Origin of the sequence: Hymenobacter glacieicola, from assembly GCF_014640315.1 — a bacterium.
GTDB classification, from domain to species: domain Bacteria; phylum Bacteroidota; class Bacteroidia; order Cytophagales; family Hymenobacteraceae; genus Hymenobacter; species Hymenobacter glacieicola.
This window is the reverse complement of the sequence record NZ_BMGS01000002.1, coordinates 216,984-444,517: the sequence shown is the minus strand read 5'-3', so window position 1 is coordinate 444,517 and position 227,534 is coordinate 216,984. Positions and strand designations below refer to the sequence as shown.

216 protein-coding genes, 3 tRNA genes and 1 pseudogene (2 of these 220 cut by a window edge) are annotated in these 227,534 nt (G+C 58.6%); 82 read left to right on the top strand and 138 right to left on the bottom strand.

Annotation, left to right across the window (positions count from 1 at the left end; genetic code table 11):
- Positions 1–43, bottom strand: partial view of a fasciclin domain-containing protein gene (locus IEW18_RS05035; RefSeq protein ID WP_188556724.1) — the start only. The gene continues 932 nt to the left of window position 1, outside the view; 43 of the gene's 975 nt are visible here — the first part of the coding sequence; the start codon lies at positions 41–43; its stop codon lies beyond the left edge, outside the window.
- Between the two features lie 200 nt (positions 44–243).
- Here IEW18_RS05035 and IEW18_RS05030 point away from each other — a divergent pair, with 200 nt between their 5' ends.
- The 4 genes from IEW18_RS05030 to IEW18_RS05015 all read left to right on the top strand — a co-directional run bounded on the left by IEW18_RS05030 (position 244) and on the right by IEW18_RS05015 (position 3,999).
- Complete coding sequence (locus IEW18_RS05030) at positions 244–1,164, top strand: hypothetical protein (protein ID WP_188556723.1); 921 nt, start codon at positions 244–246, stop codon at positions 1,162–1,164.
- Positions 1,165–1,472: 308 nt separating this feature from the next.
- Positions 1,473–2,882, top strand: a complete 1,410-nt coding sequence (gene aspA, locus IEW18_RS05025) for an aspartate ammonia-lyase (protein WP_188556722.1) — start codon at positions 1,473–1,475, stop codon at positions 2,880–2,882.
- 92 nt (positions 2,883–2,974) lie between these two features.
- Positions 2,975–3,409, top strand: a complete 435-nt coding sequence (locus tag IEW18_RS05020; protein WP_188556721.1) for a hypothetical protein — start codon at positions 2,975–2,977, stop codon at positions 3,407–3,409.
- Positions 3,410–3,552: 143 nt separating this feature from the next.
- Positions 3,553–3,999, top strand: a complete 447-nt coding sequence (locus IEW18_RS05015; RefSeq protein WP_188556720.1) for a hypothetical protein — start codon at positions 3,553–3,555, stop codon at positions 3,997–3,999.
- Positions 4,000–4,453: 454 nt separating this feature from the next.
- On the opposite strand, the gene IEW18_RS05010 is transcribed toward IEW18_RS05015, so the two are convergent.
- Positions 4,454–5,317, bottom strand: coding sequence for a sensor histidine kinase (locus IEW18_RS05010; RefSeq protein ID WP_188556719.1), 864 nt, complete (start codon positions 5,315–5,317; stop codon positions 4,454–4,456).
- Positions 5,318–5,335: 18 nt separating this feature from the next.
- Positions 5,336–8,068, bottom strand: coding sequence for a PAS domain-containing protein (locus tag IEW18_RS05005; RefSeq protein ID WP_188556718.1), 2,733 nt, complete (start codon positions 8,066–8,068; stop codon positions 5,336–5,338).
- Positions 8,069–8,352: 284 nt separating this feature from the next.
- Here IEW18_RS05005 and IEW18_RS05000 point away from each other — a divergent pair, with 284 nt between their 5' ends.
- Together IEW18_RS05000 and IEW18_RS04995 are read left to right on the top strand one after the other, a co-directional pair.
- On the top strand, positions 8,353–9,252 hold the full coding sequence (locus tag IEW18_RS05000; RefSeq protein WP_188556717.1) for an SDR family NAD(P)-dependent oxidoreductase: 900 nt from the start codon (positions 8,353–8,355) through the stop codon (positions 9,250–9,252).
- Between the two features lie 41 nt (positions 9,253–9,293).
- The gene (locus IEW18_RS04995; RefSeq protein ID WP_188556716.1) at positions 9,294–10,220 is read left to right on the top strand and encodes a helix-turn-helix domain-containing protein; all 927 of its coding nucleotides are present in this window, start codon (positions 9,294–9,296) and stop codon (positions 10,218–10,220) included.
- A gap of 447 nt (positions 10,221–10,667) precedes the next feature.
- Here the strand turns inward: IEW18_RS04995 and IEW18_RS04990 are convergent, their stop codons facing one another.
- On the bottom strand, positions 10,668–11,297 hold the full coding sequence (locus tag IEW18_RS04990; protein ID WP_188556715.1) for a uroporphyrinogen decarboxylase/cobalamine-independent methonine synthase family protein: 630 nt from the start codon (positions 11,295–11,297) through the stop codon (positions 10,668–10,670).
- 45 nt (positions 11,298–11,342) lie between these two features.
- Here IEW18_RS04990 and IEW18_RS04985 point away from each other — a divergent pair, with 45 nt between their 5' ends.
- The 6 genes from IEW18_RS04985 (at position 11,343) to IEW18_RS04960 (ending at position 17,223) form a co-directional block, all read left to right on the top strand.
- The gene (locus IEW18_RS04985) at positions 11,343–12,071 is read left to right on the top strand and encodes a metallophosphoesterase (protein ID WP_188556714.1); all 729 of its coding nucleotides are present in this window, start codon (positions 11,343–11,345) and stop codon (positions 12,069–12,071) included.
- 165 nt (positions 12,072–12,236) lie between these two features.
- Positions 12,237–12,755, top strand: coding sequence for a thermonuclease family protein (locus tag IEW18_RS04980; RefSeq protein ID WP_308428039.1), 519 nt, complete (start codon positions 12,237–12,239; stop codon positions 12,753–12,755).
- 55 nt (positions 12,756–12,810) lie between these two features.
- A complete protein-coding gene (locus IEW18_RS04975; protein ID WP_188556713.1) occupies positions 12,811–13,554 on the top strand; it encodes a hypothetical protein in 744 nt (247 codons plus the stop codon).
- A gap of 74 nt (positions 13,555–13,628) precedes the next feature.
- Entirely contained in the window at positions 13,629–14,267 is a 639-nt protein-coding gene (locus tag IEW18_RS04970) for a hypothetical protein (protein WP_188556712.1), read from the top strand.
- 408 nt (positions 14,268–14,675) lie between these two features.
- Positions 14,676–16,757 (top strand): GNAT family N-acetyltransferase, encoded by a 2,082-nt coding sequence (locus IEW18_RS04965; RefSeq protein WP_188556711.1) that lies wholly within the window; start codon positions 14,676–14,678, stop codon positions 16,755–16,757.
- A gap of 10 nt (positions 16,758–16,767) precedes the next feature.
- Positions 16,768–17,223: an ASCH domain-containing protein gene (locus IEW18_RS04960; RefSeq protein ID WP_188556710.1), complete on the top strand. Its 456-nt coding sequence runs from the start codon at positions 16,768–16,770 to the stop codon at positions 17,221–17,223.
- A 173-nt stretch (positions 17,224–17,396) separates the two neighbouring features.
- Here IEW18_RS04960 and IEW18_RS04955 read toward each other — a convergent pair whose 3' ends face one another.
- The 8 genes from IEW18_RS04955 to IEW18_RS04920 all read right to left on the bottom strand — a co-directional run bounded on the left by IEW18_RS04955 (position 17,397) and on the right by IEW18_RS04920 (position 20,680).
- A complete protein-coding gene (locus IEW18_RS04955) occupies positions 17,397–18,068 on the bottom strand; it encodes a PD-(D/E)XK nuclease-like domain-containing protein (RefSeq protein ID WP_229728600.1) in 672 nt (223 codons plus the stop codon).
- An 18-nt stretch (positions 18,069–18,086) separates the two neighbouring features.
- On the bottom strand, positions 18,087–18,356 hold the full coding sequence (locus IEW18_RS04950; RefSeq protein ID WP_229728599.1) for a hypothetical protein: 270 nt from the start codon (positions 18,354–18,356) through the stop codon (positions 18,087–18,089).
- Between the two features lie 59 nt (positions 18,357–18,415).
- A complete protein-coding gene (locus IEW18_RS04945; RefSeq protein WP_188556709.1) occupies positions 18,416–19,117 on the bottom strand; it encodes a hypothetical protein in 702 nt (233 codons plus the stop codon).
- Positions 19,118–19,184: 67 nt separating this feature from the next.
- Positions 19,185–19,379 (bottom strand): hypothetical protein, encoded by a 195-nt coding sequence (locus IEW18_RS04940; RefSeq protein ID WP_188556708.1) that lies wholly within the window; start codon positions 19,377–19,379, stop codon positions 19,185–19,187.
- Positions 19,380–19,383: 4 nt separating this feature from the next.
- Positions 19,384–19,698: a DUF3846 domain-containing protein gene (locus IEW18_RS04935; protein ID WP_188556707.1), complete on the bottom strand. Its 315-nt coding sequence runs from the start codon at positions 19,696–19,698 to the stop codon at positions 19,384–19,386.
- A 4-nt stretch (positions 19,699–19,702) separates the two neighbouring features.
- A complete protein-coding gene (locus tag IEW18_RS04930; RefSeq protein WP_188556706.1) occupies positions 19,703–20,026 on the bottom strand; it encodes a hypothetical protein in 324 nt (107 codons plus the stop codon).
- On the bottom strand, positions 20,020–20,331 hold the full coding sequence (locus tag IEW18_RS04925; RefSeq protein WP_188556705.1) for a hypothetical protein: 312 nt from the start codon (positions 20,329–20,331) through the stop codon (positions 20,020–20,022). Before IEW18_RS04925 ends, IEW18_RS04930 begins: the two co-directional genes overlap by 7 nt.
- A complete protein-coding gene (locus IEW18_RS04920; protein ID WP_188556704.1) occupies positions 20,324–20,680 on the bottom strand; it encodes a hypothetical protein in 357 nt (118 codons plus the stop codon). Before IEW18_RS04920 ends, IEW18_RS04925 begins: the two co-directional genes overlap by 8 nt.
- A 188-nt stretch (positions 20,681–20,868) precedes the next feature.
- Here IEW18_RS04920 and IEW18_RS04915 point away from each other — a divergent pair, with 188 nt between their 5' ends.
- From IEW18_RS04915 to IEW18_RS04900, 4 genes are all read left to right on the top strand, one after another.
- Positions 20,869–21,273 carry an SLOG family protein gene (locus IEW18_RS04915; RefSeq protein ID WP_188556703.1) on the top strand — a complete coding sequence of 135 codons (405 nt, stop codon included), beginning with the start codon at positions 20,869–20,871 and terminating at the stop codon, positions 21,271–21,273.
- Positions 21,274–21,785: 512 nt separating this feature from the next.
- Entirely contained in the window at positions 21,786–22,298 is a 513-nt protein-coding gene (locus tag IEW18_RS04910; protein ID WP_188556702.1) for a M15 family metallopeptidase, read from the top strand.
- Complete coding sequence (locus tag IEW18_RS04905; protein WP_188556701.1) at positions 22,291–22,728, top strand: hypothetical protein; 438 nt, start codon at positions 22,291–22,293, stop codon at positions 22,726–22,728. Before IEW18_RS04910 ends, IEW18_RS04905 begins: the two co-directional genes overlap by 8 nt.
- 86 nt (positions 22,729–22,814) lie before the next feature.
- Entirely contained in the window at positions 22,815–23,093 is a 279-nt protein-coding gene (locus tag IEW18_RS04900; protein WP_188556700.1) for a hypothetical protein, read from the top strand.
- Between the two features lie 85 nt (positions 23,094–23,178).
- Here IEW18_RS04900 and IEW18_RS04895 read toward each other — a convergent pair.
- Positions 23,179–23,930: pseudogene (locus tag IEW18_RS04895) on the bottom strand (IS5 family transposase).
- Positions 23,931–24,088: 158 nt separating this feature from the next.
- On the opposite strand from IEW18_RS04895, the gene IEW18_RS04890 reads away from it, so the two are divergent.
- Positions 24,089–25,033 carry a hypothetical protein gene (locus IEW18_RS04890; RefSeq protein WP_188556699.1) on the top strand — a complete coding sequence of 315 codons (945 nt, stop codon included), beginning with the start codon at positions 24,089–24,091 and terminating at the stop codon, positions 25,031–25,033.
- Between the two features lie 58 nt (positions 25,034–25,091).
- A complete protein-coding gene (locus tag IEW18_RS04885) occupies positions 25,092–25,718 on the top strand; it encodes a hypothetical protein (protein ID WP_188556698.1) in 627 nt (208 codons plus the stop codon).
- A 65-nt stretch (positions 25,719–25,783) separates the two neighbouring features.
- On the opposite strand, the gene IEW18_RS04880 is transcribed toward IEW18_RS04885, so the two are convergent.
- Genes IEW18_RS04880 through IEW18_RS04870 form a run of 3 tightly spaced genes read right to left on the bottom strand, consistent with a single transcriptional unit; the run spans position 25,784 to position 28,733 of the window.
- On the bottom strand, positions 25,784–26,950 hold the full coding sequence (locus IEW18_RS04880; protein ID WP_188556697.1) for a DUF8808 domain-containing protein: 1,167 nt from the start codon (positions 26,948–26,950) through the stop codon (positions 25,784–25,786).
- 9 nt (positions 26,951–26,959) lie between these two features.
- Positions 26,960–27,865, bottom strand: a complete 906-nt coding sequence (locus IEW18_RS04875) for a phospholipase D-like domain-containing protein (RefSeq protein ID WP_188556696.1) — start codon at positions 27,863–27,865, stop codon at positions 26,960–26,962.
- A 16-nt stretch (positions 27,866–27,881) separates the two neighbouring features.
- The gene (locus IEW18_RS04870; RefSeq protein ID WP_188556695.1) at positions 27,882–28,733 is read right to left on the bottom strand and encodes a DNA/RNA non-specific endonuclease; all 852 of its coding nucleotides are present in this window, start codon (positions 28,731–28,733) and stop codon (positions 27,882–27,884) included.
- A 178-nt stretch (positions 28,734–28,911) separates the two neighbouring features.
- Here IEW18_RS04870 and IEW18_RS04865 point away from each other — a divergent pair, with 178 nt between their 5' ends.
- The 13 genes from IEW18_RS04865 (at position 28,912) to IEW18_RS04805 (ending at position 50,075) form a co-directional block, all read left to right on the top strand.
- Complete coding sequence (locus IEW18_RS04865; protein ID WP_188556694.1) at positions 28,912–29,382, top strand: LexA family protein; 471 nt, start codon at positions 28,912–28,914, stop codon at positions 29,380–29,382.
- Complete coding sequence (locus IEW18_RS04860; protein WP_188556693.1) at positions 29,366–30,685, top strand: Y-family DNA polymerase; 1,320 nt, start codon at positions 29,366–29,368, stop codon at positions 30,683–30,685. Before IEW18_RS04865 ends, IEW18_RS04860 begins: the two co-directional genes overlap by 17 nt.
- A 144-nt stretch (positions 30,686–30,829) precedes the next feature.
- Positions 30,830–32,593, top strand: coding sequence for a DUF262 domain-containing protein (locus tag IEW18_RS04855; protein WP_188556692.1), 1,764 nt, complete (start codon positions 30,830–30,832; stop codon positions 32,591–32,593).
- Positions 32,580–34,907 (top strand): DUF262 domain-containing protein, encoded by a 2,328-nt coding sequence (locus tag IEW18_RS04850; RefSeq protein ID WP_188556691.1) that lies wholly within the window; start codon positions 32,580–32,582, stop codon positions 34,905–34,907. The genes IEW18_RS04855 and IEW18_RS04850 overlap by 14 nt, the downstream gene beginning before the upstream one ends.
- Positions 34,908–35,457: 550 nt before the next feature.
- Positions 35,458–38,310 carry an SNF2-related protein gene (locus IEW18_RS04845; protein ID WP_188556690.1) on the top strand — a complete coding sequence of 951 codons (2,853 nt, stop codon included), beginning with the start codon at positions 35,458–35,460 and terminating at the stop codon, positions 38,308–38,310.
- Positions 38,307–40,076, top strand: a complete 1,770-nt coding sequence (locus IEW18_RS04840) for an AIPR family protein (protein WP_188556689.1) — start codon at positions 38,307–38,309, stop codon at positions 40,074–40,076. The genes IEW18_RS04845 and IEW18_RS04840 overlap by 4 nt, the downstream gene beginning before the upstream one ends.
- Before the next feature lie 45 nt (positions 40,077–40,121).
- A complete protein-coding gene (locus IEW18_RS04835; protein WP_188556688.1) occupies positions 40,122–41,885 on the top strand; it encodes an AIPR family protein in 1,764 nt (587 codons plus the stop codon).
- Positions 41,882–43,504: a site-specific DNA-methyltransferase gene (locus IEW18_RS04830; RefSeq protein ID WP_188556687.1), complete on the top strand. Its 1,623-nt coding sequence runs from the start codon at positions 41,882–41,884 to the stop codon at positions 43,502–43,504. The genes IEW18_RS04835 and IEW18_RS04830 overlap by 4 nt, the downstream gene beginning before the upstream one ends.
- A gap of 26 nt (positions 43,505–43,530) precedes the next feature.
- Positions 43,531–46,251, top strand: coding sequence for a DEAD/DEAH box helicase (locus tag IEW18_RS04825; RefSeq protein WP_188556686.1), 2,721 nt, complete (start codon positions 43,531–43,533; stop codon positions 46,249–46,251).
- Between the two features lie 27 nt (positions 46,252–46,278).
- Positions 46,279–46,920, top strand: coding sequence for a hypothetical protein (locus IEW18_RS04820; RefSeq protein ID WP_188556685.1), 642 nt, complete (start codon positions 46,279–46,281; stop codon positions 46,918–46,920).
- A gap of 19 nt (positions 46,921–46,939) precedes the next feature.
- A complete protein-coding gene (locus tag IEW18_RS04815; protein ID WP_188556684.1) occupies positions 46,940–47,539 on the top strand; it encodes a hypothetical protein in 600 nt (199 codons plus the stop codon).
- A 49-nt stretch (positions 47,540–47,588) separates the two neighbouring features.
- Positions 47,589–48,077, top strand: coding sequence for a GNAT family N-acetyltransferase (locus IEW18_RS04810; RefSeq protein WP_188556683.1), 489 nt, complete (start codon positions 47,589–47,591; stop codon positions 48,075–48,077).
- A gap of 45 nt (positions 48,078–48,122) precedes the next feature.
- Positions 48,123–50,075, top strand: a complete 1,953-nt coding sequence (locus IEW18_RS04805; RefSeq protein WP_188556682.1) for a DUF262 domain-containing protein — start codon at positions 48,123–48,125, stop codon at positions 50,073–50,075.
- A gap of 126 nt (positions 50,076–50,201) precedes the next feature.
- Here IEW18_RS04805 and IEW18_RS04800 read toward each other — a convergent pair whose 3' ends face one another.
- From IEW18_RS04800 to IEW18_RS04745, 12 genes are all read right to left on the bottom strand, one after another.
- Positions 50,202–50,609 (bottom strand): hypothetical protein, encoded by a 408-nt coding sequence (locus tag IEW18_RS04800; protein ID WP_188556681.1) that lies wholly within the window; start codon positions 50,607–50,609, stop codon positions 50,202–50,204.
- 9 nt (positions 50,610–50,618) lie between these two features.
- Positions 50,619–51,038, bottom strand: a complete 420-nt coding sequence (locus IEW18_RS04795; RefSeq protein WP_188556680.1) for a hypothetical protein — start codon at positions 51,036–51,038, stop codon at positions 50,619–50,621.
- 74 nt (positions 51,039–51,112) lie between these two features.
- Entirely contained in the window at positions 51,113–51,949 is an 837-nt protein-coding gene (locus tag IEW18_RS04790; protein WP_188556679.1) for a hypothetical protein, read from the bottom strand.
- Positions 51,950–51,958: 9 nt separating this feature from the next.
- Positions 51,959–55,927, bottom strand: coding sequence for a DEAD/DEAH box helicase (locus tag IEW18_RS04785; RefSeq protein WP_188556678.1), 3,969 nt, complete (start codon positions 55,925–55,927; stop codon positions 51,959–51,961).
- 670 nt (positions 55,928–56,597) lie between these two features.
- Positions 56,598–57,086, bottom strand: coding sequence for a DNA cytosine methyltransferase (locus IEW18_RS04780; RefSeq protein WP_188556677.1), 489 nt, complete (start codon positions 57,084–57,086; stop codon positions 56,598–56,600).
- 263 nt (positions 57,087–57,349) lie between these two features.
- Positions 57,350–57,607, bottom strand: a complete 258-nt coding sequence (locus IEW18_RS04775) for a hypothetical protein (protein WP_188556676.1) — start codon at positions 57,605–57,607, stop codon at positions 57,350–57,352.
- 50 nt (positions 57,608–57,657) lie between these two features.
- Positions 57,658–57,999, bottom strand: coding sequence for a hypothetical protein (locus IEW18_RS04770; protein ID WP_188556675.1), 342 nt, complete (start codon positions 57,997–57,999; stop codon positions 57,658–57,660).
- A 121-nt stretch (positions 58,000–58,120) separates the two neighbouring features.
- Complete coding sequence (locus IEW18_RS04765; protein ID WP_188556674.1) at positions 58,121–58,900, bottom strand: hypothetical protein; 780 nt, start codon at positions 58,898–58,900, stop codon at positions 58,121–58,123.
- Positions 58,860–59,924, bottom strand: coding sequence for a hypothetical protein (locus IEW18_RS04760; protein ID WP_188556673.1), 1,065 nt, complete (start codon positions 59,922–59,924; stop codon positions 58,860–58,862). Before IEW18_RS04760 ends, IEW18_RS04765 begins: the two co-directional genes overlap by 41 nt.
- Entirely contained in the window at positions 59,921–60,520 is a 600-nt protein-coding gene (locus tag IEW18_RS04755) for a hypothetical protein (RefSeq protein ID WP_188556672.1), read from the bottom strand. The genes IEW18_RS04760 and IEW18_RS04755 overlap by 4 nt, the downstream gene beginning before the upstream one ends.
- Positions 60,521–60,919: 399 nt before the next feature.
- Positions 60,920–61,228, bottom strand: a complete 309-nt coding sequence (locus tag IEW18_RS04750; RefSeq protein ID WP_188556671.1) for a helix-turn-helix domain-containing protein — start codon at positions 61,226–61,228, stop codon at positions 60,920–60,922.
- Entirely contained in the window at positions 61,228–61,488 is a 261-nt protein-coding gene (locus IEW18_RS04745; protein WP_188556670.1) for an ATP-grasp domain-containing protein, read from the bottom strand. Before IEW18_RS04745 ends, IEW18_RS04750 begins: the two co-directional genes overlap by 1 nt.
- Positions 61,489–61,782: 294 nt before the next feature.
- Here IEW18_RS04745 and IEW18_RS04740 point away from each other — a divergent pair, with 294 nt between their 5' ends.
- Positions 61,783–62,517 carry a S24 family peptidase gene (locus tag IEW18_RS04740; RefSeq protein WP_229728598.1) on the top strand — a complete coding sequence of 245 codons (735 nt, stop codon included), beginning with the start codon at positions 61,783–61,785 and terminating at the stop codon, positions 62,515–62,517.
- A gap of 108 nt (positions 62,518–62,625) precedes the next feature.
- On the opposite strand, the gene IEW18_RS04735 is transcribed toward IEW18_RS04740, so the two are convergent.
- The 7 genes from IEW18_RS04735 to IEW18_RS04705 all read right to left on the bottom strand — a co-directional run bounded on the left by IEW18_RS04735 (position 62,626) and on the right by IEW18_RS04705 (position 70,681).
- Positions 62,626–65,607 carry a DUF6493 family protein gene (locus tag IEW18_RS04735; protein ID WP_188556668.1) on the bottom strand — a complete coding sequence of 994 codons (2,982 nt, stop codon included), beginning with the start codon at positions 65,605–65,607 and terminating at the stop codon, positions 62,626–62,628.
- Positions 65,608–65,662: 55 nt separating this feature from the next.
- Positions 65,663–67,003, bottom strand: coding sequence for an SWIM zinc finger family protein (locus IEW18_RS04730; RefSeq protein WP_188556667.1), 1,341 nt, complete (start codon positions 67,001–67,003; stop codon positions 65,663–65,665).
- Between the two features lie 230 nt (positions 67,004–67,233).
- Positions 67,234–68,535: a site-specific integrase gene (locus tag IEW18_RS04725; protein WP_188556666.1), complete on the bottom strand. Its 1,302-nt coding sequence runs from the start codon at positions 68,533–68,535 to the stop codon at positions 67,234–67,236.
- A 137-nt stretch (positions 68,536–68,672) separates the two neighbouring features.
- Positions 68,673–68,754 (bottom strand) — tRNA-Leu (locus tag IEW18_RS04720).
- A gap of 25 nt (positions 68,755–68,779) precedes the next feature.
- Positions 68,780–69,316, bottom strand: coding sequence for a Fe-S protein assembly co-chaperone HscB (gene hscB / locus IEW18_RS04715; RefSeq protein WP_188556665.1), 537 nt, complete (start codon positions 69,314–69,316; stop codon positions 68,780–68,782).
- 130 nt (positions 69,317–69,446) lie between these two features.
- Positions 69,447–69,761, bottom strand: a complete 315-nt coding sequence (locus IEW18_RS04710; protein ID WP_188556664.1) for a putative quinol monooxygenase — start codon at positions 69,759–69,761, stop codon at positions 69,447–69,449.
- A gap of 140 nt (positions 69,762–69,901) precedes the next feature.
- Positions 69,902–70,681 (bottom strand): SAM hydrolase/SAM-dependent halogenase family protein, encoded by a 780-nt coding sequence (locus tag IEW18_RS04705; RefSeq protein WP_188556663.1) that lies wholly within the window; start codon positions 70,679–70,681, stop codon positions 69,902–69,904.
- A gap of 186 nt (positions 70,682–70,867) precedes the next feature.
- On the opposite strand from IEW18_RS04705, the gene IEW18_RS04700 reads away from it, so the two are divergent.
- The 13 genes from IEW18_RS04700 (at position 70,868) to IEW18_RS04640 (ending at position 85,295) form a co-directional block, all read left to right on the top strand.
- A complete protein-coding gene (locus IEW18_RS04700) occupies positions 70,868–71,974 on the top strand; it encodes a PhoH family protein (RefSeq protein WP_188556662.1) in 1,107 nt (368 codons plus the stop codon).
- 175 nt (positions 71,975–72,149) lie between these two features.
- Positions 72,150–72,587, top strand: coding sequence for a GNAT family N-acetyltransferase (locus IEW18_RS04695; protein WP_308428038.1), 438 nt, complete (start codon positions 72,150–72,152; stop codon positions 72,585–72,587).
- Positions 72,588–72,738: 151 nt separating this feature from the next.
- Positions 72,739–74,976 (top strand): ComEC/Rec2 family competence protein, encoded by a 2,238-nt coding sequence (locus IEW18_RS04690; RefSeq protein ID WP_188556661.1) that lies wholly within the window; start codon positions 72,739–72,741, stop codon positions 74,974–74,976.
- 174 nt (positions 74,977–75,150) lie between these two features.
- The gene (locus IEW18_RS04685) at positions 75,151–75,963 is read left to right on the top strand and encodes an enoyl-CoA hydratase/isomerase family protein (protein WP_188556660.1); all 813 of its coding nucleotides are present in this window, start codon (positions 75,151–75,153) and stop codon (positions 75,961–75,963) included.
- Between the two features lie 187 nt (positions 75,964–76,150).
- Complete coding sequence (locus IEW18_RS04680; RefSeq protein ID WP_188556659.1) at positions 76,151–76,651, top strand: sterol desaturase family protein; 501 nt, start codon at positions 76,151–76,153, stop codon at positions 76,649–76,651.
- 28 nt (positions 76,652–76,679) lie between these two features.
- Positions 76,680–77,606: a MerR family transcriptional regulator gene (locus IEW18_RS04675; RefSeq protein ID WP_188556658.1), complete on the top strand. Its 927-nt coding sequence runs from the start codon at positions 76,680–76,682 to the stop codon at positions 77,604–77,606.
- 287 nt (positions 77,607–77,893) lie between these two features.
- Positions 77,894–78,409, top strand: coding sequence for a sigma-70 family RNA polymerase sigma factor (locus tag IEW18_RS04670; RefSeq protein ID WP_088843003.1), 516 nt, complete (start codon positions 77,894–77,896; stop codon positions 78,407–78,409).
- A 204-nt stretch (positions 78,410–78,613) separates the two neighbouring features.
- A complete protein-coding gene (gene crtID, locus IEW18_RS04665) occupies positions 78,614–80,098 on the top strand; it encodes a bifunctional phytoene desaturase/3,4-desaturase (RefSeq protein WP_188556657.1) in 1,485 nt (494 codons plus the stop codon).
- Between the two features lie 109 nt (positions 80,099–80,207).
- Positions 80,208–81,050: a phytoene/squalene synthase family protein gene (locus IEW18_RS04660; RefSeq protein WP_188556656.1), complete on the top strand. Its 843-nt coding sequence runs from the start codon at positions 80,208–80,210 to the stop codon at positions 81,048–81,050.
- Positions 81,051–81,133: 83 nt separating this feature from the next.
- Positions 81,134–81,661 carry a hypothetical protein gene (locus tag IEW18_RS04655; RefSeq protein ID WP_188556655.1) on the top strand — a complete coding sequence of 176 codons (528 nt, stop codon included), beginning with the start codon at positions 81,134–81,136 and terminating at the stop codon, positions 81,659–81,661.
- 333 nt (positions 81,662–81,994) lie between these two features.
- Positions 81,995–83,194, top strand: coding sequence for a carboxypeptidase-like regulatory domain-containing protein (locus IEW18_RS04650; protein WP_188556654.1), 1,200 nt, complete (start codon positions 81,995–81,997; stop codon positions 83,192–83,194).
- 423 nt (positions 83,195–83,617) lie between these two features.
- A complete protein-coding gene (locus IEW18_RS04645; protein ID WP_188556653.1) occupies positions 83,618–84,466 on the top strand; it encodes a 4-hydroxy-3-methylbut-2-enyl diphosphate reductase in 849 nt (282 codons plus the stop codon).
- Between the two features lie 73 nt (positions 84,467–84,539).
- Complete coding sequence (locus IEW18_RS04640) at positions 84,540–85,295, top strand: fatty acid desaturase (protein WP_188556652.1); 756 nt, start codon at positions 84,540–84,542, stop codon at positions 85,293–85,295.
- 18 nt (positions 85,296–85,313) lie between these two features.
- Here the strand turns inward: IEW18_RS04640 and IEW18_RS04635 are convergent, their stop codons facing one another.
- Positions 85,314–86,051: a LytR/AlgR family response regulator transcription factor gene (locus tag IEW18_RS04635; RefSeq protein ID WP_188556651.1), complete on the bottom strand. Its 738-nt coding sequence runs from the start codon at positions 86,049–86,051 to the stop codon at positions 85,314–85,316.
- Between the two features lie 263 nt (positions 86,052–86,314).
- On the opposite strand from IEW18_RS04635, the gene IEW18_RS04630 reads away from it, so the two are divergent.
- Positions 86,315–86,887 carry a hypothetical protein gene (locus IEW18_RS04630; RefSeq protein WP_188556650.1) on the top strand — a complete coding sequence of 191 codons (573 nt, stop codon included), beginning with the start codon at positions 86,315–86,317 and terminating at the stop codon, positions 86,885–86,887.
- A gap of 92 nt (positions 86,888–86,979) precedes the next feature.
- Here the strand turns inward: IEW18_RS04630 and IEW18_RS04625 are convergent, their stop codons facing one another.
- The 3 genes from IEW18_RS04625 to IEW18_RS04615 form a co-directional block, all read right to left on the bottom strand.
- On the bottom strand, positions 86,980–87,351 hold the full coding sequence (locus tag IEW18_RS04625; RefSeq protein WP_188556649.1) for a heavy-metal-associated domain-containing protein: 372 nt from the start codon (positions 87,349–87,351) through the stop codon (positions 86,980–86,982).
- Positions 87,352–87,456: 105 nt separating this feature from the next.
- A complete protein-coding gene (locus IEW18_RS04620) occupies positions 87,457–89,754 on the bottom strand; it encodes a TonB-dependent receptor (RefSeq protein ID WP_188556648.1) in 2,298 nt (765 codons plus the stop codon).
- Positions 89,755–89,835: 81 nt separating this feature from the next.
- A complete protein-coding gene (locus IEW18_RS04615; RefSeq protein WP_188556647.1) occupies positions 89,836–90,279 on the bottom strand; it encodes an HYC_CC_PP family protein in 444 nt (147 codons plus the stop codon).
- 307 nt (positions 90,280–90,586) lie between these two features.
- Here IEW18_RS04615 and mraZ point away from each other — a divergent pair, with 307 nt between their 5' ends.
- The 13 genes from mraZ to ftsZ all read left to right on the top strand — a co-directional run bounded on the left by mraZ (position 90,587) and on the right by ftsZ (position 107,189).
- Positions 90,587–91,063 carry a division/cell wall cluster transcriptional repressor MraZ gene (gene mraZ, locus IEW18_RS04610; protein ID WP_188556646.1) on the top strand — a complete coding sequence of 159 codons (477 nt, stop codon included), beginning with the start codon at positions 90,587–90,589 and terminating at the stop codon, positions 91,061–91,063.
- Positions 91,060–92,004 (top strand): 16S rRNA (cytosine(1402)-N(4))-methyltransferase RsmH, encoded by a 945-nt coding sequence (gene rsmH / locus IEW18_RS04605; protein ID WP_188556645.1) that lies wholly within the window; start codon positions 91,060–91,062, stop codon positions 92,002–92,004. The genes mraZ and rsmH overlap by 4 nt, the downstream gene beginning before the upstream one ends.
- Before the next feature lie 30 nt (positions 92,005–92,034).
- Positions 92,035–92,781 carry an FtsL-like putative cell division protein gene (locus tag IEW18_RS21635; RefSeq protein WP_229728597.1) on the top strand — a complete coding sequence of 249 codons (747 nt, stop codon included), beginning with the start codon at positions 92,035–92,037 and terminating at the stop codon, positions 92,779–92,781.
- Positions 92,765–95,143 (top strand): PASTA domain-containing penicillin-binding protein, encoded by a 2,379-nt coding sequence (locus tag IEW18_RS04590; protein ID WP_229728596.1) that lies wholly within the window; start codon positions 92,765–92,767, stop codon positions 95,141–95,143. Before IEW18_RS21635 ends, IEW18_RS04590 begins: the two co-directional genes overlap by 17 nt.
- A 64-nt stretch (positions 95,144–95,207) precedes the next feature.
- Entirely contained in the window at positions 95,208–96,683 is a 1,476-nt protein-coding gene (locus tag IEW18_RS04585) for a UDP-N-acetylmuramoyl-L-alanyl-D-glutamate--2,6-diaminopimelate ligase (protein ID WP_373285700.1), read from the top strand.
- Positions 96,684–96,792: 109 nt separating this feature from the next.
- Positions 96,793–98,013 (top strand): phospho-N-acetylmuramoyl-pentapeptide-transferase, encoded by a 1,221-nt coding sequence (gene mraY / locus IEW18_RS04580; RefSeq protein WP_188556644.1) that lies wholly within the window; start codon positions 96,793–96,795, stop codon positions 98,011–98,013.
- Positions 98,014–98,079: 66 nt separating this feature from the next.
- Positions 98,080–99,465 carry a UDP-N-acetylmuramoyl-L-alanine--D-glutamate ligase gene (gene murD, locus IEW18_RS04575; RefSeq protein ID WP_188556643.1) on the top strand — a complete coding sequence of 462 codons (1,386 nt, stop codon included), beginning with the start codon at positions 98,080–98,082 and terminating at the stop codon, positions 99,463–99,465.
- A gap of 72 nt (positions 99,466–99,537) precedes the next feature.
- The gene (locus tag IEW18_RS04570; RefSeq protein WP_188556642.1) at positions 99,538–100,716 is read left to right on the top strand and encodes an FtsW/RodA/SpoVE family cell cycle protein; all 1,179 of its coding nucleotides are present in this window, start codon (positions 99,538–99,540) and stop codon (positions 100,714–100,716) included.
- 33 nt (positions 100,717–100,749) lie between these two features.
- Positions 100,750–101,865, top strand: coding sequence for an undecaprenyldiphospho-muramoylpentapeptide beta-N-acetylglucosaminyltransferase (murG, locus tag IEW18_RS04565; protein WP_188556641.1), 1,116 nt, complete (start codon positions 100,750–100,752; stop codon positions 101,863–101,865).
- Positions 101,866–101,877: 12 nt separating this feature from the next.
- The gene (gene murC, locus IEW18_RS04560; RefSeq protein WP_262891881.1) at positions 101,878–103,320 is read left to right on the top strand and encodes a UDP-N-acetylmuramate--L-alanine ligase; all 1,443 of its coding nucleotides are present in this window, start codon (positions 101,878–101,880) and stop codon (positions 103,318–103,320) included.
- The gene (locus IEW18_RS04555) at positions 103,304–104,068 is read left to right on the top strand and encodes a cell division protein FtsQ/DivIB (RefSeq protein WP_229728595.1); all 765 of its coding nucleotides are present in this window, start codon (positions 103,304–103,306) and stop codon (positions 104,066–104,068) included. The genes murC and IEW18_RS04555 overlap by 17 nt, the downstream gene beginning before the upstream one ends.
- Positions 104,069–104,152: 84 nt before the next feature.
- The gene (ftsA, locus tag IEW18_RS04550; RefSeq protein ID WP_188556640.1) at positions 104,153–105,550 is read left to right on the top strand and encodes a cell division protein FtsA; all 1,398 of its coding nucleotides are present in this window, start codon (positions 104,153–104,155) and stop codon (positions 105,548–105,550) included.
- A gap of 115 nt (positions 105,551–105,665) precedes the next feature.
- Positions 105,666–107,189 (top strand): cell division protein FtsZ, encoded by a 1,524-nt coding sequence (gene ftsZ / locus IEW18_RS04545; RefSeq protein WP_188556639.1) that lies wholly within the window; start codon positions 105,666–105,668, stop codon positions 107,187–107,189.
- A gap of 270 nt (positions 107,190–107,459) precedes the next feature.
- Here ftsZ and IEW18_RS04540 read toward each other — a convergent pair whose 3' ends face one another.
- From IEW18_RS04540 to IEW18_RS04515, 6 genes are all read right to left on the bottom strand, one after another.
- Positions 107,460–108,584 (bottom strand): acyltransferase family protein, encoded by a 1,125-nt coding sequence (locus IEW18_RS04540; protein WP_188556638.1) that lies wholly within the window; start codon positions 108,582–108,584, stop codon positions 107,460–107,462.
- A gap of 58 nt (positions 108,585–108,642) precedes the next feature.
- The gene (locus tag IEW18_RS04535; protein WP_188556637.1) at positions 108,643–109,770 is read right to left on the bottom strand and encodes a cytochrome-c peroxidase; all 1,128 of its coding nucleotides are present in this window, start codon (positions 109,768–109,770) and stop codon (positions 108,643–108,645) included.
- A gap of 122 nt (positions 109,771–109,892) precedes the next feature.
- Entirely contained in the window at positions 109,893–110,420 is a 528-nt protein-coding gene (locus IEW18_RS04530; RefSeq protein ID WP_188556636.1) for an NADPH-dependent FMN reductase, read from the bottom strand.
- 110 nt (positions 110,421–110,530) lie between these two features.
- Positions 110,531–111,286, bottom strand: a complete 756-nt coding sequence (locus IEW18_RS04525; RefSeq protein ID WP_188556635.1) for a succinate dehydrogenase/fumarate reductase iron-sulfur subunit — start codon at positions 111,284–111,286, stop codon at positions 110,531–110,533.
- Positions 111,287–111,409: 123 nt separating this feature from the next.
- A complete protein-coding gene (locus tag IEW18_RS04520; RefSeq protein ID WP_188556634.1) occupies positions 111,410–113,344 on the bottom strand; it encodes a fumarate reductase/succinate dehydrogenase flavoprotein subunit in 1,935 nt (644 codons plus the stop codon).
- A 19-nt stretch (positions 113,345–113,363) separates the two neighbouring features.
- The gene (locus IEW18_RS04515) at positions 113,364–114,038 is read right to left on the bottom strand and encodes a succinate dehydrogenase cytochrome b subunit (RefSeq protein ID WP_188556633.1); all 675 of its coding nucleotides are present in this window, start codon (positions 114,036–114,038) and stop codon (positions 113,364–113,366) included.
- Positions 114,039–114,275: 237 nt separating this feature from the next.
- Between IEW18_RS04515 and IEW18_RS04510 the strand changes: the two genes are divergently transcribed.
- Complete coding sequence (locus IEW18_RS04510; protein WP_188556632.1) at positions 114,276–117,161, top strand: T9SS type B sorting domain-containing protein; 2,886 nt, start codon at positions 114,276–114,278, stop codon at positions 117,159–117,161.
- Between the two features lie 228 nt (positions 117,162–117,389).
- The gene (fabD, locus tag IEW18_RS04505; RefSeq protein ID WP_188556631.1) at positions 117,390–118,277 is read left to right on the top strand and encodes an ACP S-malonyltransferase; all 888 of its coding nucleotides are present in this window, start codon (positions 117,390–117,392) and stop codon (positions 118,275–118,277) included.
- 161 nt (positions 118,278–118,438) lie between these two features.
- On the opposite strand, the gene IEW18_RS04500 is transcribed toward fabD, so the two are convergent.
- The 3 genes from IEW18_RS04500 to IEW18_RS04490 all read right to left on the bottom strand — a co-directional run bounded on the left by IEW18_RS04500 (position 118,439) and on the right by IEW18_RS04490 (position 122,264).
- The gene (locus IEW18_RS04500; protein ID WP_188556630.1) at positions 118,439–120,508 is read right to left on the bottom strand and encodes a family 16 glycosylhydrolase; all 2,070 of its coding nucleotides are present in this window, start codon (positions 120,506–120,508) and stop codon (positions 118,439–118,441) included.
- Positions 120,509–120,892: 384 nt separating this feature from the next.
- Positions 120,893–121,387: a 2-amino-4-hydroxy-6-hydroxymethyldihydropteridine diphosphokinase gene (folK, locus tag IEW18_RS04495; RefSeq protein WP_188556629.1), complete on the bottom strand. Its 495-nt coding sequence runs from the start codon at positions 121,385–121,387 to the stop codon at positions 120,893–120,895.
- 4 nt (positions 121,388–121,391) lie between these two features.
- Positions 121,392–122,264: an alpha/beta hydrolase family protein gene (locus tag IEW18_RS04490; RefSeq protein WP_188556628.1), complete on the bottom strand. Its 873-nt coding sequence runs from the start codon at positions 122,262–122,264 to the stop codon at positions 121,392–121,394.
- Positions 122,265–122,540: 276 nt separating this feature from the next.
- Between IEW18_RS04490 and IEW18_RS04485 the strand changes: the two genes are divergently transcribed.
- Positions 122,541–123,521, top strand: a complete 981-nt coding sequence (locus IEW18_RS04485) for a polyprenyl synthetase family protein (protein ID WP_188556627.1) — start codon at positions 122,541–122,543, stop codon at positions 123,519–123,521.
- Positions 123,522–123,619: 98 nt separating this feature from the next.
- Here the strand turns inward: IEW18_RS04485 and IEW18_RS04480 are convergent, their stop codons facing one another.
- Positions 123,620–123,928: a hypothetical protein gene (locus tag IEW18_RS04480; protein WP_188556626.1), complete on the bottom strand. Its 309-nt coding sequence runs from the start codon at positions 123,926–123,928 to the stop codon at positions 123,620–123,622.
- 176 nt (positions 123,929–124,104) lie between these two features.
- On the opposite strand from IEW18_RS04480, the gene IEW18_RS04475 reads away from it, so the two are divergent.
- Positions 124,105–125,505 (top strand): cytochrome P450, encoded by a 1,401-nt coding sequence (locus tag IEW18_RS04475; protein ID WP_188556625.1) that lies wholly within the window; start codon positions 124,105–124,107, stop codon positions 125,503–125,505.
- Positions 125,506–125,692: 187 nt separating this feature from the next.
- Here IEW18_RS04475 and IEW18_RS04470 read toward each other — a convergent pair whose 3' ends face one another.
- Both IEW18_RS04470 and IEW18_RS04465 read right to left on the bottom strand, forming a co-directional pair.
- The gene (locus IEW18_RS04470; RefSeq protein WP_188556624.1) at positions 125,693–126,820 is read right to left on the bottom strand and encodes an MBL fold metallo-hydrolase; all 1,128 of its coding nucleotides are present in this window, start codon (positions 126,818–126,820) and stop codon (positions 125,693–125,695) included.
- 195 nt (positions 126,821–127,015) lie between these two features.
- Complete coding sequence (locus IEW18_RS04465) at positions 127,016–127,489, bottom strand: DUF4890 domain-containing protein (RefSeq protein WP_188556623.1); 474 nt, start codon at positions 127,487–127,489, stop codon at positions 127,016–127,018.
- Between the two features lie 209 nt (positions 127,490–127,698).
- On the opposite strand from IEW18_RS04465, the gene IEW18_RS04460 reads away from it, so the two are divergent.
- Positions 127,699–128,259: a GNAT family N-acetyltransferase gene (locus IEW18_RS04460; RefSeq protein ID WP_188556622.1), complete on the top strand. Its 561-nt coding sequence runs from the start codon at positions 127,699–127,701 to the stop codon at positions 128,257–128,259.
- A 178-nt stretch (positions 128,260–128,437) separates the two neighbouring features.
- Here the strand turns inward: IEW18_RS04460 and IEW18_RS04455 are convergent, their stop codons facing one another.
- Positions 128,438–129,727, bottom strand: coding sequence for a TlpA disulfide reductase family protein (locus tag IEW18_RS04455; protein WP_188556621.1), 1,290 nt, complete (start codon positions 129,725–129,727; stop codon positions 128,438–128,440).
- Between the two features lie 265 nt (positions 129,728–129,992).
- On the opposite strand from IEW18_RS04455, the gene IEW18_RS04450 reads away from it, so the two are divergent.
- Positions 129,993–132,287, top strand: a complete 2,295-nt coding sequence (locus tag IEW18_RS04450) for an aconitate hydratase (RefSeq protein WP_188556620.1) — start codon at positions 129,993–129,995, stop codon at positions 132,285–132,287.
- A gap of 134 nt (positions 132,288–132,421) precedes the next feature.
- The gene (locus IEW18_RS04445) at positions 132,422–132,889 is read left to right on the top strand and encodes a hypothetical protein (protein ID WP_188556619.1); all 468 of its coding nucleotides are present in this window, start codon (positions 132,422–132,424) and stop codon (positions 132,887–132,889) included.
- Between the two features lie 91 nt (positions 132,890–132,980).
- Here the strand turns inward: IEW18_RS04445 and IEW18_RS04440 are convergent, their stop codons facing one another.
- Positions 132,981–133,385: a hypothetical protein gene (locus tag IEW18_RS04440; protein ID WP_229728594.1), complete on the bottom strand. Its 405-nt coding sequence runs from the start codon at positions 133,383–133,385 to the stop codon at positions 132,981–132,983.
- 152 nt (positions 133,386–133,537) lie between these two features.
- On the opposite strand from IEW18_RS04440, the gene IEW18_RS04435 reads away from it, so the two are divergent.
- Positions 133,538–134,224 carry a TIGR02117 family protein gene (locus IEW18_RS04435; RefSeq protein ID WP_188556618.1) on the top strand — a complete coding sequence of 229 codons (687 nt, stop codon included), beginning with the start codon at positions 133,538–133,540 and terminating at the stop codon, positions 134,222–134,224.
- 161 nt (positions 134,225–134,385) lie between these two features.
- Here IEW18_RS04435 and IEW18_RS04430 read toward each other — a convergent pair whose 3' ends face one another.
- Entirely contained in the window at positions 134,386–134,634 is a 249-nt protein-coding gene (locus IEW18_RS04430) for a hypothetical protein (protein ID WP_188556617.1), read from the bottom strand.
- Between the two features lie 630 nt (positions 134,635–135,264).
- On the opposite strand from IEW18_RS04430, the gene IEW18_RS04425 reads away from it, so the two are divergent.
- Complete coding sequence (locus IEW18_RS04425) at positions 135,265–135,456, top strand: hypothetical protein (RefSeq protein ID WP_229728593.1); 192 nt, start codon at positions 135,265–135,267, stop codon at positions 135,454–135,456.
- A gap of 89 nt (positions 135,457–135,545) precedes the next feature.
- Here the strand turns inward: IEW18_RS04425 and IEW18_RS04420 are convergent, their stop codons facing one another.
- The 9 genes from IEW18_RS04420 to IEW18_RS04380 form a co-directional block, all read right to left on the bottom strand.
- Entirely contained in the window at positions 135,546–138,395 is a 2,850-nt protein-coding gene (locus tag IEW18_RS04420) for a S8 family peptidase (RefSeq protein ID WP_188556615.1), read from the bottom strand.
- 598 nt (positions 138,396–138,993) lie between these two features.
- Positions 138,994–139,251, bottom strand: a complete 258-nt coding sequence (locus IEW18_RS04415) for a hypothetical protein (RefSeq protein ID WP_188556614.1) — start codon at positions 139,249–139,251, stop codon at positions 138,994–138,996.
- Positions 139,252–139,378: 127 nt separating this feature from the next.
- Complete coding sequence (locus tag IEW18_RS04410) at positions 139,379–140,134, bottom strand: LytR/AlgR family response regulator transcription factor (RefSeq protein ID WP_188556613.1); 756 nt, start codon at positions 140,132–140,134, stop codon at positions 139,379–139,381.
- 48 nt (positions 140,135–140,182) lie between these two features.
- Positions 140,183–141,289: a sensor histidine kinase gene (locus tag IEW18_RS04405; RefSeq protein ID WP_188556612.1), complete on the bottom strand. Its 1,107-nt coding sequence runs from the start codon at positions 141,287–141,289 to the stop codon at positions 140,183–140,185.
- A gap of 13 nt (positions 141,290–141,302) precedes the next feature.
- Complete coding sequence (locus IEW18_RS04400; RefSeq protein ID WP_188556611.1) at positions 141,303–141,905, bottom strand: DUF7010 family protein; 603 nt, start codon at positions 141,903–141,905, stop codon at positions 141,303–141,305.
- 102 nt (positions 141,906–142,007) lie between these two features.
- Complete coding sequence (locus tag IEW18_RS04395) at positions 142,008–142,955, bottom strand: alpha/beta fold hydrolase (protein ID WP_188556610.1); 948 nt, start codon at positions 142,953–142,955, stop codon at positions 142,008–142,010.
- 251 nt (positions 142,956–143,206) lie between these two features.
- Positions 143,207–143,527 carry a hypothetical protein gene (locus IEW18_RS04390; RefSeq protein WP_188556609.1) on the bottom strand — a complete coding sequence of 107 codons (321 nt, stop codon included), beginning with the start codon at positions 143,525–143,527 and terminating at the stop codon, positions 143,207–143,209.
- A 187-nt stretch (positions 143,528–143,714) separates the two neighbouring features.
- A complete protein-coding gene (locus IEW18_RS04385; RefSeq protein ID WP_188556608.1) occupies positions 143,715–144,263 on the bottom strand; it encodes a hypothetical protein in 549 nt (182 codons plus the stop codon).
- Between the two features lie 213 nt (positions 144,264–144,476).
- Positions 144,477–145,706 (bottom strand): PQQ-dependent sugar dehydrogenase, encoded by a 1,230-nt coding sequence (locus IEW18_RS04380; protein ID WP_188556607.1) that lies wholly within the window; start codon positions 145,704–145,706, stop codon positions 144,477–144,479.
- A gap of 423 nt (positions 145,707–146,129) precedes the next feature.
- Here IEW18_RS04380 and IEW18_RS04375 point away from each other — a divergent pair, with 423 nt between their 5' ends.
- Together IEW18_RS04375 and IEW18_RS04370 are read left to right on the top strand one after the other, a co-directional pair.
- Positions 146,130–148,259, top strand: a complete 2,130-nt coding sequence (locus IEW18_RS04375) for a TonB-dependent receptor family protein (RefSeq protein WP_188556606.1) — start codon at positions 146,130–146,132, stop codon at positions 148,257–148,259.
- A 152-nt stretch (positions 148,260–148,411) separates the two neighbouring features.
- Entirely contained in the window at positions 148,412–148,918 is a 507-nt protein-coding gene (locus IEW18_RS04370) for a GNAT family N-acetyltransferase (protein ID WP_188556605.1), read from the top strand.
- A gap of 181 nt (positions 148,919–149,099) precedes the next feature.
- Here IEW18_RS04370 and IEW18_RS04365 read toward each other — a convergent pair whose 3' ends face one another.
- The 6 genes from IEW18_RS04365 to IEW18_RS04340 form a co-directional block, all read right to left on the bottom strand.
- A complete protein-coding gene (locus tag IEW18_RS04365; RefSeq protein WP_188556604.1) occupies positions 149,100–149,921 on the bottom strand; it encodes a universal stress protein in 822 nt (273 codons plus the stop codon).
- A 284-nt stretch (positions 149,922–150,205) separates the two neighbouring features.
- Positions 150,206–150,631: an arsenate reductase ArsC gene (locus tag IEW18_RS04360; RefSeq protein ID WP_188556603.1), complete on the bottom strand. Its 426-nt coding sequence runs from the start codon at positions 150,629–150,631 to the stop codon at positions 150,206–150,208.
- 72 nt (positions 150,632–150,703) lie between these two features.
- Positions 150,704–151,264, bottom strand: coding sequence for an ArsI/CadI family heavy metal resistance metalloenzyme (locus IEW18_RS04355; protein WP_188556602.1), 561 nt, complete (start codon positions 151,262–151,264; stop codon positions 150,704–150,706).
- A 70-nt stretch (positions 151,265–151,334) separates the two neighbouring features.
- A complete protein-coding gene (locus IEW18_RS04350) occupies positions 151,335–151,682 on the bottom strand; it encodes an ArsR/SmtB family transcription factor (protein ID WP_188556601.1) in 348 nt (115 codons plus the stop codon).
- Positions 151,683–151,847: 165 nt separating this feature from the next.
- The gene (locus IEW18_RS04345) at positions 151,848–152,123 is read right to left on the bottom strand and encodes a hypothetical protein (protein WP_188556600.1); all 276 of its coding nucleotides are present in this window, start codon (positions 152,121–152,123) and stop codon (positions 151,848–151,850) included.
- Between the two features lie 81 nt (positions 152,124–152,204).
- Complete coding sequence (locus IEW18_RS04340) at positions 152,205–152,720, bottom strand: hypothetical protein (protein ID WP_188556599.1); 516 nt, start codon at positions 152,718–152,720, stop codon at positions 152,205–152,207.
- Between the two features lie 141 nt (positions 152,721–152,861).
- Here IEW18_RS04340 and IEW18_RS04335 point away from each other — a divergent pair, with 141 nt between their 5' ends.
- Complete coding sequence (locus IEW18_RS04335; protein WP_188556598.1) at positions 152,862–153,149, top strand: GNAT family N-acetyltransferase; 288 nt, start codon at positions 152,862–152,864, stop codon at positions 153,147–153,149.
- A gap of 265 nt (positions 153,150–153,414) precedes the next feature.
- Positions 153,415–154,302: a universal stress protein gene (locus IEW18_RS04330; RefSeq protein ID WP_188556597.1), complete on the top strand. Its 888-nt coding sequence runs from the start codon at positions 153,415–153,417 to the stop codon at positions 154,300–154,302.
- A gap of 488 nt (positions 154,303–154,790) precedes the next feature.
- Here IEW18_RS04330 and IEW18_RS04325 read toward each other — a convergent pair whose 3' ends face one another.
- The 8 genes from IEW18_RS04325 to IEW18_RS04290 form a co-directional block, all read right to left on the bottom strand.
- The gene (locus IEW18_RS04325) at positions 154,791–157,118 is read right to left on the bottom strand and encodes an endonuclease (RefSeq protein ID WP_188556596.1); all 2,328 of its coding nucleotides are present in this window, start codon (positions 157,116–157,118) and stop codon (positions 154,791–154,793) included.
- Between the two features lie 204 nt (positions 157,119–157,322).
- The gene (locus IEW18_RS04320) at positions 157,323–157,832 is read right to left on the bottom strand and encodes a fasciclin domain-containing protein (RefSeq protein ID WP_229728612.1); all 510 of its coding nucleotides are present in this window, start codon (positions 157,830–157,832) and stop codon (positions 157,323–157,325) included.
- Between the two features lie 441 nt (positions 157,833–158,273).
- Positions 158,274–161,330, bottom strand: coding sequence for a cyclic nucleotide-binding domain-containing protein (locus IEW18_RS04315; RefSeq protein WP_188556594.1), 3,057 nt, complete (start codon positions 161,328–161,330; stop codon positions 158,274–158,276).
- 61 nt (positions 161,331–161,391) lie between these two features.
- The gene (locus IEW18_RS04310; protein WP_229728592.1) at positions 161,392–162,378 is read right to left on the bottom strand and encodes a YitT family protein; all 987 of its coding nucleotides are present in this window, start codon (positions 162,376–162,378) and stop codon (positions 161,392–161,394) included.
- A 564-nt stretch (positions 162,379–162,942) separates the two neighbouring features.
- Positions 162,943–163,956, bottom strand: coding sequence for a sensor histidine kinase (locus tag IEW18_RS04305; protein ID WP_188556593.1), 1,014 nt, complete (start codon positions 163,954–163,956; stop codon positions 162,943–162,945).
- 63 nt (positions 163,957–164,019) lie between these two features.
- Positions 164,020–164,811 (bottom strand): hypothetical protein, encoded by a 792-nt coding sequence (locus tag IEW18_RS04300; protein WP_188556592.1) that lies wholly within the window; start codon positions 164,809–164,811, stop codon positions 164,020–164,022.
- A 22-nt stretch (positions 164,812–164,833) separates the two neighbouring features.
- On the bottom strand, positions 164,834–165,376 hold the full coding sequence (locus tag IEW18_RS04295; protein ID WP_188556591.1) for a hypothetical protein: 543 nt from the start codon (positions 165,374–165,376) through the stop codon (positions 164,834–164,836).
- 327 nt (positions 165,377–165,703) lie between these two features.
- A tRNA-Arg gene (locus IEW18_RS04290) sits at positions 165,704–165,778 on the bottom strand.
- Between the two features lie 148 nt (positions 165,779–165,926).
- On the opposite strand from IEW18_RS04290, the gene IEW18_RS04285 reads away from it, so the two are divergent.
- Positions 165,927–166,433, top strand: a complete 507-nt coding sequence (locus tag IEW18_RS04285) for an organic hydroperoxide resistance protein (protein WP_188556590.1) — start codon at positions 165,927–165,929, stop codon at positions 166,431–166,433.
- 119 nt (positions 166,434–166,552) lie between these two features.
- On the opposite strand, the gene IEW18_RS04280 is transcribed toward IEW18_RS04285, so the two are convergent.
- From IEW18_RS04280 to IEW18_RS04270, 3 genes are all read right to left on the bottom strand, one after another.
- Positions 166,553–167,431 (bottom strand): transglutaminase-like domain-containing protein, encoded by an 879-nt coding sequence (locus tag IEW18_RS04280; RefSeq protein ID WP_188556589.1) that lies wholly within the window; start codon positions 167,429–167,431, stop codon positions 166,553–166,555.
- A 122-nt stretch (positions 167,432–167,553) separates the two neighbouring features.
- Positions 167,554–168,759 carry an ADP-forming succinate--CoA ligase subunit beta gene (sucC, locus tag IEW18_RS04275; RefSeq protein WP_188556588.1) on the bottom strand — a complete coding sequence of 402 codons (1,206 nt, stop codon included), beginning with the start codon at positions 168,757–168,759 and terminating at the stop codon, positions 167,554–167,556.
- A 242-nt stretch (positions 168,760–169,001) separates the two neighbouring features.
- Positions 169,002–170,123 carry a glycoside hydrolase family 113 gene (locus IEW18_RS04270; protein WP_229728591.1) on the bottom strand — a complete coding sequence of 374 codons (1,122 nt, stop codon included), beginning with the start codon at positions 170,121–170,123 and terminating at the stop codon, positions 169,002–169,004.
- A 173-nt stretch (positions 170,124–170,296) separates the two neighbouring features.
- Between IEW18_RS04270 and IEW18_RS04265 the strand changes: the two genes are divergently transcribed.
- The 3 genes from IEW18_RS04265 (at position 170,297) to IEW18_RS04255 (ending at position 174,295) form a co-directional block, all read left to right on the top strand.
- On the top strand, positions 170,297–170,953 hold the full coding sequence (locus IEW18_RS04265; RefSeq protein ID WP_110979954.1) for an ABC transporter ATP-binding protein: 657 nt from the start codon (positions 170,297–170,299) through the stop codon (positions 170,951–170,953).
- Positions 170,954–171,360: 407 nt separating this feature from the next.
- Entirely contained in the window at positions 171,361–172,167 is an 807-nt protein-coding gene (locus IEW18_RS04260; protein ID WP_188556587.1) for a hypothetical protein, read from the top strand.
- 199 nt (positions 172,168–172,366) lie between these two features.
- Positions 172,367–174,295, top strand: a complete 1,929-nt coding sequence (locus IEW18_RS04255; protein WP_188556586.1) for a RecQ family ATP-dependent DNA helicase — start codon at positions 172,367–172,369, stop codon at positions 174,293–174,295.
- 574 nt (positions 174,296–174,869) lie between these two features.
- Here IEW18_RS04255 and IEW18_RS04250 read toward each other — a convergent pair.
- From IEW18_RS04250 to IEW18_RS04205, 10 genes are all read right to left on the bottom strand, one after another.
- The gene (locus tag IEW18_RS04250; protein ID WP_188556585.1) at positions 174,870–175,784 is read right to left on the bottom strand and encodes a helix-turn-helix domain-containing protein; all 915 of its coding nucleotides are present in this window, start codon (positions 175,782–175,784) and stop codon (positions 174,870–174,872) included.
- A 100-nt stretch (positions 175,785–175,884) separates the two neighbouring features.
- Positions 175,885–176,880, bottom strand: coding sequence for an aldo/keto reductase (locus IEW18_RS04245; RefSeq protein ID WP_188556584.1), 996 nt, complete (start codon positions 176,878–176,880; stop codon positions 175,885–175,887).
- A 187-nt stretch (positions 176,881–177,067) separates the two neighbouring features.
- A complete protein-coding gene (locus IEW18_RS04240) occupies positions 177,068–177,748 on the bottom strand; it encodes a type 1 glutamine amidotransferase domain-containing protein (protein WP_188556583.1) in 681 nt (226 codons plus the stop codon).
- A gap of 58 nt (positions 177,749–177,806) precedes the next feature.
- Positions 177,807–178,802, bottom strand: coding sequence for an NADP-dependent oxidoreductase (locus tag IEW18_RS04235; RefSeq protein ID WP_188556582.1), 996 nt, complete (start codon positions 178,800–178,802; stop codon positions 177,807–177,809).
- Positions 178,803–178,947: 145 nt separating this feature from the next.
- The gene (locus IEW18_RS04230; protein WP_194461732.1) at positions 178,948–179,385 is read right to left on the bottom strand and encodes an organic hydroperoxide resistance protein; all 438 of its coding nucleotides are present in this window, start codon (positions 179,383–179,385) and stop codon (positions 178,948–178,950) included.
- Between the two features lie 36 nt (positions 179,386–179,421).
- The gene (locus IEW18_RS04225) at positions 179,422–179,874 is read right to left on the bottom strand and encodes a MarR family winged helix-turn-helix transcriptional regulator (protein WP_188556581.1); all 453 of its coding nucleotides are present in this window, start codon (positions 179,872–179,874) and stop codon (positions 179,422–179,424) included.
- 316 nt (positions 179,875–180,190) lie between these two features.
- Positions 180,191–180,490, bottom strand: coding sequence for a rhodanese-like domain-containing protein (locus IEW18_RS04220; RefSeq protein WP_188556580.1), 300 nt, complete (start codon positions 180,488–180,490; stop codon positions 180,191–180,193).
- Positions 180,491–180,600: 110 nt separating this feature from the next.
- A complete protein-coding gene (locus IEW18_RS04215; RefSeq protein ID WP_188556579.1) occupies positions 180,601–182,484 on the bottom strand; it encodes a T9SS type A sorting domain-containing protein in 1,884 nt (627 codons plus the stop codon).
- 110 nt (positions 182,485–182,594) lie between these two features.
- Positions 182,595–183,380, bottom strand: coding sequence for a PASTA domain-containing protein (locus tag IEW18_RS04210; RefSeq protein ID WP_188556578.1), 786 nt, complete (start codon positions 183,378–183,380; stop codon positions 182,595–182,597).
- Positions 183,381–183,647: 267 nt separating this feature from the next.
- Positions 183,648–186,419, bottom strand: a complete 2,772-nt coding sequence (locus tag IEW18_RS04205) for a D-alanine--D-alanine ligase family protein (RefSeq protein WP_188556577.1) — start codon at positions 186,417–186,419, stop codon at positions 183,648–183,650.
- A 290-nt stretch (positions 186,420–186,709) separates the two neighbouring features.
- On the opposite strand from IEW18_RS04205, the gene IEW18_RS04200 reads away from it, so the two are divergent.
- On the top strand, positions 186,710–187,894 hold the full coding sequence (locus tag IEW18_RS04200) for a phosphoglycerate kinase (RefSeq protein WP_188556576.1): 1,185 nt from the start codon (positions 186,710–186,712) through the stop codon (positions 187,892–187,894).
- Positions 187,895–188,006: 112 nt separating this feature from the next.
- Here IEW18_RS04200 and IEW18_RS04195 read toward each other — a convergent pair whose 3' ends face one another.
- The 3 genes from IEW18_RS04195 to IEW18_RS04185 form a co-directional block, all read right to left on the bottom strand.
- Positions 188,007–188,600 carry a hypothetical protein gene (locus tag IEW18_RS04195; RefSeq protein WP_188556575.1) on the bottom strand — a complete coding sequence of 198 codons (594 nt, stop codon included), beginning with the start codon at positions 188,598–188,600 and terminating at the stop codon, positions 188,007–188,009.
- 100 nt (positions 188,601–188,700) lie between these two features.
- Positions 188,701–189,954: a site-2 protease family protein gene (locus IEW18_RS04190; protein ID WP_229728590.1), complete on the bottom strand. Its 1,254-nt coding sequence runs from the start codon at positions 189,952–189,954 to the stop codon at positions 188,701–188,703.
- Positions 189,914–190,573, bottom strand: a complete 660-nt coding sequence (locus IEW18_RS04185) for an HAD family hydrolase (RefSeq protein WP_188556574.1) — start codon at positions 190,571–190,573, stop codon at positions 189,914–189,916. The genes IEW18_RS04190 and IEW18_RS04185 overlap by 41 nt, the downstream gene beginning before the upstream one ends.
- Before the next feature lie 155 nt (positions 190,574–190,728).
- Between IEW18_RS04185 and IEW18_RS04180 the strand changes: the two genes are divergently transcribed.
- The 3 genes from IEW18_RS04180 (at position 190,729) to IEW18_RS04170 (ending at position 192,024) form a co-directional block, all read left to right on the top strand.
- A tRNA-Ile gene (locus IEW18_RS04180) sits at positions 190,729–190,805 on the top strand.
- A gap of 284 nt (positions 190,806–191,089) precedes the next feature.
- Positions 191,090–191,419, top strand: coding sequence for a hypothetical protein (locus tag IEW18_RS04175; RefSeq protein WP_188556573.1), 330 nt, complete (start codon positions 191,090–191,092; stop codon positions 191,417–191,419).
- Positions 191,420–191,430: 11 nt separating this feature from the next.
- Positions 191,431–192,024: a hypothetical protein gene (locus IEW18_RS04170; protein ID WP_229728589.1), complete on the top strand. Its 594-nt coding sequence runs from the start codon at positions 191,431–191,433 to the stop codon at positions 192,022–192,024.
- A gap of 41 nt (positions 192,025–192,065) precedes the next feature.
- On the opposite strand, the gene IEW18_RS04165 is transcribed toward IEW18_RS04170, so the two are convergent.
- From IEW18_RS04165 to IEW18_RS21840, 18 genes are all read right to left on the bottom strand, one after another.
- Positions 192,066–192,497: a hypothetical protein gene (locus IEW18_RS04165; protein WP_188556571.1), complete on the bottom strand. Its 432-nt coding sequence runs from the start codon at positions 192,495–192,497 to the stop codon at positions 192,066–192,068.
- 2 nt (positions 192,498–192,499) lie between these two features.
- Complete coding sequence (locus tag IEW18_RS04160; RefSeq protein WP_188556570.1) at positions 192,500–192,685, bottom strand: hypothetical protein; 186 nt, start codon at positions 192,683–192,685, stop codon at positions 192,500–192,502.
- The gene (locus IEW18_RS04155) at positions 192,685–193,263 is read right to left on the bottom strand and encodes a hypothetical protein (RefSeq protein WP_188556569.1); all 579 of its coding nucleotides are present in this window, start codon (positions 193,261–193,263) and stop codon (positions 192,685–192,687) included. The genes IEW18_RS04160 and IEW18_RS04155 overlap by 1 nt, the downstream gene beginning before the upstream one ends.
- Positions 193,260–193,694, bottom strand: a complete 435-nt coding sequence (locus tag IEW18_RS21995; RefSeq protein ID WP_373285699.1) for an XF1762 family protein — start codon at positions 193,692–193,694, stop codon at positions 193,260–193,262. Before IEW18_RS21995 ends, IEW18_RS04155 begins: the two co-directional genes overlap by 4 nt.
- Positions 193,694–194,140 (bottom strand): hypothetical protein, encoded by a 447-nt coding sequence (locus tag IEW18_RS04150; protein ID WP_188556568.1) that lies wholly within the window; start codon positions 194,138–194,140, stop codon positions 193,694–193,696. The genes IEW18_RS21995 and IEW18_RS04150 overlap by 1 nt, the downstream gene beginning before the upstream one ends.
- Positions 194,141–194,152: 12 nt before the next feature.
- The gene (locus tag IEW18_RS04145; protein ID WP_188556567.1) at positions 194,153–194,689 is read right to left on the bottom strand and encodes a hypothetical protein; all 537 of its coding nucleotides are present in this window, start codon (positions 194,687–194,689) and stop codon (positions 194,153–194,155) included.
- A 129-nt stretch (positions 194,690–194,818) separates the two neighbouring features.
- On the bottom strand, positions 194,819–195,403 hold the full coding sequence (locus tag IEW18_RS04140) for a hypothetical protein (protein WP_188556566.1): 585 nt from the start codon (positions 195,401–195,403) through the stop codon (positions 194,819–194,821).
- 3 nt (positions 195,404–195,406) lie between these two features.
- On the bottom strand, positions 195,407–195,796 hold the full coding sequence (locus tag IEW18_RS04135; protein WP_188556565.1) for a hypothetical protein: 390 nt from the start codon (positions 195,794–195,796) through the stop codon (positions 195,407–195,409).
- Between the two features lie 29 nt (positions 195,797–195,825).
- Complete coding sequence (locus IEW18_RS04130; RefSeq protein WP_188556564.1) at positions 195,826–196,776, bottom strand: hypothetical protein; 951 nt, start codon at positions 196,774–196,776, stop codon at positions 195,826–195,828.
- A 3-nt stretch (positions 196,777–196,779) separates the two neighbouring features.
- On the bottom strand, positions 196,780–197,481 hold the full coding sequence (locus tag IEW18_RS04125) for a hypothetical protein (RefSeq protein ID WP_188556563.1): 702 nt from the start codon (positions 197,479–197,481) through the stop codon (positions 196,780–196,782).
- Positions 197,482–198,597: a hypothetical protein gene (locus tag IEW18_RS04120; protein WP_188556562.1), complete on the bottom strand. Its 1,116-nt coding sequence runs from the start codon at positions 198,595–198,597 to the stop codon at positions 197,482–197,484.
- Complete coding sequence (locus IEW18_RS04115; protein WP_188556561.1) at positions 198,597–199,598, bottom strand: hypothetical protein; 1,002 nt, start codon at positions 199,596–199,598, stop codon at positions 198,597–198,599. Before IEW18_RS04115 ends, IEW18_RS04120 begins: the two co-directional genes overlap by 1 nt.
- Before the next feature lie 2 nt (positions 199,599–199,600).
- Positions 199,601–200,083: a DUF6712 family protein gene (locus IEW18_RS04110; RefSeq protein WP_188556560.1), complete on the bottom strand. Its 483-nt coding sequence runs from the start codon at positions 200,081–200,083 to the stop codon at positions 199,601–199,603.
- Positions 200,080–201,516 carry a hypothetical protein gene (locus IEW18_RS04105; protein ID WP_188556559.1) on the bottom strand — a complete coding sequence of 479 codons (1,437 nt, stop codon included), beginning with the start codon at positions 201,514–201,516 and terminating at the stop codon, positions 200,080–200,082. The genes IEW18_RS04110 and IEW18_RS04105 overlap by 4 nt, the downstream gene beginning before the upstream one ends.
- Before the next feature lie 85 nt (positions 201,517–201,601).
- Positions 201,602–202,144: a hypothetical protein gene (locus IEW18_RS04100; RefSeq protein WP_188556558.1), complete on the bottom strand. Its 543-nt coding sequence runs from the start codon at positions 202,142–202,144 to the stop codon at positions 201,602–201,604.
- A gap of 3 nt (positions 202,145–202,147) precedes the next feature.
- Positions 202,148–202,744 (bottom strand): hypothetical protein, encoded by a 597-nt coding sequence (locus IEW18_RS04095; RefSeq protein WP_188556557.1) that lies wholly within the window; start codon positions 202,742–202,744, stop codon positions 202,148–202,150.
- 76 nt (positions 202,745–202,820) lie between these two features.
- The gene (locus IEW18_RS04090; protein WP_188556556.1) at positions 202,821–203,843 is read right to left on the bottom strand and encodes a hypothetical protein; all 1,023 of its coding nucleotides are present in this window, start codon (positions 203,841–203,843) and stop codon (positions 202,821–202,823) included.
- Positions 203,844–203,918: 75 nt separating this feature from the next.
- Positions 203,919–205,217 (bottom strand): ATP-dependent Clp protease proteolytic subunit, encoded by a 1,299-nt coding sequence (locus IEW18_RS21840; protein ID WP_188556555.1) that lies wholly within the window; start codon positions 205,215–205,217, stop codon positions 203,919–203,921.
- Between the two features lie 296 nt (positions 205,218–205,513).
- On the opposite strand from IEW18_RS21840, the gene IEW18_RS04080 reads away from it, so the two are divergent.
- Positions 205,514–208,729, top strand: coding sequence for a coiled-coil domain-containing protein (locus tag IEW18_RS04080; RefSeq protein ID WP_188556554.1), 3,216 nt, complete (start codon positions 205,514–205,516; stop codon positions 208,727–208,729).
- Here the strand turns inward: IEW18_RS04080 and IEW18_RS04075 are convergent.
- The 14 genes from IEW18_RS04075 to IEW18_RS04010 all read right to left on the bottom strand — a co-directional run bounded on the left by IEW18_RS04075 (position 208,719) and on the right by IEW18_RS04010 (position 218,816).
- Positions 208,719–209,132 carry a lipoprotein gene (locus IEW18_RS04075; protein ID WP_188556553.1) on the bottom strand — a complete coding sequence of 138 codons (414 nt, stop codon included), beginning with the start codon at positions 209,130–209,132 and terminating at the stop codon, positions 208,719–208,721. The genes IEW18_RS04080 and IEW18_RS04075 overlap by 11 nt on opposite strands.
- A gap of 51 nt (positions 209,133–209,183) precedes the next feature.
- On the bottom strand, positions 209,184–209,555 hold the full coding sequence (locus tag IEW18_RS04070) for a hypothetical protein (protein WP_188556552.1): 372 nt from the start codon (positions 209,553–209,555) through the stop codon (positions 209,184–209,186).
- A gap of 35 nt (positions 209,556–209,590) precedes the next feature.
- Positions 209,591–211,744, bottom strand: coding sequence for a hypothetical protein (locus IEW18_RS04065; protein ID WP_188556551.1), 2,154 nt, complete (start codon positions 211,742–211,744; stop codon positions 209,591–209,593).
- Positions 211,741–213,318 (bottom strand): hypothetical protein, encoded by a 1,578-nt coding sequence (locus IEW18_RS04060; protein WP_188556550.1) that lies wholly within the window; start codon positions 213,316–213,318, stop codon positions 211,741–211,743. The genes IEW18_RS04065 and IEW18_RS04060 overlap by 4 nt, the downstream gene beginning before the upstream one ends.
- A 1-nt stretch (position 213,319) precedes the next feature.
- Complete coding sequence (locus tag IEW18_RS04055; RefSeq protein ID WP_188556549.1) at positions 213,320–213,823, bottom strand: hypothetical protein; 504 nt, start codon at positions 213,821–213,823, stop codon at positions 213,320–213,322.
- Complete coding sequence (locus tag IEW18_RS04050) at positions 213,817–214,242, bottom strand: hypothetical protein (protein WP_188556548.1); 426 nt, start codon at positions 214,240–214,242, stop codon at positions 213,817–213,819. The genes IEW18_RS04055 and IEW18_RS04050 overlap by 7 nt, the downstream gene beginning before the upstream one ends.
- 2 nt (positions 214,243–214,244) lie before the next feature.
- A complete protein-coding gene (locus IEW18_RS04045) occupies positions 214,245–214,673 on the bottom strand; it encodes a hypothetical protein (RefSeq protein WP_188556547.1) in 429 nt (142 codons plus the stop codon).
- A gap of 311 nt (positions 214,674–214,984) precedes the next feature.
- Positions 214,985–215,605: a hypothetical protein gene (locus IEW18_RS04040; RefSeq protein WP_188556546.1), complete on the bottom strand. Its 621-nt coding sequence runs from the start codon at positions 215,603–215,605 to the stop codon at positions 214,985–214,987.
- Position 215,606: 1 nt separating this feature from the next.
- Positions 215,607–215,864 carry a hypothetical protein gene (locus IEW18_RS04035; protein WP_188556545.1) on the bottom strand — a complete coding sequence of 86 codons (258 nt, stop codon included), beginning with the start codon at positions 215,862–215,864 and terminating at the stop codon, positions 215,607–215,609.
- 5 nt (positions 215,865–215,869) lie between these two features.
- Positions 215,870–216,052, bottom strand: coding sequence for a hypothetical protein (locus IEW18_RS04030; protein WP_188556544.1), 183 nt, complete (start codon positions 216,050–216,052; stop codon positions 215,870–215,872).
- A 30-nt stretch (positions 216,053–216,082) separates the two neighbouring features.
- The gene (locus IEW18_RS04025) at positions 216,083–217,366 is read right to left on the bottom strand and encodes a PBSX family phage terminase large subunit (protein WP_188556543.1); all 1,284 of its coding nucleotides are present in this window, start codon (positions 217,364–217,366) and stop codon (positions 216,083–216,085) included.
- Positions 217,356–217,706 carry a hypothetical protein gene (locus IEW18_RS04020; RefSeq protein ID WP_188556542.1) on the bottom strand — a complete coding sequence of 117 codons (351 nt, stop codon included), beginning with the start codon at positions 217,704–217,706 and terminating at the stop codon, positions 217,356–217,358. The genes IEW18_RS04025 and IEW18_RS04020 overlap by 11 nt, the downstream gene beginning before the upstream one ends.
- Positions 217,707–217,800: 94 nt before the next feature.
- Entirely contained in the window at positions 217,801–218,403 is a 603-nt protein-coding gene (locus IEW18_RS04015) for a ParB N-terminal domain-containing protein (protein ID WP_188556541.1), read from the bottom strand.
- Between the two features lie 68 nt (positions 218,404–218,471).
- On the bottom strand, positions 218,472–218,816 hold the full coding sequence (locus IEW18_RS04010) for a hypothetical protein (protein WP_188556540.1): 345 nt from the start codon (positions 218,814–218,816) through the stop codon (positions 218,472–218,474).
- Between the two features lie 93 nt (positions 218,817–218,909).
- Between IEW18_RS04010 and IEW18_RS04005 the strand changes: the two genes are divergently transcribed.
- Positions 218,910–219,284 carry a hypothetical protein gene (locus tag IEW18_RS04005; RefSeq protein ID WP_188556539.1) on the top strand — a complete coding sequence of 125 codons (375 nt, stop codon included), beginning with the start codon at positions 218,910–218,912 and terminating at the stop codon, positions 219,282–219,284.
- Here the strand turns inward: IEW18_RS04005 and IEW18_RS04000 are convergent.
- The 13 genes from IEW18_RS04000 to IEW18_RS03940 form a co-directional block, all read right to left on the bottom strand.
- The gene (locus IEW18_RS04000; RefSeq protein ID WP_188556538.1) at positions 219,259–219,723 is read right to left on the bottom strand and encodes a VRR-NUC domain-containing protein; all 465 of its coding nucleotides are present in this window, start codon (positions 219,721–219,723) and stop codon (positions 219,259–219,261) included. The genes IEW18_RS04005 and IEW18_RS04000 overlap by 26 nt on opposite strands.
- Complete coding sequence (locus IEW18_RS03995; RefSeq protein WP_188556537.1) at positions 219,716–220,000, bottom strand: hypothetical protein; 285 nt, start codon at positions 219,998–220,000, stop codon at positions 219,716–219,718. Before IEW18_RS03995 ends, IEW18_RS04000 begins: the two co-directional genes overlap by 8 nt.
- 29 nt (positions 220,001–220,029) lie before the next feature.
- The gene (locus IEW18_RS03990) at positions 220,030–220,623 is read right to left on the bottom strand and encodes a hypothetical protein (RefSeq protein WP_188556536.1); all 594 of its coding nucleotides are present in this window, start codon (positions 220,621–220,623) and stop codon (positions 220,030–220,032) included.
- Positions 220,623–220,805 carry a hypothetical protein gene (locus tag IEW18_RS03985; protein WP_188556535.1) on the bottom strand — a complete coding sequence of 61 codons (183 nt, stop codon included), beginning with the start codon at positions 220,803–220,805 and terminating at the stop codon, positions 220,623–220,625. The genes IEW18_RS03990 and IEW18_RS03985 overlap by 1 nt, the downstream gene beginning before the upstream one ends.
- The gene (locus IEW18_RS21990) at positions 220,802–221,845 is read right to left on the bottom strand and encodes a DNA cytosine methyltransferase (protein WP_373285704.1); all 1,044 of its coding nucleotides are present in this window, start codon (positions 221,843–221,845) and stop codon (positions 220,802–220,804) included. Before IEW18_RS21990 ends, IEW18_RS03985 begins: the two co-directional genes overlap by 4 nt.
- 53 nt (positions 221,846–221,898) lie before the next feature.
- Positions 221,899–222,735 carry a hypothetical protein gene (locus IEW18_RS03975; protein WP_229728586.1) on the bottom strand — a complete coding sequence of 279 codons (837 nt, stop codon included), beginning with the start codon at positions 222,733–222,735 and terminating at the stop codon, positions 221,899–221,901.
- On the bottom strand, positions 222,638–223,711 hold the full coding sequence (locus tag IEW18_RS03970) for a helix-turn-helix domain-containing protein (protein WP_188556533.1): 1,074 nt from the start codon (positions 223,709–223,711) through the stop codon (positions 222,638–222,640). The genes IEW18_RS03975 and IEW18_RS03970 overlap by 98 nt, the downstream gene beginning before the upstream one ends.
- Positions 223,708–223,911 (bottom strand): hypothetical protein, encoded by a 204-nt coding sequence (locus tag IEW18_RS03965; RefSeq protein ID WP_188556532.1) that lies wholly within the window; start codon positions 223,909–223,911, stop codon positions 223,708–223,710. The genes IEW18_RS03970 and IEW18_RS03965 overlap by 4 nt, the downstream gene beginning before the upstream one ends.
- The gene (locus tag IEW18_RS03960) at positions 223,892–225,088 is read right to left on the bottom strand and encodes a phosphoadenosine phosphosulfate reductase domain-containing protein (protein WP_229728584.1); all 1,197 of its coding nucleotides are present in this window, start codon (positions 225,086–225,088) and stop codon (positions 223,892–223,894) included. The genes IEW18_RS03965 and IEW18_RS03960 overlap by 20 nt, the downstream gene beginning before the upstream one ends.
- A 31-nt stretch (positions 225,089–225,119) precedes the next feature.
- The gene (locus IEW18_RS03955) at positions 225,120–226,319 is read right to left on the bottom strand and encodes a beta clamp domain-containing protein (RefSeq protein ID WP_188556530.1); all 1,200 of its coding nucleotides are present in this window, start codon (positions 226,317–226,319) and stop codon (positions 225,120–225,122) included.
- Positions 226,320–226,413: 94 nt separating this feature from the next.
- Positions 226,414–227,118, bottom strand: a complete 705-nt coding sequence (locus IEW18_RS03950) for a hypothetical protein (RefSeq protein ID WP_188556529.1) — start codon at positions 227,116–227,118, stop codon at positions 226,414–226,416.
- A gap of 90 nt (positions 227,119–227,208) precedes the next feature.
- Complete coding sequence (locus IEW18_RS03945) at positions 227,209–227,427, bottom strand: hypothetical protein (protein ID WP_188556528.1); 219 nt, start codon at positions 227,425–227,427, stop codon at positions 227,209–227,211.
- 32 nt (positions 227,428–227,459) lie between these two features.
- A protein-coding gene (locus IEW18_RS03940; protein ID WP_188556527.1) for a hypothetical protein crosses the window boundary here: on the bottom strand, positions 227,460–227,534 show its 3' end. Its footprint extends 228 nt past the window's final position; only the last 75 of its 303 coding nucleotides appear in the window; its start codon lies beyond the right edge, outside the window; it ends in the stop codon at positions 227,460–227,462.

The following is a 227,534-nucleotide window of genomic DNA, read 5'->3' as shown; positions in this document are numbered from 1 at the left end:
CAGTCGATAGTATCAGAAAACAGGTGTAAAAAGGCTTTTTCATAGCTTTGACAAGCTTTCAAGTGCGGTTGTTCGCGTCCTGCGTCAGAAAAGGAGGGGTACAAACGAAAACAAAAGTTCATCGGATTTCACGAATTAGCAAACCGATCAAAGATTTGCTTTCGTACGTGCCCACAAAACGCGAGAAAACTTTTTTCTAATTTTGAGAAAATAACTCAAATTGTGTTTTTCTCATTTTAATTCATGTTACTTTTTTCTGATTGCCCCTTCAAGTTTTCGATGAACTACCTCTACTCCTCGCTGATTGCTGCCCTTTTGCTGCTAGCCTGCGAACCGGCTCGGGCGCAAAGCCTCACCAACGGCTTCATGTCGGGCAAAAGTCACGGCTCTGTTTCCCTGTCAACCACCCAAGAGTGGTACCAGAGCGTGTATCTGGTGCCGGAGAAAGTGGATGTTGTGCCAATTTTTCGGCGCATAGAAGTGCGCTCCGTTAACTTATATGCCAACTATGGCATCACCGATAGACTTGAGGCCATTGTGAGCCTGCCCTACGTGCGCTCCGAGGGCCATGCCGCCGCGCCTGTGGTGCAGGGGCTGCGCTACACCAACGTGCGCGAAGGCCTGCAAGACCTGACGGGAATTCTTAAATACAAACCCCTTACAACCGAACTGGGCAGCAGCATTCTGAGCCTGATGGGCTCGGTTGGACTGAGTACGCCCGCCAGTAAGTATAGCTCCCGGCAGGGCCTGGAGTACATCATTGCCATTGGCAACCGCGCCACCAAGCTCACGGCCTCGGGTATTGCGCACCTGCAAACCTCCTCGGGCGTTTTCCTTACCGGACAGGCCGGCTACAGCCTGCGCACGGGTCGGGTTCCGAATGCCTTTGTGGCCGAAACCAAGGTAGGCTACGCCGGCCCGAAGATTTACGTGGATGGATGGGCTGCTTTTCAAAAATCAGCCAGCACTGGCACCGACATTCTGCAGCCGGGCTTCGACAATTTCTTTCCGGCCACCCGGGTTGATTTTATTCGGCTGGGCGTGAGTGGGTTTCGTCCGCTGGCCCAGGGCGTTGGGCTGGTTGTGGGCGCCAGCACCTACGTCTCGGGCCGCAACGTGGGCAAGTCGACGGGGGTAACGGGGGGGCTTGCCTATAATTTCTAAGCCTCACTCTCGCCACAGAGCGTAGGGTAGCAAGTTGCGCCCCGCTTCAATTCCTGGAGCGGGGCGCAGTGTTTTTCGGGGCCTGAGCAAGGATAGAGGAAACGAGAAAGGAGAGAAAGCTCAACCTCAGGCCAGTTGAAAGAGTAGAAAGCTACCGGCCGAGCTAGCCTGGCTGGTAGCTTTCTACTCTTTCGGCCCAGCCCGCTACCTTCGCCACTTTTCCCTGCGGTTGAGTTAGCTGAAGGCCGTAACCCAAGCCCCTGTTTTCCGCCTTTAGGTTCCTATTCTGTTTCCCTTTTCTTCCTGTTATGCAGATTCCCACCCGGCTTGAGCACGATTTCCTTGGCGAGCGAGCCATTCCCAACGAAGTATACTATGGCATCCAGACGTTGCGGGCCCTGGAAAACTTCCACATCACCGGAATTCCACTGAAGTCGGAGCCCTTGTTTGTGCAGGCCCTGGCCTACGTAAAAAAGGCCGCTGCCATGGCCAACCGTGACCTGGGTGTGCTGGATTCGGCCATTGCGGAGTGCATTATCAAAGCTTGTGACCGGGTAGCCAGCGGGGAGTTCAACGACCAGTTCCTGACCGATATGATTCAGGGAGGTGCCGGTACTTCCGTGAACATGAACGCCAACGAGGTACTAGCCAACGTGGCCCTGGAGCTGATGGGCAAGCAGAAGGGCCAGTACGAGTTCTGCCATCCTAACAACCACGTCAATTGCTCCCAATCAACCAACGATGCCTACCCCACGGCCTTTCGGATAGCCCTCAGTAACAAGCTCATCGGCTACAGCCAGGCCCTGGGCGAGCTGGCCGATGCCTTTGCGGCCAAGGGCCAGGAGTTTCGGAACGTGCTGAAAATGGGGCGGACCCAGCTTCAGGATGCGGTGCCCATGAGTATGGGCGACGAGTTCAAGGCCTTTGCCACCAACCTGCGCGAGGAGCTGCTGCGCATCGAGGACAGCCGTCGGCTTATCAGCGAAATCAACATGGGTGCTACCGCCATTGGCACCGGGGTAAATGCCCCTCCCGGCTACGCCGATTTAGTAACCAAGCACCTGCGCGAAGTCACCTGCCTCGACCTGAGCCTGGCCGGTGACCTGATTGAGGCTACCTATGATACAGGGGCTTACGTGCAGCTTTCCGGCGTGCTGAAGCGCACAGCCGTGAAGCTCTCCAAAATCTGTAACGACCTGCGCCTGCTGTCCTCGGGGCCGCGCACGGGCTTGTTTGAGATTAACTTGCCGCCCCTGCAGCCCGGCTCCAGCATCATGCCCGGCAAGGTAAACCCGGTGGTGCCCGAGGTAGTCAACCAGACGGCTTTCTACGTTATCGGGGCCGATTTAACCGTGACCATGGCCGCTGAGGCCGGCCAGCTGCAACTCAACGTAATGGAGCCAGTTATTTCCTTCGCCCTGTTTACCTCGATTTCCTACATGACCAACGCCTGCCATACCCTGCGCGAAAAGTGCGTGGTGGGCATCACAGCCAACGCCCAGCACGCCGAGAATATGGTGCGCAACAGCATTGGCATCGTCACGCAGCTCAACCCGGTGCTGGGCTACGAAACATCGGCCGAAATTGCGAAGGAAGCCCTGAAGACCGGTAAAACGGTGCATGATATTGCCGTTACGGACCGGCAGCTATTGACCCAGGCTAAATGGGACGAAATCTTCACGTTCGAAAATCTGATTCGCCCAGGCTTCATTCAGTAGTTTAGGTATGGTGCGCTGAAATGCAGCTTTGGGTAGAATACTGTGTCTTGTCTGACCTTTTCCCAAATCTCTCGCGGAGTATTCCACTACTTATGAAGCATCCTACTCGTTTCCGGCAATGGCTTCCTAATCCTACTAAAGGCCGCATGCTCACTGGCCTGAAAGTAGGAGATACCATAGCCCTCGGTGACGGCCAGGAGCGGCCCGTAACCCTACCGGATTTAAAGGAAACTAGGTTTAAGCGCGAAAACCGTATTATGCTGGCCAGTGGCATGCTAGACATGGAGGGCCAGGAGATTCACGAAACGGACATTGTGCAGGTGTTTACCCACCAAGGGCCCGCGGGCCCTTCCTACTTTGCCTACGTCTTTTTTAACCCGACCCGCGGCTTTGTCTTCCGAAATGCCCAGGATGTGCCGATAAGTGCCGTTGCCTTCAAACGGGTCTGGACCAATTTTTACGCTGAGCCGCACTGGATGCAGCAGTTTGAGCACCACGCCAGCTTTATTGAAGAGCACTGGGCCTAGGCGCAGCGAAGTTTCAGAACAGCTCGGCCGGTATCGGTCCCAGGCAGTAATTGGGGCTTGATACCGGCCGGCGCTTTTTACTCCCGCAGAATATGCTTATTTTGGCTGTGTTCCATCGTGCGCTATCCTCTAGCTCCCTCGTTTTGAACCAGCAACCACACCCGGCACCTTCCGGACAGTACCCTGCTACTCCCGCTGAGGCCCTACTTCCGCTGGCCTCCCCGCCCGCCGCTGCTACCCCCGTTGCCAAGCGCGACAAGTTGCTGGTTTCTGCCGCTACCCGGTTGGTTCCCTTGGTAGAGCTGCTCGACCGAATCAAGCCGCACGTAGGCCACAATACCGTTTTCAGCACGCGCCGCCACAAGATTGACGCCCAAATAGCTCTGGCCTACGAGCACCTACGCGCCGACCAGCCTAAGCGCCAAGCCCTTACGGAAGCCTTTAAAACCCTGAGCGAGTTTGTGCTGGAAGAAACCCGTGAGGTCAGCAAGGACGAAGTAAAGGAATCGGCTAAGCGCTTCGTGCTGGCTACCCTCAAAAATGCCCCCAACCTAATCAGCGCCGCCAAACAGTCCGGCCTGCTTTCCTGATGCGCCAGGGGGTAGGAGAGCCCGCGCTCCACCCAAAGGCTTCAGCATAAACCCGGTGGTAGGCGTTACCGCGGGGTCGCCGTTCTGCAGCAGAGCAGGTCCGGCGTCGGGACGTCGGGACGGATGAGCGGGCCGCCGGTGGAAAGAAGCCAGTGTTGTTGGCAGTGCGCGGGCAGGTGTAGCCGGGCAGGCTGGAGTTTTCTCAGTAGAAAGGCGTTCTGCACGTCCGCAAACCAACCGCTGCTGGTGCGGCGCTGGTTAAACCTCGTATCCGGGCGCAACCCGAAGTGCTGAAGATGGGCCGCTGCTGGAGGCGCGCCAGGTCGCGGGTGGGGTAGGGGCGGGGTGGGCATGACTACGGCCCGGGCGCGCTGCTGGGCCGGTGGCAGCGCGCCCGGGTAGGCTTCCAGGAGCTGGCCGCTGTGCACGCTGGGTAAACGTTGCGAGGACCAGCTTAGCGGGGAAAGTAGATGGCAAACGTGGAGCCCTGCCCGAGCTGGCTCTGCACCTCGATGCGGCCGCCGGCATTCTCGACCATTCTCTTGACCATGTGCAGGCCGATGCCCGTGCCCTCGACGTGGGTGTGCAGGCGCTGGAACATGCCAAACAGCTGCTTTTGCCCTCGTGCCAGGTCCAGGCCCAGGCCGTTGTCCTCGACTTCCAGCACCAAGTAGCCGTCGGTGCCGGGCCGGCAGCGCACCTGCACGTGGGGGGCGCGGTCGGGGTGGCGGTACTTGAGGGCGTTGCTGAGCAGGTTGTAGACCACTGAGCGCAGGTTCTTTTCCGAGAAGTTGATGAATGGGCACGCGGTTACGTCGACGTCGAGGCGGGCCCGGGTTTCGGCCAGCAGGGGCAGCAGGTCGAGCCGAACTCCCTCGATGAGGGCGGCCAGCGGTACTTGGTTAGCGGGCTGGGCGTACTCTTTTTGCAGGCGCGAGACGTCAGTAAGGTGGCCGATGGTGCGTTTGAAGCGCTCCACGGCGCCTTGCATCAGCGCCAGCATCTGGGGCACCTGGCCGGGGCGGTCTTCGGCGGGCAACTCGTGCTCCAGGGCCAGCAGCAGCCCTTCGATGTTGGCAATGGGCGCCTTCAAGTCGTGGGAGGCCGTGTAGATGAAGTTGTCGAGGTCGGCGTTGGTGCGTTGGAGCTGCTGCTGCAGCTCCACCTGCTCGTGGATTTCGGTGGTGACGCCGTGGTGGCCGGCCACGGCGCCATCGGGGCCCAGGAAGGGCTGGCTGCGGCTCAGCATCCAGCGCAGCTGCCCGTCGTGGCGGCGGAAGCGACTGGGGGGGCTTTCCCAGCTGTGGCCGGCGGCCACGGCAGCGGCAAAGCTGGCTTACAGGGCCGGCAGGTCTTGAGGGTGCACCAGGGACCAGGTGTCGTCGAGTGAGGCCAACCGGGCGCGGTCGAGGCCGCCCCAGTCCAGCAGGGCATCGTTAACGTAGGTTATGTGGCCGGCCGCATCAGTGCGGTAGAGAAAAGCCGGGGCGTGGGCCGTGAGCAGGCGCAGCTCGGCGGCGGCCTCGTCGGCGCGGCGGCGGGCCAGCACCAGGTCCGTCACGTCGGCGGCCGTGTTTAGAATGCCGTACACCTGGCCTTGAGTGTCGCGCAGGGGGATAAAGCTGTAGTTGTAGTAAAACGTTTGGGGGGTGCCGTTCATTACTACTTTTAGCTGCTGGCGGCGCAGGTGCAGAGCCTCGCCCGTGCTAAACACCTGATGCAACTGCTCGAACACGGCCTGGTTTTCCAGCTCGGGCAACACGTCGGCGTAGCGCCGGCCGATAATATCGGGGCCTTTGCCAATAGCCGCCTGCATTGCCTGGTTGGCCAACTGAATGCGGAACTCCGGGCCCTCGTACACGCCAATCAGAAACGGGGCGCCGGCCACCACGGCCTGCACCTGCTGGGCGCTTTCCTCGGCCTGGCGGCGGGCTAGCACCTGCTCGGTTACCTCAAAGACGAACGCCAGCACCCCATCGACGCGCTGGTGCTCGTCGCGGCGGGCCTGGTAGACGAAGGAGAAGTAGCGGTCCTCCAGGCCCCGGCCATCGGGCCCGGCTAGCGGAATGAGCAAGGCGGGCTCCTGGTGGGTTTCGCCCGTGTCGTAGACGGCGCGTAGGATGGCGGCCACGGGGGTACCGACCACCTCGGGCAGGGCTTCCAGGATGGGGCGGCCTACCAGGGCCCGGCCGGGCAGGAGCTGCTGGTAGCTGGGGTTGACGAACTCGTACTCCAGGTCGGGGCCGGCCAGCACGCAGATGCCGGCCGGGGCCTGCTCAAACAGGGTGTAGAGCTTGCGCCGCTGGACTTCGCGTGCCTGGCGGGCCAGCACCTGCTCGGTCACGTCGTAAGCGAAGGTGGAGACGCCCACGATTTCCCCGTTTTCGCGCAGGGCCTGGTAGGTGAAGTTAAAGTAGATGGTACGCCCGGGCTGGCCCGCCGTGTGGTGGAGCACCACCGGCAGCTCCGTGCCGTGGAAGGTTTCGCCCGTGCGGTACACCTGGTCGAGCAAGTCCGTAAAGCCCTGTTCGGCGGCTTCGGGCAGGGCCTCGGGCACGCTGCGGCCCCGAAACTCGCGGCCCGAAAACAGGGCCTGGTAGGCGGGGTTCACGTATTCGTAGCGGTGCTCGGGCCCGCGCTGAATGCAAATGGCACCCGGCGTCTGCTCGAATACCTGGTACAAGGTTTCGCGCTCCTGGGCCTGGCGCCGGGCGACGGCCAGCAGCTCGGCTTGCAGGGCTTCGGCCTGCTGGCGGGCCCGTACCTGCGCGGTAACTTCCACGCCCACCAGGATAAGGCCCGTCGTGTGGCCCTGCCCGTCGCGCAGGGGGTGCCAGGTGCAGTTGAAGTAGCCCTGAACCAGCTGGCCTGCCGGCCCCCGAGCCAGGGCCACGGGCATTTCCACGGCCGTGAACGGCTCGCCCGTGTGCAGCACCCGGGTGAAAATCTGCTCCAGGCCTTGCTCACGGGCATCGGGCAGGGCGTCGAAGTGGGGCCGGCCGATAACCTGCGCCAGCGGGCGCCCCCACAGGGCTTCCATCACGGGGTTGGCCAGCTCCACAGTAAAGTCGGGCCCCCGCACAATGGCAATGGCTACCGGCGCCTGCTCAAACACCCGCTGCAGCTCGGTCTGCTGCGCTTCGGCTTCGGCGCGGGCGGCCTGGGCTTCCTGGGTGCGCGCCTGCACGCGGGCTTCCAACTCCTGGTTGAGCTGCTCCAGCTGCCGGCGGGCCAGTACCTGCTCGGTCACGTTGTAGGAGAAGTCCAGCACGCCGGTTACCTGGCCCTGGGAGTCGCGCAGGGGTAGGAAAAAGGCATTGAAGTACAGCTGCTGCGGCTGGCCGGCACGCGTGAAATTTACCAGGAAAGGCAATTCGGTGCCTATAAACGGCTCCCCGGTCTGGTACACCTGGTCGAGCACGGGGAGGATGCCCTGGCTAACCAGCTCGGGCCAGGCGTCGCGGATGGGCTGCCCGAGCAAGTCGCGCCCCGCGGCCAGTCGCTGGTAGTAGGGGTTGACGAGGGTAAAGGCCTGGTCGGGGCCTTCGTGCACGGCTACGTGGGCCGGCAGCTGCATGAGCAGGTCGTAGAAGCGCTGGCGCTGACGCTCCACTTCGGCGCGGGCGGCTTGTTCGGCGGCCTGGCTTTGGCGCAGGGCCATTTCGGCGGCCGTTTGGTCCTGGTCGGCGGTGTCGGTGAAGCTCACGATGAGCCGCTCACCGCTACGGCGGGCCGCCAGGCGGAAGCAATGGTCATAGCCGTTGGCGCGGTAGTAGAGCTCGTAGCGCCCGGCCTCGCCCGTTTCATACACGCGCCGGTAGAAGTCGAACACGCCGTTGGTGAAGATGTCGGGGAAAACCGTCCGGGCCGTGCCTTCGGGCCGCTCGGGCTTGCCCGTGATGCGCTGGGCGGCGGGGTTGAGGTAGTCGAGGGTGAAATCGTCCAGCTCGCCCGAGGGGCCGTACAGCGGGCTAAGCAGGTTGACGCCGGTCAGGGAAACGGCCAGCAGGTCGCGCAGCAGCGTGTCGGGTTCGGCTATAGGAATAGACGCGAAAGAATCGGAAAGCATAGCAAATGAGGGGATTACAGGCTGGCGGGCCGCCGCTGTAGAGCGAGGATGAGCTTTTACTGACGAGAAAGGAAGCGGGTTGCGCCTCAACCCACGGATGGCGGGCTAAAGTTTCCGGTGCGCGGGTAGGCGGGCCGCGGCCGCGGCGGGAACCAGGCGTCCGCCGGCCGTAGGTCGGGGCCGGGCGGGTGCCTCATTTCCGCTACAACGTTCCGCAATTAGGTTACGGGGGAAGCGGCTACGGGGCCGGACCTTTGTGCAGTTCACTAACCTAACCTTTCAGCATGAGCTCTCCACTGCACCCCGCCGCCGGCCCGGTACCCACTCCGGGCGCGGCCCCCAAAATCTGGTTTATCACGGGCGCTTCCCGCGGCTTTGGCCGCGTTTGGGCGGAAGCGGCCCTGCAACGGGGCGACCAGGTGGCCGCCACGGCGCGGCAGCTGGCCAGCCTGGCTGATTTGCCAGCCAAGTACGGCGCCAACGTGCTGACGCTGGAACTGGATGTGACCAACCCCGAGCAGGTACAGACGGCGGTTGCCCAGGCCCACGCGCACTTCGGCCGGCTCGACATCGTGCTCAATAATGCCGGCTACTCGCTGGTGGGTACTCTGGAGGAAACGAGCCTGGCCGACATCCGGGCCCTGTACGAAACGAATGTGTTCGGGGCCGTGGCCGTCCTCCAGGCCGCGCTACCCCTGCTGCGGGCCCAGGGGCACGGCCATATTCTGGGCACCTCCAGCGGCCTGGGCCACGTCACGGCCCCGGTGATTGGCACGTACTGCTCCTCGAAGTGGGCCTTCGAAGCCCTGCACGAAAGCCTAGCCGCCGAGGTAGCCCCATTTGGCATTCGGGTCACCATTATCGAGCCCGGGGCCTACGCCACCGAGTTCGGCAGCCCGGAGTCCTTGCGCTTTGCGCCCGGTATGGAAGTGTACGCGGACTTTAAACACCACTTTATGGCCGGCCTCCAGCAGCTGGAACGGGGCAACCCGGCCGCCACGCCCGCGGCCCTCTTCGCCGTGGTGGATGCCGCGCAGCCGCCCCTGCGCCTGTTTCTGGGCCGCCATAACCTGCCCGGCGTGCGCGCGGCCTATGCCGAGCGGCTGGCAACCTGGGAAGCCTGGGAAGACGTGGCCAACGCGGCCCAGGGCGGAGCCCCCGCAACCATCCCGGGCGCCCGGTAGTTGTACCCACGGTCAGTTGCCCCGGGCCCTACCCGAACGACATGAAAAAGCCAGAAAACGCCCCCGTACGGTTTGCCTCCTTATCGGAGGCGCACCGGGCCCTGGGCTTGCCCAGCCCCCAGCACCCCCTGATTAGCCTCGTGCGCGGCGCCAACACGCCCCCCGGGGAGGGTGCGAACCGCCCCCACGTGCTGAGCTTTTATAAAATATCCTACCGGCCCGGGCTGAGCAGCCCCCTCCGCTACGGGCAGGGGTATTACGACTTCGAGGAAGGCGGCTTGCTGTTTGCCGCTCCCAACCAGCTGCTTGGTGGCATGGAGGAAGGCACGGTTGGGGCATGTTCCCAGTACACCCTGCTGGTTCATCCGGATTTTTTGGCCGGTTACCCCCTGGCTAAAAAGATCCACCACTACGGCTTCTTCACCTACTCCGTCCACGAGGCGCTACACGTCTCGCCGTCGGAAAAAGACGTGCTCCTGGCTTTGTTGGAAACCATTGGGGCAGAGCTGGCCAGCCGCCTGGATGAGTTTAGTCAGGACGTAGTGGTGGCCCAGCTGGAATTGCTGCTGACCTACGCGAATCGCTTTTACAAGCGCCAGTTTCTCACGCGCCAGGTGGTGCACAGTGGCTTGCTGCAGCAGCTGGAAGAAATCCTGGCCGAGTGCTTTGGCAGCGAGAACCTCCTCAACCGGGGTATTCCCACGGTTCAGTACCTGGCGCAGCGGCTGCACGTCTCCCCGAGCTATCTAAGCGACATGCTCCGGACCCTGACCGGCCAAAGTGCCCAGCAGCACATCCACGATAAACTCATCGAGCAAGCCAAGGAACAGCTGGCCACCACGAGCTTGTCGGTCAGCGAAGTGGCCTACGCGCTGGGCTTCGAGCACCCGCAATCCTTCAGCCGGTTTTTCAAATCCAAGATGGCCCTCTCGCCCCTGGCCTTCCGCCAGTCTTTCCAGCGCAACTAACGCATCTGCCGCCTGACACGGTAACTCAGCCCAGGCACAGTAGATGCCTAACGAGGCAGCCCCGCCCGTGAGGCGGGGCTGCCTCGTTAGGCGGCTTGCGCCCTGTTTCAGGGTAGCCGTTCTCGGGGCAACAGGCATGAACGCCCGCACCAGGCCGTCCTGGCGAGCGGAGCGGCGCAACTTCATGTTGGCTGAATAGTGTAGCAGTGAAATCTTGCTAAGCAGTTGCTAAACGCTACCTTGCCAAAAGCCGAAAACGGCCTCCCTGCATTGAGCAGAGAGGCCGTTTTCGAGCTGATTTGGCAGTTTTAGTGCCCAAAAGTACCCAGAGCCGGGGTCCTATTGAGGCCTGAAAATGACGCTACAAGTGGTTGAAAAACTGTTTGTTACGTGTGGGGTAAAGGTAAGTGAAAAATGCTTTGGTAGCAGCATTGGTAGCGGCTCCGGTTACCTGGATTTTTTAAGGAATCGTGGGGGCAGTTTGGCGGATGGATTGCCGTACAAGGTGCTCACGATGAACTCACGGGCAATGACATAATTCTGGCCGATGAGCAGGAGCTCGAAAGGAGATGCTGGCGGAGGTGGTGAGGCCAATTCTGGAGGTGGCAGGTAATAGATATCAACGTCGTAGCGGGAGCAGATAGCCGCTACCGCTTGGGCTATCGGGATGGGGACTTGGTTGAGAATAATTCCGCCCGTGCGGGTGAGGTCGGGTCTGATATTGTAGTGGCTCAGGTGCTGCCAGCACCGAGTCCAGCTATTGGCATAGAAGTCGTACCACTTGTCCTGATGCGTATAGAGTTCCTGACGGATGGCATGCAGCAAAGCCGGTGCCTGGGGAAGCGAATCGGGAGTTGCCCGCGCCATTAAGGTGGTGAGAGGTATGTGCAGGGCGCTCAGCATTGGGTGGTCGTGGTGGAAGGAGAGGGGGCCGTGGGTGCCGCGCTGCAGGCGCCAGGTGAGCTTGCCAACGAAGTCGATACGGTGGACTTCGGTATCAGTGACCAGTTCCAGAAAAGAGGTCTGGGTGTAGCGGATTAGGCCGTAAGGATAGAGCTGAGCAAATTGCGTCATCATGGCCGGAAGCTACTGGGTTTTCGGCAGTCCGGAAATAAGCCACCAATGCGCATCCTCGTTATTCCTGATATCCATGGCCGCACGGGTTGGGTGCCCGTCGTGAATAACTTTCTGGCGGGTGCCCAGGCAGCGGACCGGGTGGTTTTTCTGGGGGACTATAACGACAGCTTCACGGTGCCGGACGCGGTGATGCTGGACAACTTCATTGACGTGCTGCTGCTCAAGCAGCAGGAGCCGGAGCGAGTGGTACTGCTACTGGGCAACCACTGTGTGCCCTACCTCTTGTTGCCCCGGTTTCAGTGCTCCGGGTTTCGGCCTACGCTGGCGCCAGCGCTGCACATCCTGTTTAAGCATCATAGGCACTTGTTCCAGGTGGCTTACCAGGCAGGTCCGTACTTATTCACGCACGCAGGAGTGTCGGAAATGTGGCTAAAGGAAAACGGGCTGGCTATCCGGGTGCTGTGCGAAATGCCGGCTACGGTAGATAATTTGCCGGCGGTGTTGAATAAGCTGCTGACAACAGAAGAAGGGCAGCGGCGGCTATGGCAGGTATCGGGTTACAACGGCGGGCGTGACCGGGTGGATGGGCCGCTGTGGGTGCGGCCGGCGCACCTGCGGCGCGGGCTGTTGCCAGGAATTATTCAGGTGGTAGGACACACGCCGCTGCCGGGCATTTCGTGGGATGTGAAGGAAGCTACGCAAACCGGGGTGGTGTTTACGGACTGCCACGACAGGCAGCCTACTGAGTACCTGACATTGGAGCTGCCTGGTTAGCATCTTCCTATTCAGGGAGCAGACTGGGTAAAGGCTTTCATACTTAAGCTATACTCCAGCCATACTGTAGCCATACTGTAGGGTGCAGATATGAGTAAGATGATATTTGTTTATCAAAGTAGAATTAATTAGCACTTTAATAAATAATAGTCTGATATTTGGGTAATGAATGCCCGGACTATTCTGCTGCTTGCTGCCTTGCACTTCCCTGCTCCTACAGCAGAGACGGTGCGGCTCGTGCGCATGATTGACGCGGATACTTTCCTGGTGCGGGCAACAAGCGGAGAATGCCGCATACGACTAACGGGAGTAGATGCGCCGGAACACGACCAGCCATTTAGGCTTCAGGCTACCGATTCTGTGCGCAGGCTGCTGCCCGTAGGGTCCCTCCTGGAGTTTAAGCCGAGCGGACAAAAAGACTTGTACGGTCGGCGGCTTGGAGAAATACGCTTGCAGATTGGTCGGCGAAGTGCAGGGCTGGACAGCCTCTTAGCCGTGAGGGGCTGGGCCTGGGCGTATGCGCCGGCCCGGGAGCGAGTGAAGCGCGAGCCGGAACAACTGCGGGCGCAGGCCTACAGGCGAGGCCTGTGGAAATGCGGTACCGCTGAGCCGGTGCCGCCCCACGTCTGGCGGGACTTTAACAAGAAAATCAGGCGGCTTTACTGGGGTGGCTGCACCTGGTAGGAGTCGGTAATGAAAGCAGCCAGTCAATTATTTCTCACTTCAACCTCTTCCTACTATGGCACGTCAAAGCGGCGTACTTCAAGTACAGGGCACCGTGGGCGGTATCGTCTTTGCCAAAGACGGCTCGGTGCGCCAAAAACAAAGCTCCAACAAGAGCCAATTCAACTCCTCCGCCTCCATGCAGCGGGTGCGGGAAAACGCCAATGAGTTCGGCACGGCGGCCAAGGCCGGCAAGCTCCTGCGGGACGCCTTGCGTAAGGTGGTTTCGCTGGCCTCCGACCGGTTAATGGTGTCGCGTCTGGCCCAGAAGATGAAGCTGATTCTGAATCTGGACGAGGACAACGACCGGGGCGGGCGCCAGATTCTGCCGGAGAACCTGCCGGCGCTGGTAGGCTTCGACTTCAACGCCGGCTCGGCCTTCGCCAGTACCTACTATGGCGGTGTGGTATCGGCCCTGGATCGGGCTACGGGCAACCACACGATCAGCTTGGGGGAGATGAACCCTTCGCGCGACGTGGCGGCCCCGCAAGGTGCTACCCACTACCGCGTAACCGGAGCCGTGGCGGCTGTTAACTTCGAGACGGGCACGTTTGTGGCCACCGATGCGGCCACGGGTGAATCGCCCCTCACCAACGCCGTGCGCCCCGCCGAAGTGCTGCAGCTGGCCCGCCCGTTGGGTGCCCCTGATGACGCGCTGGTGGTAGCCGTAGGCATCGACTTCTACCAGTCGGTAAACGGGAAGCTGTACCCGTTGAACAGCAACGCCTATAACGCCCTGAGCGTGGTGGCGGTGGGCTAAGCCCACAAGATGGATACGGCCGGCTGAAGCAATTCAGTCGGCCGTTGTTTTTTCCTTTCTCTCAATCTCAAGCCATGGCTTCCAGAACTCTTTACCAAAAACAGGCCGATACGCGCACCAAAAAAGCCTTGAAGCTGCGCGCCAGCTACGATACGAAAGTCAGAAAATACGCGCTGGCTCTGTTAGCTGCCCTGGATGGGGCTGAACAGGCGCGGGTCCGCATCAACCGGATTAATGCGCTGTACGGGGTGGACATTTCCCCTGAAACGCTGATGGTGCATGCTATGCGCCAGGCCACGATTGCGCCGAGCCTGCGAGGCCCCCTGGACGACTACAGCCCGGGGGAGGAAATTCAACTCTTTGCACCTGCCCTTAACGGCAACGGTGGGCTTGCCCTGGAGGTGGAGGCCGTGTTTGGAGAACTGGCGGGTGGCCTGGCCACGCCGGTTAACGTTCCGCTTGCCGTTGCAGACCTGAGTGGCTTCATCACCCCGCAAGGCCTCGACCTGTATGTAAGAGCCAACAGCTCATCAGGCCCCATACGGGTGACGGAAAATTTCATGAATACCTCCATTCAGTTAGTAAGCGGTGAAGGTGGCTACCTCCACCTAGGTCAGGTAGCCGAGGGAGAAACCATTGTCATCACCTTTACTGACCAGTCCCAGGCATCTGTGGTACGAGAGTACGTTGCTCCAAATATTAACCTGGGGTAAGTAGTTGACCGTCTGTTTCCATGAAAGAGGCTTCGCAAATATGCGGAGCCTCTTTTTGTTGTAGGCTGGAAGCTGTTGATTAGGTATAGGCCCGCACGAGCGGTAGTACTTCTTGCGGATATGGGCAATGGCAGTATCGGCTGCTGTGATGCTATGGGCGGCGGGCCTTTGAGGACCTGGAATGTTAATTCTGCGTTCTATCAGTCACCGGGATAGGCAGGTATGGGCTGCGGATATACATTGTCAATAAATGAAATGCCGTCTAGATTTGTTCGCCGTCGGCCACAGATATGCAGACCTTGGAGGTGGCGCAATGGTGGATGCATGCTGGTTGTAGGCTAAAATGAATTAGGATAAGGCTCTATCGGCTTTATTTGTGTGACAGAAATTAACTGCTAAACGCACCCTATGAAAACCGAGGTCCGATTACTTCGTGCTAATGATATCGAACTACTAAATCAAGTAATTAAGCTGGCTGATGACAATCGAAGTACATTAGGCTTTATGCCTGCCCAGGCGTTCGGGCCATTCGTTAAAGCTGGAAACATTATTATAGCCTTGCAGGATGATACTCTCTGGGGCTATTTGCTGTTTCGCAGGGTAAAAACCAAGTATAGCGCAGCTATAACCCATTTATGTGTCAGTGAAGCAGCCAGGGGGCATCGGGTACCCGAACAGCTATTTGACTTCTTGAAGGAGCAGGTGAAAGGTGTATCCGCCGTCACATTGAAGTGTAGAAGGGATTATACATTTGCCAAAAGGGTTTGGATGAGGCTGGGCTTTGTACCAAGGGATGAGAGTACGGGAAGAAGCTTGGATGGAAAGCCGCTCACCCGGTGGTATTATCTGTTCAATAATCAGTTAGAGCTTTTTGGAGAGAAGGAAGATGACGATAAGCTGAAGGTCGTCATAGATGCTAACGTGTTCTATGACCTATGCAACGTCAAGGAGGCTGTTGCACCGAAAGAATCACACTCCTTACTGGCTGATTGGTTGCAAGATGATATCTCCTTATGTATTACAAATGAGATATACTTTGAAATTGATAGGAATGAAAACCGCGAAATCAGGGAATTCAATAGAAAGCAAGCTCGTAGTAAATTCGAGGAGCGGAAATATGATGCTTCTACTAGAGATATTATTCTAACTGATATTAAATATATTATTAAACGTACAGATACGGAGCGAAATAAGTCAGATTTAATACATCTGGCTAATACAATAGCAGCAAAAGCTAGATATTTTATTACGCAAGATGTTGCTGTTATAGAGCAGGGAGAGATACTTTTCGATAAGTACGGCTTGCTAGTCAGGCGGCCCGTAGATTTAATTGTAGATATTGATGAGCTAAAAAACAATAACAAGTATGTAGAAGCCCGATTTGTAGAACATAAGACTTCGTTTGCTCCAATAAAATCGAAAGATATAACTCTTATTGCACAGGACTTTATTTATAATGAAGGTCGTGAAAAGCTTAATGAGCTGCGAGCTAAGATTCGAGCATTCGTTTCAAGCCCTGAACGATACACCGCTCAGGTTTGGAAGGCAAATAGAAGTGAGGTAGTGCAACACGCAATGGTTGTGTGGAGCATTGAAGGGCAAGGGCTAGAAGTTTCACTACTGAGGTGTAAAAGCAATCACAGCCGACTAGTAGAAAGGAAATTAAAAGATCTTATTCTAGATGCTGCAAATAAGAGTCTAACTTATGTAAAGGTGTCTGACCAGTACATTTCTGATACTGTACGAAAGGCTCTGACCGAATACGGTTTCTTCCGGGATTCAAGCGACAATAAGTGGTATCGGTTTCTAGCTTCAGGTATCAGGAATATTACTTATTTGAAAGAACGGATTGGCCCTAACTTGCAATGTGCAGGTGGGCTCTTGGAGCCATTGAATCAGGTGTTTCTCAAGAATGAGTTAGATACGATAAGCTTGTTCAACGTGGAAAAGTGCTTGTGGCCTGTCAAATTAGATGCTGCCAAAGTCCCCTGCTACATAGTGCCAATTCAGCACCGCTGGGCCAGAAACCTTTTTGACGAGAGGATGAGCGAGGCAGATATTTTTGGCTTCGACTCAACGCTGCTCTTCAGCCGACGCAACGTATACTATCGAGCGGCTTCTCCGCGCTTGCCCAAGGAAGGCAGAATCTTATGGTATGTATCTAAGAGTAAGGGCGGGAAAAACTTTGGTGAGATACGTGCATCCTCCTACGTGGAAGCGGTAACGATTAGTAGCGCGAAAAGCCTTTTTCGAAAATATGAGGGATTAGGCATATACAAATGGAACGATATAATAACTTTAGCAAATGGGGATGCTAATGCACAAATTATGTGCTTCGAATTTGCAGATACTGAGCTTTTAACAAAGCCGATGAGTTTTAGTGAACTACAGAAAACATTAGTATCTGAAGGTAGAAAACCTAATCAGATTTTAGCTCCTACTGAGATAAGTCACGAGTTGTACATGAGAATCTATTCTCAAACCTACTAACTTTGTTAGTATGCAAGTAATCCTGATGTCTATAAAGCCAAAGTATGCGGAGAAAATCATACTAGGCAGTAAGACCGTTGAGCTTCGTCGGATTGCTCCGAATTTGGATAAATCCGGTGTCATCCTGATTTACGAAAGCTCTCCTGTGAAAGCGGTAACAGGTTGCGCTTTTATTAGCCGTATAACAAAGTCAAGCCCGTCAATGCTATGGGAGGAGTTTGCGGTAGAAGCTCAAATATCAAAAGACGATTTTGATGAATATTACCAAGGGACAGACCAAGCATTTGCGATTCATATCAGTCGGGCTGCAAGGTTAACTGAACCTATAAGTTTGGCTAATTTAAGGAATGAACATATCCTGCTCAATCCACCACAATCCTACTGCTACCGTCAACTGGAGGATTTTGGCGAGGAAATCGGCCAAGAAATAGATTCGATGAAGCGGCAAGCTGTTACCGCCTTTTGAGTAACATCTGTGCTAGTGTTTTTACAACAAGCCCCGACCTGCATCAGCGGTCGGGGCTTGTTGTAGTGCCTGAACGGTTAATTTCAAAACTAGTTAGATATAAAGGATACGTAATTACCATAATCTACGCCCCACTGTACGTGGAAATCCATGGTTATAATGTGAGGTTCTGCCTACCCAGTATGGCAGACGGGCTCCTGCTCGGCGTAGGCCGCCTGCAACAAGCGGCGGTACTTCTTGCGGCCCTGCTCCATGGTAGCGGCGTCCGCGGAGAGTTCGACCAGCCAGATATTGTGGGGAGCTTTCTTTTGAACGCCAATAATGAGGAAGCGGTCGGCCTGCAGCACGTCGAGGTAGAAGGCGGCCTGGCGGTCGTAGTCGTACTGCTCAATGGTGGCCAGAAAGTGGGACAGGTCGCGGCAGCTGGTGGTTTTGAAGTCGATGAGGGTGAGGCGGCGGCCGGCGGGGCTGCGCACGAGCAAGTCGGGGCGCACCTTCACCTGTACACCGGTAGCGGTATGGATGGCGGTATGGGTTAGCTCGGGGGTGCCTCGGTAAAGCAGGTCGCGGCAGTAGCGGTTGCGGCGCACCTGGCGAGCTAATTGTTCCAGCTGCTCCCAGGGGCATTTGTCAGGGGTGCGGGCGTAGGTGGCGGGCTCCAGGGTGGCCGCGTGGAAGGCGGTGCCATAGGCCAGGGCAGCCGGGTTGGGGGTGCGCAGCTGACCGAGAGCCTGGGCTTTGAGGTTGGACAGGTCGGTGTTGCTGACGTAGGGCAGCTCGCGGTGCTGGGCCTGGGTCAGTTCGGGTAAGGAAGTGAGGTTATGGAACATGGCTGTTGGAGTCATGAGGTGAATAGCTACTAGCTAGCAGACGAGAGCCAGGCGCTGGTTGTCGGCGGTGCGGTGAAGCCAAATGTGAGCTCCGCCGCAGCCGACCAGGTAGGCTGGCTCCGGGAACAGCTCGCGCACGGTCGGGGCCAGGTCGCGCAGATCGGGGAGTGGGTTAGTGGCGTCGATGAGTTGGGTGAGCTGCTGCAGGCGGGCTGCTTCGGCTTCGTCGTGGGCAGGCTGCTCGATGGTGAGCTGGGGCAGTTGGGCCGGGTCGGGAAGGTGGGCGTAAACGATGGAGCGCATAATACGGGTAGTATGTGGTCAGGTGGCCCCCTCCCCGGAGTGGGTCGGGGGCCGGTAGCTCAGGCGGCTTGCTGGGTTTCAACTTCCTCGGAGGCCGGGGCCTCGGCGGGCAGCTCCGGGGCCGGCACGGTGTAGCCGTGGCTGATGCGCAGGTCGGCCGCACCGGTATAGGTTTCCTGCCGCCAGATGGGGAAGTCCTGGGCGAAGTCGCGGCGGGCGGCTACCTCCTGCGAGTCGGCGGGCTCATAGCTAAACTCCGCTATGTAGTAAGTAGCCTTCTTGCCGTCCTTGGTGGTTTCCTTGCGGGTGGCCTGCACCTTTACGACCACGTCGGCCAGGGTAAGGTCGTCGTAGAACAGCGGCTCGATGAGGCGGTAGAGGTTTTCCACCGAGTAGCCGTGGAAGAGCACAGCGCAGATGGCGCCCTTGTCGTCGGCGTAGAACAGCTCGGCCCAGAGCTTGCGACCCATGTTGAGAATGTCGTCCTCAAACACGCGCCAGGCCAGCGGAATGAAGCGGAGCGAGTTGCCCAGCGGTACCGTGCCGCCGATGTTGAACTGGCCAGCTTTGGCGTCGAAGCGCACCTGGCGGGGGTGACCGGGCAGGTAGCGGAAGCGGCTGATTTCGGTGACCTCGCCAGTAGCCTCATCTACAGCAGCGGTGAGGTAAGCCCGGCTGGGCGAGGTAGTGGGAGCCAGCTCAGCAGTTGGAGCAATGGCCAGGACGGTTGTAGTGGGAGCGGTGGCGGTTTGTTTAGCCATAGGAAAAAAGAGAAGGAGAAATGAATGGGAGCCAATTGTCGGCCCGGCCCCCTGTAGCCGTATGCGGTTAGCCCTTGCGTGGGCTTGGGTTTTCGTGGCAGGTCTGGAAGTGACGGGCGTCGCGGATGGCCTCACGCATGGCGGCGGAGCGCGTAGACCTTTCACCGTTAGCGGTGGTGGGGTAGAAGGGCTGGCGCATCTGCCAGATGAAGCCGAAACGCGGACAGGGCCGCACCCAGGCGCGAAAAATGGGCGCTTTCATAGGCCTAGCGGAATTGCTTATCGTGGCAGAGAATGACGCGGCCCACGATGCTGTCCTGGCCACGGGCGGCAGGCTGGTGCTGGTACCAGAGGTAGGTAGCCAGCAGATTCAGGTAGCAGGGGTTGCGAAACTTGCCCTCGTCGTCGATGATGAGAATCAGGTCTTTGGTAAGGCGCACCACGTCCACCGTGCGGCAGTTGAGCAGTTCGTATAACTCGGCCAGCTTAAAGCTGCGGCCGTTGCGGGGGCTAATGGGTTGGGGCTCGGCGCAGTGTGGGTCGAGTAGTTGGGGCTGGTAGGCAATAGCAGTTTTAGACATCGTTTTAGGCATCGTAGTAGAGAGGTAGCGGTTCTTTGAGCTCCCAGGGGTGAGGGTGGTAATCGTCAGAAGGCTGGGGGAGAAGGCCATAGCGGTCGGCCGGCCGTAGGCGGGGCGCAGGGGTTTCGTTCAATTGGTCGGCAGCGGCCTGGGCGTGCTGGTGGGTGGCGTAGGCACCGGGGGCCGCCTCCTGCTGGTAGTGGCCGGGGCCACCGGGACGGGTGCCAGGCTGAGCCACGTCGCGCACCACGGCCCAGCCGTGAAGCCCGGCGTACAGGCAGGCCGCGTACCAGCGGCCTGCCTGCGGGGTAGCGCCAGATGCTACCATTCCCCTTCGCGTAAGAGCAGTTGCTCGAGCTGCTCGGCCAGGGCTGCGCGCTGGGTGTGGCCGATGGCACTGAGCAGGCAAGCCCCCGAAGGCAGGGCCCATACCCCGCGCACCTGCACCTGGGGCACCCGCGCCGGAAAGCTGCCGGTAGAAACCCAACTGGCGTAGTAGGTGACGGCGGCCGGCACCTGGCGGCACCCACCGAAAAGGGAAACCGACAGCTCCCGCTCGGGCAGGGTGGCGCGGCGGTTGCAGTACCCTGCCCGCGAGGGGCAGGGCTGCGGACGAGTGGCGGCGCTAGGCATGGTGCAGGCGGGCGCAGCGGTGGCGACGAGCCCGGCAGGCAAAGCCCGGGCGCAGCAGTTGCACCCCGCACAACGCGGCAGCAGTGCGGGCAATGGTACCCTGGGCGTGGTGGCGGCATACCGGCACCCCGGCGGCATAAGCGGCCGCCACGGCCGCGGCTACAGCCTGGAACGGACACTCCTGCTGAGCATAGTGGCAGCCGCCCTGGCTGGGGTGGTAGGCTACCTGGTACTGGGTAGCCTGGTAGCCGCCAGGGGCAACATAATGGCTGATGGTAGCATGGTGGGCAGCGGCAGGGCCTGACCAGGCAGCAGCTACTAGCTGCGAGAACTGCAAAGTGGTGAGCATGGCTGTAGATGTTAGCCGTGGGGCGCCCCTGCCGTAGGCCTCCGGGTAGGGCGGGTGTCCGGGCCTTTCCCGAACTTGATACTCAAATATACAAAATGTTTCTTTTAGTAGTGTACTAAAGTAGTAATTTATTTCCCTTGTTTTAACACTTAAATGCATAGAATTGTGTATCTTTATTTATGGAAAATATGCAAAAATGTTTGTTTGATAGTGCTGCGCACAGCGTGTGGACAGTGGCGGTGGTGGGCAGCCGGAGCCTGCAGGCTTGCCCGGCCCTGCTGGCCCGACTGGAGGCGCTACAGGCAGCCCAGCAGCTGGGCCAGGTGGTGAGTGGAGGCGCGGCGGGCGTAGATGCGCTGGCAGCTACCTGGTGCCGCGCCCATGGGGTGCCACTGGTGGAGCTGCGGCCAGATTATGCGGCCCACGGTACCGGCGCGCCGCATGTGCGCAATGCGGAAATAGTGCACCGGGCCGGGCTGGTGCTGGTGTGCTGGGACGGAGTGAGCCGGGGCACGCTAAGTGCTGCCCGCGCCGCTGCCCGCCTGGGCCGCCGGTGCGAGTGGCTGGCCGCCCCGCCCCCGCGCGGCACCTAAGCCGGCCTGTGGGTGGCAGGCAGGTGGCAGACCACCAAGCTTAAATGCCTCGGCTGGGGGCTTGGGGGTGGCCTGAGCGCCCCAATAGACCGGCCCGAAGGGCACCTTATGAGGGAGTAGCGGCCTTTTTTCGGCCGCGGAACCCGAGGCCATGCAGAGCGGAGTGGAGCATAATGCGGGGGCTTGGGGGCCTCCCCAACAGACACGCGCCGCAGGCACCGCATTGGGTAGGGGAGAGGCAGGCCGACCAGCGGACTGGGGCGGTTGAAGCAGCTACATCCTGAGATGTCGGGAGAAGGCGCGAATGATGGTGAGGGGGCGACGGAGGAGTCCGTACGTCAGCACCACAGCCTTCAGCACATCAAGCGGAGGCAAAGCCCTGAGCGGCCTGGCTCGAAGGGCTCAGAGAAAAATAATCCTATAAATACTTAGTGGTTAATTTTGAAGAGGTTGGAATAGCTGTAAACTTTTATCTACTTTAATACACAATATCAAACTGATAATTCTATTTCATGAAACAGGCAACGATTTCACTGACACAGCGGGAGGTTCCGCGCCTGAACCTAGTGCAGCAGCAGCGACAGGTAGAGCGGCTCGCCCAGGCGGTGCCGGCCTTGGCGGCCGCCTACGGAGAAGCGTTAACGCTTTGGCTCGGGGACCCGGTACTGCGGCTTGCGGGCCGGCCCATTATAACGGAGTGCTACCGCAGCTCAGAACGACAGAACGGGCTCTATGCCCAGGGGCGTAGCAAACCGGGGCCGATTGTGACCTATAAGCGCGGGGGAGAATCCAAGCATAACCTACGGCCGACGCCGGCCCTTGACGTGGCGTTTCTGCTGGCGGATGGATCGGTGTCGTGGTCGGGGCTGCTGCTCTCGAAGTTTGCCCGGTTGATGAAGGCGGCTGATGCGCGGGTATTGTGGGGAGGGGACTGGAATGGGAACGGGAGGAGCGACGATGAGCGGTGGCTGGACCGGCCCCACTTTGAGTTGCTCTCCGTGCCGAGAGGCGGGCGTCATGGATAGTTTGCTTAGCAATTGGGGCGTGCTCTCCTCGGTGGTGGCCGGTGCCGTAGCGGTGCTGCTCTACTTCGTAAAGAACTGGCGGGCCGTGGAAGAACTGAAGATATCCTGCCAGAAGCAGGAGCAAAAGTCAGAGGCCCTAGCCCTGAAGGTGGACGAATACCATGTGGCGGCCGTAGCGCGGGAGGCCAAACTGCGGGAGGAAATCAAGCTGCAGGCCGAGCAGGTACGCATTGAGGGCTTGCAGCAGCGGGCGGAGCTGCGCAAGGAAATGACGGAACTGGTGCTTAAGCTCACGGAGCGGCTGGCCAACATCGACAAGACCATGGCCCTGGTGGAGGAACGCACCAAGGTGCTGACTGAGGCCAGCAAGGAACAGGATTCTCGAAACAAGTGGGCCGACCGGATTCTGGCGCGGCTGGAGCAGAAATAAGTTGTTGGCAGGCGGCTTTCCGTTGTCAGTGGCTGCCTCTTCGACCTGATATAACAGCTGACAATCAACACCTAATAAGTAATCAAATGGACAAGAAGCTAACAGTACTGGACCGGGTGACCCTGCCTACCCCTCGGTTCTTTCGGAAGGTGCGCACGATTGGGGCGGCTTTGGCGGCGGTGGGCGGCATACTGGCTACGGCGCCGGTGGCATTGCCGGCAGTAGTCGTAACGCTGGGTGGGTACTTGGTGCTGGCTGGTTCTATTGCAGCGGCGGTATCGTCGGTGGCAGTGGAGCCAGGTAGCCAGGAAGCGGCAGCGCAGGAGCGCCAAGCGCAGGGTGGGTCATCGGCGGAGACGTTGTAGGTACTGCAGAAAGCAGTTAATCACACGACAAATACCACTAATGAGAAGGCGAGAAGCTTAATTACCAGCTAGGGCGTGTTGACAATCAGAGCAGCCAGACGAAGGTAGCGGCGCACTGGGCGAAGGCCAGAAAAGAAGAAGCAGATTTATCGTAGCGGGTGGCCAGGCGGCGATACTGCTTGAGGCGGTTGAAGAAGCGTTCCACCTTGTTGCGGTCAGCGTAGAGGTTATGGTCCAGCGCCCGTTGGCTGCGTCGGCTGCGTTTGCTGGGCACGACGACCGCGGCGCCGGCCTGCGTGATTTCCGCCACCACGGCGTCGGTGTCGTAGGCTTTGTCGGCCAGCACGGCGCCGACGGCCAGGCCCGCCAACAAGCTGGCGGCCACGGTGCAATCGGCCTGCTGGCCCGGCGTTAGGGCCAGCCGCAACGGGTTGCCCAGCGCGTCTACGACGGCGTGGAGCTTGCTGGTGAAGCCGCCGCGCGAGCGGCCAAGGCCTTCGGCGTGGGGGCTGCTTTTTTTTGCCCGGCCGCGTGCTGGTGGGCCCGCACGCTGGTCGAGTCGAGCATGGCCCAGTCCAGGTCCGGCTCCTGCACGGCCTCAAACACGCATTGCCAGATGCCTTTCTAGGCCCAGCGGCGGAAGCGGCGGTACACCGAATTCCACGGCCCAAACCGCTCGGGCAAGTCCCGCCACGGTGCCCCGCTGCGCGCAATCCACAGCACGGCGTTCACAAACAAGCGGTTATCGGCCGCCGAACGACCGGCGTCCCCGGCTTTGCCCGGCAGCAGCGGCGCTAAACGCGCCCAATCGGCATCTTTAAGTTCGTAACGTCGCACAGCCCAAAGGTCGGCGATTGTCCACACACCCTAGGATACATTGTGTAAACTGAAAGCCCGGCCGATAGGCTGGGCTTCATTTTTAACTATTAGTTTATATTATATGAATATATAGATATAACTTAAGGCCATACCTCACTGTCAAACACTTCCCTACTATGAAAAGAGCCTTACTAAGTTTGGTATTAGCAGGAACGCTGTTCACCTACACTGCGTGCAAAGGGCAGGATATTGGCTCCGATAGTAAAGGGGGCAGCGTGTTTACCGTGTATGCTTTAAAGTCAGTAAGAGCCGAATTAAATACGAAGGAGCCACTTGCTCTTAGCCGTGTTGCTATTGTTGACTCTGTTCAAAAGGTTAATACATCAACTGGCATACGTACTGTGCGAAAGGTGCATGGAATTACAACGAGGCTGGCGCTATCTAATTCCGGAAAAAACGTTGTACTCTCTAACCTGCTTTCCACTAAACTAGGAGTCGAAGCGCGGTTAGGTTATCAGATAGTAGTAGATTCTGTTACCAATTTAGACGCGTTTCCAGGTACTTTCTCGATAGGCGGGGGACTAATATCAGGCTTCGATAACTTTTTGCTTTATGATAAAGCAAGTAACACTGTATCGCACGAACGGCCTTTTAACATCGGTGCTGAAGTAAATTACAACTTCTACTTCGCGGCACCATCAGGCGTGAAAAAGCCTACCCGATGGGTAATTGCCCTGAATACTTCCATTGTCAGGACTTGGAACAGTGACGATTTGATCAGCTATCAGAATCTGGATAAAGCCACCATAGCGCAAAACGCTGTGGCCTTTGAAAAGTTTGAAGGCCGATATGGTACACTGGACAAAAGCGTATGGAAGGGTAGGGCTTCGATTGCAGTGCCTGTATTTTTCTGGCACATCAACCTGATACCGTTTTATGCCGTGTCAACGAATTTTAATAACAAAACTAAATCAACACCGGGGGTAAATCTTAACTATGTTACTCAGCCTATCCAATGGTATAAATATAAATTTCCTTCAAGCGTAGGCTTGGGATTAGATTGGTTTGACAAAAAGGCCAGTAAGCCCAATCTGTTTATCCGTGGAGCCTTTAGTATATAAATACGAAGAAAAGCCCCAGGTATCAACAGCTAATTTCCGCTTAGGTCGGCCATAAACGATGAAGCGCGGGAAGCAGAAGTCAACGGAGCTACCGCCTCTGAAGGCGGCAGATATTCTGTATAGTCTAACCAGAAGCGCTGCGGCACTACGGCGGCTGCAGGCGCTGAAAGAAAAGCCCTACAGCCTTCTGGCCGGGACCCTGCTGCTATGGGTAGGCCGTGAGGAGAAGCTAACAGCTAAGGCCCTGCAACAGCAGCTAGGTGTAAGTGCGGCTGTGTTGCGACGATGGATAGAAGTATGCTACGCTGATCTGCTGGCACTATTGGAAACTGACGCCAGTGTGCTGTCATCTGGAACAATAGAACATTGGCTATATCTGCACGGACGCCGCAGGACAGTAGAAGTGCGATGCCGGCTGCCTGTAATTCCGCGTTTGCATGAACAGGTAGAGTTGCAATTGGTAGCAGCAGAAGCGGGCAATTCGGAGTTTTATGTGGAAGCTGTCACGTATGAACTGATGGGTGATGAGATAATTGTGCATCTAGCTCTGAAGGCGGGGTACTATAATGCCTACATTGAAGGACTGTTGCAACGCGCTCTGTTCGAAAACGAAATCAGTATACATGAGCTGTTGGAGCTACCGCGCTACCGATTGGAGGAAAGGCTCCGGGAGCTATATCATTGAAGATTGCATAGCCGCTACCAGCCCTAGTATAGCTGGTCAGAATGCGGATGAGCTTATTGTATGGACTAGAAACGCTGGACGTAGCGGGCGGCGGCTACCTCGTCGATGAAATGAATAGCGTGGTGGGCTAGTTGGACGGGGAAGGTGGCGCCTGGTGTCAGGCCGGTGAAGCGGAGGGCAGCATCTTCGTGCATGGCCCGGTGGAGCGTAGCAGATTGTTGGTAGGTGGCGTAGGTCTGGGCTAACAACGGCTCGGCGGCGGCTAGGCGCTGGGCGTCGGGCACCCGGTCGCGCTTGGTGTGCTGGTTGAACTGGCGGTCGACGGGCAGCAGGTTCCAGAGCTCATTGACGGGGTACACAGTCAAGGGCAGCAGGTGGTCGAGGTCGTAGTGCTGAGGCTGGGTTAGGGGCTTCTGCGTCCAGGGGCAAATGAAGCGCACATTTTCGTGAAGCAGAATATCTACTTGGTTGCGTTCCCAAGTGAGAGGGCGACGATTGTCGGGGCGGGCGGTGAGCAGGGTGTAGACTTGGCCGCGGGTAACGAGGGAGCCGGCGTCCTGGGTGACGCTTTCAGTGAACAGGCTCCACTCGTGTAGGCAGAGGGCTTCGACGTAGAGGGAAAGGCGGTGAAAGGCTTCCCACAATTCAGCAGACACGACGAGGCAGGTATCCTGAGGGCGGGTACCGGGCAGAGGGCGCACCTGCGGGGGTAGTTGGTCAAGGCGGGTGGGCTTATTGAATACCGACCACTCGCCGGGGCCAGCGTAGCGGATGGGCATGAGCAGAGCCTTGGCGGCAGCAGCTACGGCTTGGGCGTAGGCTTGCTGCAGCGTGGGGGCGTAGGTGGCCCGGCGGCGCGGGGTGCGCATCTCGGTGAGCAAGAAGAAGCCGTCGGCCTCCTGGGCCGGGAGCTGTACGGTGGTCTGCCATTCTTGCCGAAGCTGGGTAAGGGCCGGGCGAAAGGAAACGTCGTTGCGGAGCTGGCCGCCGACGATGGCACGGGCGCCCTGGTAGATGGGCTGGTTGGCGTCGGCGAAGGGCCAGTAGTAGGCGGTCCATAGCTCGGCCAGGCGCGCGAGTGGCACGGCTACAGGCTGATGGGAGCGGGCCAGGTCGGGGTACAGTAGAGCGAGGTCGTTGATGGCCCGGAGCAGGGCGATTTTGTAGCTGTTGGTTTTCTTATCGTGCTTGAGGATAGTGGCAATGGCTTGTTCGCCGGATAGAGGGGGCATGGATTCCGGTTAGTTGCGGTAATCAGCTTTGAAGGATTGAGTGGCGAGTAGAAATTCAGCTATCTCGGATAAGAGCTGCTTCTTCTCGCTGAAGGTTAGCTGGTTGAATGATTTAGCGGATAGGTTGGCTTTACGGGCTGCCCGTACCTGATCATAAACGCCTCGTCCACCCCGTTGGATAAAATGACGGTATTCGTTGGATTTGTAGTGCTTGGCGGATGTAGTGAAGAATCGGTCAGCTTCACTACTGGATACAATGCCATACATGGCTAACTGAGGCGAATTGTAGTTGCCTTCAATGGCTACGGTAAAGGTGTTGCCTACCGCACGTATGGTCATACTAGAGTGGTTGCCGTCTATCTGGCTTCTCCGATCTACCTTCTCCACGATATAATCGAACAGAATCTGGCCAAACTCCACTTGCTGAAAGTGTTTCTCTTCCTTGTTTAACTGGGGTGGATTAGCGAGGGCGGCTGGTTGCGGTTGGGGCGGTACTGCGCCTACCTCGTGCGGCGTAATGAATTGTGCAACAAACTGGCGTAGCTGTGCGAGTTCTTCAGGCGTTTCTAGCTGCCCCCCTATCTCAATGGAGTTACCTATCGAACTGCTCAGCAAATTCAGAGAAGCAATGATGCCCGTTGTTTCGTTGAAATAGAGCTTTGCGTGCAGGTTGGGAACCAACCGGGGTATGATGCCAATGCTCTCGACCTGCTCTTTGCTTTTTAGATTCGAGGACTCATGCCGGATGTAGAATGCAATATTGACACCTCGGTTGCGCGCTGCTACTAATGCACTAGAAACTTGCTTGGAGTACGAAAGGTCAACGTAAGGAGAGACAAGGACTAACTCTTTTTGAGCTTCTAAAATAACGTCTAGTAGTTGGCCGCTAATCTTGTGGGAAGGCAGAATTTTCATTTAAGAATCTAATGAACTAGTTGGTTGGTCCGTTGTCTACTTGGGCTTCGATGTTTTGCTGGGTGCTGGTAGCAACAGCAGAAAGCAGGTCGAGGCCGGTGGCGGCTTCGATGGCGTCGACGCTGATGCGGTGCTGGCCCCAGTTAGTGCTGAGAGAGCTGTTGGGCATATCGATGGCAATGATGCGGGTGCTGGCGGTGACGCGCGTGGCATCGTCGGTGCCGGTGGGCAGGATTACAATGACCTTCCAGAGGCGAGCCGGAACGGTGACGCGGCCGTTGTCGAGGGTTTGTGTGATGCCACCGTTGGAGCCAGTACCACCGCGGCCGTAGGAGCCGCAGATAATGTAGACCTCGTTGCCGCTGCCGAGGAAAGTACGGGTGTAGTCTTCCAGGTTAGCCCAGGTCTGCTGGTTGTTGCGCGGGGCCTGGGGTACCATGTTGGTCATGAGGAAGGTAGCCGAGTTATCGGCGACGGTGTTGGTGCGGTCGGCGCTGGGGCACATATGGCCCCGGTCGAAACCTGAGTTGCTGAAGCTGGAAGACTGCACCTGATACCAGCCCGCAGGTAGGGTATTATCAGCGCGGAAATCGTCCTGGCGAGCAGCGGAGCCGCGCCAACGGGTGTCGAGGTGCCAGCTTACCCAGTTGGGAATGCCCCGGTCGCGGTGGTAGGATAGGGCATACTGGCGCTTACTGAGCAAGTAATTGGTGGGCTGATTGGCGTCGGGAGTAGCGCCGCTGGGGTTGCCGAGAGTCAGGTGTTCGGGAAGCGGCTGCGTAGGAGCCGGGTCACTGGTAGTGGAACAGGCGGTAGCCAATGCCCCTACGAGGCCCCAAGACAGCAAGGAAAAAGCATGAAAGCGCATCGAGCACACCAAGAGAAAAATACTACTCAAATGTAGCTATTCAAGCTGTTAAAATGGATTGTAGTACACTTTTGTACGGGTCGAATTCACACCTTAATAAACTAAATTTATTAGTTTATGTAACTAAATTGATTAGCATACACTATACTTGCCGACACACTTGTAGCAAGCATTCTGTATGTCTGACCTGACATTAGTATTTGGGAACCTGCCGCCGGAGCCGCTGTGGGTGCCTGTCATTGACTTCCAGCTTCCCTGCGGCTTTCCTTCACCGGCCGACGATTATCAGGTGGAGTTGATGGATTTAAACCGGATATTCTTCCGGAACCCGGACTCCAGCTTTCTGGCCCGTGCGACGGGGGAGAGTATGACGGGGGCCTTCATTCATGATGGCGACCTGCTGGGCATAGACCGGAGCGTGACGCCGCGGGATGGGGACGTGGTAGTGGCCTGGGTGGATGGGGCCTACACGGTGAAAACCTTGTCGAAGCGGCCGAATGGGGTGCGGCTGCTGCCGGCAAATCCGGCGTATGAGCCGGTGGATATTAAGTGTCCGGATGAGGTGCGTATTTGGGGCGTGGTGGTGGTGGTGCTGCACACGCTGGTACACGAAAGCCGTTTGGGTTTGAGCTATGTTCGCCCTAGTTGATTGCAATAATTTCTACGCTTCCTGTGAGCGGGTATTTCGGCCCGAGCTGGAGGGTAGACCGGTGGTAGTGCTATCGAACAATGATGGATGCATCATTGCCCGCTCGAACGAGGCGAAGGCGCTGGGGCTGAAGATGGGCGACCCGTACTTTCAGGTGAGGGAGTTGCTGCGGCAGCACGACGTGGCCGTCTGCTCGTCGAATTACGAGTTGTATGGGGACATGAGCAGACGGGTAATGTGGTACTTGGGGCAAGTGGCGCCGGAGCTGGAAGTGTACAGCATAGACGAGGCGTTTCTGAATCTGTCGGGCATGACGCGCTACCTGGGTGACTTAACCGAGTACGGGGCGCGGGTGCGGGCCGACGTGCTGCAGCGCACGGGTATTCCGGTGTGCGTGGGCATGGCGCCGACCAAGACACTGGCGAAGTTGGCGAATCGGGTGGCCAAAGCGGCCAGCAAGGCAGCCACGCCGGCGCTGTCTGGTAGCGGGGTGTTGTGCCTAGATACGGACGATAAGCGGCAGGACGCGCTAGCCAGGGTAGGGGTGGAGGACGTGTGGGGCGTGGGGCACCAGTACGCGACCAAGCTCTACGCGGCGGGCTACCGTACGGCGGCTGACCTGGCGGCTTGCCCGTTGCCCTGGGCTCGAAAAAACCTGGGAGGCGTGGTAGGAATGCGCTTGGTGCGGGAGCTGCAGGGCTACCCCTGTCTGAGCATGGAGCCGAGCGAGGGTGGGGGAGCGGTGCGCAAGTCTATTGCCTGCACCCGGTCGTTTGGGAAGCCAGTAACGGCTTTCGAAGACGTGATGGGGGCAGTGGCCACGTTCGTGTCGAGGGCGGCGGAGAAGCTGCGGCGGCAGGGCTCGGCGGCGCGGGTGCTGACGGTGTTTGTGAGTACTAACCGGTTTGGGAATGAGCCGCCACCGTTTACTCGTTCGGCGCTGGTGACGCTCTCGGTGGCCACGGATGATACGCTGGAGCTAGCGGCGCAGGCGCGGCTAATGCTAGGCAAGGTGTGGCGGCCGGGCACACTCTACAAGAAGGCTGGGGTGATGCTGGATGGATTGGAACGGGTAGGGGAGCAGCAGCTCGGGCTGTTTGAGCAGCCAGCGGCCGTGAGTGGCAAGCGGATGGAGCTGATGGGGACGCTGGATGCGCTGAACCGGCAGTATGGCAAGGGAGCAGTGATGGTGGGGTCGGCCAGTGTGCGGAAAGGTGTAGGAGCCGCTTGGGAGATGAATCGGGAGCAGAAGAGTCCGGCCTACACGACTAGTTGGGGGGAGTTATGGCGGGTGTGGGTGTGAGCAAAATGTCTGCGTAAACCCTCATTCTTGTCCCCGAGGCATTTATTTACTCCTTATTTCCATGCGAGCTATCATTGCCGAGCTTTGCTAGTTACTTAGCTATTATTGTGCTTTAATATTTCGTACTCTGCATTCTAGTACCTCTTGATAAGTTCAGATAATTCTATAGCTGCCCCTTCTATTGAAGCGCTGAGGGGTGAAAACTTTATGATTGCGGCCTATCAGCGAGGCTATCGGTGGACCCGGCAGCAGGTGCACGAATTGCTAAATGATCTAGCCGAGTTTAAGCAGCGGGCAGATTCGGGCCTCCGCTACTGCTTGCAACCGATTATCGTCCGTGGGACCCAAGAGAGCCGTGAGGTAATTGACGGGCAGCAGCGGCTAACGACCATTCACATTCTAATAAGTTATCTGCAGCGCGATACGTTGGATCCGGAGTTGTTCTCTCTGTGCTACGAGACTAGAACCAAAAGCGCAGAATTTCTAGCCACGTTGGCTAATCAGACGTGGCAAAGCAGTCGGGATAATATCGATTTTCATTTCATGTACTCCGCCTATAAGGCCATTGAGAGCTGGTTTGCGGAAAAGGCATTGGGACAAGATATCGAGGAGGATGAATTAAAGAGCCTGCTGCTCACGCGCTGTTTCGTTATCTGGTACCAACTGGACGACAGTCAGACAGCGCATGACGTGTTTGTGCGCATTAACTCTGGCAAGATTCCGCTGACCAATGCGGAGCTTGTTAAAGCACTGTTTCTAAAAAGCCGAGACGGCGAGGATACCGAGCAGAGCCAAGAGTTTGCCTTGAGGCAGCTAGAAATTGCCAGCGAATGGGACCAAATGGAATCAGCGTTGCATCAGGAGGACTTCTGGTATTTTTTGAACCAAACGGCCCCGATCCAGGCGACTCGGATAGATTTTATCTTGCAAAATCTGACAGGAAAAGAAGCGACTGCACAGGATGCCTTTGCTATTTATCACCACTTCAGCGAGCTGTCGGAGATGACCACCGTAGATGGAGTACTGAGCCAGTGGCAGCAGATCAGATACCGCTTTGAGGTACTCGCGTATTGGTTTGACGACAGACAGCTTTACCATTTAGTAGGATACCTGTTGGCTATTGGGACTTCCCTGAATGAAGTACTAAAGCTAGTCCACAATTGTACCCAATCGGAGTTTCGCACCCGCTTGAAAGCATGGATTCGGACAAAATTGCCAGCAATAGATGATATTCCGGCTCTAAACTTTCATTCAGACAAGTGGAAAATTCACCGAGTGTTACTGTTGTTTAATGTGCTGCATTATGGCAAGCATAGCAGTCAGCGGTTTCCATTTCATCGATTCAAACAAAATAGTAGCAACGTTACAATCTGGAGTTTGGAGCACATCCATGCCCAGAATTCGGAGTTGCCTCGGGGAATCATAGACCTAAAAAAGTGGCTGGAGGAGCTACGCAGCTACGTGGTGGGGGCTAGTATGACTGATGTGTCGGAAAGTAAAACTATAGGTCGCTCGATGGCCGAAACAACCCATGAGCTACTCGCTGCCATGGATGCCGCCGGGCAACAGGAAGAGTTGTCGCAAGAACAGTTTCTTGCACTACAGAGGCAGGTATTTGCCCTGTTTGGTCCGCCCGATTCACACAGTATTGCTAACCTAGCCCTGCTTTCCACGCAGGACAATGCTTCACTTAACAATGGATTGTTTGCCGCGAAACGGCAGATGATTTTGCAGCGGGAGCAACAGGGGGCTTTTGTGCCACTGGCTACACGCAACGTATTTCTAAAGTATTATTCATGCCCCCCACGTCACCTAAGCTCCTGGACCATAGCAGACCGGGACGATTACGTGAAAGCCATACAGGACAAGCTTCGCGACTTCTTTATTTCTAGCGATGCCGATTTCTAATATAGACAATGCGCAGATTAGCTTCTGGGAGCTGATTAAAGACATGCGAATCCGGATTCCGCTGCTACAGCGCGACTATGCTCAGGGACGGGAAGACCGCCAAGCAGCCCTGGTACGGAAGCTATTTCTTGATGCCTTATATGAGGCCCTAACGCAAGCACATAAGGCACCGTTGCGGCTTGATTTCGTGTACGGGCAGGTGGAGAATACTACGCTGCTACCCCTAGATGGGCAGCAGCGCCTGACTACCTTGTTTCTGCTGCACTGGTATGCGGCGGCCAAAGCCCGGGTACTATCTATTGCCAGTGAGCGGCTGCGCAAATTTAGCTACCAGACCCGCCGCAGCTCCCGGGATTTTTGTCTGGGTCTGGTCGGGTATCAGCCGATTCTTACTGATATCGCCAACGGGAAGGCACTCCAAACGAATATAGAGGACGCGGCTTGGTTTCAGCCAACCTGGCGGCGGGACCCGACAGTAAAGGCCATGCTTGTGATGCTGGCCGCTATTCATGATAAATTTCAGGACATCCCCGACCTGTTTGCATGCCTGACAACTGAGCCGGCGCCGGTAGGCTTTCATTTCCTGAATCTGACGGATGTGGGGCTTACCGATGACCTATACCTGAAGATGAACGCCCGAGGAAAGCCGCTCACATCATTTGAGAAGTGGAAGGCCGCGTTTGATCAACTGCTGGCAAGACACGAAAACGTGCATCAGGATTTTGCGCGGAAAATGGACAACGAATGGCTGGATTTCTTCTGGCGGCAATACCAGGATGCTCCGGAGAGATTGGATCAGGCGTTTGAGGACTTTATAGATTTCTGTACCCGAATGCTGGGAGCCCGGCAGCAGGCTGGAAAGAAAAAGACCGGTGAAGCTGTAGTAGACTCTTTTGATCTGTACCGGCAGGTGTACGCAGACGAGGCAAATGTGCGGTTGCTAGAGCAGATGCTGGACCAGCTAACTAGCATACCTGAAATGAAAGCCGCAGACTATTTTGGGCAGCTCTTTACCACGCAACGGGAGCAGGCCAAGGTGCAGTTGTTTGGTAATGGGAAAGTGCATCTGATGGCGGAGTTGAAAAATGCGGATTACAAAGTGCAACTGTTACTGTACGCTCTGCTGCAGTACGGCGTGCGGGTACGTCCACTTACAGCTATAGATGATGCCCTGCGGGATTATGTACGCGTAATACGCAACTATCTGGAAGGGCGGCGCCGGCGCCGATGGTGGGAAACCAGTTTCGTATCTGATTTAGATGCTGATAATTTATCAGCTACCCTAGCTGACCTGGATGCCTTAGTTCCGGTGGCGACAAAGAATATTTATGACCATTTAGCTACAGCTACCCAGCCGCAAATCGATAGCGCCTGGTACCGTTTGGAGCAGGAGAAGGCACAGTTGCTTAGAGGTAGGCCAGAGCTGAAAGAGTGGGTGCATCAGCTGGAAGATCTAACCGTATTCCGGGGGCAGCTAACAGGATTTAAGCTAGCCGCTAATCCTACGGATACACATGGCTTAGTAGCCTTGGCTGATAAACTACCGGAGCTGGCCCAGGCAGCAGTAGCAATATGGTCGGATGCAAGTAATAGTAATCTAACAGTAAGAGCGCTAATTGCTGAAGATGATTACTCATTTGGCATCGGGAACGACAGATGGTTCTTCGGTTCAGCTTCCGACTTATATCCAATGCTAACCGATGACAGTCAGAAAAAAGGCTTTTTGCCCCAGTTCTTGCAGCGATTTGCGGATACGCCAGGCTCTGACGCGTCCGCTAGGCTGCAACTGATGATTGATCGATGGCTGGAATCGGCTACGCCGCAAACGGAAGGCTGGCGGTATTACTTCGTGCGTTATCCGGCGATGACGAGCGGGTATAGTTCGATGCTATACCATTGGCCAGAGGACCGGGACTATGAACTGCGGTGTCTGTCGAAATCTTCATTAAAGGGCTTCCATATCAATCCGTATGTGCGCACGGTTATCAGGCTTCTGAACGACTCGGCACGCTGTAGTGAAGAAGGCTCGCGGGACCATGATCGGGAGTGGAGCCCCCTATGGCTGTACGCGGTACCTACAATGGATGGCGAAGCGGTGGACTTACCCTTCTACTGTGAGCAGCAGGGCTGGCGGCTAGATCTTGACAGAAAAGAATCACTGCGATTAGCTCCAGAGTTGATAGCTAGATTTAGCTTAACCAAGATTGAAGATTTACAACAGTACTGGTTATCAGACTTAGCTGGATCTGACCGTATTAAAACTGCAATTCAGTTCATTGATCAACTATATCGGCAACCATTGCTGATGGGCTAAGCTATCACCCGTTTAGGAATATATTAAAATCTAGTTTGCTATAAAATTGCCATTGAATAGTAGGGAGTTGACTGGCTTAACCAAGCATCAAAAGAGGAAGTAGATAAAAAATATTAGTAGTTTAAGTATCTACCGCCAAAAAATACCTTCACGATTCAATTCCTGACCCCAGCTCTCTTCTTACTAGCATATCGTGCTGATGAGCTTGCAGGATACTGCTCTTGAATGAACCGAAATTTCTATATAGAATCTAATTATGCCAACCCTTGGTAACGTGACAAGTAGGTCGACATAGTTCTCATAAGCGGAAATTTGAATAGTAGGATACGGTCGTAATTAGCTACTACATACATTTCATCTTAGATTTGACGATACAGTAGTACATACGTTTGTCAAGCAGTATTCATATCTAGTCTATCCTCTACTTAGGCTCATTCTACCGCGTTCATCAAGCACTGTGAGTTTAATCTACGTTGCCTGTTTGGACTTGTATCTTGCCTAGAGGCCATAGAGTTCGATTGGCTGGTGGCGAGCAACTATCCAGCATCAAATGGTCATTACTGACTACCACACGAAATATTTCGCTCACGAGTTAACTCGGCGGTTTCCGTCGGATGACAAGGGTAAGCTCTCTTCAGCTCTGGTAGATGCGCGGGTAGATTTGAATCCTCATCAAGTCGATGCCGCCTTATTTGCTTTTCGGTCGCCATTGGCTAAAGGAGCGTTGCTGGCCGATGAGGTAGGCCTAGGTAAAACGATTGAAGCGGGGTTAGTGCTCTCTCAGAAGTGGGCGGAGCGCAAACGGCGCATTCTCATCATTGTGCCGGCTAACCTGCGCAAGCAGTGGTACCAGGAGCTCACGGAGAAGTTCTTTCTTCCTTGTCGTATCCTCGAGTCGAAATCGTATAAGGAAGCGCAAAAGCAGGACAACCGTTACCCGTTTAATTGTGAAGAGGTAGTTATTTGTTCCTATGCTTTCGCTGCAAATAAGGACTCGGATGTGCAGGATGTGCCCTGGGACTTAGTTGTTATTGATGAAGCGCACCGGCTGCGCAATGTGTATAAGCCACAGAATATCACAGCCAACAAGCTCAAGTTCGTATTGGCAGGCCGCGAAAAGCTGTTACTTACGGCAACTCCCCTACAGAACTCGTTGCTGGAACTGTATGGCCTCATTAGCTTCATTGACGAGCACACGTTTGGAAATCTTAAAAGCTTTCGTGAGCAGTTCGCTAATCTAAATCAGGATCAGGTATTTCAGACCTTGAAGGCCCGATTACAGCCCCTTTGCCACCGGACGCTACGGCGGCAGGTGGAGCAGTATGTGCCCTACACTAAGCGGTTCTCTATTCTGGAGCGATTTACGCCGGATGATAATGAGCACCGGCTTTACGAGATGGTGTCAGAGTACCTGCAACGAGACAACCTGCAGGCGCTACCGCCTGGGCAGCGGACGCTTACCACTTTGGTACTGCGGAAGCTCCTAGCCTCCTCTACTTTCGCTATTGCGGGGGCCCTCCAGTCGATGGCGAAGCGGCTACAGGCACGGTTGGAGCGGCATGACCTGACGGAGGCAATGGCCGATGCCATTGAGGAAGACTATGAAGCCTTTGAGTCGACGGCGGATGAATGGCAGGAACACGAGCCACCAGTAATCCTGTCGGACCAAGATAAGGCGGCACTGCAGCAGGAAATACAGGATCTGCAAGGTTTTGCTACCCTAGCGGCCTCCATTAATGAGAATGCTAAAGGCCGCTCACTGCTGACTGCGCTACGCACCGCATTCGCGAAGGCGAAGGCTATTGGAGCCGAGCAGAAGGCCATCATCTTCACTGAGTCGCGCAAAACACAGCACTACTTGTTGACCTTATTGGGGCAAAGCGAGTTTGCGGAAGGCATTGTGTTGTTTAACGGCAGCAATAATGACTTAGGCTCCCGGCAGATCTACAAAGAGTGGTTAGCAGAGCACCGAGGCTCCGATAGGGTAACTGGCTCGCCTACGGCTGACATGCGCTCAGCCTTGGTAGATTATTTCCGGGAGAAGGGGCACATCATGATTGCTACTGAAGCGGGAGCGGAAGGAATTAACCTGCAGTTCTGCTCGCTGATCGTGAATTATGACTTACCGTGGAATCCACAGCGGATCGAGCAACGCATAGGTAGGTGCCACCGCTACGGGCAGAAGCATGATGTAGTAGTAGTCAATTTCCTAAACACTAAGAACAAGGCCGATGAGCGGGTATATGAACTGCTGGATCAGAAGTTTACCTTGTTTGATGGAGTATTTGGGGCCAGTGACGAAGTGTTGGGAGCTATTGAGTCGGGAGTAGACTTCGAGAAGCGGATATCTGCTATCTATCATAAATGCCGGAAGCCAGAAGATATTGAGGAGGCGTTTAATAAGCTGCAGGAAGAGCTTAAGTATGAGATAAACGAAACCATGACGCTCACGCAGCGGAAGCTACTAGAGCACTTCGATGACGAAGTGCGCGACAAGCTGCGTGGGCTGAAGGATACAGCACAAGACTCTCAAAACCGATTTGAGCGGCTGCTGATGCTGCTTACGAAGCATGAGCTAGGTGCGCTGGCGTACTTTACTACTGAACAGGCTTTCGACCTATTGGCACCGCTGCCAGCGGTACCGAGGGCGCCGTTGGGGCGTTATGAATTGCCGCGTAGTACAAATGAAGCACACTTCTACCGGTTAGGTCACCCATTAGCGCAGCAGCTAGTAGCGCAGGCAAAGAATAGGGAGCTACCTCCGGCGGAAGTAGTGTTTGACTATAGCCAGCATGAAGGCCGGGTGACAGTGCTAGAGAATCTGCAAGGCCAATCTGGATGGGCTATGCTTTCTTGCTTTAGTGTGGAATCTCCGGTGCAAGGCGAAGACTATTTGCTGTTTTCGGCAGCAACGGATGAAGGGCAGACCTTGGACCAAGATACTGTGTCACGGCTGCTACGCCTAACTGGGGAGGTACGCGGGCCGATTTCAGGAATGTCGGTGCCTCGTGAGCTAGTGGATGACACATTCCAGCAACAGAGGCAAATTCAGCGCACCATTGAAGCCCGTAATGCTAACTTCTTCGAGGCGGAAGTGCAAAAGCTGGATGGTTGGGCGGATGATATGAAGGTTACGCTAGAGCGGGATATACGGGAAATGGACCGGCAGATCAAAGAAGCCCGGCGAGCGGCTACGGCGGCCCTTACCCTTCAGGCCAAATTAGAGGGACAGAAACAGCTCAAGTCTCTAGAGGCTCAGCGCAATCAGAAGCGGCGGGCACTTTTTGACGCGCAGGATGAAGTGGACCAGCGACGGGAAGAGTTGATTAAAGAAGTGGAGGGAAAGCTAAAGCAACGGATTAGCATGAAACAATTATTTGTGATTCGCTGGACACTATCATGAGCCCTGCAGGTACTATTGGAATACCAAATGAATTAGGACATGTACAGCGCCGCCTACGAACCGATTTTACCGGTTTGCTGCCTGAAGCTACCATAGGAACGGAGGCAGAACGTGAGGCAAACTTTTTAAGCCGGGCGTTGGCGGCATTTACTATTCACCGTTTGTCGGGGTGCACGTTGGTGGAAGCTGCCGCCGCCGTGGTGGATGGCTATGCAGACGGGGGGATTGATGCTATACACTATACCCCTACCTCTCATGAAATCTGGATTGTGCAGTCGAAGTACCACCAAAACGGGCGAGGCGAGCCAGCATTGGGGGATGTTACAAAGTTCCGGGCGGGCATTGACGATCTGCTGCATGGCAGATTTGAGGCCTTTGATGGAAATGCTTCGTGGCGGGCAAAGCTGCCGCAATTACGTAACCTACTAGGGTTCGACAGGCCGCGGGTACGAGCAGTACTGGCATACAGCGGTATTCATACTCTGTCGGATGACCGGCACCGGCTACTCGATGCTATGTGCCAGGCCTATTTGCCAGATGATGATTTTCTGCAGTGGAAGAGCTGTAATCTGACAACACTCTATGACTGGATTACTGGTGCTGAGGAAGCACCGGGCGTACCTGAGGTTCAACTGACCCTGCTTTACCCGGGCTGGGTACGGACTCCTTACGAGACTATTTATGGCCTGCTACCACTGTCGGAGCTAGCAGCTCTGGCACAACAGCATGGGACACGGTTGATAGCAGCTAACCTACGCGGATATCAGGGTGATACCGTTGTCAATCAACAAATCACGGCAACCGTTACTCAGGAGCCGGAGAACTTCTTCTATTTCAATAATGGCTTGACTGCCTATTGCGAACGGCTGAATGTGCATGCACAGGATAGCGCCAATACAGAGCGGAAGCGAGTTCGTGCTGTAGGCTTCTCAGTGGTGAACGGAGCACAAACGTTAGGAGCAGTAGCCGCCGCTCTGGCAGGGGGAGCTGCCGCTGAGGGGCACGTCTTTCTCAAAATCATGTCGCTGGAGCGAGTGACGGATGATATAGACTTTGCGGAGCGCATCACGCGCAATACCAACTTGCAGAACCAAGTGACGTTGCGTGACTTTGCGGCGCTGGATGAGCAGCAGGCCCGCTTGGCGCGGCAACTAATGCTAGATGGTATTACTTACCATTACAAGGAAAGCCACGACACACCGGCAAGTGATGGAGCCAACTTTACACTGCGAGAAGCTACGGCAGTTTGCGCCATCTTATTTGATGGGGAAGACTGCGAGTTCTGCGCGCGGCTGACAGCAGATCCAGAGTCATTGTGGTCGAAAGACACGGTTTATCCGGATGATGCGCTTTATCCCTCGCGCTATGCACGCATTTTCCGGGCGGAGCTAACGGGACGGGAGTTATGGCGGGCAGTGCAAGTGCAACAAGTGGTATGGGCGACATTACCGACAGAAGAAGCCAGCATGGTACGCCAAGAATACTTTACCTATGGCCGCTGGCTGATTTTACTGTTGGTATTCCTGCGCCTGCACCCTGAACGAGGAGATACACTTACGCTGACAGAAACGGATCAACGTGACATAGCCGCAATGGCTGAGCGTTGCAGCGAAGTACTATGGCAGGCATGTCTCAGCCAAGGAATTGTCGGAGAAGAAGCAAACGGCAGCTTTTCTGCTCCTACAGCCCTGCTGGAAGTCTTTGGTCGAGCAGATGATTGCAGCCGGCTACGCAAGGCATCACTTCGTCAGCTTTACACATCATAAGTACCAGACATACACAATTACACATAATTAATAGTACACCTACCCATGCCTACTCCCGACGAAATTAAAGTGCAAATAGAAGCTGTACTTCGGCAACGTTTTTTTTCAATGGTGCCCAAAATTGAAAAGCCCGGCAGAGAAAATTGGACCGAAAGCCAACACGATACTGATAGGTTATCTCGCTCTTTAGCGGCTTACACATTAGTTATGGAATGTGGTATAGACGACGTGACGGCAACAGCTGCGCTTACAGACGGCAGTGATGATAAGGGGATGGATGCTGTGTTTTTTGATCAGCTAACTAAACGCCTCATTGTCGTGCAGTCGAAATTTAAACAAAACTCGCCAAATGAGGCTGAAGCTCAAAAAACTATTAATGGCCTTAGAGCTTTACATGCTAAACGCTTCGCAGAATTAAACAAGGCGTTTCAGGATAGGCAGCAAGAGATTGAGCAAGCGCTGAGAACACCAGGGCTTAAAGTGGAAATGATATATGTATTTCTTGGTGATAATTTTAACGCTCATGCTTCTAGCGACTCAAATGCGTACGGAGTTGAAAAGAATGTAGCGGCTATTTTTTTCTCTTGGAAATATATAACAGGAGCAAATATTTTTTTACACACTAGAAATGAACAAAATCCAGTAAAAATAGTAGATGTTGTTACAATAGAAAATTCGATTTCCATTAACAGCCCAAGAAGAGCTTTCTACGGATTAATGAGTGCTATTGAGATAACACGCATAGTTGATGCCCATGGACATGCGTTGTTCAATCGAAATATTCGTCACTACTTAGGGGCAGTAGGTGTAAATCCTTCTATTTTACAAACTATAAAAAATGATCCAAGTGAGCTGTTCTACTTAAACAATGGAATTACTATAGTAGCTGAAATTATTACTCCATCACAAAGTGATAGTTTTGAATTAGTCAATTTTTCAATCGTAAATGGAGCGCAAACAGCAGGTTCAATTGCCGCAGCTGCTGCTGAAACAACTATATCGCCTGATGCCAAGGTGTTAGCTACTGTTATAGAAGTGGGACCAGATACCTTACAGGTAGGAAACCGGATAACTAAAGCTCGCAATAGTCAGAATAGAGTCAATAGTATTGATTTTGCAGCCCTCACGCCTGTTCAGGAGCGCCTAAGACAGGAGTTGGCAGCCATAGGAATAACTTACTATTATCGACCTTCTGAGGAAGCCCAAGTTGAGCATGATGACACATTCAAGTTAGAGAGTGCAGCACTAGCATTAGCATGCTTAGGATTCCCTTTGCAACCTAGTGTGCAGCCAGGGCGCAGACAAGCTAATTACAATGGTCTTGAGTTAGTTGTGACTGCTAAAAAGGAAGTTGGAAGACTGTGGGAAGCTGGATCTGTTACTACCCAACGTATTTTTGGTGAAACTTTGACTGGCATACGCACATGTAGGTTAGTTCGTATCTATAGGTTTATAGATAGCATATTAGCGGGCTCTGAAAGCAGCGAAACTGAGTACAATCGACGGATGCTATTCCGGCATGGTCGATACTTTATAATGGCATTTGTAGCCAAGGCCCTTCCACAAGTGATTAACCGAGTTGATCCTAATCTGTCGGAAGAGGATAAGACTGTGCTGTCGCAGCAAGTGGATAGGCTGGCTGAGAGAGTTTATACAGTCTCACTACCAGAGCTGGAGCACCATGGTTATCTTGCAACTTTCCGAAATATGCACCTAGCCCAGCCTCTAGCTGATGCAGTGCTTCAAAACCTGGAACAAGAAGTAGCTCAGGCACTTCAAGCGACACCCCCAATTGCCCCAACTACATGAGCAAGAAGCAACGACTAGAACTGACCTGGGTAGGCAAGGAAAACCGGCCCAAACTGGAGCCGCGCATCCTGCTTGAAGACTCTACGCTGTCCTATCACGCCGCACACCGGGTAACTGATCAAGACCAGTTTGACAATATACTTATCCAGGGTGATAATCTCTTAGCTCTCAAAGCTCTTGAAGCAGAGTATACTGGAAAGATAAAGTGCGTTTTTATTGATCCGCCATATAACACAGGTAGTGCATTTACACATTATGATGATGGTATTGAACACTCATTATGGCTTTCATTGCTACGCGATAGGTTAGAAATATTGAGTAGATTAATGGATGAAGAAGGCTCAATATGGATTACCGTAGATGATAACGAAGCTCATTATCTCAAAGTGTTGTGTGATGAAATATTTGGCCGCAGAAACTTTGCTGGTAATGTTATTTGGGAGAAAATATTCTCACCTAAAGGAACTGCTCGAGGACTGTCTGCTAACCATGACCATGTACTTTGCTATGCCAAGGATTTTGATAAATGGAAGAGAAATTTACTTCCAAGAACAGAGAAAATGGATAGTAGATATAAAAATCCTGATAATGATCCACGTGGGCCTTGGAGCCCTGATAATTTAACTGCAAGGAATTTTTATGGTGCTGGTCAATATTCCATAATTACACCTAAGGGAAGACTTATATCTGGCCCCCCTAAGGGAACATTTTGGCGTGTATCAGAAGATAAATTTAAATCCCTTGATAAGGATAACAGGATCTGGTGGGGTGAAAACCGTGACAACCAACCACGACTCAAGCGATTTTTGAGCGATGTAATGTCAGGTACAGTTCCACAAACAATATGGCTTCAAACTGAGGTTGGCAATACGCAAGAAGCTAAAAAAGAGGCTAATGCTTTTGTTCTAGATGGCCAGGAAATATTCGATACTCCTAAACCGGAGCGTTTGATAAAACGTGTTTTAGAAATTGCAACAAACACAGGCGACTTAGTTCTTGACAGCTTTGCCGGCTCTGGCACTACTGGTGCGGTAGCTCAGAAAATGGGCCGCCGATGGATTATGGTAGAGTTGGGAGAACATGCTAAGACCCACATTGTACCACGTTTACAGAAGGTAGCAGATGGTGAAGACCAGGGTGGTATTACCAAAGCAGTAGAATGGAAAGGTGGTGGCGGATTTCGCTTCTACACTCTCGCTCCGTCGCTCTTAGAAAAGGACCGTTGGGACAATTGGGTCATTAACAAAGCCTATAACCCTGAAATGCTAGCGGAAGCGTTGTGCAAGTTGGAAGGCTTTACTTATGCACCCAACCCGGAAGTGTATTGGCAACAAGGCTTCTCCAACGAAACGGATTTTCTATATGTGACAACTTCGACGCTTACGCACGCACAGCTGGAGCAACTTTCGGAGGAAGTGGGTCCAGATAGGACGCTGCTTGTGTTATGTCCGGCTTTCAAAGGAACGGCTCCTTTCGACAATCTGACGGTGCGCAAGATTCCAAAGCATGTACTGAGCCGCTGCGAGTGGGGGCATGACGATTATAGTCTGCGGGTGGAGAATCTGCCTCAGGCGCCTGTACCTGCTAATACGCAGCCCAGCCAGCTGACCCTTTTCTAATATTCCCGCCCTATCCAACGTCAGAGATGCATCGTCAAGTAAATGCTATTGCCGGCCGGCTCAGTTTGCGCGCTCCTCAGCGCCATTCTCTGGAGCTGCTCGACCGGCTTATGGAAGTATTTCCACCATTGCGGGATGCCAAGGAGGCGGACCCGGCTCAGTTGCTGGAAGTCCTACGTAGCGAGTTTCCAACGCTGAAAGACTTCGAGCGGGAGTTCCCGTCGGTGGGGTTTTCGCTAGCCACTGGGGTAGGCAAAACGCGCCTGATGGGCGCCTTCATTGCCTACCTGCACTTGGCACACGGCATCAACAACTTCTTTGTGCTGGCGCCTAACCTTACTATTTACGAGAAGCTAATCCAAGATTTTACCCCGAACACGCCAAAGTATGTGTTCAAGGGCATTGCAGAGTTTGCTATTAATCCGCCGGCCGTTATCACGGGTGAGAACTATGCCGACCGAGTCGGTGACTTGTTCTACGAGACGCTGGCTTGCAAAATCAACGTCTTCAACATCTCCAAGATCAACTCGGAGGTACGAGGTGGTAAAGCGCCCCGCATTAAGCAGTTGGGGGAGTACTTGGGGGAAAGCTATTTCGCCTACCTATCTAAACTGCCCGATTTGGTGCTGCTGATGGACGAAAGCCATCGGTACCGAGCCAGTGCGGGGGTTAGGGCGCTTAACGAGCTGCGGCCTATTCTTGGGTTAGAGCTTACGGCCACGCCGTATGTGGAAACCACTAAGGGTCCAGTTCCTTTCAAGAACATCATCTTTGACTACCGGCTGGCCAAAGCCATGGAAGATGGGTTTGTGAAAGAACCGGCCGTAGTAACCCGTAAGGATTTCAATCCCAAAGGCCTGTTGCCAGAGGCTCTGGAAGATCTAAAGCTCCGGGATGGTATTCGGCTGCATGAGCAGGTGAAGGTGGAACTGGAAACATATGCCCGGCAAACTGGGCAGCACTTGGTAAAGCCCTTCGTGTTGGTTATTGCCCGTGATACTACGCACGCCGCGCAACTGCTGACCCATATCAAGTCGGATGAGTTCTTTAAGGGAGCCTACCGCGACAAGGTGATACAGGTAGACTCCAGTACCAAGGAGGAGGAGGTAATAGAGCGGCTGCTGAAAGTAGAGCAGGCCGACGAGCCGACGGAAATTGTGATTCACGTGAACATGCTGAAAGAAGGCTGGGACGTGACTAATCTATACACGATTGTGCCATTGCGGGCGGCCAATGCTCGGGTATTGATTGAGCAGAGTATAGGGCGGGGCCTGCGCCTTCCCTATGGCAAGCGTACGGGCGTGGAGGCAGTGGACACGCTAAATATCGTGGCACACGACCGGTTTCAGGAGATTGTGGACGAGGCGCGGCGGCCGGGCTCGGTGCTGCAGTTGAAGGAAATTCAGCTGGATGATTCGTCGTTCTCGCAGTCGATTAAGACGACCGTTTCGCAATCTATGCTGGCTAATCAGCTGGGCCTAAATCCGGTGGCTGGCCCTGGCCAAGCTTCCGTAGCCGGGCAGACGACTACTCCACCCGTATTTGCAAAACCTGAGGAGCAGCAATTGGCTCAGCTGGCCTACGCTGAGATTAAGCGCCTAGCCAATAGGCCCAATACAGCTCCTCTCCAGAGTAACTTGACCAGCTCCGAAGTGCAGGCAGCCATCGTAAAGGCAGTGGAGGCTCGGCAACCACCCCTGCAGCTAAATTTGGAGCTCGATAATACGGCCTCTAAACCTGACGTGGCGGCTATTGTAGCTAAAACTTTCGCGCTCATCAAGCAGCAGACCATTGACATTCCGCGGGTGTTAATTGTGCCGAAGGGAGAAGTAAGCTCGGGCTATCATTCGTTTACGCTGGACCTGAGTGGGATGAAATATCAGGCTATTCCGGATGAGCTGTGGATTCAGCGGCTGCGGACGGGTGATAAGACCGTGGTGTCTCTGGGCCGGGATGGTGTAGAAGAGCAACGGCTGGAGGACTACGTAGTAGCGGGCTTAGTCGATTTCGACGATGTGAACTACTATGAACATGCTGACCTACTATATGACTTGGCCAGCCAGGTGGTGCAACATTTTACGTCTTACCTAACGCTCGATGATACGCGGCGAGTATTGCGCAGCTACCAGAAGGAAATAGCAGGCGCGGTGCACGTGCAGATGTTGGCGCACGCCTGGGACGAGTCGACAGATGGCTATGATGTCAAGGTCAGCCAAGGCTTTACGGAGCTCAAGCAAAGCGCTTATACAACCTCTGCCAACGAGCCAGTGCTCGACTACCGCGTGGCACCAACCAACAAGAGCAATATGCCTCGCTACCTATTCGGAGGATTTGAGAGGTGCCTATACGCCGTACAGAAGTTTGACTCTGACACGGAACGCGCACTGGCTGTGATTTTGGAGCGGGATGCTGAAAAGTGGTTCCGGCCAGCGAAGGGACAGTTTCAGATTCACTATCAGGAAAACCATGAGCTAGCGGAGTATCAGCCTGATTTCGTGGCGGAAACTGCGGAGGCTATATACATGCTGGAGCCGAAGAGTACAAGGGAGATGAACGATGCTATTGTGCTGGCCAAACAGAAAGCTGCGGAAACCTGGTGCGCTCATGCTACTGAGTACACGAGCCTAACAGGTGGGAAGCCATGGCAATACGTGCTAATTCCCCACACAGCTGTAGCTGAGAACAAGACCCTGAAGGGACTGGTGCGGGAGTATGGCTCGGCTGTGTTAATTACTACTAAGTCATAATCCTCCTTCTGCTTACAGATCAACTATATGCCTGTACTGCATACCCGCTCGGCTCATTACCATAACGGCCATTTCTATGACCCTGAAACTCATGAGCGGCTGATATTAAGTGATGGAGTTGAGTTGCTATTGACAGCAATGCCATCCGCGTTTTTGCCCTTTCAACCTGCCGGTGATGATTACAACCCGCAGCGGGTGCGGACTGAGGAGGATATTCGCCAGCAGCTTATGCAAGACCCGAAAGTTTCTGAATTCTATCGGTTGATGGAGGCCGGCAGCGAGTTGCGCTTTGCCTTGCATCCGCCTAAGCCTCCGGTACCAGGGGCCAAAGTAGCTGAATACATGTTTCGAGTACGGCTGGATGAGCCTCTGTTCGTGTACATAAGTGCCAACGCAGGTAAAGAAGCTGACACAGCCAAGCTCGTGGATAGCGCCTGCCGGGTAATACATGCAGAGCGCACCAATCAGTTCTTTGACAGTGCTCCTGACCGTCTGCGCTACTTTGAACAAGTATTTGCCCTTTCGCTCAATAGCCTCATCAAAAACACTTACGTGCACTACTTCCAAAATGTGGGGGCACCGGGACGGAGCGCATTTGAGGTTATGCTTGTGGGCGATACCACGGAAACTCTAAAACAGCTGCGCAAGCGGGTGTTGTCACAGCGCTAGCAATCGAACCAATAATCTGATGCCTGCACCGCTCTTTTTCCAACCGGTCGATTTGCTGGCCTTTCAGCGTCGACTGCAAACTAACCCGCACTATAACGCCACCAACCCTGCCGACAAGCGTTATGCTGAGCAACTCAAGGCAGGGGTTTTTGAGAAGACAGCGTATTGGGGACAGCAGGTAGAGCGCCGGTTATCACCAGGGCGCTATGAATACGTTATGCGTCAGACCTGGACGCAAGGCACGCATTTTCGCAAGTATTCGTGGGCACGTTTTTTCCTGTTGGGGACGCCTGATAAGGCGTTTTACTTCACGCTAGGCATTGACTCAGGCGAAACCGACGATGCACGACGTTTGGCTGCTGAAGAATTGGCACCGCCCGGACCGGCCTTGATAGTAAAGCTGGATGGTCACTTTGCTAGTGACGGCACTCTTACAACTGCACAGTATGCAGCGGGTGAGGCCTTGCGCCAAACACTACCACTAGCAGCGCGCTGGTGGCGTATCGGTCCGGAGCAATTGCATGACTATGATTGGTCGCGGCTGCTAACAGAAACGATGAGATTTGTGCAGCAGTATGAAGGTGACTTGCTTCGCATCATGGAGGCTACGCGTCAATAGCTACTAATCAATTTAGACTAGCCACACAGCTGCTTATAGGACAACTTGTATGAGTGACGAATTGATTCTGGCCATTATTGATCGGGCAAATGGAAGTGCCAACAGTGCTATCCAACTGCTTTCGCAGGAAGTCATTGCTCCTGATATAACGTTTGCAGAGGTCGAAGTTCGGCAGCTGCTTTCCTCCTATTCTGGAAAGGAAGAGCATACTTCTTTAGATAATTTTTACCTCATTCGGCATGCTGGCGAATATGCGGCAGCAATCCAAGATGCAGAGGCTGGAGACCTACATTGGGTGGTAGCACCTGCCTTTCGAGGGAAAGGAATATTACCACCTGCTCTGCAAAAGGCAGTGTTGCCCCATCTTTTTCAAAGCCGTGAGTGGCAGCAAGTCACTATCAGCCGAGGGGTAGCAGGAGACTTTTTTGAGGCTTCCAAGCAGGTGGCTCGGAAGGCGGGTTTTATGGAAATCTATTCTACAAAAGACGAATTCATCTTCCAGATTTTGAAGCCAGGAATACAACCACGGAATGGTTAATAACACTCCTTTTGCCATCCGTTTTTAAAATTCAAAGTTCATTCTATGAATCCGCAAAAAGTTACCGCTCAACAACTATTCACAATGCAATGTCGCTATCTGGTGCCTTTGTACCAGCGACAGTATGTTTGGAACGAAAATGACCAGCTCAAGCCCTTATGGGAAGATGTATTGTCTAAAACACTGGAGTTAATGCGGCCGAATATTGGCCGGCAGCCCCGCAAGCACTTCATGGGGGCTGTGGTGCTCCGAGGCTTGGTCGCGAGTGGGTTAGAATATCAGACGTATGAGGTAATAGATGGGCAGCAGCGGCTAACGACGTTGCAACTATTGCTATTGGCACTACGGGACTATGCTACAAGCAAGTCGTTGCAGACTGTGACTACCATACTGAATGGTATGACGGAAAATCCGCCTCTTGGTGGCCGGGAGTACGAGCGGTGGAAAGTGGTGCCCACCACACGTGACAGGGCTGACTACGAGGCAGTATGGGAATCTAAGTCGCCGGCTATGCTGCTGGAGCTACGGCCCAGGATTATGCTAGTTAAGAGCAAGCGAGCTGCCCCGCGCCCACATCTCATTGGGGCCTACGAATATTTCTCACGGGCTATCAAAGGCTTTGCAGAAACCAATGAACAGCTCGAAGATGATACATTGCCAACTCCAGATATGGTGGAAGTTACTCGGCGGGTAGAATTGTTAGTGCGGGCCATAACTATGCAACTGGAACTGGTGCGTATTGATTTGGACCAAGATGATGATCCGCAGGTCATTTTTGAAACACTGAATGCCCGAGGGGCTCGATTGTTACCGGGAGACTTAGTGCGTAACTTCCTGTTTTTGGAAGCAACGCGCCAGTTCCAGGTTCAGGCCGAGGTAGAGAAGCTTTACAACACGTACTGGTTGCAGTATGATGACACTGAGTCGGCGGGTTTTTGGAAAGCGGAAGTCCGACAGGGGCGTTATAGTACTCAGCGGTTTGAACTGTTTCTATTCCATTTTCTAACTAGCCAGCTTCGTCGATCCGATGAGGATATTCAACTGGGGTATTTATATCAAGCTTTTGGCGACTGGTGGAAGCGGGAAACGACAGGAAACGTAGAGGAAGTCTTACAGACATTACTCAAATACAGCGTCTTCTATCGTCGCCTAGTAGAACCTACAACCAAAACAGATCGAGTGGCCTTGTTTGGTCGGCGGTTGCGCACAATGGACCTTAGTACGATCTATCCTCTACTGCTCTTTCTGTTTGTGGAACGAGAAGAGCAAACGAAAGCAGAGGCTGATGGTATTGTCAGTGACCTTGAGTCGTACTTAGTGCGCCGGGTAGTGTGCGGTTTACCAGCTCAAGCCCTTAACCGTGTCTTCTTGAAGATGGCAACCGAATTGCGTCAACTGGCACTAGTAGGACGTGATGAAGTCAGAAATTATCTTTTGAACCTGAGCGGTCCGACAGCGGAATGGCCCACCGATTCATTGTTCCGGCACCGATGGCTCACAACTGCAGCTTACAGCTCACTGAGCAAGCCGCGTATTCGGATGATCCTGGAAGCAGTGGAATGGCAGCAGTACACGAAGTTTCAGGAAAGTGCTCGGCCTGTCCTGGACAGTGCGACTATTGAGCATATTTTGCCCCAGAGCCCTACAGATAATGAGTGGCCATTGGAAGTAGCGCAAGGCGCAGATGATGAGAGCCAGCAGTCGGCACAGCAGTTGCGCCACGACCTGATGCACACATTTGGTAACCTGACCCTTGTTACGTCACCATTGAACTCTTCTATGAGTAATAGTGCCTTTCACATAAAAGAGCAAGAACTATCGAGTCAGAGCACGCTAATGCTCAACCGCTATTTCAAGCTATATAATATAAAGGAATGGAATACTAAGGCAATTGTTGCACGAGGAGAGCGGCTCTTTGAAATTGCTACAGATATATGGCCGCGTCCTGCAGTGTTGGTAGTAAGTGATGAGGAAATTGCCGACTTAATAGGATCATAGATGTCAAGTGTAATAAGTCTCTGTAACTGATTGATCAAAAACAGATCTTTTCATTTACAGCAAAAAGCGTGAAGCCCAACTACATGTAGTTGGGCTTCTTTGTACATGCAGCTAAAATAATTTCAACTATTGGTAGAATTCAACCAGCAGATTAGGGTCGTGGATAGTAAAAGTAACTTTTGCTAAACGGCCCTTTTGGTAAAAGAGTGAGGAAAGATCAGGATTGAATGTCTCTGTTCTACCAGAGACATTCATGATATCCTTGCTCCATAGAACTCGGTTATTAATTGTTGAAATTTCACCGAAAGAGAAATCCATTTTGATGACTTCATTAACGTTGCTGTCATGGATACTTACATGCAACTGATTGTCAATGATATTTGCCTGGATTGTGTTATTTGAAGGCCCGCTTTTAATACATGCACCTTCATGCCACACTTCGAACCTGGTGTAAGGAAAGTTGAACGGTTTTCTTGCTATTGGGCCAAGTGACTCGTCAATATTTGTCGGAAAATTATCCCAGTTTTCAGTCATGTTTCTGTCTTATTTAAGATACTCTATATCAACTCCCCGATCGTGCATATGAAGGATGCATTTGTCTACTACACCATTAGTTAGGTGGATAGTCAAGCCATAGTTGGAGAAAGAAACACCAGTAGCGTCTGACCCGTAACCTCTGAGAACCACTTTATTGCTTTCCTGTTGGACTGCTTTCATCTGCTTAGGCGCCATCATGATGTTGTTCTGCCACAGTGGATGGTTTCCATCAGAGTTAAATGCGGTAACCGTGTAGCCTACGCCATCAATGATGTTAGGCTCTACTTTAATTATCCGACCGGCTCCGCCATGAGGTCCTGAGATATGTCGCCCACCTTCGTAGCGTAGATGGTCTGACGATTTGAATACAAAGTTTAATACCGTTTCCTTTTTAGGAGCGGAGGAAAAAATGTCAAAAATTCCCATTCAAATAATTACTTAATATGATGCCTACTCTTGTGCGCTTTTCGGCTTCCGTGTTTTGTATTTTTGTGAGATTTTTATTTAAAAAGCATTAATACAATTGCAACAGCGACACAGGTAATAGTTGCAATCTGGATAGCTAAAGTAGTCTGCCTTGATGAACGAATTTCACCAGTCAATTTTTCACTACGCTGCTCGAATATATCAGTAAGTGATTGTATTGTATTCTGAGTGTGGTTTTGACTTTCGCTTATGCGCTTTAAAATATTTACTTGTTGGTCTTCAATCAATTCCAGCCGATCAGCAAACTTAGCGGCGTTCATGGAGTCGCGGAAAGCCGTGAGGCTAGCAGATATGACCTGGAGTCGGTCGGTGATGGACGTAAGACCGTCTAGCTGCTTGCCAACTGAAGATGTAAAGTCTTGCTTGGCTTGGTGCAGTTCCTGAATCTGAGCGGTGAATTGGGTGTCGAGGGCGGCGGCTGACTCGGTGAGCGTCTGGCGCACGAAGTCAGTTTGGGTGGTCACGCCTTGCTCGTGCTGGGCAGTGATGCCAGCTAGGATGCGGGGTTGCTCGGCTAGGGCCTGCTGCAGGGCTTGGACCGTCGCTTCGGCTCCTTGGCGTAAGCCTATTAGCTCTTTTTTGATTAGACCTTGTGTTTCATCGGCCTGACGCTGTGCGGATTTGCGGAGGGTGATGATCTGCTCGTTGGTATTGCGCAGTTGCTCGGTTTGGAGCTTTTCGAGCATCTTCCGGTGGTTCGCCTCGATGGTCTCAGCGGCATCAACAATAGCTACGGCGGCTTCTTGTACCTGCGTAGTTATTTCCTGGGCTTTACCGATTTCGGTGGTATAAGAATGGAGGCGGGCAAGCTCTTGCTTGAGGACTTCAAAAGAGGGCTGAACGGCAGACATAATGGGGTATTAAGCAAGGATGGCCGGAACGGGGCGGTTGTCGAAACGGAGGTTGAATTCCTGGAGCCAACGAGTGTTTAATTCCAGCTCAAGTTGGTCGGTGATGTGGGTGTTGATGAAAGCCGCTAAGTAGTGGTCGTAGCGGCCTGCTTCGGTGGCGAACTGACGGGCGAATTCCAGTAGGGCCTCAGTGCTCAGTTGATCTTGCTCCTGAAAGGCGCCAAATCCAGCCAGCAGCTGGGTACGGCCCTCCTCGAAGATGCGCTCAGCCTGGCGCTCTTCGGGCTTGCTCAGTTCTAGCAGCAGAGAGGTGAAACCACTGAGAAGTAGTATAGCGCCGTTAACCCTATAAAAGCCCTCTTCAATTAAACGGCGGCAGGCACCGCGCAGGTGCTTGGCGTTGTCCTTCTCCTTGCCCAGGTTGTCAGGTGGGTTGCGGAGGTAGTCCATGTACTTCCACAGCAAGTTTTTGTCGAAGTGCTTGCCTTTTTGGGTGTCCGTGGGCAGGTACTCGTTGCGGGCGTACTTGGAGTTGAAGTAGAGGTCGAAATACTCACTCAGGTTTTCACCGTTTAGGCCCATTTCGCAGGCATTGGCCATAGCGCTAATGGATTCCTGACGTTTGGCGGCGGTTTCGGTGTAGGTGAATTCTAGTAGGTTCGTGAGGCAGGCCTCCAGGATGGATTTGGTCTGGGCCTCTTGCTCTACAGCAGCGAGGCGGGCGGCGGCGCTGGGGGGCGTGGTATAGCGCAGCAGATAGCGTCGATATGCCTCCAGCACCTGTTCAGGAGTTTGACGGGGTGCGAAATAGAGCGTAGTAGAACGGGCTCCGTAGTCGATGGTGTAGTCGCGCACGACGCCGAGCAGACAGAGGCGGTGCACGGCTTTGAAGGTATCTTCTTCCTGGCGGAGCTGCGGCACCAACTCGTGAATTAGTTGCCGCAGGTCGGCGGGTACCTGCAGCGAGACACTGTGAGCCTTCTTGTATTCTTTGCCCAAGTTGGCCAGAAACTTTTCTGGGGTGTGTGCGAACGCAGCAGCTTTGCGCAGGATGGCAACGGGCAGCTTAAGGTTGAAGGTGGCAGCGGCTTCGCTGATTTCACGCAGGGTACCGTTAGTGAAGCCCAGAGTAAGCGCCTCGGGAGCCTCGCTGAAGCTTACCTCTTCTAAGCGGGGCAGGATGCCGGGCGTACTGGCCATTGCGCTACCGCCACTTAGAGCGTGCACTAGGTTTGCTTGAGAAGTGCGCGCTTTGTCGGGTAGCTCCGTGAGCAAGTAGTTTATCGTCCAGTCAATTACCGTTTGCGCATCCTCGGTTGAAATATGGCCTTTGTTGAGGAGCTTACCGCGGGGGGCTGAGGCTTTGGCAAGGTCAACCAAGCCATACGCGGAGCCGTGGCTTTCATTGAGGTAGAGGTAGCGGGCCAGGGAGTCTCCTTTGGGAACGTAGAGGTTGGCCGTGATAGTGAGGTCAGGAAATTGAGCGGCCAGCTCCGCATTAATTTCTTCGCACTGCTCGGACGTGGGGAACGTGATGCGAGTCAGTAGCTCCCGCATTACGCTGTCCTCTTTGTGTTTGCCTTTGAAGGCATTGGCCAGGAAGTTTTGCTGGATTTCGAGGTCGTTGGGATAGTAGAGGACGTAATTGACGGCCGTAGCCCGGTCGCGGCCCGCGCGCCCCGCTTCCTGCACAAAGCTCTCGATGGAGCCTGGGTAGCAGACGTGAACGGTGTAGCGGACGTTGGGCTTGTCGATGCCCATCCCGAAGGCTTTGGTGGCCACCAGCAAGTTTAGCTCGTTGGCTTTGAACCGGGTTTGCATGGCGTCCATGGCGGCGGTTTCGCGCTGCTGGGTTTGCTCGGAGGCGTCTCCGTCGTCGGAGTTACCGCCCATGAAGTAGCCCGTTTTGAGGTGCGGCAGGCCTTGGCCAGGCTCATTGAGGGAGTACACTACGTTGCGTACTCCGGAGGATATTTTGTGGCTTTTGTGTGGGCAGAATATTAGACCGGCGTGTGGGTATTGGCCCTGTTCATCGGGCGCAAAGAATGTATCCTCGCGCAAGTTCGGCACTTCCCGAACTGTTACGGGTTGGTCATCCTCCAGGGAAATGGCTGACTCACCGTTGACGCTAATCAGGTCCTGGGCTATGCGCAGCAACAAGTCAGTCAAAACCTTCTTTTTAGCGACGCCGGCAGCGTCGAAGCGGAAGGGGTCATTTACCTTGATGGGGAGGATGCGCACATGCAGCTCTTGCCGAGCCGACACCTCGGTGCGCACAATAGCTTCATCTTCGTGCTCCAGGTTAAGCTCACGCTGCACGTCAGCCAGCACGTCGAAGGAGGCGGTGGCGGTAAGTCCGTAGAGAGGAATGGGCTTGCCGTCGTAGGTGCGGCAGTGGATACGGGCATTGGCGCCAAGGCGTAGGTAGGGGGTGCGAAAGTCGTGGCCCCACTCCGATACACAGTGGGCTTCGTCGATAACGCAGTAGTTGAAGCCGACTTTGGGCTCGGCGCGGTACATATCCTGGAGCTTCTGCCGAAACTCGGGAATGACCATGCGTTCGGGGGAGATAAAGAAAAATAGCAGCTCTCCGCGCTTGAGTCGAGCTAAGCGCAGCTCTCGTTGGATTCGGGAGCGGATGGAGCCATTGACAAAGGAGGCTGCGTCGATACCGTTGTCCTGAAGGCCATCGAACTGGTCGAGCATGAGCGACTTGATGGGGTCAACCACTAAGGCTACGCCTGGCTGCAGCAAAGCGGCTAGCTGATACGTCAGGGATTTGCCCCCGCCAGTAGGCAAAAGACCTAGGACGCTTTTTGCTTGCAGGCCACGGCTGATAATGGGGAGTTGGCCGTTGCGGAGCCCCATTTTGCGGAAGATATTCTGGACGAAATATTCTAGAGCTGCCTCGCGGGGTTTCTGATCCTCGGGGATGCTGTAGGCTGATTCACTGCTGCCGTCACGCTCAACGATGGGTGGATACGGGATGAGCGGGGCCGTGCGGAAACGGCGGGCCTGCTGGGGCGCGTGGGCAGTGCGGAGGGTAAGGCAGGGCGTTTGACGCAAGGCAGGTGCGTGGGAAAAGCCGGGACGCTGCAGGATGGAAACATCAAGCAGCAAATCGTACTTATCCTCTGGGGCTACTCCAGGCAGTAGCCGATGGATTGTGAAGCCTGGATCGTCAGTAATTGACGGCTGCTCAAAATCAGCTGATGTCTGTACATATAACTCAATGCCCGGCATACTGCGCCCGAGGCCTTGAAGGGTATAGAGTTGTTTTAGTTGCTCGAAAAGGCAGGTAACGCCCCACATGGCACAAGGCAGGTCGCGCTCAATAATGGCAATGCGCCAAACTGGTTTGTGAGCTGGCAGGATGCCGTTGAGCATACATTCCAACAGGGTGCGATGAACGCGGGCCACTGCTAAGGGCCCAAGGGTCAGGCCCAAGGCAGAACGGCCAGCGGGCGTGTCGAGGAGGGGCCGCTCGTAGTTGGTTCGGACAAGCTGAAAGTAGCCGTGCTGACTAATAGCTTCCTGAAGTGGCGTGAGAGGCCGCTCTGGATTGTCAAACTCAATGGTTTGTAAGCGTAAAGGCCACCAGCCAGCATCCCGAGCGGCTTTGTCGCGGGCGACATCCTTGCGGTGTTGGGCTTCATCTTCCCAGTGCTGGCTACCATCGACTTCTAGGATGAAGCCGGCAGTTGGTGGGCTGCTAGTCAGTCCGTTCCGGTACCATGGATAGGGTAAGGGAATCGTAAAATCTAATGACTGGTCGGTAAAGTCCTCGGGGTTGGTTTGGAGGAGCTTGTGTAACTGCTCCGCATCGTCGGGGGCCCATTCGAGCAAGTTGCGCAAAGACACTTGAGGTTGCGCCAGCTGCATGAGGTAGGCCCCATCCAGCGCGGGCAGGATGCTGGTTAAGAAACGGCGCTCAAAGTCGCTGCCGTGCGATTCCCAGCTTTGCAGTTGGTGAAACATCTTGGCGTCGGTACCTAACCGGGGATCAATGGGATGTAGGGCTCTCCAAAGCCACTGGGCCCACAAGTCGGGTTTAGCGGGTGGGGTGAGCAAAAATGCCCAAGTGCCTTTGGTAGCGGCATTTTCGTCTTGAGCAGCACCTTGTGGCCAGTAGGTTTTGAGTGTCGCTTCGGCCAGGAAAACGGGCGCACGGGTGGGTAGGCCACGGCTGACAAGATTGGAAGCTACTGCCCAAATGGCTTCGTCGTCATGCTCAATGCCAGGACCATCGAACGGAACGGAGGACTCGACTTCAAACCAAGATAGGTGGTGAAGTAGAGCACGGACTTGAGAGGCTGGTAGAGGGTGTTGAAGCTTGGAATCGGATAAGAATCGGATTACTTCCTCAATGGCATATCCTGCCTGAAGCTGAGGCATAATGAATTCGTAAGAAATAGATGAAAACTGCTAAAGAAAGCAGATGCTAAAGATAAGTGGGATAATGGCCCTACAAAACTGGTTAGCGACTGAACAACACTAATTCCTAGACTAGGATAAGACAGTAGAAGGAAAGTACCAATCCTCTAGTTAGGCTTCAGACGAATTGCGCTGGCTTATGACTTGAGATGATGAGATGTGTAAGCAAGACTGCGCAAAATATTAAATGCAACTACTGGGTAGATGCTGTTGCCTAAGGCGTGAAGGGCGGCGTTTCGGGCGGCAGGATCCAACCGCTCGGGAAGCCCATTAGCTGTTCGTAGAACCTCACTGAGAGAGGCGTACCGGGGGCGCAGTTGTGGTTGAGCAGGAATGAGGGAAAGGAGCAAAACTGGCCCCGCGTCCGGTTCTTCTGGGAGGGGGGTAACGTACTGTTGCGGCTGTCGTTGGCTACGGGCGTGGGCAACCAGCCAAAGCCGTTCGCGGCGGTGGTCGGCATCTGCGGCAGCAGCTGGAAGTAGCAGCGGCGGGAAGACGGAATAGCCCGCAGCCTCCAGGTCAGCGCCGATTTCTTCGAGTACCAGCCGTGTCTACGAGCAAGCAGGCCCCGAACGTTTTCTGCCACGACCCACGCGGGGCGGCACTCGACCACGCAGCGAAGCATCTGGCGCCAGAGCGTGAGGTCCATCGTGCCTTTTCCAGCAAGGGAGAAGGATTGACAGGGGAAGCCGCCGGTAAGCACGTCAACTGTGCCAACGTAGGGCGTAGCGGTGGGCCAGGACGTTGAGGCAAAACAGGTTCTGTTCGACTTAGAAAACGGTGGGCCAGCCTATCCACTCAGCAGCAAGGTCAAAGGCGCCGGGCAGGTGCGGACGTGGGAGCGTGGGGAGTTGCTACCCTTAGAGGGTGTGTGGTATAGAGACGAACTATTAGAGATTTATCCGCTAATATTATTTGGTTTGGGGAACGTCGATCAGTTAGGATAATCATTCATAAGTAGCATTTTTAATCATAGTCTTCATCTCTCATCTTATTTAGATTTTCTATCTGTTTCGTGAGCAATACTAAAATTGGCTTGATTTCGGTTTCAACATGCTCAAGTAATTTTTTAGAGTACTCTCTTAGTATTGTGGCCTTTACCTCATGTCCGTCTCGAAATGCAACACCGGACATTAATTTAAGCGACTCTGAAGTTTGCTCAAATCCTTGGACCACCCCCTGTCTTTTTGCCAACGCTTCTTGCAGTAAGACGACTTTGGTCAAGCGTTTTGACAAGTTGTTAACTGATACATATTCCATTATTGATTAAATCATTAATAGTAGAATGGTTGTAGATGAGGATTACACTGGTTGTAGTGGTCATCCGACTGATCTTCTATTATAACTAAAGAGTTATGAACTGCTGCAAAATTCATGCGGTGCTCTCTGTCGTCGTATTCACTTTTAGGTCTAGATAAAATATTGGCAACGTCACGCAAAGCAAATGCTTTATCATCGTCTCCTATAGCATAAGCATCACCTGACGCTTGGCGAAGCAATTTTACAGCTTCTACTCTTCCTTCATCAATACCATAAATTTCTTGTAGTTGTCTCCTGAGGTAGAGTATCTCATGTTCACGGTTAGACAATAAACCCAAAGAAGTTCTTAGTTCCATGCTTAATCTGTAAAACGTATGCAATGAATACTACCAAATTATAACCTGCTTAGCAAAGATGCCTATATATAAGCAAAGTAGGTAGTAGAAGGGACGTTTTAATGCTACCAATAGCAACAGGCTAGCCAGTTTGGGGTGGTGAGTTGGGGCGATATTTCTCGGCCAGGCGACGGTCTTCGGCGCGGTGGCGGGCGTTGATGAGCTTTTGAGCTTTGGGGCAGGGCTGCCAGTCGGGGCGCGGGTCGCGCCGGGCGGCGGTGTGGGTTTCGTCGCGCAGCTGCTGGGCTTGCTCGGGTGGAAGGAGGCCGCGCTTTTCCTTTTGCTTGATGAGGGTGAGGCGCTGGCGCAGGTGGTCGAGGTTGGGGTGGTCGGGCGGGAGCTGGCGGCCGATGCCGGCGGCGAGTTGGGGGGCGGCTTGCTGCAGCTGCTTTAGGGCGCTGTTTTCAGCGGCGGTGCTGCGGGCTTTCTGGTCGAGGTGCTGCTGTTCCAGGTGCTGGGCCTTCTTTTCGAAGTAGGTTTTGAGTAGGGCGTAGATGGTGGCGGGGTCGAGGGCCTGGTAGAAGATGGTGCCGTTGGTGCGGGCCTGTTTGAGGGCCAGGACGATGTCGCGCAGGGAGTCGTGGGAGTAGGTGAGCAGCAGGGTGTCGGCCAGGTCGAGGATGTCGGCGGCGGTGGGCTTGTCGGGCACGCGCACGGAATCCACGAAGGCACGCAGTATAACGGCCAGCAGCTTGCGGATTTCGTCGGGGCCGTGCTGGCGGCTGAGCTGGAAGAGCTTGGGGGCAGCGGCGGCCTGCTCCATGGTGAGGCCGACGCTGAGCTGGGCCACCAGGATGGCCGTAGCCTCGGTGGTGGGCTGGCTAACCAGGGCGCCGAGGGTAGAACTGCTCGTATAGCGCATCAATTGTGCTGCCGGGCTGGGGCCCGCCGGGGCCGGCAGGTGCCCCGTGGAGCGGGACTGGGGGAGCGAGTTTGAGGCGGTTGTCATGGGCGTCGTTGAGCATGAAGCGTTGGGCGGTGGCCAGCCAGTCGCGGCGGCGGGGCGGCTCCCCGGTTTTTCGGTCGCGCCAGAGGCGCACTTTCTCGTGGTAGAGGCGCAGGTCGGCCAGAGCGTAATCGGTGCCCTGGAAGGCTTGGATGAACTTCTCCACGTCGGCGTACTCGGACTCGGCGAAAGGGATTTCCGGGCGCGGCAACCTACCAGGGCGGGCCGCGGAAGCCTGGCGAATGGTGGCCGCGTGGGCACCCCGGCGAGGTGGTGGAAGGGAGCCGACGGCGGCTGGTGGCGGGTCGTCTTCCCGGATGACTTCCACCACTGAAAGCCCGTCATCGGTCGCAATAGGCCCCTCTATTTTTTTTTCGGGGTGCGGCGCCTCACTACGACCGAAGGGAGTAGGTTTACCAGTAGAGAGTTTACTACCTCCTGTTTTACCATATAAGGAGTGTTGGGGCACTTTTGCCCCTGATGCGGGCGGCATGAGGGGCAGTTTTGCCCGTGGTGGTTCGGGCACTTTCACCCTCGATGAATTAGCAGCATTAGGGGCACTTATGGCTCCGGTGGCGGGCTGCTCGGGCGATTGTGGCCCCGACGCGGGAGCAGCATAAGGGGCAGTTTCGCCCTGGATGCTAGGAGCGTCGGAGAGGTCGGTGAGCTGGCAGGTGCTGGGCTGGTAGCGGGTGTGGCTGGGGTGGTAGTGGAGCAGTTGCCAGGTGTGCAGGTCGCGTAAGACAGCCCGGTAGGTTTTCTCGTTGCCGATGTGGGCGGCGCGCATCAGGTCGGCGTGGTTCAGGGGTAGGCGCTCAGGGAAGCGGGCGGCATTCCAGGTAAAGAACAAGGCCCAATACAGGCTGACGTGGTGCGGAGTGGCCGCAGGCTGCGCGGCTAGCTGCTGGTGGGCTGCGCGGGAGTGCTGAATGTAGTTCATGCATGAGCGGGCACAGGAATCAGGGGAATAAGGGCGGTGCCGGTTTCCTCGGTGGGCTCAAAGAAGTCGAGCTGGCGGTAGTCGGTGCATTTGCCGCGCAGGGCGGCCTCCACTTCGGTAGTGGCGGCTTCGAGAGCGGTTTCCAGCAGGCCGGCGTAGGCGTAGGTAGGCTCTTCCTCGTCGAAGGAGACGTAGGGGCTGGCCAGGTTGAGTGCCTTGCCGCCGGCCAGCTGGCGCTGGCCGATGAGGGTGACGCCCCGGCCGCCGTTGCCGAGGCTGAACCCGGTAAGGGTGAAGGCCTCGAAGTGAGCCGGCAGGGCGCCAGGTGCATCCTCGGGCCAGTAGGTAGGCGTTTCCGTTAGCTGCTCGGTAAGCAGGCAGAGGTGGGGAACCAGTTGAGCCAGGCGGTGCAGCAGGTCGGGGTGAACCTGTTCCTGGGCCGTGAGGGTGAAGGCGCGGGGTGGGGCGTCGTCGGCGCGCTGCTCGGTGAAGTCGCAGGTGAACTGCTGGTGTTTGACGCGGGCCTTCTGGATGCGGATAATGGAGCGCGGGGCCGGGGCGTCGGGGCCCACGATGGGCAGAAGTGGGATGGTCATATGGGGGTAGAATCGGGTGAAACGGGGGTAGAAGAGGGTAGGGGGCCGGGTTGGAAGGTGGCCGGATGGTAGCGGCGCGGGTAGGCATCAAGCGCGGAGCGCCGGAAACCCAGTCCTTTTCGTTGATGCGCACGCCCTGAATGCGGCCAGCTCGGCGGGCCCGGAGCAGAGCACAAATGCTCAAGCCGATGTAAGTGGCCGCCTGGGCAGTGGTCAGCACCACGTCGGGCGGGGCCGGGGGCGAGAGGAGTTGGGCCAGGGCTGCGCCCAATCGGGCTACCTCGGTCTGGAGTGAGTGCCACTCGGTTTCGGAAACAAGCACGACTAGCTGCATGGAACTGGATAGTAAGGGTTAGACCATATCCAGGGAAACCGGCAGCTGCCGGTAGTAGCGCGGCGTCAGGCGGCCTGAGACGAGGGCGAGGCGGTGAGGTAGCGCACATAGCGGGTTTGGTAACGCTTGAGCTCGGAGCGGTAGAATCCCCACTCTTTCTCGTTGATGCGCACGCCTTTGAGGCGGCCCTGGCGCCGGGCCTTGCGGATGTTTTCGGGCTTCATTCCAAGCAAGGCGGCGGCCTCGCGGACGCAGAGCACCGCGTCGGGCTCGGTGGGGGAGCTGGCGCGTCCCTGCTCGGCAGATTCAAGCTTTTCGAGGCGGCCCAGAATCTGGCGCCACTCGGGTTCAGGGATGAGAACGACAGTTTGCATCAGGCTTCAGAGATTAAGCGGGTGGCTCGTTCCCGAACCTGCCGGCGGCGTTCAATTTCGGCTTCCGCCGTTTCGAGAAAGGCTTCAATCAGCTCGCGGCGGTTGCTGCGGCCGTCGAGGGCCTGATACATGGCCGAGCGGCTAACCTTCAGGCCCCGCCCGGCCAGCAGGGTAATAGTGTCGCGGACAACAGTGTTGCCAGTACCCAGCCGCTGCAGTATTTGCTGAAATTCGGTGGGCTCGTTCGTATTCTGTCCCATGAAGTTGTGTATTCTAGTGTACAAGTAAAGATTGTTTGCTACCTTGGCACACAAACATAAGACTCTTTGAGTGCTAATAATACACTAAAGTGCCAAAAAATTATGGAACACACCGCAGCCGCTCCCGCTTCCGCACCTTCCAGCGTATCTGATCGGATACAGCAAATCCTGGATCATTATGGCTTAAACGTTAATAAAGCCACGCAAAAGCTAGGCTACAGCACGACGAGTAAGCTGTATAAGATTCTCAAAGGTGCGGAACCCAGTTATCCTACTTTGGTAGACTTTTTGGGTATGTGGCCGGAAGTGTCAGCGGAGTGGTTGCTGATGGGGCGGGGCTCGATGTTTCAGGGCGGCGTGACGGATACGGGCAAAGCCGCGCCAAAAAGTGCGGCACCAGAAGCCTCAGCCAATCATAAGAGTTTGTCGAGCCTGCGGGTGGTAGCCGTCACGGTGGACAAGCTGGGCAACGACAATACCATCCTGATTCCGGCCCGGGCTCAGGCGGGATACACCCGTTCCTACAACGAAGCGGCTTACCTGGAGCAGATGCGGCCCTACCAGATACCGGGCTTCGAGCATGGCTCGTACCGGGCCTTCGAGGTGAATGGGGACAGCATGGAGCCGACCATCAACCACCGCGACATTGTGGTATGCAGCTACGTGGACCGGTGGGACTTGCTGAAGCCGGGTGAGATTTACGTGGTGGTGACCCAGGAGAATATTTTGCTGAAGCGGATACCGCGGCGGGTTACCGACCGCAAGGGCATGGTGGATCTGCTATCGGACAATTCCACGGTGAAGCCCTACGACCTGCCGGCGGCTGATATCGTGCAGATCTGGATGGTGCTGGGCTACATATCCACCTACATTCCGAGTCAGCCGGATATTACCGTGGAGCGGCTGTGGGACGTAATTGAGCTGTTGGGCCACGACCGGGGCGAGGTGCGGCGCTACCTGCAGGAAAACAAAGACGGCGTTGGCGCCAATCAGCACGGCGGGAATGAGGCCCGGCCGTTAAACATTTAAGGTGGAGTATTTCAGGTTAAGAAACGTTGAAGCAGCACTGCCAGAGGCCCCGTCTACTACCCTGTAGACGGGGCCTCTGGCAGTGCCAGGCGTTCGGGTAACGACGTTTTACACCAGCATGCCAACCGCCTTACTGAGTGCGGTGAGGCCTTTCCAGCTTCGCAAAGTGGCCATTGTTGCTTCCGCTGGCCTACGCCCACTGCGGCCGGCAAGGTCGGCGTATAGCTCTACCAGCTTTTTGGTGTTGCGCAGCGGAACAGCGGGCAATTGGGGAAGCAGAGCATCCAGAACCTGCTGTAGCGCGGCGTCGGTTACGGCATCAATGGCGCGGGCCTGCTGCAGGTTGTCGGCCAAGCGCTGCACCGGGACGAACTCGGCGGTGAGAAACCTGCCAAGCGTGGAGCCTAAATCAGCGGGAATAAGTCGGCCCGTGGCACAAGCCGAGAGGAAGACTTCTAAGGCCAGGGCCCGGCAAGCGGGAACCTTGTGCATCAGGCCCAGCGCCAGCAATAAAGTGGTAGGCTCCGGGAACGTTGGGCCGGGGCCCAGCAACTCCTGCAAGGCCGCCTGCACGACGTCTCGCTCGGTGGATTCAAGACCATCGGCCCAGGCAGCTGTGCGCACAACGTGCCAGTGCAAGGGCGCCGGGTTATGGGGTATCAGGCTGGCCACGAAACGGTAGTCGTGGGGCAGCAGCCACCCGGCCTGGCCCATGGCCCGGAAGCGGGCGTGCTGGGAATAGAGCAGCAGCGTTGATGGGGGAGTCTGGCTGGAGTACTTGCTCGGAAACTGCAGCACCGGGTATTGGTGGGTAATTGTGGGCTTGCCGGGCTTCCACTGCTCCACCCACGTATCGATTTTGATTTCGAAATGCCACTCAGGAGTCCACGGGCGAACAACACCAATGTACTCGGTCGGAATTATGGCAGTCAGCTCCTCGAACACGCCAGTGGGCTGACGGGTGCGCGCGGCCACCGCCCACAGCCACGGCCACGCGTCGGGTAGGGTGGTAGGGCCTCCGGCATTACCGGGCAGCAGCTTGCCCAGGCGCGCGGTTAAGTGCTTGAGCACGGAGGTCTTCGTCGGAGGGAATGCGGGTAAAGGGTGCAGACCTGGCGTCAGCAGCCACTGCAATAACTCGCGCAGCTCCGGACGTTGCAGCCGGGGAAGCCGGGTCAGGGCTGCTTGGGCATCGGCCGCGTTTGCGTAGGCCGTGCGGGCTACCGCCACAACCAGGTCAAATGGGTCCGGCTCAGCGTGGGCTGCCTCGTACGCCAATAACCTGTCGACCAAAACGGAAGGGGCTACCCAGTAGGGAGCATGCGACGGGGTGCTCAGCAAGGGCAGGCCGGAACGGTTGCGCAAGTGGTTTTCGGCGGCCGCGAAACGGCGTTGCTCCACCAGCACCAGCGGGTCGGAAGTGTCCTGGTCGAAGCGCACATTTACCCTGTTGACACGCTCAGTGGTGAAACCCTGTGCCCAGCCCAGTACCAAGGCTTCAACCAACCCGCGGTGCCCCGTCAGGCCGTTGTCCGCAATAACAGCCGTGGCCTGCTCACCGGTTTTGTCTTTCAGGGAAGGCCGTACCTGCACCAGATAGGGAAGCAGCAGCTGGGCGTAATCAGTCGGGAGCTGAGTTTGCAGCCCTAGCAAGCCATCTATCCACCGTTCCAGTTCCAGCACGTTGTCGTGGTGCAGCACCTGGCCCGTGAGGAACAGCAATTCGTGCCAATCGGCGACGGGTACTACCGCAGTGGTGGCCGACAATTCAGGCACGAAATCGGACTGAGGGATATAGTCGGCGCCCAAGGTTAGCGCGGGCACGGGGGTAGGGACCAGCCATGGGGCCAGGAGTTGCCGGGCGCCCGTCGTCATCAGGTCGGCGTAATCGGCCAGGGAGGCCACCAATTCTGCCGTTTCATCGGCCGAGAGCAGCGGCTGCCTGGCTTGTAGCAAGGAGGCGAGCAGCTTGGCCGCTTTCGTCTGCACGGCAGCATCGGCGCTGGCCAGAGCGGCCACTGCCAGTCGGCCCAGCTCCGGCGCGAGGGTAGGGTTGCGCTTAAGCAGCTTGTCGAAGCCACTCAGCAAGGTGCGCTGGGCCGTTTTGAGGTCCTGACGGGTAACCAGCCCTTCCGCGTACAGCAAGAGGGGGGCCGGGTCGAAGGCCGCATGCGACCAGAAGGCTTTCAACTGCTCCAGCGCAAAGTTGACAACCTGCGGCTGCGCATGGGCCAGCAGCTCAACCAGCTCCTGTTGGCGGTTCAGGCACTCTTCCGGGGTAGGCTGCAGGGCTAGGAACAAGTTTTTGAACCAGGTCAGCAATGGCCGGCGAAAGTCGCGCCGCAGGGCCACCAGACTACGCGTGAGCAGTTCCGTCCGGGTAAGATGGCCAGTTGCCGCCAGATGCAGCAGCACGTCGAGCCAGGTGACGTACTGCTGAGCTACCCCCGTGTAGGCCTGGGTTGAGTCGACCGTGGTGTCGTAGTCGAAAAATCCCAGCAAGTCCCGCTGGATAACGTGAGCGGTGGCCTCAAATTGCTGCAGCAGCTTTTCCGCGTACTCGGGGACTGGCTTGGTTTCGCGGCGGTGGTAGCTTTTCAGATGCAAGGAATGCGCCAGCGTGCGGCTGAATAGGGCCGGCTCGTGGTCGATGAGTTTCCGCGCTTCCATCTCCCGCAACAGGAAATATTCGGGCAGGCCCCACGGGCCACCCCGGCTTCTGCGCTCAAACCATTCCCCAAACCAGTTTGGCCGGGCATGCTCCGCCACGGAGAAAAAGAAGTCCTGGTTAACGGCGCGGACGTTGCCTTCTCCCCAATGCATGCCCAGGGGTTCGGTCAGCCCCAGGGCTTCTTTGCGGGTGTACGTTGCCACGCCCGCCAAAAACAGCATGGCCAGCTGCGGTTCCGTGCCCGTGCGCCCCCAGGTAGAAGAGCCCAGCTGGCGGATTTCGGTTAATTCCTTGTGAAGCGCCTTGGTCTTGGCTCGAACAGCCAGTTGCTCTTTTTTGTCGAGGGCTAACAACACAGGCACTAGTTGGTGCACGCTCTGATGGCGAATGATACGTTCGAAAGTATCGACTACTGTCATAGGTAATTCCGGAAAGACGGGCACTAACGCCGCAGAAAACAGCTGGTAGACCGACCTACAGATAGCGCATCTGCGCCGCTAAAATGTGTTTGCACGGACCACGCTGGCCCTGGTGACTGCTAAACCACGGGCAAGTGCAGCGGGGCCCCTCCGCGCCGCCCACTACCACCGTGTGCCACACGCCGGTGCCGCGTACGCGCGCCTCGGTGCGGCCGCCGGGCCCCACACCCACGAGCTGCACATCATCGGCCGCGTCAAGCAGGGCGCGGGCGTTTTTCAGGCGCGGGTTCAGGCTCAGAATGCGGCCGAGCTTAAAGGGTAAGCGGCGGTAGAAGTGCTGGTTATCGGCCAGGTCGAAGCCCAGCAGGCCCATGGCCGAAAGGCTGGCGCAGAGCCGTTCCACGGTGTTGGGCGCTAGGTTGTGCTCTAGCGCAAACAGGCTGGGGTTGAACACCTCGTTTCCGCGGAACAGTTGATTCGCCCCGCTCACCCACTCCGCCGGCAATTCTTCCATGAGCGTGTCGAGCTGATTGCCTTCTCCGGAGAAGCCACGCCACACATCGGCCGACAGGGCCAGTAGAAAGCGCTGCCCGCCACCGAGCTCCAGCACGAAGGCCGAGGCCTGACCGTCGGGCGTAGCGTAAACGCGTACGGCTTCGCAGAGGGGCAGCAGCCCGTCGAGCAGGCGCAGGCGGTGTACCCCGCCCACCCGCACGGCCCCGGCAGTGGCCACCGGTACGAAGCTGGGACGCGGGCCCCGCAGCACCAGGTAGTAATCGGCTTTGGAGGAGCCCGCCGGAATGCCCTGCACCAGCTGAATAGCCTGAACGCGGGTCAGGCGCAGTTTTTCCTCCATTAATGCCAGGTAGGCTTGCACGGACGTCAGCCCCTTAATCCAGCGTTCGGGCAGAGCTACTTTCCGCTCGACGACTTTGCCTGCAGCGCGCTCCAGCACCACTTCCTGCTGGCCTACGGAAAGCAGTACCGGCTCGGTGCGGGAGATGCGAGCCAGGGCGTTGACCATGGGCTCGTTGAAGTCGACGTTGGTGGTGCCGCTGCTGAGAAACTCCCCATCCAGGGCCTCCGGGCCCATATCCAACCGAGCATACACGCCATTGCACGAAGAAAAGGCTTCGAAGCGCAGCTGACCGGCACCGGCCGTCACGATGGGGTCCCGCAAGGCGGCGCTCTGGGGCACAAACCGTGAGGCAACGACTTTGGCTAAGGTGCTCAGCGCACGGGCCGCGAGCCAGGAATTGCGCAGGCGCCCCCAGAAAAAGCACGCGGTTTCGTTGTCAAGTCCTTCCTCGGAAAAAGCAGAAAGCAGCAAGGCAGCACCATCCGGGCGCTGCTCTAAAGTAGAGGGGCGGGCGTAGGAGTAAGCAAAATCCGACATAGTGCAGTAACAGCCTAATTAGCTTAGCAAGCTACTGATTTAGCTTCTTACCCTGTGCATTAAGTAGGCCCGTATCCTTTGAAGCGGAACAATGCATAAAAAGAGCACCGCAGTAGATATTCAACGTCCAATTCTAAGCGGTGCAATGAGCTCCTTCCTAACAAAAACAACCGGGCTAACTGACGGATCAATCCACCAGCTAGCCCGGTTGTCAAGCACAAGCGGGATGATTAAGCGGCCGTAGCAGCCACGCATACCTCCCCGGCTACTAGGGGAGTGTTAGCAGTGGTAGCGGGGCCATCCCAGGCCAGCTGCAAGGCTTGGTGCTGAAAGTCTTCCACCATCTTGGCGTAGTGCATGGTCGTTTGCAGCTTGCTGTGGCCCATTACCCGTTGCAATACAGCCGGCGAAACGCCGCGGAGCAGGCTCTGGGTAGCAAAGGTGTGGCGGGCCGTGTGCATGGTGAGCAGCTCGTAGGCGGGCACCGATGTTTTGACAACCTGTCCGCTAACCACTTCCATGGTCTCAACCGGCGTAACCAAGCCGGCCAACTGGCCGAGGCGTTTGAGGCCACGGTTCATCACCTGGTTGGCGTAAACGGGGAGCAGGCGCAGACGCTCGGTGTTGGCGTACTGGTTGAGGATGGCTTCGGCAGCGGCCGTGAGGTAAATGCTCACCGGGCGGCGGGTTTTAGTTTGCACCAGCTTGAGAATGCGGTGGCCGTTCCAGGTGTGCAGGTTGGCGGGCTGAAGTTGCTGCACGTCGGAGTAGCGCAGGCCGGTGTAACAGCAGAACAGGAACACGTCGCGCACGGGCAGGAGCGTATCAGGTACAATGGTGGTGGCCAGGGCCATGAGGTCGGCGGCAGAGAGGAAGTGCTTGGGAGCTTCCGTCCACCGCACCTGCATGCGGCTCAGGTCGAGGGCCAGCTCAAGGCCGCGCTCCTGCTGCAGGTGACGCAGGAATTTCTTCACGTCCTTGAGAATGGAGAAGATGCCGTTAGGGCCTAAACCATGGGTAAGGCGCAGGAAGTGGATGAGCTCGTCGTGGCGGGTAAGGGTGTAGTCGGCCAGGTAGAAGGCCTTTTTACTGCGGTGCTGCTCGAACTTCTGCAGCCAGTTGCGGGCCGTGCCGTAGTGGCGCAAGGTGTTGAAGGCGAAGCCCCGGCCGCGCAGCACCTCGCGGTACTGATCAAACAACTCTACCAAGGTAGGCTCGGCTGGGGGCGCCACCTCGGCTACGGGGTGTACGGCTTCGCGCAGCAGGGCCGGGGTAGGGGCCGTGCCGGCGGTGCGCAGCTCGCGGTAGCGGGCATGCAGGCGCAGGGTTAAATTTTCCAGATAAGCGTTGGCATCCTGGTAGCCAGGCAGGGAGCGGCGAAACTGCTGCTTGTCGCGGTTCCAGTCGGCGGGCCGGCACTTTTCTTTGGTGGTGGTTTGCAGGCGTAGGCCGTCGAAGCTGACGCACACGAAGACGGGGGCCAGGCCGGTGCGGTCCGTCTTGTCTTCCCGAAGGGTGAAGGTTACCTTCATTTTGGTAGCGGATTTGGTAGCGCAAATCCGGCCACATATAGGAATTAATCCCGAGAGGGCTAGAATGCAAAAAGCCTGAAAAACTGCTTCTGTGACCAGATATGCAGCTTTTCAGGTTTTTTGGAATTGTATTCTAGTACCCAGAGCCGGGGTCGAACCGGCACATCTTTCGATATCGGTGTTTGAGACCGACGCGTCTACCGATTCCGCCATCTGGGCATTCCGTGCCGCTCACGTCGGTAATTCATGAACGGGTAGCAAACTTAGCTAGACTTTCGCGAATGCGCAACAGGTAGCGTTTTTTCAGGTAATAGGTTCGCACTTGCTCCAGGGCCCGGGTGCGGGCATCAATAGGCAAACCGGGGTAGCCGGCTAGCACCGGCTCAATGCCTGCTTCTAGGGTGTCCGTCAGGGCGTTGACTTCATTGGTGACCCGTTCCACAATGGCTTGGTCGGGCTCAAATTCCAGCTCCATTAGCTGTTCATTTAGCTCCATTACTTCCATTAAAAAATCTGGAGGCAACTCTTGTTTTCCCTCCTCCAGCAGGCCGTGCTGGCTTAAAATGTAGGCCATGCGCTGGTCGGCGTCGGCTAGCGTGCGGTAGGCGTTGGTGTTGAGCGTGGCTAGCTGCAGAATTTCGCGCTGGCGCTCTGGACTCTCCGTGGCGTGAAAGTCAGGGTGATATTCGCGGCTGAGGGCGTAGTAGCGCCGCTTTAGCGCGGCTTCGTCGGGCCGAAAGGTTTCCGGCAGCTCGTAAAACTCGAAGTAGTTGGGAGTCATCGTTACTAAGAAAGTAGGCGTACGGCCAGTATACACCGCTCGTACGCCAGTGGGCCGAAACAAGAGCATTGGTAGCTACTACTCCTTACGTTGTCCAGCAGGGTAGGGGCAAGCAGGAATTGCATGGTTACTAAGCCATGTCGGCGGGTAGGCTGGCCGTGTCTACGCGGTGAACGGAAAAAGCAACGGGAGCCGCGGCAAACAAGCGCTTGGTTGCCGGCCAGACCTGACCAAATAAGTCGGAGCCCCGGTAGGCATTTAGCGCGTCGGCAGAATCCCAGTGGCTGTGCGTGCAGAAGACCGTGGGTTGCTCGGCATCCTGCCATAACTCCAGAAACCGGCACCCAGGCATTTGCCGAATCAGGTGCTCAGAATCCCGAAAAATCTGCAGAAATTCCGGCACTCTCTCCGGCGTGAACGTCATGCGCACAATACGAATCAGCATAGGGGAAACAAAAATTTCAGCGGCGAAACAAGAGACAAAAGACAATGCCATATCGGCAGTTGTAACTTAACATAATAAATAAACAAAGTTATAATCTGCGTTTAAACGCTATAAAGACACTATTTGGATGTGCTTGCCGGTTAGCTTACGTCGGGAGGAAAGTGAATATCCACCTGCGAATCGAAGTGCAAACCCAGTAGCTCCGAGGCATTACCTTGGTTGATGCCAATGCAGAGCTGGTCGCAGCTGTTGAAAATGCAGACGGCCTCACCCGGCGCAGTGGCCTGGAAGTGGGGCGCAATTTCGCGCACGGTTTCGCGGGCAAAGTGGATAGTAAAGGAGCGGTTGCGCCCAATAACTTCTACCGCCGTGCGGGTAATGTCCGTAACGAGGTTGCCGTAATGATCCACGTGCACTACGTGGCCGGTAATGCGGTTATCCTGCAGGCGCAGCTGCCGGTTCAGGAGCTGGTACACGTCGGTAGCGGCCGGGCCCAGCGAGGTAAGCGCTTCGCCTTGGGCCAGCCGCACGGCCGCTGGGGCCAGCAGGTCGCGGGTAGGGGAGGCTGTGATGGGTTGGCCCACGCCTATGGCGATTAGTTCCTCGGGGCGCCCGTCGCAGAGCAGGGGAAGTAATCCGTTGTTGGCCGATACGAAGTAGTGGCCCCGGAAGCGGGCGGCGTGCCAGGCGGCCCGGGGCGAGCCAATGTCGTTGACGCCTACTAGGTGCACCGTGCCTTCCGGAAAATCCTGGTACACGGAGCTGAGCACGTGCATGGCGTGAGCAATATTGAAGGGCTCAATGCCGTGCGTGATGTCCAGCACCGGCACCTGGGGGGCCAACTGCAGAATCCGCGCCTTGACGGCGGCCACGTAATGGTCGCGGTATCCAAAGTCAGACAGAAACGTAATCAAGCCCATGACCGGAAATTCGGAGTTATTCGTACTATTGCCAGGCCCCCTGCGGGGGCGGCAAAAGTAGGCGTTTTGCCGCGAATCGGGAGCAGCAACGATTCATAGGTTTTTGCTGTTACCCCTTGCAGAAGGCTTCGTGGGCTCAGCTCACCCGCTCTTTTCTTCTCCTTCCGCCCTTAAATTCCTTCTAGATTGGTCGAGAAAGTCATCACGCTCGAAAATGTGTCCCTGGTTGAGTTCCTCGGACCCGATAACCAGAATATCCGCCAGCTGGCCGCGGCCTTCCCTGGCAGTAAAATCATCTCACGCGGCAACGAAATCAAGATTCAGGGCCAAACGGCCGTAATCAGCCGCATCAATGAAATCCTGTCGGCCCTGCTGGAGCACTACCACCAGTACGGCCAAATCACCGACAAAACCGTCAGCCAGTACCTGACCTCGGCCGACGAGGACCAGCAGGACCGCATGCTGGCCGCTTCTCCCGACGTCATTCTGTTTGGGGCTAAAGGGGGCGTCATCAAAGCCAAAACCGCCAATCAGCAGCGCCTGGTGGATGCCGTGCTGAAACACGACCTGGTGTTTGCGCTGGGGCCGGCCGGAACGGGCAAAACCTATATTTCGGTAGCGCTGGCCGTGCGGGCGCTGAAAAATAAAGAGGTCAAGAAAATCATCATTTCCCGCCCCGTGGTAGAAGCCGGCGAGAGCCTCGGTTTTCTGCCCGGTGACATGAAGGAGAAGGTAGACCCTTACCTGCGCCCGATTTATGACGCGCTGGAAGACATGCTGCCGCCCGAGAAGTTCAAGTTCTACCTCGAAAACAAGACCATTGAAATTGCTCCCCTGGCCTACATGCGCGGCCGGACGCTCAACAATGCGTTTGTGCTCCTGGATGAGGCTCAGAATACTACCCCCAGCCAGCTCAAGATGTTTTTGACCCGCATGGGGCCGAATGCCAAGGTGATGGTGAACGGTGACCGAAGCCAGATTGACCTGCCCACCAAGCAGAAGTCCGGGCTGATTCAGGCCCTGGACATCCTGCGCGACGTGCGCGACATTGGCTTCGTGGAAATGACCTCGGAAGATGTGGTGCGTCACCGCCTCGTCAAGCAGATTGTGCAGGCCTACGATAAGTTTGATGTGCAACAGCAGCAAGACCAGGCCAACCGCCCGGTACGGGAGTACCGGCCCAGCTACCAGCGCCGCCAGGAGGAAGTAGCCAACCACGACGCCGGCAAGCACCCCGATGCCCGTCGCGAAGACGACGGTACCCGCGCGCTGCCAGTCAACCAGGAGCAGTAAGCAACGTTCCGGGCCGTTCCGCGGCTTGCGAAGTCAAAAAACAGAAGGGCCGCCGAATGGGTGGCCCTTCTGTTTTTAGGAAGCCGGAATGGACAAAGCCACCAGTGGTGTAGTACTTTCGCCGGTATAACCAGGTGCGGCCCGGTGGCGGCATCTTCCACCAATTTACTTTCCCGTGATACAGGTATCCCGCATTACCTCCCCGCAAGACCCCAGCCTCAACGACGCGCTAGCCATTCGTCATACGGTGTTTGTGCTGGGGCAAAATGTGCCCGCTGAGCTGGAGAATGACTTCCACGACCGCACGGATGCCACTCACTACCTAGCCCGTACGGCGGAGGGTACGCCCTGCGGTGCGGCCCGGTGGCGGGTTACGGAGTTGGGAGTGAAGCTGGAGCGCTTTGCCGTGCTGGAAGCCTACCGCAACCAGCAGGTGGGGGCGGCCCTGCTGGCCGCCGTGGTGCAGGATGTGCGCGCCAGCCATCCGGAGGCCTTGGTGTACCTGAACGCCCAGTTGCCCGCGGTGCGCTTCTACGAGCGGCACGGGTTTGAGCGGGTAGGGGAAAAGTTTGTAGAGGCCGACATTGAGCATTATAAAATGAAGCTGACGTAGCCGCCAGCGCACTACTCTCTTATACCTATGCCGCCCCTGCTTTCTACTTCAGAGCAGGGGGCTTTTATTGTCTAGCTTATTTTCCTCATTTTGGCCTCTTGTAGGATAGAGCTACTACTGCCTTAACAGCTACTTGTATAACGCGTGCTATATGGAAATTAAATGGGCGCCCAACGCCTTTGTGCGGCTGACTTTGCCCTTGATGGCGGGCATCCTGACCTATTTATACTGGGGCGAAAACCTGCCGGAGCTACTACCGCTGGTTGGCGTGCTGCTGGTGTTGTTTGGGGTGGTACACGGCTGGGCTACCTGCCAAAAAGGACCAGCCGCCACGGATGCCGCCGGCTTGCTGGCCGTGCTGACCGTGTATGCTGCCGGCGCCGCCCTGACCCAGCAGGCTACGGAAAGCCGCGCCCCTGACCACCTCTACCGATTCGGGAGCCGCGTAGAGTTTTACCGGGGGGTAGTCGACGATTATACTGTGGTGCGGCCCGCTACGTACGCTACTACCGTGCGGGTTTCGGCGGTGCGCGTGGGCGGACAGTGGCGCCCGGCCCGTGGGGGCATCCGGGTGAGTGTGCCGCGTGAAGCCACCGTGACAGCGCCCCAGTACGGCGACGTATGGCTGGTGCGCGGGGCGCCCGCGCCCAGCAAGCCGCCCCTTAACCCCGGCGAGTTTGATTACCGCCGCTACTTGGAGTACCACCAAGTATACCACCAGCAGTTCATTCACCCGGATCAGTACCAGCAGATTGCCACCGCCCCGCCTAACTGGCTGCGGGCCGTGGCTATGCGCGCCGCCCGCGTGCTAGACGGCGTATTTCGACACTACATGCACGCCAAGCGGGAGTATGCCTTGGCTTCGGCACTGGTACTCGGGATTAAAGATGAAGTAGACCAGGAAACCAAGCAAGCCTACGCTAACACGGGTACTACCCACATCATGGCCGTGTCGGGGTTGCAGGTGGGGCTGCTGTTTGGGGCCGTTACGTGGCTGCTGGGCCGGCTACCGGGGCGGCGGGGACCGTGGTTTCGGTTTGTTGCGGCTGCGCTCGGCTTGGCTACCATCTGGAGCTACGCGTTCCTGACGGGGCTGTCGGCTTCGGTGCTGCGGGCGGCCGTAATGTTTTCCTTCCTCATTTTGGGGCGAGCCAGCGGCCGGCAAACGTCCATGTATAATCTGCTGGCCGTAGCGGCTTTCTGCCTGCTCTGCTACGACCCCTACCTGCTCTGTGACGTAGGCTTTCAGCTGTCATTCCTGGCCGTACTCAGCATTGTGTACTTGCAGCCGCGCATTGGCCGGCTGCTGCATCCCAAGGCTTTTTTCCTGGGCCAGCAGCGGCCCTGGCAGCCGAAAGCCGTGCAGAAAGGCTGGAAGGGGCTGGGCTGGTCGTTCGATAAAATTTGGCAAGCCACGGCCTTGTCGTTGGCGGCCCAGGTGGCCACGCTGCCGCTCGGGTTGTTTTATTTCCATCAGTTTCCGCTCAGCTTCCTAGCCTCCAATCTGGTGGCCGTGCCTATTTCCAGTGGGGCCGTGTACGTGGGGCTGGGGCTGCTGGTGCTGAAAGGTATCGTGGCTTTGGTGGGGGTAGGCTCGGGGCAGGTCGCGGCCGTGCTGGATTGGTTGCCGCGGATTGTGGCCGGGGTTTTCGAGTGGCTGATCTGGCTTTTCAACGAGTATATTTTCGGCATTGGCCGCCTGTTGCCCGGGGCCCTGATTTCGGGTATTCACGTGACGGCCCCGCAGGCCTGGCTTATGTTTGCCATCATACTGGCTGGGCTGGTGTTCTTTCAGCTGCGCCGCCTGCCCTGGTTGGGCGTGGCCTGCGCTCTACTCGGCGTACTGGAAAGCAGCCGGGTCTGGGCCGCCTACCAACTCGCCCCCGACGCGCGCCTAATTGTGTACAGCATTCCGCGCCGCTCCGTGGTAGGCTTCTGGCAGGGCGCGGCGGCCGAAGTGGTAACCCTGGACTCTGTACCGCTCACGGAAACGGAACGCACTTACCGCATTGTGCCCGGCAGCATTCAGCGGGAGGCCCGGCAGGTGTACCACCGTCCCGGCTGGCGGGGCTGCCCCGTGCCCGCGCAGGTGCTGGAACCGGGCCTGACCCTAACGGCCTGGCGCGGAGTACAAGTAGCCTTCGTGAGTGGGCCCCTGAGCGGCGCCCGGGCGCCGCTGCCAGGGCTGGAGGCCATTGTGCTCCGCCGCAATGCCCGGGTAACCCCCGCAACCCTGGCCAGTATATTCGGAACGGCCGCACCAATACTATTCGATTCTTCGTGCAAAAGTTGGTACGTGGCCCGGCAGGATTCGGTATTGCATCATGCTGGTTTTCAGACCTATGATGTTACTGCGCGCGGCGCGTTTACGGTGCGGGCTCAGCGCTAAGCTCGGCCAGCCGCCAGGTGAGCCGCAACTTGTGGGGTGCTCCTTGCGCTATAGCATTCGTTTGTAGTGTCATTTTCGCTACGTTTGGTCTTAGCGTCCTTCTTTTTAACTCGGTTGGGTAAGTCCTGGCTGCCTGCCTCCGTTTTCTCTCACCGCTCTGCAACGTCCCTGACTATGGAAAACATGCCCACTCAGGAATTGGAAGACCTGCGCTTTATTCGCTACGAAGCCCAGGATTCCATTGGCTACATCACGCTCAACCGCCCGGAAAAGCGCAATGCCCTCAGCGCCGAGGTTGTCACGGAGCTCAAGCAGGCCTTTGAGTTTGCCGAGGACGACGAGGCCTGCAAGGTCATCGTGCTACGGGCTGAAGGCGACGTATTCTGCGCCGGGGCCGATCTGGCCTACATTCAGGAGCTGCAGGGCTTCGGCTACACCGATAACCTGGCCGACTCTACCCACCTGATGCAGCTGTTCCACCAGATTTACACCCTCAAAAAGGTGGTAATCGGGCAGGTGCAGGGCCACGCGCTGGCCGGGGGCTGCGGGCTGGCTACCATCTGCGACTTTGCCTTTACCGTGCCCGAGGCAAAGTTTGGCTATACGGAGGTGAAGATTGGTTTCCTGCCGGCCATCGTCAGCGTGTTTCTGCTGCGCAAAATAGGGGAGGCCCGCACCAAGCAGCTCCTGCTCACCGGCGACGTCATCACGGCCCAGGTAGCCCTGGAGTTCGGCCTGGTTAACTTCCTAGTGCCCAAAGCCGAGCTAGCCGATAACGTGTACCGCTTTGCCCGCCGCCTGTGCGTGGAGAATTCGTCCCAGAGCATGGAAACCACCAAGGAAATGCTGGCCCGCATTCCGGAAATGCCGCTGGAGGACAGCCTGCGCTACGCCGCCCGCCTAAACGCCGAAGCCCGCGGCTCCGATGATTGCCGCCGGGGTATTGCCGCCTTTCTGGCCAAGGAAAAAATCAGCTGGGATAATTAAGCTGCCGTACAATTCACCACGCATAACTCCCTATCAGCACCAGCCGCGCCTCCAGGTGCGGCTGGTCTCGGTTTGGGGTAGTCCAAAGTTTTTCCGGTTGAGGTAAACCGGCAGAGTCAGGGAAGAGTAGTAACTTTCTCCTTTCTAGATTTTTCAAACTTCTCACCACCGCGGCGGTTTGAGCCCTATGACAACGCTGGCAGCCGTAGCCGTCACGACGGCTACCTTTTTAGGAATGGAATTCGTTGCGTGGTTTATGCACCGTTTTGTGCTGCATGGGCCCCTGTGGTTTTTGCACCGCTCCCACCACGTGCGCCACCCGCACCGGTTTGAACGCAACGACTTTTTCTTTCTCTTTTATGGCTCGCTTTCCATGTTGCTGATTATCTACGGCTCCGACGCCAAGGATTTCCGCTTCTGGATGGGGGTAGGCATTGCGGCCTATGGCACGCTGTACTTTTTCGTGCACGATGTGCTGATCCATGGGCGGCTACGGTTTTGGCGCAAGTCGCGCAACACGTATCTGCGGGCCCTGAACATGGCCCACAAAATGCACCACAAAACCACCGGCCGCACTGGCTCCGAGGAGTTTGGCCTGCTGTGGGTATCACCAAAATATTTTGCTTTGGCCCTGCGTAAGCCGGCTCCCACGCGGGTGCTGCGGCAGGGGCCCAACGCGGCGGTTTAAATAATTAGTTGAGAGGGAGAACCGTACCGTGGGACATTTTTCAATCAGCGACCTAGAGCAGCTATCCGGCATCAAGGCGCACACCATTCGCATCTGGGAGCAGCGCTACGGCATTCTGCGACCCGTGCGTACTGCTACCAACATCCGCACCTACTGCGACGATGACCTGCGGCGCCTCCTTAACGTCGCTACCTTGTGTAACCGGGGCTACCGCATCTCCCAGGTAGCTAAAATGACGGAGCCCGAGCTAGCCAAGGCCGTTATTTCCTGCGATGATGCCTCGCATAACTATTGCCAGCAAGTAAATGGGCTGCTGGCGGCCATGTTAGAAATGAACGAATTGCAGCTCACCCGGCTGCTGAACGAAGCTATTGCGCGCAGCGGGTTTGAGCAGGCTATTCTGCACGTAGCCTATCCTTTTCTGCAGCGCATTGGGGTGATGTGGCAAACGGGCACGGTAAACCCGGCTCAGGAGCACTTGGTCACCAACTTGTTGCGCCAGAAGCTGCTGGCGGCTACCGATGGGCTAGCGCCCGTGCAGCCGGCCGCGGCGCGGCGCTGGGTACTATTTCTGCCGGAAAGGGAAATGCACGAACTGGCCTTGCTGTTCATGAACTACATCCTGCGGGCCCGGGGGCACCATGTGTTGTACCTGGGGCAGAACTTACCGGTTCAGGAACTCCGTGCCGTTTGCAGTGCCTACCAGCCCTACGCGGCCCTCACAGTACTGACGGCAGTTCCGGAACGGGATGAGGTACAGGATTTTGTGAATGAGCTAAGCCGGACCTGCCCTGATATCACCTTATTTCTGTACGGCCCGCTGGCGCAGTTACCTTTCCAGATGCCGACAAATGCCGTGCGACTGCGCCTGATTACTGATTTTATGGCCCTGGCCGAAGGAATATGCTCCTGTGCCTGCGACAAAGAGGTGCAGCTGCCTACCGAAGCATCATGAAAGCATAACGTACCCTTGTTCAACAAAGCCGCCGCCCGGCCGTAGGAATAAACATCCGGCGGCCGGGCGTTTGCGTAAGTTTTGGCAGCCAGTCAGTCAGGAAATAATCTAGAACAAGTAGAATAAAATTTCGCTGTTACTGCTTGGTAATGAATATATTACCGTTTGAAACAAGCGTTTTTGCGAAGGGAGTGGGGTGGTAGGAAAAATAAATCTATGTAGGTACGGACTACTTTCCGATCCGCTCGTATATTTGTTTAACTTTTTGCCACGAAAAGCTAAACAGTATGACCTCTTTGGAATTCACCAACCAAGTACAGAAGATTTCTTACTCGCTAAAGCCCGTGGCGATGAACCTGACCCGCGACGCCGATGATGCCAAGGACCTAGTGCAGGAAACCTTGCTCAAGGCGTTGTTGAACAAGGACAAGTTCAAAGCGGGCACCAATTTGAAGGCCTGGTTGTACACCATCATGCGCAACACCTTCATCAACAACTACAACAAGATTACCAAGCGCAATAGCAATATTGACAGCACGGAGTACTTCCAGTACTTTAATACCGACGAAAACTACATTACGCACAACGGAGCCACCTCCGATTTCGTAGTAACAGATATCAACGAAGCCATTGCCGGTCTTTCCGCCGATTACCGGACTCCGTTTATGATGTATTACATCGGTTACAAGTACCTGGAAATTGCGGAAAAGCTGCAGATTCCGATTGGAACCGTTAAAAACCGTATTCATATCGCCCGCAAAGAACTTAAGCAGGCGTTGAAGACATACGCCCCCGGCGTGTAGGGAATAGGGAGAGAGTACAGACCCGCCCCGGGCGTATCGCGGGCCGCGGACGACGTTAGCTTTTGGCGGCGTGGTTCGCGGCCCGTCTGTTTTTAGGCTGCCGGCTGAAACATCAGCCCGGCTCGGCAGTATGTAACTTGGGGCGCGGCCAGTTGCCCGGCGGCCGCCTTCGCGCTTCACCCTACCCAACCAACTCCCGCTCATTTGACTACTGCTACTTCCAAACACGTACTTGTTATCGGGGCGGGCTTTGCCGGCCTGGCCGCGGCTACTTCCCTGGCCCAACGCGGCTACCGCGTGACCCTACTGGAAAAGAATGAAGGGCCCGGCGGCCGGGCGCGCGTGTTTCAGGCCCAAGGCTTCACCTTTGATATGGGCCCTAGCTGGTACTGGATGCCCGATATTTTTGAGCAGTACTTTGCCCGCTTTGGCAAAAAAGTTTCTGACTACTACCAGCTGGTGCGGCTGGATCCTTCCTATCAGGTCATTTTCAAGGGCAAGGAGGCCGTGGACATTCCGGCCCAAATGCCCGAGTTGCGGGCTCTGTTTGAGCGCTACGAGCCGGGTAGCGCGGCCCGCCTGGATGAGTTTCTGCGGCAGGCGGCGTATAAGTACCAAGTCGGCATTGGCAAATTTGTGCATATGCCCGGCCGTTCCCTGCTGGAGTTCATGGACCCCCGCCTGGTAGTTGACGCCGTGCGCCTGGACTTGCTACAGAGCATGCACAAGCATGTGCGTAAGTTTTTCAAGGACCCGCGCCTGCTGGAGCTGGTGGAGTTTCCAGTGCTGTTCCTGGGGGCCACGTCGGAAAATACGCCGGCCCTGTACTCGCTCATGAACTACGCCGACCTGGCCCTGGGCACCTGGTACCCCATGGGCGGCATGCACAAAATTGTGGAAGGCATGGTGCAGCTGGCCCAGGAGCGAGGAGTCAGCATTGAGTACAACGCAGCCGTACAGCAGATTGTGGTGGAGCGTGGCCGCGCTACTGGCGTGCAAACGGCCGCCGGTTTCCGCGCCGCCGATGTAATAGTGGCCGGCGCCGACTATCACCACGCCGAGCAGCACCTATTGGCCCCCGAGTGGCGCCACTACGACGAGGCCTATTGGAACTCCCGCACCATGGCCCCATCCTCCCTGCTGTTCTACGTGGGCGTGAGCAAGCGCCTACCCAAGCTGCGCCACCACAACTTGTTTTTTGACGAGGAATTTAGCCTGCACGCCGAGGAAATCTACGAGGATCCGAAGTGGCCCAGCCGCCCGCTGTTCTACGTATCGGCCCCCTCCCAGACGGACCCCTCGGTGGCGCCGGAGGGCTGCGAGAACCTGTTTCTGCTGATTCCGGTGGCGCCTAACTTGCCTGACCCCGAGGCTACCCGGGAGCACTACTATAACCTGATTATGGAGCGCCTGGAACGCCACTGCGGCACCAGCATCCGCGACGCGGTAGTGTTCAAGCGCAGCTACGCCCACCAGGATTTCGTGCAGGATTACAACAGCTACAAAGGCAACGCCTACGGTCTGGCCAACACCCTCCGGCAAACGGCCATTTTAAAGCCCGCCCTGAAAAGTAAAAAGGTTAGCAATCTGTATTTTACGGGCCAGCTTACGGTACCGGGCCCAGGAGTGCCGCCCTCCCTTATTTCGGGTCAGGTAGTGGCGGCGGAAGTAGCAAAAGAGAATCAGTAATTAATAATTAAGAATTAAGGATTGGTAAAGCAGAAGCAGCCCGGTGCCGCCAGCACAGCAGAACGGGTCAATTCTGACTTGCTAATTCTTGATTATTAATTCAACCAGAATGGACCACGTTGCCCTTTTCACCGAAACCAGCCGGGCGTGCAGCAAGCTGATAACCAAGCGGTACAGTACCTCTTTTACGTTGGGTATTCGTACGCTTGATAGGCGGTTTCACTTGCCGGTGTACTCCGTGTATGGTTTTGTGCGCTGGGCCGATGAAATCGTGGATACGTTTCATGAGCACGACAAAGCCGCGCTGTTTCAGGATTTCAAGCGCCAGACCTACGAGGCCCTGGACCTGCGCATCAGCCTGAACCCAGTTTTGCACGCCTTTCAGGACGTGGTACATCAGTACGGCATCGACCGGGAATTTATCGACGCCTTTCTCTACAGCATGGAGATGGACCTGGACGACCGCAGCTACAACCAGTCCCTGTACGAGAAATACATCTACGGCTCGGCGGAGGTAGTGGGACTGATGTGTTTGCGCATTTTCTGCGAGGGCGACGAGGCCCAGTTTGCCCGTTTGCGCGAGTCGGCGCGGCGGCTGGGGTCGGCTTTTCAGAAAATCAATTTCCTACGCGACATTCGATCCGACTACCAGGAGCGAGGCCGGGTATACTTTCCCGGCGTGCAGTACGAGCGGTTCACCGATGAGGTGAAACAAACGATTGAAGCCGACATCCGGGCCGATTTTGAGGCCGGTTACGCCGGTATTGTGCAGCTTCCGCGAGCGGCTCGCATGGGCGTCTATCTGGCCTACGTGTACTACCTCAAGCTCTTCCACAAAATCCGGCAGTTGCCTGCTCAGCGTATCCTTGGCGAGCGGGTGCGCGTACCAAATAACACCAAGCTGCTGCTGTTGCTCGGTTCTTACTTCCGCTACCAACTGGCGCGGGTGTAGCGACCGTCCCCATTTCTCCGGAATTTTATGGGCAACTTTGCAGCGGCCTGCCATCCTGTGTTGGGCTACTTACTCTGCGCCGCGTGAAGCTGATTCGATTCCTGTTCCTTTCTTTCCTTCTGACTCTTTCCACCTTCGTGTCAACTGAAGCCAATCCGTACTCCGTCGCCCACCTGCGCCGGCAGTACCAGCAAGCCGCTACCAGCAAGGAAGCCGGCGAGAAATTCTACCAGCTCATGGCCGCTTACGACAAGCAGGATGCCGTGGTGCTGGCTTACAAAGCCGCCGCCGAGGCCATCCGGGCCCGCGACGCGTCCATGTTCAACAAGCTAACCTACGTGCAGAACGCCAGCAAGCTGTTCGACCAGGCCGTGAAGCTCGACGCCAACAACGCGGAAATTCGTTTCCTGCGCCTGAGCGTAGAAAGCAACCTGCCCGGCTTCCTGGGGTTGAGCCCACACGTAGAGGAAGACCGACAGTTCCTGGTCAGCACCCTGCTGAAACACCCCGGCTCCGGCCTCGATGAGGAGTCATTTGGGCTGGTGCGCAGCTTCCTCGTAGACAGGGGCCACGTCTCGGAGGCCGAAGCTCAGAAGTTAACGCAGCTTTAGGAGCCCCACCCGCTTCATCGTAAGCTAGTCTAAAAAGCTCCCGGAAACGGGAGCTTTTTCGTTGGTGGCTCTTGGAACTAAGGTATTTGCTGGGCTGTGTGAACAGTAAGCCCTGTACTGTTTTGGCAGAAAGGTAGCTGCTGAGGGCACTGTTGTAAGACAGGCGGGTAGGAGGGAAGAAGCCGCAGAAATATCTTTGAACCCAGCTGGTGGCGCAGGCTACCACTGTAAATTATGTGTAACAACACATCAAAAATCCTATTTCAACGTTTCTAGGGCACCCTCGCCGCCCCGTGGTGGCTCTCCCTTCCGTGAAATCTCCCGTTCAACTTGATGAAACACGCGCTAACTCTGACGCTGGCCCTTACGACGGCTTCTCTGGCCCACGCTCAACAAATTACCCTCAAAGGCCGGGTAATAGATGAAAAGCGCCAACCTGTGCCGTACGCCAACGTCGGCCAGCTCGGCAATGAGCCCGGCACGGCTACCAACGAAGCCGGCGAATTCAGCTTGCGCGTAGCAAGTCTGCCCCGGAAAATAACCGTTGTCAGCCTGGGTTATGCCCCCACCACGGTAGATGTCTCTTCGGCCACGGAGCCCCTCCTGATTGTGTTGAAATCCAGCACCGTAGCGCTGCCTGAGGTGCGGGTGCGCAACCCCGAGCAAGTGGCTACCGAACTGGTGAAGCGGGCCTACGCCAAGCTGGCCCGCCACCAGCGTCAGGAGCAGTACGGCAAAGCCTTTTATCGCCAGAAGCAAGAGCACAACGGCAAATATTCCGAGTTTCTGGACGCTTTCTACGACGTTCGTTTCACCAACCAGGGGGTAGGCGGCTGGCAGCTGGAGCAGGCGCGCTACGCCACGGCTGCCGAGGAAACCGGCGTCGATATGACCAACTTTTCGGCCGCTGTGCGCCTGATTCCCGTCTTTGAGCCCAAACCCAGCCGCCGTACCCTGGCCGTGCCCCTGAGCCCCCTGGCCGACAAGCAGTTCAAGTTTCATTTGCGGGAAGTACTGCAGGACAAAGGCCAGGAAACCGCCGTTATTGACTTTACCCCGCGGCTGGATTTAAACCAGCCGGCCGCCTTTGGCACCTTGTACCTGGACTTTAAGACGGCGGCCATCCGGCGCTTGGAAAGCAACGTGCCCATCGGCAACCTGATGTCGTTGCAGTTTTCGGAGGGCACGACCCTTACTTCCCAGACCTTCCGAATGGTGACGGAGTTTAGCCCGGTGGCCGATTCTCTGAGCCGCTTGCAGGCCGTGCGCGCCGAGCAGACGATAGTGCTCAGCTACCAGGGCAAGCCCGACAGCACCGAAATCAGCGGTAACCTGTTCTTCTACCAGAACACTACGAAACCGGCCGCCAAGGGCTACAAGTCAACGGGCGTGAACTACAACGACCTCAAGCAAGCCATGAAGCAGAATTACAACGCCAAATTCTGGCGCGACCGGGAGATTCTGCGGGCCAGTCCAGTGGAGGAAAAAGTAATCCGGGACCTGGAACAGCGTAAAGCGTTCGGCTCTTTCTGAGGGTAAGAAAGGCGGCCTGGGCGATGCTGGCGCCAAGTTGCTGAACTTATACGCCCCGCAGTAGGCCGCCGTGAGAAAGACGGCCTGCTCCGGGGCGTAATTAGTGGCGCGGCAAAACTGCACGATGTTTTTTCCTCGTAGGTATCTGCCCTCCGGCGGGCCGGCCAAAGCTACCGGCTCTGGGCAAGGGTAGGGGCTGGCTAGTTGCTGCTTCGAAAAGGCGGCTCGGTAAGCTCCTGCGTAGCGCCTAGCTTGTGGGTAGGTTGTCTGGGCCAACCAATCGGTTGTCAGCGAGTTAACTTTCTGGGCGTACTGCTTGTTACGAGTGCGCTACACGGTACCAGCACCGGAAGAAATGATAAACACCTTGTATCTTCTGCCCTCTGTAACCTTCTGGTCACCTCGACAGTTACTCAGTTAGCTATGCCGCACCACCTGAGCGTCCGTATTGACCCTAATTCTGGTTTTTGCTTCGGCGTAATCTATGCTATTCAGATGGCTGAGGACCTGCTGGATGAGCAAGGTTACCTGTATTGCCTCGGCGACATTGTGCACAATGACGAGGAAGTAGAGCGTCTGGAGCAGCGGGGCCTGCGCATCATCGACTACCAGCAACTGGCCGAGCTGCGCAATGAGGCTGTCCTGATTCGGGCCCACGGCGAGCCGCCGAGCACCTACCAGATGGCCATGGAAAACAACCTGACCCTGATTGATGCGTCTTGCCCCGTAGTGCTCAAGCTGCAAAACCGCATCAAAACCAGCTACGACCGCCAGGACCGCATCTTTATTTATGGCAAGCACGGCCATGCCGAAGTGCGCGGCCTGTTAGGGCAGACGAGCGGGGAAGCCGTGGTGTTCGAAAACCTGGAGGAGCTACTTCGCCATGAGTTGCCCGCCAACATCACCCTGTATAGCCAAACCACCAAAAGCACCAACTCCTTTTACCGCATTAAGGATGAGTTGGAGCAGCGGGGCTACCAAGTAAACGCCAACGATACCATCTGCCGGCAAGTCAGTAACCGCGACAAAGATTTGCGCCGGTTCGCGGCTCAGTTTGACCAGGTAGTGTTTGTGTCGGGCACGAAAAGCTCCAATGGCAAGGTGCTCTACCAGGTGTGCAAGGAAACCAACCCCGCCACGCACTTCATTTCCAAGGTCGAGGAATTGTGTGCTTCCTGGTTTCAGCCGGGCCAGTCGGTGGGCATTTGCGGGGCTACCAGCACCCCCATGTGGCAGATGGAGCAGGTCCGGGATGCGCTGCTGGCCCTGTAAGCCCAGTAGCTTGGAGCGCCTTCCCGGCGAATACTAGTTGTTTTTAGTTGGTTACTGCTTGCCTGTTTCCCGTATGGTTCAGTCCTCCGTTGTCCGTAGTGTTGCTTTGCCCGCCCAGCGGGTGCGCCCCACGCCGTTGGGCTACAAGGGGGTAGGCATGGCGGTGCTGATTCTAGTGGCCTGGGCCGCGTTGCTAACCTATCTGCTGGCTTTCTACCAGCCCAACTGGCGGACGCCGGGGCCGTACTTGCTGGCGCTGGGGCAGATGCACTTGTATACGGGCCTGTTCATCACGGCCCACGATGCCATGCACGGGGTGGTTAGCGCTAATAAGCGCCTAAACAACTTCATTGGGACCCTAACGGCCGGGCTTTTTGCTTTCAACTGGTTTCCGGGCATGCTCGCCAAGCATCACGCCCACCACCGGCACGTGGCCACCGAGCACGACCCCGACTTCCACGATGGGCAGCACACCAGCTTCCTGCTGTGGTTTGTGCGCTTTGCCTGGAACTACGTGACCCTGGCGCAGGTAGCGCTGATGGCCCTGACCTACAACGTTCTGAAGCTGTTTCTTCCGCAGGCCAATGTTATTGCCTTCTGGATGGTGCCGGCGGTTCTGGCTACGCTGCAGCTGTTCTACTTTGGCACCTACCTGCCGCACCGCGGGGAGCACCAGCCCGATAACCCGCACAAGTCGCGCAGCCAGTTCCGGCACCACGTGTGGGCTTTTCTGAGCTGCTACTTTTTCGGGTATCACTACGAGCACCACGACCAGCCCTACCTGCCCTGGTGGCGCCTGTGGCGGGCCAAGGAGTTGGTGCAGAGGTAAGCAGAATCCTACATCAGATTAGTTCTGACGGCGAATCAGGGAGCGGTTCACGATGCGTTCCGTTACCCTTTCCCGGTACGTCTGGCCCAGCGGCAGAGCATGGCCGCCTACTTTCACCTCCAGGTTGCTCACGGAGTCAATTCGGGCGGCATTGACCAAGTAGGAGCGGTGGGTGCGTACAAACAAGCCCGGGGGCAGCTGCTCCTCCAGGTTTTTCAGGTTCACGAGGGTCAGATGGGTGCGGCCGTCGGCGGTGTTAATCTTCGTGAAGTCCTTCAGGGCCTCGATGTAGAGCACTTCCCGGTAGTGCAGGCGCACAAACTGCGCGTCGGTCCGGATAAAGAACGAACCCCAGCCGGTAAGGGCGTCGGCCTGGGCATCGGAGCCCAGCGTGTTAACACGCAAGATGCCAGCCACTTTGTTTACCGCCCGTAAAAAACGGTCCAGGGAAATTGGCTTCAACAGAAAATCGATGACATCCAGGTTAAAACCCTCCATGGCATATTGGGGGTAGGCCGTCATCAGGACCACCAGCGGGGGCTGTTGCAGGGAGCGTACTAAGTCCAAGCCACTTAAGTGGGGCATGGTAACGTCGGAAAACAGTACCTGCACCTGATTCTCCATCAGGTAACGATGTGCGTCCAGCGGATCGGTAAAGGCAGCTTTCACGTCTAAGATGTCCGTCATTACTACGTAGGCCTGCAGCAGGTCCAGTACGAGGGGGTCGTCATCTAGAAGCAGGCAAGAAATCTTCATATCAAATAGCTCATTCCGGGTGACAGGGTCAATATAGACAGATAAAATCGAATCGTCTTATAAATTATTGAAAGAAAACAATTTTAGGCATACGCCTGGGCCTGCTGGTCTACTTGTGCCCCGAGTTGCTATATTTTAACCCCATCATAATTAGCGCATTACATACCTTCTGGCGTAAAAAGGAAATCCTGCCGCATTTGCGCCTCTACCTGCTCTGGTTAGAGTTCGTTGAATGAGCGCGCCTGCCCGCACCTTCATCGGCTATGAAACCTACCCCTGCCTTTGCCTCCTCAGCTGCCCCACCTGTTGTGCTGGGCGTAGATCTGACTATTGCTCAACATGAGGGCCTGCGGCGTTCCTTGCGCACGGCGTTTGGCTTAAGTACCCGGGCTATAAATCTGCGGATTGACCCCGGCATGGACCTGATTTTTTTGTGCGAAACCACGCTGCCCGGCACCCTGCCCTGCCTAGCCGCTCTAACGCACCCCGGCATTTTAGCCGTAACCCTGCGCGAGGCCTGCCTGATTTGGCACCAGCCGCCCGGCCAGGCCATTGGCCGGGGCACGCCAACGCTGGGCGCACTGGAAAGCGGTAGTTGCTTTCTGACGGCCAACAGCCGGAAAGTGCCGATAGCTACCTTCGGTCCGCGACAGATCCAGTCTACCCACATCGACATGGAGCTGCAAGGGCAGCCCAACCTACTGGAGTTTCTGCGCTCCGACTGGTTTACCCTGGAAATATCCGGCACTAATCGTCGCCGCCTCACCCGGCCCCTCACGTTTCAGGTGAATCTGCAGTTTGAGGTGCGCATGGCGCCCAGCCTTATTGCCGCCTGATGGGGTATTTTAAGCTCAACAAAAAAGCCCAACCAGGAGCGGTTGGGCTTTTTTGTTGAGTAGGGAATCGGCTTTGCTTTAGCCTTACTGCACTAGTGGGTGCTGTTAGTTTTCTTGCAGCAATCCGGTAACTGGCTGTAGGCGCGGGCGTTGGCCGTCTGGTTGTCGGCATCGTAGCCAGTTTCCTGTACCGCTGTGCGTAGGGCAGCCGGCGTGGTTTTATCGGGCCGATAGGTAACGGTGAGCATCTGGCTAGGTACGTCGAGCAGGGCCGCCTGCACTCCTTTTTCGTAGGCCAGGGCTTTCTCCAAGCGCGCTTTACACATGTCGCAAACGGCTGAGGTTTTCAGCTGCAGCGTTTCAGTGGCGGGACCTTTGGCCTTGGGCTTGGCGGTTTGGGCAAATGAGCCAACCGAAGAAAGCAGGAACGTAAGCGCAAGCAGAAAAGATGAGAACAGTTTCATAAAAGGAAAACAAGAAAAGGGGTAGGGAAAGTGCCGGTAGCACTACTGAAAGAAACGTGCCAGAGTGAGCAGCCCGGGCCGCCCAAAACACAACTTACGTGGGTATTACTTGACCGTAATGCGCAGGCCCGCGTAGGTAAGACGCCCGTAAATGGGCCCCCAGATCATGGCCGCGTCAAAATCGGGCCCGAAAGGGGCGTAGGCGCCCTGAATCGGGTTGGCTTGGCGGTAATTCGTGAGGTTTTCAACCCCGGCGTACACCTCAAACCGTTTGAAGGCGCGAGTGACCTGCGTGTTAAGCAAAGCGTAGCGGGGCGCGAAGGGCAGGGTGGCCTCGCCGGTGCCGTGCAGGTGGCCGCCGCTACCCGCCGCATGAGCCAATGGCCGGCGCCCGAAGCCCTGCACCGTAAAATCGGCCCGCCACTTATCGAAGGCCGTGGCGTAGCCCAGGTTCAGGAACAGCCGGTGCCGCGGGGTAAGCACCTTGGGTAGCAACTGCCCGTCGTAGGTAGTCTTCACGTCGAGGTACTTGTAGGCGGCTTTGGCCTGCAGGCCCTTCACGGGCTCTACCTGCACTTCGGCCTGCAAGCTGCGCGAGTAGGAGCGGCCGCCTACCCCCAGGTTCGTGATGATGAGCCGCTCGGGGTTGGTGTAGGGGTCAGCTACTACCTGATTAGCAAACTTGGTGTGGTAGTAGTCGGTAATGAAGGTAGCCGGATGGCCAAAGGCATTGAAGTACTGCGTAAACGAGCCGCCGACGTTCCAAGCCGTTTCGGGCCGCAGCACCGGGCTGATGACAAACTCCCGGGAGCTGACCAACATGCCCACGTTTTCGGCAATCGGGTTAGCCGTCCGAAATCCCCGGCCCGCCGCTAGGCGCAGCACGGTGTTTTTGGCCGCGTCGTACTTCACGTTCAGGCGCGGGGTCAGCTGCCAGCCGTACAGGTTGTGGCGGTCTAGGCGCAAGCCGCCCACCAGCGTGAGGTTGCGGGCGTTCTGGTACGTGTATTCGGCGAAGGCGCCGGGCACCTGCTCCCGGCGGTTGCGGTGCTCCCGGGCGTAGCGCTGGGCCGGCGTTTCGGTGGGGTAGGTAAAGCCGGTTTTGTATACCTCGTGGTAGTCATCGTGCAGGAAGCTCAGGCCAGCCCGGTAAGTGTGGGCCGTGGTGCCCAGAATGCTCTGGAACAGCAGCGTAGCCAGGCCCGTGCGCTGGCGTCCATCGTAGGTACGCAGGCCATAGCGGGACGTGAAGTCGTGGTCGGTGCCGCTGAGCAGTAGCCCCAGGCTCTGGTAGGGTCGGCCGGGCCAGGTGTAGCTGGTTTTGGCGTAGCCGGTGTAGCGGTTGGTTTCCTGAGTAGTGCCGTAGAAGCCGCCGGGATTTTCCTCGCGGTAGCCCATCTGCCCACCCTGCCGGGTTTCGCGCAGGGCGCCCAGGCCTACCTCCGTCACCAGGCCCTTGCCCGAGAGGTACTTCCACTTGTTAAATACGTTATACTGGGTAGCCAGCGGCAAATCCAGGAACCCGTCTTTGTTGCGGTCCACGCGCTGGCCCAGGTGGTCGGTATGCAGCAGCAGGGCCGTACTTACTTTCTTGCTGATGGGGGTAGCCAGGTTCAGGTTCAGGTCGAACTTGCCCAGGTCGTTAACATAGGCATTGAAGAGCAAACGCTCGGCCTTATCGGGTTCCTTGAGGCGCACGTTTACCTGGCCCGAAATGCTTTCGTAGCCATTCACCACCGAGCCCATGCCCTTGATGATGTCGATGCTCTCAATCCAGGGGCCGGCCAGGTAGCCCAGGCGGTAGGGCGAGGCCAGGCCGCGCAGGGCCGGCAGGTTGTCGATGGTCAGCAGGGAGTAGGCCCCGTCCAGGCCCAGCAGCTGAATCTGCTTGGCTCCCGACACGGCATCGGTGGTGGAAACCTCCACGGAGGCGTTGGTTTCGAAGCTTTCTGCCAGGTTGCAGCAGGCCGATTTCGTCAGGTCGCGGCTGGTAATTACCTGGGTGTTGGTGGGCGTGAGGCCGGAGTAGGAGGGAGCCCGGCCTTCCACCGTTACCTCGCCCAGCTCCGCCGAGCGGCGCAACGGAATGCGCAGGTAGCTGGTGCCGCCAGCCTGCACCGTGTCGGGTTGGTAACCCAGAAAGTTGACAATCAGCCGGGCATCGGAGCCGGCGGGGCGCACCAGGGAAAACGTGCCCTGGTCGTCGGTGGTGACAGCGCTGGTGGGGGCGCTTAGCCAGCGGACTACCGCGCCGGGAACGGGCGAGTTGGTAGTGCCATCAAGAACCTGCCCGCGCACGGGGGCCGTAGAAGCATCAGGAGTTTGGGCCGTAGCCGTTAGGGTGCTACCCAGCACAAGGCTGGCCGCCGTCAACAAACGGGCCGGACCGGCAAAGGAATTCATATCGTCAGTAAGTTAGGTTTCTCTTTCGTGAACCCCGCTGCCAGTACACCAGCGGCGGGAAATGCGGGGCACGAGAAACCTCTAGACGATGAGCACGCCCACGAACGTGAGCAACGCCCGGCCGGCCCGGGCCGGGGGCGACGAGTCCGCCGCGTGCCAACGCGCGGCTACCTGCCCGAGCGGCGTAGCCGACACGGCCGGCCACCCAGTAACGGCTGGCCACGCCGGGGCCAGGGCCACCGGCGGCACTTTCACCCAGGCCAGCTCGGCGGAAGGCGCATCCAGCTTGTGGAAATGGGCCCCGAATTCGCAGCAGGACTTCGTAAGCTGGGCCTTGGCCGAATGATGTGCCGTGGCTGGCTGGGGAGCCGGACACTTATGGCGGGCCGGACTGAAAATTACGCTGGTCGTACGGCTTCCGCTCTGCCGACAGGTGTGCTGCTGCACCGTCAGGCCCACCGAGGAGGTGAGGACGAGCAAGGCCAGCCAAGTGCTGAAGAGCCGATGAAGCAGCGGGCGTTTCATATCGACCACAAAGATAAGGCTTTCGGGCTGCCAAACCACGTGCTATATCTGGCCCAAGAAGTGCAGAATTTCACCTCGTCCGCAGAGGAATGGGCTGCCCCTCGGCCTCTGAAATTATGTGAACCTCACCTCTGCCATTCTGACAAGGTGAGAATTACTCCGCCGGCTGGTTTCTGAAAAAGCCCTTAAAACAGCTTGGAAAAGGCTTTTTTTGGAGTGGTAGAAAATGGTAAATCGTGGTGACCTTTTCCAGCGGGTTCCGTACTTTTGCTATATCCCGTTCCCATGCCCACCTCACTCCCGCACCATGACCCTGCTGCTCTCCGGCGAATACGAGTGCAAGCTCGACCCCAAAGGTCGGCTGGTGCTGCCGGCGAAGGTCAAGGCCAACCTGCCGGAAGCCTCGGGCAACCAGCTGGTGCTGGTCCGCGGTTTTGAGCCCTGCCTAGTGCTCTACCCCCGGGCCGCCTGGCGCGTGATTCACGAAAAGGTCATGGCCCTGGATGAGTTCAACGAGGAGTACCGACAGTTTCAGCGTAACTTTTTCCGGGGCATGACGGAGGTGGAGCTGGACTCCATCGGGCGGTTTATGCTACCCCGCACCATGCTGCGGTACTCCGGCATCGAGAAGGAAGCCATCATCGTGGGCCTGGGTAACCGCTGCGAAATCTGGGACCCGGAGCGCTACGAGGACTTCCTCATCAAAGACCAGCAGAGCTTCTCGAAGCTGGCGCAGAAATTTTTGACCACCGAAACCGGCCCCGGCGGCCCCCTGGCCGCATGAGCAACGCCTTGAACCACTACGACAACGATACCGCCTACCACCGCCCGGTCATGCTGCGCGAGTGCTTGGAAGGGCTCGACCTGCAGGCCACGGGCCGCTACGTAGACGTGACGTTTGGTGGCGGCGGCCACTCGGCCCGTATTCTGGAGCGCCTCGCCGGAACCGGCCACCTCTATAGCTTTGACCAGGATGCCGATGCGGAGCGCGAGGCTGAGAAGCTGGCCCGGCCCCAGTTCACGTTCATTCGGAGCAACTTCCGCCACTTGTTTCAGGAGCTGCAGCGCCACGGCGCCCTGCCGGTGGACGGGCTGCTGGCCGATCTGGGCGTGTCCTCCCACCAGTTTGATACGCCGGAGCGGGGCTTCAGCACCCGTTTCGATGGGCCCCTGGACATGCGCATGAACCCCGACGGCGACGATGCCTCGGCCGCCGACATTATTAATGAATACTCCGAGGCCGATTTGCACCGTATTTTCGGCATGTACGGGGAAGTCACCAACGCCCGCACGCTGGCTGCCACCGTGGTAGCGGCCCGGCGCGGGCAGAGCATCAGCACCATTGCGGGCCTGAAAAAGGCCATTGCACCTTGCACCCCCCGGGGCAAGGAAAACAAGTACCTGGCCCAGGTTTTCCAGGCCTTGCGCATTGAGGCCAACGATGAAATGACCGCCTTGCAGGAAATGCTGGAACAAACGGCACAAGTATTGCGCCCCGGCGGCCGGCTGGTAGTGATGAGCTACCACTCCCTGGAAGACCGGCTGGTGAAGAACTTCATTGCCAAGGGCAAATTCTTCGGCGAAGTGGACAAGGACCTGTTTGGCCGCACCAACGTGCCCTTCGAGGCTCTCACGCGCAAGCCGGTGGAAGCCTCGGAGGAGGAAATAGCTCTGAACAGCCGGGCCCGGAGCGCCAAGCTTCGCATTGCCATCCGCAAAGAATAGAACTGCACGCTACCCCAATCAGCACCATCCGTGGCCGTCAATACCGTAAAATCTGCCCCCACCCCCCGCGTGAATGCCCCGCGGCAGGTAGCGCCCATAGCGCCGGAGCCGGTGCGCCCGCCGGAGCCGGAACCCACGCCTCCGCCCGTGCGGCCCACCAAGGCTCCGCGGGAGCCCAAGGAGCCGCGCCTGACGACGCCCAAGCGCAGCACCTGGAGCGTGTTTTCCCTGCTGGAGCGGGCCACCCCGGTTGATGGCCTGTTTCGGGAGGGCCTGCCCGTGCGCTTCCTACCCCATCTGCTGTTCGTGATGTTCCTGACCCTGGTCTACATCGGCAACACACACTACGCCACCCGCATGAACCGCAGCATTCAGAAGCTGAAAGTGGAGACGGAGGACTTGCGCGCCGATTACACAACCCTGAAATCAGACTACATGGAGGCCAGCAAGCAAAGCGAGGTAGCCCGCAAGGTAGCCGCCTACGGCTTGGTGGAAAGCTCCTCGCCGCCCTTCCGCATCAGCGTGCCCGCCGGCCGCCTCGACGAGGCTGAGCTGGACAGGCTGCCCATCCTGACGGCCGACTCGGTGGCCGCCATGACGGCCCGGGCCAAGGCCGACTCCCTGCGCCGTGCCGGCGGCCCGTCCCTCGGCGACTCGGTGGAGGTAGGCGCCCCGCCCGTTCCCATCGGTACTGATCTTAACGGGGAGCCCGCCACGGCTGACCCCGCATCTTCCAATCGTTCAGCTCCTACCCGCCGCAATGAAAGGAAACGTTAAAAAAAGCATTGTCACCCGCGTCCGGCTGGCTTTTCTGGGTGTGTGCCTGTTTTCCTGCGCCATTATCTGGCGCGTGACCCACGTGCAGTTCACGGAAGGGGCCAAGTGGAGCGCCCTGGAGCAGGAGCGCCGCATCGTGTACCAGCCCGTATTCGCCACCCGCGGCAACATCTACTCCGACAACGAAAGCATCATGGCCACCTCCCTGCCCTTTTACCGGGTGGCCTGGGACCCCAGCGTAGTAAATTCGGCGCTGTTCGAACAGAAAGTAGACTCGTTGGCTGGAATGCTTTCCGCTTTTTTCGGCGACCGAACGAAATCAGAATACAAGCGCCGGCTTAAAAACGCAAAGTATGCTAAGCCCTCGGTGCGCTACCTGCGCCTGAACTCCCGGCAAATAAACTTCCAGGAAAAAAAGGAGTTAGCCAAGTGGCCCATTTTCCGGGAGGGTAAGAACAAGGGCGGCGCCATCTTCGAGAAGGTGGACAAGCGCTTCCGGCCCTTCGGCGGGCTGGCCCAGCGCACCATTGGCTTCGTGAACGAGGACAAGAACGGCGCGGGCCTCGAATTTACCTTCAACCGCCACTTGGCGGGCAAAGATGGCGAGGCCTTATTTGAGCGCTTGCCTGGCGGCAACAAGCCCATCTACGACGGCACCGAGGTCAAGCCCCAGCCTGGCTACGACGTGAAAACCACCCTGGATATCAACCTCCAGGACGTGGCCGAAAACGCCCTGTACAAGTCCTTGGTGGAAAACAACGCCCAGTACGGTACCGTCATTCTGATGGAGGTGAAGACCGGCGAAATCAAGGCCGTAGCCAACCTGGGCAAGGTGGATGAGGGCGTGTACCGCGAAGATTACAACTACGCCATTGCCGACCAGGGCCGTACCGAGCCCGGCTCTACCTTCAAGCTGGCCTCCATGATGGCCGCCTTCGAAGAAGACCCCGACCTGCAGCTAACCGACACCATTAATACCGGCAACACGGGCTCCAAAAAGATTGGCGGAGCCGTGAAAACCGATTCCCACCCCTACGGCCGCATCACGCTGCAGCAGGTGTTCGAGAAATCCTCCAACATCGGCGTGGCCGTGCTTGCCGACCGGGTCTTCAGCAAGAACCCCGAGAAGTACACCGACTACCTCAAGCGCTTCGGGCTGGACAAGCCCCTGGGCTTCCAGATGGCCGGCGAGGCCCGCCCCTACATCAAAGACCCCCGCGACCGAAGCTGGAGCCGCACCTCGCTCACGACCATGAGCATCGGCTACGAATTGAAGCTGGCCCCGCTGCAAACGCTGGCCTTCTACAATGCCGTGGCCAACGGCGGCGTGAAGGTGCAGCCCATGATTGTTAAGGAAATCAAGCAGGCCGACAAGGTGCTGGAACGGTTTGAAACCCAGGTGCTCAACCCCAAGATCTGCTCCGATGAAACCCTGCAGAAAGTACGCGCCATGATGGAAGGGGTAGTGGAGCACGGCACCGCCCGCGGCATCCGCACCAACGATTACCTCATTGCGGGCAAAACCGGCACGGCCTGGAAGTTCAAGAACGGCGCCTACACCCGCACGTACTCCACCAGCTTCTGCGGCTACTTCCCCGCCGACAACCCCAAGTACAGCTGCATCGTGGTAGTTGACTCGCCCAAGAACGGCCGCATCTACGGTGCCGATGTGGCCGCCCCGGTGTTCCGGGAGCTAGCCGACAAAGCCATGGCCCGCGACGTAGCCAGCCAGCGCCCGTTGCTGGCCCGCGCCCCGGTGCGCCGCTCACGGGTGCCGGAAGTACAGGCCGGTATGCAGGATGAGCTGTCGATGGTGTTCAGCAAGCTCGGCGTAACGCACAATGGTGGCACGGGCGCCGAGGACTGGGTGCGCACCGCGCCCACTGATTCCGATGCTGAAAGTCTGAGTTTGAAGCCCATGGCCGTACGCCCCGGTCGCGTGCCCAACGTGCAAGGCCTCACCCTGCGCGACGCCCTGTTCCTGCTCGAAAACCGCGGCTTGCGGGTGCGGGCCCTGGGTACGGGTCGGGTAAAAACGCAGTCGGTAGCGGCGGGGTCTGCGGCGCGGCGCGGTACTACCGTCGTATTGCAGCTGGAGCCCATCGGGGGCCGTCTGGCGCCCCCTGTTCCGGCCGTTCCGCCCACGCCCGGCTTGGCTACCCTGGCCGATGGCCGGGTACGGCAAGCGGAGGCTGCGGGGAGCACCAGCCGCAACGGCGGTAAATCGGCCCGTACCACTCCGGCGGCTACCCCTGGCAAGCAAGCGCCAGCCAAGCCACCTCGGGAAACTGCCACCAGCAACACCATCGCGCCGAAAGGCACGGCCGCAGTAACCAAAGCCAAACCCAAGGCAAAAGCGTAGACTGCAACCTCTATAATTCAGGAGCCCTAACCTGAGGCGTACGCCTCTTACCATCCCTAACACGTTGAACCCCGAACTCGCCCTTTCTGCTCTGCTGGCTGCCGTTACCGTCCGGGCCCAGCACGGCCCTGCGGAGGTAGCCGTTACTGGCCTTACCCTGGACTCGCGCCAGGCCGGGCCGGGCACCGTGTTTTTCGCCCTGCGCGGCACGGCCACCGATGGTCATCAGTTTGTGCCGAAAGCAGTGGAGCAGGGCGCGGCTGTAGTCGTAGTAGAGGACCTGCCCGCCGAGCTGAACCCGGCCACCACCTACGTGCAAGTGGCTGACTCTGCGCAGGCTATGGCTCTGATGGCTGCTGCGTTCTACGGTCATCCGTCGCGCCAGCTGCAACTGGTGGGCATTACGGGTACCAACGGCAAAACCACCTGCGCCACCATGCTGCACAAGCTCTTCCGGGAGCTGGGCTACCACTGCGGCCTGCTAAGTACGGTGCAGAACCAGATTGACGAGCAGGTTATTCCGGCCACCCACACCACCCCCGATGCCATCCGCCTGAATGAGCTGCTGGCCCGGATGCTCAAGGCCGGTTGCACTCACGTGTTTATGGAAGTCAGCTCCCACTCCGTGGTGCAGCACCGCATTACGGGCCTGCACTTTGCCGGGGGCGTGTTTACTAACCTCACCCACGACCACCTCGACTACCACGGCACCTTCGACGCGTACCTCAAAGCCAAAAAGGGCTTCTTCGACATGCTGCCCAAGTCGGCCTTCGCCCTCACCAACCAGGACGACAAGCGCGGTCCGGTGATGCTACAGAACGTGGTTGGCCGCCGCGAAACCTATTCCCTGCGCAATGCCGCTACCTTCCGGGGCCGCCTGATTGAAAACGCCGTGCACGGTTTGCACCTGGAGGTAGACGGTAGGGAAGTGCAGTTTCGGCTGATTGGAGTGTTTAACGCCTACAATCTGCTGGCTATTTATGGTACGGCCGTGCTGCTGGGTGAGGAGCCGGCGGAGGTGCTCACTGTGCTGTCGGGCCTGACGTCGGCGCCGGGGCGGTTTGAGCCGGTAGTATCGGAGCGGGTGCGCATTACGGGCATCGTCGACTACGCCCACACGCCCGACGCGCTGGAAAACGTGTTGCAAACCATTGCCGACATCCGCCAGCCTAGCCAGCAGGTGATTACCGTGGTGGGCTGCGGCGGCAACCGCGACGGGGCCAAGCGCCCCATCATGGCGCGTCTGGCCGCTCAGCTCTCCAACCGCGCCGTGCTGACTTCCGACAACCCCCGTTTCGAGGACCCCAACGACATTCTAACCCAGATGCAGGCCGGCGTGCCCGCCGAGAATCAGGGAAAAGTCCTGACCATTGCGGACCGCCGGGAAGCCATTAAAACGGCGGTGGCTTTGGCCCAGCCCGGCGACATTGTGCTGGTGGCGGGTAAAGGCCACGAAACCTACCAGGAAATCAAGGGCGTGAAAACTGATTTTGACGATAAGCGCGTGCTGACCGACATGTTCAATCTGCTTGGTAAATAGCGCTGAATAATCCAAAATCTGCACAAACGCAACGTTTGACCTCAACCCAAAAAACTGAACCTTTGCAGCTTGGACTACCTCTGAACCCCAACTGCTGACCCCCGCGCCCATGCTGTATTACTTCTTTAACTACCTCTACAAAGTGCATCACCTGCCGGGCACGGGTGTTTTCCAGTACATTTCGTTCCGGGCGGCGCTGGCGGTAGTAACCTCCCTGATTATCGCCCAGTTCTTCGGGGCCCCGCTGATCCGGGCCCTGCAGCGGCGGCAAATTGGGGAGACGGTGCGCGACCTGGGCCTGCAAGGGCAGATCGAGAAGAAAGGCACTCCTACCATGGGCGGCCTGATTATTCTGCTGGCTATTCTGGTGCCGGTGCTGCTGTTTGCCAAGCTCGACAACATCTACATCGTGCTCATGCTGCTGAGTACCGTCTGGCTGGGGCTAATCGGCTTCGTGGACGACTATATTAAGGTAGTCAAGAAGGACAAGGAAGGCTTGGCCGGCCGCTTCAAGGTGCTGGGCCAGGTAGGCCTGGGCGTGACGGTGGGCTGGGTGCTGTTCTTTTCCAACGACGTGACCGTGCGCCAGTACGCCCTGCCCAACGGCGCCTTTTCAGCCGTGGATGCCAGCACCGTCTACCAGGACGTGAAGCTGATGATTACCACGGTGCCCTTCCTGAAGAACAACGAGCTGAACTACGGCGACCTATTCGCTACCGCCGGCGACTTCTTCAATGAGTACTACGCCTTCTTCTACATTCCCATTGTCATCTTGATTATCACGGCCGTGAGCAACGGGGCCAACATCACCGACGGCCTCGACGGGCTGGCGGCCGGTACCTCGGCCATCATTGGCATCACGCTGGCTATCTTCTGCTTCGTGAGCGGTAACGCTTTGCTGGCGGACTATCTGGACGTGATGTTCATTCCGAACTCGGGCGAGCTGGTAATTTTCTGTACCGCTTTTGTGGGGGCCTGCGTGGGCTTTCTGTGGTATAACTCCTACCCGGCCCAGGTATTCATGGGGGATACCGGCTCCCTGGCCATTGGCGGCATCATTGCCGTGCTGGCCATCATCGTGCGTAAGGAGCTGCTGATTCCGGTGCTGTGCGGCGTGTTTCTGATTGAAAACCTGTCGGTTATGGTGCAGGTCAGCTATTTTAAGTACACTAAGCGCAAGTACGGCGAAGGCCGCCGCCTGCTGCGCATGTCGCCCCTGCACCACCATTACCAGAAGCTGGGCTACCACGAGTCCAAAATCGTGTCGCGCTTCTGGATTGTCAGCATTATGCTGGCTGTAATTACGCTGGTTACGCTAAAGCTGCGGTAAGCGGCTTCCGACCATTAGTCCTGCCGATTCACACTTCGTTACTCACCTCATCACCTGACTCATACCATGCACTACGTTATTCTCGGCGCTGCGGAAAGTGGGGTAGGGGCGGCGCTGCTGGCCCAGGCCAAGGGCCACACCGTGTTTGTGTCGGACCGGGGCCCCATTCAGCCGCGCTACCAGCAAAAGCTAGCCCAGGCCGGTATTCGGTTTGAGGAAAACCAGCACACGCTGGAGGAAGTCTTGAAGGCGGATGAGGTAGTAAAGAGCCCTGGCATACCCAAAAAGGCTCCCGTTATACAGGCCCTGCGCGCCCAGGGCACGCCCATTATTTCGGAAATCGAGCTGGCCGGACGCTACACCCAGGCCAAGTGTATCGGCATCACTGGCACCAACGGCAAGACGACGACGACTCTGCTCACTTACCATTTGCTGAAGGAAGCAGGCCTGAACGTGGGGCTGGCGGGCAATGTAGGCTACTCCCTGGCCGAGCAGGTAGTAGAGAATGCCCACGACTACTACGTGGTGGAGCTCAGCTCCTTCCAGCTCGATGATACCTACGAGTTTCAGCCCTGGATTTCGGTGCTGCTCAACATCACCCCCGACCACCTCGACCGGTACGGCTACTCCCTGGAGCAGTACGCCCAAGCCAAGCTGCGCATCACCCAGCGTCAGGACAGTGAGCAGTACTTTGTTTATAACGCCGACGACGAGAACATTCAGCGCTACTTTCCGGCCGCGCTCCGGCCCGTCATTCAGCTGCCGTTCAGCCTGCACCGCCGCCCCGATTTTCAGCTGGCCGGCTACTACACCCGCGAGGATTGCCTGTGTACCAACCTGGTGCCCGGCCTGGGCCTGGATGGGGAGGAAGTAAGCGTGGCCAACTCGCCCCTGATCGGGCAGCACAACCGCCAGAACATACTGGCCGCCGTGCTCTGTGCCCGCATTGCGGGCCTCTCGGCCGAGCAGATTGAAGCTGGTCTGGCCACGTTCCGAAACGCCGACCACCGCCTGCAGCCCGTGGGCGAAATCAACGAGGTCAAGTTTATCAACGACAGCAAGGCCACCAACGTGGAAGCCGCCTGGTACGCCCTCGACGGTATCCGGCAGCCCATCATCTGGATTGCCGGCGGCACCGACAAGGGCAACGACTACTCCACGTTGGTTCCGCTGGCCGCCTCCCGCGTGAAGGCCCTGGTGTGCCTCGGCGTTGACAACGAAAAGCTGAAAGCCAGCTTCAGCGGGGTAGTGCCGCACCTGGAGGAAACCCAGAGCGTCGTTACGGCCGTTCGGCGGGCCGCGGCCCTGGCCGCGCCCGGCGACGTCGTGCTACTGTCGCCGGCCTGCGCTTCTTTCGACCTGTTCCGCAACTATGAGGACCGGGGGCGGCAGTTCACGGCAGCCGTAGCTGAACTGGCAGCTAACCCAACCACCAAAGAAGCCTTTGGGTAGCCGACTTGTTCCGGCGCCTGCCTTCCATTCGCGTTTGCACTTTCCTGTTTCACCTTCTCACCTCTTCACCGTATGGAACCCATTACCAATTGGCTACGGCAAAACCTGAAGGGTGACCCCGTGCTGTGGGGCATCGTGCTGTTATTTTCCTTTATTTCTATTGCGGTAGTGTACTCGGCTACGGGTACGCTGGCCTACAAGAAAATGGGCGGCAACACGGAGTATTTCCTGTTCAAGCACACCAGCCTGATTTTCGTGGGTCTGTTTTTCATGTGGCTGGCCCACCGCATCGACTACCGCTACTACTCGCGCCTGTCGCTTTATGCCCTGCTCATTTCAGTGCCCCTGCTAATTTTCACCTACATCATGGGAGGTGAGGTAAACGGGGCCTCCCGCTGGCTGACCATTCCGGTTATCAACCAGACGTTTCAGCCCTCGGACTTAGCCAAGCTGGCCCTGATTTCCCACTTAGCCTCCATGTTAAGCCGCCGCCAGCAGCATGTAGAGGACTTCAAAACGACCCTGTTACCCGTAATTATCTGGGTAGGTGTTATTTGCGGGCTGATCATTTTGTCGAATGCCTCCACGGCTTTACTGCTTTTTACTACCTGCCTGCTACTGATGTTTATCGGTCGAGTGCCCATCAAGCACATGCTATTAACCGTGGTAATTGTAATGAGCCTGGGTGGGGTAGCCCTGACGGTCGGCCAGCGCTGGGGCACAGTGAAGTCCCGCATCGAGAGCTTTACTGACTCGAGCAAGCCAGTGCCCTTTCAGCTGGAGCACGCCTATATTGCTGAAGCCACAGGCGGCCTGTTCGGCAAAGGCCCGGGCAAAAGCACGGAGCGCAACATCATGCCTCACCCATACTCCGACTTTATCTTCGCCATCATCATTGAGGAGTACGGCTTGTTTGGCGGGGCCATTGTAGTGTTTCTCTACCTAGCCTTTCTGTACCGGGGGCTGAAAACGGTGATAAACAGCTACGGCGCCTTCGGGGGGCTGCTATCGGCGGGGCTGAGCTTTAGCCTGGTGCTGCAGGCCATGGTAAATATGGGCGTGGCCGTGGGGCTGGGTCCCATTACCGGCCTGCCGCTACCCTTGCTGAGCATGGGCGGCACCTCGCTTATTTTCACGGGTATCAGTATCGGGATTATTCTGGCCGTGAGCCGGGGCGAGCGGGAAATCCGCCCGATGGTGGGCGAGCCGGCCGATACCGCCCGTATTCCCCGGGTATCCCAGTACGCATAACGGCGGCGTGGCCTAGTAGCTAAGAGCTTACACATGAAGTTAATTATCAGTGGCGGCGGCACCGGCGGCCACATTTTTCCGGCCGTAGCCATTGCCAACGAAGTGCGCCGTCGGCATCCGGAAGCGGAAATCCTGTTTGTGGGCGCCAACGGCCGCATGGAAATGACGCGCGTGCCGGAGGCTGGCTACGAAATTGTAGGGCTGGATATTACGGGCCTGCAGCGCAGCCTCTCGCCCCAGAACCTGCTGTTTCCCATTCGGGTAATGCGCGCCGTGCGCAAAGCTGGCAAGCTCATCGAGAAGTTTCGGCCCGATGCCGTCGTTGGGGTAGGAGGGTACGCCTCGGCTCCGGTGCTGCTGGCTGCTACCTCCCGCGGTATTCCGGCCCTTATTCAGGAGCAGAACTCATACGCGGGCCTCGTGAACAAACTGCTGGCTCGTCGAGTGGCGCGCATCTGCGTAGCTTATAAGGGCATGGAAAAGTTTTTTCCGGCCGAAAAGCTGGTGCTCACCGGCAACCCTGTCCGCACCGAAATTGCGGGCGGGCAGCGGGCTGAAGCCCTCAACTTCTTCGGCCTAACTCCGGACCGGCCGGTAGTACTGGTAATAGGAGGCAGCCTGGGGGCCCGCACGCTCAACCACGCCACGGCGGCAGCGCTACCACGGCTCCAAGCAGCAGGCGTGCAGCTACTCTGGCAAACCGGTAAGGCATATTTCCCGACGGCCCAGGAGCAGGCCGCGCCCTTCGCCGCGCACAACCTGCAGGCCCTGGAGTTTGTGCGCCGCATGGACTTGGCCTACGCCGCGGCCGACGTCGTAATCAGCCGGGCCGGGGCGCTGTCAGTGTCCGAGCTGTGCCTCACGGGCAAGCCGAGCATCCTGGTGCCCTCGCCCAACGTGGCTGAAGACCACCAAACCAAAAACGCCTTGGCCTTGGTGCAGCGCCACGCGGCGCTGCTGGTACCCGACGCGGAAGCTACCCTACGGCTCTACGACGAAGCTTTTAGCCTGCTGGCTAACCCCAGCCGCTTAGCTGAGCTAAGCCGTAATGCCCGCCAGATGGCCTACCCCCACGCCACCACTACCATTGTGGATGAGCTGCTGACGCTGATCGGCCAGCGCAAGAATTCTTCATCACCTACGCTTTAATCCACGGCCGTTGTGAATCCGGTAGCAGCTTTTCCCCACGTCTTCTTTCTCGGCATTGGCGGCATTGGTATGTCGGCCCTGGCTCGGTGGTTTAAAGCCAACGGCCACTCCGTAAGCGGCTACGACAAAACGGTAACGCCCCTGACTGAGGCTCTGGCCGCGGAAGGCATTGCGATTCACTACGAGGATGCCGTGGCCAATATTCCCGCCGAAGTGCGCCAAAATCGCGCGCAGGTCTTGGTAATTCTCACCCCGGCTATTCCCCAGAATCATCAGGAGTGGGCTTGGTTGCGGGAGCAGGGCTACGACATCCGCAAGCGCAGCCAGGTGCTGGGGCTTCTTACCCAGGGACGCCCCACCATTGCCGTAGCGGGCACTCATGGCAAGACTACGACCAGCAGCATGGTGGCCCACCTGCTCCACCACGCTGGCGTGCCCTGCGCGGCCTTTCTGGGCGGCATTGCCGTGAATCTGGGTTCTAACCTACTGCTGCCGCCGGCTACTGCGCCCGCCGAAACCACGCCCGTAGTGGTAGAAGCTGATGAGTACGACCGGAGCTTTCTGACCCTGTTCCCGACGGTAGCCATTGTGACCAGCACAGACGCCGACCACCTCGACATTTACGGGCATAAGGACGCGCTGGTGGACTCCTTCCGGCAGTTCGTGGGGCAAATTCAGCCCGGTGGAACCCTCATCATCAACCACACCGCCGACCCGAGCGTGGCGGCCGCTGCCCCGGTTGGCGTGCGGGTAATTCGCTACGGCCTCTCGCCAGAGCAAGGCCCGGAATTATACGCCGACCGCATCACGGCCCAGGGCCACACCTTCCGCTTTGCCTTGCACGGTCCGCACGGAGATGTTAGCGCGCTGGAACTAGCCGTGCCGGGCCACCACAATGTGGAGAATATGCTGGCCGCTGCCTGCGTAGCGCAGGCCTATGGCCTTACGCCGGAGCAGTTGCGTGCGGCCGTGGCGGCTTACCGGGGCGTGAAACGTCGCTTCGAGTTTATTGTAACGGCCGGCAGCCCCGAGCAGCCCAACGTGTACGTGGACGATTATGCCCACCATCCACGCGAAATTGAGGCCTTTCTTCGTTCCCTACGCACCTTATACCCCGGTCGGCGGCTGCGGGTAGTATTCCAGCCCCATCTGTTCAGCCGCACCCGCGACTTCGCCCCCGGATTCGCTGAAAGTCTGAGCATTGCCGATGAGGTAGTATTGCTTGCCATCTACCCGGCCCGGGAGCTACCCATGCCCGGCGTCACGTCGGAATTAATATTATCCCAAATAACTGCAACCGAAAAATCATTGCAGACCAAAGAAGAAATTTTGCGCAACGCCGAAACCAATGCCAATTTTGACGTATTAGCCACAGTCGGGGCCGGGGATATCGATCAGTTGGTGCCTCGATTAAAGAATATTTTGAACATTCGTTGGAATGGAGCTGAAGCGTAAAGCCAATAACCTGCTGTTTGCCACGGCCTGCCTGCTGCTGCTGCTGGGCCTAGGTGCGTTTGCCGCAGTGCGCCAGGCCCACCGGCCCGTGGGCGGGGTTATCGTGTCCATTAGCAACGAGTTCAACAACTTCTTTATCAGCGAGCGGGAAGTGGCCAATTTGCTTTCCCGCCACGGCGAGGACCGCCTAGAGGGCGCCGACCCCGCCGACGTTGACTTAAAGGACCTGGAGGCCCGCCTGAAAGCCCATAGCTTTGTCAAGGAGGCCCAAGTGTACCGCGACCTGGCCGGCAATCTGCACGCGGATGTGCGGCAGAACCGCCCGATTGCCCGCCTCGTGCACAGCGACTCCCGGCAAGACAGCTACCTGGATGCCGATGGCCACCGCCTACCCCTGTCGCCGCTGTTTACGGCCCGGGTAGTGCCCATTTCCCGGCTGAATGGTCAGCCCCTATCGGCCGGCTTTTTCCAGGACAGCACGGGCCAGCGCTACCTGGAATTTTTGCGCTACATCGATGAAAAGCCGTTCTGGCGCGCCCAGGTCGCGGAGGTCTTTGTAGGCGCCAACGGCAAGCTCTCGTTTACCCAGCAAGTAGGCGACCAACGTATCGAATTTGGCTTTCCTGAGAATATTTCAGAAAAATTTGCGAAACTGATGGTATTTTACCGTCAAATTCCGCCTGTTCTCGGCTGGGATACCTACCACCGGGTCAATGTCGAGTTCAAGGACCAAATCATCTGCGAATAAAATTATCCGCCTAAAACGCTACCTTATAGCGCATTAGGTGGCCACTTACCTGCAACCAACCGCAACTCTCTCGCTTTCCCTCCCATGCAACACGATAAGATTGTAGTCGGCCTCGATATCGGCACTACCAAAATCTGCGCCCTCGTGGGGCGCAAGAACGAGTTTGGCAAGCTCGAAATTTTGGGCATGGGTAAAGCCGTGTCGGAGGGTGTTGTGCGGGGCATCGTATCGAACATCGACAAGACGGTGGACGCCATTAAAAAGGCTATCCGTCAGGCTGAGGAACAGTCGGGCATCAATATTGGGGTAGTGAACGTGGGTATTGCCGGCCAGCACATCAAGAGCCTGCAGCACAACGGTAGCATCACCCGGGCTTCAGCCGACAATGAAATCACGCTGGACGACGTCAACCGGCTGACCAACGACATGTACCGGCTGGTAACCCCGCCCGGCTCCGAAATCATCCACGTAATGCCCCAGGACTACAAGGTGGATTACGAGGAGGGTATTCTGGACCCGGTGGGCATGTCGGGCGTGCGCCTGGAGGGTAACTTCCACATTATCACGGCCCAGAGCACAGCCATCAACAACATCAACAAGTGCGTAACCAAGGCCGGGCTGGAAATCGACAACCTTATTCTGGAGCCGCTGGCGTCCAGCATGTCCGTGTTGAGCGATGAGGAAAAGGAAGCCGGTGTGGCCCTGATTGATATTGGCGGCGGCACCACTGACCTGGCTATCTTCAAGGACGGTATCATTCGGCACGCGGCGGTGCTCCCCTTCGGTGGCAACATCATCACCTCCGACATCAAGCAGGGCTGCCTGGTAATGCAAAACCAGGCTGAACAGCTGAAAGTGAAGTTCGGTAAAGCCATTGCCGAGGAAGCTTCCGAATACGAAATCGTAAGCATTCCGGGTCTGCGCGACCGAGCCCCTAAAGAAATTTCCCTGAAAAACCTGGCCTACATCATTGAGGCCCGGATGGAGGAAATCATTGAGCTGGTGTACGCCGAAATCCAGCGCCTGGGCTTCCAGGATAAGCTGGCCGCGGGCATCGTGCTGACCGGTGGCGGCTCCCAGCTCCAGAACCTGGTGCAGCTGGCGGAGTATGTAACGGGTATGGATACCCGCATCGGCTACCCCAACGAACACCTAGGCAAGAGCAAGATTGAGGCCGTTAAGTCGCCAATGTACGCTACTACGGTGGGCCTCGTGCTGGCCGGCTACCGCTCTATCGACGATCGGGTGGCCCAGCGCGGCTACGAGGAGCCCGAACAGAACTACTACCGGACTGCCCCCGAGGTGCGCGCTACGCCGGCTCCGGCGCCCCAGCCCGTTGCTCAGCAGCCGGCGCCCCAACCCGCTCCCCAGCCAACGCCGGAGCAAACTAAAAAATCGTCGGGAGCCGGCGACTTTTTCCAGAAGATCATCAGCCGCACCAAAGGGCTGCTCATTGATGACTTCGACGACAAGCAATATTAGGTGATGGGGGTCTTAGGGACTTGAGGTCTTGGTTTTCCTTTCTCATAGAGGAAATTCAGGCTGCAAGTACCCACCACCAAGACCCCAAGTCCCCAAGGCCCTAAGACCTTCACTCATGAATTTTACTTTCGATATTCCGGCCCAGTCTAAGTCCATCATCAAGGTGATTGGCGTGGGGGGAGGCGGCTCCAACGCCGTGAACCACATGTTCAGCCAGGGCATCAAAGACGTGGAGTTCGTCATTTGCAACACCGATAAGCAGGCCTTGGCCTCCTCAACGGTGCCCAATCGGCTGCAAATTGGTGCCGACCTAACCGAAGGACTTGGCGCTGGAGCCAATCCGGAGCGGGGCAAGCAGGCCGCCATTGAAAGCCGGGAGCAAATCCGGGAGCTGCTGAGCAATGGCACCAAAATGGTGTTTATTACCGCGGGTATGGGCGGCGGTACGGGTACCGGCGCGGCTCCTGTTATTGCCAAAGTAGCCAAGGAGTTGGGCATCCTCACAGTGGGTATCGTGACGGCGCCCTTCATGTTCGAAGGAAAGAAAAAGCGTCAGCAGGCGGAGCACGGCATCAAAGAGCTGAGCGACAACTGTGATACGGTGCTGGTAATTCTTAACGACAAGCTCCGGGAGATTTACGGCAACCTGCCCATCCGCTCGGCTTTCGCCAAGGCCGATAACGTGCTGAGCACGGCCGCCAAATCCATTGCGGAAATCATTACCGTGACGGCTGATGTAAACGTGGACTTTGAAGACGTGAAAACCGTCATGAAGGACTCGGGCGCGGCCGTAATGGGTAGCAGCATCACGGAAGGGGAGAACCGTGCCAAGCGCTCGGCCGAAGAAGCGCTGGCCTCGCCGCTGCTCAACAACACCGATATTCACGGGGCCCAGAAGATTCTGCTCAGCATTATGTCCGGCGACCAGGCCGAGCTGGAAATGGATGAACTCACGGAAATCACCGAGTACATCCAGGACAAGGCGGGTCAGAACGCCGAAGTAATCTTCGGGCACGGCATTGATCCTACCCTGGGGCAGAGCATCCGGGTAACGGTTATTGCCACTGGATTTGCCCGCGACGCGCACAACATTACCAACGTAATAGCCCGTAGCAGCAGCGAGTCGGAATCCATGGCTAGCACGCAGCCGGACCCGCAGATCAATATCTTCGACAAAGACCGTCAGGAAGCGCCGGTGGTGCCTACGTTTGGTTCGCCCGTGCCGGTTACCCCGGAGCCCCAGCCGGTAAAGTTTGATCTGGAAACCTCGCCGGCTCCCGTGGGCTACGTGCCGCCGGTAGTGGCCGCTCCTTCGGCGCCAGCGCCCGAGCCCGTGCTCTACCAGCAGCAAGCTACGGCTCCAGCCCCGGCTTCCCCGTCAGCGATTACGCACCACGCGTTGCCGCGCCCGTCGCTGGATGCACGGGCTGAGGAGCGTCGTCAGCGTCTGCAGGCACTCAGCAACGGGCTAACCAACGATGCTATCAAGGACCAGCTGGAAACGCCGGCTTACCTGCGCCGCCAGGTAAAGCTGGAGAACGTTGTGCCTTCTTCGGAGGAGAATATCAGCCGTTTTAATCTGTCGGATGACAACGAACTGCTGGGCGACAACCGCTTCCTGCACGATAATGTGGACTAATTAAGCATGCAGACCTTAAATCAAAAGGCCGCCCTAGAAATGGGGTGGCCTTTTGATTTAAGGACGAGGGTCAGGTACGGAATCAGCGGGCGTTGCCAGTGAGTCAGTGGGGCGCATTGCTGGCGCAGCCATTTCCCGGTCGGGGTTAAGGGTGCGGCCCCGGTACGAATGCGGGGCCAGCGTACACGCCGATAATAGCAGCCCCGAACAGAATAGAAGGAGTAAACGGGGAATCAGCATGGGGGAAGGAACAGAATAGGGCACAGGAAGTTAGTGGCCTGCGGCTACAATGGGCGCGGGGCGGAAGAAACGGTTTAAGGGCTCTTCTAACGCATAATGTAGCACAATGGCCAGCAGGTTCAACCCAATAAACAAGATTCCATTGTGCGAGGTGAAGTGCAGAGCCAGCCAATCACGCACTGAGCCCAGATGAATCAGGTAGAAAGCATAGGAGCTTTTCCCTAGCACACTGAAAAGCCTAGTGGAGAGTAGGCGTTGGAGCCAGGTGCGCTCCGTGAGCAGGCCGGCAAAGAACATCATGATGCCCCCGGGCAGGGCAACGTTATTAAGCGCAACACCAAAGGCGTGCTCCTGCCCGTAGGTATAGCCTCCTTTGGTCCAGACCATTCCACTGACGGCAGCTATCATCACGGCGCTGCCAACCAGGGTAAGCAAGCCCGGCAGGCGGTAGCGGCGCAGACGGCCCTGCTGGTACCAGCGCGCCAGTTGCATACCGGCATAAAACTCAAAGCACCGGCCAAAAAAGGAAAAGAGCAGCATCAGCCGAAACGAGCCAAAAAAGCCCCAAAGCTGACTGGTTACGGGGCTAAGTGCCAGTACCAGGCCGCAACCCAGGGCCAGCAACGCAAACGGCTGGACCCACAATGGCACGCGGCGACGCAACAGCCAAAAGGCCAACGGCGCCGTCAGGTAAAAGCTTTCCTCCACGGTCAATGACCAGGCCTGGGCAATTCCGGCATACTTAGCATCAGAAAAAAAGGCCTGCGTAAGCGTGAGGCTGAAGAGGAAATGATGCGGCAGAAAGTGCTGGGCCCGCCAAAAGGCGTAGTAGGTAGCCAGGCTCAGCAGGAAATACAGCGGATAGATGCGCGCGAGGCGGCGGCGCATGTACTGGCTCCATTTCCCCGGCTCATTGAAATCCTGTTGACCATAGCGCAGGGTAATCAGAAAGCCACTCAGGACGAAAAAGATGGGCACTCCCACGTGGAACTCCAGAATCCAGGCGTGAAGCCGGGGCCACTCGGGGTTGTTATGGAAAGGGTTGAAGTGGTGCAGAAACACCAGATACGCAGCCAGGGCCCGAACACCCGTGAAGGCGGGTAAATACGTTTTGCTGGGGTGAGGTAGGGAAATGCCAGCACTAGGATCAGCCACGCGGTAGGAATAATAAGCCGATCAAACCTACTGATTTTCGTCGTAACGCTACCGTTGATTAGGGTTTAAACGGATCAGAAAACCGCTTATCCATGATAAAGGTGGAGTCAGTTAACGTCCGTAGGAAAGCAATAAGCTGAGTTTTCTCTCTACTGGTAAGGTCGAGCTTGGTGCCGCCGGGCGTGTTGGAGAGTAACACATTCGGGTCAACACCCGGGCTATTCGTGCGAACATGGTCGCCGTAGTGGTCCAGCACTTCTTCCAGGGACTGAAACCGACCATCGTGCATGTAAGGCGCCGTGAGGGCAATGTTGCGCAGGGTAGGGGCCCGAAACTTTCCCCGATCAGCACTCTGGCCCGTAACGCCGGCCCGGCCCGCGTCGGTAAAGGCTACATCCAACCCGTTGTTGAAAAAGCCGGGGGAGCTGAACAGGCCGTCTTCACTGATGTGGCAGTGGTGGCAGGTGCCGCCCCGGATAAACAGGCCGCTTACCTCCCCCGGATGATTCATAAACAGGCTCGCCCCTGCTCTTTCCGTAGCTGTGAGGGTGCCTTCTTTGCGTATGTATTTATCGTAACGGGAGTTAGCCGATATCAGGGTACGCTCGAACTGGGCCAGCGCTTTAAGAACAGCGGCCTCCGTGATGGTACTGCTCCCGAACGCCTGCTGAAAAAGCGGAGGATAGAGGGCAGTTTGCTGGAGCCGGCTGACGCCCGTAGCCAACAGCTGATGCATTTCCAGCGGGTTCTCGATGGGTAGGCGCGCCTGTTGCTCTAAGGTAGTGGCCGCGCCATCCCAATTCAGCGTCTTCTCCCACAGCACGTTGGCCAGCGACATGGTACTCCGCGCGTGTTGACCATCTACGCCCGCTGCCCGGGCCAGGCCGTCGGTAAAAGCCTTGCGCTGCTGATGGCAACTACCGCACGACTGCGTGCCAGTGCGCGATAAGCGCGGCTCGTAAAATAGCTTACGCCCTAATTCCACTCCCTCCACCGTCAGGGGGTTATCGGCGGGTATTCCCACGTTCTGGGGCAAATTGCTCGGCAGCACCAAGGCGTAAGGGGGCGTGATGCCTGCACTTTCGCCCGTTTCCTCCTTCTCCGAGCTATTACAGGCAGCTAACAGCCCAGCTGTTGCTAAGGTCAGAAGCCACCGTACTTGCCCAGTAAGTAGAGAAAACACCATAGCAGAAACTAGAGAAGGAAGCTTTAAGATATTGCTTTTCAAGCAAACATGCATTCTGCAATTGCCGGTTCCGCTGAAAAGCTCGGGCATGGAAAGACCACGATTCTAATAGCGTCAATAGCTTAAAAAGCCAATAAGCTGGCTACCTGCTCGCGCAGTACTTGGTGGTAAAGTGGCTCAGTAATCAAGCCTTCGGCAGTAAGGTACTTATCGATGAAAGGCAACCGAACCCGCTCCGGCAACACGGCCGTGCCCAGGTACATGAGCACATCTGTCAGATGATTAAGGGGTAGGATACCGCCCTGTCCGCCGCTGCTCAGGCCTACTAAGGCGGCTTTCTTACCCCGAATACCGCCGGGATAGGGCAGTCCATCGATAAAGGCTTTTAGCACGCCAGGAAAGGAACAGTTATACTCCGGCACCACGAATACCAGCTTATCGGCGCTTTCTGCCAACTTTACCAAGCGGTTAAACTCATCGTGGCGGCCGGTGTTGTGGTACAGGGCCGAGGTAGTGAAGTCGAGAGGAAGCTCTGTCAGGTCTAGAAGTTGAGCCGTTTCACCGTGCTCAGCGAGCAACTGGGAGTAAAAATCAGCTACGCGACGAGCCCGAGAATTGGGCCGGTTGGTACCAACGATGATGGTAATCATCAGGGGAAGAATAGGGTAGGAAAAATCAGGAATGACGGCCGCAGCAGCGTATAAGAAAAGGCGAAACGGTTGCCCGCCTCGCCTTTTCTTGTTGACTTAAAGAACAGCGCTTACGCCAAGTTGTTCGAGGTAGCTTTTGCCGACAGGAACTCGCGGTTCAGAATGGCAATGTTTTCCAGCGAGATACCAACGGGGCACTCGGCGGCGCAGGAACCAATGTTGGAGCAGGCGCCGAAGCCTTCCTTATCCATTTGGGCCACCATGTTTTCCACGCGCGACTTGCGCTCTACGTGGCCCTGAGGCAGCAAAGCAAGCTGGCTTACCTTGGCCGACACGAATAGCATAGCCGAGGAATTTTTGCAGGAAGCCACGCAGGCACCGCAGGCAATGCAGGTAGCGGCCTCAAAAGCGCGGTCCGCAATTTCCTTGGGAACCGGAATCTCGTTAGCGTCGGGTGTACCGCCGGTATTTACCGAAATGTAGCCGCCTGCCTGAATAATCCGGTCGAAGGCGGAGCGGTCCACGCTCAAGTCCTTGTTTACAGGGAAAGCGCTGGAGCGCCAGGGTTCAATTGTGATGGTGTCGCCGTCGCTGAACTTGCGCATGTGCAGCTGGCAGGTAGTGGTGCCCGGCTCCGGACCGTGGGCACGGCCATTGATGAAGAGGTTGCAGGAACCACAGATGCCTTCGCGACAGTCATGGTCAAAAACAACAGGCTCTTCACCCTTACGCAGCAGGTCTTCGTTTAGTACATCAAGCATTTCCAGGAACGACATATCCGGGGAAATGTCTTGCACCTGGTAATCAACGATGCGGCCTTCGGTGTTGCGGTTTCGCTGCCGCCACACTTTCAGGGTTAAGTTCATCGGTTTGGCATTGGGGTTACTTCCAGCCATTTTATTTCAAGAGTATTGAGTAGTGGGAATGGGTAGTGAGCGGAGGAAGTGGCAGCTAGCCCAGGTAGGTTAGCCGCCACTTGGTGCTCTGGGCTACTTGTAGCTACGCTGCGTCAGCTTCACGTTCTCGAACTTCAGCTCTTCCTTATTTAGGATTTCCGGCTGATTCTCGCCAACGAACTGCCAGGCGGCTACATACGTGTAATTCTCGTCGTCGCGCAGAGCCTCGCCTTCCGGCGTCTGGTACTCCTCGCGGAAGTGACCCCCGCAGCTTTCGTTGCGGTTGTAAGCGTCATCTACCATCAACTCACCCAGCTCCAGGAAGTCGGCTACGCGGCCGGCGCTTTCCAGCATCTGGTTCATCTCCTGGTCGGTGCCGCTCAGCTTCAGATCCGTCCAGAACTCCTTGCGCAGCTTCTGGATTTCACGCTTGGCGTGCTGCAGGCCTTCCGCCGTGCGGGCCATGCCGCAGTATTCCCACATGATGTGGCCCAGGGCCTTGTGGAAGTCGGCGGGGGTGCGGGTGCCGTTAATGCTCATCAACTTCTTCACCCGAGCGTTTACTTCCGCCTCAGCCTCTTTGAAGGCCGGGTGGTCAGTCGTAACGGGCTTGGGAGCCGTTTGAGCCAGGTAATCACCAATGGTGTAGGGAATCACGAAGTAGCCGTCAGCCAGACCCTGCATTAGGGCCGAAGCTCCCAGGCGGTTAGCGCCGTGGTCGGAGAAGTTGCATTCGCCGGTAGCGTACAGGCCCGGAATGGTTGTCTGCAGGTTGTAGTCTACCCACAGGCCACCCATGGTATAGTGCACAGCAGGGTAAATGCGCATGGGCTGCTCGTACGGATTCTCGCCGGTAATCTTAGCGTACATATCGAACAGGTTGCCGTACTTCTGGCTTACCCAACTAGCGCCGTTGCGCTTGATAACGTCAGCAAAGTCCAGGTATACAGCCAGCCCCGAGCTGCCTACGCCCCGACCTTCGTCGCACATCATCTTGGCGTTGCGCGAGGCTACGTCGCGGGGCACTAGGTTACCGAAAGCCGGATATTTGCGCTCCAAGAAGTAGTCACGCTCGTCTTCCGGAATGTCGGCAACCCGAATCTGACCGGCGCGCAGGCGCTCGGCAGTTTCCTTCGAGGCCGGCACCCACACGCGCCCATCGTTCCGCAGCGACTCCGACATCAGCGTCAGCTTCGACTGGTAGTCACCCGACACAGGAATGCAGGTCGGGTGAATCTGGGTAAAGCAAGGGTTGGCGAAGTACGCGCCCTTCTTGTGGGCCCGCCACGCAGCGGTAGCGTTGCAATACTTGGCGTTGGTGCTAAGGTAGAATACGTTACCGTAACCACCGGTGGCCAGTACTACGGCGTGAGCGGCGTGCTGCTCTATTTCACCGGTAATCAAGTTGCGGGTGATGATACCACGAGCCTGACCGTCAACTACCACCAGGTCCAGCATTTCGGAACGGGTGTAGAGCTTCACCTTACCGTAGGCCACCTGGCGCGAGAGGGCCGAGTAGGCACCCAGCAGCAACTGCTGCCCGGTCTGGCCGCGGGCGTAAAACGTGCGGCTTACCTGGGCACCCCCGAAGGAGCGGTTAGCCAGCAGTCCGCCGTACTCCCGGGCGAAGGGTACACCTTGCGCCACGCACTGGTCGATAATATTCACTGACACTTGGGCCAGACGATACACGTTGGCTTCGCGGGCCCGGTAGTCGCCACCCTTGATGGTATCGTAGAACAAGCGGTACACGGAGTCACCGTCGTTCTGGTAGTTTTTAGCGGCGTTGATGCCCCCCTGAGCGGCAATAGAGTGCGCCCGGCGGGGAGAGTCGTGGTACGTAAAGGCTTTCACGTTGTAGCCCAGCTCGGCCAGGGAAGCCGCGGCGGAAGCACCGGCCAAGCCCGTACCTACTACAATCACGTCGTATTTCCGCTTGTTGGCGGGGTTTACGAGCTTAACGTTAAACTTATGCTTGTCCCATTTCTCGGCCAAGGGGCCTTCGGGAATTTTGGAATCCGGAAACATCGGCTATCGAGTTTAGGACTTATTTGAAAAAGAAGAAGTAGACCGGCATGGCGGCAAAAGCGGCGCACACGATGATCGAGAAGCCGTAGCCAATAAACTTGATGGCCGGCGTGTACTTGCGGTGGGTCAAGCCCAGCGTCTGGAAGGCGCTGCTGAAGCCGTGCAGCAAGTGGTAGAGCAGGGCTACCTGACCTATCACGTACAGCAGCACGTAGAAAGGGTTCTTGAAGGCTGCCAGCACCAGCGCGTAGGCATCTTCGTTGCCGTTGGCGTCACGCGGCACGTCGGTGAAGCGCAGGGAGCCAAAGAAGTTGTAGAGGTGAACAATCAGGAAGAACAGCACAATGGAGCCCAGCAAGGCCATACTCCGGGAGTGCCACGAACTGTTCTGCTCAATATGATCCGAAACGTAGCGCTGGTTGCCACGGGCCGCCCGGTTCTTAGCGGCCAGCACCAGCCCTTCGTAAATGTGAAAGCCAAAGCCCAGAACCAGCACAATTTCCATGGTGCGGATAAGCGGGTTGTGGCCCATGAATTCGGAATAGGCGTTGAATGCCGCACCGTTATCAGCCTTAAATAACTGCAGGTTACCAACCAGGTGGACTACCAAGAAGGTGCAGAGAAACAGGCCCGTGACGGCCATAATAATCTTACGGCCAATGCTACTAGAAAAGGTTTTTGTGATCCAACTCATAGAGAGCTACTGAAGGGGTGTGGGTAGGTCGGTTGTACCGGCCAAAGGTAGCCTCCAACCTAGTAGGAAACAATCTGAATAAGGCTTTGCCGTTATTGTGAATCTATAGCCAGCCAACTCCGTTAGTACCTACTACTAAGTACTTAACCCCAGCGGCGCCTTTTTTGTTAGGTTACTGGCTGGTTTTTAACGAACTTCCTCTTCCCTTGTACTCCCGCCTACTAATACGCTGATTGTATGAATCTTCCGTTACTAAACCACCCGGTCCGGCTGGCGCTGGTTGGGTTGCTTTGGCTAATAGCCTTGCTGGGCCCGACTCCAGAAGCCCGAGCTACCCACTTGCGTGCCGGTGACATCCAGGCCAAAACGGACACAACCCTGCCGGTTGCTAACCGCAACCCACGCCGAGTGTTCTTTAAGATGGTGTTATACACGAGCGTTACCACTAGTGGAGGGCAGACCGCGGCAGACGAACCCAACGTTACCATATTTTACGGCGACAATACCAACTCAGGCTACAATACAATTCCTCGCGTAAAAAGGACGCTGGTAGCGCCGAACGTGTACCGAAACGTCTACTATTTCGAGCACACCTACAACGCCCCGGGTAACTACCTCGTCAGCTACCTGAGCGTGAACCGGGTGGCTGGCGTACAGAACCTGACCAACTCCATCAACGAGTCGTTTTACATCTCGACTCGCATCACCATTGACCCCATTATCAATGTAAACCGGTCGCCGGCGTTGCTGGCCCCGGCCATTGATCAGGCCAGCCGCCGTCAGGTGTTTCTGCACAATCCCGCCGCATTCGATGCCGATGGGGACTCTTTGGCCTTTAAGTTGCGGCCCAGCCAGCAGGCTGGAAACCCAGAGGATCTGGTAAGGTCCAACGTGGCTCCTCGCCCTACTCCAGTTACTGGTTTTCGTTACCCCGACGACCCGTTCTTCCGGGCCGTGCAGGTGCCGTACGTGGGGCCGCCCGTGGGCGTGCCGAACGACCCGGCTATTTTCCGCCAAGATGTACGCACGGGCCAAATCGTGTGGAACTCGCCGGAGGTAGTAGGTGAGTACAACGTGGCATTTGTGGTGGAAGAATGGCGGCGTACTCCTGGTGCGCCACCTCGCTTGATTGGGGAGGTAATCCGGGATATGCAGATTACCGTTACGCCCAGCCAAAACCTGCGTCCAACCCTGGTCGTGCCGCCCGATATCTGCGTAATAGCGGGCAACCCCATTCCAACGGTTGTGGTGACGGCCACTGATCCGGATAATAACCCGGTGTTGCTGGAAGCGTTTTCGGGCATCCTGCCGCCCGCTACGTTCGTGCGCAACTCCACCGGTCCGCCTACTGCCCGCGGAACGTTCAACTGGACTACCACCTGCGCTGATATTCGCTCCGAGCCGTACCAGGTATTGTTTAAAGCTACCGACCAGCCGGCCGCGGGCCTCACCCCGCTGATTGATGAGCGGCCGCTGCAGATTACCGTTATCGGTCCGGCTCCCCAGAACCTGCGGGTTAGCGCGGTCGGCAACACGGCCCGTTTGGACTGGAACAGCTACCTCTGTCAAAACCCCGGAGCTCAAATTCGGATTTACCGGCGCGAAGGGCCCAGCGGCTGGACGCCCGGACCCTGCGAAACAGGCATTCCGGCCTCCCGGGGCTACACCCAGATTGGGGCGGTTAACGTCGGCAGCCAAACCTTCCTCGACGATAACAATGGCCGCGGACTGGACCGTGGTAAAAACTACTGCTACCGCATTTACGTGGAGTTTGCCCGCCCCGCCGGCGGAGCCAGCATTGCTTCCAACGAAGCCTGCTTGTCGTTGGCTGGCACTTCCTCCCGCCTCACCAACGTGACGGTGGACCGCACCAGCACTACCAACGGGCAGATTACAGTGCGTTGGACCAAACCAACTTCTTCGAGCGGGTTCAACACGCCTGCCGGCTACCGCTTGTATCGGGCAGTAGGGCAAACCCCCGCCGCAACGGCGTTCCAGCAGGTATTTACCTCCACCAACCTGGATGATCTGACCTTTGTCGATCAGAACCTGAACACCACGGACAACGCATATTCCTACCGGCTCGACTTCTTCAGCGCCTCTACGCCGGGTGGGGCCGAGATAATAGAAGCAGCTGGGCCGGCTTCCAGCGTGCGCGTGGCGGTAACCCCCAATCCTTTGGCCAACACCATCGGGCTGACCTGGACCTACAATGTGCCCTGGGATAACTCGCGGCGGCCTACTACCGTGTACCGGCGGTTGCAAACGGGCGGGGCTTTCGTGCCGGTTGGCAAAGTGATGGGTACGACCACGGGCGGCGCCTTTACCGACCGGGGTACCACGGCCCAGCCGCTGGTGAAAGGCCAGACCTATTGCTACTATGTCAAAACCAACGGTACCTACGACGCTACCCTGCCAGACTCGCTGATTAACCTCAGCCAGGAGCAGTGCGTGGCCTTACAGGCCGTGCCGTGCACGCCGGTGCTCACGCTTAAAGCCACGAATTGCGACAGTCTGGCCAGTCGCCTCTTCCAGCTGCCGGCCACTACCCCAGCCACTGGCGAGGTATTTACCAACAACCTGAGCTGGACGCTGAGCAACCAGCCCACGGCCGACTGCAGCCGCGACATTGCCCAGTACATCATCTTCTTTGCGCCTACCGACGGGGAGCCACTCAAGGAGATTGATCGGGTGCCTGGCACGCAAACCACGTATGCTCACCGTAACCTGACTTCGGCGGCCGGCTGTTACGCCGTGCAGGCCCTGGATAACAACCAGGCAACAAGCGCCCTGAGCAACAAGGAATGCAAGGATAACTGCCTGCTGTTTCTGCTACCCAACATCTTTACCCCGAACGGCGACGGGGTAAATGACACGTTCCGGCCCAAGGTCTTCAGCCCCATTGAGCGGACGGTAGTCAGGATCTACAACCGCTGGGGCACGAAGGTGTACGAGAGCGACAAAGACCCGCTCATCAACTGGAGTGGCGGCAACATCGGGGCCGAGTCAGGTTCCGGCAGCAGAGTATCCGACGGCATGTACTTCTACCAGGCCGAGGTAGAGTTCCGGGATGCTAGCCGCACCAAACGCACCTTCAAAGGTTGGGTACAGATCAATCGGTAAGAACTGCCCCCGTTATACAAACAAACCGGGCGCTCCAGATGCGGGGCGCCCGGTTTGTATAACGGGGGAGGCTCGGCCTGTCCTGGCCTGCCCACCGTGGATAGGCCAGGGCAGGGTTTGGGCTTCCCGGGCGTTTTGTGCAGCTTGCAACCAAAAGCAGACAGAATCAGGCTTAACATGTGGTGCTGCCAAGTGCTTGCCTGAGGTATTTATCTTAACCTTTTACGAATGAAAGCAGTCATTTTTCCCGGTCAGGGAAGCCAGTTCAGCGGCATGGGCCGCGACCTGTACGAGCAGCATCCGGCGGCCAAGCGCCTAATGGACCACGCCAACGACATTCTGGGCTTTTCCCTGACGGAAGTGATGTTCAGCGGCTCCGAGGAAGACCTACGCCGTACTGATGTAACCCAGCCGGCTATTTTTCTGCATTCTGTGGCGCTGGCTACCGTGCTGCCCGATTTGCGCCTCGATATGGTAGCCGGCCATTCCCTGGGTGAGTTTTCGGCGTTGGTAGCGGCTAAAGTGCTCAAATTTGAGGATGCTCTGCGGTTGGTAGCCCAACGCGCCCAGGCCATGCAGGCCGCCTGCCAGGAGCAGCCCGGTACTATGGCCGCCATTTTGGGGCTCGATGATGACACGACGGCCCGTATCTGCCAGGAAATAAGTGCTGGGGGCAACGTAGTGGTAGCGGCCAACCACAACTGCCCCGGCCAGCTCGTGGTGTCAGGTTCCCAGCGCGGCATTGAGTTGGCTTGCGAGCAACTCAAGGCGGCGGGCGCCAAGCGGGCCCTGCCGCTGCCAGTGGGCGGCGCATTCCATTCTCCCCTTATGCAGTCGGCTGAAGCGGCCCTGGCCCAGGCCATTGCTGGGACTACCTTCTCGGCTGGCATTTGCCCCGTGTACCAAAACGTGGACGCTGCCCCCCACACCGACCCCGATGAAATCCGCGAAAACCTGGTGCGCCAGCTCACTGCCCCCGTCCGCTGGACCCAGAGCGTGCAGCGCATGGTAGCCGATGGCGCTACTGAGTTTGTGGAATGTGGCCCCGGCAAAGTGCTGCAAGGCTTGGTTAAGAAAATTGCCCCGGAAGCAGCCGGAAGTTCTGCAACTGTGTAAGTCAGCGAATCCAGGTTAAAAAAGGCCCGCTAGCTTCTGCTGTGGGCCTTTTTTCAACTTGTGTTGCTTCGACTAGCCTTATCAACGGTAAGATTTCGGATTACGTACCTAGGGGTGAAGAAGGAACATATCTGACTTTTCGTATAAACCGAACTATTTACTCATTTGAAGTGCGGATGGGAAAGGTGTTGCCAGGCTACCAGCATGTTCCAGTTTTCGCAAGTAGGGTTTATGTAGCGGCAGCCCGTATAGGCGAAAAAGCGCAACTCGTTGTTCTGCGCCCGGTAGTAGATATTCCCACTCGGGCCCACGGTAAGGGAAGGGTACTCAGCGCCGGCTGACTCGACGGTGGCCGTGAAACACTTGAACCGGTTAGTGTTGTAGTAGTTGTCAATCCAGCGGTGAAGCCACGCGCCGGCGGCATTCTGGTAGAAGCTCTGCAGTCGGCCATCTGCCCCTACATAAATAGCCTGTTTCTTTACGCCGTCCCAGGTAATATTACCCTTGGCTGACAGGAAGCCGGGCTGATTACCGGAGCCCAGCGCATCATGCACCCAGCTGCCGCCCGACCAGTAATAGCGATGCACGGCACGGTCGGCCCCGATGTAGAAAACACTGCCCATCCCACTCGCGGCAATGGCGCCCGGACTAGCGTGTACTGCGTTGCTGGCCGGTTCGCTACTCCCCAGGGTGACAGGAGTATAGGCTCCATTTTCGGGCTCCAACATATGAATTCGGTAGTCCAGGCCTTTGTAAAAAACTCGCATTCCACCAGTGGTCAGGTTGTCAAGCACAAGGTCGCCGAGGGCAGGAGCGGGGTTGAGCGTCGTCGAATCGGTTGCGCGGGCGTGGCTCAGGTAGCTGTGGACCCACGCCGTATCGGCCCAGCGTAGCCGTTGCACCCGGCGGTCCTGACCGATGTAGTAAAGGTCGCCGTTGGTAGCCGTGGCCACGCTGCCAGGCGTAGTGGAGGGCTGGGACGCTCGCGGCGCAGCAGGCGCCATGTACCGATGGTTCCAGCCGGAATAAAAGCTGTAGGACTGCAGCTGTCCGTCGTGGCCCCGGTACGTTACCAGATTGTGCTTGGGGTTAAACTGTAGTTCCCCACTGATCTGCCAATTGCGGTTCTGGGCCTGCGCGGGGTCAACTTCACCGGTTACCCATTGGTTATCTTTAGAGCGGAGGCTACGGTATAAAAGATCGTTGGTGCCGCGGAAAAACAGCTCGTCCTGGTTGTTGGGATTGACGGCAATGGAGCCCGGCTGGGGGCTTACATACTCCAGCCAGTCATTGACGGGCTTTTTAAAGACATGGTTCACGTATTCCTGCTCCGATTGGTCGTAGGAAACAGTGTACTGGCCCCGAAGTGGTTTATAGACACTGATGTAGTCGATGTCCATTTCCGCGTGCGTAATGCCCATGGCCTCCGCATCATGGGTCATTTGCAGGTTGGCCAGAATACGTGCCGTGTAGGCGTGGGTCTGTGCTTGGGAGCTGGTCACGGTGTACTGCTCCCGGTCATTGAGGAAGAACGTAACCTGGGTAGGCGTCCAGACTACGGTGTAGGTGTTAAAGTCCTGGGATAAGTCGCGGCCGTCTTTGGTGCTACGGCCGCCGCACGTCCAGGCGCCCACCGGAATCGTGTCGCAGCCTTTCGAGCCGTAGGTGGCGCAAAGTTGGTTGCGTTTATCCCAGTCGAGCACTCCGCTGTTGATCTGGCGGCGGGGTTCGTCGTTGCCATTATCGATTACGTCAATTTCGGTGCCCGCGCTCAGCAGCCAGAAAGTAGGCCAAACGCCTTTGCCATTGGCGGGCAGCTTGCACCGGATTTCAAACATCCCGTAGGCAAAGCCGGCCCAATCATCCGGGGACCAGCCCGCAGGTACAGCAACCGGATCATGAGCTTTAGTGGACATGATCCGGCCCGACACAAACGCAATATTGGTCCGGCGGGCCACCTTGTTGAGCGCCGCTCGTTGCGCGGCCGGAACCACATCGGCCTTGAGGCGAAGGATGCCCCCTCCCGGAAATGCCAGCTGAGAGGCCGCGTAGTACTCGGTGCCCCACCCATCGAGGCCGTCCACTGCCCAGTTGCCGCTGGCTTTCATCTCATCTACATTCTTATAATTGAACTCGTCCTGGAAGACAATTCGGTAATTTGAGCGGTCCAGCTTGCACTGCGCGGCCGCTTTAGTAGCTAACAGAACCAGGGCCAACAATGGCAAGGCCAACCAGCGCGGAGATAGGCAAACTAGTGGAAAAGGACAACTAGACTGTCTGTGAAATACAAACATGACGATATAGCAGGTAAACAGGCCCGGCACTACACGCAAACCGGCCCGAGAAGCCGCATCCGAACCCGGTAGCAACGGCCGCATCTTGGCTTTTCTACTGCTTTTAAGAGGCGCTAGTTGTGTTCTGGGTTCTCAGCAGGGCGGTGTCCGGCCCGGGTTGGTTGCGCTGTAAAAAGAAAACGGGGGCGCGAAGGTCGGGAGCTTCCTCGTATTTGCAGGCCATTTTTCCTTTTTCGGTATTGGTAACCGGCCGTAAGCCGCTGTTACCTACTGGGCGTCATCCGGGTGGCGTAACCGATCAGGCATTAACTACAAGGCCGCTCACGGACCTACTGCGGCGTACGGCTTCACGGCTAGCTCGTCAGGACACGCGGCCAATAGCTCTGCCACAGTTTGATTCAACTCTGGATGTACCATATCCGCAGCAATTTCGGCCAGAGGAGCTAGCGCGAAACGCCGCTCCGGCAGGCGCGGGTGGGGCAGGGTAAGCCGGGCGCTTTGCACTACCACGTCATCGTAGAGCAGAATGTCCACGTCGAGGGTACGGGCGCCCCAGCGGATCAGCCGCTCTCGGCCCGCTTGCTGCTCAACGGCTTGGCAGGCATTGAGCAACTCCTCGGGTAGTAGGGAAGTTCGCAGGCTGATGGCCTGGTTGAGAAAAGCAGGCTGATCGGTAAGGCCCCAGGCAGCCGTTTCGTACAGTCCGGAGGCGGCTACCAATGTGCCCGCAGTGGTGACAAGGGCCTCAACAGCCCGGCGCAGTGTAGGAACCCGGTCGCCGAGGTTGGAGCCGAGTAGCAGGTAGGCGGTGGGCATAGCGCTACAATACGCGGCGCAAGAAGTCGGCCGTTACTTCGGCGGCGGTCAGGGCCTGCGCGGGCAGCTCAGCCCCTGGCCACGGGTGGCTGCCGCCGAAGTTGTGGGTCACCTGGGGTAGAATAGCTAGCTCGGCCTCTGGTTTCCAGCCGTGCAGTTCGTAGGCCCGCGCTACCGGTACGGTTTCGTCCTGGTCACCGTGCACCAGTAGCAGGGGCTGCTTGAGTTTGCGGCGGACATTGTGCGGAATATCCAGCCGCCGCCTGTTCTGGTGGTAGTCTTCCACCATCTGGTAGTAAAGCGGCAGCTGCTGTTTGGTACGGCTGTTTTCCACGTAGTACACGCCCTGTTGCTGCCAGTGCTGCATCAGCTCCTCGGTCCAGCCCGGGTTTACGTTGCTGATGGCGGCCCACGTTACCACGGCTTTCACCCGTGTGTCTTCAGCCGCCTTTAGCAGTACCAGCCCACCCCCGCGGCTGTGCCCGATGAGCGCCAAGCGCGTGCGGTCCAGCTCCGCCACCGGAATAGTAGCTTGTTGGGAGTGGAACAGGTAGTCGAGCAGGGCGCCGATGTCGTCTAGCTCCAGGGAGAAGTTGTTTCGGCCGAACGCCTCCAGGTCTTCCAGGTCGCCGGTGCCGTCTACCACTAGCCCGTTGTGCGAGAGGTTTAGCTTCACGAATACAAAGCCCTGCTGGGCAAACCACTCGGCCAGCAGATTAAAGTGGCCCCAGTCCTTGAAGCCCTTGAAGCCGTGCACAAATACCACTACCGGCTTAGGCTGCCCGGTAGGCACGTAGCGCACATCGGCCATAAAGGGCCGGGCATGGTGAGGGCTGTGGAGCTGGAAGTCGAGGCGGACGGGCTGGGGATGTGGCATAGGGGCGAAGGTAAGCGGTGAGACAGTGAGTGAAGGATATGGCCAGGGTGCTGCAGCCATCCTGCACGCAGTGCTACCCCTCAGGATGTGCAACTCCATACCTCCGTGCTGCAAGTACGGGCTTGTCAATCTATACGGCATTGCACAAAGAGAGAAAGGAAGGCGCCGCCCTGCTTGCCACGATACCTCTTCACTTATTCCCTAACTCAGTCCCTATTTCTGCACCTCACTATTTCACCATTTTCCCCGTATCATTGCACCGCCCAAAATACCTGCATGACCGTTACGCTGGACCAGATACAGGCGCCCATTGCCGCCGAGATGGAGGAATTCGAAAAGAAATTCCGTCAGTCCATGCAAACGCGCCAGCTGCTGCTCGATAAGATCATGGGCTACATCGTGAAGCGCAAAGGCAAGCAGATTCGGCCCATGTTCGTGTTCTTCACGGCAAAAATCAGTGGCGGCGACCCGCTGCCCGAAGCTACCTTCCGGGGGGCAGCCCTCATCGAGCTGCTGCACACGGCCACGCTGGTGCACGATGATGTGGTGGACGAGAGTAATTACCGCCGCGGTTTTTTTTCCATTAACGCCCTCTGGAAAAACAAGATTGCCGTGCTCGTGGGCGACTACCTGCTCAGCAAAGGCCTGCTGCTGAGCCTGGAAAACGACGACTACGAGCTGCTCAAAATTGTGAGCAACGCCGTAAAAGAGCTAAGCGAAGGCGAACTGCTGCAGATTGAGAAAGCGCGCCGCCTCGACATTACCGAGGACGTTTACTTCGACATTATTAGGCAGAAAACGGCTTCGCTGATTGCCTCCTGCTGCGCCGTAGGGGCTGCTTCGGCGGGGGCCGATAAGGAAACCATTGAGCGGGCCCGGCTTTTCGGGGAGAAAGTAGGCATGGCCTTCCAGATCAAGGACGACCTGTTTGACTTCGGCACCGACGAAATTGGCAAGCCCGTGGGCATTGACATCAAAGAGAAGAAGATGACGCTGCCCCTGATTTACGCCTTGCAGCAGGCCGATTGGCTAACCAAGCGCCGCATCATCTACAACGTAAAAAACAACGACGGCCGCAAGGACCGGGTGCAGGCCGTAATTGAGTTCGTTAAGCAATCCGGCGGCCTCAACTACGCCATTCAAGTGATGGAGCGCTACCGCGACGAAGCCCTAGAGATTCTGCGCACTTTTCCCGCCTCCGCCTCCCGCACGTCGTTGGAGCAGCTTATCAACTACACCATCGAGCGGGAAAAATAAGCGTACGTTGTTTGAGACAGAGTTCAGCCCGCCCAAGGCTTGCCCGTGCGGCGAGCCTTGGGCGGGCTGAAAAGTTACGTTGCCGAAGCTGGGGTAGGTTAGCGCTCCGGCTCGGCTACCTGGTAGGAAACACTCTCCGGGGCTACCTCCGACACCTCAAAATGAACGCCGTCGAAGGTGCTTTTTACGGTGATTTCGTGGATCATGTCGCAGCCGGGGCACTTGATTTCCTCGGTTTCAAACTGGCCGTCGTCCTCGGTGGAGTTAGCTAAGTGGTCGGCGGCAGGTACGCCGAGCAGGTCCGTGAAGACTTCGGTGTGGCACTGGTTGCACTCGAATTTAAGGCCTACTGTGCGGCCCTGGAGTTCGTCGAGCGGGGCGGGGGTATTTTTTTGCTGAATCCACATAAGAAACCGAGAGTTTGGTTGTTGGAGAAAGTTCGGGAAGCCGCAGTGGGCTACTAGGCTGTACGCGGGGAAGGTAGGCTGGGGTTGTGCTACCAGGAGCAGAAGCCCGCTAATGCGGCGCTGCCTCGTGTTTTGCCTTATCTTCGACGGAACTCAGTCGGCATTACTACCCCCGCATGTCTACGCCCGTACTACCCGCTCCCGAAGCCCCGGTGGCTCCCTTTCCCTGGATTCCGCGCTGGCGCACCCTGCTCACTTCCCTGGCCATGGCCCGGGACCCCATCGGCAACCTGAACCGGGCCCACGCTGCGGGCGGCGACACGGTGGGGCTGCACCTGGGCGGCATCCGGCCCTGCTACGTCACCCGCGACCCGGCCTTTGTGCAGCACATTCTGCAGAAAAATCACCGTCGCTACCTTAAATCTGACCTGACCCACGGCCTGATTCGCTACATCGGGCGGGGGCTGCTGACCAATGAGGGGGCCGACTGGCTGCGGCAGCGCCGCCTGATTCAGCCTGGTTTTCACCGCCAGCGCCTTACGGGCCTAACCCGCCTGATGCAGGCCGCCGCCGAGGACTGGACCCAGGAGCTGCGCGAACTGACCGCTACCGGACCCGCCCTGGTAGATATTCACGAGGCCATGACGCGCGTGGCCTTCCGGATCATTTCCCAGGCCACCTTCGGGACCAGCATGAGCGACGCGGAGCGGGACCGGCTCTCCGACGTGCTAACCCAGATTCAGGCGTTTTACGTGCGTACCATTCGGCAGCCCTACCTGCGGCCCTGGCTGCAAGGCACCGGCAGCTACCGGCGGCACGAGGCCCTGAGCCAGGAGCTGCGCGAGCTGGTGCGCGGCTACATCCGTCAGCGCCAGGCCGCGGGCCCCGCCGCAGCTACCCACGACGACCTGTTGCAGATGCTGCTGGATGCCCGCTACGAAGATACCGGGGAGCCCATGACCGAAGAGCGGCTCGTGGATGAGGCCAACATTCTGCTGCTGGCCGGCCACGAAACCTCCGCCAATGCCCTGAGCTGGCTGTTTTACCTGCTGGCAACTCACCCGGAGGCGGCCGCCCGCATCCGGGAGGAGCGGCGCGCCGCTGGCCTGGCCGAGCGGCCCCCGCGGTTTGAGGAACTGGGGCAACTGCCGTATTCCATGCAGGTAATCCAGGAAACCATGCGCCTATATCCGCCCGCCTGGATTCTGGATCGGGTGGCACTGGAAGACGACGAGTTTCAGGGCCACCCCATTCCCAAAGGCACGCTGTTTTCGCTCTACGTGTACGGCCTGCATCGGCACCCCGACCTCTGGCCTGAGCCTAATGCTTTCCGGCCCGAGCGGTTTGCGCCAGGGGCTCAGCCAGCCGTGCCCGCCTATGGCTATCTGCCCTTCGGGGGCGGGCCGCGCCTGTGCATCGGCAACCACTTCGCCCTTACCGAAATTCAGTTGGTGTTGCTGGAAACGCTGCGGCACTTTACCCTAGAGCCCGCTTCGGGCGCCGCCGTCGTGCCCGTACCCTTGGTGACGCTACGGCCCCAGGAAGGCGTAATCCTTCGGTTCACGCGGCTGACCTAGGTAAAACACGATTTAGCCTAATTACGCATCAGGTAGGAAGAAGCCGGCATAGTCAACGTGTCATTCCGAGCAGCGCGAGGAATCTGGGTTAGCTTCTGGAGGGTAACCCAGATTCCTCGCGCTGCTCGGAATGACACGTTGACTACGCCGGCTTACTGATTAACGTCCAGCTGATTGGCACACGTTCTTACTTCCACCACGCTACCTGTGGCAGGGGGCCCGCGCCGAGTGTTACGGGTTGGCCTAGCTCTGGGGTAGTGATGGGTAACCCAACCTGCGCGGCGGCCGCGCCGGCCCGGGTCACGGGTTCATTCCAGGCGTGGTGGGCTTCCGTGAAAGCGCCCCAGTGCACGGGGAATAGCAGCCGGGCCCGCACATCCAGGGTGGCCTGCACGGTCTGCTCCGGGAGCATATGAATCTGGGCCCACTGAGCGTCGTACTGCCCGCATTCCATCAGGGCCACATCGAAGGGGCCGTGCTGCTGACCGATGGCCTGAAAGTGGGGCCCATACCCGCCGTCGCCACTGTAGAACACCCGCTTATCGGTTGATTTAATAACCCAGGAACTCCACGAAGTTGAGTTCCGATTCGTGAGGCCACGGCCCGAAAAGTGCCGGGCCGGAGTGCTGGTGATGGTCACGCCGCCCGGCAACTGCACCGACTGGTTCCAGTCAAGCTCCTGCACCCGCTCGGGCGCCACTCCCCAGGCCAGCAGGTGAGCCCCTACGCCCAGGGGCACGTAGAAGTGCGCTACCTTGTCTTTAAGCCGCAGAATGGTCTGGTAGTCGAGGTGGTCGTAGTGGTCATGGGAGATGAGCACGGCGTCAATGGGTGGCAGTTGCTCGGCGGTTATGGCCAGCTGCGGATTGTAGCGCCGAGGCGTAAGCCAGGAAACAGGACCCATTTTCACGCTCAGCATAGGGTCGAGCAGAATGTTCTTACCCCCAATTTCCACCAGGCTGGCCGAGTGGCCAAACCACGTCACGCGGAGCATATCGGGCGTTTTCTGGCTGATAGTTGCTGGGTTCAGCGGCCGCGTGGGCAGGGGAGTGGCCGGCTTCTCATTGGGCGTTTTGCTGAACAGAAAGCGCCACAAGGAGCCAAAAGTGCTGCCCCCGGTCATGAGCGTAGTAGGCACCAAGTTCTGAAATTCTCCGTCCTGGTAGTGGCCCGATTTGGCATAAGCTGCCCGTTGCGCCTTCGTGGGCTTGCCCCCGAATTCGGGGCTGAGGTTGGCAAAGGCTACCCCCGCTACTACTAGCACCACAAGCAGGCTGACCATCAGGCGGCCAAGGAGTTTCAGAAGTTTTCGCATGGAAGCTAAGTAGTAAGTGCTGAGTCGGGGTTCAGAAGCGGCGGTACGCCTGATCCAGGGAGCAGCCCGGGCTGCAACCAGGTAGTCGGTATGATACGGCAAATACTTTACGCTGCTGGCCCCGGCCGAAACATACGTAGCAAGGCCCGGTCTGGGCAGACCGGGCCTTGGGTGGTAGCGCAAGAAGTAACCTGCTTAGCTGCGGCCGCTGAAGTCGCGGCGGTCAGCCCTCTCGCGCCGCTCGCCCTGGCGGCTACCCATCTGGCGTAGCCGCTCCTGGCGCTTGGCCTCAAGCTGGGCGTACTGCTTTTTCGACAGCACATCCTTGAGCTTCTTGTCAGTGCTTTCGTGAATGCGCTTGAACTCACTCTGCTGCTGGCTGCGGTCCTGCGGGCCGGAGCGGCCACGCAGGGCTTGCATCTGCTGTTGCTGCTCCTGGAAAATCTTCTCGACTTTCGACTTCTGCTTACTGCTCAGGTCGAGTTCTTTGGCCAGCTTATCGGTGCGGCGTTGGCGGTCCTGGGCGCTGTTTTGGCCCCGGCGGCCTTGGTCACGGTCTTGGCGTTGCTCCCGGCCTTGCGCCGGGCGGCCGTCGGCGGCAAAGCTGGTGTCGGCGAAAGAGGCGGAAAGACCGAGCAGGAGGGCGAGGCTGAAGAGTTGCTTTTTCATGGTAGTAAGGAAGTTAGAATGTGGTTTTGCGTTGGAAGGCGCCGTGCGTTGCGCTCTGTCGGTCCTTATTCAAACCCAGTGCCCCATTCCAGCCTTGGAGCCGCATTATCCATCACTGCCCCGAAAAAGCCGACCAACCCCCGGGTTTTATCGCCTGCGCTGAAAAGCTCGTTCTACGTGCCTCCACGCCATTTTTGTACTTTGGTCGCATGATACACCCGCTGAGTTTAGTAGCTGCTCCGCTCATCGCTGTTCCGCAGCTAGAAACAACCGATGTACTGCTGCGCGGCCCGCGAACTACCGACCTGCCCGAATTCGCTGCCATGCTCACTGACCCGGACTTCTACCGCTACCTGGGCGGCAAACCCCAGAACGAAGAGGACGCGTGGCGCCGCCTGCTGGCCCAGCAAGGCCACTGGACGCTCCTTGGTTACGGGGCCTGGTCGGTAGAGGAAAAAGCTACCGGTCGCTTTATTGGTACTGTTGGCTTCTTTGACTTTCAGCGTGACTTAACGCCCTCCATTAAAGGCACCCTTGAAGCCGGCTGGACCCTGGCCCCGCGCGTACACGGCCGCGGCTACGCTACCCAGGCCGTAAGGGCGGCGTTGCAGTGGGCCGAAGCGCAGTTTCCCGCCGCCCGCATGACCTGCATTATCGACCCGGATAACGTGGCTTCTCTGGCAGTAGCGCGCAAGTTTGGCTTTCAGGAAATAGCGCGTCCCATCTACCACGATGCCCCAGTCGTGCTGCTAGAACGACTCACGAAGTAAGACGGATGGATGGATTACACGGATTTTTGGTGCTCAGATGTTGCCCTTCCATAGCTGACCAACACCCGGCCGAACAAATAAGGGCTTGCCTACTGGCAAGCCCTTATTTGTTCAGTGAAACCTAGTTGAATTGACCACGGAATCCGTGTAATTCGAAAAAGCCGTCTTAATCGGCGGTTTATTCGGCTAGTAGCTGGTCGATGGTTTTGTTGAATTCGGCCACTTCCTGCTCGTAGTACTTGCCGGTGCCGGGGCCCGAGAAGCCCGTGTGAATCTTACGGACCTCGCCTTTCTTGTCGAGGAAAATCGTGGTCGGGAAAGCCAGCACCTTCTGGATCTGGGGCAAGGACTGGCTGGCAGCGTCCTTGTTGGCCTCACCGGCCACGGCCAGGTCGTAGCCCACGTTCATGCGCTGCTTCATCTTCAGCAGCTTCTGAGCCGCCACGTTCTGGTCGGTGGTGCGCTCATAGCCCAGCCCAATAATTTCGACGCCGCGCTGCTTGTTCTTGTCGTACCAGGGGGCCAGGAAGTTGGTTTCGTCCATGCAGTTCGGGCACCAGGAGCCCAGAATCTGCACCACGACTACCTTGCCCTTGTACTTGGGGTCGGAAGGGGAGATGCTACCGCCTTCGTAAATGCTGGGGAATTTGAAGTCGAGCTTTTTCTGGCCGGGTTTCATACCAGTAAGGGCGTTGGCGTCGGGCAGTTTGGCGTTCGGGTCGAGGGTAGCCGTCCAGGTTTCGTGGCCCGATTTACCGCTGTAAAAGTCGCCGGTAAGCGTGTTGCCTTGCTTCTCCGCCGTAAACAGAAAGCCGTGGCTGCCATCGAACGTAGTTAATTTCAGGGTATTGCCATCTACGTTGCCGGCCAGGTAGCGGTAGTCGCCGGTCGAGGTCAGAAAGGTGCCGGTTACGGCCCGGTCTTTTTGCTCGAATACGCCCACGGCAGGGTACGTTTCGTTGTCGTCGCCTTTGAAGGTGACCTTCCACGTGCCGTCGAAAGACTGGGTTTCCTGCCCGGATTTAGCCCCGAACAAGCTGCCAGCACCCTTACGGGCCGAAAACGGCACCCGGTAGGGCTCCTTGGCATCGTATTTTACCCAGGCGCCTTTCAGGTTGTTTTCACCATCGGCGTACACGACCAGGGCCGCATCAAACACACCCAACCGGATGGTAGTGGAGTCGCCGGTGGTGGTTATTTCGTCCAGCTTCAGGCGCTCCTCACCATTGCGCAGCGTCACGGTCGGCTTGCCGCCCTCGGTGGCAACTTCAAATAAAAAGGGGATTTCCTGGCCCTGGGCCGCGAGTACGCCGCGCCAGGGGCCCGCCGTGAGCGGACCCGCCGTGGCTGCGCCCTCACGGGTTGCGGCTTGATTTTCAGAAGACGACGAATTGGACTGACAGGCCACCGCGGCCAGCGCGAGTCCGGCCCCGGCTATGGCCTTGCGAAAAGAGAAGGCAACGGGCATGGGAAAAAAGTTAAAAGGTTGATTCGGGGCTAAACTACTCAGAGGCCATGATAGTTTACTAGCGAGCAACGAGCAAGGCCCCGAATGGAAGGCCCACCGGCCACTACGCCAGCGCCCTGCGTAAACTCCGCCTTTTGGAATAATTCTAAATCAGGCCGGCGGCGTGGGCGGAAGCCCGAAAATTTAGGCTGCGCAACGACCGACAACTATATTTGCGTACCTGTCTACTATAGACACGTTCTCTCCACTTTTTCCTTTTCGCATTATGGCGTTTGACTTAGAAATGATCAAGGCCGTGTACGATGGCATGGGCTCCCGCATTGAGGCCGCCCGCAGTGCCGTTGGCCGCCCGCTTACCCTGACTGAAAAAATCCTGTACGCTCACCTGTACGGCGGCACTGTTTCGCAGGCGTATGAGCGGGGCGTTTCCTACGTCGATTTTGCTCCCGACCGGGTTGCCATGCAGGATGCTACCGCCCAAATGGCGCTGCTCCAGTTCATGCAAGCTGGTAAAGCCAAGGTGGCCGTACCCAGCACGGTACACTGCGACCACCTGATTCAGGCTAAAGAAGGAGCTGACCAGGATTTGGCCATTGCTAACTCCGAAAACAAGGAAGTATACGACTTCCTGGCTTCGGTTTCCAATAAGTACGGCATCGGTTTCTGGAAGCCCGGTGCTGGTATCATTCACCAGGTAGTACTCGAGAATTACGCCTTCCCTGGCGGCATGATGATCGGTACGGACTCGCACACCCCCAACGCTGGCGGTTTGGGCATGATTGCCATTGGCGTGGGTGGCGCCGATGCCGTGGACGTCATGTCGGGCATGGCCTGGGAGCTGAAGTTCCCGAAGGTAATTGGAGTAAAGCTGACCGGTAAGCTCTCGGGCTGGACGGCTCCTAAAGACGTCATTCTGAAAGTGGCCGGCATTCTGACCGTAAAGGGCGGTACCGGTGCCATTGTGGAGTACTTCGGCGAAGGTGCGGAAAACCTTTCCTGCACGGGCAAGGCAACCATCTGCAACATGGGCGCTGAAATTGGGGCTACTACCTCCGTATTTGCCTACGACCAAAAAATGGCGGCCTACCTGCAGGGCACCGGCCGCGCTGACATTGCCGAACTGGCCAATGGAGTAGCCGCTCACTTGCGCGCCGACGACGAGGTATTTGCTAACCCCGGCGCCTTCTACGATCAGCTAATCGAAATCAACCTCTCGGAGCTGGAGCCCCACGTGAACGGTCCGTTCACGCCGGACGCAGCCTGGCCGATTTCGCAGTTCGCGGCTGCCGTGCGTGAGCACAACTGGCCCGCTAAGCTGGAAGTTGGCTTGATTGGCTCGTGCACCAACTCGTCGTACGAGGACATTACCCGCGCCGCCAGCATTGCCAAACAGGCGGCTGACAAAGGCCTAACAGTACAGGCGGAGTACACCGTAACGCCCGGCTCTGAGCTGGTGCGCTACACCGTGGAGCGCGACGGTCTGCTCGATACCTTCGCCCAGATGGGTGGGGTAGTGCTGGCCAACGCCTGCGGTCCGTGCATTGGGCAGTGGGCCCGCCACATGGACGACATGAAGCGGCCGAACTCCATCATAACTTCCTTTAACCGCAACTTTGCCAAGCGCAACGACGGCAACCCGAACACCCACGCTTTCGTGGCCTCGCCTGAAATCGTAACCGCGTTTGCCATTGCCGGTGACTTGACCTTTAACCCCCTGGTTGATACGTTGACCACCAAAGACGGCCAGCAGGTTCGCTTCGACGAGCCTCAGGGCATTGAGCTGCCGCCCCGTGGCTTCGCCGTAGAAGATGCCGGTTACCAGGCTCCCGCAGTCGATGGTTCGGGTGTACAGGTAATCGTGGATCCGGCTTCCGACCGTCTGGAGTTGCTGGAGCCCTTCAAGCCCTGGGAAGGCGTGGACCTGAAAGGCCTGCGTCTGCTCATCAAGGCCCAGGGCAAGTGCACCACCGACCACATTTCGATGGCCGGCCCGTGGCTGAAATACCGCGGCCACCTGGACAACATCTCCAACAACATGCTCATCGGGGCTATCAACGCCTTTAACGGCGAAGCCAACGCTGTGAAGGATGCCCTGACCCAGGGTACGCCTTACTCAGCCGTGCCACAGGTAGCGCGTAACTACAAAGCTCAAGGCATTGGCTCGGTGGTGGTAGGAGATGAGAACTACGGCGAAGGTTCGTCGCGGGAGCACGCGGCCATGGAGCCCCGCCACCTGGGCGTGCGCGCCGTGCTGGTGAAGTCATTCGCTCGCATCCACGAAACCAACCTGAAGAAGCAGGGCATGCTGGCCCTGACCTTCGCCAATAAAGCCGACTACGACCTGATTGAGGAAGACGACACCATCGACATCCTCGGCCTGACGGAGTTTGCCCCCGGCAAGCCCCTGCAGATCCGTCTGCACCACAGCGACGGCGACACGGACCTCATCACGGTAAACCACACCTACAACCAAGGCCAGATTGAGTGGTTCAAGGCTGGCTCGGCTCTGAACCTGATCCGCCTGAAGGAGTCAGGTGGCAGCATGATGTCGCAGAAGTAATTCCGGCTTCGGCTTTCACGTAGAAACGGCCGCTTCCCAGCTGGGAGGCGGCCGTTTTTACTGCGGCGCCCGGCGTGCAACCCTGGCTACGCTTACTGGCTCTACCGTAGGAGTAAGCAACCCATTTACTGCCCATGAAGACAACTGCTACCTTACTAGCCAGCGCCCTCACCTTGCTAAGTGGCTGCATTACACCCGTTGATGATCTGGACACCTGCCCGGCGGTTGAGTACGCCGTGAAAAGTCTGGAAAGCGAGTACGGGTGCGCCGATACCCGGCGCCAGCTTGGGGTTAACCTCTCGGAAACGCATACCATCATCCGCTCTCAGGCGGAGTTCGATCAGCAGGTAAGCGGCCCCTGCCACCCCCAGATCGACTTCACGAAATACGACTTGGTAATCGGCAAGAAAGGCTTGGCCAATGGCAATGCCGGCATCAAGTACAGTCTGCTACGGGAGTGTTCTGGTGCGCAACTGGTGCTACGTGTCGTATTCAACCAGGGCCTGACTACCGAAGCTCCCAACCTTACTTACCACGCCTTAGTCCCTAAGCTGGCGGCGGGGCAGGAGTTGAAAGTGGATATCGAGATAAACAACCGCTAGTACGCGTTGCATCTAGCTATTAGAAACAGCCGCACCGGGCTAGAGAGCGGCCGCCCGTGTAGTGCCCTAGTGCCCTGGGCCTAACCAGTGACTATGTAAGGGTGGCCCGCACCTGCCGGGGTTTCTGCACGAGGTAGTAATATAGCAAAATCAGTAGCCCGGTGAGGAAGGGTAGCAAAGCTAGATGTTTGCCCGTAACCGTTCCCCACACCTGGACGGTATCAAAGCCCAGGAACTCACTAACCATCCAGTAGGAGTTGGCCGAAATCCAGAACACAATGGCCAGGTTATGGGCCAGCTCGGCCTGAAGGTCGCGCGTGCGCCAGGTAATAACCAGGGCAATAGCCAGGGTAGGAAAAATCATGGCAATGCCCAGGGGCTTCCAGACCATGCACCAGCCAATATCCTTGAGGAGCCAGAACAGAATGTGCATATTTTCCATGCGGCGGTAGGGGGCCGGAATGCTGTACAGGTGTTCGTCGGTGGGCTGGCTCATGGATGTTGGCAAGGAAAAGCCAAAGATATTGAGCCGGCAGTGGTTGTGGAAAGCAGCCCAGCGCGGCGGTAGGATTTTGGACTGCTAGGGCGGCTTTTTCTCTGCTGCTGCGTATGAGGGGCTGATTTCAGTTCACCTTGTACTTAGTTCTAATGGCCGAAGCGCTTCGGAAAGTAGCAAAAGGAGCCGCCTATGTGGGCGGTGGTATTGTAGGAGCCCTGGCCTTGTATCTGGCCGCTTCCGTGGGCCTGTCGGCCATTCCGGTGGGTCGGGCCAACTCGCCGGCTCCCGGCACCATCCCGGCCTACATTCTGTCTAACGGCGTGCATACTGACATTGTGCTGCCTGTGCGCACCAGCCAGATGGATTGGACCGAGCTAGTGCCTTACACCGCCGCTCCCGTGCTGGACCCCAGCCGCGACTACATCGGCTTTGGCTGGGGCGACAAGGGCTTTTACCTCAATACGCCCACCTGGGCCGAGCTGAAGCCCAGCACAGCTGTAAAAGCCATGTTCTGGTTGAGCACCACGGCCATGCACGCTACCTTCCACCACCAGCCCCAACTCGGCCCCGACTGCGTGCAGGTGCTCCTGACCCCGGCCGAGTATGCCCGCTTGGTGGCCTTCATCAAGAACAGCTTCGACTACGATGCCCACGGCCGTACCCAACACATTCAGGGGCATAGCTACGGCCAGCACGATGCCTTTTACGAGGCCAAGCGCACCTATAACCTGTTCTACACCTGCAACACCTGGGCCAACGAAGGCCTAAAGGTAGCCGGCCAAAAAGCGGCCCTCTGGACGCCGTTTGAATTTGGTATCTTTTGGCAGTACCAGTAAGCTCTACTATTGCAAATAGAGAAAGAAAGACTGGTTACGAAATTTAGTCAACTAACTCAGCGGCGAAGGCCATTGTGCTTGGGCCCTAGACAAAAAAAGCCCGGCTGGTTTCGCAGCACGCGACACAGCCGGGATAGAGGGGTGGAAAGAGAAACAGGAAGCTAGTTAAGCCAAACCTGGGCCACGGGCTCGAAGCGGTGGCGGGCAAAGGCTCCGTACGGCTGCTCGGCATAGAAGCCAAGCACATGCACTTGCAACTCTCCGGTGCGGGCGTTGCGGCGCATCTGTATCGGGTACACCTGCCCGGCCGCGGGCCAGTCTCCAATGTGGTCGGTTGGGCGGCAGCTAGCATCAACGCAGCGGGCATATTGCTGCACGGGAAGCGGAAAAGGAAGCTTTACTTTCGACATATCCAAAGATAACAATATTTCAGCATCTGTACTAAAAATATTAGATAAAAATTAGGTGTCAACTCAAGGAATAAAAGCTTGTAGCGCGGAACTATTTGGAACAAACAGCAATCAGGACGAGTTACGAATAAAGGCTATTTATTATATATTGAAAAACATATTAAACAATAATTGGCTAATTGTATTAGTAAATAATTAGGGGAAATCTTCGGGTGCTATACACGAAATGTTGTCTTGTTGTCATTCTGAGCGGCGCGAGGAATAACATCTACTATGTTCTCGGCATCCTGGCAGAGCAAACTGCTCCTATCTGTTTTGCTACGTGCCGCGGCGTTTCCTTTGCCCAGGAACTGCGGTGAAACCGGGAAGGGTAATGGGCCCTAGTTACCTGATGTTGCGCAAGGGTAGTAACCGCTAATGGGGACGCCATGCAAAAAGGAGTAGAATTATGTGCCGGCCATGGTGCAAAAGGGTAACATAGAGAAACGAATACTGGTCGGTTTATTTACGAAGCGGAAAGAATAAGTACATAGGATATAATGCTGATCAGGTTGCAAATCAACGTGTTGAGCTTGCGGTTGCAGCTGGCTGGTGCGAACTTTGAGTATGAAATTTTTACTTCTCCTGTGGATGAGCCAGCATCCATCTCTGGTAAACACAGAGCAGGGAAACCACCAGGTGGCCGCTGCGGCTCTGCATCTGACCCACAACACAAATTTGGCCTTGGCTGCTTATGAGCGTAGCCTGCTGGAAATGGTGGCCCGCCGGGAAATGACTCTCGGCCATTTACTGGCCTACCTGCAGGAGTACGAGCAAGCCTAAACTCAGGGCATAGCACACAAACTGCCCGTGGGGTTGCCCTTCAAGCAAGCAACCCCACGGGCAGTTTGTGTGCTATAAATAGGGCAGGGTTATAGCTGCCGCATCACCCGCTGAGTTATGGTGCCGCTGGCGGTGCTAATTTGAATCAGGTACACGCCAGCCGGGTAAGCGCTTAGGTCGAGCTGGGCGCTGCGCCCGCCTGGCACGGGGTACACCCGCAGCTCTTGGCCCAGTACCGACAACACGCGGATGGTGGCCGGGCCGAGGGGAAGATCTACCTGCAAGCGGCCAGTCGTAGGGTTAGGATATAAGGCCACCCCTAGTAGGGATGCGGAGCGCACTGGCAATACCAGCCGGTACCGGCTTGACGCAGCGTCTGCCGCTGCTTGCAGTTCGGCCAGGGAGGGCGCGGCCAGCACCGCAAACGCCACCACCGTTGAATCACGGGGGGCCAGGTAGGGCAGCGTAGCCCCAACTACCTGAGACGCATCGGTGCCGGTAGCCGGGCCCGCCGTGCGCTGGCGGGTTCCACTGCTCAGCGTGAGCAACTTTTCGGCGGCGCTAAAGCCATCGGCTAGGCGTACCGCAGTGCCGGCGGGTGCCTGGTTATCAATGGCGTACACAGTGGCCTGGCCGCCGGTTAATTGCTGCACGCCGGCGTAGGTAGTGGCCTGGCGCGGATCATAGAGGTAGCCCAGGCGGCGCACCGAGTCCCAGGCCGCTACGTTGCGGGCCGGCTCGCCGGGCAAGTCCCAGTCCATGTACAGACCCACGCGCAGCGGTTTGAGCGTATCAGCGGTGAGGTTAGTAAGATGGTACTCCAAAATCACGTAGTCGCGGTGGGGGGTAGCGGCCCAGGCGTAGGCTCGCTGCCGCACCCGCACGCCCACCGAGCGGCCCTTGGTCAAGGTCGGCAAGGAATCACGCAGGATTCCGGTGGCTTCCTGGTCGGCGCGCAAAGGCTGAGCAAGGCGAGTAGCCCGGGCCAGGGCGTAGAAATCCTGGTCGGCGCCGCGGCGGTCATTGCGCACGTTGTCGGACACGGCCGGGCCCGCGGCGGCAATAAGCAGGCCGCCCTCGGCCAGCAGCGGAGCCCCCCGGCGGTAGCTAACACCCTCCCCGAAGCTCGAGCCCAGGCCATCGTAGCCAATATTGCCGCGGCTGCTCAGGGTCAGGAGCAGGTTGTTGGCATCCAGCACTACGTAATCGGGGTTGAGCGTCAGGGTTTCGTACTGGTCTTCCTGGTAGCCCGTGGTAGCATCCTGGAACCGGTAGCGCAGCACGGCCCGGGTGTTAATTGGAACCGAGCCGGCCACTGCCAGCCGGAAAGGCGCCTGCGGATTGCTCCGCTGCTCCAGCGTAGTTAGGCCTCCCACCGCAAAGGTTCCCTGCCGCACTGTAACGTAGGGCGAAAGAGAAGTTAAGGTCACCGTCAGGTTGGTGACCGGGCTGAGCAGGTTTTGCACCGCCACGGTTAGGCGCAGGGTGTCGCCGGGGGCGTAGGCGCGGCGCTCCGGGGCGGCCGTGCGGCTTACTACCCGGGCCGACTGCTGGGAAGTGGCCGTGAGGGCCCGGGCAATGTTAAGCCGGCCCGTGCCAAGCCGGCCCGCGTACGCCACGTTACCGGGCAGGGCGTCCACGTTGTCGGTGGTTTGCCGGAGCTGAGCGGCTATCTGGGCGGCGGTGTAACGCGGAAAATGAGCCCGCAGCAGACCAGCCGCGCCCGAAACCAGCGGAGCCGCAAACGACGAGCCCCCAATGGCCACGTAGTCTGTATCCTTGTCGCCCCAGGTGGTCAGGATGCCGATACCGGGGGCCGAGAGGTCGACGTTACGGCTGTAAGTGCCGTTAACGCTGCGCTGGTCCGACGGCTGCAGGTGGGCCACGGATAACACATGGTCGTAGCTGGCGGGATAGAAGTCTAACTCGGCCGCGGTGTTGCCGGCGGCGGCCACCAGCACCGCGTCGCGGTTGACGGCGGCGTAGGTAATGACATCCTGCTCAAACTGGGAGCGGCCGCCCACCCCGCCCCAGGACAAGTTGATAACCTTGCAGCCGTGGTCGGCGGCGTACACAATGGCCTCATAGCCCCCAAAAGAGCCAGTAGGCGTGCTAGGATAGATTTTCAGGGGCATAAACCGGCACCGGAAACCTACGCCGGCAATGCCTTTGCCATTGTCGGGGGCGGCGGCAGCGCAGCCGGCTACTAAAATGCCATGAACGCTACCCGGCTCCCGAACCGGGTCGTTGTCGTGGTCAGCAAAGTCCCAGCCGCGGTAGTTATCAACGTAGCCGTCCTGGTCGTTGTCGATGCCGTCAATAGGGTCGCGGCGGTTGAGCTGCACTTGCGAGGCCAGGTCTTCGTGGGTAAGGCGAGTGCCCCCGTCGACGATGCCGATAACCACGCTGGTATCGCCCTTGCTGATGTTCCAGGCCTGGTAAGCCCGAATGTTTTTGAGGTAGTACTGACCGTCGGTGCGGGTAGAGTCGGCGAAGGGGTCGTTGGGCTGGTACAGGGGCAAGTAGCTGTAGAGCGGCTCGGCGTATTCCACGGCCCCGGTTTTGCGCAGAATCCGGCAGGCTTCCTCCACGGCCAGGGTCACGGGCAATTCGGCCTGAAAAATCAGTTCCAGATGGACCGCACCGGGCTGGTCGGGGCCGGGAGGCTGGCTGTGCGGGAACTTCGGATGGACCTCCCGCGCCTGCAGGCGCAGCAGGGCCGCATCCAGGGCCGCAACGCCGGTAGCTTGTCCGGCTGGGCGGCTACCAGTGGGGGCAGCTTTGAGCTTAAACACTACCCGCCCGGCAATGATAGTTTTGGAGGCAGCGGCCGAACTAGTCATCGGCGACAAAGCCTGTTGGGCATGCACAGTCCCGGCGGCCAGCAGCAAGGTCGCCATCCAGCAGCGGGTAGCAAAACGAAGTAGCGGTAACAGCATAAGCACAGAAGAAATAAGAGGAAATACAGCCCCAACCAACCAGCAGATCAACGTACCTGCATTTGTGTTTGGATTCCGGCAGGATGTTCCTCATTCGTAAAATTAATCGTTGGCAGCTAGCTTGTTGGCCTGGCTTTAGGCTTTTCGACCAACTGACGGTGTCAGCCTAACTAACAGCGCATTTTAGGTGGTAGGCGGCAAAGTATAGGCCGCTTGCTCGGCTGGCTCTTGACTTATTTCCAGATAGCTGAACAAACACGCCATTGGAGGGTGGTAGTAGCAGTGAACTGCTGACAGTGCACAAAAAGGCGGTCATGCAGAGCGCAACGGTGCATCTGGTGGGCTGACGTGTAACTGCTACCGCCACTGGCAAGGCGCTTCGGATGCGCTTCTGCATGTAAGGCTTGCGTAGGGCATATGCCCTGATTCTTCACGCAAACGGGTTACCACTTAGAGTACTTCCGCGCCGTCATTCGGAGCGGGAGCGAGGAGTGATAATTGCCTTTCGTTGGCTTTTAAGGGCTGACCGGCTACCTAATAGCAAGGCCGCCCTGTTTGGTCAGGGCGGCCTTGTTGTGGGGGCAGGAACAGTGCGGGCTTACCGGCCGCCCTTGCTGTATTTGTAGCGCTTGGGCGCATCTACCATGCGGAATTTGTAGGGGTTGCGCGAATTCAGGTCAAGGCCCAGGCCAATGGGATTGTGGTTGCGCTTGAACTGGGACTTGTCGTTAGGGCGGCGGCCGCTTTCGTTGGAAACGCTGCGGTACTCCCGGGGTTTTTCCACAAAGGTATCCTGGGAACAGGAGGCCGTAGCCAGCAGCATAGTTAGCGCCGAGAAGGGTAATATAGCTTTCATGAGTACAGAGGCTGAGGGAGGAGAAAAGACGCCGCTATTAGGGAGGCAGGTGTCTGAGCCTGTGTACTATAAATCATTCTAAAAGGATGCAGGAAAAGCGGAATAATCCAGTCAATTTTTTGCCGGGTCATAGACTCAGCATTTCCCGGAAGCGCACGGACTGCTGGCGCGAAACTTCTACCTCAGGCCCGCCGCGCAGCCGAATTTTCAGGGAGTTGCTAAACCAGGGCTCAATGGTTTCCACCCACTGCAGATTGATGATTTGCTGGCGGTTGGCCCGAAAAAATACCCGCGGGTCGAGGCGCTGCTCCAGGTGCTGCAGAGTGCGCGGAATCAGGGGGCGGTGCTGCTCAAAGTAAATCTGGGTGTAGCTGCCGTTGATTTCAAACAGGCGGATGTCGGCCAGGCGCACAAACCAGCACCGCTCACCCTCCTTCACAAATACCTGGTCCTGCTCGGTGAGGGGGGTAAGAACTGGCTCCGGCGTAGCGGGGGGCGGTTCCGGCGCTGGTGCGCCCGCCGAAGCTGTAGCAGCGTATTTGCTGCGCGCTTTGGCCAGCGCCGCAGCCAGGCGGTTTTCCTGAATAGGCTTAAGCAAGTAGTCCAGGGCATTCACCTCAAAGGCCCGCAGCGCGTACTCGTCGTAGGCGGTAGTGAAGATGACGTGGGGAGCCGCCTCCAGCGAGGCCAGCAGCTCGAAGCCCGTTTCGCCGGGCATGTGAATGTCCAGAAATAGCAGATCGGGTTGCAGCCCCCGCAACTGGTGGCGGGCCTCCTCGGCGTGCCGGGCCTCGCCCACAATGGTTACCTCAGGAAAGGCCTGCAGCAAGTGGCGCAACTCCGTGCGGGCCAAGCGGGAATCATCAACGAGCAAGGCGTTCATCAAGCGGATAGAAAGCAAAAAAGAGTGGAAAACGGGAAAGGGACGGGGTTACCAGGCGGCAGGTACGGCGGGAGCCAGGGCCGTGGCTACGGCCGTAACCGGTAGCTGCAGGTGGGCCACTACCAGGTCGGGGGCGTGCGGGTCGTTGGCCAGGTGCAGGTGGGCGGCGGGGCCGAAGAGTAGGGCCAGCCGCTCGCGGGCGTTGCGCACGCCCACCCCCTCGTGGCCGGGGCGGGGCTCGTAGCGGCCCGTGTTGCGCACCGTAATGTGCAGGGTATTAGAGTCGTTGAGTTGGGCGCAAAGCCGAATGACGCCGCCGGCCGGCCGGGGGGCCAGCCCGTGCTTGATGGCGTTTTCTACCAGCAACTGCAGGGTCATGGGCGGAATCAGGACGGAGAGAGCGGCGGGGTCAACATCCAGGCTGTAGCGCAGGCGCTCCTCCAGCTGCAGGGCCTCCAGTTGCAGGTAGTGCTCCACAATTTCCAGCTCCCGGCTCAGGGGTACCTGCTCAGCAGTGTTCAGCTGAATGGAGTAGCGCAGCAAGTCCGAGAGGTGGGTAATCATGTCGCGGGCCCGGGCCGGGTTTTCCATCACCAGGGCCCGGATGTTGTTGAGCCCGTTAAACATAAAGTGCGGATTAATCTGGGCCTTGAGGGTCCGCATTTCGGCTTCCTGCACGGCCGCCGTCAGCTTCCACTTATCCACTTCGGCCCGGCGGAAGCTGGTGAGGTAGTGCCAGCCAAAGTAGAAACCGGCCCACAGCCACAGCAGAATGTTGACGTTGGCCGCGTAGCCAAAAAACTGAGCCCAGCCGTGGGGGCTACCGTCGCTGGCCGGCCGGATCAGCAACGCAATAACGGCCCAGATGAACACCTGACTCAGCAGGGAAAGAACCACGTTGGCGACCAGCAACCGCCCCAGCAACGGCAACGGCCCCTGCTGCTCCCAGCCGTTGGCCCGGATATGGTAGCGCAGCCAATGGGTAATCAGGAGCATCGTGCCCGAAATGGTCAGCACAATCAGCACCATGTCCAGGGTGCCCGAGCCAGTGAAAGCAAAAATCAGCGAGCAACCCACAAAGTACAGGCTCCAGCCCAGGAGCTGACAGCGCCAGTAAGGGCGGCTGGGGGGCGGAGCAAGGGCGTAGGAAAACATACGGCGCGAAAGGCTAAGCAACAACGGAGGCTTGCGGAAGCTGCGCAGCCACTTGCCGGTAAGCTTGCTGGTTGCGACGGTAAGAAACCCACAGCAGCCCGGCCAGCACCAGCAGCATGCCCACAATAAACACCGGAATCAGGTACAAATCGGCTACGGGCGTGCGCAGGCCCAGCAGCAGGCAGCCCACCGGAATAAGGCCCGCCATCAGGGCAAAGGGCCGGGCGTTATAAAACCAGGCGTAGGGAAAAAAGTGAGCCCCCGTGATGATGCCGTAGGTCATGATAAAATGCTGCGGATACCGGCTGTACACAAAAATCAGGAAGGGAAAATAGAACAGCTGGGCGAAGTTCAGCCACAGGCCCAGCGGCTGCAGCGGGTTGTGCGGCAGGGTCCAGGTAGTGCCCAGCATCTTGGAAAACAGCCAGGCCAGGGGCAAGGTAGCCGAGCCCAGGAAGAACGTAATGAAGCCCTTGTGCGCGGGCGAGCCGGGCAGCGCCCAGACCACGGCAATGGCTGCCCACACTAGGCTGGCCGCCGCAATAAAGTCGAGCCCGTTTTTGGCTTTCACCGACAGCTCCAGCTTCAGGGCCGCAAATTCCTGTTCGAGTAGCATAACTGCAAGTAGTAGGGGTAGGGAGGAGTAGAGCGGTATACCTGCTGGCGGCTACGGCCGTGGTGGCGGGCGCAAGATAGGCGCCCGCCGCAACTCGCGGGGCTACTTTTTTGCCGCGGCATGCTGCTTTAAAAAGGCATCAGTCTGGTTAAAGAACCACTGGGGGTCATCCCACATCAGGAAGTGCTTGCCCGCCTCCGACATTTCTACCCGGTGCTGGGGCAGCTTGGCGTACTGCTGCTCAAACACGGCCCGGGTACTTTCCTTGGTGGAGCCATACGGCTTGTAGGCGGCCCAGGCCCCCAGCACCAGCACCGGCTGCTGAATGCGGGCGACGTCCTGGCGCAAGTCGTTGGTCATCAAATCATAGTAGGCCTGCGCCACGGTAGCCGGATCTGAAGCCACTGACCAGCGGGTGGCCTGGCTGATGCGGGCCGTATCGGTCATCATGCTCACCGACATCTGGCGGGCTGCGGCCACGCTCATCTTGCCGCTGCTCATTTGCTTGCGCATGGCCTCGGCCATGGGTTTGGCCGACTCGGCGGAGGTAGCCGGGTTCTGCACCGTGGCCAGGAAGGGCAATGAATCGACAATAACCAGCGGGCCGGCTGCCCCGGGCTGGGTGCTGCTCAGCCACAGGGCCAAGAAGCCCCCCAGGCTATGACCAATGATGGTAGGTTTGTGAAGCTTCTGCGCCTTGATGTAGCCCAGCAGCTGGTCGCGCACGTTCAGCAGCAGCTGGTCGGTGCTGGCCGGGGCCGGAGTGCCGCCGAAGCCGGCCAGGGAAATGATGTGGCACTGGTACTGCTTCTGGTAGTGGGCCACGGTTTCGTCCCACACGGCGCCGGGGCAGGTCAGGCCCGGAATCAGCAGCAGGGGCTGGCCCTTGCCCACTACCCGCACTGTGAAGTTGGGGTGAGCGGCCGGTGTATCGGCCGAAGCGGCCACGGCGGTAACGGGAGCCGCCAGGCCAGCGGCCGGGGTGGCCAACCCGGCGGCCGTTAGCAGCAGGGCTGAGCAAATGGGGCGGAAAGTAGCGGTCAGGTTCATGGCGGAAAGCGGGTAGAGGGGTAGCGTTTGCGGCGGTTGATGATTCAAACCTAGCACCCGCGTGGCCCCGCCGAAACTACTTTTCCGCGAACGGTAAATCCGCCGGTCGAACTGCCGAAAACCCGGCCTGAACCGCCGCCCACCCAAACCGCCTACCGTCCAGCTACCCATTACGCACAAAAAAAGGACGCCCTTTTCAAGAGCGTCCTTCGGTAGCGTTTACAGGCCGTAGTCAAGCGTTATTCCTGCGCTTAGATGATGTTGCGCAGGTCCTGACGCAGGTTTTCGATGCCGTGCCAGATATCGTCCCAGGTGCTGCGGTCGTGGTCGGAGCCAGGAGCAGACTTGCTGGCGGTGGCCTCTGGCCCGAGCCGCTCGGCCAGCCGGGCGCGCTTGGCCTCCAGCGCATCGGCATGCTGATGATACGTGTTCTGGGAGTTAGCGACCGTAGCGTGGGCCCGGTTGCGCAGGGTCTGGATTTTAGCGTCGAGCTCGGTGAGGGCCTGGCGCAGGTCGTCGGCGGTCAGGTGGGCAGGGGCGCGCATGTGTTCGGGAGAAGGAGTAGTAGCCATAAGTGCAGAGCGGTAAGAAAGGAGGATGGAACCCGGACAGGCTCGTTCTGGAGTGTACTTACGCCCGCCCAAAAAGGATACAGCCGGTGGGTGGTAAGGTGGTGATTCGGTGAGGTAGTGCGTTGTTGTGCTGTCATGGCGAGGAGGCACAGCAACGCACTACCTCACCGAATCACCACTTCACCGCCTACCACTCCCGCGGAATGCCTAGCTCCCGGGCCAGGGGCGCGGCTGCCGAGGCGTAAAGCAGCCCGAGCAGCTCGTTTACAGCGGGAGCCAGTTCCACATGGTAGTCTTCGTGGAGCTTCTGGATTGACTTAACAACCTCGGCCGTGCGGCGCGCCAAATGTTGTAGCAGCGGCTGGGTGGGGCCGTGGAGGCGGTTGGTGGCTTCGGGCTGGTGACGCAGCACGTTGCGGAGCAGGCGCAGGGTCAGCTCGAGCTCCCCCATCGTGTCGCCCGTGATTTTGCAGTGGTAAGTCAGGCGCTGCTGCAGCTGCCGCACAATGTGGAGCAGGTCGTTGGGGGTTTGGTGGAAGCCGCGCACGGGGTCATCTACCTGCTGCTGCAGGCGCTGGCGGCGCACTTCCAGCCCTTCTTCGCCCTCCAGCAGCCGGAAAGCCAGCTGCTCGGTCAGGACGGCATCCTGAGCCACCAGGCGGGTAAGCAGGGCGTCTTTTTCTTTCTGGGGCAGGTGGAGCAGCGCTTTGCGCAGGTCGGGGGAAAGAGTCGGCATAGAAACTATAAACGCAATATCATTACGCCGGATTCCCCGCGTAGTAAGCTACCGGCCGGTTACCCTGAGCGTGGCATGAATGGTAGCAGTTCTTCCGATTCATCCATCCTAGGCTGAGTGGGCCAGAAGAACGCAAGAGTCAAAAAAGACCGTCGTGCAGAGGCGGACCCGCAGCACGACGGTCTTCTAGACTTACGGTCCCTACAGCTGCGGTTAGCTGCGCTGCTTGGACTTTTTTGCGGCTTTGCTGGCGCGGCCCGTGTAGGCTACGCGGTAGATTACTCCGTTGTCGTCGTCGGAAACCAGCAGGGCGCCGTCCGGGGCCTGCACAATGCTGCAGGGGCGACCGAATTCCGACTTGTCGTTTTCCACCAGCCACCCCGTCACGAAATCCTCGAACTGCTGGGGCTGGCCTTGCTCGTTGAAGCGTACCCGTACAATTTTGTAGCCCGAAGGCTGGGCCCGGTTCCAAGAGCCGTGCATGGTCACGAAGGCGTCGTGGCGGTACTCCGCCGGGAACTGCTGGCCGCGGTTGAATACCAGACCCAAGGGCGCGGAATGGGCTTTGTAGAGCAACAGAGGCCGCACCGCCTTGGCATCAAACTCCTCGTACGAGTCGCCCGATTTGGGCTTGTTGGCAGGGTAGGGCTTACCGTCGGCAATGATGGAGGGCCAGCCGTAGTGCCCACCTTCCCTGATCTGGTTGAACTCTTCCTGCTGCTCCTCGTCGCCGAGCCAGTCAATGCCGTGGTCGAGGCCGTAAAGCTGGCGGGTGGTAGGGTGCCAATCGAAGCCGATGGTATTGCGCAGGCCGCGGGCGTACACGCGCCGGCCTGAGCCATCGGTTTTAATCTGGAGCAGGGTAGCGCTTTCGGGGTTGTCCTCGTCGCAGGCGTTGCAGGTGCTGCCCACCGACAGGTAGAGCTGCCCATCGGGGCCGAATTGCAGGGTGCGGTTGGCGTGCTGACCGGCGTCGGGCAGGTCCTGGTACAGCATTTTGGGCTCACCCAGGCTCCCATCGGGCTTTACTTCGGCCACGTACAGCTCCCGAATGGCGGCCATGTAGAGCTTGCCATCCTTCAGGGCCAGGCCGTGCAGGTGGGGCTTCTGGGCTACCTGCTGCATGAGTTCCGCCTTGCCGTCCTGGTTGGCGTCGCGGATCAGCGTCACGGTGCCTTTCACCCGATTGGATACGTACACGTCGCCGTTGGGTGCCACCGCCAGCATGCGGGGCATGTCGAGGCCCTGGGCGTAGGCACTCACGGTAAAGCCGGCTGGTGCCTTCAGGCTGCTGATGCGCTCCGGGGTTGCGGGCAGTTTCTTCGGCAGGTAGATATTGCCGGTCATCTGGAACGGAGTAGCCTCCGGGGGCACGTTTTGAGCCGTAGCCGAACCGGCCAGGAGCAGCGTTGCCGCCAGCGAAAAAGTCAGTTTGGAAAGCATAGCGCAGGAGTATAGTTGCGCTTAATTCAACTGCATTTGCCGAGCTTGGGTTGCCTCTACGCGCTACCTGCCCCCGTGCCGCACTACCCATCACCCTCGAGAGCAAGCTCAGCAAAGGCTGGCAGGGGGCTGTTGGGTAGTAATTATCGAAGGCCGAAAGAGCAGCTACTCCGAATGAGGTAGGAAGATTCGCGCCGTAACTCCGGGCATCTCCACTCAGAGCAGACTCGCATAGGCTAGTTTATAGGCAATCAGCAACGGCCGGCGGTAGCGGCGGGGTGGGGGCAGGTACAGCATAACCGGAATAAAAGCGGAGGTAGATGGAGCTGGAAGTTAACTGGTAGCCGGCTGAAAATTCGTCTGCCGCCAACCCTGGGCGTGGTTTTGCGGTTAGCAAACGCACGCTCATTGTACTTGCTTGAAATGCCCTACCGCTACGCCACGCCGCTGCTGCTCTTGCCCGTTGCCGCCTTCGCCCAAACTGCCCCGCCCGATACCGCCATGCTGCGGCCCCAGGTGCTGCCCGAAGCTACCGTAACCGGCTACGGCCAGCAGCTGCCCCTGCGCCGCACTGCCGCCGCTGTGGGCGTGCTGGATGCCGCCGTGCTGGAGCGGTTTCCGCAGAATGCCCTGACTCAGGCCGTGAACACCCTGCCCGGGGTGCGGCTAGAGGAGCGTGCCACGGCCAGTTACCGGCTGAGCGTGCGGGGCAGCACGCTTCGGTCTCCGTTTGGGGTGCGCAACACCAAAGTGTACTACCAGGGCATCCCGTTCACGGAAGCCAGCGGCAGCACTCCGCTTAACCTGCTGGACCCCAGTTTGCTCGGGGGCATTGAGGTAGTAAAAGGCCCGGCAGCCAGCGTGTACGGCGCCGGTACCGGCGGGGCCGTGCTGCTGACCGGAAGGCGCCCCGTGCCGGGCACCTCCCGGGCGCAGGTGGGCTTCACGGCGGGCAGCTTTGGGCTGCGACGCGCCACGGTAGCCGCCGAAACGGGCACCGCTACGGGCTACCTGCGCGCCAGCTACGCCCGCCAAACCCTCGACGGCTACCGCCAGCAAAGTGCCCTGCGCCGCGACGTACTAGCCCTCGACGGCGAATGGCAGCCCTCGGAGAAGCAGACGATCAGCTTGCACGCGCTGTACTCTGACCTTAATTACCAGCTGCCTGGCGGGCTTACACGGGCCCAGTTCGAGGCCAACCCGCGCCAGGCCCGCCCGGGTACGGCCACCAGCCCCGGCACCGTGCAGCAGCGCACCTACTACGCCTCGCGCGCAGCCTTATTGGGCGGTACCCACGAGGCCCGGTTCTCGGAGCGGCTAAGCCTGCGCACCACCTTATACCTGAGCGGGAGCAGCATTCAAACGCCCTACCTCATTGATTTTGAGCGTAACACCTTGCTCGGCGGGGGCGGACGGGTAGTAGCCAGCTACCGCACCGCCCTGGCCGGGCGCACGCTCCGCCTCCAGGGTGGGGGCGAGGGGCAAACCGGCTTTGAAAGCTCCCGCAACTACCAGAACCGCGCCGGCACCCCTGGCGCGCTACGCTACGACGACGAAATCCGGACGCTTACGGGCTTTGCCTTTGCCCAGGCCGATTATGAACTACCCGCCGGGCTGCTGCTCACGGCCGGAGCCAGCTACAACCGCCTCCGCTACCGCATCAGCCGGATTTCCGACGCCGCCACCCGCCCCAATGCCTACCAGCTGGAGCGGAATTTCCGGCCCGAGGTGTCGCCGCGGGTGGCGCTGCTGCGCGAATTTGGTACGGGCTTGTCGGTGTACGGCAGCATTAGCTCGGGCTTCTCGCCGCCCACGGAGGAAGAAATTCGGCCTTCCGATGCCTCTATCAACCAGGCCTTGCAGGCCGAGCGCGGCACCAGCTACGAGGTAGGCGCCCGCGGCCAGCTCTGGAACGAGCGGCTGCGCTATGATGTGGCCCTTTACGACCTGCGCGTGCGCCAAACCATTACTACCCGTACTACCGACCTCGGTACTCAGCTTTTCGACAATGCCGGCAACACCCGCCAGCGCGGCCTGGAAGCGGCCCTCAGCGGCTGGCTGTGGCGGCAGGGCAGCCCAGTCAGTGGTCTGACTCCGGGCACCGTGAGTGCTACCCAGGCTGGCGGCACGGGCCTGCGCGCCTTCGTGAGCTACGCCTACAACCACTACCGCTTCGGGCGCTACGAAAGCGGCGGCAACACCTTCAGCGGCAACCGCCTCACCGGCACGGCCCCCCACACGCTCACTGCCGGCCTCGATTTCAACCACCAGCTCGGCTTCTACCTCAACCCCACGGTAAACCACCAGGCCCGCCTGCCCCTCAACGATGCCAACACCGAGTACGCTCCCGGCTACTGGACTTTCGGCAGCCGGGTCGGCTGGCGGCGCGAGCTACCTCAGGGGCTGGGCCTGGACGTGTTCGGAGGAATTGAAAATGCTACCAACCGCCGCTACTCCCTGGGCAACGACCTAAATGCCTTCGGGGGCCGCTATTTTCAGCCCGCTCCCGGTCGCAACTGGTACGGCGGCGTGCAGTTGGGCTGGCGCTGGTAAGGTTACCCGGCGAAACGCGGGGTAGTACGTAGCAGCAGGGCAGTGGCATTGCGGGCGAGGTTTGCGGGCGAGAAGGGCCCGCCCCGCTTGGTGAAGCCCTGCCGAAACCACGCATTCTGCTACCTTCACTTCGGACTGCTGCCTGCCTTCCTATGCCCACTACTGCTACCCTTCAGCTCCTGCCTTTAGCCCAGGAACACTACCCCGCCGTTAGCGCCATTTACGCCGAAGGCATTGCCACCGGCCAGGCCACCTTTGCCACCGAAATACCGGCCTGGGCCGAGTGGGACGCCAGCCACTTGCCGCACAGCCGGTTTGTAGCCCTGACGGGTGCCGGCCAGGTAGCGGGTTGGGCGGCGCTGACGCCTGTTTCGGGCCGGTGCGTGTACCGCGGAGTAGCCGAAGTGAGCGTGTACGTGGGGGCCGCGCACCGGGGCCGGGGCGTGGGCCAACAGCTGCTGGCTTACCTGGTAGCCGAATCGGAGCAGCACGGAATCTGGACCCTGCAAGCCAGCATTATGCGCCTGAATACGGGCAGCCTCCGCCTGCACGAGCAGGCCGGGTTTCGGCTGGTGGGCGTGCGCGAACGGCTGGGTGAGCTGCGGGGGCAGTGGCACGATGTCTGCATGCTGGAGCGCCGAAGCAAAGTAGTCGGGTAATCATCCGTTTGAGCCCCCGCCCGTGGCTGGCAACGGGACACGGGTCGCCTGGTTCTGATGGGGGTTTCCTTCGCTCAACTCTCTGAAAAAGAAGAGGGCCGAATAAGTGAAAGGTATGCCGCACGCTTGGTATTCCTGGCCGGGTGTAGGTAGGCGAGTGGGTTGGTCGCAGCAACAAACCTTAGTCCATGGCGGGCAGCAGCAGGACGGGGAGCTGCCCGTGCAGCACCACCTGGGAGGTAACGCTACGGTTGAAAAGCTGGCCCAGAAAGCTGCGTCGGCGGGCGATAAGCACCAGCAAGTCGGCCTTGGTTTCGGCGGCGGCCAGCAGAATGCCGGCTGCTATGTGGCGGTGGCGGACGCCGTGCGTTAGTACCCGAAAGTTGGTTCCCTTAGTTAAGCCACTGGTAGTAACGGCATTAAAGGCGAGGGTGCAACTGTCGCTGTTTTCGGGCTCGGCTACGTGGGTTACGGTGAGGCGGGGCTGCAGCTGCTCCAGCAACTCCTGCACGCCGGCCGACTGCACCTTCAAATCGATGCTGCTGTTATCGGCAGCAATTGTAACGCAGCGCGGGGGCACGGGGGCCTGTGAGGCTACGGGCACCACCAGCAGGGGCGTACGGGTAGCGCGCAGTAGCTTCAAAGACGTGCTGCTGACCAGTTCATCGGGCGTGGTTTCCGTATCAGGCTTGCCCAATACTACCAGGGCGGGCGCGTGGCGGCGCACGGCATCGGCTACGGCCCCTTCCACGCCATCTACCGCCGACTCTACCGTGGCGCTTACCTTCAGCGGCTGCACCCGCTCCTGCAGGGCCGCCGCAATTTCGCCCTCGCTCATGTGGCGGATGGTGCCGGTAAAGGCATCCGGGTCAAGCAAAGTTTCGCGACGGATATGCAGGAGAACTAACGTTGCCTGTACGGGTGCGGCCAGCGCCGCGGCGTAGCGCAGGGCATGGTCGGCGGCCGGCGTAAAATCAGTGAGAACGAGGAAAGAAGCTGCCATGGATGGAGGAAGAGTTGGAGCGAAAAGCTACACGTAAGAATTGTATACGCGAAATGACCAAGTGGTGTCAGATGCTGTGCTCAAAAACTCGTTGATTTTCCCCGTCACAGCCCCGGCTTCTGCCCAACTGCATACCTACCCCGGCGCTCTACAACTACGTGTGGGCGGTTGTGCCACTGGAGGGCGCTTCTACTACATTAGAAAGGCAAGTAACCCGAGTGCCACATGCCATTACCACGCACTCGGCCGCAGTTGGGTAGGAGCTGCTACGTAGTCAGGCTTGCTTACCGAGTGGGAGCATGCTGCCGGGCAAAATCGGCGGCGTAAGCCTTAATCTGGTTGCGGGTAGCCCGGAATGCCTCGAGTATTTCCGCCTCCGAGCCGGTAGCGCGGGCGGGGTCGGGGAAGCTGTGGTGCAGGCGGGTAGCAGCCGCGGCGCCTGGCAGCACGGGGCAGGTTTCGCGGGCATGGTCGCAGACGGTCAGCACAAAATCAAACGGGGTAGCAGCATACTCCGTGGCCAGGGTGGAAGTATGGTGGCTGATGTCGACCCCATCTTCGGCCATAACCTGCACGGCCCGCGCATTAAGCCCGTGGGTTTCTACCCCGGCTGAGTACACGCGGGCCTGGGAGCCCAGCAGCTGCTGGAGGTAGCCGTGCAACATCTGGCTCCGACAGGAATTGCCGGTGCAAAGCACAAGAACATTCATCGGGAAAAGTGAATTCTGACAAAGGAATACCCTCGCGCTGATCCGAGGTAACAGGCCGGAATAACGGGCAAGCTAGCACGCACACCCGCCGGGCGCGCACGCCAGGGCTGGGGCAGTAACCGTGCTGGTATCGGCCAAGGGTAGGGCTAAGGTCAAAGGCACTGGCGGTAGCTCCTCGGCCGGCAGGGCAGCGGAGGCAATGCAGCACTGGCTGCTGGCTTGGTCGTACTCCTGCTGGTAGCGTGGGTCGTTGAACTCCGCATCCTCGTGAAAGTAATACACTTCCCATTCCGTGCCATCGGGGTCGTTTACCCAAAACTTGTCCTGCTTGGCGTAGCAGCAGCTAGTACCCATTTCCTCGCGTTGCACCAGGCCCGCCCGGCGCGCGGCGGCTAATCGGTCTTCCAGCTGGGGTAGGGTTTCAACCTGGAAGCCCAGGTGGCCGAAGTTGCTATGCACCCGCCCGGGATTCTGCACAAAGGAGATAATCAGAGCCGGCTCATCGAGCACGTACTTTGCGTAGCCCGGCTTGATTTTAGCGGCGGGCTGCCCGAAAAAAGCAGTGTAGAAAGTAACTGTGGCCGCTAAATCAGCCACGTACAACGACACGTGCATGCGAGGAAAAGAACTCATGTTGGTAAGGATTAGAAGGTGAAAACAACAGCGGAGTAGCCGCAAACGGCTGGCTTAAACCGGCTCCTACCTAGCAGCCGCAAGCCCCAGGCTCGCAGGGTGCGGCTACTGTAACCTGCTCGAAAAAGGCGCTGAACTGCTGCTGTACCTGCCGCAGCAATTCCACGTTCAGGCAGTAGCACACCGTCAGTCCCTCAATATCGCCCCGGATGAGGTCCAAGGCCTTTAGCTCCTGCAGGTGCTGCGAAACTGTAGTGCGGGACAGGGGTAGCTCGGCCGCAATGTCTCCCGCAATGCAGGTGTTCCTGCTGGCCAGCAGCTGAATAATGGCTACCCGCGCCGGGTGGGCCAAGGCTTTAGCCAGTTGGGCCAGGTGCTGCTGCTCCCCGGTGAAGGCAGCGGTTTTAGCGTACGTCATGGAAAGATTATGAAGTATGACGTAAACATACGTCATAACTATATTAAGTGTACCAAGCTGACATAAAAAAACACGACCACTCTACGAAAAAGCTCTTGAAAGCTTGCGTAGAGTGGTCGTGGTAAATAGGTGCTTTTTGGCAGCTAATGAGCTGCTAGCAGTACTCTATCGGTTGTTGTCGTCGATGGGGTTGTTGAAGCCAGGGATGTCCAGCTCATCACGACGGGTCATGTTATCGGCATCCGGGCCGGAGTTGCCCGCACCGTCCAGCGGAATGCCGGTCGTTTCTTCTTCGAGGCGGGCGGAAGTATCCAGGGTGCCTTCTTCGTCGCGCTTGTAGCTGTACAGCTCCTCGCGGTGCTTGCGCTGCTCTTCGGTCAGGTTAGCGCCCGAGTTTGGGTCGAGGGCAGCGGCGGGGTCTTGGTTTGGTTCAGTAGCCATGGGAAAGGGGTAGCAAAATCAGCGCTGAACTGTGCTGCTCAGCGCTGATTTCTAATGATAAAAACGTCAACAAACGAATTGTTATTTGTCCTTGTCGTCAGGGGCGAGGAAGGGGCCGCCCGCGTCCGCGCCGGGGATACCACGGCCACCGTCGGGGCGCAGGGCGCTGAACTCGTCGGGGTTATCGTTGTTGCCCACGTTCGGGTTGTGAGGCTTTTCGTCGTCGTCGCGGGCTGGACCCTGGCTGTGATTGGCGGGCTCATTGGTAGCCCAGTTGCGGGTGCCGCCGCCGTACCGAGGGTCGTCCTGGGCCCAGCCTTCTCGCTGCTCACCATATTCGGCATCCGCTACCTCCCGAGCCAGCGACGGATCGAGGTTTTGGGGCACGCTGCCGCGCTGCTCCGGAAAAGCCACAGAAGGCGCCGCTTGGCCTCCTTGAGTTACGCTCTCCCCCGTGTGGGTAGGGTTGACGGCTCTGGCTTCGGTGGGCTGGTTAGGCTTGCCAAACTCTCCGTATTGGGGCGTTCCGTTGGCCGTATTGGCCGCCGTGGAATTAGTATCAGGGGTAAAATCGGGGTTTTCTGGGGTATGGGCCATGATTGGTGGAATGGGAAGAGAGAAACAGAAGAGAAAGCGCCGCCTACGTAGCCAGCGCTGCTTCTTATACGTAAATGCCTAATAAATGGCGGTACTGAACCATACCGTCGGGTCTTTCTCCTTGCTTCACCAAGTATTTCTATGGCTGCCTCCATCACGCACAACGCTCCCGATCAGGAATTTACGCTTATTCAGGATGGCTACACGGCTGAGCTAGCCTACAGTCAGCCCCAGCAAGGCGTTATCGATTTCACGCACACGTTCGTGGAAGAAGGGCTGCGGGGTAAGGGGGTAGCGGAGGAGCTGGCCCGCGCCGGTCTCGCCTATGCCCGGCAGCAGCAGCTAAAGGTGCGTACCAGCTGCGAGTTCATGCAGCACTTCGTGCAGCGCCACTCCGAGTACACGGAATTGCTGGCTCCCGCCGAGTAACTATTGGCTGAGAAGTAGCCGCTGAGTACTACTTCTCAGCCAACCCAGCAGTAAGAAACCTTGCTTAAAGCTAGCAGGAAGGCTTTTCTAGACGAATCAGGGCTAGTTCAGCCGGCAGAAAAAAGCGGCGGAATGAGGAATAGCAGAATTAACTGAGGATAAGACGTTTTTAATGTAGTATTAATTTTAGGTACTACTCAAACTCGTAACTTTCTCAGAAATAGTATAGCTATTCTAATTTTGTTCAACGCTAGTGCCTTGCCTGATGCTGACTTTTCACGTCCTAACCGATTTCTCAGCACCAGCGGCCAATGCTTTACACTACGCCGAGGTGTTGGCCCGGCACGTAGGGGCAGAAGTGCGGCTCTGGCACGTGCTGCCCGAAGCGAACGGAGTAGATGGCCGCTACTTCAGTACGGCAGCTGCCGGCCTGACGGCCACCGAAATTGCGCGCGAGTTGGCCGCTGTGGCGCGCAAGGTGCGCGAGTCAGTACCCTGTACATATGAGGTAATTGCCTCAGATGCCGTTGTCCGGCTAACGGAGGCCATGCGCGGTAGCGCCGGGCACATAGTGGTAGTTGGGAACGGCAACCCGGCCAAGCGCATGGCTACTGCCGCTACCAGCACGTCCCTGTACTTGGTACGGCGGCTAGCCCAGCCGCTGCTGGTAGTGCCCGCCACGTTTCGGGCCGGACCGGTACCGCGCCGCATTGTGCTAGACACCGACCGGCGCGCCGTGCGCCTGCCCGCCGCGGCTGAAACTATTCCGGGATTATTGGCTCAGCTAACGTATTCGCGCTTCCCCCTGACGCTCAGTCACCTGCGCAGCGACGTGGACAATTTGCTGACCCGGATTATCCCGGAGGTAGTAGGCATTCATGTGTACACCAGTGAATTCTCGCCGAAGATGGCCGAAATAGCGGCCCAGCTACACCAAACGGGCCTGCTGCGGGGCGTAGCACACACGGTAGCCACTTCGCGTCACCCCAGCATCGAGCAGGGCATCCGGCACGCGGCCACCCGTTACCGGGCCGATCTGCTTTCCTTCGTGACCCGGCAGCGCTCCTTAACCGGAACCCAGTTTCTGCAGAGCGTAACCGCTGGCCTGCTTGCCCACAGCCGCATTCCGGTCCTGACCATTGCCGAGGTGTAGCCCGTGCCTTCTCTCAGCTTTTTTGCTGTTCGGCGCAAGCCACGTGCTTCATTCTGCGCATCACCACAGCACGGCCCGCACTGCATGCGGGCCGCTTTCTTAAGCCAGCCAAGCGTTTTTTCAGGAGGTGAGAGGGCTAAGGTAGAGGCGAAGTATCTCGCTCGGCTGAGCTAGAACACGATAGGGGGGCACGACACTACGCATCTTCCGGCCAAACCACCAGGACCGCACCGATAAAATAGCCTCAGCAACGATTGAGCCGCGGGATGTCGCGTCTCCGCACCTGCCCAACCAATCCTGTAGCATGGCACTTCAGCCCAGCGAGATGCGCTGACTCCGGTTCGGCGTGACTTCCAAACTGCGTTGAAAACACCTTTTCTGTTTGTCGGCCACAGCTTACCGACCACAACACCTGGCAAAAAATCTGGCCCGCCTACCTCGGAAAACCAAGGCGGGCGGGCCGGATTAGGACGCGTGCTGCTGGAAAGTTACCGCTGTACTGCCAGGCGGCCGGTGTACTGCACACCAGCGGCCGTTACGCGCACCGAGTAAAGGCCGCTGGGCAAAGACTGTACATGGAGGGTTACCGCATCGGCCGCGCTCAGCAGCTGGGTGCGGGTCAGCACGTGCTGGCCCAGGGCATTGTAGAGGCTGATGGTAGCCTGGTGGCGGCCGCGCAGCTCGGGCAGGCGCACCTGCACGCTACCTGCAGCAGGGTTCGGGTACACCTCCATGCCAGCCGCTAGGGCAACGGCTTTGGGAGTGTGGGTAATGGTAGCGCAAGTGCTGGTGTGGCTGCCTACACCCGTGTATACATCGGCGCCCTGGGGCTGCCAGCCGTCCGCGGCCAGGCTCCAGCGCGTTTGGCCCCGCGTTACGGTGGGCTTGCGTACCAAGGTGTTATCCTTGGTTGAGCCGCCGGTTACGGCCCAGCTGCCGCCAGCCGGCACCTGCCCAATAACACCAATGACGTCCAGGGTATCGGAGCCGTCAAACAGCCCAATGGAGTGGGGCCCGTTAAAGAAGCCCACAGCCGATTGCAAGTCGGTTTGGGCCTGCACCAGGGGAGAAGTGACGCCGGTGTTGGCAATAACGTACACGTCGCCGGGGGCCACGGTGCCGCTGAGTACGGCCGTCTGCGAAGGGGTAGTGGAGCCGCTGGGGTAGAGGCGTACTTCAATACCAGCCAAGCTAATTGGCGCCGGCGAGGGGTTGTAAATTTCCAGCACCTTGGTATTGCCCGCTAGGCCTTCCACGTACTCCGAGAAAAACAAATCGGTGCAGGGCGAGCCGGCCGGGGTTTGGTCGTCGTTCTGAATCGTAAGGATGTGGGCTGCAGGCGCGCCCAGAATGGCGCCGCCAGTAGTAGGCGCCCCCAGTACCAGGCGTACCGTTTCGTTGGGTTCCGGCTGGGTATCGGCGGGCACCGTAAGCGTAACGGTTTGCGTTTGGCTGGCCTGCCCGGCCACGAAGGTTAGGGAGGTAGTAGTCAGGGTGTAGTCGGCCGGCGAGGTAGCGGTAGTACCGCTGGTGCTTACCGTGACGGGAATGGTTACGCTGGCCGTGGGGGCGCTGCCGCTCAGCGTCACGCTCACGGAGTAAGTGCTGGTGCCGGTGTTGCCTTCCGGCAGGCTGCCTGCGGCGGAAGCAAACGCAATGGTCGGGGCCGGGCCGTCGTCGTTGGTAATGGTTAGCTCGTGCGAGGCTGGCCCGCCCACAGCTCCGCCGGTCGAGGGGTTGCGTAGGCTGAGTACCACCGTCTCGTTGGCTTCCGGCTGGGCGTCACCCGTTACCGTCACGGTAACTGATTGGGACGTTTGGCCGGGGGCAAAGGTTAGGGTCTGGGGTGAGGTGAAGGTAAAGTCCTGGCCCGCCGTGGCCGTAGCATTGGCCGCGTCCAGGGCTACCTCTACGGTGAGGGGAGCAGTAGGAGCCTGCGTGATGGTAACGGTAGCGGTATAAGTAGTTGTAGTGCCGCCGGCGCCTTCCGTTACGCTGCCGGTGGCGGTGGCAAAGGAAAACGTAGGGAGCGTCTGGAAGCCCCAGGCCCGAGCTACCAGGTCGGGGTAGGAAATGTAGGGGTTGAAGTTGCCCTGGCTTTTGGCTACGCGGCGGTTCCGCTCCCGTTCCCGGGCATCTACGGGGTCGGCCAGGTGCCACTGGTACAGGGTGTTTAAATCGGCGGCAGCGGTAATAAGCTCTTTGCCCGGGTCAAACTTCTCGTTCTGGTGCACCGTGTAGAAGTAGAAAATAGACCGGGCCAGATTGCCCTTGTGGTCCTCGCGGGGCTCAAACTGAGCGTCGGTGTCTTCGCTATACTCGTTGATGTTGGTTGTCGGGATGGTCGTCTGGCTCTGGTTGTTGCGCATCCAGAGGCGGGTTTGTGCATCCGGAATTTCAGCGAACGGGTCGGCGCCCCGGTTGCTGTTCCAGGTGTCGTAGGTCGGAAACAGGTGGTGAATGTCGGAGCGCATGCGCACTACCTCGTTAAACCACGACTGCGGCACGGTATGCTCGCAGTTAATGCGCGACACCACGCCCGGATTGGTGCTGCTCGAGTCCAGGGGCGTCATTTCTGTGTAGCCTGAGTACACGCATACCACCCGGCCGTTCTGGTTGTCGATGTAGTTGTACATCTTGCCCCGGGCGGCGTTGTAGCTAAGCTCAATGCGCCGGCCATCGTACCAGTTCTGGCGCAGCCAGTCTTTCAAATCCTGCCCCTGCAGGGCAGTGGGCGGCGCGGGCGGCAGCGTTTGGGCCACTGCCGCGCCCAGGCTCAGAGTAAGGGCTAACAGCCAGGAGAACAAGTGTTTCATTCGCAAAAGGGTGTGGAGGAAGGATGGAAACTCAAAGGTCGCAAATATTGCCCGGACCGGCAGGCGGTCAGGCCACGGGCGCCGGCGTTGGTAACAAATCCGTAACAACCAGCACTAAGCCGGCCTATCAACTCCAGCGCACACAAAAAGGCCGACCCCCACCTAGGGAGTCGGCCTGAAAGGTAGCGCGGAGCGTAGCCAGCCTTACTTGGTTGGCATCAGCACGGCGTCGATTACGTGAGTCACGCCGTTTTTCGATACCACGTTCGGAATGGTCACATTGGCCATGCCGCCCTTCGTGTCGTGCAGCATTACGGTGTCGCCCATGCGGTGCACGGTCAGGGTTTCGCCTTCCACGGTGGTCAGGGTCTGGCCATCCTTCAGGTCAGCGGCCATCAGGCGGCCCGGCACTACGTGGTAAGTCAGAATGGTAGTGAGCTTCTGCTTGTTTTCGGGCATTACCAGCGTGTTTACGGTGCCGGCGGGCAGCTTGTCGAAGGCTGCGTTGGTGGGTGCAAACACGGTGTAAGGGCCCGCGCCCTTCATGGTTTCTACCAGGCCGGCTGCCTTCACGGCCGCTACCAGCGTGGTGTGCTCGGTCGAGTTAACGGCGTTATCAACGATGTCCTTGTCCGGGGTCATCATGGCGCCGCCTACCATCACGCCGGCGCTGCTACCCCCCATCGAGGACGATGACATGCTCATGTCTTTCATATCCTTGCCTTTGCGGGGCTTGGTGGTGGCTTTCAGCTTGGCGCCATCGGCCGACTCGCCTTTGACTTTTACTTTGCCGTCCTCGTCTACCTTGGTTTTGGTGGTCATGCCACCTTCGGTAGTCTTGGTTTTTTCCGCGTCAGACTTGGTTTTCATTTTGCCCTGGGCCACGGCCGAGCCAGTGGTGAAAACGAAGGCCAGCGCCAGGGTAGAAAGCAGATGCTTGTTCATAATGCGAGAGATTGAGTGGGAACCAGGCGAGAGAAAAGGCTGCCAGATAGCGGCAAGCCCGAATGCGGCCATATACGCAGGAGCTTGCACATTAGATGTGGGGCCCCGGCCGGAAATGGCTGCCTCCCTGTTCCAGATGCTTTGCCAGCGGCCCTCACCCTACCTGGCTGGCCACGGTTTTCAGGCGGCGGAAGTGGGCGCCGACAAATACTAGCCTGGTCCGCTGCGGACCATTTCCCTGGCCGTTAATTCCCGCATTTTCTCGTTCTGGAGGCGCAGGCGCTGGCAGAGCACGCGCAGGATGTTATCCAGCACCTCGGCGCACTCCTCCATCACGTCGTAAAAATCCTCCTGGTCCAGCCGAAACGCTACGACCGGGCCTTTGGTAAGGGCCGTGGCGGAGCGGGGCTCCGCATCGAGCAGGGCCAGCTCCCCGAAAAAGTCGCCCTCCCGGAAAGCCGCCAGCTGCTGGTCCCCGTTGAAAATTCCTACCTCCCCGGTGTAAATGATAAAGAGGGAAGTGCCCAGGTCGCCCTTGGCAAAAATGGCGTGCTGATCCGGAAACGACACCTCTTTCATGATGGGCACAATGCTGCTGAGCACGTTCTCGGGGGTTTGGGCAAACAAGGACGTGTGCTTGAGCAGCAGCACGCGCTCCACCGCCGAAATGCGCGGCGCCGCCACTGCCTCGCGGGCCGGGCCGTCAGTAACGGTGGGGTAAAGGCGGCACCAGTGCTCATACACGGCGGGGTAGCGGGCGGGTAGCAGCGCCAGCACATCTTCGGCGCTTTCCCGCACCAGCAGGTTGGGGGCGTGCAGGTAGGTGCGCAGGGTAGCCACGGTGGCGGGCGTGGGCTGCCACTGCCGCAGGGCCACGCTCACGGTCCAGGGCGCAAAGGCCTCCTCGCCCCGCTGCAGAATAAGGGTCAGAATGGATTCCGGCGGCACCGGACCCAGCAGCTGGTCAAAGGTCTGCACCTTTTTAGTAAGCCGGTCGACGTCAACCAAAGCCTGCAAACCCTGGTAGAGGGGGCGCGGAATCAGGTTGTCCAGAATTTCGAGGGCATTGGCCTGGCGCTCCTGCCCGGCCCGGGCAATGCCGCGCTGGGCGTCGAGGATGGGCTGCCGGTCGTAGAGCTGGAGCAGCAGGCCAAACAGCCGCTGCTGCACCTTGGTCAGCTCGTACTTCAGGCAGGAGCGCAGCTCCACGTTGGCTCCCAGCATGCCGTGCAGCAGCAGTTGCGCCAGCCGCATTTCCTTCTGCATCAGGTTCTGAAACAGCGGCGCTTCGGCCGCCACGGCCTGGTAGCGGCTGAGGGCGTGCAAGGCCGCTGCCCGCCGGGTAAGGTTGGCTTGCTGGGCCAAGGCCACCAGCACGCGACGGCTGGCGGCCGTGCCTATGCGGGCGCACACCATGGTTAGGCGGCGCAGCAGAGGGTAGTCGGTTTGGCGGCGCAGGGCCGTTTCCAGGGCTGGCAGTACGGCGGCACCCATACCCACCAGGGCATGAGCGGCGTGCTTGCGCACGGCCTTTTCTTCCAGCAAATCAATCAGGAGCTCGGTAATGGCAGGGGTGGGGGTTTGGGCGGCGGCTTGCACGGCCGCCTTCACCAAGCCCGGCTCCAGGCTGTGCAGGCAGGTATGCAACAGGGTGGTTTGCCGGGGCGGGGGCAGAAAATGCAGCAGGGTCAGGGCCACCTGCCGGGGCTCCACGGCCGCGGCCGCGGCCAGCTCCTGCAGACTGGCCTGGGCCGCCGGGTGGGTGGGGGTAACCGTCAGGCACCGCGCAAGGGCGGCCTGGCGCTGGGCTAGCTCGGGGTGGTAGAGGGTTGCGTCGGGAGTGGGTTCGGTTTCAGCGGTAGAGGCGGCAAAAGAAGAGCCTGAGGGGAATGTAGCGGTAGGCAGTTCGGGGGCGGATGTTTCCTCCAGGTGCAGAATGTCGGTGGTATTCCAGGCCGGGTGGGGCTGGTCGGGAAAGCGGCGGCTGAGTACCGTTTTCAGCTCCTCGAGGTAGTAATGATGGGTGTGGCGTAGCAGCAGCACGGCCCCGAGTAGCAGCAGGCCCATGCCCACGAAAGCCAACCACGCGCCGGCCGCCGGTAGGGCCTGTGCCACCAGCAGTAGCCCGCCCATGAGCCCCATGCCCAGGGGCTCGTAAAAGCCTTTTACCAGGGTGTGGCCGCGCAGGCGCTGGGGCGGGGAAAGGGGCTGAAAAAGCACCAGAAACACCGGATCGAAGACGGCCCGGCGCAGCACCTCCAGCCCTAGGTAGAGCCCGCAGAAATACACCAGCTGGCCGGCCGGCCCAACCCCAAGCAGCTGCAGGCCGCCAAACAGTGCCACGCCCGTTAGGGCAATGAGGGGTAGCAGCAACAGAGTGCGGGGCAGGCCCAGGCAGTCGAGGCCGTGGCGGGTGAGCAGGAGCTTGCCCAGCATCGCCAGCAGGTAAGCAAGGGCCAGTACCCCGCCCACGTACTGCAGAATGGTGGTCTGGTCCTGGAGCTTCTGCTTGACGTTGACAAAGAAGAAATACTCGACTCCGGTTGCCACGGCGGCCACGGCCAGCATGCTCAGGCCCATGTACAGCACCAGCGGATTGCTGCCCAGCAGCCGGCGCAACCAGGGCGAGGCCACCCGGGGCCCTACCCGGGCCGGGGCCGGCCGGGCCTCTACTACGTGCGAGCGAAACGTGAGATACTGCGTGTAAAGCGCCGCCACGTAGGCGCCAAGGGCCACGAACAGCAGAAAAAACAAATCGGCGCGGGCGTGCACGAAAATGGCCAGCACGGCCCCGAGGGCCTTGGCGGGCATGTCGCCGGAGCTGATGACGCTGAACAGGCGCCGGCCCTGGCGCACATCAAACACCACCGCCGACAGCCCCCAGAACTCCAGGTTAGTCAGCAGGTAAATCAGGCGGTAGCCCACCATCAGGGCCACGGCGGCTGCTACCGCGTGGCCGGCCGTAACCAGCAGGGCCAGCATACCGGTAAAGCCTACCACCACCAGCAAGGCCCGCGTCGCCAGGGTTTTCAGGGGCCAGCGATGCTCAAAATGAGTGTACACTTTGCCCAGAGCAATGGTAGCCAGGGCGCCCAGTCCGTAGGCCAGCGGGAGGCTGCGCTCCGGCTGGTGTTCCAGCAGCAGCACGTTGGCCACCACGTACACCAGCACGGTGCCAATGCCCAGCAGGAAATTGTGCAGGAAAAACAGCCATACCGTGTTCACCTCCCGCGAGCGGACGCCCAAAAAGTGCTGCCAGGTTTCCATTGCGGTGCGTGAAAAGGGGTAGGAACGAGAACGAGACCAACGCCCGGCGGGCCAGGGAAGGTTAATGCAACGGGCGTTTCTTCACCAGCCCGCCGCGGGTATCACTCACGCACTGCATCACAATGAAGGCGTGCGGGTCGATTTTGCGGATTTCATCAGTAAGGTGAATCACTTCCAGCCGGGTCACGACGGTGAAGATGGCCTCAATGCGCATGTGCTGGTGGCCGTGGGAGCCGAAGCCGCGGGTGCACTCGTACACGGTAGCCCCGCGGCGCATCTTGTCGGTAATCAGCTGGCGGATGGCCTCGCTGTGGGTAGAAATAATGGTCAGGCCGGTATATTCCTCAATGCCAGCAATGACAAAATCTACGGTTTTGGCCGCCGAGAGGTAGGCCAGGATGGAATACAAGGCCGTTTCCACGGACAGCAGCCAAGCCGCTACCCCGAAGATGACGATGTTAATAATCAGGATGATGTCGCCGATGGAGCCGGGTAGCTTTTTGCTGATGTACACGGCCAGAATCTCGGTGCCATCGAGCACCCCGCCGCCGCGCATAGCCAGGCCCACGCCAGCCCCCAGAAAGAACCCCCCGAACACGGCTATCAGTAGCTTATCCTGGGTGAGGGGCGGGAAGGACACCACCAGCAGCACGCCCGCCAGCGTCAGGATGGTAAGCAGGGTTTTAAGCGTAAGCGCGGGCCCAATCTGGAAGTAGCCCAGAATGATGAACGGGATGTTAATAAGTACAATCAGGACCGACAAGGACACGCCCGTTACCTGGCTGATTAGCAGGGAAATACCCGTCACGCCGCCGTCAATGAAGCCATTGGGCAGCAGAAAGGCCTTTAGCCCCAGCGCGGCGCAAAACACGCCCGTTACCAGCATGGCCCCGTGCACCAGCAAGTGCCGCAGCCACTGAAAGGAAAGCCGGTAAAACAGGCCATATTCTTGCCCGGCGGCTAGGGGCGGGGCGGCCGTGGTAGGGCGCAGCTGCCGGGCCACCGGCCGGGTGCGGAAGCGCGCGGGAATAAGTTGCTCGATTAGCATCGTCAGCCACCAGCAGTAGTACGGCGGAGGCGCTTGCACACAAAGGCGCGCTGGCCCTCCGGAATTTTTTGCGGCTCCCCCGTTGCCTGTTGTGGCCCCGAAGCTGCCTCCCACTTCTCTTTGCCCGACCGCCCGCTACCTAGCCAGCACGGCCTGCACCCGAATAGCTGCCCGAAAAAGCCATCCGCCACCACGTTCTTCCTTCTGAACACCGCACCTAAACACAGTATTCGCAACCTAGTAGCCACAGCGAGCTACGTAGTTTTCTAAGCAAAGTAAAAATAAAGATAAAATACGTTATATATAAACGAATCAGGCTTTTTCTCACTAGCCACCCGCAGCCGGGTTGGGCGGCGACCTTGGACGCAAGAGTACTACCCAACAACGGCCACGCCACGGTGCAATCGAAGCAGCTCGTTCAGCTAGCGTTGCAAGGGTAGCGTTAGGCTGGGTCCCGGCGAAACACCATTGCCACTGCGTGTTAAAGGAGGAGCCACAAAGCACGCGAGCGAGCGGTACTCGTTACGCCCCGGCATGCCCGTTAGGGCCGCGTTGAGCCCGCGCCTACGCGGGTAGACCTATGCGGAACTCTGTGAACTCGCCTTCTTCGGTGGTCAGCGTTAAAGTGCCGCCGTGGCCTTTCGTGATGATGTCGTAGCTCAAGGACAAGCCCAGGCCCGTGCCTTCGCCCGTGGGCTTGGTGGTAAAGAAGGGCTGGAATACTTTTTGGCGAATGGCCGCCGGAATGCCCGTCCCGTTGTCGCGCACCGTAATAAGCACTTGCTGGGCCGTTAGCTTCGTGCTGACGGATATAGTGGGCTGGTACGAGGGCTCATTGAGCTTTTGGCGCTGCTGCACGGCGTAAAAGGCGTTGGTAAACAAGTTCAGCAGCACTCGTCCCACTTCTTGGGGTACTACCCGCACCGGCTGCACCTCCGGGCTGAAGCGCGTGGTGAGCGTGGCCGTGAAGCTTTTGTGGCGGGCGCGCACACTCTGGTAGGCCAGTTGCAGATATTCCTCGCAGAGGGCGTTCAGGTCAGTGGGTTGCCGCTCGCCGGTGCTGGCGCGGCTGTGTTCCAGCATGTTGCGCACAATGGCGGCCGCCCGCTGCCCGTGCTGGGTAATACGAATCAGGTTTTGGCGCAGGTCCCGGGTCAGGTCGGTTTCCAGGGCGGAGCGGTCCGGGGCGTTGAGTTGCTCGGCTTCCAGCTCCGTTATCAGCTCGCCGGAAACTTCCGCAAAGTTGTTGACGAAGTTGAGCGGATTCTGAATCTCGTGGGCAATGCCGGCGGTCAGTTCGCCTAGGGAAGCCATTTTTTCGCGTTGTACCAGCTGGGTCTGGGTGTTGCGCAGCTCCAGCAGGGCCTCCTCCAGACTGTTGCGCTGGGCTACTACCTCGGCCGTTCGCTGGGCTACTTGCTGCTCCAAAAGCTCATTTTGTTGGGCCAGAAGCTGCTGTTTTTCCTTTTCTTGGCGGAGCCGGCGGTGCTGCTCCCGAATCAGAATTACCACAATGCCCACCGCCAGCAGCAGCAGGATGGGGCCAATCAGCAGCAGCGGCAGGAGGTCTTGGGGCATATAGCGGCCAGCTTGACAAAAAAACTACCCCTGAATCAGCATTAAGAACGATGATGAGCAAACTTAGGCAGCCGTCCAGTGGCGGTGTCGGGCCAGCAGGGTAGCCAGCGGCCGGCCTAGCAGCCGGTAAGGACGTTGGTGCCAGCGGCTGTAATGTAGCCACGCCGGCAGGGCCTGCCGCGGCAGCACGCTTAGCGGGAAAAAGCAGAACATCCAGGCCAGCAGCCCCATGTGTACGCTCATCAGCACCATATCGGGGCTGCTAATGAGCGTGTCCAGGCGGATGAGGGTCGGGACGTCGTAGCCGGAGTGATAGATGATGTTAATGGCCACGTAGCTGACAATGGAACTCGAGCAGTATACCAGCACCGCCACGCTCAGAAAAAACTCTGGCAGGGCTTCCAGTGCCTGTTGGGTTGTTCCTCGGGTTAGGCCCACGACGTGCAAAAGAGCCAGCATAAGTAACAGGGCGCACCCAAAAGCCTGGGAATAGGTGTTCACGTCAGTAAACAGTCCGTTGAGGACGGTAGCATCTAGCAGCGCTACTACTCCAAAAAGGCAGAGTCCAACGGGAACAAGTCGGCGAAAGCGCTGAGGCTCTAGCCGCCAGTAAGCCTGGGCCAGCAGTCCCACTAGTACTATCGTTGCCAAGTGGTAGAGGTAGACGTTGTTATGCAGAACCAAGCGGCTAAATGCATCCAGAAAGTAGAAAAAGGCCTTGAGCCCTACGTAGTAATACACCGGCCGGAGGGCATAAGGCAGTTGGTGGCGCCGGACCCAGGCGCAGGCAAACGGCACCAAAGGCGCTGCTTCCAAAGCTCGGTTGAGCACGTGCAGACTAGCCCAGGTATCCATGGGAACGTTAGCAATAGCGTACCTACTTAGTGTGTAGGGGGCTGGTTAAGTCACAATTAGCCGGGCATCGGTCGCCGGTTTGAATCACGTAATAGTATGCAGCCCTGAGGCCGGGCCCCTGGTTATCCTTGCTGATAAGGTCCAGAAATTTATCGTTCTCAGAAGTGGGGTTCGGATTCTTCCTGACGCCCACCAGAATCAGTTGATAATTTTGCGCGCTTGTTAGCGTATCCTTTGCTAGGTAAATACGCACGCCCACGCACTCCGGCACCAGCAACGACTGCAGTACCCCCCGATCAACGGTGAATGCACGCAATGCCGTAGCTGGGGTAGGGTTTGGGTGGTACTTCTTAGTAAGCTTAGCCAGGTTTCGATGATTTTTGGGCCGGCGGTGAAGCTTGCCTCCCTCTTTAATCGAGTCGCGTACGGATGGCGTACCGCCACCCTGGACTTTAGGCCCTAAAGAGGCGCTCTGCATGGTTTTTTCCTGTCGCGCTTGGCAGCTACCTAGGGCAGCAACCCCCAACACCAGCGTCAGAAGCTGAAAAAGAAGCCGATTTTTCATGTTGCACATCTAGTAAATGAGATGCAGGCATAACCGGAAGGTCCAGTTACCCAGACTACTTACTGCGCGCTGAAAAGTAAGTATGTCTTGCTGATATTAATAAAAAATATTCAAATAGTGAAATAATATCTTTCTGCTGTACGGAGTTCAGCAGCCAATTGCGGCAATGCGGCACGGTATCTTCAGCAACCTTGACAACACAGTAGCTTCCGCGGGAAAGTCTGGCAGAACCTGCTAGGGTAGGGAAGCAGGCTGACTGTACACCACGTCACACACAAGAAAAACAAAACCCCGTTTCTGAAGCAGAAACGGGGTTTATGTTGTATATGGTGGTCGCGCTAGGAATCGAACCTAGATCAAGAGCTTCGGAGACTCCCATACTATCCGTTGTACTACGCGACCGGCTAGTGGGTGGCAAAACTAGAGAGAAAATGTGGCGCTGCCAAACGGTAATTCGCATTTTCGGCAAAATCATATACTGCCGAGAAGTAACCTTCGGCGGCTCAGCACAGTTAACTTACTAAACCAACACACCCTGAACTTATCTTTTATGACAAGCACTGAAAAAAAGACCCTATATACGGCCGATGCAACTGCTATTGGCGGCCGTAGCGGCCACGTCCGTTCCGCCACCGGCATCATCGACTTGGATATGTCGGTTCCGGAGGGTTTGGGGGGCAAAAAGGGCGCCACGAACCCTGAGGAGTTGTTCGCTGCGGGGTACTCTTCCTGCTTCCAACAGGCGCTGCTCGTTATTGCCCAGCGCGCCGGCGACCGGCTTGATCCGCAAACCGAGGTGAAGTGCTCCGTCTCGCTGTTCCAGGAAGGCGAAGGCTACGGTCTGTCGGCAGTACTGGATGTAGACCTGAAGTCCTTCGACCGGGAAAAAACTATTGATATGGTGCGTCAGGCCCATAAAATCTGCCCGTACTCAGTGGGTACCCGCGGCAATATGGAAGTAGAACTGCGCGTACAGGGTGAGCCCGTACCGGTGCAAGCCGAAGAAAACGCAGGTGTAGCCGAAAAAGGCGGAGTCGAAAGCACTCAGAATGCCTAGTACAGCTTTGCAGTAACTGCTTCCTCTGCAAATACCGCCTTCAAAATCAGTTTGCCCCAACAAGTCCTAGTTAAATGACCGGGACTTGTTGGGGCAAACTGATTTAACCGAACTACTGTCTAGCGCGCTTGAGCCTCCCCGCCCGCGGCCAACCAGTCGGTGCCAGTAGGAGGAGCGTAAAAAGTAGCCACTGAGTTGGTGTAGCGCATGTTGTGAATGGCTTCTGTGCGCTGGAATACTACCGGTTTGTGGGCGCCCAGGGGCACGAGCATCAGTCCAGTGCGGCTTGACTTCACCCCATACCGGTTGTCCATCACGGTATCAAAGTAAAACAAGTACTGATTAACCCACTTAAAGTACGACCTTGGCTTGGCGTCGGTGGAGGTGAGAACCGTCAGGTTGGGGGCATCAGCGAGCAGGGCCTGCTGTAGCTCTACGGCGTTAAGGGGCTTGTCGCCCAACATCGGAATGATGTCCGCCTGGCTGTCTACCATTACCCACTTGCCTAGGTCGGGTAGCCAGGCTTCGGCTAAGGCATGGCCCGCGGCTGAGGCCCGGGTTTGCACGTCGGCAGCCTTCAAGTAAAGCGGGCGAGCCGGAATCCCGACGGCATTAAAGGCAGCGGCCAGCACCAAGCCAAACTCCACGCACTGTACCTGCTGGCCTAGCATGGCAGCTTTCAGAATGGCAAACGGATCCTGCGACTCAAACCGCTTGTGTCCATCATGCTCCAAACGAAAATGCACCCACTGGCACAGCGCCCGGGCCCGACCTAAATCGGTGGTTTCCTTGGCAATGATCTGGTCCAGGCCGTACATCTCACGAAACCGGGTGAGGTAGTCCGACTTGGGGGAACTGTACTGAAAGGGGTAGGCTACCGGGTCAAGTGTAGTCAGGTAGGGCAAACCGGGGGCCGAGCTTCCCCCCGTTTGGGCCCGCACCACCGGGCCACCTAAGCTTAGAGCCAGCAAAAAAAGCGTAAACGTCTTACTGTACATACGGTAAACCTACGTGAGCTGCTGTAAACGGAAAAGGCTAACCGGGGGTTAATACCCAACAGAAATGCCCACCCGCGTAAACAGGTGGGCATTGCAAAGTAATATAAATTCTGGTTTAAAGCCTAGGCAATGCCTTGCTCGGCCAGTACTTCTTTCACTTTTTGAGCGGCATCTTTCAGCAACACAGCCGAGTACACTTTCAGGCCACTCTCATCAATGATGCGGGCACCCTCTTCGGCGTTGGTGCCTTGCAAGCGCACAATAATGGGCACGTTGATGGAGCCAATGTTCTTGTAGGCTTCCACCACCCCGTTAGCAACCCGGTCGCAGCGCACGATACCCCCGAAGATGTTGATCAGGATGGCCTTTACGTTCGGGTCTTTCAGGATGATGCGGAAACCAGCTTCCACGGTCTGGGCGTTAGCTCCACCCCCTACGTCGAGGAAGTTAGCGGGCTCCCCGCCCGACAGCTTGATGATGTCCATGGTGGCCATGGCCAGGCCGGCGCCGTTTACCATGCAGCCCACGTTGCCATCGAGCTTCACGTAGTTCAGGTTCGAGGCCGAAGCTTCTACTTCCAGCGGGTCTTCCTCGTTGGTGTCGCGCAGCTCCACGAAGTCCTTGTGGCGGTAGAGGGCGTTTTCGTCGAGGGTTACCTTGGCGTCAACGGCCAGGATTTTGTTGTCCGAGGTCTTCAACACGGGGTTGATTTCGAACATGGCCGAGTCGGTTTCGTCGTAAGCCTTGTAAAGCGCCATTACGAACTTCACCATCTCTTTCTGCGCCGCACCTTCGAGGCCCAGGTTGAAGGCAATTTTAGCGGCCTGGAAGGGGCGCAGACCAACGCGGGGGTCAACGTGCTCCTTCAGGATTTTATCGGGATGCGCCTCGGCAACTTCCTCGATGTCCATGCCACCCTCGGTGGTGTAAATGATAACGTTCTTGCCGGTGGCGCGGTCCAGCAGCACGCTCATGTAGAATTCCTTGGTTTCCGACTCGCCGGGGTAGTACACGTCCTGGGCTACCAGCACTTTGTGTACTTTGCGGCCTTCGGCACCAGTTTGCTTGGTAACGAGCTGCATGCCAATAATTTGGCCGGCAATATCTTTTACCTGCTCCAGGTTTTTGGCGAGTTTCACCCCGCCCCCTTTGCCGCGTCCGCCGGCGTGAATCTGGGCTTTGATAACGTACCAGCTGGTGCCGGTTTCGGCGTTCAGCTTCTTGGCCGCTTCGACGGCCTCCTCAGCCGTATCGGCTACGATGCCTTCCTGCACGCGTACGCCGTAACGCTTCAGAATGTCTTTGCCCTGATACTCGTGAATGTTCATAGAGGTCAGTTAAGAGGGGTTTCGGGGTGGTTTACTAGGCGCGAAAGTAGGCAGAAAAGCGCTGATAGTTTAGTTATCGGCTGTTAGTTGTCAGCTGGGGGCTCGTTCCGGCCTAAGAAACGACGCACACTAGCCGCCGGCCGCCGGATGGGCCGAAAGGATTGTTGGCTCATTACCAGGCAAGAACGATGTGCTGACAACCGCGAGCCAACAAGTACCATCTGCCAACTGAACGCTGGCTTTCACTTGGCAAACCAGGCCGCCATTACCCGCTCGGCGGGCTTGTGTTGGGGCGTAAAATCAAGGTGGCGCCGGGCTGAGCCCGCTGGCTGTAGCCCCGGGTACCATTTCCACACAAACAGGCCCTGAAACCACTTGCGGGGCCAGAACGTCTCGAACATGGCGGCGTAACAGGTGGCTTGAGTAGTTTCGTCAGGGGTAGTGAGTACGGCCGTGCGGTCGGGCCAAGACCAGGGTTCAATGGCCGCGTCGGGGGTAGTCTTGTAGCCGATTTCCGTGAAAACGACCGGCTTCTTCACTTTCCTCTGGAGTGCGGCAATGCGGCGCAGGGGCTCTTGCCAGGCCTTGAGCAGGGCGGCTTTGGTAGGCCGCTCGGTGGCGCTCAGGGGAAAGTAGGCCTGAATGCCGATGAAGTCCAGCGCGTCCCAGAAGCGCACCTGCTCAAACTCGGCGTTCCAGTTGGCGGCGTAGGTCAGCTGGCCATGATATACGGCCCGCACCTGGGCAATCAGAGCCCGCCACTCGGCTTCGTGGCCGACGCTGTGCTGCAACTCCGTGCCGATGCAAAGGGCTTCCATGCCGCTGGTTTCAGCCAGGCGGGCGTAGTGCAGCATGAATACCGAGTAGCTGGCAAACCACCGCTGCCAGTCGACTTCGGAATTCATCTTGACGTCGCCGGGCCAGGTGCCGCTACCCCCACGCAACCACAGATGGGGCTTAAGCAGGGTACGAATGCCGCGCTGCCGGGCCCGTTGGCTGGTTAGGGTCAGGCCCCGGTCACTTTCGCCCCAGTACCCCCGATGGCCTACGCCGGTGTGCAGCTGAATTTCTGGGGTGGCGGCCCCGGCCTGCCAGCCAAACGGCGTCTGCGCAATCCAGGTAACGTGGGCCCGCACCAGCGGCTCCAGGTCCAGCGATGACACCGAGTCGCCGGCTACCCAGCTCACGCCCCGCAGGCGGTTATCGGCGCGAGGTAAGCTAGTGGAACTAGGTGCGCGGGCGCTATTGGTAGGCTGAGGCGGGAGTTGGCACCAGCGCCACCAGACGGCCACTGCCACTACCGCCAGTAGCAGCACAAGAAACACGAGTCGCCAGCGGCGAAAAGCAACGGCAGAGGAGGGCATAGCAGGCAGCAGCATCGGGCCGCTTAAGATAGGAGGTGGGAGCAGGAATCCGGTGCTGCTAAGAGGTAGGCAGACAAGCCGCGAGAGTTTCCGCGCCGGAGCACCCCCGCAAAGCGCTACATTCCGTAGATTTGTTTCCCGTACCCTCGGCTCACTTTACATCTGGTTCCGTTTTGCTGCAAGCCATCAACGTCCGCAAAAAATACAACACGCTGGAAGTCCTCAAAGGCATTGATCTGACGATTGAGAAATCGGAGATTGTGTCCATCGTTGGCTCATCGGGGGCGGGCAAAAGCACTTTGCTGCACATCCTAGGAACACTCGACAACCCTGACTCGGGGGAGGTGCTGTTTGATGGCGAGTCGGTCAGCTCCCTGGGGCGCTCCGATCTGGCCCGGTTCCGCAACCGTCACATTGGCTTCATCTTCCAGTTTCATAACCTGCTGCCCGAGTTCACGGCCCTGGAAAACGTATGCCTGCCGGCTTACCTGGCGGGTCGTTCCGAAAAGGAAACCCGGGTGCGGGCCCGCGAATTGCTCGGGATGCTGAACCTGGAGCGCCGCGCCGACCACAAACCGTCGGAAATGAGCGGGGGCGAGCAGCAGCGCACGGCCGTAGCCCGGGCCCTGATTAACTCCCCCGAAATCATCTTCGCCGACGAGCCCAGCGGCAACCTCGACTCGCAGAATGCCCAGGAACTGCACCAGATTTTCTTCCTGCTGCGCAAGGAGCTAGGCCAAACCTTCGTCATCGTGACCCACAACGACCAGCTAGCCGAAATGGCGGATCGTAAAATCACGATGAAGGACGGCAATATCTGGGAGGGGTAGCAGAGTCGTTGTTTCTGGTGAGGAGGTAGGCTAAACCAATCGGAACTACCCTGTAACACTGCTTGTTAAAGCGTAGCTGAACCCGCGTTCAGCTACGCTTTTTACTTTCTGCTGGTAACGCGCCCGGTGTGCCCCGGACCGTTTGTGCGCCCGCTACCTCGTGTCCGGAACGAGGGCAGCGGGCTGTTTTTTTGCCTGGGGAGGTACCCCTATCAGAGTTGAGTTTGCCGGCAGGCAAACTAAAAAAGATGGTTGTCTAACGTGGTTAGAAAAATTATTTGTAACACACTGATATTCAGTGTGAAAAATTCTATAAAAAGAAGCTAATATGTGCACCTTTCGCGCGCCCGTATAGTTATATACTCGAACAACAATACGGTACTACAGAACACTAAAGGAAAGACGCCATGAGCGAAGCAACCAAGAACATCAAAGAGCCGGTTCGTAAGACTAAAGTTGAGAGCTTTGATATCTCACGCTCCGACGAGACGCTGCATCTGGCGACGGACCTTGCTAAATTCATTAAGGACAACAAGCTCAGCACTACCGTGCAGGGTAAAGAGTTCGTGAACGTGGAAGGCTGGCAGTACGCTGGCTCGCGCCTGGGCATTGTGCCCATCGTGGACCACGTTATCAACGTCTCGACCGAGCAAGAAATTAAATACCAGGCGAAAGTGACCCTCTTCGACATGAAGTCGGGGCACACGGTAGGGGCGGGCTTCGCCATTTGCTCGAATAAGGAGCAGGGCAAGAAGTTCTACCAGGAGTTTGCCATCATGAGCATGGCCCAGACCCGGGCCATCGGCAAGGCTTACCGTAACATTCTGGCCTGGATTATCCGCGCGGCTGGCTACGAGCCTACCCCCGCCGAAGAAATGGAGTACGGGGGCAACACTCCAGTCGCTCAGCCCGCTATGGTGGTAGCTCCCGCAGCTACTCCGGTAGCGGTAGCCGCTGAGGCTCCTGCAGCTATGAAGGCCGTGCCGGCTGAGGCGCCAGTAGTGGCAGAAACTCCGGCTCCGGCGTACGCCTCGGCCGCGCAGAAGGAGGAGATTATTCGTCTGCTGAACCACCCGGTCATCACTCGTCCGGAGAAGACCAAGATGTTGTTGAACATCAACCGTCTGGACGAGGAGCGCGCCACGCAGGCCATTGCCAAGCTTAAAAAGGCCATCGACGACCGGGAAAACGGCCAGACTTCGGCCGCAGCCTAAGTTCTCTCCCCACTCCATATATCGAAAGCCCGCTACCAGTTGGTAGCGGGCTTTTTTGTTGGCTGCTACCTTCTTCTGCTCCCTGCCAACACAACTGCTGGGGGATGGAAGTAAGGGAAATAGCCGTTATGCGGCGGCTGGGCTGATAACCTTTCCTTTTCCCGCCGGGCGGCGCTACCTTCGTAGTCCTGCTGATCTTGTGCCTGCCTTGCTGCCCCCCACCGACGATATTCTGCACGTACTGCGCCACACCTGGGGGCACACCCAGTTTCGGCCCTTGCAGGAAGATATTATCCGGGCGGTGCTGGCGGGGCAGGATACGCTGGCCCTGCTGCCTACGGGCGGGGGCAAAAGCATTTGCTTTCAAGTACCGGCCCTGGCCCGGCCGGGGCTCTGCCTGGTTGTGTCGCCGCTGATTGCCCTGATGAAGGACCAGGTGGAAAACCTGCGCCAGCGCGGCATCAAGGCCGAGGCCGTGTACGCGGGCATGAGCCACCAGGAAATCGACCAAACCCTGGACAACTGCGTGTACGGGCCGGTGAAGTTCCTGTACGTGTCGCCTGAGCGCCTGCTGACCGACATGTTTCAGGCCCGCGTCAGGAAGATGAAGGTGAGCCTGCTGGCCGTGGATGAGGCGCACTGCCTTTCCCAGTGGGGCTACGACTTCCGGCCACCCTACCTGCGCATTCAGGAGCTGCGCGCCCTGCTGCCGGGCGTGCCCTGCATTGCCCTCACGGCCACGGCCACCGAGCAGGTGCGCCAGGATATTGTGGAGAAACTGGCGTTTGGCACTTCGCACCGCGTATTTCAGCAGAGCTTTGCCCGGCTTAATCTGTCGTACTCCGTGCTGAGCACCGAGGACAAGTTCAAGCGCCTGGTGGAGGTAGTACGCGGGGTAGGAACCCAGAAAACCAGCATCGTGTACGCCCGCACCCGCCGCCAAACCGAGGAGGCGGCTGCCTACCTGCGCCAGCAGGGCCTAGCCGCCGCGCCCTATCACGCCGGCCTGCCCAGCGAGCAACGCACCCGGACCCAGCAAGATTGGATGCAAAACAAAACGCGCTGCATTGTGGCTACCAACGCGTTCGGCATGGGCATCGACAAGCCCGACGTGCGGCTGGTAGTACACCTGGAGGCTCCCGATAACCTGGAGGCCTACTACCAGGAAGCCGGCCGCGCCGGCCGCGACGAGAAGTATGCCTTTGCCGTGCTGCTCCAGGGCCCCAACGATGCCGACGAGCTGCGCCGCCGCACCCAGCAGTCCTACCCGCCCCTGGATACCGTGCGACGGGTGTACCAGGCCTTGGCCAACTTTTCGCGCACGGCGGTGGGTGGGGGCGAGCTGGTGGCATTTGATTTTGATATTCAGCAGTTCGCGGAAACCTACCGCATCAAGGCCCTGGATGCCCATAATTCCCTGCGCATCCTGGAGCGGGAGGGCTTTGTGCAACTGAACGAGGCCGTGAACAACCCGGCCCGCGTGCACATCCCCATCAACCACACCGACCTCTACCACTTCCAGGTAGCCAATCAGCAGCACGACCAGCTCATCAAAAGCCTGCTGCGCTTTAACGGGGGCGAACTGTTTGCCGGGTTTCAACGGATTTCGGAAAACAGCCTGGCCCAGTATCTGCGCCTGAGCGTGGTGGATGTGCGCAAAATGCTGCTGTTTCTGCACCGCTCCGGCATTATCCAGTACCAGCCCAAGCACGAGGCTCCGCAGGCCCTGTTTACCACGCCCCGCTTTGATGCCGACAAGCTTCCGCTGGACCAGAAACGACTCCACGACGCCCGGGAGCTAGCCCGCCACAAAACCGAGGCCGTAATACGCTACGCCGCCGGTAGCCGCTGCCGCCAGCAGCTGCTGCTGGAATACTTCGGGGAGCTGGACGCCCCGGCCTGCCACGTCTGCGACTTTTGCCTGGCACAGAAAAAAGCCCGGCAGGCTACCACCCCAGCCCCCGAGCTGCGGGAGCAACTGGTGGCGCTGGTAAAAGCTACCCCCCAAACCCCCCGGGAAGTTTTAGCGCACTTTACCCCGGGGCAGGCCACGGCCGTAACCGAGCAGCTGCGGGAGCTAGTGGAGCTGGGTGAGCTGAAGTACGCCGCCGATGGCCGGTTGGGGTAGACGACTGAGACGTGAGGGTGGTGATTTCAGGGTTAATTATAGGTGCTCCCACTTATAAATTAGTCGCCGTAGAGGTGAAATCAAGAGCATATGGTAGGATAGCCATTCGTTTATGGCTGTATCTGCGCCCAGTTTGATCAACTAGGTAGGGGTAGCAAAAAAGCACGCCTCTTACAGAATGAATGTCGATTCTAATTACAGTTTCCGTAATAAAGTCGGTGGCAAATCCACTGGCTTGCAAGCGTTCATGTAGAAGATGGACAAGATCTAGCAAATGCGTTACTAACGGATGCCGGTTTAGTACCTGTGGGGTTATTCTCACGCGCAAAATGTCGAGCGTAGCCTCCTTTATCGAGTACAGCTTGGCCTCTTGCAGTAGCCAATCCGCCATGTAGCAGCCATTGTAATGCCGTTCGTAGCTGAAATAGCTCTGAGTTAGATTATGGGGTAGCCCATTTAAGCTTCTGCGTCTAGGCATTTTTCTGATGTGTATGCGGCTTACTACCGAAGAAGACAATATAGCGCATACAAGCCACCCCGGCTGCTCCTGCAACCAGGGCAACCAGGGCGGCGCTTAGTTCGCCGATACGCGGAAGGCGGCGGGTGTAAGGCCGGTTTTGCTTTTGAACAGGCGGGTGAAATACTGCGGATACTCGAAGCCTAGTTGAAAGGCCGTTTCGTTGATGGTGAGGGAAGTGCCCAGCAGCAGGCGCTTGGCTTTTTCAATCAGGGCGTGGTGCAGGTGCTGCTGGGTGGTCTGGCCGGTCAGGGTGCGGAGCATGTCGCTGAGGTAGGCTGGCGACACATGCAGGGCGTCGGCGAAATACTGCACGGTGGGTAGGGGCTGCTCTTCTTCGCGGGCAAAATACCTGGTCAGCAGCTCCTCAAAACGGCTGAGCAAGTCGTGCTCAGCAGGGCGGCGGGTATGGAACTGCCGGTGGTAGAAGCGGTTGGCGTAGCTGAGCAGCACCTCCAGTTGCGACACTAGCACGTCCTGGCTGAAGGCGTCGGGGGCGCGCTGATACTCCTGACGGATGCCGTGAAACAGGGCGTCCAGGGTAGCTTCCTCCTGGGGCGAGAGATGCAGCGCCTCGTTAACTTCGTAGGAAAAGAACCCGTAGGTGGCTATTTTCTTGGCCAGTGGGTGGCGTAGCAGCAAGTCGGGGTGAAAAACCAGCATCCAGCCGCTTAGCTCTGAAATATCGATGGAGTCGTTGTTTTCGCAGAGCTGACCGGGAGCGAAAAACCCCAGTACCCCTTCGCTGAAGTCGTAGGAGCGTTGGCCGTACTGCATATGGCCTTTCAGGTTTTTCTTCAGCGAAATGATGTAGAGCTGCCGCAGGGCTGGGCCATTGGCCGGCAGCACGCCCCGGGTATGCTCCAGGTCGATAACCGTCAGCAGCGGGTGCTCGGGGCTGGGAAACCCGAAATGCTGGGTAAAGTCCTTTACCGTGGCCAACAGGCGGAATTCTTTGGGCGGCTGCTTCATGGTAACAGAAGGGGGTTGAGCGGCTATTGGCTGCCTGAACGGTAGTGGGCAGGGCATGCGGTTCGGGCAGCCAATAACGCAAAGTCAGAAGGCGGAAAGATTAAAACCCCGCCGGATACGCGGCCCCGGCTGAGCTACCAACCGGCATAATGGCCGCAAGTTCAGCTAGCTCCGGCGGCGTTAGGGTAAGGCTGGCGGCGGCTACGTTTTGCTCCAGGTATTTGCGCCGCTTGGTGCCCGGAATGGCTACCACGCCTTGGGCCAACACCCAGGCCAAAGCCAACTGGGCAGCCATTACGCCTCTGTCGTGGGCCAGGCTTTGCAGCTTTTCCACCAGCTCCAGGTTGCGGTAGAAGTTCTCGCCCTGGTAGCGCGGGAAAAAGCGGCGCGAATCGTTGGGCTCGAAGTCGTCGGGCGACTTGATTTCGCCCGATAAAAAGCCCCGGCCCAGGGGCGAGTAGCCCACAAAGCCGATGCCCATTTCGCGGGTAGCAGCCAGCACGCCGTCTTCCTCCACGCCCCGGTCGAAGAGGGAATACTCGGTTTGCAGGGCCGAAATGGGGTGTATCGCATGCCCCCGGCGCAACAATTCCACCGACACTTCCGACAAGCCCAGGTAGCGCACCTTGCCTTCTTCTACCAGGCGGCTCATGGCCCCCACGGTGTCTTCGATGGGCGTATTGGGGTCGACGCGGTGCAGGTAGTACAGGTCGACGTAGTCAGTGCGCAGGTTGCGCAGGGAGCGTTCTATGCTTTTGCGCACGTACTCGGGCCGGCCGTTGTAGCCCCCGGTCCAGTTTTCCTGGTCGTCTACTTCAAAACCGAACTTGGTGGCCAGTACCACCTGCTGGCGCCGACCAGCAAGGGCCCGGCCCACCAGCCGCTCGTTGTGCATCGGGCCGTAGAGGTCGGCCGTGTCAAGCAGGTTGATGCCCAGCTCCAGGGCGCGGTGAAGGGTAGCGAGGCTTTCGGCCTCGTCGGCCTCGCCGTACACGCTCATGCCGTTGATGCCACCCGTCATGCCCATGCAGCCCAGCCCCTCAATGGGTACTTCCAGGCCCTGGCTGCCCAGGGCTACTTTCTTAATCGTGCTCATGTGGCGTGGTTGTTAGGTAGTTATGTGGTTTAAGTACGCTGCAAAGGTGGGGCGACCGGGGAGGGCTGGCGTTATACAAACCATTGCTTCTGCAACACAAAACGCGGGTAGGCCCAAACGAAAAGCCGCCCCGGCAGCTCCCACAACGGGAGCCACCGGGGCGGCTTACTACGGGCAACGGCCCTGGTTACTTTTTCAGCAGCTTCAGCAGCTCCTCGGCGGCGGGCTCCGAAGAAGCAGGATTCTGGCCGGTGATAAGGTGGCCGGCGGTTACCACGTAGGGCTGCCAGTCGGCCCCTTTGGAGTAAAGGCCGCCGCTTTCCTTGAGCATGTCCTCCACCAGGAAAGGCACCACGTTGGTCAGCTGCACGGCTTCCTCTTCGGTGTTCGTGAAGCCGGCAACCGATTTGCCTTTTACCAGCAGCTCGCCGCTGGGCGCCTTCACGTGGCGCAGTACCCCGGGCGCGTGGCACACGGCCGCCACGGGTTTGCCGGCCGCATACATGGTTTCGAGCAGGGCAATGGAGGTAGGGTCCTCGGCCAAATCCCAGAGTGGGCCGTGCCCGCCGGGGTAGAATACTGCGTCGTAGTCAGCCGCCGCTACGGTGTCGAGCCGGACGGTGGCGGCCAGGGCCTGCTGGGCCGCGGCGTCCTGCTTAAAGCGCTTGGTAGCCTCGGTCTGGGCGCTGGGGTCGTCGCTTTTGGGGTCGAGCGGGGGCTGACCGCCCAGGGGAGAAGCCAGGGTGAGCGTAGCGCCGGCATCCTTAAATACGTAGTAAGGAGCGGCAAATTCTTCCAGCCAGAAGCCGGTTTTATGACCTGTATTGCCCAGTTGGTCGTGCGAAGTCAGCACTACTAGAATCTTCATCGAAGGGAACGTTAGGGTGAGGAAGTAGGGGTAAGGAGTTAGGGGTATGGGCTGGCACTCAGGCCACTTGCACGAGGGCTTTGCCGGTGTTTTCGCCGGTAAATAAGCCCAGGAAGGCGGCCGGAATCTGGTCAAAGCCTTCGGTAATGGTTTCTTCAGTCCGCAGCTTGCCTTGCTGGTACCAGGCGGTGAGTTGGGCCACCCCTTCGGGCCAGCGCTGGTAGTAGTTGCTGATGATAAAGCCCTGAAGCTTGGCGCTGGTTTTCAACAGCTTGCCCTCGGGGCGCGGACCCACCGGTGCTTCTGTGTCGTTGTAGCTGGAAATCTGGCCGCAGAGGGCAATGCGGGCGTGGGTGTTGAGCAGATCGTACACGGCATCCGTGATGGCGCCGCCTACGTTATCAAAGTAGCAGTCCACGCCGTTGGGAGCGGCCGCGGCCAGGGCTTCCGCAAGGTTGGCGGTTTTGTAATTGATGGCCTCGTCGAAGCCTAGTTCTTTCAGATAGGCTACTTTCTCATCGGAGCCGGCCGTGCCTACCACGCGGGCACCCTTGATTTTGGCAATCTGCCCCACAACCATGCCCACGGCTCCGGCCGCCCCCGATACCACCACGGTTTCGCCGGGCTGGGGCTGGCAGATATCCAATAGCCCAAAGTACGCCGTGAGGCCCGGCATGCCCAGAAGCCCCAAGTAGTAGCTGGCCGGCGCCTGCCCCTGCGGAATTTGCTGCAGCCCGTTGCCATCCGACACGCTGTACTGTTGCCAGGGCAAGTTACCTACTACCAACGTGCCCACCGGCAGCTTACTCGCCTGGCTTTCCACCACTTCGGCCACTACCCCACCCGAAATAGGCTGGTTCAACTCAAATGGTGGCACGTAGGACTTGCCCTCGTTCATGCGGCCCCGCATGTAGGGGTCCACGGAAACGTAGCGGGCTTTCAGCAGCACCTGGCCTTCGGTCAGAGCCGGAACCGCGCTGGTTTCAAACCGGAAGTTGTCGGCCGTAGGCAGGCCCCTGGGGCGACTAGCCAGGTAAATGGTTTGGTTGTTCATAGCATCTAGACTAGGGGAAAAGAAAACTGTCATCTTGGGCGGAAGGGTAAGGCTTTCCGCGTCTGAGCAGCACTATAACCGCTCAGGCGCCGAAAACTCCTACCGCTCCGCTCAGGATGACAGAACAGGGCTCGCTCTTGCCGGGCTACGCGGCGTTGGTGGTCGTGGTAAGGTTTACCTCAATGTTGCCTTTGGTAGCGCGCGAGTACGGGCAGATGCCGTGGGCGGCTTCTACCAGTTGTTCGGCCTGGGCTTGCTCCACGCCGGGAATATTTACGTGCAGATCGGCCGAAATGCCGTAGCCGCCGTCTTCCGCCTTACCAAAGCCAATGAAGGCTTCTACCGTCACGTTATCGAGCTTTACTTGGGCCTGGCGGGCCGCCACGCCCAGGGCCCCTTCGAAGCAGGCGGCGTAGCCGGCGGCAAACAGCTGCTCAGGGTTCGTGGCGCCGGCCTTGCCGGGGCCTCCCATTTCCTTCGGCGTGCTCAGGTCTACGTTCAGCACGTTGTTGTTGGTAGTAACGTGGCCGTCGCGGCCGCCTTTGGCCTTGGCCTGAGCGGTGAAGATTTTCTCGATTTTCATGAGAAGGGGAAGAGAAAGTGAAAGAATACCGGGCGGTTAACCCAGCTGGGTAAGTAGCGTGTTCAGTTGGCGCCGGAGCGTTTCAAACTCCTGCGGTGGCATATTCAGTTTGGCCAGAATCTGCTCCGGTACCTGGCAGGCCCGCTTCTGCAACTCCCGCCCGGCCGGCAGCAGCCCGATTACCACGGAGCGCTCGTCGCGCGGGTCGCGGCGGCGGCTGATCCATTGCTTTTGCTCCAGGCGCTTGAGCAGGGGCGTAAGCGTGCCGGAATCCAGTAGCAGCTTTTCGCCCAGCGCCTTTACCGTCAGCTCCTGGTGTTCCCAGAGCAGCAAAAACACGAGGTACTGCGGATACGTCAGGTCCAGCTCCTGCAGCAGGGGCTGATACGCCTTGGTAATCATCCGCGACAAAGCGTAGAGTGGAAAGCACAACTGGTTTTCCAGTTGCAGCAAGGGGTTAGAGGTAGCAGGCTGGCGTTCGTCGTTCATAAGCTGCAGACAAATAAACGAGATATAGTTGCGTGATGTTTAATTGTGCACAACTTAATTAAACGTGCTTATGTAAATCATTGACTGTGAGCGGGAAATATTTGGTTAGCGTTCGGGCGAGGTGTCTGCAACGCTAGGCGTAGCTTGAAAGCACACCGTCCGGTACGACCGTTTTACTGAAACGTATGCCTGCCCCAAAAGCACAGTATGGCCTGGTCTCTGTTCCCTTATGTACCGCGGAAGGTAGGTGCTGAAGCTGCAAAAAAGCCGAGCCACGCTATGCATGACTCGGCTAAAACAGAAGACCGCCAGAAAGTTACGCCTGCTGGTAGGCCTGCATGCCGCCCACTAGATTGCGCACATTCTGGAAGCCTTGCTGGGTCAGGAAAGCCTTGGCCGAAGCCGAGCGGCCACCGCCTTTGCAATGCACAACTACTTCTTGCTCCTTAAGGTCTTCCAGCTCTTCGAGCTTACCGGGCAACTCGCCTAGCGGAATGTTCTGGCTGCCGGCAATGCGGCTTTCTTCGTTTTCCCACGTTTCGCGCACGTCAATAATAACGGGGGCGGTGCCAGCGGCCTGGCGCTCTTTCAACTCGGTAGGGGTGATGTCGGTCATGAAAGGTTAAGCTGAGAGTGGAGGGTGATACAGAAGCTGACCTGACGCCAGGATTCTGTGCAACGATAGCAAGAAACCGGCACAACCACTGCCGGGTGCACTACGGCCGGCTAAGGAGCAAGCACGGAAAGCCGCTTCGTAACGGTCAGGCCATCAGGCAAGGTCAGGCGCACAAAGTACAGGCCTGGCGCTAGGGCAGGGAGGGTCAGCTGGGCCTGGCCGCGTTCGGCCGCGGGCTGCTCCCACACCACCCGGCCCAGCGCATCGAGGGTTACGGCCCGCACGTAGCGGCCCTGCACCTGCACGGCGCCTCCCGCCGTGGGGTTGGGGTAGAGTTGGTAAGTGGCTGCTACTTCCGCCGGCGCTGCCGTACCGGTAACGGTACTGCCCGTTACGGGCCGCAGCATAAGTGCCCCGGCCGGCCGGTAGGTGGTGGCAGTGTTGTTAACGCTCCATGTATTTAAGGCATTCAGAAGCAGGTAGCCTGGTGGCGAGGAGTTGTTCAGATCCAAGCCAAACTCCACGAACTGGGTGGAAGCCGCTTGCCCATAACCAGCGTAAAACCGCGTGCTTACGGGCACCGGCGCATCAAAGGCTACTTCCACAAAGCGTTGTCCGGCGGGCAAGCTGGTCGGCACCGTGTACGATTTGGTGGCTTTAGGAGTAACCGTTGGTTTGCCCGTCCCATCATCATCCCAAATGTTGAGGGTAATGGTGCGCCCCCCAGCGGTGGCCAGCACAGGGTACAGGCGGATGGCCCGGATCTGGTCGGGCTGATTTACATCGAAGCGCAACGCCAAGTAGCTAGCGGGGCCAGTGGAGGCAGTCGGTAGGGTTACGCTAGCTTCGGCCGTACCGTCGTCGTAGGCAAAGTAGTTGCTTAGCTCCGTGGTCCGGGTAATGGTATCGTTCGGCTGGGTGAGTGGGTTGGTTTCGTTGGTGAGCAGGCGGAAACGCTGGCGCAGAAACTTGGGGGCTGAGGTAAGCGGCACCGTGGCCGTGCGCACGTTGCCCACCACCGGCTCCTGACGGGAGTTGGCATCCAAAGACACGCCACCAGTGAGGAATTGGCTGGAAGGCCCGCCGGGTAGCACCTCCAGGGTTCCGGTCCAGGTAACGGGGGTAGGTGCCGGGCCGATGTCGAGGTTGTTGGCGGTGGTGCCGGTGCGGTCCGTCAGCTCCGAGGTGGGGTTTTGGTTGAACTGCGCCACCGGCATGGCGGTGTAGCGCTTCAGGGCGCTGGGTAAGGCCCGGCTGATGGCAATGTCGCGGTACGTGGAATCCGTGGCGGTGCGGTTACGGTCCAGGCGTACGTAGTCCACGCTCCAGGCGTCGCGGTTACTGAACAGGTAACCGCTCACCCGAAAGCGGAACTGGAAGGCGCTGTGAAAAAACCGCTCCTGGTTAACGGCCAGCGCCTTGAAGCGAAAGTTGGTGGTGTCGCCGGGGCTGCGCAGCTGCCACACCTGCTGCCACTGCTGGTCCCGGTCCAGGAAGTCGACGTAGAGGGCAATGGGCCGGGAGCCGCTGGGCGCGGGCGGGCCAAAAATGGTGCCCGCCTGCCAGAAAAAGCTCAAATAGGCGTTGTCACTGGCCCGCAGGGCGCTCAAGTCCAGGGGTTGAGATACGAGCGAGTCGGCATCGCCAATAAAGGAGACGGGTCCCCGGGCCCGGCCTTGGGCATCAAGGCCATCGAGGGTGGCCACGTTTTTGGTGGGCGGCCGGCGGGGGTAGCGGTTGTTGACCAGGGCCCCGCCCGCCGTTGCCCAGCGCTGCGCATCCGGCTGGCCCTCCGGCTGGCGGGCAAAGTCATCAAAAAAGGGCAGGGCCAGCGCCGCCGGGCGCCGGGCGGCAGTTGGGTCGGCAGTTGGGTCGGCAGTTAAATGCGCGGGCTCGGCCCCGAGAGGGCGAACCAGCACCTGCGCCCAACCGCCGCGCGGCACCAGACCCAGCAGCACCAACACCGCGAATAAAAAGCGTAGAGAAGAAGTCATTAACGCAAAGAAATGGAAACGGAGTACAGCCCGTGTTGCTCTCACGGACAGAAACGGAAAAAGGTTCGCTGCCTGGACAACGAACCTTTTTCGCGAGTATTTCAAACCGGTTATTGAACCGCCTTCACCGGCTCCTGGCCCGCCACCCACAGGTCCACCAGCTGGCCCATCCGGATGGTGGTGCCGGGGGCGGGTACGGGGCGCTGCTTGACTACGGTGCCGTCGGTTTGGCCTTCCTCGGGCTCCTGGTAGAAGACTTCGCCTACCTGCAGGCCCTGGCCCACGAGCAAGGTAGTGGCCTCGTCGACGGGCATGTTCACCAGGTTGGGCACCGGGAACTCCTGGTTGCCCAGGCCGTCGCCTACCTCCAGGTCCACGCGGGTACCTTTGGTAATGGCCGCCCCGGGCGCTACCTCCTTGCCCCCCACAAACTGCCGCAGCACGGCGTCCTTTTGAATGTTGGGCACCAGCTTGATCTGGCCCACGATCAGGTCGTAGCTTTTCAGGATGAGCTGGGCGTTTTTCAGGGAGCCGTCCGTCAGCTTAGGCATCTTGATGACGGGCGGGTTCTTCATGGCCACCGAAATGTAAATCTTGCGGCCTTCCTTCACCTTTTCGCCCGCTTTGGGCTCCTGCGTGAGCACCGTACCGGGCCGGATGGAGGCGTCGTAGGTGCTGTCATCGACAAAATAGGCCAGGTCCCGCTCATCAAGGTAGTCCTCCAGTTCGGCCTGGCTCATGCCCGTTATTTTGGGCACCACAATGGTTTCGCCGTGGTTGGTGGTGATGGGCAGATACACGTAAAAGAACCCAAACACCAGGATACCCGTCGCCAGCAGAATGACCAGCACGTGTTTGAGCAGGTCGGCGGGAGTATCGGATTTAAAGAAAGACATCAGGGAGAAGTTAGAAGTCAGGAGGCTGGTAGCTAGAATACAGGCACTATACGCTAGCAGACAAAACTAGGAATTAGAAAGCTAGGGCGAAGAAGGGTAGGCATTTTAACCAGACCGTCATTCCGAGCCCCGCGAGGAATCTCGCGTGCTGACGTTGTAGTGGTAATCAGACGTCAGCACGCGAGATTCCTCGCGGGGCTCGGAATGACGGTGTTAGCTAGGGCATTCCAAGCTCCTCGCTCCGCTCGGAATGACGGTTTGGTTTACTTACTTCGGCGCAGTGGCCTTCTGTGTCCGCACTTTGCCGAACTCCAGGATCTGGTCGATGAAGTCGTAGGGCGTGTAGCCGGCCAGGGCCGTTTGGTGGAAGATGCAGGTGGCAGGCGTCATCCCGGGTAGGGAGTTCACCTCGATGATGATGACCTCCACGGCCCCGTTCTGGCGTACCCGCACGAAGGCGTCGATGCGGGCGTACCCCTGAATATTCAGGATTTCGGCCACCCGGCGCAACTCCTTCTTCACCTCCTCCGACACGCGCTGCCGCTCCTGCAAATCCGGGGCGTAGCGGGCCGGGGTGATGTTCTGGCCTTCGCCGGCCAGGAATTTCTCCTCCAGGCTCAGCACCTCGCCGGTCGCCAGGGCCTCAGAGGCTTCAAACACTTCAATCTGCAGCTCGCCGTTGTCGGTCCAGTGGGTGAGCAGGCCGCCGGTTACTTCCAGGAAGTGCGCAGCGCCGTCGCGGTCAATCAGGGTTTCTACCAGGAAAGCATCCTTCTGCGGGAATTCTTCCTTGAAGCCCAGGCTGAGGGTAGTAGCTTCGGCCTCGCTGAGCGCCTCCTGGTCGCGGAAGATGAGGCGGGTGAAGGCCTCCAGCTCCTGGCGGTTCTTGATTTTCTTCACGGCCGAAGAGCAGCCGTCGTCGGCGGGCTTGGCAATGAAGGGGTAGGGGAATTGGGATTCCAGGCTGCGGTAGAAGCCTTCGTGGTCAGCGTCCCACTCCAGGCGGTTAGCCATGCGGTGTTCGGCCACGCGCATGCCGGCTTCGCGCAGGCGGCGGTTGGTCTCGAACTTATTGATGGTAATGCTGGAGCTTTCCACGCCCGAGCCGTTGTAGGGCAGGCCGTATTTTTCCAGCTCCCGTTGCAGGGCGCCATCCTCACCGGGGCGGCCGTGCAGGGCAATAAACACCTCATCCACCATCTGGGCCAGCTCCTCGAAGGAAAAGCGGCGGGGCTGGGCCGTGGGCTGCCCGGCGTAGGTGCTGGTAATAGCCTGCGCCTCACGACGAATCCGCTCCAGGATGGGGTGCAGGCCGTGGCCGGCCTCCATGTGCTCCACTTTCTCCCGAATGTCGTCGGCGTTGTCCTTGAGCATCACGTTGATGGGCAGCACGTAGAGGCGGAACTCCTGGCTGTTACCCGTCAGAAACACCGGCACCGGCTCGTACTTCACCGAGGAGCTGAGCTTCTCGTAGATGTTGCGGCCGCTTTCCACCGAAATGTGCCGCTCCGAGGAGTAACCGCCCATAATCACGGCCACTTTGGTGCGGGTGCGCTCCTCCGAGGCTCGGGCCGCTACGGCTGCATCCAGTTGGGTGAGCAGGCCGGCCAGCTTCACGGGCCGCAGCCCGGCCCGGCGCCGCGCCGCCAGGGAGGTCCGAATCAGGTAAGTCAGGAACTGCGAGGGGTTCAGCCCAATTTCAGCGGCCTGGTGGAAAAAGAACGAGGCCGGCAGCATACCCGAGGTCGTATTCGGGTCGTTGAGGAACAGCTTACCGTCGGCGCCAATGAAGCCGTCGAGGCGGGCGTACACCTGAAAACCGAAGGTGCGGAACATTTCCTCGCAGGCTTCGCGGATGCGCTGAATATCAGCTTCGGGCAGATCAATGGGGGTGATTTTACGCGAGAGGCCAGGCAGGTATTTCGAGCGGTAGTCGAACATTTCCTCGCCCTTCACAATCTCCGTGGGGGGTAGGGCCAGGGGCTGCCCGGTGGGGTCTTCCACCACAATGCACGAAAACTCGCGGCCCTGCACGAAGCTTTCTACCAGCACCTGCGTTTCGCCTTCCACGCTGGTCAGGCGTACCGCTTCAGCGGTTTGCAGCTGCTCGTTTAGCGTGTTCAGGAGTTGCTCGGGCTGATAAATCAGGTGCGAGTTATCAGTTGCCAGTTGCCAGCTGCTGGCAGTGGTGTCGTTGCTTGCACCTGACAGCTGAGAACTGCTAACGGGCAACTCCACCACTACCGGCAGGCCAATCCCCTCGCGGATATCCACCAGCTGCTGCAGCCACACCGTTTTCTTTTGCTCCGATAGGCCCTGCCACTCCTGGCGCGTTACGGTTTTGCGGAACAGGCTGCGCTCCACGGCCGTGGCGAATTTCGCTACGTCGGCTTCGCGCAGAATGCTCACGCCAATGCTGCTACCCTGGCGCGGGGCCTTAAACACCAGCGGCAAGCCCAGCTCGCGTACTAGGTAGTCGAGGGTAGCCTGCGCGTCGGCGGCGTCCCACTCTTCAGCCGTGATGAGGCGGAAGTCGGGGGTAGGGCGGTTCAGGGCTTTCAGGAGCTTTTTCTGGGCAATCTTATCGATGCCGAAGGCCGAGGGCAGAATGCCGGAGCCCGAGTACGGAATGCCGTACCACTCCAGCAAGCCCTGAATGGCGCCGTCTTCGCCCGCCGGTCCGTGCAGGGCCAGGAAAGCAAAGTCCATGAGGCTGCTCAGCTCCTGGGGCTGAATGCGGCGGCCCACTTCAGCAATGATGCGGTCCTGCTCCTCCAGGCTCAGTTCGCCCAAGCTCTCAAAGTACATCTGCACCGGCAGCTCCGTGCGCGGCAGCGCCGATACGGGCGGGTAAAAGTCCCGGATGGTGCCTTTATAGATATACTCCCAGTTGAGCTGAATGAAGTTGCCGCGGCTGTCCACAAACACGGGAACGGCCTCAAACAAGGACTTATCCAGGTTATCGTACACGGTGCGGCCGCCCGCAAAGCTGATTTCCCGCTCACGCGACGGGCCGCCGAAGAAGATGCCTATTTTCATACGTAGGGGCAAAGGTAGTATTTCGGGAGGTGAGGAAAGAACGGAACCCAAAGGAACGTCATTCCGAGCGCAGCGAGGAATCTCGCGTGCTGACATTGCAATCGTAATCTTTCGTTCATTCTTTCCCATCCATATATATGTCAACCATCTGCTGCGTCAGCACGCGAGATTCCTCGCTACGCTCGGAATGACGTTCTATTTGTTTGCTCATTATTTTATCGACTCATCTCCTTGCCCCCTCATTCCCTCAAAATCTTACCTTCGCCCCAGCCAAACCCATTTCCTTTTCCATGAAAACCCTCGATCAGTACAACTTCGCCGGCAAGCGTGCCGTGGTGCGCGTGGACTTCAACGTGCCGCTGGATAAGAGCTTCGCCATTACCGATGACACCCGCATCCGGGCCGCTACTCCTACCATCAAGAAAATCCTGCAGGATGGTGGCTCCGTGGTGCTGCTCTCGCACCTGGGCCGGCCCAAGGGCGGACCAGAAGAAAAATACTCCCTGAAGCATATTGTCGCCCGCCTGGGCCAAGAGTACGGCCAGCAGGTGCAGTTTGCCGAAGATGCGTTGCAGGCCGAAGCCCAGGCCCAAGCCCTGCAGCCCGGCCAGATCCTGCTGGTAGAAAACGTGCGCTTCTACGGCGAAGAAGAAAAAGGTAACGCGGAGTTTGCCGCCAAGCTGGCCAAGCTCGGCCAGGTGTACGTGAACGACGCCTTCGGGGCCGCGCACCGCAAGCACGCTTCCACCGCTGTTATTGCCGATAGCTTTGCGCCCGAAGACCGGGTAGGCGGTTATTTGTTGCAGGGTGAGCTGGACAACGCCAAGAAGGTGCTGGAACAGGCCGAGCGACCCTTCACCGCCATCATGGGCGGCGCCAAAATTTCCGACAAAATCCTCATCATCGAGAAGCTGCTCGACAAGGTCGATAACCTGCTCATTGGGGGCGGCATGGCCTACACCTTCGCTAAGGCCCAGGGTGGCCAAATCGGCAATTCCCTGCTGGAAGCCGACAAGATGGACCTGGCCCTGGAGCTAATCGAGAAGGCCAAAGCCAAAGGTGTCAACCTGGTGCTGCCCACCGACAGCGTGATTGCCGATAAATTCGCCAACGACGCCGAAACTAAAGTGGCCCAGAACAACCAGATTCCGGATGGCTGGCTGGGCCTCGACCTCGGCCCGGACTCCATTAAAGCGTTCAGCGACATTGTGCGCCAGTCGAAAACTATTCTGTGGAATGGCCCCATGGGCGTGTTCGAAATGAGCAGCTTCGCCAAAGGCACCGAAACCGTAGCCCAGGCCATTGCCGACGCTACCCAAGCCGGCGCCTTCAGCCTCATCGGCGGCGGCGACTCGGCCGCGGCAGTAAACCAACTCGGCTTCTCGGAGCAGGTTTCCTACATCAGCACCGGCGGCGGTGCTCTGCTGGAGTACATGGAAGGCAAGGAGCTGCCCGGCGTTACGGCGCTGGGGTAAGTGGTGAGGTGGTGAAATAGTGAGATGGTGAAATGGTGAGTTGTTGTTCTGTCGTTGCAATTCGCGCCGCTAGAACAACAACTCACCATTTCACCATCTCACTATCTCACCACTAATTCACATAAGGCGTTTCCAGCTCCTGGCCCATAAGGGTGAGCGGGTCGAGGGAAAGGCGCCCGGTGAGGCGGGTGCGGAGGACCTGGCGCTCGGCCGAGGACAGCACCTTAAGTTGGTGCAGCCAGTTGAGGCGGTGAAGCTGTAGCTCAATGGGGCCCAGGGGGTTGATTTGGGCGTATTCGTCGCGCAGGTAGCTGTGGGCCCGCTGGCGAAGCTCGTTGGTGAAGGCTTCCAGGGCGGCCCGTTGGCTGTGTTGGTCGCGCAGAGTAATGCGGATGCGGTTAGTGCCCAGCGTAACGGAGTGGCTCAGGTGACGGCGTACCACGTACACCGCTCCTAAACCAACGAGAAAGCCTAGACCCGCTACCCAGAACTCGGACGAAATACCTGCCTGATTTTTCAGAGCTTGGTGTACTACCTGCACCAGCAACCACAGAACTACCCACGTGCCCACGGGGGGGAGGCGCAACGGCGTAGGCGCGGCGTATTCAAGGCCTACGGGTAGCAGCTCCTCGTAGGGAATTTCGGTTTCCAGCCAGGCTACTCCGCGCCGGTTGCGCTGGCTTATGTAAAGCCCATGCTGGCGCATAAGCAGCAAAGTAGAGCCTCGCCATACGTGAGACTGAGAAAACTGGGGTACTGTCATTCGGAAGGTTGGAGCCGGCCAAGCCGCCACTCCGCGGGGCGCTTCAGCGGACAAGAATAGGGGAGGGTGCAAAGCACAGCACAAAAATAACCAGCATCAGCCAGCCCAGCACCTTGCGGCCCGCCGAAAGCGGCCGCTCATCCGGAGCCGGCGGGTGAAAAATACCAGTCAGCCGGGCCAGCATCAGGCCAAATACCAGCCAGCCGGGGTTGCCCTCCAGGGTAGGAAAGGCGGAGGCCAGGGCAATTTGCCCCAGCCACACGCCGGCCCCGAGCAGCAGTGCGCGCCGAACGGTTGGCACAGTGCGCCGAAACACCAGAAACAGATAAAACCCGTACGGCCCGGCCCAGTACAACCAGGTATTCGTGTCGGAGCGAAGCGAAAACAAGCCCAGCCCGGCGTAAAAAATAAAGCCCACGAACAGCAAAACCGACACCCGCGCTGCCCGCTGCGGCCCCAGCAAGCCGTACACAATATGGCCGCCATCCAGCTGGCCGATGGGTAGCAGATTCAGGGCCGTAAAGAACAGGGCCAGCACCCCGGCCACCAGCAGGGGGTAGTGCATCAGCTCATTGGCGTGGGGCATCCGGGCTGGGTCAGCTAGCAGCGCCGCCATGCCTTGGAGCAGCAGGGGCTGGGCCAGTACCACACTTGGCGACTGGCCCGGCTGGTACACGTAGCGCGCGTACTCGGCCCCGTAGAAGCGGTACTCCGGATAAATGCCGTACAGGTAGTCGAGCGGGGGCAAATGCGTGAGGCCATAGACCAACACGCCCACGGCTACCACAAAACCCGCCAACGGACCGGCTAAGCCCACGTCGAAAAACTCCCGCCGGGAAAAAATCCGGTCCTTGATGCGGATGACCGCGCCAAACGTGCCGATGCCCAGGGGGAAGGGAATAAAGTACGGCAGCGTAGCCCGGATGCGGTAGTAGCGGGCCGCAAAGTAGTGGCCAAACTCGTGCACCGTCAGTACCCCCAGAAACGGCACCGAAAACCACAGGCCAGGCTCCAGAAACCGGGACCATTGCGCCACCGGCAGCCGCCAAAGTAGCTCCAGGTGAACATAATCGAGGGCACCGGCCCGCAGGGAAAAGCCCGCCAGCGTAGTCGTCAGCAACGTAACCAGAAATAGCAGCAGGTGCAACCCGTAGCGCCACCAACGCGGCAGACCAGGCTGCTCGTAGCGCGTAAAGGCTTCTTGGGCCTGGCGGGCGGCCAGCGCCCGGTCGGCATACGTAAATGAGGCCGGCAGGTCAGGCAGGGGTAGGGGCGGAGTATTCTCGGGGAAAGGCACGAAGGGCAGCGGGCAATGCGTCTTGCAGCGTGAGCGGCGGAGTCAGGAATAAGGTACGGAGCCCCAGCCGGCGGGCCGTTTCAATGTGCTGTGGGCTGTCTTCAATAAACAACGTTTCCTCCGCCTTCCAGTTCATCTCCCGCAGGGCGTGCCGGAAAATTTCTTCGCCAGGCTTGCGCCAGCCCACTTCCTGGGAGTAAAATACTCGGTCGAGGCAATCGGCAATGCCGTGCTCGAAGCCGTACTGCTCCTTCAGCCGACGATTTATCTCCTCAATGTGGATGTGGTTGGTATTAGACAGCAGCGCCGTTTGATGGCCCTGGGCCCGAAGCTCGGCAATGAGCGCCAACCGCTCGGCCGGTACATCCAGCAGCATGGCGTTCCAGGCCGCGTCCAGCTCGGCGTCGGTGGCCGTCAGCTGGTAGTGGCGGCGCAGCCCCTCCCGGAACTCCTGGGGCGTGAGGTGGCCGGTTTCCATTAGGTCAAACAATTCAGCCTGCGCAGCCTGGGTAAACTCAATGGTGCTGCCGTACTGGCGCATGGCAGCCCGCGTCAGCTCGTAGTCAATGTTGATAATAACGCCCCCAAAATCGAAGAGCAGGTTCGGCTTTTGTGCCATCAGGGTAGTAGTGAGAGTGTAGCTTCCGTGCTAGGCCCAGGCGCCCAGTGTGCCGGTTCCAGAAACTGGCACGGCTTGCGGCCTTTGCAAATCTGCCGACAAAAGTCGAAGTTTGTGCTGCTGATACCAACCGCCACTGCGGCCGGTTACGCATCGGGCCTATAGCTCAATCGGTTAGAGCAGCTGACTCATAATCAGCAGGTCACTGGTTCGATTCCAGTTGGGCCCACCAATATTAAGCAAAAACCCCGTTAGAGTGTTTCTGACGGGGTTTTTGCTTATGTCGGGTAAAACATGGGTAAAACATAACTGAAAAACTACGCTACATCGGTGAGTCTTACGCCGAGTTTGAACAAGGTTAGGTCTACACAGTGCTCATTGCCCTGCACCAGAATCAATACTGGATCCGGATACATGGCCAGAGTGAACACCCTTACCAGACGCTGGCTCAACTGCTCAAGTTCTGGGAGCCGGCTTAGATTAATATCAAGACTCTGGCGTAATTATATTGTGCGGATGTCTACACCTCCCGCCCCCCTCTTCTTCCCTGACCTGAGCCTGAGCATATCCTACGAGGAAGCCTTGCGCTTCTGCCAGTCGGTGCTGCACACGCTGCCGCATGGGACCATGAAGCCCTGGGTGAAAGCACAGGGCATGAACTATACGATGGTGGTGAACCTGAAGAACGAACAGATTCCAAAGCCAATGCCCCTGTTGGTGCAACGTCTGCTGCTGGCCTGGGGCATTCCCACCCAGCTATTCCGCCGGGGCAAGGATACGTTCGTGCAGTTTGAGCGGGCCGAGGACTTGGCGCGGGTGAAGAATAATCTGTCTGCCAATAATTAAATCAGAAACCTATGCAACTGCTCTGCCTCGAATGCGGACATGATTTCACATCGCGTATGCTAGTTGGGCGCGATATAACCATGACCCTCCGCAACGTTAAAACATCTGAGCCGTGTCCTGAGTGTGGGGCCAGCGTTAGCACTGAATATTCTGGGCAGTATTACTTCAACAAGAAAGGGTTGGCAACGCTGCTATCTGGTCCGGAATTTACGCAAGAGGCACTATCCAAATTGGCGGAGTTGGTAAAGGATGCCTCTGCTCAATCAATACCATATGAGACGTTTCAGAGAGCGGCCGAAGCCATCACCCCTGCAGCATCTGGCTTCACGGAATTTCTCAACAACCGAAACTGGGAGCCAGCTGCCAAATGGCTAAAAGATGCAATCACTGCAATTCTAATTGGCGTTGCCATAAATGTTGTTACTGACAAGATTAAGGGCGATGACAAGCCTACAGTTACCAATATCACGGTCAACAAATTCTATAATACCCCACCCCCTCCTGCTCCTACTACTACTAAAAGGCTGACTTCTTTAGATCGATTAAAGAATATGCCCACGCACAAAGGCAAAAATCATACACCCCCCAAAAAAAAGAGGCGCTGACCACCTAAATGGCCAGCGCTCTGAATAGTTAATAGATTCATTTAGCCAGTCTCTGGCTCTCGGCTACGGCCCCTACGCAGCAGCACCAGCAGCCAGCCCGAGCCGTTGAGCCCCAGCGGCAGCAGCGAGTAGAGTAAGGCCAGCACAACTACCCCGGCAGCCCAGGGCAGCAGCGGCCGTAGCCAGTTCTCTTTCGTGGTAGTAGTCGTGGCCACTGCCGCCGGCGCCGTAGCCGCGGCCCCGCCTCGGGAGCCGGCCTTCGTATTGTCGGTGGCCTGGTTGCCCTGGCCCAGCTGCACGGGCGCGGTGGGCTTCTCGGCATCCACAACTGTAGCACCCGGGCCGGCAACCACCGCCTCGGGTTCTTGAGCCGTAGCCGTGGTAGCCGTGTGGCCGCTGCCGGTCTGGTTGATGGTGGTCTGAATACTCTTGCAGGCTGCCAGGCTCAGCAAGGCAGCAACGAGGTAGCGCATGTTTATTTATTGTAGCGGTTCGAGAGGCCCCACTTCTTTGTGCGACTGGCTACCGGCGGCTTGCCAAACCAGTAGCGGAGTTGGTGGGGTGGGTTCTTCGGGACGTGAACAGTCGGGTTCACGCCCCGGGTAGCGGAGCAGCTGGCCAGCCATAGGGCGCAGCTCAGGCAGAGCAAGAGAGTGCGCATCAGTAGCTCCAGTTAGCCCCTGCGTACACCTGGTAAGCGGGGTAGTTCACGTTATACACCCCGGCGCCATCACGGCCCCCGCCCCGGCCCGTGTTGCCGCTGTTCACCAGGTAGGTGCGCGGAGCCCGGCCTGCCCGCACGGCGCGCCCAAGGGCTACGACCTTGCCGACGTGGCCCACGCGCCCCAGGTTGGCATAGTAAAACGTTACGATGTGACCTGGCCGCAGGCTGTCGAGGCTGCCGCGCAGGCCCCGAATGAAGAACGTGCGCGGGTCGGTGCTCTGGCTCCAGTTGCGGGCGGCGGCCGGCCACTTGGGCGAGGGCAGTCCGCAGGCTTGCTGCTGCACGAACATTTCACACCCACACCAGGGGTCACCTTTCTTGGCACCGGCGGCTTTCTGGGCCGCCCACACCTCGGGGCCATCGTTGCGGCCGGTTGCTTCCCGGACGTATAGCCGAGCGGTGGCCACCTGCAGCTGGCAGGCTACCGCGCCGGGCTTGGCGCGGTGGGCTACCTGGGCCGCTACTTGTAAGCTGCCTGTTACAAGTAATAAGTAGAGTACAAGTAAGTGTTTCATAAGGCAAACCAGCAGATTTTGGGTTCAGTTGGGGCAGTGTCCTTCCGGCGACGTGATGGGGTATCCCAACTGCCACCATCGGTGGTATGACCTTTTCGCCAACCGGAGGCGCGAAGGCTGGCACCGGTTTCAGAACTTAAGGTGTAGGTTAGCAACTGCTCGTAGCCCAGCGCCCGAGCAGCTGCCCGGGCGGCTGCATATAGCTTAGAGCATGCGTTTCTGGTGCCATCGGTGCAAAGCCGTACTACTTCAAACCAGCGGCCATTATCGAAGCCACGGGCCTTGGGGCGGCCAACAATGCAGACACCTACTAGCACCCCATTCACCTCTAATGCTAAGCTGAATTTGTGGCCTCGGACTGGGTCATTATGCCGATGGTGCGCTGCTACAAATTCATTGGCCTCCTTGAGAGATGCAGTACGAATTTTCATTAGCTCACCAGGCAAGCAGCCAGCACGCACACGGCAAAGTAGCCGAGCAGGCAAAGCCAAACCGTGTTGAAGGTGCGGAGTTGGTCGGCCTCCGCCTGCACCATGAAGGCCTGCTTGTAGCCGCCAGCCGTAGCCCAGCGGGGCAATACCGGGACCACGAAGCGGAGCACGAACCAGACAGCTGCCAGCCCGCCAAAGAACAGGCCCAGGGCGAAGATGAACTTGCCGGTTACCAGGCCAAACGGCGGGATTTCGGTGTTGTGGGCGGCGGCAATCAGCGGGCTGTCGGCGTTGAGCTGGCCGGCATTCACCGCGGCGGCCAGCGTGGCCCGCTGGGCCTGCTGGGCTGCCGTGTACTGGTAGTAGGCCGAGCAGAGCAGCACGGAAAGAATAGCGGGGAACCAGCGGCGAAAGATGCCGCGCAGGGTAAGAAGGGCAGTGAGCATATACAGGAGAAATTAGTGGCGGATGTTGCGGATGGCGTCGATGATTTCGCTCTTGTCGCGGTGCATATCCTCGCGTAGTTCCTTGCGCAAGAGCTGCTGGCCTTGCTTCAGGTCGCTGATCTGCGTGGTGAGGTTATCGAGCTTGGTTTCCAGGCTTTGCACCCGGCTGGGCATGCTCTGCAGCATGGTAATGTCGTGGCAGTTCTGGTGCAGCGTGAGCTTGAAACTGTCCAGGTCGCGCTGAAACTCCTGCTGCGTGCCGGTGAACACGAGCATCGTGGCCCGGTCCTTCTCGTACTTGCCGTTTAAGTCACTCACCTCCGTAGCATGCCGTTCCTTGAACTGCTTGTAGTCCGTTAAGCGCGCCTCTAAAGCGGCTTTTTCCTCTGCCTTCGTGCGCGTGGCTTCGACCAGCGCATCTTCCCGTTCACGGCGAATGGTGCGTAGGGAGGCGCGCATGGACAGTAAGGTGAGGGGCACGCCGACCAGCGGCACGAAGGCTAGGGTGAATTGCAGCCAGATGGGTAGTGTCGAGATAAACAGAAGCATAGCAGAAGTAGATCAGTAGTAAAGCTACCGGCACCAGGTACCAGGCGGGAAAGGATGCGGTGTACTCTTGTTGCACCGCAGGCTTACGGGCATGTCGATGCGGCCCTTGAGGGTGCCTGCACCTAATGCTTAATACACCAGCGTGGCCGTGTGGCCGTTGCCCGTTTCATCTGGCACCTCGGTGCCTGTCACACCGGCAAAGGTGTACCACGCATCTTGATCCGAGGGAGGGAACGGGTTGGCCACCTCGGCCGGAGTTAGGGCCCGGGAGTAAATGCGGATGTCGGCAAAGTCGAAATTGGCCGGCCCGTACTGCGGCTCCGTGCTGCTCAGGCGAATAATGCCGGCCGTGCGGTTGGGATAGCTGGCCGGCGTACGCAGCACGATGCGCGTCCACCGATCCCCCGCAAACTTGTCCTTAGGCGAGGTAAACCCGCCTACCCCGTCGGCAAACGCTTCGAATCCGACGACACTCTGGGCGTACATGCCAAAGCCGCCGGGCTGGATTGAGGGGGCCTGCACGACCTCCACATATTTGTTCTCCATAGTCTGGCCGTTGCTACGGCCGTAGAACAGAATACTGGTGCCGGTGCTGCCGGCAGCAACGGGAATGTCCAGGTAGCGCGGGCAGCCCGGGGCGTTGAACGTTTGGCGGGTGGAGGTAAACAGCTCCAGAATCGAAATAGGGCGGGGCCTGATATTAAGTACCAGCATGGCCTATTGATTGAAAATAGCGGAGCCGCCCTGGGTCACGTCCGACACCTGCAGGGTAAAGGTATAGCTCGTATTCAGCGCAGCTGAAAACGTGGTGGCCGTCCAGCTGGAAGGTGGGCCGTTGAAAATCACGCCAGCGCTGGCCACCTCGGTTATCTTCAGGTTCGTGATGGGGCCGCTTACCTGCAGCGAGGCGTAAGTGCCAGCAATCTGGGCATCAAAGTATTGGGTGTGCTCGACGCCGGCATTGCCGGCACCAGGCGGATTGAATACAATGCGGATCTGCCGCTTGGCCGTGTTGGCCTGGGCCAGGCTTTCCAGGTATTTGAAGTTGTCGTCAACTTCAGTTGCCGTGAGCTTGCGGCCTAACTCACTACGAATTTTCAGAGGCATGATAAATGAGTTTTAGTGGTGTCAGGGGCTTATTCCACGTAGCCATCCTCCACGTAAGCATCCTCCACATAGGAGTTGCCGGTGGTCGGGCCAGTGGGGTCAGTGGGGGTGACGGTGGTCCCGCCATTAATGAGTTTGAGCAGGGCCTGGCGCGGGGTCAGCCCGAGGAAGGCTTCCTTGCCGGCTACCAACTCGTCTGCCTGCAAGGGGCGCTCCAGGACCGTCACACGGGCACCCAGGGCAGCCGTAGTGGCGTTGTTGGTTTTGTTAGCCAGCGTCGTGCTGAGCCCGTCCACCGTGTCGATGTCCTGGGTGCCGGTGTGGTTGTAGCGGCTCAGCAGGTAGGCATCGGACTGGTTTTGCGTGGCCCGGGTGCTGATGCTGATCGTGTCGCCTGCGTCGTTGATGGCAATGTCAATCAGGCCCAGCGGCACCAGCGCGGCCCCGATGGCGTCGCGGGTTTTCTCCGGGTCGAAGGTTTCGCCCGGGCTGGAGCTGATGGTGTAGGTGTTGCTGGCGTCGTCGTAGGTGAGCGTGACGCCCCCGCCGGCCCGCATGAACGCGGCCACCGCATCCTGCACCGCCTCGCTGAAATCTACCACCTGACTGGCCGTGTGCTGGTGGTTCGTGTCTGCCTTGCCCGTCAGCTTGGCGTCTACCTCCTGCTCCGTGTAATACCGGTCATCGTGGTGGTGCACCAGCGGCGCCTTGCCGGCCAGGGCCGTATCAAAGTCATCCAGGCGCTGGGCCGTTTCTTCATCGGGTGCCGCGCGGTGCAATTCCCAGTAAGCCGGCCAGTCCGCGAAATCGGGCGGCGGGTTGGTGCCAGCGGGCACGACTTGCCGGCTACGCCAGAGCTTGCCGTACAGGTTCACCGTCAGGCCCGCTGGCACATCCCGGTCATTAAACCAGTTTGGGACGTTGCTCAGGGCCAGCGCTTCGGCCAGCCCCTCTGTATGCCGTATTTTAAAGGGTCGCATAAGTTAGGAGTAAAGCCAGAGCCAAAGGGTTTCGCCACCGAACATGGCCGGATCAGCTAGCAGGGTCAGGGTGCGCGTAGCCACGTCGTAGGCGTAGTCGCGGGTGGGTTGCAGGGGGCGGCCGGAGGTGAAGTACACTTCCACATCGGCCGTGCCAGCGGGTAGCTCCGCCGGCGGGTAGCCCGGCCCGTAGGCAGTCGGCAACTCGTAATAGGTGCGGCTGCTGGTGCGATAGGTGCGGCCCCACAGCGCTTCGCCCTCGAACATCGGGAGCGAGGCTGTTACCGTCACCGTGGGCGGGTCGGCGCTGGTATCAAGCGTGTAGTCAGCGGCCGGCTGCAAGGTGCGGCCGGAGCCGAAATGCAGATCAATGTCCTTCGTGCCAGCGGGCAGCGCATGCACGCGGTTGGCCGCCGAGTAGAGGCCGGGCAGCTCGAAGTAGGTGCCGCGCTGGCCAGCACCCCCGCCGGTGGTGGGCGGTGGGGCAGTGGGCAGGTAGGGTACCAGGTCGCCATCTTCCAGCCCCGGCCCAGGCCACCAGTGGTAGCCCAGCCCGGTGATCATTACCAGCAGGCCCACCGTACGTACCGCCGGCTCTACCTGAGCGCACGCCTCCGCTACACTGGCCCAGGGGCCGGTGCGCTCATCCGCATGCACGGGGTTCGTGTAGCGGATTGGGGTCGGAAGCTGCAGGACGGCTTCCATTTACCCGACCGTAATAGCGTGGCGGTGGTTTGAGGTATAGGGCACGGCCTGTTCCATCACGTACAGTGTGCCCGCTACGGGGCTACCCCCCGCATCATTCACGCTTAGCGGGCTGGCCGCGTACTGGCTGGTCAGGTTGGCGTTGGCCGAATCCAGGTCGAACACGCTCTGCAGACTCAGGCCCTGCGGCACCCAGAAGGCGAACCGGCGGTTCACGCTGCCGGTATTGATGATGAACTGGTTACCCTGCGTAGTCAAGCGGCTTTCGGGCAGGGCCCGCACCTGGGCAGAGGTGGTGGGCGTGTTGGCGACGGAACCGTAGAAGATTTCGTAGGCGCCGCTTACCGTCATTTCCGCCGTGAACACGTTGCCCTGGGTATCGTTGCCTGAAATCAGGTAGCGGCGGCTCAGGCCCTGCACCACGCTAAAGCCGGGCGTGCTCACATCGGTGAAGCCGGTGGCCGGCAGGCCCGTCGCCAGGTTCTGATTGCCGGTCACGTCCCGGATGGTCAGGCCCGCAGGGCTGATGCTCTGCGAGTTGTTGGTGTTCCAGGCAAAACGGCGGGAGCCCGTGGCGTAAGAAGTGCCGACCGGTACCGTGGTCGAGCTGGTGCCGTTGAAGGTAAATGAGCCAAACGAAGGCGCGTAGTAAATAGTGGTAGCCAGCGTGGCAAACTCCTGCAGGCTGATCTGGTAGCGGGTGCCTGCCTTCAGGCCGTTCAGCGTCACGTTCGGGGTGATATCCACGGTGGCACCCTGGGCAGCGTCGGCACTAAGCACGCCCGTGGTCGAGTCAATGCTCAGGCCCTGCCCCACCTTTACCCCGCCCAGCGTGGTTTCCGTTGCCACTGGCAGGGTATAAGGAGTGCCACCGGTACCAGTTCCGGAAGCCAATGGCACGAGGCCCGCATCCGACAGGTCCGAAACCCACGAATATTTTACGATGCCATTGGCGCTCTGAATTCGCACCTCCTGACCATAATAGCGAACCACGAAGGGCACCGCCGCACAGGCGGCTGCCACGTCGATATAGCCCTCTTTCGGACCAGAGTACGCATCGACGGGAACCGCATTGGTTGGCCGGATGCCAAAGGGTATTTCGAAAGCTGGGTCCATTACGCGCTAATCGTTATCAGGTGGTGGTGATTGCTGGTGTAGGCGACGGCCTGCTCCATCAGGTAAAGGGTGTAGGCCTGCTCCGTGCCGCCGGCATCCCGGAACGCGAAGGGTTGGGCCATGTACTGGCTTCGCAAATCCGCGTTGGTTTCCTGGTCCTTCACGGCTAGCAGGCTCTTGCCCGGGGGCAGCAGCAGGGCGAAGAAGCGGTGCTGGGTGCCCGTCTCCAGGGTGAACTGCGGGCCCTCATCCGTGAGCCGGTAGCCGGGCAGGGCCCGGGCCTGGGTGGTGGTCGTGGGCGCCGCCGCGGCCGGGCCGAAGAGGATGGCATACAGGCCGTAGAAGTGGAGCTCGTTGCTGAGCAGGTCCGGATTGGCCGCTTGCGGGGCATCGGGCTGGCCCAGCTGGGCGGGGCGGTCATCCTCCGTGCCTGCTGGCTGTACCAGCTTGCGTGCGCCGGCCGCGTGGCTGGCGTGGGCCTGGAAGGTGATGTCGGCCAGGCTGCGGCGCACCGAGGTGGTAACTGTCGCAAACGAGGTAGTCGAGGCCGGGCCCAGCGCCACGGCCGTGCCCTTGCGGATTTCCAGGCTGCTGATGGCCCCGGCATCATTAGCTGAGTACTGGGCCGAGAGCGTGTTATCCACCAGCTCCCCGACCTCGCCCCGCTCCGGAGCCGACTGCGTGAGCAGCACCGTGGCCGGCTGGTAGGTCGGAAATACCGTGGGCGCTTCCAGGGCCAGTTCCCAGAGTGCAATCGAGCCCAGCCCGCCCACGGGCGTACCGGGGGCAATGTTGCCGACCTGGCTCCCGGCTACCTCTCCATCGGGGTACACTTCCGACTGCAGGTCTTCCAGGTCTTCGGGGAACACCGCCGAGTCGGCCAGGTCCTGAAGCCCAGCCAGCAGGTCCCGGCCGCGCGTCACGTCGACGGGGCCGCCGGGCACGCGCTTGATGCGCTGCTGGTTGTCCTGCTTGAGTGCGGTGCGGGTTTTCTTGGCCATGGCTAGACGGCGTGAAGGGTAAAGCCTCCCTTGCCGCGCCGACGCGGGCGGGCCGGGCCGCACGTAGTGGCGGGTGCCGCCCCGCGGTAGGCGCGCAAGGCGGCATCCAGCCGGTTGCGGTAGTAGCTGCACTTGGTTTCCAGATCGGCCTTCAGCTCCGCCCGGCGCTGGCCGGAAACGGGCCGGTGGTCTGGGTCGGCAATGTCATCCACGCCCGAGCCCGTGATGTGGGTGCCGTGCCAGAGCAGGAACCGGCGGGCCGATTCGAGCACCCACAACGGGCGGATAAATTCCTGATACAGCGTTTCCAGCCCGGTCACCTGCCAGGGCCGGGGCTGCTCCAGCGCTAGCCAGTCGGCGGCGCTGAGCATGCCCAGGTCGAAGGTGCGGGCGTCCCGGATGTGCGGGTTCAAGAGGTGGTCCCCAATGTTGAGCGAGAACGGCACGAATTCCGGGAAGTCGGCTTTGGTCAGAATCTGGCTCATGCTTTCGGGCGAGGTTTGGCAGCGACTTTCGGGCCCTTGCCCACCAGTGCGCGGATTTCATCTTGGGAAAAGGACTTGAGCACTTCGTTGGCCACCAGCGGGCTCATGCTGTTCAGGGCCTGCAGCGTTACTTCCGCCTCCGTGGACTGCGGCTTTTTCAGGGCGGGCAGCCCGCCGAAGGCGCGGATTTCATCCTCGGTCATTTTCGCCGCTACCGCCGGGTCCAGGTAGTCCACCGGGTTCAGGGGCTTCACGGTCAAGTCCAGCTCCGGGAAGAACTTCTGCAGCGTGTCCGTAATCAGGGCCCGGGCGGCCTTGACCTTGATGTTGAAGAGCTTGATACTGTTGACAATCTGCTGGTTGTTGCCCAGCATACCCGCTTCCGCCACCCCGATCAGCACGGGTGGCACGCCCATGTGGCGGCACACCTTGTTGACCAGGCGATTGGTCATATCGGTCAGGCCCTTGCTGTTGGGGCCCTTGTCGAAGAACTTCAGGTCGGGTACCTCGTCTTTTGTCTCGGCTACCGATACGCCCACGGAGGCTTCCGTTTCGCTGCCCTTTAGATTTTTCAGCGTGGTTTTGATGTTGGCAAAATCCTCCGACTCGATGTAGGGGGCATCGTCCATCGTCTGCCCCTCCCCAGGCGTGAAATCAGGGTCCGGCTGGTCGTCGTACTTTTTGCCGATGACCGTCAGCCAAGCATCCGGGAAGAAGCCGTTCTTAACCTGCTTGCGCTCATACTTACTGGTAGCGGCGTCACTTTCCAGATCCTCCTTCCCCGCGTACCAACTCGGGACCGGATAGTGACGCCGCGACACCTTGCGTTCGAAATGAAAAACGAGGTGCCCCCAGTAGCCGGCTTCCGACAAGGCAGCTGCCATAACTTCTTCGGCAATGTCTTCCTGGCTGGCCAGCGGATCATGCGGCAGGTACAGGTGGTTTTCTGCCACCGGCATTTTCCCATCGGCCAGCTTATAGTTCAGCACCCAGCGGTTGGGGCCTTCCAGCGGGTCCCGGTCCCGCTCCTTGCGCAGCGAGTCTGTTTCAGCGACGTAGTACTCGGCCGGCTCCCCGCCGTAGGTGTAGCGGATAATCAGGCCAAAGCCCAGGCCGAGGGCGGCGTAGTGGCGGGCTTCGGCCAGCAGGTCATTGAGCGTCTGCGTCGGGTTTACCCGCAGCAGTGCCGTGGCCTCATCCGCAAAGCCTTCCCCACCAATAAACTGATACAGCGTATCGTAGCAGGCCTCGGCGGTGCCACTGTCATAGATCAGGCGCACCGCATCCTGGGGCAGCAGGTTGTTGTTGCCCCAGCTGATGACCTTCACGGCTTCCCCGCCCTGGCCTTCCGGCTCAGCAGCCGGTACCAGGTCCGGGCGCCAGCCCGTGCGGACCGTGGCAGAAGTAGATTTGGGGCGGGGCTTCGGGGCCATGAGGCAGTTGTGAGCGGTTAGGGAGAAGAAAAAGGGCTGCCACTACACTAGCAGCAGCCCTTTCAGGTCGTCAGGCAGGCGGGACTTAGTCTTGTTGATCCAGCTCCGCTTTCTTGGCCGCAATGGCCTCCTTCAGCTTGGGAATAGTCAGGGCCTCATCGGCATCCTGCGCAAACAGGTCCTTGTATTCGGCCTGCAGCTGCTGTTTTTCGGTCAGCTTAGGAGCCTCGGACTTGGTTTCGGCACCTTCTTTCTTCACGAAAGCGTGGCCGTAGCCCTTGCTGATGAAGAATTCAGCCGCCTCATCGGTGAGGGTGTCCGCCGTCACGGCTTTGCTGTAGGATTCGTGCACGAAGGTTTCGTTTTCGAAACCGGGGGCCAGGGTGTAGTTCGACTCAGGCATCAGTTCTGGGTGTAAAAAGCGAAGGGATTGACGCTCGTAGGCTTCGAGTAGGCCCACGTAGCCATCGTAATTGCAGTTGGTGCAGCCTTCCGCCGAGCCGCCGGTAATTGCCGCGTAGAGTGCGTGCAATTCGGCCGTATTCTCGCGGGTATGCCGCTTGGAGTAGGAGTAGCCGAGCCAGGTCTGCACCCGGCTAAGCAGCTCCTCGTTATAAGCCGCTGCCACGGGTTAGGCAACGACTTCAGCGCCCGTTACCAGCGCGTCCAGGTAGGCCCGGGAAGCAGCTAGCTGGGTTTGGTCACCGCTAACGGGGGCCTGGAAGAACATCGGGAACTTGCCTTCCTTACCGGTCAGCGTCGTTTTCATGATGTTGTTGTCATCGGTCAGGGCCGTGCCTGTGCCATCCTCCCCCTTGCTGGTTTCGTTGCCGAATTCCTTGAAGTAGATGCGGATGTCACCCGAAGCCAACTCCTGGTACACCACCTTTGAGCCGCCGGCCAAGAACTCTTCCAGCGCATCCAGACCGTTCTGGTCCTTGTAGCCGTATTCCTGTACCAGCGTTTGCGTTACCTCCGTCGAGCCGTTTTCGGCCGTGTTGGATTCGTGGGTACCGTTGCCGCGCTTCGGCCGCCCTACGGCCTTGATGCCCTTCTGCCCTGTTTTCAGCGTGAAGCCCGACTGAGCGCCCGTGGTGCTGTTGCGTGTTTCGGCACCGGTAAACTGATCAAGTTGGAACACCCAGCTGTTGCGGTTAATGCCGCCTTTCTTAGGGCAGGATGTCGAGGTGACAGCCTTGTTAATGCGGTTGCAGATGTCTTCTGCCATGATTTCGGTTCTCCTTTCGAAAATGGCCCCGGCCGGTAGTGGCCAGGGCGGGTTTCACGAATGATTCAGTAGCAGATTAGAGGCTGAACACGATGAGCTTATCGTAGGCAAAGCCGACACCCAGGCGGTACAGGACGCGCGTGTAGTTCTTGCGGTCCTTGATGTCGTACCACATCGTGATTTCAGCCAGGTCGCTTTCGGCGTCCATGGCCACCACGATGGTCGTGGGTACCGTCAGGAAGGCAATGTGGCGGCTCTGGCCGGCGGGCAGGTCCTGGGCGTACTGGTTGTACTGGGGCAGCTTCTTGATCAGGATACCGCGGTAGTAGAGGGGCTTATCCGAGCCGCTGAACAGCTCGGCTTTGCCCGACTCCAGCACGGTGGTGTCGCTGCCGAAGTTGATGCGGGCATCCTCAATGGCGTCGTAGAGCACTTCATCCACGTAGTAGGCCTTGTTGGTCTTGGCTACGTTCTTGAGCTGGGCCGTCTGCTTTTTGTAGAGGTCCTCCAGCACGGCTACGGCTTCGGCCGGCGTAATGCCATCGGCCGAAGGGATATCCGTGCCACGTACAATCTTGCCGTCAACTGCTTTGGCAATGAGCTGCTTGCGCAGGCCATCTACCTGGTTGTAGTTCTCATCCGAGGAGCCCCGGTCAGCCAGCAGCATGATGCGCAGCATGTCCTCGTACACCACAGGCGAGAGGCCTTCGCGCACGATTTCTTCCAGCACGGTGCCCGACAGGTCGTTGTCGGTGGCGTGGCCCTTCTTCTTGGCCGATTCGAGCACCGTGCCGTCGAAGCGGTCGGCGCACTCTTCGAGCTGAATCATCAGGGGCCACACGTTGATGGTGTTGCTGGCCATGGTCAGCAAATCACCCGTGGGCACCCAGGGGCCGCAGCCGGTATCGCGCTTCGTTACCTTGCGGGCAGCTGTCAGCGAGTAATCAACCGTCGAGGACTTGACGCCCTCCTGCACCTGGAAGCCCAGGGTTTTCAAATCCAGCTGCTCCACTGGGGGCTCCAGCAGCATCTTGGCTTTGAGGTCTTCTGCGGTGGGTTGTTTGCCGCCGTAGATAATGGGATTAACAAAATAGGCCATTTCAATAGTGAATTAGGCAGGGGAAGAAATGCCGGCGGGCGGCAGACAAAAGCAGGGTAAGCGAGAGGAAGCGGCCTAGTTGGACTTGGCCTTATCCATGGGGTGCGGCTTCTTCGCGCCGGCATTCTTCGGATCGGCCTGGCCACTAGCCGACGCCCGAGCCGTGGGGCGCGGGGTGGGCGGCACCGTCTTGTTGAACTTGGCCTCAATGGTTTCCAGGCGCTGCGTGAGGGGGGCCAGGGCAGCCGTAACGGCGGCGGTAATGGCCTCGGAGCTGATGGCGGCCGGAGCCTGCTCTTCATTGCCTTCGGCCGACGCCTCCGAAATAGACTCTACCGTACCACCCGCCACGATGATTTCGCGGCCGTCTTCGGCCTCATAGGTAGCATCGTCGGTGGCCTCGGTCAGCGCCTCATCATTGAAGACGGCTGAACCCTGGGCCAGCGGGCCGTCGGTGTAGAGTGTGCCGGCGCCATCAGCCAGTACCGTAGCCACAGCCACGGCCTCGGGGGCATCCCCTTCAGCGGTGATGTTTACGCCCATCTGCTGGGCAAATGCCTTCACGGCCGCAATGCTGGCAGCCGAAGGAGCGGACGTAAGAATTTTGGCAGCGGGCGTAGTAGCCGGCTTTTTCGCGGGGGTAGTTGCCATCGGGCGAGGTTTTAGAGCAGCCCGACGGGCCGCTGGGGTTAAGGCTTTGGGAGTAGGCTTTTTGCGGGCAGCCAGGGCGTAGGTGGCGGCACGAGCGGCAGCCACGGGCACACGCCGGCGGCGGGCCGTAATGAGGGCCGTAGCAGCGGCGGGCGTGGTAGCCGTCGGCAATGGGTTCACCTTGCTGCACATGCCCACGGCCTGGGCCTGGGTAGCAGTGAACCAGGTGTCTTTCGACATCCATTCCGTCACCGTCTCGGCAGTTTGCCCGGTGCGGGCCACCATGTAGTCGAGCACCAACTGGTTTACATTATCAAGCTGGTCAGCGGCGGCCCGCAGGTCTTTCGAGGTCTCAGCCCCTACGCCGCCGTTGAAGCTGGCCGCGTGAAACATGAGCTGGGCCGTGTAGTCCATCTCGGGCGCTACGTCCGCAGCCATAGCCAGCGGCACGGCCATGCTGGCCGCATAGCCACTCACCTGGGAGCGGATCGGCAGCTTCAGGGCGTGCAGGTTGTTGATGATGTTAAAGCCCTCCAGGACCGAGCCGCCATCACAAGCGCCAATGCGCAGCAGGATGGAGTCGGCTTTTTCGCCCATGGCTTCAGCCCACCACAACTGCATGTCGATATCGGCCCAGGTAATGCCTTGCACCCATTCACAGGCGTCCCAGTCCATGTGGGATTCACCGATGTAGGAAGGGACGTTGATAACGAGTTCAGGCATGTCGCAAAGCCGCCCATTGGGAGCGGTGCAACAAAGGTTCACGCGGGAAGATGGGGGCTCCAATTCGCGGGCCTAACTTGACTCCACTAGACTCCAATAGACCCCGAAACGTCCTATGCTTACCATTAAAGTCAATCTTAGCCCAGAGAATGAAGCGGCTATCCGGTCGCAGGCCGCGAAGGCTGGAGTGCCCATCAACGCCTATGTTGCCCCGTTTTTAAACGCCGTGGCTGATCGGACCCTCCAGATGGTTCCGCTCTTTCCTGCCCCGGTAAAATCCCAATCCTAGCGCTCCTATGGCTGAATCTGATAACACTATCTTATTGCGGGTAAGCCTCGATGAAGGCAAAACCACCGACCGGCTGAAGCAGCTGGTGCTCGACATCGAGGCCACCAAGAATGCGCAGAAGCTCCTGACCCAGGCTCGAAAAGAGAATACGGTTACGGATGCCGAATACGCCGCGCAAACTGTGCTGCTACAGGACAAGCTAAATAAGCAGCGTCAAGAGTCTACAGCCCTTACTAAGAACCTCGACCTCTACAACAAGGCCGTGTCGGGCGTAGGCGACACGTACAAAGCCACCCAAGCCCAGCTCAGCTTAGCCCAGCGCCAGTACCAGGAACTGGCTGGCAGCGCCAGCAACAGTACCGAGGAGACGCAGGCGCTTGGGAAAGTGATTGAGGATTTGCGTAATACCCTGAAAACTACCGACTCAGGTCTCGGCCTGTTCGTGCGCAACGTGGGCAACTACCAGGGTGCCGTAGAGCCACTGATTGCAGAGTTGAAACGGCTGGAAATTCAGCAAGCCCAGCTCAGCAAGGACAACCCGGCCTATGAGCAGCAGCAAATGCGGATCGTCGGGTTTCAGCAAGCCATCAACCGAGCCGGCGCCGAAGCCGGGCTGACCTACGAGCAGACTCAGGCCAAGCTAAAAGGCTACGGAGACGCCATTGCACCCGTGGTGCAGGAGCTGGTAAAGCTGGAAAAGGAGCAGCAGCAGGTAGCCGAGGGCTCGGAGCAGTACAACCGCATCGGCTTCCAGATGCAGAAGCTCAAGCAGGACATCAGCGAGGTGCCCGCCGAAAACAAGAAGCTGGGCGACTCGCTGGCCGATTTGGATGAGCAAACCGGGGCCTTCGGGGGGCAAGTAGCCAACCTGAAGGGAGCCTGGCAGCAGGCCAAAGCCGGGGCGGAATCCCTGAAACTGGGGCTTACGGGCGTGAAGGGAGCCTTCGCCGCGACGGGTATCGGCCTGTTCGTTATTGCCCTGGGGCTGCTGTTCGAGTACTTCACTAAGACGGATGAGGGCGCCGAGGATTTAGCCGCTGCCCTGGCCTTCCTGAAGGGTGGCTTCTCCGTGCTGGAAGGCGTGGTGATTGGCGCTGGGAAAGCGCTGGTGCTGGTGTTCACCAATCCGAAGCAGGCGGCCAAAGACCTGATTGACTTCCTGGGTAGCCAGGTGATGAACCGCATCAAAGCCTTCGGGGTGATCTGGGATGCCATCCGCAACGGCGATGCGCGCGGGCTCCAGAACGGCATCCTGCAATATGCCACGGGTGTAGAGGACAGCATTGGCAAAACCGAGCGGCTGACGGCTGAAATCGGCCGGGCGGCGGCAGCATCCGCGGCGTTAAGCCGGGCCGAAGATGACTTGGATCAGCGGCGTAGCGAGTCACTTACTACGCTGGAAAAGAATAAAAATCTCATTGATAAGCTGGTGCTTTCCTCGAAAGACCGCTCGTTATCGGAGAAAGAGCGGTTGGCGAACCTGGACAAAGCCAGTGCCCTGGAAATTCAAAGCCTGAGCAAAACTATTGAGCTAGCAAAGGAGGCGGCACGAATTGCCAGAGAGCGAAATCAGGAAGCCATTCGGCAAGGTAAAACGTCTGACGAATTACGTGATGCCCAGGTAGCGGGCGAAGTGGAGCTGCTGAAGCTAGAGGGCCAGTCGGCTACCTTGCAGCAGAGCATTCAAAACCGCCGCAGTGCGTTGCTGCAGCAAGCAGCGGCCGAGGATAAAGCCGCGGCAGATAAGGCCCGGGCCCAGCGGGAAAAGGATGCTGCCGCGGCGCTGGCTGCCCGGCAGAACGAGCTGAAGGTACAGCTCGGCTATCTGGACCTGGAGCTAGCCGGCGTGCAGAAGAACAGCCAGGAGGAGCTAAATATTTTGCAGCGCAAGCTGGCTACCCAGCGCACCCTGGAGCTGACGGCCAAAGACCTGACGGTTCGGCAGAAGGCCCTGATTGATGCCAAGTACGAAGCCGATTCGTTGAAGCTGACCGAGGATTTTGCCCAGCGCCAATTGGTGCAGGCCCTTGGTAACGCCCGCACCTTGGTAGCCGCGCAGCTGACTGTAGCGGCCGAAGGCAGCGACGAGGAACTACGCTTACGCCAGGAGCTACTGGATAAGCAGCTGGCCCAGGAGCTGGCCGCGCTGGATAAGAGCCAGGACAACACGGCCAAGGAAAAGGAACTACGCGCCAACACGGCCAAGGCCCAGGCTGATCTGGAATTCAATCAGGCCCTGACCAACCTGGAAAACGAGTTGCAGGCCCGTCGTAACCGGATAAACCAGGACTACGCGAGCGGCCTGACCACGAAGCAGCAGCAGGAAGCTGGCCTGGCTGCCATTGAGCGGGCCGGCTTGCAGGCCCGGCTGGTAGCCCAGCAGGACTACGGCCGGAGCGTGTTGCAAACTCAGCAGCAGATTGCCGAGGCCGAAGCCGCGGCTCGGGACAAGAAAGCGGCCGATGATGCGGCTGCCCTGGAGAAAGAGCGGGGCATTCAACAAGCGCGGATGGAAGCGGCCGGCGCCGTAACGGATACCGTGATTGAGCTGTTCGGCGAGGAGACAGCCGCCGGCCAAGCGGCTCTGGCCCTGAAAAAGGTGATGGCTCTTGCGGAAATCGCCATCAACCTGCAGCGCGAAATATCTGCTATTGGCACGGCAGCCGCCGCCAACCCGCTTAACATACCTACGGCTGGTATTGCGGGCATCACGCAGAATGCCATCCTCACCGGCCTGGCCATTGCCAAAGCGGCCGTACTGACGGCGAAGGTGCTGGTATTCCGGCGGGGTGGTATGGCTTATGAGCCCGAAGGCAGCATTGCCCAGGGCCCGAGCCATGAGCAGGGCGGTATTCCTCTTTACAGCCGCCGTACCGGCCGGAGTGTCGGCATCGAAATTGAGGGCGGGGAACCCGTGCTTACCGCTGCCGTGAGTCGCACCCCGCACCTGCTGGCCGCTGCCTCGGCTATCAACGTGGCAGCGGGTGGGCGCCCACTGGTGGCGCGGCCGCTAGCCATGCCCCGGTTTATGGCGCTGGGAGGCGTAGCGCAATCGGCGCTGGTTCGGGAGTCACTAGCTGGCCCGCAGGCAGGCATCGACTACGAACGACTGGGCCAGGCAACGGCGAAGGCCTTACGGCAAAGCCCGCCCATCACGCGCATCAGCGACGTGAAGGACGGGCTCAACCGCGACTCGTTTACCGAGGGCTTGGCTAATTCGTAGCCTTCGTATGTAAATGATCAGGCTTCTGCTCGGCAAGGGCTGGCAAGTCATGGAGCTTGCCAGCCCTTGCTTTTTCCAGGGTGGCAGCGGGAATGTTCAGATGCTTTCGCTCCACATAGACAGATGCTTGACCGTTCTTGAAACGTGTACGCTTCGAGTCAAGTGATACGATGCAAAGCGTGTCCTGATTCAGGCCGGCAATGGTTATATCCTGCAACTCCAGTGTATCTCCTGCGTCGGCCAAGACCACAACCTGAGACGGTACCGTTTTGTCTTGAATCATCATACCGTCATACAGTGGAACGTCATTGCTTTTGACAGTAACTGGATTGCGGAATTTAGGCTCAGTAGTACAGCCCGAGAGAATAGCAGTAGCAAGTGCGAAGAATAGCAGTTGTTTCATAGCCACAACGATACGAAAAAGCCCCGACCTGTGTAGGTCGGGGCTTTGGGTTTATTCGGAATCTTGAGCAGCCGATTTCTTTAGCTTTTTCCATATAGGGCCTTGCAGTTCTGCGCCACTAAACGATGACTGAACTACCGCCATGCGTAAGTTGTGGTAGTCACCTTCCGTTATCCGTAGGGGCAGCAATTCCTCCGCCAACCGGGCCAGCAGGTATTCCCGCTGAATAACATATTCCTTCGGTTTGGTGCCTTTCGCGTAATACTCGGCACCATGGTAGGTCGTGCGCAGCACCTGGGCCTCTCGGTGCTCAGCCGGGATGCTGTCGTAGAATTCTAGCCATGAACGATAATTGCTGGGCAGTTCATTCTGAATGCGCTGCGTCTCGGCTTCTTCTTTGAAGCTATAATTGTTCAGGAGCATGGCGATAAGTCGTTGCGTGTGACAGCCCGAATATACTACACCGTGTCCGAAACATAGAACTCCGGCTGCGCAAACTCACTACCCGCAAACTCCCGCCGAACACCCGGCTCCGGCGCCACCAGAAACGAGGGGTGCAGCCGCAGCATTTCCACTTCCACACTGCGCGTCGACGTGAACTCGTTGATTTTTGAGATGGAAAACCACCCACCCAGCACGCCGTCCCAAATGGGAATGTTCGGCTCGGCTAGGAACTCGGCAATATCCCTCGGGCTGAACCGGTACCGCTCCTTGTGAAAGCGCATTTCAGTGAGCATGGCCCCGAGCCCCGCCCAGGCCACGGGCAGAATGTAGCCCTCGGCATCTAGGCTCAGGCCGTCTTCCTCCTGCGCAAAGTAGCTGAGGGGCGCTACTACCGCCCGCCGAACGGCTCCCTCCACCAGGGAAATATTCTGGGTGTCAGTAGAGCGAAGCGTAAGCCGCGGCTTGGGGCTGGCCGTGTCGTACTCGGGCTCGGCAAACGGGTCTTCGTTTTCCCGGAGTTTGTAGTTCTGGATCAGCAGCAGGCCGGGCAAAGCCTGGCTAGGCTCACTGGCCGCAAACGGCAACGTGGTCATGGTGTAGGTGGCGGGTAGCGTCTTATCAGCTACCACCAGCGTCCCATTGCCGAAGCCTTTGGTACCGCTTTCATCTTCGGCCCACTGGAAGAGGTTCTGCTGGCCGAAGCCCCCGAAGCGGTACGACACGCTTCGGGCCTGGCCGGCGGGCAGATCGGGTGCGTCCCGCTTGGCTGTCCAGTCGCGGGCATAGGGCACGTTGTCCAGCACGGCCCGCGAGGGGTGTAAGGTCAGCCGGTCTTCGTAGGCATCAGTCTGCACCGAGAAGCCGCACACCTGCACCAGGGCTTTAAAGAAGTCCAGCTGCTTCATGTCCTGAGGCAGCCATTCCGCAATGTTGACCTGTGCCCCCGGCGGCTGCTCAGGCAGTACTGTTACGTCGAACTTATCCACGGGCAGGCCTACCCCAGCATTTCCAAAGGCAACATCCTGGAAGATTTTAAAGCCCCATTTGTCAATCGGAGCATTGCCCACTCCGCTGAGCCGGAGCACAGCCGTGAGCTGGTCGCCAGGCTTGAGTAGCAGCCGTTCCGCTGTGGCTCCAACTGAGAAAGGGTCTTCGTTGGTAGCCTCCACCCAGGCCGAGTTGACGACCTCCTTGTCATTTACCTTCTGCTCCACCTTGCGGCCGTTGATATGCAGCTCCACCCGGGCCTGGGCCTTGCCGAGGCGCACCGAGGAGTAGACGATCTGCACCACCGTACGGGCCTGCACCTGCACGTACACAGCCTGATCGGCAGTGTATGAGAAGCTAGTCGAGTCGTACACGCCTGCCACAGTGGGCACCAGCGCTGGCACGGTGCCAATGGGGCGCGTGTCATCATCAAACGGGATAGTTTTCACCACATCCGAACGGTTGCTGTCGGGAGCCCCATCATCTTCATGCCCCGGGCCCAGTCCTACACGCAGGCGGCGGGCCTTGCGGAAGGCTTCGCTGTACTCGGCCGGCGCCACGGCCGGCACCTGCAGGCGGGGCAGCAGCCCTTCGGCCGGGTAGTCGACGACAAAGCCCGCTTCGCTGGCCAGCTGCTCCAGCACCAGCGCCGCCGAAAGCGTCGGCCACAGGTCGTAGGGCGAAAGATTGGCTGGGTCCAGCGGCCGGCCCCGGTCGTAGAGCTCATAGCTCCAGCCGTTAGCGGCCGCGTAGGCTGCACTGGCCCGGTCGGCAATGGCTGAGATGGTGCGCGCATGCGTGAAGCGGGAGAAATCCAGGTCGCTGAGCGTCTTATCGCCCAAGGCCTCGACAAAGCGCTTGTTGCCGGCCACCAGCTGCAACTGGTACTGTCCATTCTGGTAGCCTTTCAGCAGCAGGCGGGCCCGGGGCATGATTTCCACGCCTTCACTGCGCAGGGTCACATTGGCCAGCGACTTGTACGGGATGCCGGCGGCGTTGCCATCGTAGGCTGCCTGACCCAGTAACTGATGGTTTTTGCTGGTACCGGGTACCGACACCTCCGGAGAGAAATCGGACTGGATGGTATCGGGCTTGAGCAGATCCGATACCTGGAAGCTGGGCAGAATAGCCGTGTCTGGCGAAAGATCCAGTGTTACCCCACCAATCAGGAGATCATTCATTGTCCTTGGACCGCTATGGCTTTCGCCTCTGAAAATTGAACCGTGGCCTCGTACCGGCGCCGGCCCTCCCGATAGGCCGGGAAGGCACCTCCCTTCAGCACAATCGGCACCCAGGGCCCATCGGCTTCCGGCTGGTACCAGGCCTGTACCGCGCGCCGCAACGTACGCAGCCCTTCCACAAAGGCGCGCTCCGAAAACACCCCCGAATACGCTTCCACCGTAGCCCTAGAAGCGGCCCGGCTGCTATAGCGCAGCTCCTGGGTGCCCGCCTCGATGTAAGGCTGACCTTCGCCTACGTCGTCGCCATAGGCGGGCTGGCCTGAGAATACCCAGTAGCCATACCCGCCCTCCGGAGACAGCCATACCACGGGCAGCCCGTAGCGCGGGCAAGGCAGATGCACCAGGCGCTGGCCACTGGCGGAAGGCTCCACGGGTACCACCCCTGTAGCCGTTCGCTGCGGGCTGGCAAACGAGTAGCCGGGCCAGACGGGCACCACGCCGCCAAACGGCGTTAGCGGCCGGCCCGCGGGCCAGGCGCTGAGCTGCTGCTCACTGAGCACCCCGTTCAGGGCGTAGCCCCGGGCCAAGGTCACCCCGCCCCGCGTAAGCGAGTAGCCCACGTACAGATCCTCCGTCAGCGCCGTGGCACTGTTGTAATCCAGCCGCCGGCTACCACTGGGCAGCAGCGCGCCTACCTCCGAGCGCAAATACGGGGCTAGGTTAAACATAGCCACGCCGGACGGGGCGACGGTGGCCCGCAGCGCGGCCACAAACGTAAGCGGCCGATCGGCGGCCAAGGGGTGCCCTGCCGGGAAGCCGGCGTACAGGTCGGCGGCCACGAAGGCCGGCGCATCGGGGCCCGCAGGCTCGGCTGTAACCGGGATGCCCTCGGGCGCCCAGAGGCTTCCCCATTGGCTGTCGGGCTCAGGGCCGGGCGTGGGGTCGGGGTCAGGGTCCGGATCAGTACCCCCGCCGCCGCCCCCGCCGGGCGGGGTGTAGCCGCAGGCCGTGCTGTTGGGCGTTTCTGTGAGTACAGCCTGGTCGGGCCGCTGGTAGCGCACTATCAGCTTCGTGGTGCCGTCGCAGTCGTCAAACAAGATAGCCTGATCGACCGGCTCCCCTTGTCCGGGCGTGCAGGTCGCGTCGTCGCTCAGATCGGTAGCCGTAGCGCGGGTAGCCACGTCGAAAAACAGGCGCACCCGCCGCCCCACCAGATCAGCCGAGCAGTAATCAGCCAGTTGCACGCCCGGCGGGAAGGCCCCGCCGCCGCCCGGCCCGCCGCCGCTCGTGGTGCAGCTGACTTCCACCTCCAGGCTGCGCGCCGTCTCCCCGTCCAGGTCGGTGAGGATGACGTAGTAGGTGCCGTTAGCGATGGGCTGGAAGGTAAACGTGTAGGTGAATTGTTCTGAACCCTGCGGATCGCCGACCGGGGCATCGGTAATAGCATCGTAGAGCTGCACGCCCAACGCCTGCCCGTTAGAGCCCGCCCCCGCGTCACTAGTGGAGCAGGCCGCTTCCAGTACCCCTTCGTTTTGTGGGTTGCAGCTGGCAGTAAGTAGAATCGTGGGGTTCATATCAAGCGGCTAGGGCAGTGCGTAGTTCGGAGGCAATAGCCACCATTTCCCCCGCGGCAATGCGGGCTTTGAGCGTGTTGAGGAATTCAGCGGTCAGCACCTTGTCCAGCAGGCCCGAGGGTTGCCGCAAGCGGTACAGGGCCGTACCCTGCTTGTGAATTTTATAGGCAGCCGCGTAGCCGAACTGCTTGAAGGTCATTCCATCCCGAAGCTGCAAGCCCTTGTCCTGGGCCCACTGTTCCAGGATGGTGTGCAGGGGCTCGCTTGTGGTGCTGGCACCGGCGCCCGTAGGCCTGCGCCCGGTGAGCAGGGCCTGCATGTGGGCCGGGCCCAGTACCTGGCCGAAGTCGTCGCCGTGCTCTTCCCGAATCTGCTGGGCGGTGCGGCCACTGGCAGTAGCCGGGCGGCCGTAGGGCTGCTGGGGATGGGTGCGCAGGGCCTCCACCGTTAGGGCCACCAGCTCGGGCATGGACTGGGCAAAGGCGGCTTTGGCGCTGGCTAGCATACGACCAGACTGCTCAGGGTGAAGTTGACGAGGTAGCCCGTGCCGATGCCCGCACCTTTGCGCAGCACCGGCACCCGGTCCATGAAGCCATCAACCAGTTCGGCATCCTGCTCTTCTTCCGAGGCCAGTAGAACGTGAAAGTGCTGAGTCAGCAAGTCCATGGCATTCTGAATAGCCAGGCTCACCTCGTTATTTAGGTTCGGATCGTTTTCGTGCTCATCCTTGCCGTAGAAGCACATGGCTACTTGCGTGGTGATGGTGCCGCCTTTGATGCGGGAGGGCATCAGGAACAAGTGCGCCTGGGGAAACGGAGCATCGTAGTTGATGTTGGCCTGAGCCTGCTTACCATGCCAGAAGGAAGCAGCCCCGGCTTCTTTGGCCTGCTCTTCCAGGTAGGCGACGAGTTGGGCGTGGGTCATGCTTATTCGAAGTTTGCTCTGCGTGATTCCAGAATGGCCAACGACTTTTTCCGGTCAGCTATTTCCCCGTCAAGCTTGGCCAGCACCTTGCGGCAAAGCTCTTCACGGGTTTCGGCGCACATCATGTTCAGGTCAGTGGCGCGGGGTGAGTAGTCGGTGTAGTCCGTGTTGCTGTGCCAGCGCGTGTAGCAGAAGCCTCGTGAGTCAGCGGGCTTTGTGGTGTTTGCTGTTACCTGCTCAGCAAACCGCCAACGCTGATACTGGTAGGCTTCCACTGCCAAAGGGCCAGTAACACCGACTACCCAGATGGTAAGCGGTATAAGGTTCTTGCGCTCCACCATCGTAGTGCCGTAGCCTATAACTGCTTGCCACTTGCCCCAGCCTTCTTCCGCGGGCAGGGCCTCAATCTCAAGTCTGCGTTCGTAGCTCATCTTAGCGAACAATCGTGGGGTTAGGGCGGCGACGTGACTCGGGCCGCTTAGGAGGTTTAGGCGGGTTGCGGTGCCCGGGCAGCATGTCACCGCTGCTTTTCTTGCCTATGAAAAAGACATGCACTGCCACCGTCAGCACTAGGGCGCTCAGTACAATGAGCAGGGTTACATTTTCAGCACTCATACCTACTTGGTTTTCTCTCGGTGAATAGCGTGTAATCGTTTCTGGTAAGCGGCGCGGGCCTGCTCTAGCCGCAGCTTGCGGTACACCGTATCCGCGTCCAGGGCGTACACGGCGGCCCAGCTGAGCCTTAAGCTGCTGGCAAGCGCATCGGTTTGAAGGGTTTGCCCAAAGCGGTCAGAAAGCTCCTCCAAGCCGGCGTCGTATTCTTCCTCGCTGGGCTCGGCATGGTCCTGGGGGTCGCCAGCATGACGTTCGTAGAAGAAAGCCAGCTGGCGTACATGAAAAGCACGTTGCTCAGGCACTTGCCCACGGGTTCTTGCAGAATAGCTTGGTGCATCTCAGCTTCCTTGCCTTGGTCATTGCGGCCCCATACTTCGCGGCAGCGGTACAGGGCGTAGATGTACGGCGCATACCAGATGGTCGGCTTATCGGGGTGCTCCTCGAAATACTGATTCGCCAGCACCAGCTGCCCATAGGTGGCGCTGCCCGGGTCTTTCAGCCCTTCCGACACCGGGGGCTCGGGCGTTTCCGCCGCGAAGGCCAGCAGGTTCAGCAGGTACTGGGCATCTAGCCAGGCCAGGCGGTCGAGCTGCTGCTGACTGATGCCGGCCAGCACGCACACGGCGGGCTCCTCGGAGCATTGCCAGTCGATGTACTGCTGTAAGGTCACGTCGTCCCAGGTGGTCGGTACGCTCAGGATGACAGATTCACTACCATCAGCGGAGGTGAGAGTGAGGGAGTGGCGCATGCTACAGCTTATCTATAGCTGTGGCACAGCTGTTGATTTCCTCATTCAAATCAGTGCAGATAGCATCAACTACTCTCCGCCAAGTGCCTGCGCTTATGTCAGCTGCGTCAACATCTACAGAAGCGCCTGTGCCAGCAGCTATTCGGATATAGCCACGACCACCTAGTACACTAACTTTCTTCACCTCGTTGAGTAGGTTTTCAGCCTTGATCAGGTCAGCGCGAAACGCTACTGCTTTATCAATGTCTTCAATTTTCATAGTGTTTAGCGAACGATAGAGGGCACCAACTTCAGCTCCATGGCACACACCTGATCCAGGCGCGTCAGCTCCGCGCTGCCGGGGGCAAAGCCCACCAAGGCGCAAGTCATGGTGTTCGGGTCGAAGCTTTCGACAGTCATCGGGAAAGTGGTTTCTGGAGTGGTTACCACATCGCCAGTCTTGGGCATATACTTGGGCATGTTGCTGGACTTGAAGGGTTAGCGAACGATAGAGGGTTGAGCGGAACGACGACGGGGGGCTGTGCGCGTCTTGATGAGGGAGGTTGCCCCGTAGCGCACCGAGTCGGGGGCGTCGTCTTCGTGCTTGATGGGCTCATCCAGGATGTCGCCCGAACTGGTTTTCTTCCAGCGGTACATCTGGAATTGGTCCCGGCTTTTCTTGCTGCGCTTGGTAAAGCAGAGCTTCACCGCCTTGAGCTTGTCAATGCCTTCCTTGACGGAGCCCGGGCCTTTGTCGGCGGCCTTGATGTTATAGCCGGCCCGCTTAATAGCCTCGATCATCTCGGGCCGGGCGCCATCGGCTTCAATTTCATCCCGCTTCGAGACGCCCACCTCGGGCAGCATCCGGATCAAGTCGTCACTGGTGAGGTAGGACTGATGAATCAGTTCATCAATGTGCAGCTCGGCTTTGCCGGGCATGTCCCGGTATTCCAGGTCAGACAAGACCGTGGCGTGGTTGAAGCCAAAGTCCAGGCCCAGCTTGCGCTGCCGCCCTGGGGTCAGGCCTGCCGAGTCATACAGGACTTTGTAGATGGTTTCCGATGCGGCACCTCGCTTGCCCAGACCGAACACGGCCCAGCGGAAGGGGTCGCCACTGAGCAGGGTGCCCTTGCCTTCGTAAGTGCCAGCCCAGTCCGTGTAGGTGCTGCCATCGGGCAGAGCGTAGACGGGCAGGTCGACTTCGATTTCGCGGATGTTGTCGGGCGTCAGGAAGGGGTTATCCTGGTAAGTGCTGTGGATAACCTGGCAATCCGAACGGGTTTCCACGTCGGTGTAAATCCAGTGCTGGAGCATGCTGGGGTTGTAGTCCAGCACGATGCGGCCTCGGGTACGCATGGTGAGCTGCCGCCAGTCTTCCAAGTCGAGTTCGTTGCCCTCGTTGCACCAGAGTCGGTCGCGGCGGGGGCCGCGGGCCTTTTGGGCGTTGTCGATGGCAAAGAATTCAATGACGGTTCCCGTCTGCCGGTTGGTGAAGGTCAAGTCCGACTTATTCTCTACAAACCAATCCTCACAGCCAGCCAGGGCCAGGGCCATTTTGAAGTCTTTCAGCGCACCACGCCGCAGCGCTGGCAGTGTTTTGCGGACAATAGAGTAGGTTTTGCCGAATTCCTGAAACGACCAGATGATGTGGGCCTGGGCAATGCTCACCGTCTTGGACGACGACGAGCCCCCCTTGTGAATCAACACCTTCTCCGTGTTGTTCAGGGTGGTTTCCAGCAACTCAGAGCCTTCAATATCTAGATCAAGCTGTTTAGTTTCCATCCTTTTCTTTCGCTTTTCGGATGCTCACTTTTACCCCGCCTATGGCCCCGCTGTGCTCCACCTGGGTGCGCTCCACGAAGCCCCGCTTCTTGCCCTTGGTTTTGAGAAAGAAGATGACGGAACTAGGGTCGGGCCCTATGTGCTTGGTGAGGGGCACGATGATGGGGCTGTCCGGATCTTCCTTGTTGAAAAACACCTTGGTATCAGGCACCGAGTAGCCGTTCATCAGCTTATGCAGCTGGCTTTCCCCGAAGTCGAGGGCCACATCCTCAATCTCGTCGACTTCAGCTGCGTACTTCTTGTCCTTGGCCATCCAGTCGTAGTGGTTACGACGGGGCACACCCGCGCGCTTGCAGGCAGTTTCCACTACCCCCAGGCTCGCACGAAGCGCATCCAGCAGCTTCCTTTTTTGCTGTGCGACTGTGTGCGACGACTTACCCATTTCGCTCGCCTACTTGCACCGTGAAACTGGCCCCGGGGTACTTGCGGTCCAGTAGCTCTTGTACATCGGCTTCCGCATGCTGCAGGTCTTCCGCCGAGGGGAACGTGATGGTCATGCGAGGGCCCGGCGTGTACTCCTGCTCGTCATCCAAGCTGCTATCTGGGCTGTCTCCGGAGCCGCTACCGCTGCTGGTGGCCTCCTCTTGTTCATCGGGAGGGCTGAGCCAGTCTTCGGGCAGGTCGATACCCCAGGCCCCAAGTGGGTTTTCGCTCCACTCATTGGCCAGCACCTCCCAGTTCCACTCCCCAAAGGACGCGTTGTCCTTGATCATGAACTCCCGCTTCTGGGCCTCCGTCCAGTTCGTTATCTGCAGGACGGGCACTTCCTTGTAGCTCAGGCGCAGGGCCGCATGCAGGCGCATGTTGCCGCCGAGTACGAAGTAGTCCTCATCCACGACCAGCGGCCGCACATGGAGCATGTCCGGGAAGTCGATTAGCGACTGCACCAGCTGCTCAAAGCGGTTGTCTTTGATGAGCCGGGGGTTGTGCGGGTGAAGCTTCACCTGCTCAATGGGTACGATGTGCGTGTTGGGCATAGCCCAAAGCTACCCTGGCCGTAGTGCAGGATTCCGGGTATAGTACACCCCTTTGTTGCGTGAACCCCCTACACTTCTTGCAGGTGATACAAGCCGGGCTTATCGGCTACTTCCGAGCCCAGCAGCAGCTTCACCCGCTTGCGTACCTGGCTGCCATCGTGCAGCACGTCCCGGTTGATGAGGTAGGGCGTAAAGAAGCAGGGCCGGGTGTTGGGGGTGTGGGTCAGCGGCTTGCCGACGCGGGGGCGGATGTCCAGATACCAGGCCCCGCCCCGACGGGGTGGGGGAATCAGATCCACCAGGTGGCCAGCTTTGATGCCGAGTTGGGTACAGAGTTCTTTCGATAGCAGGACGCGGCGGGTTTCGGAAACGGATAGCGTGGGTAGGTAAACGGCGTTCGGATTGCGAGGCATGGCGTGGGGAATAATGGGGAGAGAGTGTTGGGATAAGGGATAGTGATTACTTTGACTTACTTTATTCACCGTATATTTTTCATATCAGAGGCAATGTCTGAATCCGAGGAAATTCACGACTTTCTTAAACCTGCTGTTAATCGTGCTCAAAGGCTGATTGCTCAGCAGGTTGAGCCACTCAAGAGCGAAATCCAGCGTTTTCAAAGTGACTTTGAGGTAGCGAAGCAGGAGTTGGATAAGAAGCAAGCCGACCTTACCTCCAAGTTGGAGGGCTTTTATGGCAAGCTGATTGAGATATTCGGGCTGTTCATTGCGGTATTTTCCTTCATCATTGCCGGTATTCAGGTGGCATCAAAGGCTACTGGAGACTTCTGGCAAGTGCTGGGTTACAGTTGTGGCATCTTCATTCCGATTACTGGCTGCATTGCCGTGCTCCTGCTGCTCATCCGCTGGACAACCCGGCGGTAAGTGACTTCTGCCACTGGGTAAATTCTTGCCGGACCTGCTCCAGGCTGCGGCCCTCACAGGCAAAGCCGCCGGCCCGGCGTACCTCCTGGAGGAACTGCTCCTGCTCGGGGCTGAGCTTGTCGCGGCCGGTTTTCACCTCCACGGCCAGGAAGCGGCCCGTTGCCCGGTGGTAGCCCAGGATGTCACTGATGCCCGGCGTGACGGAGCCGGCCCGGTAGCCGCCGATGTTGGCATCGTACACGGCCCCATTGTTCTGGCGCCAACAGGTGCAGCCTTCCAGCTTAAGCAGGGTAATGATGGACTTGGTGAGGGAATTGGTCGGGCTGGGCTTTTTCTTCGATCTGGACGCACTTCGGCCCGCATCCGGCGGGGTAGTGCCAGATGCGGGCGTGCGTTGCTGTGAGGCACGGAATTGGGCCACAGTCATTTTCTCAGTCATCGTCATCAACTAGGATGTGGCCGCACTCGGAGCAGATGACGGCACCAGCTTCGTCGCTACCGCACTCGGGGCAGGCGTCGGGGTTGAAGTCGTCAGGGTCTTCTTCCTCGTATTCATCCTCCTCTTCGTCCTCGGCTGCTTCCGCCTCCATTTCCTCCCGTTCCTCATCACGGCACTCTTTGCAGATGACGGTACCGGGATACCACGATTTTGAGCTGCGGCCGTCGTGTAGGTCGAACCATTCACCGCAGTGCTGGCAGGGGCAGGGCATTTCCATCTCTTCGTCCAGTTCGATGTCGATAATGCTCATTTCCCCTCACCTCCCTTCTCACACCCGGCGCAATCCGAGTTCAGGCAGTTGGCCCGGCCACCATCGGACGGGGTACCGGCGGCAATGATGGGTTGAGTAGTGCCGCCAGCATGCTTAGCGTAAAGCTTAGCGCAAGGCTCACCAGCGTAGCAGCTACCGCATTCACCACAGGGTATGTGGTTCTGCATCCACAGCAACTGAATCGGGTACTTCTGGGCCAGCTGCTCCAGCGCGGCCTCATCATGGTCGGGCGCAGCCACGGGGCGCAGCTTCTGGGCGGCCATCTCGCAGGCCATGGCCAGGGCTTCCCCGTCGAGGCCATTGGCGCGGGCATCGTCGAGGATGAGCCAAGCTTCGCGGTCTGACTCGGCTGTATAGGTGCGCTGCGGCTTTTCTACTTGCTTCAGCAGCCAGCGGATATCATGCTGGGCATCCCCGCTGTAGTCATACTCGACCTGGCCAGTGCCATAACAGTTATCACAATCGGTTACGGCAGGGTGACGACCCTCACACTGGGGGCAATCTTCGGGCTCAGGAGCAAGGCTTTGCTTGATGCAGGTAATGCGATTTTGGATTGGATCGAAGCTCATCAGATAGTGGATTTGAGGGTTTTATTTCGACGGGAGAGTTCTTTGCGGATGGCCCGCAGCTCCATAATGCGGGGCCGGCAGACGGTGGTAGCGTGGCGTTCGGCCTTCTCCAGTTCGTCCAGCCGGGCTTCTAGCAGCGGCCGGGAGTAGGCCCGGGCGTTGATGTCGGGGCGGTATTTCATGCGTAGAGGGCTATCCAGTCAGCAATAGCGAGGAAGAGTTGGTAAGCTACCTGGGGTACTATGGCGTTGCCGTAGCCTTTGAGTTGTTTGGCACGGGTGCTAACTCGCACCAGCCCGGCGGGTAGCCCATCATCTGCTCTACAAAGCGGGGGTTCAGTAAGCCGGAAGTCTGGCACTTGCCAGCATAGCGTATCTGCGTTTCTAGATTGATTTGCCTGCCCTGCTCCAGCCTGCCCGGCCCCATGTAGCCCGTCTGGGCATCCGAGGCTGCCGGAGTCCGCAGCAGCTTCTTCACCGCCGTGCTCAGCCCATCGCCCGAGTTGGCACTGACTCCCTTCCGGTTGTGGTTGCCGCTCACTGTGGGAGTAGGTAGCAGAGCCTGATACAGGGTTGGTCTGTAACCAGGACTGCTGTAGCCCTCTACCTTGTTCGCTCTCGGCGTGGGCAGCAGCTTCACCGCGTAGGCCAGCGGCATGCCGCCCTGAGCGTACTTGCTGCTCCGGTCGTTCTGGCTGTCCGTGGTGGGCGTGGGCAACAAACCAGAATCGATCCCGCTTGTGGGGAGCACCGACACCTGCAGCTGGAAGTAGCAGCGGTTGAACCTCGTAGCCTTCAGCTTCCAGGCCAGCGCACACTGACTCGAATGCCAGCCCTTTTGCCTGACTAAGCAGGCCACGAACGTTTTCGCCCAGAACCCAGCCCGGGGCAAGCTCTCGAATGACTCTAAGCATTTGCGGGAAGAGCGCGCGAGGGTCGTCGTTTCCGAGCTTCTTGCCGGCATCGGAGTAGGGCTGGCAGGGGAAGCCGCCGCAAACAAGGTCAATTGCGCCCCGCCAAGCGGCGGCAGCGAAGTGGCAGATATCACCATAGAGAACAGTCGTTGGTCGTGGCTGGCCCGGCTTCCACGCTTTCCAGGCGGCAATGATGCCGGCCAGCTCAGCGGGGCTCAGGTCTTCAGCGGGTACACAGTGAAAGTTTTTGATCAGCACCTGGCGGGGGAATTCCTCCCATTCCACCAGGATGGCGGTGGCCCAGCCCATCCAGTGCGCTGCGAGGTCGAAGCCGCCGATACCGGCGAAGAGGCTACAGAGTCTCATGCGGCGGGGCGTCTGTATTTTTCCTCCAACCGGCGGTCTTCGGCCCGATGCCGCTTATCCATCTGCTTCTGACCCTCGGGGCTGGGCTTCCAGTCGGCCCGGTCCTTGCGAATGGTGAGCTTCCGGTTTTCTGCCAGGGTCTGCTCATGCTGCTCCTCGGTGATGGTGCCCCGGTGGAGCCGGGCCTTGCTGATGCGAAGCCGGCGGCGTAGCGTGTCCTTCAGCGGGTGGGTATCGGGCAGCGTAGAGGCGACGTTCTTCAGAATCTGCTGGGTGTCGGGACTCAAGTCGAGGGCCGCTACGGCGACGGCCTGCCCACTGGCCCCGAGCGCCTTCTGATCGTAGTGCTGGTTTTCCAGCGCCTTGGCCTTCTTGTCGAAGTAGGTGTTGATGCCGGCGTAGATGGTGGCCACGTCTACCGATTGGTAGAACTTGGTGCCCGCCGTACGCATGTCCTTCAGGGCGAGAATCAGGTCCTTGAGACTGTCGTGGGTGTAGGTCTGGGCCAGCGTATCCGCCATTTCGATGATGTCGGCGGCGTCGGGCTTGGTCGGCACCTTCAGCGAGTCCACGAAGGCCCGCAGGATGATGACCAGCATTTTCACCACGGTACCAGCACCGAGCTGGCGGTTGAGCTGGAACACCTTGGGTGCCTGGGCTGCCAGCAAGGGCGTCAGGCCCACCGAGACTTCCGCCAGCAGCAGGCGGGCTTCCGGGTTTTCCGTGCTCGCCAGCTTACTGATCGTACTTGGAGCGGTAGCCAGAGCCAGCAGGCCGTGTTCCGGGGTCGGTGCTGCTGGCTGCAGCTGCGTGCTGCTGGACGCCTGGGGCAAGGACGAGGGAGTTGCTTGAGATGTCATTGAGGAAGAATTGCTTGGCAGTGGCTTTCCAGTCTTTGCGGCGGGGCACCTCGCCCTTCTGCCGCCACGCGGTGATTTTCTCGAAGTAGTAAGCCAGGTTGGCCAGCTCGTAGTCGGTGCCGGCAAAGGCCGCGGCGAAGGCTTCCGGGGTGCCGATGTCCGATTCCAGAAAGGGCAGTTCGGGGCGGCTGGTGCGCTCGGGCTTGGCCGGGCGGCTCTTCGCGGATTTCGGCCGCGCCCCCCTGGTGTGCGAAGCCGACGCGTCCGGGCCTTCAGCGGGGCTGACTTCCCTTGCCAGCACCGGGGCTGGCTCCACTTTCGCTTCTCTTCCCGCCGCCGCTACGTGCGCAGCACTGGAAGATTCATTGGAATATTCTTCTGGAATATTTATAGTGTAAGTATTACCGCCGGAAATTCCGGGTTGTGAAATCGGAAATTCCGGCGTGTGGAAGCCGGAATTTCCGGCGTGTGGAACCGGAATTTCCGGCGTGTGCAAACCGGAATTTCCGTCTTGTACACGCCGGAAATTCCGGCGTGTGTTCACCTCCACTTCGGGGTAGGGATTGGTAGCTGCCTTGGCCGCAATAGCTCCCAGGTTGGGGGTAAGCGTGCGGTACTTGCCACCCTGCACAGCTACTACTGTTTTGCTTATCAGGCCCTCGGCTTCGAGCTGCTTGATGGCCACGCTCACCGTATCCTTATTGATGCTGAGGCGGGCGGCAAAGTGTGGGTCTGAGGCATCGCAGCACCCACCGTTGGCAGCGTACAGGCTCACGATTTCAGCCAGTACCAGGCGTACGGCCGGCGTGTACGGCAGACGAAGCACGTCGGCGGTAAGCGTGAGGGGCAGCTCGGCGGGTGAAGACTTCATTTTCGGGGCAACAGGGGTGGTGGGTAGGCGGAAGCCGCCGGGTGCGTCGGCGTGCAGGAAGCGGTTGGGCGTGTTCATGGAGCCATTTGCTTTACCCAGCAGCCATAGGCTATTAGGCGGTTTTTTAGGTAGGCCAGTTCTATCACGTAGGGCGGCTCTTCGGCCTGGCCGGGGCGGGTACGTGCAGCGTAGTAGGTGCCATCCTCTTTGTAGACCCGCCGAATGCAGCTATCGTGCGGGGAGCGGAAGTAGGTGCTCTTAGGAGAGGTAGCCATCATCTGCATGGAATAGAAGGGGCTGTACCGTGCCATCAGCATACACCGTGGGCAATACTTCCGTCGCTAAGGGTTCCTCTCCTGTCCAGCGCTGGGGCCAGGTGTTGAGGGCAATCAGCTCCCGAATGCGGGCCTCTTCTTCAGCATTGAGAATGTCTACTCGCTTCCGGCCGGCGGCATCAGCGCCACGATTCACCTCGGCTTGAATAGCTAGAATGCGCTCTAAGGCTTCCAGGCGGGCTTCCAGTGTGATAGGCCCCATGCGCTGGGGGTTCTTGCTGTTCTTGCCGCTTTTCAGCTTCTCAAGCCCGGCTTTGCGAATGCGCTGGGAAGGCTCCCGAAGCCAGCGGTAGATCGGCTTCAAGCCCAGCAGCGGCTTCAGGTATTCCCATCCTGGGCGGGTTACGATGTTCTCCAGCGCCGTATCCTTGCTGGCCAGCGGGCACCCCATGCAACCCGTGCGCGCATTCACTTCCTCGGCTTCGTCGCCGCCGTAGGCCTCGGCTAGCAGCTTCGTGCTCCAGTCGCCAAACTTGGACTTTGGGGCCCAGGTACGCAGCCACTCCCAGACGTGACACACCCGCCAGTGCAGCAGCGGGGCCAGCGTATCGGTCAGGTTACCAGGCAGCGTTTCCTGGTACCAGCCTTGGCCACACTCGGCGCCGTTCTTGCCGCAGCTCATGAGGATGCGCTTATCCCGAACGGCTGACTCGCCTTGGCGTACCCCCGTAATGGTGAGAATTTTCTCCCCGCGTTCCGCATAAAGAGAGCGAAGTTCGGCCGTCATCGGGTCTACCTTGATCTGCCGGGTACACCAGCGCAAGGTGTTATTGTTGGGAGGGGGAATGCCCCGCCCCAAAATGTAGACCAGAAAGCGTTTGTCGAGCGGAGCCATCACGGTACGCACTTCAATACCCCGCTCCCGCAGGTCGCTGATGATGTCCTGCGCGGCAGCCATGAGGGGCGTCAGCTCCATTCGGGTATCGGCAAAGAGCACCGTCAAGGTTTCAGGTCGCTTCACTAGGCCCGCATCCAGCATCCAGATCAGCACAGTAAGGGTCGCGGTGCTGTCCTTGCCGCCCGACCACGCCACGGACCAATGCTTATGCAGCTCGCCGTAAGCATTCAGGCTATTGGCCGTCATTTCAATGCTGTCTCGCATGTTGAGGCGACGGCTCACCCCTTCGAATAAGTGGTTTTGCAGTCCCATCTTAGAATTCCTCCTCTACTTGAGCCTCTTCCATTTCTTCCACGACATCGGGTAGAATCGTGGCCAGTACAAGCGTGGTATTGTAGAGGTAAGGCGCCTTTGCCTCGGAGCCTGGCAGGAGCCGCATGACACCGCCGCTCACATGCGGCAGGCTTAGTTCCACCTCTTGGGTGTCGAGCACTTCCAGCAGACGGGCCAGAAACTTCAGATTGATCTGCAGTTCGGGTGCTGGCCCGTTTACCTGCGCTGGCTGCCACTCTGTAGCCTCACGGCCCCACTCGGGGCGAGACACAGCAACCGAGATGCGGTCGTCTGCGAACGAGAAGAAGGCTTGGTTTTTAGTCGAGAAGGGCCGCAGGCGCAGGGCCATAAGGCGAAGTACCTCCTTGTCTACTAGCACGGGTACCCGCTTGGGGTCGGGCAACAGATGGTTATCCACGGGCGGCATGGTGTCTTCTACCAACTGCGTGCTCAGGCGCACCAGCGGGTGTCCGAAGCTGAACTCGGCACTTGTCTCATTCCAGTTGACGACGACTTCCCCGCGCACCTCTTCGCGGCCCAGCTGGGCGATGAGTAAGCGAACAGCGGCCAGCGGCAACATCAGTTCGGCCTGGGCCGTGGTCTCGACTTCCCGCACCTCGCAGGAAGCGGCGAAGAAGCCGCCTGTAGCCTGAAGCACCGCCCGCTGGCCCCGCAGGCGCAGCAGGCCCGCCGTGTAGGCCTGGGATATTTTAGAAGAGGAAAGGATGCAGGGCTCAATCGTGAGCAGCGCTTTGTGCAGCGCCTTGGCTGGCAAGGTTGCCCGGTTGCCGAAGGCCTGTAGTTGCTTTGGTCGGGGAAAGTTGCTGCTGGCCTCACCTCCTTGGCGGAACTGGCCCTTGGGCCCAGTAATAACCAGCAGCTCATCTGCTGCTGCATAAAGAAAGCGAGTCTCTTGTTTGGGTGGCAACTGGCCCAGAATCTGGGTGAGCAGGCGAGCATCCACAACGGTGCTCATAGTGCCCGTGCTGTTGCCGGCCAGCGGCACCGTCGTAGATAAGGAGGTAGTGAGCGTGGTAGCCGTTAGGCGCAGGCTACCGCCTTCCGATTCCACGAGCACGCCAGCGGCGGCGGGAAGAATTGCACCCTCAAGGGAGAAAGCGGATTGCTGAACGAGTTGGAGGGCAGCTTTAAAGAGGCGGGGGAAGATGGCGAATTGCATAATCAGGTGGCAGAGTGCCAGGATATTAGGTTTGTACAATGAGTTCGAAAAGAGCCGAAAGAGCCCCGCTACTTCCGCAGCGGGGCGGGTAGGCTTAGGCGAGGGTCTGGTTACTTTGCAGGTGGCGCTTGCGGTCTTCCTTGGCGGCGAAGACATCGGGGTCGAGGTGCCGGCCTTTGGCCTCTCCCACCCAGGCCGCCTGTAGCTCAGCCAGCGTATCGGCACTCTTGAGCACATCAATCACAATGACCTTATCCAGCGGCTCCTCTTCGCTGCTTGGGGCGGGTGTAGCGGGTGCTGCCGGGGGTACCGAAGCCGGCGCGCTGGCCTCTGGTTGGGGGGCGGCCGGCGGGGTAGGGCGCGGCTCAGAAGCCTGCGGTTGCTCTACATCCGGATTCCGGCGGCGGTCAAAATCATCGGCCTCGTCTTCCCCATAAGCGCCAGCGGCGGACAGCTCCGAGAGCTTGAGCACGGCGCGGCTCATGGCCCTCTTCTCCGCCATTTCCAGGTAGTACTTGTTCTGGCTGGTATCCTTGCAGGCCGAGCCGAAGGTTTCGATGGCGGTGAACTTGGCACCCACGGGCTTCTTGGCAATGGCCTTCACGGCCGCGTAATCGGCCTGGGCGGCGCAGATTTCGTAGGTAATGCGGATGCCCACGGCAGCGGCAATCTTTTCGATGCCCGTGCGGCGGATAATGGTATAGTGCTGGTGCTTATGCACGTCCTCTTTTAACAGACCGTATTCTGTAAAGAGGCGGTTGAGCTTGTCGCGTTGAGATTCAGTTTTCTGACTTTCCATATATTTGCGTCTGTAATCGGGTTTCGTGAAGGATTCCTGGTTGAAGGATTGGCGGCGCTACCTTGTGGAGAGGTAGCGCCGCTTTCCGTTTTAGCCGGCGTCGGCCAGTACCGGGGCGGCTACCTGCGCCGGGGCCAGGTGCTGGGCATCCTGCGTGGTGAGCGAGTAGGCCCGCGGGGTGCAGCTGCCCAGCATGAGGGCGCAGATGATCAGCACCAGCCCCAGGGCTATCTTTTCGAGGCGGTTAGCCCGGCGGGCCTTGGCCTGGGCCTGAGCAGTCAGGCGGGGGTGAGAGGTAAGCGAGGGCATGGGCTGTAAGGGGTAGAGGGCGAAGAATCGGATTAAGCAGTGGCGTAGTCGGCCGGCGGGCTGATGACCATGCTCACCCCGAAGTGAGCCCGCTGCGCAGCCGCTAC

Coding starts and splice junctions, on each gene's coding strand:
- IEW18_RS04055 (WP_188556549.1), bottom strand. CDS start 213,823: ATGCTAGCCAGCGCCAAAGCCGCCTTTGCCCAGTCCATGCCCGAGCTG.
- IEW18_RS04285 (WP_188556590.1), top strand. CDS start 165,927: ATGACAAGCACTGAAAAAAAGACCCTATATACGGCCGATGCAACTGCT.
- IEW18_RS04915 (WP_188556703.1), top strand. CDS start 20,869: ATGCAAAAATGTTTGTTTGATAGTGCTGCGCACAGCGTGTGGACAGTG.
- IEW18_RS04130 (WP_188556564.1), bottom strand. CDS start 196,776: ATGCGACCCTTTAAAATACGGCATACAGAGGGGCTGGCCGAAGCGCTG.
- hscB (WP_188556665.1), bottom strand. CDS start 69,316: ATGACTCCCAACTACTTCGAGTTTTACGAGCTGCCGGAAACCTTTCGG.
- IEW18_RS04645 (WP_188556653.1), top strand. CDS start 83,618: ATGCCGCACCACCTGAGCGTCCGTATTGACCCTAATTCTGGTTTTTGC.
- IEW18_RS04975 (WP_188556713.1), top strand. CDS start 12,811: ATGGCACGTCAAAGCGGCGTACTTCAAGTACAGGGCACCGTGGGCGGT.
- IEW18_RS04375 (WP_188556606.1), top strand. CDS start 146,130: ATGCCCTACCGCTACGCCACGCCGCTGCTGCTCTTGCCCGTTGCCGCC.
- IEW18_RS21840 (WP_188556555.1), bottom strand. CDS start 205,217: ATGCCTGAACTCGTTATCAACGTCCCTTCCTACATCGGTGAATCCCAC.
- IEW18_RS04150 (WP_188556568.1), bottom strand. CDS start 194,140: ATGCTCACTGCCCTTCTTACCCTGCGCGGCATCTTTCGCCGCTGGTTC.
- IEW18_RS04030 (WP_188556544.1), bottom strand. CDS start 216,052: ATGCCCAAGACTGGCGATGTGGTAACCACTCCAGAAACCACTTTCCCG.
- IEW18_RS04120 (WP_188556562.1), bottom strand. CDS start 198,597: ATGGACCCAGCTTTCGAAATACCCTTTGGCATCCGGCCAACCAATGCG.
- IEW18_RS04635 (WP_188556651.1), bottom strand. CDS start 86,051: ATGAAGATTTCTTGCCTGCTTCTAGATGACGACCCCCTCGTACTGGAC.
- IEW18_RS04075 (WP_188556553.1), bottom strand. CDS start 209,132: ATGAAACAACTGCTATTCTTCGCACTTGCTACTGCTATTCTCTCGGGC.
- IEW18_RS04115 (WP_188556561.1), bottom strand. CDS start 199,598: ATGGCCAAGAAAACCCGCACCGCACTCAAGCAGGACAACCAGCAGCGC.
- IEW18_RS04885 (WP_188556698.1), top strand. CDS start 25,092: ATGAAGCGCGGGAAGCAGAAGTCAACGGAGCTACCGCCTCTGAAGGCG.
- IEW18_RS04900 (WP_188556700.1), top strand. CDS start 22,815: ATGGACAAGAAGCTAACAGTACTGGACCGGGTGACCCTGCCTACCCCT.
- IEW18_RS04740 (WP_229728598.1), top strand. CDS start 61,783: ATGTGGCCGGAAGTGTCAGCGGAGTGGTTGCTGATGGGGCGGGGCTCG.
- IEW18_RS04785 (WP_188556678.1), bottom strand. CDS start 55,927: ATGTTTCACCAACTGCAAAGCTGGGAATCGCACGGCAGCGACTTTGAG.
- IEW18_RS04365 (WP_188556604.1), bottom strand. CDS start 149,921: ATGGCAGCTTCTTTCCTCGTTCTCACTGATTTTACGCCGGCCGCCGAC.
- IEW18_RS04465 (WP_188556623.1), bottom strand. CDS start 127,489: ATGAAAAAGCAACTCTTCAGCCTCGCCCTCCTGCTCGGTCTTTCCGCC.
- IEW18_RS04825 (WP_188556686.1), top strand. CDS start 43,531: ATGCATCGTCAAGTAAATGCTATTGCCGGCCGGCTCAGTTTGCGCGCT.
- IEW18_RS04260 (WP_188556587.1), top strand. CDS start 171,361: ATGAGCGAAGCAACCAAGAACATCAAAGAGCCGGTTCGTAAGACTAAA.
- IEW18_RS04450 (WP_188556620.1), top strand. CDS start 129,993: ATGGCGTTTGACTTAGAAATGATCAAGGCCGTGTACGATGGCATGGGC.
- IEW18_RS04080 (WP_188556554.1), top strand. CDS start 205,514: ATGGCTGAATCTGATAACACTATCTTATTGCGGGTAAGCCTCGATGAA.
- IEW18_RS04475 (WP_188556625.1), top strand. CDS start 124,105: ATGTCTACGCCCGTACTACCCGCTCCCGAAGCCCCGGTGGCTCCCTTT.
- IEW18_RS04980 (WP_308428039.1), top strand. CDS start 12,237: ATGAATGCCCGGACTATTCTGCTGCTTGCTGCCTTGCACTTCCCTGCT.
- IEW18_RS04970 (WP_188556712.1), top strand. CDS start 13,629: ATGGCTTCCAGAACTCTTTACCAAAAACAGGCCGATACGCGCACCAAA.
- IEW18_RS04325 (WP_188556596.1), bottom strand. CDS start 157,118: ATGAAACACTTGTTCTCCTGGCTGTTAGCCCTTACTCTGAGCCTGGGC.
- IEW18_RS04920 (WP_188556704.1), bottom strand. CDS start 20,680: ATGCTCACCACTTTGCAGTTCTCGCAGCTAGTAGCTGCTGCCTGGTCA.
- rsmH (WP_188556645.1), top strand. CDS start 91,060: ATGAGCAACGCCTTGAACCACTACGACAACGATACCGCCTACCACCGC.
- IEW18_RS21990 (WP_373285704.1), bottom strand. CDS start 221,845: ATGGGCTGGGCCACCGCCATCCTGGTGGAATGGGAGGAATTCCCCCGC.
- IEW18_RS04990 (WP_188556715.1), bottom strand. CDS start 11,297: ATGATGACGCAATTTGCTCAGCTCTATCCTTACGGCCTAATCCGCTAC.
- IEW18_RS04250 (WP_188556585.1), bottom strand. CDS start 175,784: ATGAAGCAGCCGCCCAAAGAATTCCGCCTGTTGGCCACGGTAAAGGAC.
- IEW18_RS04345 (WP_188556600.1), bottom strand. CDS start 152,123: ATGGCTACTGAACCAAACCAAGACCCCGCCGCTGCCCTCGACCCAAAC.
- IEW18_RS04140 (WP_188556566.1), bottom strand. CDS start 195,403: ATGCTGGTACTTAATATCAGGCCCCGCCCTATTTCGATTCTGGAGCTG.
- IEW18_RS04400 (WP_188556611.1), bottom strand. CDS start 141,905: ATGCTACTCGAACAGGAATTTGCGGCCCTGAAGCTGGAGCTGTCGGTG.
- IEW18_RS04200 (WP_188556576.1), top strand. CDS start 186,710: ATGAAAACCCTCGATCAGTACAACTTCGCCGGCAAGCGTGCCGTGGTG.
- ftsZ (WP_188556639.1), top strand. CDS start 105,666: ATGAATTTTACTTTCGATATTCCGGCCCAGTCTAAGTCCATCATCAAG.
- IEW18_RS04705 (WP_188556663.1), bottom strand. CDS start 70,681: ATGGGCTTGATTACGTTTCTGTCTGACTTTGGATACCGCGACCATTAC.
- IEW18_RS04650 (WP_188556654.1), top strand. CDS start 81,995: ATGAAACACGCGCTAACTCTGACGCTGGCCCTTACGACGGCTTCTCTG.
- IEW18_RS04830 (WP_188556687.1), top strand. CDS start 41,882: ATGAGCAAGAAGCAACGACTAGAACTGACCTGGGTAGGCAAGGAAAAC.
- IEW18_RS04940 (WP_188556708.1), bottom strand. CDS start 19,379: ATGAAAGCGCCCATTTTTCGCGCCTGGGTGCGGCCCTGTCCGCGTTTC.
- mraY (WP_188556644.1), top strand. CDS start 96,793: ATGCTGTATTACTTCTTTAACTACCTCTACAAAGTGCATCACCTGCCG.
- IEW18_RS04350 (WP_188556601.1), bottom strand. CDS start 151,682: ATGACGTACGCTAAAACCGCTGCCTTCACCGGGGAGCAGCAGCACCTG.
- IEW18_RS04355 (WP_188556602.1), bottom strand. CDS start 151,264: ATGAGTTCTTTTCCTCGCATGCACGTGTCGTTGTACGTGGCTGATTTA.
- IEW18_RS04480 (WP_188556626.1), bottom strand. CDS start 123,928: ATGTGGATTCAGCAAAAAAATACCCCCGCCCCGCTCGACGAACTCCAG.
- IEW18_RS04385 (WP_188556608.1), bottom strand. CDS start 144,263: ATGCCGACTCTTTCCCCCGACCTGCGCAAAGCGCTGCTCCACCTGCCC.
- IEW18_RS04445 (WP_188556619.1), top strand. CDS start 132,422: ATGAAGACAACTGCTACCTTACTAGCCAGCGCCCTCACCTTGCTAAGT.
- IEW18_RS04280 (WP_188556589.1), bottom strand. CDS start 167,431: ATGTACAGTAAGACGTTTACGCTTTTTTTGCTGGCTCTAAGCTTAGGT.
- IEW18_RS04800 (WP_188556681.1), bottom strand. CDS start 50,609: ATGACTGAAAACTGGGATAATTTTCCGACAAATATTGACGAGTCACTT.
- fabD (WP_188556631.1), top strand. CDS start 117,390: ATGAAAGCAGTCATTTTTCCCGGTCAGGGAAGCCAGTTCAGCGGCATG.
- IEW18_RS04510 (WP_188556632.1), top strand. CDS start 114,276: ATGAATCTTCCGTTACTAAACCACCCGGTCCGGCTGGCGCTGGTTGGG.
- IEW18_RS04320 (WP_229728612.1), bottom strand. CDS start 157,832: ATGAAAGACATGAGCATGTCATCGTCCTCGATGGGGGGTAGCAGCGCC.
- IEW18_RS04230 (WP_194461732.1), bottom strand. CDS start 179,385: ATGAAAATCGAGAAAATCTTCACCGCTCAGGCCAAGGCCAAAGGCGGC.
- IEW18_RS04680 (WP_188556659.1), top strand. CDS start 76,151: ATGACAACGCTGGCAGCCGTAGCCGTCACGACGGCTACCTTTTTAGGA.
- IEW18_RS04175 (WP_188556573.1), top strand. CDS start 191,090: ATGTCTACACCTCCCGCCCCCCTCTTCTTCCCTGACCTGAGCCTGAGC.
- IEW18_RS04240 (WP_188556583.1), bottom strand. CDS start 177,748: ATGAAGATTCTAGTAGTGCTGACTTCGCACGACCAACTGGGCAATACA.
- IEW18_RS04405 (WP_188556612.1), bottom strand. CDS start 141,289: ATGTTTTCCTACGCCCTTGCTCCGCCCCCCAGCCGCCCTTACTGGCGC.
- IEW18_RS04300 (WP_188556592.1), bottom strand. CDS start 164,811: ATGGATACCTGGGCTAGTCTGCACGTGCTCAACCGAGCTTTGGAAGCA.
- IEW18_RS04750 (WP_188556671.1), bottom strand. CDS start 61,228: ATGCAAACTGTCGTTCTCATCCCTGAACCCGAGTGGCGCCAGATTCTG.
- IEW18_RS04210 (WP_188556578.1), bottom strand. CDS start 183,380: ATGTCTTTCTTTAAATCCGATACTCCCGCCGACCTGCTCAAACACGTG.
- IEW18_RS04760 (WP_188556673.1), bottom strand. CDS start 59,924: ATGAACTACATTCAGCACTCCCGCGCAGCCCACCAGCAGCTAGCCGCG.
- IEW18_RS04485 (WP_188556627.1), top strand. CDS start 122,541: ATGACCGTTACGCTGGACCAGATACAGGCGCCCATTGCCGCCGAGATG.
- IEW18_RS05020 (WP_188556721.1), top strand. CDS start 2,975: ATGAAGCATCCTACTCGTTTCCGGCAATGGCTTCCTAATCCTACTAAA.
- IEW18_RS04005 (WP_188556539.1), top strand. CDS start 218,910: ATGTCTGAATCCGAGGAAATTCACGACTTTCTTAAACCTGCTGTTAAT.
- IEW18_RS04860 (WP_188556693.1), top strand. CDS start 29,366: ATGTTCGCCCTAGTTGATTGCAATAATTTCTACGCTTCCTGTGAGCGG.
- murG (WP_188556641.1), top strand. CDS start 100,750: ATGAAGTTAATTATCAGTGGCGGCGGCACCGGCGGCCACATTTTTCCG.
- IEW18_RS04430 (WP_188556617.1), bottom strand. CDS start 134,634: ATGTCGAAAGTAAAGCTTCCTTTTCCGCTTCCCGTGCAGCAATATGCC.
- IEW18_RS04935 (WP_188556707.1), bottom strand. CDS start 19,698: ATGTCTAAAACTGCTATTGCCTACCAGCCCCAACTACTCGACCCACAC.
- IEW18_RS04225 (WP_188556581.1), bottom strand. CDS start 179,874: ATGAACGACGAACGCCAGCCTGCTACCTCTAACCCCTTGCTGCAACTG.
- IEW18_RS04880 (WP_188556697.1), bottom strand. CDS start 26,950: ATGCCCCCTCTATCCGGCGAACAAGCCATTGCCACTATCCTCAAGCAC.
- IEW18_RS04470 (WP_188556624.1), bottom strand. CDS start 126,820: ATGCGAAAACTTCTGAAACTCCTTGGCCGCCTGATGGTCAGCCTGCTT.
- IEW18_RS04105 (WP_188556559.1), bottom strand. CDS start 201,516: ATGGCCCCGAAGCCCCGCCCCAAATCTACTTCTGCCACGGTCCGCACG.
- IEW18_RS04390 (WP_188556609.1), bottom strand. CDS start 143,527: ATGGCTACTACTCCTTCTCCCGAACACATGCGCGCCCCTGCCCACCTG.
- IEW18_RS04620 (WP_188556648.1), bottom strand. CDS start 89,754: ATGAATTCCTTTGCCGGTCCGGCCCGTTTGTTGACGGCGGCCAGCCTT.
- IEW18_RS04125 (WP_188556563.1), bottom strand. CDS start 197,481: ATGGAAGCCGTCCTGCAGCTTCCGACCCCAATCCGCTACACGAACCCC.
- IEW18_RS04805 (WP_188556682.1), top strand. CDS start 48,123: ATGAATCCGCAAAAAGTTACCGCTCAACAACTATTCACAATGCAATGT.
- IEW18_RS04670 (WP_088843003.1), top strand. CDS start 77,894: ATGACCTCTTTGGAATTCACCAACCAAGTACAGAAGATTTCTTACTCG.
- IEW18_RS04420 (WP_188556615.1), bottom strand. CDS start 138,395: ATGCTGTTACCGCTACTTCGTTTTGCTACCCGCTGCTGGATGGCGACC.
- IEW18_RS04160 (WP_188556570.1), bottom strand. CDS start 192,685: ATGCGCACTCTCTTGCTCTGCCTGAGCTGCGCCCTATGGCTGGCCAGC.
- IEW18_RS04960 (WP_188556710.1), top strand. CDS start 16,768: ATGCAAGTAATCCTGATGTCTATAAAGCCAAAGTATGCGGAGAAAATC.
- IEW18_RS04905 (WP_188556701.1), top strand. CDS start 22,291: ATGGATAGTTTGCTTAGCAATTGGGGCGTGCTCTCCTCGGTGGTGGCC.
- IEW18_RS04395 (WP_188556610.1), bottom strand. CDS start 142,955: ATGAACCTGACCGCTACTTTCCGCCCCATTTGCTCAGCCCTGCTGCTA.
- IEW18_RS03955 (WP_188556530.1), bottom strand. CDS start 226,319: ATGCAATTCGCCATCTTCCCCCGCCTCTTTAAAGCTGCCCTCCAACTC.
- IEW18_RS05030 (WP_188556723.1), top strand. CDS start 244: ATGTTACTTTTTTCTGATTGCCCCTTCAAGTTTTCGATGAACTACCTC.
- IEW18_RS04995 (WP_188556716.1), top strand. CDS start 9,294: ATGAAAAAGCCAGAAAACGCCCCCGTACGGTTTGCCTCCTTATCGGAG.
- IEW18_RS04945 (WP_188556709.1), bottom strand. CDS start 19,117: ATGGCTAAACAAACCGCCACCGCTCCCACTACAACCGTCCTGGCCATT.
- IEW18_RS04295 (WP_188556591.1), bottom strand. CDS start 165,376: ATGAAAAATCGGCTTCTTTTTCAGCTTCTGACGCTGGTGTTGGGGGTT.
- IEW18_RS04865 (WP_188556694.1), top strand. CDS start 28,912: ATGTCTGACCTGACATTAGTATTTGGGAACCTGCCGCCGGAGCCGCTG.
- IEW18_RS04570 (WP_188556642.1), top strand. CDS start 99,538: ATGGAACCCATTACCAATTGGCTACGGCAAAACCTGAAGGGTGACCCC.
- IEW18_RS03965 (WP_188556532.1), bottom strand. CDS start 223,911: ATGATGGCTACCTCTCCTAAGAGCACCTACTTCCGCTCCCCGCACGAT.
- IEW18_RS04725 (WP_188556666.1), bottom strand. CDS start 68,535: ATGAAGGTAACCTTCACCCTTCGGGAAGACAAGACGGACCGCACCGGC.
- IEW18_RS04640 (WP_188556652.1), top strand. CDS start 84,540: ATGGTTCAGTCCTCCGTTGTCCGTAGTGTTGCTTTGCCCGCCCAGCGG.
- murD (WP_188556643.1), top strand. CDS start 98,080: ATGCACTACGTTATTCTCGGCGCTGCGGAAAGTGGGGTAGGGGCGGCG.
- IEW18_RS04025 (WP_188556543.1), bottom strand. CDS start 217,366: ATGGAAACTAAACAGCTTGATCTAGATATTGAAGGCTCTGAGTTGCTG.
- IEW18_RS04270 (WP_229728591.1), bottom strand. CDS start 170,123: ATGCCCTCCTCTGCCGTTGCTTTTCGCCGCTGGCGACTCGTGTTTCTT.
- IEW18_RS04515 (WP_188556633.1), bottom strand. CDS start 114,038: ATGAGTTGGATCACAAAAACCTTTTCTAGTAGCATTGGCCGTAAGATT.
- IEW18_RS04145 (WP_188556567.1), bottom strand. CDS start 194,689: ATGCTTCTGTTTATCTCGACACTACCCATCTGGCTGCAATTCACCCTA.
- IEW18_RS04690 (WP_188556661.1), top strand. CDS start 72,739: ATGGAAATTAAATGGGCGCCCAACGCCTTTGTGCGGCTGACTTTGCCC.
- IEW18_RS04220 (WP_188556580.1), bottom strand. CDS start 180,490: ATGACCGACATCACCCCTACCGAGTTGAAAGAGCGCCAGGCCGCTGGC.
- IEW18_RS04170 (WP_229728589.1), top strand. CDS start 191,431: ATGCAACTGCTCTGCCTCGAATGCGGACATGATTTCACATCGCGTATG.
- IEW18_RS04215 (WP_188556579.1), bottom strand. CDS start 182,484: ATGACTTCTTCTCTACGCTTTTTATTCGCGGTGTTGGTGCTGCTGGGT.
- IEW18_RS04455 (WP_188556621.1), bottom strand. CDS start 129,727: ATGCCCGTTGCCTTCTCTTTTCGCAAGGCCATAGCCGGGGCCGGACTC.
- IEW18_RS04950 (WP_229728599.1), bottom strand. CDS start 18,356: ATGCGCTCCATCGTTTACGCCCACCTTCCCGACCCGGCCCAACTGCCC.
- IEW18_RS04845 (WP_188556690.1), top strand. CDS start 35,458: ATGGTCATTACTGACTACCACACGAAATATTTCGCTCACGAGTTAACT.
- IEW18_RS04370 (WP_188556605.1), top strand. CDS start 148,412: ATGCCCACTACTGCTACCCTTCAGCTCCTGCCTTTAGCCCAGGAACAC.
- IEW18_RS03990 (WP_188556536.1), bottom strand. CDS start 220,623: ATGAGCTTCGATCCAATCCAAAATCGCATTACCTGCATCAAGCAAAGC.
- IEW18_RS04615 (WP_188556647.1), bottom strand. CDS start 90,279: ATGAAACGCCCGCTGCTTCATCGGCTCTTCAGCACTTGGCTGGCCTTG.
- IEW18_RS21995 (WP_373285699.1), bottom strand. CDS start 193,694: ATGAAAATTCGTACTGCATCTCTCAAGGAGGCCAATGAATTTGTAGCA.
- IEW18_RS04070 (WP_188556552.1), bottom strand. CDS start 209,555: ATGCTCCTGAACAATTATAGCTTCAAAGAAGAAGCCGAGACGCAGCGC.
- IEW18_RS04530 (WP_188556636.1), bottom strand. CDS start 110,420: ATGATTACCATCATCGTTGGTACCAACCGGCCCAATTCTCGGGCTCGT.
- aspA (WP_188556722.1), top strand. CDS start 1,473: ATGCAGATTCCCACCCGGCTTGAGCACGATTTCCTTGGCGAGCGAGCC.
- IEW18_RS04590 (WP_229728596.1), top strand. CDS start 92,765: ATGAAAGGAAACGTTAAAAAAAGCATTGTCACCCGCGTCCGGCTGGCT.
- IEW18_RS04330 (WP_188556597.1), top strand. CDS start 153,415: ATGCTGACTTTTCACGTCCTAACCGATTTCTCAGCACCAGCGGCCAAT.
- IEW18_RS04065 (WP_188556551.1), bottom strand. CDS start 211,744: ATGAATGATCTCCTGATTGGTGGGGTAACACTGGATCTTTCGCCAGAC.
- IEW18_RS04815 (WP_188556684.1), top strand. CDS start 46,940: ATGCCTGCACCGCTCTTTTTCCAACCGGTCGATTTGCTGGCCTTTCAG.
- IEW18_RS04165 (WP_188556571.1), bottom strand. CDS start 192,497: ATGCGCTACCTCGTTGCTGCCTTGCTGAGCCTGGCAGCCTGCAAGAGT.
- IEW18_RS04110 (WP_188556560.1), bottom strand. CDS start 200,083: ATGAGCCAGATTCTGACCAAAGCCGACTTCCCGGAATTCGTGCCGTTC.
- IEW18_RS04460 (WP_188556622.1), top strand. CDS start 127,699: ATGATACACCCGCTGAGTTTAGTAGCTGCTCCGCTCATCGCTGTTCCG.
- IEW18_RS04770 (WP_188556675.1), bottom strand. CDS start 57,999: ATGGAACTAAGAACTTCTTTGGGTTTATTGTCTAACCGTGAACATGAG.
- IEW18_RS04685 (WP_188556660.1), top strand. CDS start 75,151: ATGGAAAACATGCCCACTCAGGAATTGGAAGACCTGCGCTTTATTCGC.
- IEW18_RS04870 (WP_188556695.1), bottom strand. CDS start 28,733: ATGCGCTTTCATGCTTTTTCCTTGCTGTCTTGGGGCCTCGTAGGGGCA.
- IEW18_RS04440 (WP_229728594.1), bottom strand. CDS start 133,385: ATGAGCCAGCCCACCGACGAACACCTGTACAGCATTCCGGCCCCCTAC.
- IEW18_RS04730 (WP_188556667.1), bottom strand. CDS start 67,003: ATGTCGGATTTTGCTTACTCCTACGCCCGCCCCTCTACTTTAGAGCAG.
- IEW18_RS05005 (WP_188556718.1), bottom strand. CDS start 8,068: ATGCTTTCCGATTCTTTCGCGTCTATTCCTATAGCCGAACCCGACACG.
- IEW18_RS04045 (WP_188556547.1), bottom strand. CDS start 214,673: ATGAGCTACGAACGCAGACTTGAGATTGAGGCCCTGCCCGCGGAAGAA.
- IEW18_RS04340 (WP_188556599.1), bottom strand. CDS start 152,720: ATGGCCCATACCCCAGAAAACCCCGATTTTACCCCTGATACTAATTCC.
- IEW18_RS04835 (WP_188556688.1), top strand. CDS start 40,122: ATGCCTACTCCCGACGAAATTAAAGTGCAAATAGAAGCTGTACTTCGG.
- IEW18_RS04060 (WP_188556550.1), bottom strand. CDS start 213,318: ATGAACCCCACGATTCTACTTACTGCCAGCTGCAACCCACAAAACGAA.
- IEW18_RS04360 (WP_188556603.1), bottom strand. CDS start 150,631: ATGAATGTTCTTGTGCTTTGCACCGGCAATTCCTGTCGGAGCCAGATG.
- IEW18_RS04245 (WP_188556584.1), bottom strand. CDS start 176,880: ATGAGCACGATTAAGAAAGTAGCCCTGGGCAGCCAGGGCCTGGAAGTA.
- IEW18_RS04765 (WP_188556674.1), bottom strand. CDS start 58,900: ATGCGCTATACGAGCAGTTCTACCCTCGGCGCCCTGGTTAGCCAGCCC.
- IEW18_RS04010 (WP_188556540.1), bottom strand. CDS start 218,816: ATGCCTCGCAATCCGAACGCCGTTTACCTACCCACGCTATCCGTTTCC.
- IEW18_RS04925 (WP_188556705.1), bottom strand. CDS start 20,331: ATGCCTAGCGCCGCCACTCGTCCGCAGCCCTGCCCCTCGCGGGCAGGG.
- IEW18_RS04810 (WP_188556683.1), top strand. CDS start 47,589: ATGAGTGACGAATTGATTCTGGCCATTATTGATCGGGCAAATGGAAGT.
- IEW18_RS04985 (WP_188556714.1), top strand. CDS start 11,343: ATGCGCATCCTCGTTATTCCTGATATCCATGGCCGCACGGGTTGGGTG.
- IEW18_RS04710 (WP_188556664.1), bottom strand. CDS start 69,761: ATGCTGATTCGTATTGTGCGCATGACGTTCACGCCGGAGAGAGTGCCG.
- IEW18_RS04380 (WP_188556607.1), bottom strand. CDS start 145,706: ATGCTTTCCAAACTGACTTTTTCGCTGGCGGCAACGCTGCTCCTGGCC.
- IEW18_RS04185 (WP_188556574.1), bottom strand. CDS start 190,573: ATGGCACAAAAGCCGAACCTGCTCTTCGATTTTGGGGGCGTTATTATC.
- IEW18_RS04205 (WP_188556577.1), bottom strand. CDS start 186,419: ATGAAAATAGGCATCTTCTTCGGCGGCCCGTCGCGTGAGCGGGAAATC.
- IEW18_RS04850 (WP_188556691.1), top strand. CDS start 32,580: ATGCCGATTTCTAATATAGACAATGCGCAGATTAGCTTCTGGGAGCTG.
- IEW18_RS04755 (WP_188556672.1), bottom strand. CDS start 60,520: ATGACCATCCCACTTCTGCCCATCGTGGGCCCCGACGCCCCGGCCCCG.
- IEW18_RS04735 (WP_188556668.1), bottom strand. CDS start 65,607: ATGACAGTAGTCGATACTTTCGAACGTATCATTCGCCATCAGAGCGTG.
- IEW18_RS04490 (WP_188556628.1), bottom strand. CDS start 122,264: ATGCCACATCCCCAGCCCGTCCGCCTCGACTTCCAGCTCCACAGCCCT.
- IEW18_RS04930 (WP_188556706.1), bottom strand. CDS start 20,026: ATGGTAGCATCTGGCGCTACCCCGCAGGCAGGCCGCTGGTACGCGGCC.
- IEW18_RS04875 (WP_188556696.1), bottom strand. CDS start 27,865: ATGAAAATTCTGCCTTCCCACAAGATTAGCGGCCAACTACTAGACGTT.
- IEW18_RS04435 (WP_188556618.1), top strand. CDS start 133,538: ATGGCCGAAGCGCTTCGGAAAGTAGCAAAAGGAGCCGCCTATGTGGGC.
- IEW18_RS03950 (WP_188556529.1), bottom strand. CDS start 227,118: ATGGAAAGTCAGAAAACTGAATCTCAACGCGACAAGCTCAACCGCCTC.
- folK (WP_188556629.1), bottom strand. CDS start 121,387: ATGCCCACCGCCTACCTGCTACTCGGCTCCAACCTCGGCGACCGGGTT.
- IEW18_RS04745 (WP_188556670.1), bottom strand. CDS start 61,488: ATGGGACAGAATACGAACGAGCCCACCGAATTTCAGCAAATACTGCAG.
- IEW18_RS04310 (WP_229728592.1), bottom strand. CDS start 162,378: ATGCTAATCGAGCAACTTATTCCCGCGCGCTTCCGCACCCGGCCGGTG.
- IEW18_RS04415 (WP_188556614.1), bottom strand. CDS start 139,251: ATGAAAGCTATATTACCCTTCTCGGCGCTAACTATGCTGCTGGCTACG.
- IEW18_RS04840 (WP_188556689.1), top strand. CDS start 38,307: ATGAGCCCTGCAGGTACTATTGGAATACCAAATGAATTAGGACATGTA.
- IEW18_RS03985 (WP_188556535.1), bottom strand. CDS start 220,805: ATGAAATACCGCCCCGACATCAACGCCCGGGCCTACTCCCGGCCGCTG.
- IEW18_RS04040 (WP_188556546.1), bottom strand. CDS start 215,605: ATGCGCCACTCCCTCACTCTCACCTCCGCTGATGGTAGTGAATCTGTC.
- IEW18_RS04335 (WP_188556598.1), top strand. CDS start 152,862: ATGGCTGCCTCCATCACGCACAACGCTCCCGATCAGGAATTTACGCTT.
- IEW18_RS04910 (WP_188556702.1), top strand. CDS start 21,786: ATGAAACAGGCAACGATTTCACTGACACAGCGGGAGGTTCCGCGCCTG.
- IEW18_RS04410 (WP_188556613.1), bottom strand. CDS start 140,134: ATGAACGCCTTGCTCGTTGATGATTCCCGCTTGGCCCGCACGGAGTTG.
- IEW18_RS05000 (WP_188556717.1), top strand. CDS start 8,353: ATGAGCTCTCCACTGCACCCCGCCGCCGGCCCGGTACCCACTCCGGGC.
- IEW18_RS04795 (WP_188556680.1), bottom strand. CDS start 51,038: ATGGGAATTTTTGACATTTTTTCCTCCGCTCCTAAAAAGGAAACGGTA.
- IEW18_RS04425 (WP_229728593.1), top strand. CDS start 135,265: ATGAGCCAGCATCCATCTCTGGTAAACACAGAGCAGGGAAACCACCAG.
- IEW18_RS03995 (WP_188556537.1), bottom strand. CDS start 220,000: ATGGAAATGCCCTGCCCCTGCCAGCACTGCGGTGAATGGTTCGACCTA.
- mraZ (WP_188556646.1), top strand. CDS start 90,587: ATGACCCTGCTGCTCTCCGGCGAATACGAGTGCAAGCTCGACCCCAAA.
- sucC (WP_188556588.1), bottom strand. CDS start 168,759: ATGAACATTCACGAGTATCAGGGCAAAGACATTCTGAAGCGTTACGGC.
- IEW18_RS04235 (WP_188556582.1), bottom strand. CDS start 178,802: ATGAACAACCAAACCATTTACCTGGCTAGTCGCCCCAGGGGCCTGCCT.
- IEW18_RS04535 (WP_188556637.1), bottom strand. CDS start 109,770: ATGGTGTTTTCTCTACTTACTGGGCAAGTACGGTGGCTTCTGACCTTA.
- IEW18_RS04625 (WP_188556649.1), bottom strand. CDS start 87,351: ATGAAACTGTTCTCATCTTTTCTGCTTGCGCTTACGTTCCTGCTTTCT.
- IEW18_RS03970 (WP_188556533.1), bottom strand. CDS start 223,711: ATGAACACGCCCAACCGCTTCCTGCACGCCGACGCACCCGGCGGCTTC.
- IEW18_RS04195 (WP_188556575.1), bottom strand. CDS start 188,600: ATGCGCCAGCATGGGCTTTACATAAGCCAGCGCAACCGGCGCGGAGTA.
- IEW18_RS04555 (WP_229728595.1), top strand. CDS start 103,304: ATGGAGCTGAAGCGTAAAGCCAATAACCTGCTGTTTGCCACGGCCTGC.
- IEW18_RS04155 (WP_188556569.1), bottom strand. CDS start 193,263: ATGAAACACTTACTTGTACTCTACTTATTACTTGTAACAGGCAGCTTA.
- IEW18_RS04095 (WP_188556557.1), bottom strand. CDS start 202,744: ATGGCAGAAGACATCTGCAACCGCATTAACAAGGCTGTCACCTCGACA.
- IEW18_RS04820 (WP_188556685.1), top strand. CDS start 46,279: ATGCCTGTACTGCATACCCGCTCGGCTCATTACCATAACGGCCATTTC.
- IEW18_RS04305 (WP_188556593.1), bottom strand. CDS start 163,956: ATGCCCCAAGACCTCCTGCCGCTGCTGCTGATTGGCCCCATCCTGCTG.
- IEW18_RS04660 (WP_188556656.1), top strand. CDS start 80,208: ATGGACCACGTTGCCCTTTTCACCGAAACCAGCCGGGCGTGCAGCAAG.
- ftsA (WP_188556640.1), top strand. CDS start 104,153: ATGCAACACGATAAGATTGTAGTCGGCCTCGATATCGGCACTACCAAA.
- IEW18_RS04525 (WP_188556635.1), bottom strand. CDS start 111,286: ATGAACTTAACCCTGAAAGTGTGGCGGCAGCGAAACCGCAACACCGAA.
- IEW18_RS04050 (WP_188556548.1), bottom strand. CDS start 214,242: ATGACCCACGCCCAACTCGTCGCCTACCTGGAAGAGCAGGCCAAAGAA.
- IEW18_RS04790 (WP_188556679.1), bottom strand. CDS start 51,949: ATGTCTGCCGTTCAGCCCTCTTTTGAAGTCCTCAAGCAAGAGCTTGCC.
- IEW18_RS03945 (WP_188556528.1), bottom strand. CDS start 227,427: ATGCCCTCGCTTACCTCTCACCCCCGCCTGACTGCTCAGGCCCAGGCC.
- IEW18_RS04035 (WP_188556545.1), bottom strand. CDS start 215,864: ATGAAAATTGAAGACATTGATAAAGCAGTAGCGTTTCGCGCTGACCTG.
- IEW18_RS04955 (WP_229728600.1), bottom strand. CDS start 18,068: ATGACTCCAACAGCCATGTTCCATAACCTCACTTCCTTACCCGAACTG.
- IEW18_RS04630 (WP_188556650.1), top strand. CDS start 86,315: ATGAAACCTACCCCTGCCTTTGCCTCCTCAGCTGCCCCACCTGTTGTG.
- IEW18_RS04965 (WP_188556711.1), top strand. CDS start 14,676: ATGAAAACCGAGGTCCGATTACTTCGTGCTAATGATATCGAACTACTA.
- IEW18_RS04090 (WP_188556556.1), bottom strand. CDS start 203,843: ATGGCCTATTTTGTTAATCCCATTATCTACGGCGGCAAACAACCCACC.
- IEW18_RS04890 (WP_188556699.1), top strand. CDS start 24,089: ATGAAAAGAGCCTTACTAAGTTTGGTATTAGCAGGAACGCTGTTCACC.
- IEW18_RS04015 (WP_188556541.1), bottom strand. CDS start 218,403: ATGCCCAACACGCACATCGTACCCATTGAGCAGGTGAAGCTTCACCCG.
- IEW18_RS04315 (WP_188556594.1), bottom strand. CDS start 161,330: ATGGAAACCTGGCAGCACTTTTTGGGCGTCCGCTCGCGGGAGGTGAAC.
- IEW18_RS04000 (WP_188556538.1), bottom strand. CDS start 219,723: ATGACTGAGAAAATGACTGTGGCCCAATTCCGTGCCTCACAGCAACGC.
- IEW18_RS04520 (WP_188556634.1), bottom strand. CDS start 113,344: ATGTTTCCGGATTCCAAAATTCCCGAAGGCCCCTTGGCCGAGAAATGG.
- IEW18_RS04135 (WP_188556565.1), bottom strand. CDS start 195,796: ATGCCTCTGAAAATTCGTAGTGAGTTAGGCCGCAAGCTCACGGCAACT.